Below are 230,686 nucleotides of genomic sequence, written 5' to 3'. Positions count from 1 at the left end.
CAGCTCAAGGGGGAGAGACAAACCTGAGCGACGATGCCGCCAATCATGTAGGTCGGGTTCTGCGAATGACCGCAGGCCAGTCATTACAGCTATTCGATGGCAGTAATCACGTGTTTGACGCACAGATAGTGCAGGTGGAAAAGAAAGCTGTGCGCGTGCGCTATGCCACGGGCAGAGAGGAAAACCGGGAATCACCGTTGCACCTGCATCTCGGTCAGGTGATGTCTCGCGGCGAAAAAATGGAATTCACCATCCAGAAATCCATCGAACTGGGCGTCAATATTATTACCCCACTGTTTTCCGAACGCTGCGGCGTCAAGCTGGATGCCGACCGGCTGGAGAAAAAAATTCAGCAGTGGCAAAAAATTGCCATTGCTGCCTGTGAACAGTGCGGCAGAAACCGTCTGCCGGAAATTCGTGCCGCACAAACGCTGGAAAGCTGGTGCGCGCAGGACGATGACGCATTAAAACTGAATCTGCACCCACGGGCGCAACACAGCATCAATACGCTGCCGTTACCGCTGTCACGAATCCGGTTGTTGATTGGGCCTGAAGGCGGGCTTTCAGCAGATGAAATTGCCATGACTGCCAGACACGGGTTTACCGATATTCTGCTCGGGCCGCGTGTACTGCGTACTGAAACCACTGCGCTCACCGCCATTACCGCATTACAGGTGCGGTTTGGCGATCTGGGATAAAGGAGAGAACAATGATTAAGCTTGGCATCGTGATGGACCCGATTGCATCCATCAATATCAAGAAAGACACCAGTTTTGCGATGTTGCTGGAAGCCCAGCGTCGTGGTTTTGAGCTGCACTATATGGAAATGGGCGATCTCTACCTGCACGCCGGGCAAGCGCGCGCCACTACCCGCACGCTCAGTGTTCAGCACGACTACAGCGATTGGTATACCTTCGGCGATACGCAGGACATCGCCCTGCACGAGCTCGATGTGGTGCTGATGCGTAAAGACCCGCCGTTTGATACCGAATTTATCTACGCAACCTATATTCTTGAGCGCGCCGAAGAGAAAGGCACGCTCATCGTCAACAAACCACAGAGTCTGCGTGACTGTAACGAGAAATTGTTCACCGCCTGGTTTGCCGACCTGACGCCAGACACCCTGGTGACACGCAGCGCCGAGCGCTTACGGGCGTTTCATCAGCACCATAGCGATGTGATCCTAAAACCGCTCGACGGCATGGGCGGCGCATCCATTTTCCGCCTGAAGCCGGAAGATGCCAACGTTTCAGTCATTATCGAAACACTTACCGAACACGGCAGCCGTTACTGTATGGCCCAGAACTACCTGCCCGCTATCAAAGACGGCGACAAGCGCGTGCTGGTGGTGGATGGCGAACCGGTGCCTTACTGTCTGGCTCGCATACCGAAAAGCGGCGAAACGCGTGGCAACCTGGCAGCGGGTGGACGTGGTGAAGCGCGCCCGTTGAGTGAAAGCGACTGGCAAATCGCCCGCACGGTTGCACCGGTATTGAAACAAAAAGGGCTGATTTTCGTCGGGTTGGATATCATTGGCGACCGGTTGACCGAAATTAACGTCACCAGCCCGACCTGTGTGCGCGAAATCGAAGCCGCCTACCCGGACATATCGATTACCGGCATGCTGATGGATGCGATTGAGCGACGGCTGGCACAGCGTTAAACCTATCGCACGCGCGGGTGCACTCCGGTTCCTGAGTCAAGTGACGGGAACCGGCCTTTCCACTTCGACAGCAAAGTGATAACCAAGACAATGAATTTACAGCACCATTTTCTGATTGCGATGCCCTCTTTGCAGGACTCAGTATTCCGGCGCGCCGTGATTTACCTCTGTGAGCACAATGAAGACGGCGCGATGGGACTTATCATTAATAAGCCGATGGAACAGTTCACTGTCGAAAATATTCTGGAAAAACTGAAGATATCCCCCACGCCAAGGGACAGCGCCATTCGTCTCGACAAGCCGGTTTTCTCCGGCGGCCCGTTGGCTGACGATCGGGGATTTATCCTGCACACCCCTTACGAAGGGTTTGCCTCCAGCATCAGTATTTCTGATGACACCATGATAACCACCTCCAAAGATGTGCTGGAAACATTGGGCACGGCAACTCAGCCCGCCAATACGCTGGTCGCACTGGGCTATTCGGCCTGGGAAGCGGGTCAACTGGAGAGCGAATTGCTCGACAATGCCTGGCTCACCGTCCCCGCAGATGCACACATTTTGTTCCACACGCCGATTGCCGAGCGCTGGCGGGCGGCCGCGAAAAAACTGGGGGTGGATATTCACAATATTGCTACCGAAGCGGGGCATGCCTGATGGGAAACCGTACTCTGCTCGCCTTTGATTTTGGTACCCGCAGTATCGGCGTCGCTATCGGACAGGAAGTTACCGGCACCGCCCGTCCCCTCACCTCGCTCAAAGCGCAAGACGGTATTCCCGACTGGCAGAAAATCGACAAGCTGCTTAAAGAGTGGCAACCGGCACTGGTGGTGGTCGGCCTGCCGCTGAATATGGATGGGACAGAGCAGCCGATTACCGCCAGAGCGCGCAAATTTTCACAGCGTCTGCATGGCCGTTTTGGTATCGCGGTGGCGTTACATGACGAGCGCCTTAGCACAGTAGAGGCTCGGGCTGATTTGTTCGATCGCGGTGGCTTTCGGGCGCTGGATAAAGGCAGCGTCGATGCCGCATCCGCAGTGATTATTCTGGAAAGCTGGTTTGAGCAGCAGAGCGCTGGCCCATCATCTGACAGCGACGATTAACGCGGGATTAGGGTGACTTTCGCCACACCGCTCGCCCACAGCCGTGTTCAAGGCTGACGCCACACGCTGGAATTGTCAGGGCTGCCTAACACAAGCCCTGACCAGATTTAACGCGCTTTTATGCGTCGGGATAGTCGCGCAGGAACCCTTCCAGGTCTTCGACCATTGAGGTATTGCCGACAAAGAACGGCGCACGCTGATGCAGTTTCTGCGGAGTAATATCCAAAATACGGTTCTTACCATCACTGGCTTTACCGCCCGCCTGCTCTGCCAGAAACGCCATCGGGTTACATTCGTATAGCAAACGCAGTTTCCCTTCAGGATAGCTGGCCGTGCTCGGATAGAGATAAATGCCGCCTTTGAGCAGGTTACGATGGAAATCCGCCACCAGAGAACCAATATAGCGCGTGGTATACGGGCGCTGTGTGGCTTCGTCCTGTTCCTGGCAGTATTTCAGGTACTTCTTCACACCCTGCGGGAATTTAATGTAGTTCCCCTCGTTGATGGAGTACATGCTGCCTTTTTCCGGGAAACGAACGCGCTCATGAGACAGGCAAAAGACGCCAAGCGACGGATCATAGGTAAAAGCGTGTACGCCATGCCCGGTGGTGTACACCAGCATCGTGGAAGAGCCGTAAACGATATAACCAGCGGCAACCTGTTGACTACCCGGCTGCAGAAAATCCTCTTCGCGTACCGGCGTACCCAGCGGAGTAATTCGGCGATAGATAGAAAAAATGGTTCCAACGGAGACGTTAACATCAATGTTGGAAGAACCATCCAGTGGGTCCATCAGCACCACATATTTGGCGTTTTCAGCGCGCTCGCCGTCAAAGATGACAATTTCATCTTCTTCCTCAGAGGCAATACCGGCCACATCACCACGCGCCTTCAGTGCCGCCTTGAGCTTTTCATTGGCATACAGATCAAGCTTCATCTGTACTTCGCCCTGAACGTTGGACACACCGCTGGTGCCCAGAATGTCCACCAGACCAGCTTTGTTAATGTCACGGTGGATAATCTTCGCACCCAGTTTGATGGCCGACAGCAGCGCAGTCAGCTCACCGGTCGCGTGAGAGAAATCGTGCTGTTTTTCGACGATAAATTCGCCTAACGTTTTCATAACACTATTCCAGAATCTACGAATGAAAAGCGGTTTCAGTTTTGTACCGCCAGCGTTTGCGTTTGCAGTGTAGCCCAAACAGAAAGCGAGACCTAGCAAATCCATTTCTTATGACGTATTCCAGGCGTTAGAATGGGCAGCAGACTCTCTGAATATAGATGGAAAATGTATGCGTATTCATATTTTAGGAATCTGTGGCACCTTCATGGGGGGACTGGCGCTGCTGGCTCGCTCACAGGGACACCAGGTAACAGGTTCGGATGCCAATGTCTATCCGCCGATGAGTACCTTACTGGAAGAGCAAGGGATAACCCTTATTCAGGGCTATGACCCCGCGCAACTCAACCCTGCGCCCGATCTGGTTATCATCGGTAATGCCATGACCCGTGGCAACCCTTGCGTCGAAGCGGTGCTGGAGCAAAATATTCCCTATGTGTCCGGCCCACAGTGGCTGCACGATCACGTATTGCGTGAGCGTTGGGTCATCGCGGTTGCCGGAACACATGGTAAGACCACGACTGCAGGCATGGTGACATGGATTTTGGAAGCGTGCGGCTATCAGCCCGGCTTCGTGATAGGCGGAGTACCCGGTAATTTCACGGTTTCGGCTCGCCTCGGCGATAGCCCTTTCTTCGTTGTTGAAGCAGACGAATACGACTGCGCTTTCTTCGACAAACGCTCCAAATTCGTCCACTACAGCCCACGCACGCTAATTCTGAACAATCTGGAATTCGATCACGCGGATATTTTTGACGACCTTAAAGCGATTCAGAAACAGTTCCACCATTTGGTACGTCTGGTGCCGGGCAAAGGTCGCATTATTGTCCCTTCCCACGACGCCCATCTCAAGCAGGTGATTGGCATGGGCTGCTGGAGCGAGCAGGAGCTGGTCGGCGAAGAGGGTATCTGGAAAGCGAAGAAAGTCACTGCTGATGCCAGCGTATTTCAGGTCTACCTCAATGACCAACTCGTCGGTGAGGTTAACTGGAGTGTGGTCGGCGAGCACAACATGCACAATGGCCTGATGGCGATAGCCGCCGCACGGCATGTCGGTGTTCCCCCGGCACAAGCGTGTCAGGCGCTGGGTGGTTTTATCAACGCACGTCGGCGGCTGGAATTACGCGGTACGGCGCACGGCGTCAGCGTGTACGATGATTTTGCACATCACCCAACGGCTATCCTTGCGACACTTGCTGCGTTACGTAGCAAAGTCGGCGGCACCGCGCGTATTCTGGCGGTACTGGAGCCGCGCTCCAACACCATGAAAATGGGCCATTGCAAAAACGAGTTAGCACCGGCGCTGGGGCGCGCAGATGGCGTATTCCTGTTCCAGCCTGCGCATATTCCCTGGCTGGTAGCAGAAGTGGCTGAGGCTTGTGTTCAGCCGGCCTGGTGGAGCGCTGACCTCGATACACTGGTTGAGATGATAGCCAAGACCGCACAGCCGGGCGATCATATTCTGGTGATGAGCAATGGCGGCTTTGGCGATATCCACAATAAACTGCTGGAGACGCTACAAGCCAAAGAAGCCGCACTGCATAAGCCGGTTTAAAATCATTGGCTCAATGGGGCACGGTTCAAGAAGAATTGGTTCAAAGAGGATTGGTTCAAGGAAGATTAGCTCAAGGGGCAATGAACTTTTTTCACAGCATAATCAACCATCAACCTTGCCCCTGTTAAAACCGGTAATAGCAAAAAGGACGGGGCAAGCCCGTCCTTTTTCATCTCGACATCGTCAAACTCACGCGTCAAAGGGGTCGCGCAGGATCATGGTTTCTTCACGATCAGGCCCGGTGGAAATGATGTCTACCGGCACACCGGTCACTTCCTCAATACGTTTGATGTAGTTGAGCGCAGCCTGCGGCAGCTTGCTGTACTCTTTTACACCAAAGGTGCTCTCAGACCAGCCCGGCAGGGTCTCATAAATTGGCTCGATACCTTCCCAGCCATCAGCCGCCAGCGGCGTCACGTCAACTTCGTTGCCATCAGGCATACGATAGCCAACGCAAATTTTCACTTCGTTCAGGCCATCAAGCACATCCAGCTTGGTCAGGCAGAAACCCGATAATGAGTTAATCTGTACGGCACGACGTACGGCTACCGCATCCAGCCAGCCGGTACGGCGGCGACGCCCGGTAGTTGCGCCAAACTCATTACCTTTATGTGACAGATGCTCACCAACATCATCAAACAGCTCAGTCGGGAACGGGCCCGCACCGACACGCGTTGAGTACGCTTTGACGATACCCAGCACGTAATCCACATAACGTGGGCCTAACCCTGAACCGGTCGCGACACCACCTGCGGTAGTGTTGGACGAGGTGACATACGGATAAGTACCGTGGTCGATATCCAGCAAGGTGCCCTGTGCGCCTTCAAACATGACGAAGTCGCCACGCTGATGCGCTTTGTGCAGAAGATCAGAAACATCCACCACCATTGCCGTCAGGATGTCGGCAACCGCCAGTACATCGTCCAGCGTTTTTTGGTAATCCACAGGTTCAGTTTTGTAATACTGCACCAGTTGGAAGTTATGGTATTCCATGATTTCTTTCAGTTTGACGGCGAAAGTCTCGCGATCAAACAGATCGCCCACGCGCAAACCACGGCGAGCCACTTTGTCTTCATAAGCAGGGCCGATACCACGCCCGGTGGTACCAATCGCTTTGGCACCGCGCGCTTTTTCTCGTGCGTTATCCAGTGCGACATGATACGGGAGAATCAGCGGACAAGCCTCAGAAAGCAACAGACGCTCACGCACCGGCACGCCACGCGCTTCCAGTGCAGTCATCTCTTTCATCAGCGCATCCGGTGCCAGCACCACACCGTTACCGATGATGCTCACTACATTCTCGCGAAGAATACCGGAGGGAATTAAATGAAGAACGGTTTTTTCACCGTTGATAACCAGCGTATGACCAGCGTTGTGACCACCCTGGTAGCGCACAACATATTTGGCCCGTTCAGTCAGCAGGTCTACGACCTTGCCTTTACCTTCGTCACCCCATTGGGTGCCCAGTACGACGACGTTCTTACCCATCTCAAGAATCACCAGATTGGTTAAAAAAGGATTCTACCATCTCATCTTTTCGCTTTCAGTAGTTTTAGCACACGTTTGCGCACATTTCTTGATGAAAATTTCAGCCATTCATTCGGCTACGCAACATGTAGTAGATAACACAGCCAGCAACCACAATTGCCCCACCAAAGCGGCGTAAAATATTGTCGGGGAGTTGAGCCATCGTCAGGATCATACGCCGCCAGAGGCGTGGAAACAGTAAGGGCCCTAACCCCTCAATAATGAGTACCAACCCTAACGCCAGCCAAATACTCGCACTCATACAAAGACTCCAGACAGAAAAAAGCCCGTCGATACGGGCTTTATAGTGGCAATAAACGCAGTGAATGTGCGGTTAACGCGAAGAGAGCGTTTTTTCCGGCAACTTCATGTACCGGAAGAAATCACTATCAGGGCTCAACACCAGCACATCCTGATTCATGTTATTAAAGCTGTTTTCATAAGCACGCAGGCTGCGGATAAACCCATAAAAATCGGGGTCTTGACTAAAGGCAGCCGCAAAAAGCTTGGCTGACTCCGCATCACCTTCACCGCGTAACATACGCCCCTGACGCTCCGCTTCTGCTAACGTGCGCGTCACTTCATAATCGGCTGCGGCTTTTATCTTCTCCGCCTGCTCCTGACCCTGTGAACGATGACGACGAGCAACCGCTTCACGCTCTGCGCGCATACGCTGGTAAATAGCATCGGAGACTTCTGTCGGCAGGTTAATCTGCTTGATACGCACATCAATCACTTCAATACCGAGCGCCGCCATACTGTTCGGATTCAGGCGAGCAGCGTCCGTATTGGTTTCACGTGCAACGCGGGCGGCCGCAGACGCGATGGCATTGTCCGCTTCCGTTGTTTCACCCGTACCGTTGTTCAACGCTTCGCGTACATCAGACATCAATTGCCCGCGCGAGTCGGTCACAATACCTTTCACATCCAGACGGCCAATTTCCGAGCGCAGGCGGTCACTGAATTTACGTTTCAGCAGCACTTCCGCTTGCGACACATCACCACCGCCGGTCGCCAGATAGTAACGGCTAAAATCGCTGATACGCCATTTGATGTACGAATCGACAATCAGGTCTTTCTGCTCTTTGGTGATGAAGCGATCGGCCTGATTTTCCATCGTCTGAATACGGGCATCGAGCATTTTAACGGATTCCATGAATGGAACCTTCATGTGCAGACCAGGTAAATAAACCAACGGTTTATTCTCATCGTCGCGCAACACTTTGCCAAAACGCATCACGATGCCACGCTGGCCTTCCTGCACCACAAATAACGAGGCATACACCAACAGCAGTATCGGGATAAGAATAAAGAGGACTGACTTACGCATTGATTATTCTCTCCCTACGCGGATTATCTCATCACGCTGCGCATTGGCGCGGCGCTGCTCCATAATGCCGCCATTCGCACCAGTCGTGCGCGGCGTATAGCTGGCCCCCGTATTACCGGATACGGCCGGTAAACGTAATGGAGCCTGTGGCGCAGTGGCACCGTTACTGCCAGACGGAGTGCTTGCGCTTTGGCCACGCATCAGTTGATCCAACGGTAACACCATCAGGTTATTACTCTTATCACTGACCAGCACTTTGCTGGTGTGGCTCAATACTCGCTCCATCGTCTCGATGTACAGGCGCTCACGGGTAATCTCTGGCGCAGCTTTATATTCCGGCAACAGCCGAGAGAAGCGGGAAACCTCACCCTGAGCTTCCAGAATGGTACGATCTTTATACGCACGCGACTCTTCCAGAATACGTTGGGCCTGACCATTGGCGCGCGGCTGAACTTCGTTCGCATACGCCTCGGCTTCACGAATATACTGCTGCTCGTTCTCACGCGCGGCAATTGCATCATCAAACGCGGCTTTGACTTCTTCAGGCGGACGCGCCGTCTGGAAGTTAACGTCCAACAACGTGATACCCATATCGTAAGGGCGCACCGTTTCCTCCAGCACGCGCTGGGTATCGGTACGCACAATGGTACGTCCTTCGGTCAGGATTTTATCCATGGTGTATTTACCAATCACACCACGCAGCGCGCTGTCCGTGGCCTGACGCAGGCTATCGTCTGCGTTGGTCACGCTAAACAGGTACTTATCTGGCTGGGTGACACGATACTGCACGTTCATTTCAACCCGCACCACATTTTCATCAGAGGTCAGCATGACGCCCGATGTCGCCAGCTCGCGCACCGACTCAACGTTCACCGCTCGCACCGAATCGACAAAGGTGGGCTTCCAGTTAAGCCCTGGGCCGACCAAATGACTGAACTTGCCAAACCGGGTAACGACGCCACGCTCTGCTTCTTTGATGGTATAAAAACCGCTGACACCCCACACAACCAGCGCCGCTGCGACCACCAATCCGGCAATACGGCTGGTGTTGCCGTTACTGCTTTGAGTGCCAGACCCTGACGATTTTCCACCCAGATCACCGAGCTTTTTGCTTAATTTACGGAATATATCATCAAGATCAGGCGGCCCCTGATCTCGTCCGCCTTTATTGTTTCCGCCAGAGTTGCCGCTATTGTTATTGCTGCTCCCCCACGGGTCGCGGTCCTGTCCGTTGTTACCGGGCTGATTCCACGCCATGTTTAGCTCCATTCATTATGATAGGTATTTTTCGGGGTCAATGTCCCAGAGTCATGAGACGTCTGTGTTACTCAGACAATATAATCCTGTAATTCTCGTTCCTGCTTACACAGACGCCGCCAGTCGATAATCGGCATTCTGACTATCAACCCTACGCTGCCGTCTTCTTCAATCCACTCTTTTTCTATTGCCTGAAGCTGATAAAAACGGCTTCGCAACCGCCCGGCCTGCACCGGCAGATGCAAGGAATACTGGGCTATCTCGCCAGAGAGTCGCTCCGTCAGCGCCTGAAATAACAACGGGATGCCTTCCCCGGTCTGCGCGGAAAGCCAGACTCTGACAGGCCGATTCTCTTCATCCCTGTCAATACGGGGCTCGAAATGCTCAAGTCTATCGATCTTATTCATAATGAAGAGAAACGGGATATCATCCGCTTCAATTTCACAGAGCACTTCGTTTACTGCATCGATATTTTCGTCAACACGCGCATCTGAAGCATCGACCACATGCAGTAACAGCGACGCTTCTCGCGTCTCCTGTAATGTCGCTTTGAACGCAGCGACCAAATCGTGCGGCAGTTGACGAATAAAACCAACGGTATCGGCCAAGACCACATCGCCAACGTCATCGACATCGATACGCCGTAAGGTTGGATCTAATGTGGCAAACAGCTGATCCGCTGCATACACCTGCGCCGATGTCATGTGATTAAACAGGGTAGACTTACCGGCATTGGTATACCCAACCAATGACACCGTCGGTACATCGGCTCGCGTTCGGGCGCGTCGCCCTTGCTCACGCTGCTTCTCGACCCGCTCAAGTCGAGACAAAATCTGACTAATGCGATTGCGTAACAGACGTCGGTCTGTTTCCAACTGTGTTTCACCTGGGCCACGTAAGCCGATCCCGCCTTTCTGGCGCTCAAGGTGAGTCCAGCCGCGTACCAGGCGTGTCGCCAGATGGCGCAATTGCGCCAGCTCAACCTGCAATTTCCCCTCATGGGTGCGTGCCCGTTGAGCAAAAATATCTAAAATCAGGCCGGTACGATCGATAACCCGGCATTCACACAGCCGTTCTAAGTTGCGCTCTTGAGCAGGTGTTAATGCGTGATCAAACAGAACGACGAAAGCCCCTGTCGCTTTCACGGCAGCAGCAATCTCTTCCGCCTTGCCTTCGCCGACAAAATATTTGGGGTGCGGGGCCTTGCGACTGCCGGTAATCACCTGCATCGCCTCAATTCCGGCTGAAGAAACCAGAGATTCGAACTCCAGCAAGTCTTCAGTATCTTTCTCTTGCGAAAAGTAAATATGAACTAATATGGCCTGTTCACCGGCTTCATAACGGTCAAACAACCGGACGCCCTCTTAGATAGAAGCAACCACGGCGGTGAAAAAAGCTGTAGTCAGCACATTTTCCGCCGTGGTAGACGGGTAAAGACGCGTTATTCCGCGTCATCACTTTCCTGCTGCGGCTGTTGCGACGCAGACTGGTTATTGGAGTGGTAGTTATTTGAACCAGGATTATTACTGTGATGAGACACCGGACGTGACGGCACTACCGTGGAAATGGCGTGTTTGTATACCATCTGGCTGACCGTGTTCTTCAGCAGGATCACAAACTGATCGAAAGACTCGATCTGACCTTGCAACTTGATACCGTTAACTAAATAAATCGAAACCGGAACACGTTCGCGACGCAGAGCGTTCAAGAACGGATCTTGCAAAGATTGCCCCTTAGCCATTCTATATTTTCCTTATTTGCTTGTTGTTTGTAACAAAGAGCCTCGCGGCCCTAAAATAACGTTATAAAAGTTTTGTGCCGAGAATCAGTCAATTGTAGACGCAAATGATTGTACACAATCGTCCATTCTATGCACCAACAACCTGTATCACCTTGTGTAACGCCTCTTCGGGACGATCGCTGTCAAGCCAGCAAACCTGTTCCCAACCGCGCAGCCAGGTCATTTGACGTTTCGCCAACTGCCGGGTTGCGCAAACACCACGATACACCATCTCATCGTAATCTATCTCACCAGAAAGATATGACCACATCTGGCGATATCCGACACAACGGATAGAAGGTAATGCAGGATGCAGATCAGATCGGGCGAATAATGCCCGGGCTTCGGTTTCAAAACCTGCTTCCAACATCAACTGAAAGCGTAGCGCTATGCGCTCGTGCAACAGTTCACGGCTTGAAGGTGCAATCGCAAACTGATGAGCACGGTAGGGTAACGCTTCACCGGATGTCTTTGTCAACTCAGTTAAAGTGTTACCTGAAACGAAAAAAACTTCCAGTGCTCGCGACAGTCTCTGTGGATCATTTGGATGAATCCGAGCAGCCGCAACGGGATCGATAACACTCAACTGGCGATGTAGCGCCTCCCATCCCTCAACACGCGAACGCTCTTCAATTTCCTGGCGTACCTGCGCATCCGCAGGCGGCAGTGGCGACAACCCTTCCAACAGCGCCTTAAAATACAACATGGTGCCGCCGACCAATAACGGGATGCGTCCGGCGGCGGTAATCTCTGCCATGGCCTCTAGCGCATCACGGCGGAAATCCGCTGCTGAATACGCCTGGGCCGGATCAAGAATATCGATCAATCGATGCGGGGTACGGGCCAGTTCATCCGGGCTTGGTTTCGCCGTACCAATATCCATTCCGCGATAAATCAGCGCTGAATCAACGCTGATTATCTCAACCGGCAAGTGCGCGCAGAGCGCCATTGCCAGCGCCGTTTTCCCCGACGCCGTCGGCCCCATAATAAAAATGGCCGGAGGATACGATGATGTGCCCGAATGCTGATGTGCTGTTGCAAACTCACTCATGTTTTAACGCCTTGATGGCGGCCTCAATATCCATCATCTGTAACAATTCTGATGGCGGTGACTTAACGCATTCCGGGCACAATCGCTCTACCTCTGCCAGCAGTTGTATCGCCTGTGCCTGCGTCCAGTTATCACGCTCACCGCCTAACTGCCTGGCCATCCACGCTGCCAGCGCAGCGGGCATCACATCATGAGAATCAGTGAGATAGCCTAACAGTTCAGAGATCAAGTTTTGTAAATTTTGTTGTCTCAATGGTAAAGGTACTGCCCGCAACGTAACGTGTGCGGCGGCCACCTCAACCTCAATCCCCATACGAGCCAGCAAGGGCTGATGCTGCTGTAAAACCGCGCGTTCGTCGTCAGTCAGCATCAGGCGCTGGGGAATAAGCAACGGCTGTGGCCGTAACCCTTCCTGTTCCGTCGGGGTCAGTTGCGCTTGCCATAAATAGCGCTGCGCCACTGTCAGTGATAACAGCGCCACACGTTGATGATACTCCACCAGCGCATAACTGGGTGGGCAGATCATCAAGACTCGTCCAAGCCCCAGCGTGTGGCTTTCCAGCGGTGTATCCCTATCCTGCACCTGATGCGCATGCGCCGTATCGACCTGCCGCCGTGTTGTCGGCGCGAGCGATGGCGCGGGGGGCGCTTCCTGGGCCGAACGCGGCGTTACAGGTTCAGGATGTAACAATCGCTGGTATACCTCCCCCTGCTTTTTCTGGTATCCCTCGCCATAGTGACCGGCACGCGCACGCGGCGCTGCTGAGGGAGAACGGGCGGCGGGCTCCGTCGGGGACTCATCGCCGCGCGAGGGTGCCGGTCGGGCAAAGTGATTATCACCCGCAGCCGGGCGATTCTCCTGCTGCCATGGCGTGGGTGAAGGGACGGATGCCGCCGCCATATCATGCGTTGGCGATGCTGCCTGTTGCAGAACGCTCATCACCGCCTGATAGATGAAGTCATGCACCAGACGGGCCTGATGAAAACGAACTTCATGCTTGGCCGGATGCACATTGACATCCACTTGATGAGGATCGACATCCAGATACAGTACATAGGCTGGCTGCTGTTCGCCCTGCAATTGCTCCTGATAAGCCTGTCGGATGGCATGATTAATCAGGCGATCGCGCATCATACGCTGGTTAACATAGCAATATTGCATCTCAGGCAACTGGCGAGACCCCGCCGGGTCGGCCACCCAGCCATGAATATTTAAATCGCCATGCTGCCAGGAAAGGGCTAGCGCGTGCTGTAAAAAGGCCGCACCGCAGATGCTGCCAAGGCGTTTCTCACGCGGCCCGGCTTCCGTCACCGCACGGTATTGCCGGATAATTTTCCCGTTATGATGCAAGGTGATAGCCACATCGAAACGTGCCAGCGCGATGCGCCGCACCACTTCATCGATGTGCATGAATTCGGTTTTCTCCGTGCGCAGAAATTTACGGCGCGCCGGGGTGTTATAAAACAAATCCAGCACTTCAAGCGTTGTCCCCACCGGATGAGCCGCCGGTTTGACGGTGACAGCCATATCACGGCCTTCCGCGTAAGCCTGCCAGGCTTCGCTCTGGGCCTCAGTGCGTGACGTTAAAGTCAGCCGGGAGACTGAGCTGATACTGGCCAGCGCTTCGCCCCGGAATCCCAGGCTCACGATGGCTTCCAGGTCATCCAGCGTGGCGATTTTACTGGTCGCATGGCGTGACAGCGCCAGCGCCAGCTCCTCTTTGCCAATACCACACCCGTTATCACGAATGCGAATGAGCCTGGCGCCGCCGCGCTCAATTTCAATATCGATGCGCGTTGCCCCGGCATCGAGACTGTTTTCCACGAGTTCTTTCACCACAGAAGCCGGTCTTTCCACCACTTCACCGGCGGCTATCTGGTTGGCTAACTGGGGTGGCAGCACCTGAATCGGCATGGCTCTCCTCATTTCACCCACTTGGGTTTCAGGCAGAAGGGATAATCAGCGTCTGTCCTAACTGCACAGTACCGGTAGACATATTATTCACTTGCTGGATGGCTTTCATACTCACCCGATAACGACTGGCAATGGCGCTCAGTGTATCGCCCTGCACCACTTTGTGTTTTCTCACCGTTGCCTCTTTTAAAGGAGGCGATTTTTGCGCCGCTGCCGTGGATGTTGCCTTCGAAGGGGAGATTTTGGCCGATGGCTGTTTAGCCGCCGGGGGCGTTACCGCGACGCCCCCCGGCGTTGCAGAACGGTTGGCCGTTTGTGTCACACCCGAGGGAATTTTCAAGCGCTGGCCGACCCATACAACATCTTTCTTTAGATGATTCATCTCGCGAATCACCGCCATACTGACGCCATAGCGCGCCGCAATACCAGAGAGCGTCTCGCCGCTGACAACCGTATGGCGCGTGCTCCCGGCTGCGGCAGAGGCCGCTGATGTGTGGCGGTTTGACTCAGCCGCTGTGTTTTTCACCGTCTGCGTATGAAGCGGACGGTTTTCCTGCTTTGGGACGTTTTGTAACGGATGAGTCTGGAAATAACTGCGCAATCCCTGATAAATGGCATTGGCAATTTTCTCCTGATACTCACTGCTGCCCAGCAGCCGCTCCTCGCTTGGATTAGAAATAAACCCGGTTTCCACCAGTAAAGATGGAATATCCGGTGAGCGCAGAACCCCCAGACTGGCATGCTCTGGCCTGCGTTTGTGCAAACTCCCCACGCGCTGTAATTCACGCAATACTTTTACCGCAACGTCATACCCGACGCGCTGTGAATGACCAAACTGCAGATCCAGCACCGCCTGGCTAAGATAAGGGTCAGCCGCGCTATTGGCTAACAGATCACCCGCGCCGCCCAGTAACTCAGACTGCTTTTCATGCTGCTCCAGCCAACCGGCCATTTCACTGTTCGCCCGCCGATTCGACAACACCCAAACCGACGCGCCCGTTGCACCCCGGTTTGGCGCGGCATCGGCATGAATCGAGACCAGCAGATTCGCCCCTTGCTTGCGCGCAACCTCAGAGCGCCCCATCACGGAAATAAAGTAATCGCCATCGCGGGTAAGCACCGGCTTAAATGCCGGATCGCTGCTCATCATGGCGCGCAATTTACGGGCGATAGCGATAGTCACCGTTTTTTCGTGTAGTCCGCCAGGGCCAATCGCACCAGGGTCCTGACCACCGTGACCGGCGTCGATCGCCACCGTAATTCTCTCACCGTTGATCCGCCCGGCGGCTCGGTTTGCTACCCCGGAGGCAGGAGACGCAGAAGAGGCCTGAGATAACATCGGGTTACGCCCTGCCTGAACCGCCGGTTGCGTGGGAGACGATACCGGTTTTGCCGGGGGCGGCTTGCGTTCAGCCGTGAGCGTAAAAATTGCGCGATTGCTCTCTTTTACCGCCCGAACCTGCGCTTTTTGCGTCAACTCCAGCACCAATCGCAGGCTTTTCCGATCGTTGGTCGGGCTGGTTCGAATGCGGGCAATCAGGTTCTGGCCGTTAAATGTCAGCGGTAGCCCTTTCATCGCGCCAGACTGGTTGATATCAATCGTCACCCGGCTCGGATTAGTTGCCAGCGCATACTCATATACCGGCGGCCCGCTGAAACTTAGCGTGACTACGGCATCACCTGCGGCGTTATTCACCTGAATATCCGTCAGGTTACTGGCCCACAGCGGCGAGGCCAGCAGCAACAGCCCAAGCAAGACGGTGTGAATCAGCCGCGCCATCATGACCGCATGCGCTCTGCCAGCGCCGTTACAATGGTCTCGCCCAGAGCAGTACGGGCACAAACGCTGGCCTGGCGTCCGCCGCCCTGATAGTCCAGGCGCAATTCAACATCGGCCTGTGGCAACACGCCAGCGCCTTGCTCCGGCCATTCGATAAGACAAATCGCATCCTGTGACAAATAATCACGGATGCCCATAAACTCAAGTTCTTCAGGGTCAGCCAGACGATAAAGATCAAAGTGATACACTGGCCGTGGCAATAATGCGTAAGGCTCAACCAGTGTATACGTCGGGCTTTTTACGTTGCCCTGATGGCCAAGCGCATGCAAAAAACCTCGGCTCAACGTGGTTTTACCTGCGCCCAGATCGCCGAAAAGATAAATCGTGGTGGCTTTATCACAAGCCGTGGCTAATGCCGCGCCCAGCGCGACGGTGGCTGCCTCATCGGGCAAAGGTAACAAAAGCGTTTTCATTGTGTCTTTTCTAAAGATATCTGCTCAGGATTGACATATTTCGCTAATACCGCCATCAGATCGGTCGCCAGCATGCCTCGGGTACCGCGTATGCGCGCCAGCTCATCAGCGGCGGCACCGTGGGCGACGCAGCCGGCGCATGCGGCGTCATACATCGGCAGCCCCTGCGCCAGCATCGCGCCAATCATGCCTGACAGCACATCGCCCATACCGCCGCTGGCCATACCGGGGTTGCCGACATCCGCAATCGCCATTTCGCCGTCAGCGCTGGCTAATACCGTACCGGCACCTTTTAACACCACGATACCGCCGTAGCGTTTTACCAGCCGTTGTGCCGCAAGTAAGCGGTCACTTTCTACCTCGGCAATGCGGCAATTCAGCAGACGAGCCGCCTCACCGGGATGGGGCGTTAGCACGCGATTCTGACGTTTATGCGGGCTGATTGCCAGCAAGTTGAGCGCATCCGCGTCCCATAACATTGGTTTGTTACAATTTTCTACCTCGCGCAGTGCGTTTTTCCCCCACTCTCGCAGGCCAAGCCCCGGCCCAATCACGACCACATCGGCCCATTCAAGGCCCTGATGCAATGTCTCGGCGCTTAACGCCTGCACCATCAATTCAGGGCGCGCCACCAGAAGCGCCGCCAGATAGGTGCGGTGAGTAAGCACCCGCACTAAACCCGCGCCGCTACGTAATGCGGCCTCTCCAGCCATGAAAATCGCGCCGCCGGTGCCTTCATCGCCGCCGATGAGCAGCAATCGGCCATGGTCGCCTTTATGTGCTGTCGCGCGCCGTGGTTTCAACCACATCGGCAACGAAAACGCATCAAACCGGTGTATTGGCGCAGATTGCAAAGAGAGCCACGCCGCAAGCCCCAGCGCATGATAATGACACTGCCCCACCACATTGCGCGCATTGCCTGTCAGCAAGCCCGGTTTGAGCGCAATAAACGTCAGCGTATGCGACGCCACAATCACCTCGCCGCCACACGCGCCGGTCTGTGCATTCAGCCCGGAAGGAACATCCAGCGCAATCACCGGTGCCGGATGACGATTCGCTGCGGCTATCAGCGCATCATAAGGCGCACGCGGCGCGTGGGTCAGCCCGCTGCCAAGCAGTGCATCAATAATCACATCCACCGTTTGCGGCCAGGCGGCGTCAGCTATCAGTACCTCGCCGCCCGATGCCCGCCATGCCTGATACGCCCGCTGCGCCTGAGGCGGCAATGGACGATCGCCGATACAGGAAACCAGCGTTACGGTAATGCCCGCCGCTTTAGCCAGCCGCGCCACGACATAACCGTCGCCGCCATTGTTACCGTGCCCGCATAAAATCAGCCAATGGCGCGCCGTCGGATACAACTCACGCACCAGGTTGAATGCCGCTTCCCCGGCTCGCTGCATGAGCCCGTCCAATGACGTACCGCTTTCCTGCGCGGCCCGACTCTCCTCACGGCGTATCCACTCCGAGGGAAAAACGGCTTCAGGTAAGCTGCCGGGGCGCATCGGCGCTACCGTCACGCCATCAATATGCGCAACAGGCGGGGTATTGTGAGGTAAATGCATGTTCTGAGACATAGGCGTGTTCTGACACATGGTTTCTCTGCGGTATGTACAACGATAGCATGCACGTTAGCAAGGGACAGGCATTGTCGCCACAGGCGGCACACGCCCGCATGACGGTATGGTAAAATTCCGCCCTATCTTGCTGCCAGATGATTCACCATGACTTATCCCTTCGATCTCGACGAACTCGCGCTACATATCAAACAGTGGGGGCAGGAACTGGGTTTCCAGCATGTCGGTATTTGCGATACCGACTTATCCCATGAAGAACCGCGCCTGCAAGCCTGGCTCGATAAACAGTATCACGGTGAGATGGCATGGATGGCTCGCCACGGCATGATGCGCGCCCGCCCGCATGAGCTGCTGCCCGGCACCTTGCGGGTTATCAGCGTACGCATGAATTACCTGCCAGCCAAAGCCGCCTTTGCCAGTACCTTGAAAAACCCGCACCTCGGTTATGTCAGCCGCTATGCGCTGGGACGTGATTACCACAAGTTACTGCGTCAACGGCTGAAAAAGTTAGGTGAACAGATAGCAGAACACTGCGGCGCATTGCAATTTCGCCCGTTTGTTGACTCAGCCCCCATAATGGAGCGGCCATTAGCCGCTAAAGCCGGGCTTGGTTGGGTTGGCAAGCACTCACTGATATTAAGCCGCGACGCGGGCTCCTGGTTTTTTTTGGGTGAATTGCTGATAGATTTGCCCTTGCCCGTTGATCAACCCGTTGCAGAACAGTGCGGCAAGTGTGTCGCGTGCATGACCACCTGCCCGACCGGTGCAATTGTCGAGCCTTATACCATTGATGCCCGACGCTGCATTTCCTATCTGACCATTGAGCTTGAAGGCGCCATTCCCGAAGCATTACGCCCCTTGATGGGCAATCGCATTTACGGCTGCGATGACTGCCAGCTTATTTGCCCCTGGAACCGCTTTTCATCGTTAACCGATGAGCCCGACTTCAGCCCACGCGCGGCATTACATGCCCCTGAATTATTGACATTATTCCGTTGGGATGAAGCTCACTTCCTACGCATTACCGAAGGTTCGGCCATTCGCCGTATCGGCCATCAGCGCTGGCTACGCAATATCGCCGTGGCGCTGGGCAATGCGCCGTATGACGCACAAATTGTACTGGCGCTGCAAGCCCGGCTCGGCGAAAGCGCCCTGCTTGACGAACATATTCACTGGGCGATAGCGCAACAGCAGGCACGGCGCGAACAACACGCACTTGACGTGCAGCCAGCACAAAAGAAACGCCTCGTGCGCGCCGTTGAAAAGGGTTTACCGCGTGATGCCTGAGACTTTTCCCATTCGCAGCAAGAGCGCGCGATTACCCCATTTGGCTGTGGATAATTTAAAAAAAACGTTGTCAATCAAGCATCACAAAAAGTACAAGTGATCCTGATAGCGTTTTTTATCATAAAATTATCTTCTAATTTCAATAAGTTGAAATTACGGCGAATTAACAACAGCGGGTATTGTCAAGCGAATATCCTGTTCCAGAGCTGTGGATAAGTCTGTTTAGGAAAATGTAAATCGCCATGACAAACTGGCTAAAAAGACAACAAGAGAGAAGAAGAAAACTGGAGCGGGAAACGAGACTCGAACTCGCGACCCCGACCTTGGCAAGGTCGTGCTCTACCAACTGAGCTATTCCCGCATTTAAGGCATCTTATTGCTGAGGTTTTTCTTAAACCTGCCAACAAAAGAGATAACACTGCGTTGGTTTACTTCGCTAATTTACAGATAACTACTTGATTTTCCTGTAATTTAAAACACTTCATCGCGAAGAGGGCAGCATTATGAACGAAACCGGATGCGCTGACAAGAGGGGGGAGAAATAATTTTCTCTCCCGCCATGACGTCCTCTGGCGCAATGGCGGGGGCGTTTAATAAGGCAACGAAAAATCGACCTCACCTTGCAGGGGCTGGCCCGCCAGATAGCGCGGCACGTTATCGAGCAATAATCGGGCCAAACGAGCCGGAACCAATGGGCCTGCCACATGTGCAGTCAGGGTTAAATTCGGCGTGTGCCAAAACGGATGCCCGGCCGGTAGAGGCTCCTGACGAAAGACATCCAGCACCGCTGCCGCAATCCACCCTTGCGTCAGCGCCATACATAAATCAGCATCCACGACCGCACTGCCGCGCCCCACATTGATAAACAACGCCGAACGCTTCATCGCCGCAAAAACATCGGCATGATAAATATCCGTCGTCGCTGGGGTGTCGGGCAAAATGTTAATCACGTAGTCGGCATCCGCCAGCGCTGAGGCTAAAGAAGCCAGCCCGTCCACGCGATCAAACGCGGCCATCTCGCGCGGCGTGCGTGCAATACCGTGCAGCGTCACACCAAAAGGACGCAAAAATCCGGCGACTTCACAGCCTATATCCCCCGCCCCGACAATCAGCACCTGCCGACCGGCTAACGATCCCGGCAGAATCGCTTTCCACTCGCCAGCCTGCTGGCGCTGCCAACGTTCGGACAAGTGCAATTCATGGTGCAACAGATACGCCAGTATATATTCAGCTATCGCCTGGCCGAACACGCCAACCGCCCGGCTCAGACGGTAGTCACGCGGCAATGACGGTGCCAGCAGCGGTTTATAACCCGCCCACGTCGATTGTAACCAGCGAGGTTTAATACCCTGCGCCAGTAATGCCGCCGCTTTATCCGGCTCACCAACCCAAATGTCGCATTGTGCAGCCTGGCGAATATCGCCGTTGCCAAGCACCAGCGGCAACGCCAGAGATGAATGACTTAATGCAGCCTGCAATTCCTCAGCACGAGCATCAAGCAACAGAATAGAGGTCATAACGCTTATCACCGTAAAATAACGCTGATGATAACGTAACGCGTTGTCGCACAGAACAATTTTGACACAGGAAAAAGTGATAACACTGAGGAGAAACTTGGAGCGGGAAACGAGACTCGAACTCGCGACCCCGACCTTGGCAAGGTCGTGCTCTACCAACTGAGCTATTCCCGCTTAGGAAAGGTATTCAAAGCGCCTTGAAGCATCTAATTCTTAATCATACCTAACTGGTTGATTATAAAGGCTTTAACACTTTAAGGCGTTTGGAATGGCGCTGATTATGGACGCCTTTAATGGCGATGGCAAGCCATTTTTTATGCCCTATGTACTGTTTGATGATTATGTCGCCAGCATACCGCCGCACAGCATGGCTCACCACACACAGGTTTATCTCGCCCTCCCCTATTGCGCTTATTTATCTGCGCATTTATATGCTGTAGCGACCGCAATAGGCTATTTGTTTCGCGCCGACAGGGAAATTCCGTGCAGCCCGTGAATATTTATTTTTGATATAATCTTGCTATATATATCATCATTCAAGTTATCAAAAAGAGAGTAACAGCGCGCACACTCTATGATTTTACTGATTGACGGAGGTAAATAACTTCAGCCATAAAGTACGCCGTATGTTGCGAAAAAATGAATATAGTAGTCTGACGATAAAATCTTATTGAGCACGAACCTTCATTCTGGCAGATTAAGCCGACAAGAAATAAAGTATCAATGAAAGGCAGAGCAAAGCAAAAATAAAAACTGCCTATTTCGCATAGCGTTAATATCTGACAACACCACAACCACTATTCATTCTTTATTTATGCAAGCTTTTTAGAAGCAGGTTGCTGGCTCATTCCTGGAGAGAACGCCTATGTCATATAGCAATATATTTTTATCTTACCTGCTTGAAAGGCAACTACATGATGCAGCCCTGCGTGCCGAGACTCGTGCAAACGCATTAAGCCGACGGGAATTGCACTGCAAAGCCAGAGCGCTGCTCGATCAGCTCACCGGCATCGAGCACCACACCGCCCATCAGGATGAGCGCTTAGAGCCGCAGACTGGCCTGCCTCCCGAGCAGTTAGCGCGTACCCGTCAGGCAACCGCATTTATCAACGGCACCAGCAAAAATCCATTCTGCGGGCTGGCTTATCACCAGTTGTCGCTCATTGTTTATGACGAAAGCGGTGTCTTTACCCTCAATGAAAGGCGTGCCGCCTGGAGCGAAGCCTACGCGCAAGATAGAGCGTGGCGACAGAAAATTGTCAAACACGCCTGCCAACACTATCACCAGCCACAATGGCAAATACGCTTTTTTACCGAAGTGCTCAGAAACTATCGCGCGCTGCCCGCAATTGAAAAAGCACAATATCCACGCCATTACGAGCGGGAATTACAGTGCCATATTCTGCCCCGTCGCGATGGAGAAGAAGCGGATTTCTCCAGCCTGCTCGATTACCCAAGCCTGCTGGAAATGTTACTCACTATCCGACAGAACGGCAGCAAGCGGGAGAGCGTCACTCCTGATGTGCATCAAACGCCTTAAGTCCGGCGGCCAACCCCAGAATGGATGCCCGCCGCGCAGCGGGTTCGCTAATCGGGGTATGAATGATGAATTCGTTAATACCAAAACGCTGCTGGTAAACCTGCAACTGACGGTGTACCTCCTGCACCGTGCCGTACAGAATGTTCTGCGCTTGTTGCTCGATACGAAACTGCGTGCTGCCCGACTGCTGAACCAATGTCTCGGCTTGCTCTTGCGTTAACACATTCAGCGGCGCACGGTCTTCAATGTAGACCTTGTAGTTGTAGCGCTCTCCCGCCAGCGCTTTCGCCTCCTCATGGCTGTCAGCCACAATTACCGCCAGCGATAACAGCGCCTGCGCCTGCTCTGGTTGATACTCGCGCCAGGTCAGTAGTGCTTCGGTCAGGAGATTTTCGCTGGGTTGAATAAACCCGGCGAAAACGAAATTCCACCCCAGCGACGCCGCAAGCCGGGCGCTTTGCGCACTCGCCCCCAGCAGAAAACGCGCTGGCGACTGCGGGGGTATTGGCGTAGCGCGCAACGCATCATCCGTTGCTGACGTAGCCTTCAGCAAGGTATCCAGTTGCCGCAGCTTATCGTCAAAGAGGACGCGATGCGTCGGCGCAATTTCCTGCTGTAGCGCCTGAGTTGCAAGCGGAAAACCGCCGGGCGCTTTGCCAATGCCTATATCAACGCGCCCTGACGCCAGCGAAGACAACACATGAAAATTCTCCGCGACTTTATAAGGGCTGTAATGCTGTAACATCACGCCACCGGAACCAATACGAATATGGCGGGTATGCGCCAGTAACCAGGCTATCAAGACTTCCGGCGAGGAACCGGCCAATCCATCGCTATTGTGATGCTCTGAAACCCAGAAACGGAAATATCCCGACGCCTCAGCAAGGCGAGCGAGCTCAACCGTCTGAGCCAGCGCATCGGCCGCCGTCATCCCCTCGGTAATCGGGCTTTGATCCAATAAGCTAAGGCGATAACCCATATATTTTCCTTCTGTGATCCTGATTAGATTTTCCGCATACTTTCATAGACAGTAAAAATTTATAAATAACAAAACAGGATTTCGTTAGTGAACTTTTTCACTATTCATCGTTTTTTACTATTTCATCTTCATCACGCGTCACGACTTATTAAATAAGGCTGGAAATAATCCGCATAATGAACTAACTCATCTCATTGCGTTACTTTCCTGTCGAGAACCATTCGGCAAACGGTTTTATTTCTCATTTTCAAATCCCGATTTATGAATAAATAAATCACAACTCAAACTGAAACGTTTTTTTGATTTTCCATATTCAATTTTGTTGTTTTACATCTTGTATCCTCTCATCAATAGTATTTTTCAGTTTTATTAACCATCGATTAACCATCAAAACAGCGGGCCAGTCCGGTACGTAACCCGTGCCGGAAACAGGCGGCTTTTCGCGACATATTCTGACAGGGAGCATGCGGTGAATGAGTGAAAAAACGCTTCATAAACAAAATACAAGCCCCGCTGCGCGCCAGCTCAGGCTAGGGGTAATATTGCAGGGCGCAGCCGGTAATATGTCGGCCTGGCGGCACAAGAACGTGGTGCCGGACGCCAGCATTAATTTCGGCTTTGTGCTCGATACGGTGAAAAAAGCTGAACAAGGGAAATTTGACTTCGCCTTTGTTGCCGATGGCCTGTATATCAACGAGAAATCGATCCCCCATTTTCTTAACCGCTTCGAACCGCTGACGCTGTTATCCGCACTGGCGGCCACCACCGAGCATATTGGCCTGGTCGGTACGTTATCCACCTCCTACAGCGAACCCTTTACCGCCGCAAGGCAGTTCGCCAGCCTCGACCACCTGAGCCATGGCCGTGCCGGTTGGAACGTGGTGACATCACCGCTGGAGGGCTCGGCGAAAAATTTCTCGCGTAGCCAGCACCCGGAACACGCCCTGCGCTATCGCATCGCCGACGAATTCTTACAGGTAGTGAAAGGGCTGTGGGATTCCTGGGAGGATGACGCCTTTATCCGCGACCAGGCCAGCGGCCGCTTTTTCGACCCGCAAAAACTGCACCCGCTCAATCATCACGGCGAGTTCTTCTCGGTGGCCGGGCCGCTGAATATTGGCCGCACGCCGCAAGGCCGGCCAATTATCTTTCAGGCTGGCGCATCGGATGATGGCAAGCAACTGGCCGCCAGCCATGCTGACGCTATTTTCACGCACCAGCACACGCTGGCCGAGGCGCAGGCTTTCTACCGTGATGTTAAGCAACAACTGCCGCAGCATGGGCGGCGCGAAGATCAGCTGCACATTTTTCAGGGCGTGAGCGTGCTGGTCGGCGACGATGCAGCGGACGTCGAGCGCCAGTATCAGGAAACTGCCGCGCTGGTCACGGTGGATGAGGCGCTCAATTATCTTGGCCGTTATTTCGAGCATTACGATTTTTCACAACACCCGCTGGATGAACCCTTCCCGGATATCGGCTCGCTCGGGCAAAACAGTTTTCGCAGCACCACCGATGAAATCAAACGCAACGCCCGTGAACGCGGCCTGACGCTGCGCCAGGTGGCGCTGGAAGCGGCCACGCCGCGCCCGCTGTTTAGCGGCACGCCGCAACAGGTGGCTGACGGGCTGCAACAGTGGTTCGAACAGCGCGCCGCTGACGGTTTTATTATCCAGAGCGCCACGCCGGATAACTTCACGCGCTTTGTCGATAGCGTCGTGCCGCTGCTGCAACAGCGCGGCCTATTTCGCCAGGCGTATTCCGGCCACACGCTGCGGGAAAACCTGGCGCTGGAGTATCCGCATAATCGTTACGCCGCCGCCCGCCAGACCAGCGAGGAAGCGGCACCATGAAAACGCGCCGGGTAACGCAGTGGCAGCTGGCGGCGCTGCTTTTGTCTGCCGCCGTGCAAGCAGCAAACGCTGGGCGTATCGACCTGCAAGCAAACCAATTGCCGATACATGCCCCCCCAAATGCACAGGCGATTGGCGAAATCCCCGCCGGATTTGCCTTTGCCTCACCCGGCACGCTGACGGTGGCAATCAGCCATCTCAGCTCACCGCCGCTGGCTTTGCTGGCTGATGACAACAAAACCCATATCGGCAGCGACCCGGACATCGCCCGGCTGCTTGCCGACGCTCTGGGCCTCAGGCTCAAGCTGGTGCCAACGGCCTGGGAAGACTGGCCGCTGGGGATAGCGGCAGGCCGCTTTGATGCCGCCATCATCAATATTGCCGTCACCAAAGCGCGCAAAGAGAAATTCGATTTTGCGACGTACCGTATTGATACGCTGGGTTTTTATGTCAAAACCAACAGCCGGATTCAGGCCATTCGCGGGCCCGCAGACGTGGCGGGGCTGAAGGTGATAGTCGGTTCCGGCACCAATCAGGAATACATCCTGCTGCGCTGGGACAGTCAGAACCGCGCGCAGGGCTTGCCGCCGGTGCAGCCGGTCTACGTGACCGACGATGCCGCCGCCAACCTGAGCATCCAGTCTGGCCGGGTGGATGCCTTTTTCGGCCCGCACGCCATCGGGGCATACAAGGCCGCGCTGACCGGGCAAACGCGGATGGTCGGCATCGGCCCAAGCGTTGCCTCAGTAGCTGTCACCACCCGAAAGGGCAATGGGCTGGCGCAACCTATCAGCACTGCGCTCAACGGCCTGATTGCCGGTGGGCAATACGCACAGGTGCTCGATCGCTGGGGTGAGAATGACGAAAAAGTCACGCGCTCCGAGGTCAACCCACGCGGGCTGGATGAGTAACCGCCGCGTTTCATACCGAGATATTTATTTCCAAGGAATATGCTATGCAGACGTTCACCGCTCGTTCGTTTTATCGGCTCGCCGTCGCCTTACTGACTGGCGGATTATTACTCGCCAATACCCATGCGGCTGGCATCGATCTCAAAGCCAACCAACAGCCGATTCATGCGCCCAAGAACCCGCAGGCCATTGCACAAATCCCACCGGGGTTCACGTTCGTCGAGCCCGGTAAACTCACCGTCGCGGTGGCGGTAGTCGGCTCCTCACCGCCGCTGATGTTTCTGGCTGACGACAATAAGAGTCTTATCGGCAGCGAACCGGACATTGCCAGACTGGTGGCCGACAGCCTTGGCCTGGAGCTGAAACTGGTTGCAACCTCGTGGGAAGACTGGCCGCTCGGCGTGGCATCCGGCAAATACGATGCGGCGATTACCAACGTCACCGTGACAAAAGCGCGCAAAGAGCGCTTTGACTTTGCGACCTACCGCGCCGATACGCTGGGTTTTTACGTAAAATCTACCAGTAAAATCAAAACGATTCAGAGCGCTAAAGATATCGCCGGGCTGAAAATCATCGTCGGTTCCGGCACCAATCAGGAAGCCATCCTGCTCGACTGGGATAAACAAAACCGCGCCGCCGGGCTGCCCGCGTTTGTGCCTGTCTACGTTACCGATACCGCTGCCGCCAACCTGAACCTTCAGTCTGGACGCGCCGATGCCACCTTTGGCCCTAACGTTACCGGCGCGTACAAAGCCGCACTAAACGGGCAAACCCGCCTGGTCGGAACCATTAACGGCGGCTGGCCGCAAGTGGCGCACATCGCGGTGGCGACCCGCAAAGGCAACGGCCTGGTGAATGCCATTAACAGCGCGCTGAACGGCGTGATTCAGCAGGGCGAATATGACCAGGTGTTGAACCGTTGGGGGGAGAGCGTCGAGCGTATCAGCCGCTCGGAAATTAACCCGCCGGGACTGGGCGACGTCGCGCCCTAATCGCCCGGCCTCCTAGAGGGCAACCGGTAGGACCGCATAAGGAGCAGAGCATGTCTGACGAGCGTTTCATCATCACTGACCCGCAAGAGGCGCGTATCGTGCCCATTATTGATGGGCTGTTTGACGAATACCGACAGCGCTACGGCGATTACTTCGATAACCACGAACCAGAGCCGCAAGGACTTTATCAGCAGCCTGACGGTATTTTTATCGTGCTGCTGCGCGATGAGCGCCCCATCGCCACCGGCGCATTCAAACGTTATGACGCCACAACCGCCGAGCTAAAACGCATCTGGACGGATAAAACCCTGCGACGTCAGGGGCTGGCCAGACGGGTGCTGCGCGAACTGGAACATCACGCCCGCAGGCTCGGCTACAGCGAGGTCTTCCTGACCACCGGCTTTCGCCAGCCGGAGGCGGTCGGACTTTACCTCAGCGCAGGCTATCAGCCGCAGTTTGATACCACCATCGACAGCGAATATTACAGCCTGCCTCCGCACGATGGTCGGCTGCCGTTTCGTAAACCGCTGCATAAACCGACGCCTGCGCGCGCCACGCCGCCAGAACGGGTGAAGGTATAAAACGGATAAAGGTTTAAAACGGATAAAGGTTTAAGACGGCTAAAAATATAAAAGGTATACGCTCATGACCTCATCTCTCCATGCTTCAGCGCCCGAGCGCCTGGCCGATGCCCCGGCAACGCCATTGCGCGTCGTGCCAGCGCGTTACCCGCTGCGTATCGCGGGTGCGTTCTTTTCGCTGTTTATTCTCGCCGGTATCGTTGAGTCCGTGGCACTCAATGAGCGCTGGGAGTGGCCGGTATTCGCCAGTTATTTCTTTCATCCGGTGATTCTGGAAGGGCTCGGGCGCACGCTGCTGCTGACGCTACTCGGCACCCTGTTTAGCATTATTGCGGGCACCGCGCTGGCGCTGGCCCGGCTGTCATCGTCCGCGCTGCTCAGTACGCTGGCGTGGCTGTACATCTGGCTGTTTCGATCGCTGCCGTTGATTCTGGTGCTGATTATTCTCTACAATTTTTCATACCTGTATGACGCGCTGGCGCTGGGCATCCCTTTCACATCTTTCGAGTTTTTCCGCTACCCCACCATCGATGTGCTCGGCCCGTTTGCCGTGGCGGTGCTGGGGCTGACGCTGGTGCAATCGGCCTACACCGCAGAAATTATTCGCGGCGGCATTCTCGGCGTCGATGCCGGGCAGTTTGAGGCGGCAGCCGCACTCGGCCTGCCGGGGTATCGGCGTACCTGGCGCATTATTTTGCCGCAGGCGCTGCGCTCAATACTGCCGACCGGCTTCAACGAAATCATCAGCCTCGCCAAAGGCACCTCGGTGGTATACGTGCTGGCGCTGCCCGAGCTGTTTTACACCGTACAGGTGATTTACAACCGCACCCAACAGGTCATTCCGCTGCTGATGGTAGCGGCCATCTGGTATCTGGTTCTCACCAGCGTGCTGTCGGTGTTGCAGTATTTCGTCGAGCGCTATGTGGCACGGGGTGCCGTGCGTGAAATACCGCCCCACCCGCTGTGGCGGATCGTTGAGCGGCACATAGTCCAACGACGCCTCTTTCAACGGTATATCTTTCAACGGTATATCTTTCAACGACGCATAGCGCGTCGCCCGCATTGATTTTCAGGGAGAAGCACGATGTCTGAAGCCATTGATCTCTACTCGGTTCCACGTACCGCGCCGCGCGCCATCAGCGAACAAGGCCGGATAGATATTCACGGGGTGGGCAAATGGTTCGGTACGCACCGGGCGCTGGACAATATTAACCTGACGCTGCCGCCCGGCTCGGTAACGGTGATTATCGGGCCGTCCGGCTCCGGTAAGTCCACGCTGTTGCGCACCATCAACCACCTGGAGCGGGTGGATGAAGGCACCATCCGTATTGACGGTGACTACATCGGCTACCGCCGCGCGGGGGATACGCTGTATGAACTGAAAGAGCACGACATCCTGCGCCAGCGCATCGGCGTCGGCTACGTCTTTCAGAATTTCAACCTGTTTCCCCACCTGACGGTGCTGGAAAACATTATCGAAGCGCCGCGCGCGCACCGCTTGTACAGCCGCGCCAAAGCCCAGCATGTGGCGCTGGCGTTGCTGGACAAAGTGGGGCTACGCCACAAAGCGCATGCCTACCCGCGCCACCTGTCCGGCGGTCAACAGCAGCGTATTGCCATTGCCCGGGCGCTGGCGCTCAACCCAAAAGTGATGTTGTTTGACGAACCGACCTCCGCGCTCGACCCGGAACTGGTGGGCGAGGTGCTGGACGTGATTAAAGATTTGGCGCGGTCGGGCGTCACGATGGTGATCGTCACCCATGAGATAGGTTTTGCCCGCGAAGTGGCCGATCGGGTGGTGTTCATGGTGGATGGCAAAATCGTGGAAAGCGGCGACGCGCATCAGGTGCTTAATCACCCCGCCCATCCGCGCACCGCCAGCTTTCTAAATAAGGTACTTTAGCGCATCCCGATTTTTGGTGAAAAACCGGGATGCTTTCAGGCCCTGGCACCGCGTGGCCGGGCCCGCTTGTCACCGGGTTCAGATAACCGTCAGCGTGACATCAATGTTGCCGCGCGTGGCGTTGGAGTACGGGCAAACGATGTGCGCTTTCTCGACCAGCGCTTCGGCCACAGCGCGATCCAGCCCCGGCAGCGCAATTTTCAGTTCGACTTCAATGCCAAAGCCATTTGGAATCGCACCGATACCGACGCTGCCATTAATGGTGGTGCCTGCCGGAATGGCGATTTTATCGCGCGCGCCAACAAACTTCAGCGCACCAAGGAAGCAGGCTGAATAACCGGCGGCAAACAGTTGCTCCGGGTTGGTGCCCTCACCACCGGCACCGCCCAGCTCACGCGGGGTGGTCAGTTTAACATCCAGTTGTTGATCGGAAGAGACCGCGCGGCCATCACGACCACCGTTAGCCTGGGCATGAGCGACGTACAGAACGTTTTCAATAGACATGGTGTGACTCCTGTTGAGTGAAGAAAAAATCATTTAAATTGCGAAAAATTAAATCGCACACTACTTAATTAGATCTAAAAAAGCAGATCGTGCGACCTGCGTATTCACTGGCTTAAACATGCCGTATCAGGCTGCTGCGCAGCGTCTCCAGATCTTGCTTGATGGCGCGCAACTGTTCGGCATTGCACTCTGTGGCGCAAAACACCCCTTCCGGCACCGCTTTCGCGCGTTGTTGCAGCGCACGGCCCTCGTCCGTCAGCATAATCAAGACCTGACGTTCGTCCTGCACACCGCGATGGCGGCTCAACAACCCGGCGCTTTGCAGGCGTTTTAACAACGGGGTAAGCGTTGCTGAATCAAGAAACAAGCGCTCGCCCAGTTCAGACACGGTTAACCCATCACGCTCCCACAACACCAGCATCACCAGATACTGTGGATAAGTGAGGTTCAGTTCACTCAGCAGGCGGCGATACAATTTGTTCATCGCCAGGTTTGCCGAGTAGAGTGCGAAACAGAGCTGGCCGTCCAGCCGGAAGGCGTCATCACTCAGTGTGGGCATCGTTTGGGTGTCGTTGCTGTTCATGGCGTTGAATCTACATCGCTCGAAATTAAATAGCAAGCGATTTAGATGAAAAACAGCCTCCCGCTGAAGACTGCTTTACTAAAACCTTGTTACTAATACGGTTTTAATAATACGGTTTTACCAACACACGGTAGCGACCAGCCTGCTCATTCGTTACGCAATCACCGCAATTCGCAAGCGTGATGGATTCTCATTTTAATCTACGTCAACAACCCTTTGTCATAAAAGTATTAGGCTGGCGCGCAATCAGGTTGCGTGACAATTGCTGGTGTCGCTCATCACTGATGTCACACAGTATTGCCTTACCAGCCATTTCTTGCGCGTAACGGCAGCAAGAGAGCGTCGTCAGGCAGGGAAACCCGTTGTACTAAGGAGACAAGGGATGTTAGAAAAAGTCAGAATCAGTCATGGCTTGTATGGCGTTATCGCGTTATTTGCACTGTTGTTGCTCACGGTATGCACATTCAGTTTGTACTCTTCGGTGCAAAGTAATCAATCCATCCGCAAAGTCAGCGCCATTGAAGGCGACCAACTGGTTCCACTGTATGCTGCGTATGCCGAAATGCTCAACGCGCGTCTGGCAGGCATTAATGCTGCATTGGCCATTGAGGATAAAAAAGACAATGCCGCCATCGAGTCTGCGCTCACTCGTCTGGCCGGTTATATCGATTCAGCCAATGCAGCCATGAAAGAACTGCGTGCGACCCCGGCGCTGAGTGCTCAGGGCCGCGTGCTGCGTGGTGAAATCGACAATGATTTCAATGACTACATGAATAATGCCATCGCCCCGATGCTCACCACGCTGCGCGAGCGCAACGTCGATCGTTTCTACACGACACTGGTGCCGACGGCGCTGGAGAAAGGCGTCACCTTTCGCCAAAAACTCACCCAGTTTGTCACGCTGGCCCAGAACATTGGCCACGAAGAGATAGAGAATGCAGACCATTTCTACCAGCATACGCTGAAGGTTTTAACCGTTACGCTGATTGCGGTGTTGCTCCTGAGCCTGTTTACGCTGAAGTTTGTGCGTACCGTGGTGCTAAGACCGATAAAACAGGTCCGAACCTATTTCGGCATGATGGAAAAAGGCGTACTGACGCTGGATATTCCGCCGCAGCACAACACAGAAATGGGCGAGCTGATGCACTCGCTACAGGATATGCAACAGGCGTTTCGTCACATCGTGCTGACGGTCAGGGACTCCGCCAGCTCTGTTGCCACCGGCGCCGAACAGATCTCCGCCGCCAACCGCGACTTTGCCGCCCGCACGGAAGCACAGGCTGCCTCCGTAGAGCAGACGGCCGCCAGCATGGAACAGATAACCTCGTCGGTGCAGGAAAATACCGCCAATACCGGCAAGGCCATGGAACTGACCGATTCGGTATCAACACTGGCGCAAAAGAATGCCACCAATTTCAGCCAGATGATCGAGCGGATCCAGCACATTTCCGAGAGCTCCAACAAGATCAATGACATTATCAGCATCATGGACGGCATCGCGTTTCAAACCAACATTCTGGCGCTCAATGCCGCCGTGGAAGCCGCCCGCGCCGGTGAAGCCGGTAAAGGTTTCGCCGTGGTCGCCGCCGAAGTGCGCAGCCTGGCGCAGCGCAGCGCCGGTTCAGCGCGTGAAATCAAAGAGTTGATTGAGAAAACGGCACAAGAAATTGAGTTTGGCGAAAAAGTGGCGTCTCACTCCACGCAGGATATGACGCGGCTGGTCGAGGAAATTGCGCGCGTACACGATTTTATGACGCACATTGCCATGGCCTCGGCAGAACAGGTGAAAGGCATTGAACAGGTGAATGTGGCTATTTCGCAACTGGAACAGACTTCGCAGCAAAATGCCGCGCTGGTGGAAGAGTCCGCCTCTGCCAGCACCTCACTGCACGAGCAGGCGAAAAGCCTGGATGACACGATGATGTTCTTCAATCTGGAAAGCGCGCCTGCGCTGTCAATCAGCGCACCACGCTAAAAAATATGAGGGCAACGCGTTGTTGCCCTCTTGTCATGCAACCGCTGCTTAGAATGACTGCAACGCGCTGATTTTGCCCTGCTGCCACTGCGCTTCTGACTGGCGCAATGCCTGGCTCAAATCAGCAAGGCGGGTAGACGGCAGCGTTTTCGGCAGCAAATCCAACCCGACGGTCGAGAGGATCTGCCCGTAGGTATTGCGCAGTTCCGCATACGCCAGATCCTGACGCAAATTCGCATTCAGCGCGTTCAGTTCGCCTTGAATCAGTTGCAGTTCGCCAATGCTGTTGGCTTTGTAACGGTTTCTCAGCTGTTCGGCTATCTGGCCGTCAAGGTCGCGCAATTCCGCGCTGGTTTTATACTGTCGCAGCGCTTCGTTGAAATTGGCCCGGGCAATATATAGCTGCGCCATGATAGCGAGCGACATCGCTTGCCGCTGCACTTGTGAGACGCGCTCGCCAGCCTGCGCCGTCTGATAAGCGGCAGGCCCGGAGAACAGATTAAACAGGTTCCAGGTCACTTTGACGCCAACATCCGCCCAGCTCTGATTCACCATAAAAGAGTTACTGTCATAATGGCCGCCAGCGCTGACCTCCAGCCCCGGCAACATACGCAATAGGGTTTTACGGGTTTCGGCGGCGTGGATACGTACCTGATACTCTTGCTCGCGAAGCTCAGGGCGACTCAGTAATGCCGCCTGCTCCAGCGTGTTCACATCCACATTCAGCGCAGGCACCGCCAGCTCGTGGTTGTCTGGCAAGGCTAGCGTGTAGGGCGTATCGAGCGGCAGGTTCATCAGCGTCGCCAGCTCGGTTTTTGCCAGCGACAAGGCACGGCGCTGTTCTTCCAGTTGGCGCACCGCTTCAATCAGCGCGCGGCGATACGTCAACGCCTCCACCGGGTCGCCAACCTGCTGAGAACTCATGTGCTCACTGGCTTCACGCGCCTGATTCACGCGCGCAATCAGGCTGTCGATGCGTCCAAGCAAACGCTCGGCAGCGACCGCGCGCCAGTATGCCGAACGCACGTCCTGCAAAATGGTATGCACCACTTTGCGTTTGCGCTCATCCGCAATCCAGCGCTGGTCAGCCTTTTGCTTCGCACCAACGTAGCTGACACCAAAGTCCAGTACGTTCCAGACCATCGTCAAATCGGCCACACCCCGGTTTCTGTCAAGCGAGGTGGACGGTTCGAGAGATTGCTGGCCACTGGAGATACTGCGGCTGCTCGAAGCACTGGTATTGCTGCGCCCGACATACCCGGCCGACATCGCCACCTGCGGCAACATATCATAGCGGGCCAGCTCCAGCTGTTGCTGCGACAGAGCCTGCTCCATCACCTTGAGCCGCGCTTCGAGGTTATATTTCAGTGCCCGTGCCATCGCGTCATACAGCGTAATCGGTGCTGTCACCGGCTCCTGCTGGCTGAACATGGCGACCTTATCCTGCGCGATGTGCTGTTCACGCTGCTCTTTTGATAGCGGCTGACTGGTAACGGCACAACCGGTCATGGCCATCACCATCACGCTGAGGCTAAAGAATTTCCGACAGTTTGACACGATCCCACTCCTGTTCCTGAACTGACTGTTATTGTTTTTTATGTGTTGTTCTCAATGAATTGCTATGCGTTCATCATTTCCCGGTCGCATTACCCTTGCTGTTGCGACCCCTCATCGTGATACGGTTCTGCGGCCGCTATCTCCTGTAATGCCTGCTCAATCACCGATAAGCGCTGCCACTCTTGTGCGCCAATCTGCTGTAGTTGCACATCCAACCCCACAGCGAACTGCGCGGCAACCGCTTGCGCTGAATCATCCGCGCGCAGCGAAGCCGTCGTCATGCGACTGGTCGAGTTGACATCACGCCAGCTGCCGCCAGAGAACACCGCCATCGGTGACAATGAGGGCAGATGGATACCAGAGAACAAGCCCGACAACGACGAACTGCCCCCTAACGCGCCACCGGTGTTAAAACTCGGAAATGATCCCAAGGCGCTATCAAACAGGCTCGCACCCGCGCCGTTTGTCAGTTGTGCAAATGAACTGGCCAGTTGGCTGACCACTGCCCCCCCAGCGGTTGAGGTACGTTGGGGCGATTGAAAAATCGTCGAGGTAATTGTGGTGCTAGCGCTCTCTGCGCGGTTATCGACCGCCCCTAAAGAGGAAGAGGTAATCAATGTGCCCAACGCCACCGGCGCGGCATTCCCGGCAGATCCCACCGGGGGTAATGTCGTTACGGACGTGCCGGTGACACTGGAGAGCGTATTGCTACTGTCCTGAAGAAGTTGGGTGATATTCGGGGCCTCAACCGTTGCCGCACTCACCGCCAGCGCAAAGGTGGTGCTCACCGAGGCGTTGCTGCTATCGGTTGCCGTCACCCGAATACTCAGGTTGCCGACATCGCTGCTGCCCGGCGTGCCGGAGAAGGTACGCGTGGCCGGGTTGAAACTGAGCCAGCCCGGCAGCGCCGAGCCGTCTGCCTGCGTAGCGCTTAAGGTCAGCACATCGCCGCTGTCGGCATCGGTGAAGGTGTTGGCCGGCACGGTAAAGCTGAATGCGCCGTTTTGCGCCACTGCCTGCGCCGCCAGCGTGCCGTTCACTACCGGCGCATCATTGACGTTGCTCACCGCCAGCGCAAAGGTGGTGCTCACCGAGGCGTTGCTGCCATCGGTTGCCGTCACCCGAATACTCAGGTTGCCCACATCGCTGCTGCCCGGCGTGCCGGAGAAGGTACGCGTGGCCGGGTTGAAACTGAGCCAGCCCGGCAGCGCCGAGCCGTCTGCCTGCGTAGCACTCAGGGTCAGCACATCGCCGCTGTCGGCGTCGGTGAAGGTGTTGGCCGGCACGGTAAAGCTGAATGCGCCATTTTGCACCACTGCCTGCGCCGCCAGCGTGCCGCTCACGACCGGCGCGTCATTGACGTTGCTCACCGCCAGCGCAAAGGTGGTGCTCACCGAGGCGTTGCTGCCATCGGTCGCCGTCACCCGAATACTCAGGTTGCCCACATCGCTGCTGCCCGGTGTGCCGGAGAAGGTGCGCGTGGCCGGGTTGAAGGTGAGCCAGCCCGGCAGTGCCGAGCCGTCTGCCTGCGTAGCGCTAAAGGTCAGCACATCGCCGCTGTCGGCATCGGTGAAGGTGTTGGCCGGCACGGTAAAGCTGAATGCGCCGTTTTGCGCCACCGACTGCGCCGCCAGCGTGCCGCTCACTACCGGCGCGTCATTGACGTTGCTCACCGCCAGCGCAAAGGTGGTGCTCACCGAGGCGTTGCTGCCATCGGTCGCCGTTACCCGAATACTCAGGTTGCCGACATCGCCATTGCCCGGCGTGCCGGAGAAGGTACGTGTGGCCGGGTTGAAACTGAGCCAGCCCGGCAGCGCCGAGCCGTCTGCCTGCGTAGCACTTAAAGTCAGCACATCGCCGCTGTCGGCATCGGTGAAGGTGTTGGCCGGCACGGTAAAGCTGAATGCGCCGTTTTGCGCCACCGACTGATCGGCAACAGGCGTGGACAGCACCGGCGGCTGGTTGCTGTTATTGACCGCAAGGCCGAAGGTGGTGCTCACCGAGGCGTTGCTGCCATCGGTCGCCGTCACCCGAATACTCAGGTTGCCGACATCGCTGCTGCCCGGCGTGCCGGAGAAGGTACGCGTGGCCGGGTTGAAACTGAGCCAGCCCGGCAGCGCCGAGCCGTCTGCCTGCGTAGCGCTTAAGGTCAGCACATCGCCGCTGTCAACATCAGCAAAAGTATTCGACGGCACGGTAAAGCTGAAAGGCGTCTCCTTCACCACGCTTTGAGCGCCGATAGCATTGCTTAACGTCGGCGTGTCATTCACGTCCGTCACCGCCAGTGAAGCCAGCGCGCTGTTGGTCGAGAAGGCGCTGCTGCCACCGGTCGTGGCGGTATCCGCCAGGCCACGGCTGGCCCCCGCCGTCGCCGTGCCGGATGTCTGATCCCAGGCCCGGAAATTCAGGCTCGCGGTTTCACCGTTTGCACCGTCTGGGACATAGCGAAGTTGCGCTGATGAGTTGAGTAACAGCGCCGAAGACGCCGATACCGACCCGAGGTTAAACCAGTTGGCACCACTGTCGGTAGAGTATTGCCAGCCGCCACGACCCACGCTGCTGGTAATCGCAAGGCCGATTTGTGCGCCACTGTCCACATCGCCATAACCAGCCTGACTCAACAGCAAGGTCACGGCCGTGGCCGCCGACATGGTATTTTCATTGGTGCCGGTCAGTGTCGCCGTCGCCGAATTATTCAGCGTTGGTGCATCGTTAATGGGGGTAACGTTCAGCGTCATGGTGCCGGTATTGGCGGACAATGCCGTGCCGTCACTGACTTGCCAGGTAAAGTTGCTGTAGCTTGCTCCGTTGGCATTGGCTTCCGGGCGGAAGGTTAATTTACCGATATCGGCGGCGCTGACGACCGAGCCATTGCTGATAAGGGTATCGCCCCCGCCGCGCACCCCGTCACTGTTGGCATCAATAAACAGCTCGCCTGCCGTCGGTGCGCTGACAATGGTGATGGATTGCAGCGTATTGCCGCTGTCTACGTCACTGAAACCAAAGTCGGATGCGCTGAACGTCTGGGTGCTATCCTCGTTGAAGGTTTTGCTGACCGACGTCGCGCTGATAACCGGTGCGTCGTTGACCGCCGTCACATCGAGGGTCATGGTGCCGACATCGTTAGATAACACCGTACCGTCGCTGACTTTCCAGGTAAAGCTGGCATAGCCGACGCCATTGGCATTAGCTGCCGGGCGAAAGGTCAGCTTGCTGATATCCGACGCACTGACCGTCGCACCATCACTGATAAGCGTATCGCCGACGCCACGCACCCCATCGCTGTTGGCGTCAATAAACAGCTCACCGGCGGTCGGCGCGGTGACGATGGTCACGGCTTGCAGCGTGTCACCGCTATCCACATCGCTGAAACCGAAATCCGAGGCGCTAAAGGTCTGGGCGCTATCCTCATTAAAGGTTTTGCTGACCGACATATTGCTGATGGTCGGTGTGTCGTTAACTGGCGTAATACTCACTATCGCCTGATTGGTGCCACTGCTGTTAAGCGCGCCATCATTGAACACCCAGTTAAGTGTCACGCTGGCTGGCGGATTATCAGAACTGTTGGCATAGGTCAGCGATTGCAGCACCGCATTCACTATCGCCGAGGTGGCGTTGCCATTAAACGTCAGCGCCAGTGTACCGCCCGAATGGGTGGTGACGTTACCGACCGCCGTTCCGTTGTAGGTAAAGCTTTGTCCCGCAGTCAGCGCCCCCAACAGCCCGCTATTGCCGAAGCTATCCTGGCTGTTTGCCCCGCCATTACGCGCCAGAGTGAGCGATGCACCGCTGTAGTTGCCAAGGCCGCCACTCAGGGCATCCAGCTCGGTATCGGCGACGGCGACGTTGCTATCTATCACGACCGCGCTGCCCTTTTCAGTAAAGGTTGCGCCACCGTTGAGGTTACTAAAAACAGGGGCCGAATTGGACGAGGTGGTGACATCGACCTTGGTGGCGCTGAGTATCTGATTGTTGGCGCTGTCTTTTGCCACCATGTACACATCGTAGCTGGTTGCGCCATTCAGCCCCGTCACGCTAAAGGACGTGGTATAGGGCGCGCTGCTGACGACCTGGCTGCCAGAACCGATTGCTGTCACCCCCGAGGCATTCTGCCCGGCGATAATCTGACTCACGCTCGGGGCTGAGGCCCCGTCAGCGACAATCACATAATAAAGGGTGCCCGCTTCATCGATGCTGGCGGAAAGGTCAAAACCACTGCCGCTGATATTGCTGGCCGCAGGCGCAACGTCAAATGTCGGCCTGACATCATCACTGACCGTGACGGAAAAGACTTTTTGATAGGTGTCCGTGCCATCACTCACCTGTACCCGCACCGAGTAAGCCCCAGGCGTCATGGTGGCGGCATTATTCACCTTCAGCGTGTTGCCGGTGATAGTAAACAGGTTGTTGTTTGTGCTGCCAGTGCCTGACACCAACGTATAAGTAAAGGAGCTGGAGTCAACGTCCGTCGCACTGAGCGTGCCCACCGTGCCATTACTGCCCAACGACTGGCCAATGCTGCCTGATGTGAGCGAGATATCCGTCGGCGCGTCATTGACGGCATGAACCGTCACCTGGCTGCTAAAGCCGGGCGACGCCGTATTATTCGAACTGCCGCTGTCGGTTAACTGGCTTAACGTCACCGTGCGTGATGTCACTGACGGGTTTTCGCTGCTGTTGCGATAGGTCATCCCCGACAATAACGTGCTCATATTGGCATCCGAGAGGGAGGCGCCGGTTAGCGTCACCGTCGCCGTATTGCCACTCTTGCTGACGCTGGCCGTACCGTAACCACTGCCGAGAGAGAGGCTATTGCCGTTAGTAAGGGCAACGCCCACGCCGTTAATGGTCAGATATTCAGTGGTATCCGCCACATTGCTGACGGTAAACACCGCGCCGCTAAACGTCTGCCCGCTGTCATGGGTTGAGGCGGATACGCCTGAAAACAGGCTCACGCCAGAGCCATTCTCGGTATAGGTGGGGTTGGTTGCGCTCCCGGTAACGGTAGGTGCGGTATCCGTTGATACATCGACGGAAGTGAAGGTGAAGACGAGCGTCCCGCCACTAAACCCGCCGTTCGCGTCATTAACAGTAATATGGATGGTTTTACCGGAAACGGAGGCTGTCACGTCGTTCGCGTTTGTCCCGCTACTGGATGTTTTGGTGATACCAGTGAAATGGTCGAGATTGCCTCCCTGAAACACCAGATCAAAACTCCCCCCTAGGTTTGCACCAGGGTTGTAAGTAATCGTCACTGTGTTATTGGTCGGGTTAATATCAGCCGTATTGTTATTACCGTCGAGATCAAATTCAACCCCGCTACTTACCGACGTCAAGGATATGTACTCTGTACTCGGATCGTTGGGCGCGGTCACCGTGACCGAGGTGCCACTCACCGACAACAGACTGGTGTAGCTGGTGATAGCCAAATCCTGTACGCCAATCTCTCCGGTATGAAATTCTGTGACCCAATCACCACCGAGCGCCGATGCCCCTGTTGGATTGGTTGACGCCGCGACATCCGCCGAAGTCAACTGCGCCAGCAGCGAGGCAAACTGCTGCCCGGAGGCCTGCGCCACATCACAGCCATACAGCAAGAGATCACCGTCGGCATTCAGAGCTGCACCGAGCGTCGCCAAATCATTAGCCCGGGCAAGAGCCGTGGTGCTGTTTAGCGTCAGGGTACCGAGTTGTGCGGCTCCCTCACTACCATGACTGAGGACATGAATAGCATCGTAACCGCTGTGTGTTTGCGCCCATACGGCCATCTGCGTCAAACCATCTTTGCTGCCGTCCAGCAATACCACGTCCATCCCGGCTGGAACGTTGGCGACCAGCGTCTGATACCCCGCCACCGAGGTATCGATAAACACCACTTCTTTATGTGCCGCCGTCACCGCACTCGCCGCAACATCCGTGCTATCCGAGGTATGCGCCGCATCATTCTGAGTAGCATGGCTGCTGTCAGACTGGGTTGACTCTGTGGCGACCGCTTTCGTCGCTGTGTGTGTGTCTGCCGTTTGTTCAGCGGTGTTTGTCGTCTGCTCAACGGTAGCTGCAACCGCACCATCAAATAGCATACGGGCTTCCAAAACATAACCGCAGATAAACGGTTCTGCCGCCGTTACAGAATCAGCGGTTAACTGGCGAGCCTGCCTTTTAAAGAATTTACGCCACAGCATAAAAAACTCCGATATTGACCGATGATTAACGACATAGCACCCACTGATAGCACTACTCTGACGAATGTGACCCACATAAAAAATCTGGCAAGGAAGCCACACCTCCTTGCCAGAATTCACTCAATAATCTCTTGGTGGATACAAACCATCAACGGCAATACACGGCAACAACGTCAGCGAAGGCTGCCGAACATCAACAGGGGCCTGTGTTGCTGCCGGAATATTCGCCCCCACAGCAACCGTCCCGCCAGTTGGTACTTTGAAAGTGAATGAGGGTGTTGAGGCCGTACCTGTCACGGTAGTATCAACCGGCGCTGAAGCCGTCACCGGGCTAGGTCTCGTTTGCGAGAACACCCCAGTAAAGTTGACGTTGTAACTTGATAAACCATTAATTGCCTTGCCGGTTAAAGCACCGAGAAAATTATTCGCTCCCGTCGCCGGTGTAGGCGTCGCCGTTGCACTGCCACTCACGGCCGTCACAAGTGGCAGCAACGCTGTCACACCTAAATTTCCCGTCTGTGCCGGAACAGTCACATCGGTTGTTGGCGTCGTACTGGGCGTGAAGGTTGCCGGGTGGAGATGCGGAGCTATCTGATTGGATGCCAGCATCACTCGGGTATTGCCTGCTTTTGTCCCAATACTCCTGAAATCTGCCTCCGTAATAGACCCCTGCCCTACCGCCACACGACCACGTAAATCAGGCACATTAAACGTTGTTTTGCCATCGCCACCGTAGACAGTGCTTAATAAGGAATAGAGCGCGTTATTCTGCTGAATGGTCAGTGAACGCCCATCCGCTGGCACAAAGCCGGAAGGACAAAATTGTGCTGCGGTATAACAGATGGAACCAATATATTCCTCCGGGCCACAGGCTGAGGCAATCTGCGGACACAGAGCGCCACCAATAATTGCTACCGTTATTGCTGTTTGCGTAAACATTTTTCGAGCGTGCATCATGGATCTCTCTCCTCGCCATTGAAAAACACTTAACTATATAATTTATTGAATGATTATTAATGTATCTGGGGAAAACCAGATAAATAAAAGCAATGTTCATGCTCTGAATAGATTGAAATAAATTTCAATTAACAATAAAAACATAGCCCAGACAGGAGAGATTTTCCGCTAACACAAATAAATTACTTTTCGGAGCATCACATAAAAAACAATTTAATAAAATTAACCATATTGCTCATAAAAAGCCCTTGCTTCTCTACATCAAAACCCGCTTTCCCGAATTCCCAGCGCCATGAGCCGACGCCACACGGCACCAAGCATCGACTCTTTTTCCCCGTCCAGCATGACGCTGCCGCGTAGCGGTTGGACGGGAAGTGACCGCGCCTCTAGCGTGACAAACCGCACGCCGTACTGGGCTTGAGTGGGCTGAGGCAAGCGCTCACTGTTACGCCGTACCGCAACCGGCCCGCCATGATCAGACGAGAGAATATCCTGCTGAAGATAAGGGCTACCGGTAGGCGCGATCGCCTCAAGCTTCACTGTCACCTTGGGGAACATCGGGTCATCGGCAATAAAGACCCCTTGCTGGCCGGAATGCACGCGGCTGAGAGACTGCTCGGGCACATAGCCCTGGAGTTTACCCGCGCCGATGTCAACCACCCGCAGCAAAGGCAAATCGGTGGTCAGCCAGCGATCGCGCGTCAGCGCCCAGGCAATATCCCTGACCTGACCGGCCTGCGGTGCGATGATAGTCAGGCGCTGACGCTGTGCCATCAGGCCGCGATAACGCGCCAATGACTCAGCCAGTTGCCGACTCATGACTTCCGTTTCGCTGGCGGTTTCCTGACGCACCGCGCCGCGCAATAATTTCTGCTGCAATACGGCTATTTGCTGGCGCTCAATGGATAAGCGGTATTCCAGATCGGACGAATAGAGCGTCATCAGCACGTCGCCAGCCTGTACGCGCTGGCCTTCCGTCACCTGCACGGACAGCACCTGCGCGCTAACCGGGGCATACAGCACGCTGACATTCTCCGCGCCCAGCACCGCAGGAATACGCACACTGCCGCGCCACGGGTAGCACAGCAGCAGCGCGACGATGCTGGCGATGAACAACGTTCTCAACAGGGTAAACGGGTGTGACAACTGTCGCATAGACCACCAGATATGAGCTTCTTTAAGTATTGGCAAGGCAATAAACCAGCCGATTTCCACCATCATCAGACCAATACCGATAACTTTGATAAAAAAGTGATACACCACCAGCGCAATGCCGAAAAACAGGAAAAAACGCCACACCCATGACGCATAACCCCAGAGCAGCAGTTTACGCTGCATGGCGGGCGACCAGGTTTCCGGCGCAGCCAGGCCATAGCCAAACAGCAGCTCTCGCAGCCGCCAGCGACATAATGCGTAAGCGCGTGACTGCAAATTCTCCACCTGCCAGGCGTCGCTCAACAGAAAATAGCCATCGAAGCGCATCAGCGGATTCAGGTTCACCATCAGTGTGGTTATCCACGTCACGCCGGATAGCATAAAGGCCGCTGTACGCAGTGGGCCCTCATCCAATAGCGACCACACCAGCAAGGCGAGCACCGCCAGCGACAACTCAGCCAAAATACCGCCAGCGCTAATCAACAGGCGGGCACGCCGATCGCTCACGCGCCAGGCATCAGACACATCGGTATAAAACAGCGGAAACAGCACAATGAATGCGACACCCATGGTTTGTACGCGGCACCCGGCGCGCTTTGCCATAAACGCATGGCCGAGCTCGTGGACAAATTTGGCGAAAACCAGCGCGCAGCCAAATGTCATCATGCCGGGCAAACTGAACAAATGCGGGAAACCATGGGTATAACGCACCCAGTCGCGGCTCACCAAAAACACGCCACACAGCAGAATCAAGGGCAACAACAGGCGCAAACACGGCCTGCCTATCCGCTGCAACCACGGCCAACAGCGATTAAGCCATGGATCGGGTCGCCACAGCGGAATACGAAAAAACAGGTATTGATGCAGCAGCGTTTTCCACAGGCTCACACGAGAGTGTGCCGCCTTAAACACATATCCCAGCCGTTGCTGCGGGTCGCTGGCGGCAATCAAATCGTGGGTGCGTAAAAAGCGCAGTAACTGCGCCAGCTCGTTTTCCTGTAAAGGTAAACCGGGGTCACGGTTCGCCGCTGCCAGCACCGCCTGAGGATCGCCTAAAGACCAGTGGCGCAGCAGGCGGATTGCCGAAGGCGTTAATGTGAAGTAATGGCCCGTCACCGGATCGGACAGTACCCATCGCGGCGCGCCATCCAGACCGCTGGCGGCTGTCACCAACTGTAAATCGGCGCGCAGTACAGGCAATAACTCACTCATATCCCCACCGATTGACGCACTACCGCCAGTGGCCGACGGAACAGGTACACCGCCAGCGGCACATTATCACCAGACAGTTTGGCCGTTCCTCGCAGCCCGATACGCGGCGCGCTATCACTAAAACGCGCATCAAGCCGGTACGCCAGATTCCCGGCGGGCGTCAGCTCCGACTCATATGCCGAACGCACCAGACTTGCGCGGTGTGGCGTCATCGGGTCGCTATCAAGAAATAGCGTCACATTCGCTTGCGGCGGCAGGTCAATCGCATCGCCGACATCCAGTTCAATGCGCAGCGACACGGAGGCCGGGTCAGCCAGTTCCATCAAGCGCTCGCCGGTACGCACCGGTTTGCCTATCCAGCGTTCATCATCGGCAAACACGGCGATGCCATCACGATCGGCGCGGACGTCAGCACGCCCCAGCAACGCCGTGGCATAGTCACGCTCGGCCCGCTTTTGCGCCACCTGAGCGGCCAGAAAATCCAGCCGGGTCTTGGAGTCCGCATCCTGAAACGCACGCTGTGCGCTGGCGCGGTACTCTGCTTCAGCCACATTAACCGCGCGCTCGGCCACATCCGCCTGCGCTTTTAGCGTTGTGTCATCAAAACGCACCAGCAATTCGCCTTTACGCACCCGCTGGTTTGGCCGCACGACAAATGACTGAATCACCCCATCCAGAGGAGCGGCAATCACCTGACCGTTAAACGGGATCACTTCCGCCGGAGCCAGCACTGACTGACGCACCGGAATACACAGAGCGCCAGCCACCATCAGACAAGCGAGCGCGATTTTCCAGCGCCAGCGCGCGCGTCGCCACAACGGTTGCGGCTCCAGCGCCAGCCAGGCATGGCCGAATGCCTGAGCCAGTCTATCCGCCAGTATGTGTTCAGCAGGGAGCCACGGCGTATCTTTGGCATACCAAATACCGCCAAACACGCGCCCTTGCCGGTCTTTAAACGGCGACCATAGCACCTCGGGGGCAGACAATGCCTGCCAGTCGGCGCGGCTTTGCTCATCAAGCGTCATGGCGTCAACAACGGCGCAGGTTTGTGACTGCGCCTCGCTGCGCTGCGCGCAGGCACGTTCGACAAATGCCACAAACGGCGCATGCGGCGCAGGCTGCGTCACCCCGGTCACAGCCCGCACCCGACCGTTAATCACCAGGGCCGCATGACGAAAACCAAATAACGTCTGGCTGTCATTAACAATGCAGTAGGCCAACGCCTCAACGGTACTGGCGGCACGCGCCTGATGTTCAATATCCAGAAAGCGGGCAAATACGCGCTCGCTGGAGGCCGTCGGCGCAGAGGCTGAAGACTCAGACGCGGAAGACGCAGAAGCAAGAGGAGAGGATGGGGTCACGGTTGCTCCGAAAAATGCGCTGAACCACTCATGCCAGCCATCAAGGCATTCTCTTTGCTATCAAGCACGCCAGTCAGACTTAACGTTTGGCTGCTTTCATCAATGCGCGCGCCCAGCCTGGCGACATGCGCACGAAGCGGCTTGCCGGTTTCATCCGGTGTGAAGGTAAACGCCACTCCCGGTTTCAGCGTCGCCAGCCAGCGCGAAGGCACCAGCAGGCTGATTTCCAGATTATGATTATTCACCACATCGACGACCGGGGCACCGGCGGGGACACTCTCATAAGCCTGCGCCCGCCGTTTCACGACTTGCCCGTCAAACGGGGCCGACAAGCGACAGCGACTGGTTTGAATCTGATAGACCTGACTTTCGGCTTGCGCCTGAGCAAGGCGGGCGGCAGAGAGTGCCACCGCATGTTTGCCGACCGATTTTAACTGCGCCAATTGTTGGTTCTGGTTTAATTCCGCTTCAGCCGCCCGCGCCGCCGCTTGTGAGGCAGCCAGTTGAGCCTGATAAATCGCGCAATCAAAACGCGCCAGTAAATCGCCTTTTTTAAACGACTCCCCCTCCCGGAGCGGCATCTCCACAATACGCCCGGCCAAATCGCTGGAGAGCGTCGCCTGGTCAACAGCCACTAACATACCGCGCACCTGATTATCAGCGGTGACATCTATCGGGACGGGGTGAGAGGTGGTGCTCAATAACGGGTCACTGGCCAATGCCTGCGCCTGATAACCACTGAGGCAAAACGTTAACAACGCCAAAAAACGATGCCACGCACAATGATGAATACGCTTCACATTAACCTGCCTTAACGCTGACGACGGTGTGTGTAAACCAATCAGCACAATGAAAGACAACAGACTGAATATTCAATAATTAGTCATGCTTTATATATGGAACTATATGTATGGAACTATAGTAGACCAGTCCTGGCCAAAAGGTGACGAAAGCAAAAAAACGATTAATGAATCCATGCCCGCCAGCCGCATCGCCATACAGCGAGCCGTCAACGGCATGAAGAAATCACGCGATAGCGATAGCGATAGCGATAGCGATAAAAGAAAACGTGTTGGTGACAGGAAAGAAAGAGCACATCAAGCGCCTGACAGCAGAATATCAGGCACAAAAAAACCACCTTTCGGTGGTTTTCTGTATTGATACAGAACTGGTTCTGTATCACAAATTTGGAGCGGGAAACGAGACTCGAACTCGCGACCCCGACCTTGGCAAGGTCGTGCTCTACCAACTGAGCTATTCCCGCTTGGGTGGACAATAACACGTTGCACTGCAGCGTCGTTACGTGGGGCGCATTATACGAAAAAAGAGTGATTGTGCAACCCCTGAAATGCGAAATACCGTGCATACGCCTACAAAATCGGCAATGTGCGGAAAAAACAGGCAGTACAGTGACGATACAGTACAGCTTTTGTGCTTAAAGCTGGATAAAATGCTCACGGTAGTAAGCCAATTCCGCCACCGACTCACGGATGTCATCCAGCGCCTGGTGGGTATTACGCTTTTTAAAGCCCGTTAGCATGTCGGGTTTCCAGCGGCGGGCGAGTTCTTTAAGGGTACTGACATCCAGATAACGGTAATGGAAATAGGCTTCCAGTTCCGGCATGTAGCGAAACAGGAAGCGGCGATCCTGCCCGATACTGTTGCCGCAAATCGGCGATTTGCCAGCTGGCACCCACTGTTGCAGAAAACGCAGCGTTTCCAGCTCGGCGGCACGGTCATCATAGCGGCTGGCTTTGACACGCTCGACCAGCCCGCTGGCGGTGTGGGTGCGCACATTCCAGTCATCCATCAGCGCCAACTGGCTGTCTGACTGATGTACCGCAAGCGTCGGGCCTTCGGCCAGAATGTTCAGGTTGGCATCCGTCACCAGTGTGGCGATTTCGATTATGCGATCGCGCTCGGGGTCTAGCCCCGTCATTTCCAAATCGATCCAGATAAGGTTGTTTTCGTTTACCATTGTTGCCATTCCCGTGGACGTTTCACCAGCAGGCTGACAGCGCCACCGGCGGTTAATTAAAATAAAATAGCGTGTATTATAGTCGCTTCCATCGCCACCGGCGATAAGTGCCGAAACAAGAGAGACTGCGTGAGTAAAAAGAAACTGTCAAAAGGCCAGCAACGGCGGGTCAGCGCGAACCACCAGCGTCGCCTGAAGCATGCCGACAGCAAAGTCGAATGGGACGATAGCCAGCTAGGCGAGCCGCAAGAAGGGGTGATCATCAGCCGTTTTGGTATGCACGCCGATGTGGAGGCACCTGATGGCGCGTTGCACCGCTGCAATATTCGCCGCACCCTGAGCTCGCTGGTGACAGGCGATCGGGTGGTCTGGCGCGCAGGCAGTGAAACGCAATCAGGCATCAGCGGTATTGTCGAAGCCGTTCATCCACGCCACTCGGTTCTGACCCGACCCGACTACTATGACGGCCTGAAACCGATTGCCGCCAACATCGACCAGATTGTCATCGTCTCGGCCATTTTACCGGAACTGTCGCTCAACATCGTTGACCGTTATCTGGTTGCTTGCGAAACGCTGGATGTTGAACCGTTGATCGTGTTGAACAAAACCGATTTGCTGGATGACGAAGGGCGGGAATTTGTCGAAGAGGTGATGGATATCTACCGTCATCTCGGCTATCGGGTGCTGATGGTATCAAGCCATAGCCAGCAGGGGCTTGCCGAACTCGAAGCCGCCCTTACCGACCGCATCAGTATTTTTGCCGGGCAGTCTGGCGTGGGCAAATCGAGCCTGCTCAACGCGCTGCTCTACCCGCAGGGCGCACAGATCCTGGTCAACAACGTCTCTGATAACTCCGGGCTTGGCCAACACACCACCACCGCCGCCCGGTTGTACCACTTCCCGCATGGCGGAGATGTTATCGACTCACCGGGCGTACGCGAGTTTGGCCTGTGGCATTTGGAGCCTGAGCAAGTCACGCGCGGTTTTATCGAATTCCGCGATTATCTCGGCAGCTGTAAGTTCCGCGATTGTAAGCATGACGCCGACCCCGGTTGCGCGATTCGCGCAGCGCTGGAGCGCGGCGACATCGCCCCTGAGCGTTTCGATAATTACCACCGCATTCTGGAAAGCATGGCGCAGGTAAAAACACGTAAATCCTTTTCAGCGCCCGATAACTGACATTTATTGTATCCGCCGCTATGGTATCCGCCGCTATGGTATCCACCGCGACAATGCGCCCCCTTTAATGGCGCGCCTTAACATATAACGAGGTTAACTGTGCTGGACAGCATCAAGATTGCTCTACACCATCTGCTCCCTAAAGTTTGGCTGACGCAACTGGCAGGCTGGGCCGCCGAGCGTCAGGGCGGCCTACTCACCAGGCTGGTTATTGACCTGTTCGCTCGTGTTTATAAGGTCAATATGCAAGAAGCGCAGCAGCCTGATACCGCTTCTTATCGCAGCTTTAACGAGTTTTTCGTGCGCCCGCTAAAACCCGGCATTCGCCCGGTTGATCCGCTGCCAAACCGGTTGGTGTTCCCGGCCGACGGTGCGATTTCCCAATTAGGCGCTATCGATGACGACATGATTTTACAGGCCAAAGGGCACAACTATTCGCTCGAGGCGCTGCTCGCTGGCAATTACATTATTGCCGACCTGTTTCGCGATGGCCTGTTTGTCACCACCTATCTCTCGCCACGCGACTATCACCGCGTACACATGCCGTGTGACGGCGTATTGCGTGACATGATTTACGTGCCTGGTTCGCTGTTTTCCGTCAACCCGCTCACGGCCGCCAATGTGCCCAACCTGTTTGCCCGCAATGAACGTGTTATCTGTCTGTTTGATACCCCGTTCGGGCCGATGGTGCAGATTCTGGTCGGTGCCACGATTGTCGGCAGCATTGAAACCGTGTGGGCTGGCGTCATCACCCCGCCGCGTGAAGGCATCATCAAACGTTGGGCGTATCCACTGGAAGGCGAGGATGCGGTCATCCTCGAGAAAGGTGATGAAATGGGCCGCTTCAAGCTCGGTTCAACCGTCATCAACCTGTTTGTGAAAGACAGTATCGAACTGCTGCCGGGGCTGGCAAGCCAAAGTGTCACACGTATGGGTGAATCCATGGCTCAGGCCATTGATAATACAGCCAACACTGCCACCGATGGACACGACGACACCCTCACTCCCTGACCCCACCCCTTAGCCTGAGGAGGCCTGCCGTGCGTCTTATCCTGATTTTGCTGTTGGGATGTTGGTTATCCGTCACGTCGCAGGCCGCGCAATTACCCGATGAAGCGCAACTCAGGCAGGAGCTCCAGCAGGCGGAAAACAGCAAGAATGCCGCTGCGCAGGCGGACACCATCAAGGAATGGCAGTCTGCATTGCGGCTATTGGATGAGCGCCGGGAGACGCGCCAGCGCGCCGACGCTTATCAGCAAGCGATTGACGATTATCCTCGGTTAACGCGAGAGCTGCGTCAGCAAGCCGATGCAGAAGAGGCCAAACCGAGCCAGCCGACAAAAACCGGGTCAGCCAACGAACTGGAACAGCAGATAGTCCAGTTAAGTAGCCAGTTGCTCGAACAAAGCCGCCAGCTACAGCAAGAGCAGGATCGCCTGCGCGAAATCAGCGACTCACTGGCCCAGTTACCGCAGCAACAAACTGAAGCCAACCGCGCCCTGAGCGACGCCGAACGGCGTTTGCAAGCCCTCGGCAACCCGGCCACCGCCCAAGGTCAGGCGCAGCTGGCCGCATTGCAGGCGGAGGTTGCGCTACGTAAAAGCCGGGTCGAGGAGCTGGAGCTGGCACAGCTATCGGCCAGCAACCGACAAGAGTTATCCCGCCTGCAAGCGGATGTTTATAAAAAGCGGCGCGACAGACTGGATAAGCAATTACAGCTATTACGCAGTACGCTCAATAACTTACGCCAGCGCGAAGCCGAGCAGGCGCTGGAGAGAACGGAACAACTGGCGGAACAACAGGGTAACTTGCCCTCAGCAGTCACCAGCCTGCTACAGACCAATCGGGAGCTCTCTCTGGCGCTGAATCAGCAGGCGCAGCGCATGGATAGCATTGCCGCGCTCCAGCGCCAAACGACCGCCCAGACACTGCAAGTTCGTCAAGCATTAAGCACCCTGCGTGAACAGGCGCAATGGCTTGGTTCATCGCCCGCACTGGGGGAAACGCTGCGTGCGCAGGTGGCCCGACTGCCGGACACGCCCAAGCCTCAACAGCTTGATGGCGACATGGCACAACAGCGCGCCCACCGGCTCTACTATGAAGAGATGCTCAATAAGCTCGCCGCCAGCGCAGAACCAACGCGACAGGATGATGGCTCGCCGCTCACCAGCGCCCAGCAGAAAATCGTCAACGATCAGCTACGCACCCAGCGCGATCTGCTGGGATCGCTCATCTCCGGCTGCGATACGCAAATCCTTGAGTTCACCAAACTCAAGGTAGCCAGCAGCCAACTGGAAGATGCGCTGACGGAAATCCGTGATGCCGCCCATCGTTACCTGTTCTGGGTGGCGGATGTTGACCCAATTGGTTTTGCCTATCCGCTCAACCTGCTGCGCGATCTCTCGCGCGTGTTATCGCTCGATACGCTAACGCAACTGAGCAGCGCACTACTGATGATGGGCACCACCCAGACGACGCTGCTGCCCCTGCTGGCAGCACTGCTGCTGGTTGCCCTGAGTATCAGCTCACGCCGCCATTATCATGCCTTTTTGGAGCGCGCCAGTGGCCGGGTCGGAAAGGTCACGCTCGACTATTTTATGCTGACGCTGCGCACCGTGTTCTGGTCGGTGATGGTGGCGATGCCCTTGCCGGTCTTGTGGGCGGTGCTGGGTTATGGCCTGCAAAATGCCTGGCCTTACCCGGTCGCGGTGGCCATCGGCGACAGCGTGACCGCCACCGTCCCCTTGATGTGGGTAGTGATGATCTGCGCGGCCTTTTCCCACCGTCAGGGACTGTTCATCGTACACTTTGGCTGGCCGCCGAAGCAGGTAGCTCGCGCGATGCGCTACTATCGCCTCTCGATTGGTTTTATCGTGCCGCTGGTGATGGCGCTGATCACCTTTGATAATCTCAATGAACGCGAATTCTCGGGTACGCTGGGGCGTTTGTGCTTCATTTTGCTGTGTATGGCACTGAGCCTGGTGACGACCAGTTTCAAACGTGCGGGTATTCCGCTCTATCTCGACAAAGAGGGCTCAGGCGAAAACCCGGTCAACCGCGCAATGTGGAACCTGATGATCTGTATTCCACTCATCGCCGCGCTGGCCTCTTGCCTCGGTTATCTCACCACCGCGCAGGCCCTGCTGGCGAGGCTGGAAACCTCGGTGTCTATCTGGTTTTTCCTGCTGGTCATCTACCATATCATCCGCCGCTGGATGCTGATTCAGCGTCGCCGCATCGCGTTTGACCGCGCCAGGCAGCGCCGTGCTGAAATCCTGGCGGCGCGGGCCAGAGGCGAGGAAGAGGCCAATACCGCGCACGAAAACAGCGCAGAAGCCGTGGACGAGCCCGTCGTCGATTTGGATGCCATCAGCGCACGCTCATTAAAGCTGGTACGTTCGCTGCTGACATTAATCGCGCTGGTGTCGGTGATTGCATTATGGTCAGAAATCCACTCCGCGTTTGCGTTTATGGAGAACATCCACCTGTGGGATGTCACCAGCACGGTAAAAGGCGTGGAAAGCGTCCAACCGATTACCCTCGCAGCCGTGCTGATTGCCCTGCTGGTGTTTATCATCACCGCACAACTGGTGCGTAATCTTCCCGCGCTGCTGGAGCTGGCGATACTCCAGCACATTGAACTGTCACCCGGTACGGGCTACGCCATTACAACGGTCAGTAAATACCTGATGATGCTCATCGGCGGCCTGACCGGTTTTTCGCTTATCGGCATTGAGTGGTCGAAACTGCAATGGCTGGTCGCCGCGCTCGGTGTCGGGCTAGGCTTCGGTTTGCAGGAGATTTTCGCCAACTTTATCTCCGGGTTGATCATTCTGTTTGAAAAACCGATTCGCATTGGCGATACCGTCACCATTCGCGATTTGACCGGCAGCGTGATGCGCATTAACACCCGCGCCACCACCATCACCGATTGGGATCGCAAAGAGATAATCGTGCCCAACAAAGCGTTTATTACCGAGCAGTTTATCAACTGGTCGCTGTCTGACTCGGTCACGCGCGTGGTGCTCTCCATCCCGGCACCGGCTGAGGCCAATACCCAAGAGGTGACAGCGCTGCTGCTCAATGCGGTCAAACGCTGCTCGCTGGTGCTGGATAATCCGCCGCCGGAGGTGTATTTGGTGGATTTACGTCAGGGTATCCAGATTTTCGAGCTGCGGATCTTCGCCGCCGAAATGGGCCACCGCATGCCGCTGCGCCACGAATTACACCAGTTGATTCTGGAAAGCTATCGCCAGCATCATCTGGTGATGCCATTCCCGCCGTTCCAGGTGCAAATGGACTCCGTACAGATAACCGGACGTAACGCCGCCACCTCAACCCGTACTACGGGGGGGGTGTAATGGCGCTTACGTGATCATTGCGCTGAATAAAGAAAACCACGGTAAGCAATAGCTTCCGTGGTTTCTGTCAAACGCGATGCTGAATAAGAGAAAACGGTATCAGGCGCGATCGACCGTAAAAGCAATCACCTCACCGATGGAGTCTGCTTTCAGCGCCAGCATCATCAGGCGGTCAACCCCAACCGCGACCCCTGAACAGGGCGGAATACCGCTATCCAATGCCGTCAGCAAGTTTTCATCTATCGGTTGCACCGGCAAACCACGCGCGGCACGTTTGCGATTATCTTGATCAAAACGCTGGCGCTGCTCTTTACTGTCTGTCAATTCACAAAAACCGTTCGCCAGTTCCACGCCTTTAAAGTAAACCTCGAAACGCTCGGCAACACGGTGGTCTTCGGTACTGATCTCCGCCAGCGATGCTTGCGTGGCAGGGAAGTGATAAACGAATGTCGGTTTATCGCGGCCAATATGCGGTTCGACGCCGAATGCAAACAGCAGTTGCAGCAACGTGTCGCGATCCTCTTCACGGCTCGCCACCTCGCCCACGCCAATCTTCTCGGCCACCTCACGCAGTTGCGCCTTGTCTACCGAGAGCGGATCGACCGCCAAATGGCGCTGGAACGCCTGCTGATAAGAGAGCATCTCCGCACCGTCGCACTCCAGCACCTGCTGTAGTAAATCATCGACCTCATTCATCAGCCGGTACATGTCATAGTGCGGGCGATACCACTCAAGCATCGTGAATTCAGGGTTATGGTAGCGCCCTGACTCTTCATTACGAAAACTGCGGCATAGCTGGAATATCGGCCCGCTTCCCGCCGCCAGCAAACGCTTCATATGGTATTCCGGGCTGGTCATCAGATACAGCGTCATGCCTTGAGCCGCGCCAGGGCCAACAAACTGGGTCTGGAAAGGGAACAAATGAATGTCTGTTACCGTTGCCTGACTCATGGACGGCGTTTCTACTTCCAGCAAGCCTCTATCTGAAAAAAAGCGCCGAATGTTTCTCATTATCGACGCCCGCTTCAACAGGTTGGCCACAGAGGCACTCGGCTGCCAGTTTGCCGTTTCGCTCATGATATCTACTCCACACTCTAACCGGAGGTGCAGTCTACCTGCATCACCACGGCCAGACAAATCTATCCGGCGAATGTTTTTACCCTGAATCTCAGCGCACATTGAGACGAAAAATCGTCTTGCCCGTTACGCTCAACAACAGATTGTTACGCCTGTTTTTGACAGGTCACTGACGATAAAAACACGGCAATTCACAGGTAAACAAACGCCATAACAAACCTTGCTTTACAGCGATAAAATTATTTAGGCAATAAATCATCTGGCTCACCACGTTTTCTAAAATATCGCTGAAGAGATATTAAAAAACCGCAAAATGCTGGATCACATCAAATTTCAGCCAGCCTCAAATCGCTATAATCATTTCCATACAAAAAAGAGTGATTTAATCTTCGCAGCTAACTAAGCACATATTTTTTCACTCAATTTATTGACCTTGAATTAAAACGGAAAATAAATGATTAGGCTGTACTTCATATTATTTTCTTAATTTAATTTATTTAACTTAAGTAACTGGAGGCATGCAGTGCAAACCTTTAATGCCGATTTGGCCATTATCGGGGCCGGGGGAGCAGGTTTACGGGCCGCGATTGCTGCGGCACAAGCAAATCCCCAACTCAAGATTGCGCTGATTTCCAAAGTCTACCCAATGCGTAGCCACACTGTGGCGGCAGAAGGTGGGTCGGCGGCGGTCACACAAGATCACGACAGCTTCGACTTTCACTTCCACGACACCGTCGCGGGCGGTGACTGGCTGTGTGAGCAGGACGTGGTGGATCACTTCGTGCAGCAATGCCCGCGTGAAATGACCCAGCTCGAACAATGGGGCTGCCCGTGGAGCCGTAAACCCGATGGTTCCGTCAACGTACGCCGCTTTGGTGGCATGAAGATAGAGCGCACCTGGTTTGCCGCAGACAAAACCGGCTTCCACATGCTGCACACGCTGTTCCAGACTTCATTGCAATATCCGCAGATTCAGCGTTTCGACGAACATTTCGTTCTCGATATCCTGGTCGATGACGGTCATGCCCGTGGTGTGGTCGCCATCAATATGATGGAAGGTTCGCTGATTCAAATTCGCGCGAACGCCGTCATTATGGCAACCGGCGGCGCAGGCCGCGTCTATCGCTATAACACCAACGGCGGTATTGTCACCGGCGACGGCATGGGTATGGCATTCCGCCACGGCGTTCCGCTGCGCGATATGGAATTTGTTCAGTACCACCCAACCGGCCTGCCGGGCTCCGGTATCCTGATGACTGAAGGCTGCCGTGGCGAAGGCGGCATCATGGTCAACAAAGACGGCTACCGCTACCTGCAAGACTACGGCCTCGGGCCGGAAACGCCGCTGGGCGAGCCGAAAAACAAATACATGGAGCTGGGGCCGCGCGATAAAGTCTCGCAGGCATTCTGGCATGAATGGCGCGCTGGCCGCACCGTTCCCACCCCGCTCGGCGACGTGGTCTACCTCGATTTGCGTCATCTGGGCGAGAAGAAACTCAAAGAGCGCCTGCCGTTCATTTGCGAACTGGCCAAAGCGTATGTCGGCGTTGACCCGGTCAAAGAGCCGATTCCGATTCGCCCCACCGCGCACTACACCATGGGCGGTATCGAAACCGACCAGCAGTGTGAAACCCGCATCAAAGGGCTGTTTGCCGCAGGCGAATGTTCCTCTGTCGGCCTGCATGGTGCGAACCGCCTCGGCTCTAACTCGCTCGCCGAGCTGGTGGTATTTGGCCGCATGGCGGGAGAAAAAGCCGTCGAGCGCTCACGGGAAGCGTCACCGGCCAACAGCAGCGCGCTGGACGCTCAGGCCCGTGATGTAGAACAGCGTCTGAACGCCCTGATGAAGCAGGAAGGCACAGAAAGCTGGGCTAAAATCCGTGACGAAATGGGTCTGTCGATGGAAGAGGGCTGCGGTATTTATCGCACCACCGAACTGATGCAGAAAACCGTTGATAAGCTGGCCGAACTGAAAGAACGCTTCAAACGTGTGAAAATCAGCGACCATTCCAGTGTGTTTAACACCGACTTGCTCTACACCATCGAACTGGGGCATGGACTGGATGTCGCTGAATGTATGGCCCATTCTGCCATCAACCGCAAAGAGTCACGCGGTGCGCACCAGCGTTTGGATGAAGGCTGCACCAAACGTGATGATGTCAATTTCCTGAAGCATACGCTGGCGTTTTATACCCCGGAAGGCGCGCCCCGTCTGGAGTACAGCGACGTGAAAATCACCAAGCTGCCACCTGCAGAACGCGTGTATGGTGCCGAGGCCGAAGCTCAGGAGAAAAACAAGAAGGAGCAAGCGAATGGCTGAGTTGCAAACCCTGAAAATGGACGTCATGCGCTATAACCCGGAGCAGGATAGCGCGCCGTACTTCGACAGCTATGACGTGCCGTATAGCCGTGAAACCTCGCTGTTAGACGCGCTCGGTTACATCAAAGACAATTTGGCCCCGGATCTCTCTTATCGCTGGTCATGCCGTATGGCGATTTGCGGCTCCTGCGGCATGATGGTCAACAACGTGCCGAAACTGGCCTGTAAGACCTTCCTGCGCGATTATCCGAATGGCATGAAGATTGAGGCGCTGGGCAACTTCCCTATCGAGCGCGATTTGGTGGTCGATATGACGCACTTCATCGAAAGCCTGGAAGCCATCAAGCCTTACATCATCGGCAACAACCGCACACCAGAGCAAGGCCCGAACCAGCAGACGCCGGCACAGATGGCGAAATACCATCAGTTCTCCGGCTGCATCAACTGCGGCCTGTGCTATGCCGCTTGCCCGCAGTTCGGTCTGAACCCCGAGTTCATCGGGCCGGCCGCCATCACGCTGGCACACCGCTACAATCTTGATAACCGCGATCACGGTAAAAAAGAGCGTATGCCGCAGCTCAATGGCGACAACGGCGTCTGGTCTTGTACTTTCGTGGGCTACTGCTCCGAAGTGTGTCCGAAGCACGTCGATCCGGCGGCGGCTATCCAGCAAAGCAAAGTGGAGAGCGCCAAAGACTTCATGATTGCCATGCTGAGACCACAATAAGGGAGGGAGTCTATTCATGAAAACCAAACGCAAAGCGTATGTCCGTGGTATGACGCCGACCTGGTGGCAGAAACTCGGTTTTTATCGCTTTTACATGCTGCGTGAAGGCACAGCGGTGCCCGCAGTCTGGTTCAGTATCGTGTTGCTGCACGGCGTGTTCTCGCTCAAAGGCGGGCCCGAAGGCTGGAGCCAGTTTGTCGGCTTTTTGCAAAATCCGCTGGTGCTGCTGATTAACATCATTGCGTTACTGGCCGCCGTGTTACACACCAAAACCTGGTTCGATCTGGCACCCAAAGCCAGCATTATCATCGTCAATGACGAAAAAATGGGGCCAGAGCCGATGGTGAAAGGGCTTTGGGCAACGGCAGTGGTCATTACACTGGCGGTGTTAGCCATCGCCTTGCTGTTCTGAACAGGAGAGATATTGTGATTAATCAACAACCTAAACGGTCTGATGAACCGCCATTCTGGGGTCTGTTCGGTGCCGGTGGTATGTGGAGCGCCTTTTTCGGGCCGGTGATCATTCTGCTGGTCGGTATTCTGCTGCCGCTGGGGCTGTTTTCCCATGCCCTGAGCTACGATCGTATCGCAGCATTTAGCCACAGCTTTGTTGGCCGCGCCTTTCTGCTGCTGATGATTGTGCTGCCGTTATGGTGTGGGTTACACCGTATCCACCACGCCATGCACGACCTGAAAATTCACGTTCCGGCCGGTAAATGGGTGTTTTACGGCCTGGCGGCTATTTTGTCAGTCGTCACCGTTATTGGTGTCGTCACACTGTAAAACCGCTGTCAACGCTGGTAGACGGCCTGCGAATGCGGGCCGTTTTTTATTGCATCTTCTGCATTGCATCTTCTGCCCGATTTTCCTACCGTTAACGCATGTTAACCTGGGAGCATCAGCTATGGCCCACTGGCGTTTGTGGATTGTCTCGCTAACTGCGTTGTTCACCGTTTCTTGCAGCAGCCCGAAACCGCCTGCGGGCGTAAATGTCGTGGCAAATTTCTCGCTGCCCCGTTATCTCGGCACCTGGTATGAAATTGCCCGCTTCGATAACCGCTTTGAGCGCGGTCTGGAGCGCGTCAGCGCCACCTACAGCCTGCGCGAAGGCGGCGGCATTACGGTGGTGAATCGCGGATTTGACCCAGCCAGCCAGCGCTGGCGTGAAAGTATCGGGAAAGGCGATTTCACCGGAGCCCCCACACAAGGCGCACTGAAAGTCTCGTTCTTCGGCCCCTTTTATGGCGGCTATAACATCATCGCGCTGGATAACGATTACCAATATGCGGTGGTGTGCGGGCCAAACCGTGACTATCTTTGGATACTTTCTCGCACGCCAACATTATCGCCATTGATTCGTCAGGCTCTGATTGCAGCGGCACGACGTAACGGTTTTGACACCGACAAATTAATCTGGGTGAATCAGCTCACCGTTAACGGAAAATAACGACGCTTCGCGTCGTCATCAGGCAGTAAATAAAAATAGTAAAACCGCGTTTTATTTACTGCCTGACGGCAGGCCTTATTTCCGGCACCGGCTTTTTATACGCGAATGATACGCAAAAATAATTGTGCCAATTAACCCATAATCTTATCGCGGAACATAAAAAATACCGCGCCGAGTAAACACAGACCGGCCCAAATATAATCCGTGCGGAAGGGTTCTTTGAGAATGATTATTGAAAAGGGAATAAATACCGACAGGCTTATCACCTCTTGCAGAATTTTTAGTTGTCCGGCAGAAGCCACCTGGTAGCCGATACGGTTGGCGGGCACCTGCAACAGGTACTCAAACAGCGCAATCCCCCAGCTCACCAGTGCGGCAATCATCCAGGTACGGCCACTGAAGTAGCGTAAGTGCCCGTACCAGGCAAACGTCATGAACACATTGCTGAGGGTCAGCATACAGACGGTAATAATCAATGGGGACATTGGTGCGCTCCTTCATAGCAGAGAAGGCGGCATTTTACGTGATGGGGGATAAAACACCATCGGACAAGCGCTGGCGAGTGTGAGCGAATTTGTCACATGCAGGGAAAGAGGAAATACCGGGGTGCCCCGTTATCAGGTGGTACGTAACCCGCCGTCAGGCCGTTTACGTACCACAGCAGAGGTTACTTCACGCGGGAAACGTATTCACCGGAGCGGGTATCCACTTTAATCACTTCGCCAATCTGCACAAACAACGGCACTTTCACTACCGCGCCGGTAGACAGCGTTGCCGGTTTACCGCCCGTACCCGCTGTGTCACCTTTCAGGCCAGGGTCGGTCTCAGTGATTTCTGCTTCGATAAAGTTCGGCGGCTGAACAGCGATCGGACGGCCATCCCACAGCGTAACGATACACTCTGCATTATCCTGCAACCACTTGGCGGAATCGCCAACGGTTTTAGCATCAACCTGATGCTGTTCAAACGTTTCCGGGTGCATGAAATGGTAGAACTCACCGTCGTTATACAGGTAGTTCATGTTGGTATCCATCACGTCTGCGCCTTCTGCGGAATCGGTAGACTTGAAGGTTTTCTCAACGCGGGAACCTGTCAACAGGCGGCGCATTTTAACACGAGCAAAAGCCTGGCCTTTACCCGGTTTCACAAACTCACTGGATTCGATGGCATACGGCTCGCCTTCGAACATGATTTTAAGACCGGAACGGAAATCGTTGCTAGAATAAGTCGCCATAAAGGCCCTCTACATTAATACTGGTACTTAGCCAAAAAAATGGCACACATTGTAACCCTAAATATACCTTCCAGAGAAGATTGGTTAGCACAACTGGCCGACGTTATTACCGATCCTGATGAACTGCTTCACATTCTCGAGCTGGAGAATCACCCACAGCTGCGCGCCGGGCGTGATGCGCGCACGCTATTTCCGCTGCGCGTGCCGCGCGCATTCGTTGCGCGCATGCGCCGCAGTGATGCCCATGACCCGCTGCTATTGCAGGTGCTGACGGCACAAGAGGAGTTCATCTCAACGCCCGGTTTCAGCCATGACCCGCTCGATGAACAACACAGCGTTGTGCCCGGTCTGCTGCATAAGTATCACAATCGGGCATTGCTGCTGGTGAAGGGCGGTTGCGCGGTGAATTGCCGTTATTGCTTTCGCCGCCACTTCCCCTATCAGGACAATCAGGGCAACAAGGCGAACTGGCGTCAGGCGCTAGACTATATTCGCCAGCACCCCGAGCTTGATGAAATCATTTTCTCGGGTGGCGACCCATTGATGGCGAAAGACCATGAACTTGACTGGCTATTAAGCGAGCTCGAGCAGATTTCACACATTAAGCGTCTGCGTATTCACTCGCGCTTACCGGTCGTTATCCCTGCGCGCATCACCGATACGCTCTGCCAGCGGTTAGCCAACAGCCCGTTGCAGGTCATTCTGGTGACGCACATCAACCATGCTAACGAGATAGACCAAAGCCTGCGTTATGCGATGCAGCGCCTGCGTGAAGCGAACGTGACACTGCTGAACCAAAGTGTGTTATTGCGTGGCGTGAACGACAATGCTGATGCCCTTGCCACGCTGAGTAATGCCCTGTTTGATGCGGGTATCCTGCCCTATTACCTGCATGTGCTGGATAAAGTGCAGGGGGCCGCGCATTTTCTGGTGCCGGATAACGAAGCGCGCGCGCTGGTGCGCCAGCTTATGACGAAAGTGTCCGGGTATTTAGTGCCGAGTCTGGCAAGAGAGATAGGCGGTGAAGCCAGTAAAACGCTACTTGATATCGGTATGGTACAGCAAGTCAGTCAGGCATAAGCCGAGATGCGTCACCGGTAGCGACCGGTGACGATAACAGCCGCCCTTATTATGGGCACGGAATTATGGGCACTTATAAACCTGCCCTTGCATCTTGCTATCGAGTGGCGCAAAGCTTGAAAGGAAGGTTTGGCTGGGAGTGGTCACGCCATAAATCACGTTACCACCCATTTCGGCCGCGCGGTTACGCAGGTCATTGGCCGCACCGCGCATTGCGCTGCCCTCATTGCCACTGCCCGATAGCCAGTTAGATTGTGTACCCGTGATATTTCCCAGCAACTGGCATTGCGCCGCCGGTTTCGTGTCACTGAAACGAACCGATTGACCGGCTGCCGTCAGTGGGTTCGTGGTGCTACATCCTGCCAGCAGAGTCACGCCAGCCAGTACCATCAGTATGCGAATCCGCATGCTCCCCTCCGTGATAATCAACCTATTAACCAGAGCCCACCAAACTGAGGCCTGGCACACCTATTGGATGACAAAACCGCTTGATGTTACCACCATCGGGCAGGTAATCCGCAGCACAGCCATCACTATTTGCGCCCACCGCTGTACCCACGGTGACATCATCATGACAGCGATCACATCACTGTAAACACACAGGCCCCAAATGCGGGGCCTGTGATAATCATTGCGTCATGTGCGCCGTCACCGTTATTACGCACGCCACTGTTTAAAGCAGTTAATCAGCCCATTGGTGGAGCTGTCGTGGCTGCTCACTGCGCTGTCATCCTGAAGTTCAGGCAAAATGCGGTTAGCCAACTGTTTGCCCAGCTCAACACCCCATTGGTCGAAGGTGAAGATATTCAGAATGGCACCCTGAGTGAATATCTTGTGCTCATACAGCGCGATCAATGCGCCCAGGCTATATGGCGTAATTTCACGCAGTAAGATGGAATTGGTCGGGCGGTTGCCTTCAAACACTTTGAACGGCGCGATGTGCTCAACGTCACTGGCGGACTTCCCGGCTTGTGCAAACTCGGCATCCACCGCCGCACGCGATTTACCGAACGCCAGAGCTTCCGTCTGGGCAAAAAAGTTCGACAGCAGCTTGCTGTGATGATCACTGAGCGGGTTATGGCTGACCGCTGGTGCAATAAAATCGCACGGAATCAACTTGGTGCCCTGATGGATCAGTTGATAGAACGCATGCTGGCCGTTGGTGCCCGGCTCTCCCCAAATAATGGGGCCAGTCTGGTAATCCACCGCATTGCCATTGCGATCGATGTACTTGCCGTTAGATTCCATATTGCCCTGCTGGAAGTAAGCGGCAAAACGGTGCATGTACTGGTCGTAGGGCAGAATGGCTTCGGTTTCCGCACCGAAAAAGTTGTTGTACCAGATGCCGATCAGCGCCAGCAATACCGGCAGGTTCTGCTCAAAAGGGGTACTCGCGAAGTGCTGATCCATGGCATGAGCGCCACTGAGCAGTTGTTCAAAATGGTCGAAACCGACGGACAGCGCAATCGACAAACCAATCGCAGACCACAGCGAATAGCGCCCGCCGACCCAATCCCAAAACTCGAACATATTCGCAGTATCAATACCGAACGCGGCCACCGCTGGCGCATTGGTTGAGAGCGCGGCAAAGTGTTTGGCGACATGCTTCGCATCACCCGCTGTGTCCAGGAACCAGTCGCGGGCGCTGTGCGCATTGGTCATGGTTTCCTGCGTGGTGAACGTCTTCGAGGCGACCAGGAACAGCGTGGTTTCCGGGTTAACGCGCTTGAGGGTTTCCGCGATATGCGTGCCATCCACGTTAGAGACAAAGTGCATATTCAAATGGTTTTTATACGGACGCAGCGCCTCCGTCACCATAAACGGGCCTAAGTCAGAGCCGCCGATACCGATATTCACCACATCGGTGATCGTCTTGCCGGTATAGCCTTTCCAGTCACCGTTTATCACCCGCTCGCTAAACTGTTTCATCTTCGCCAGCACCGCGTTGACTTCCGGCATCACATCTTTGCCATCCACCAGAATCGGGCTGTTACTGCGGTTGCGCAACGCGACATGCAGCACCGAACGCTCTTCGGTACGGTTGATTTTCTCGCCGCTAAACATGGCGCGAATCGCCTCGGCCAGCTCGGTTTCACGTGCCAGCGCCTGCAATTTCTCCAGCGTTTCAGCCGTGATCCGGTTTTTGGAATAATCCACCAAAATCTGGTCGGCAAACGTGGCGGAAAAGCGGGCAAAACGCGCGCTATCCTGCGCGAACAGTTCGCTGATAGTTACCGTTTTCATCGCAGCAAAATGCTGCTGCAATGCTTGCCAGGCGGCGGTCTGCGTCGGGTTGATATTTTTCATCACACTACTCTTCGGTTTGAGAACAAATCTTTCAGTTAGCAAGCGAATCACGCCTGCGTTTTGTCCCGATTGTATCCCTTAACGCGGCACGGGGAAGCCCTTTTCTTGCGAAAAGCCACGCATGATTTCAATCATGATTTCAATGTTGATTGACAGCCGCGACGTTACCCGCTATTTGTAAAAGACTACTTGCGCACAGGTTGCGCAAGCCAGAAGAGGAGCACCGCCCAGGTGAGGTATCGGAGGAGCCGTATCCGACGATGATACCCGAGGGGGAGCGGTGCCGAGGTAGCAGGTCACTGCGGTGTGGTCGCTATCGACTACAGGGGCTGAATCCCCTGGGTTGTCACCCGCATCGTTGCGCAACGCGCAATGATAAGCAAGGTGGAGCGCTTCTGGGTGTGCCGTAGTTCGATCCTACGCCTGCCCCCTGCTTACCGCTCTTCCCTTGTGCCAAGGCTTAACGATGGAATGCTGTTGTCAATGATGACAATCGCGCCCCTGACACGAGGTTTTTTAAATGTCTGCTAACACGAGTACCTCTCTGATTATTGCGAAATTCGGCGGCACCAGCGTCGCGGATTTTGACGCCATGAACCGCAGCGCCGATATCGTACTGGCTGACCCACTGGTGCGTGTGGTGGTGCTGTCCGCCTCTGCGGGCGTGACCAATTTGCTGGTCGCACTGGCCGAAGGCCTGCCGGCATCAGAGCGCCTCGCGCAGTTAGATAAATTGCGCCAGATTCAATACGCTATCATTGACCGCCTCAACCAGCCTGCCGTCATCCGCGAGGAAATTGATCGCATGCTGGATAACGTCGCGCGGTTGTCGGAAGCCGCAGCCCTTGCCACATCCAATGCGCTGACCGACGAGCTGGTCAGCCACGGCGAGCTGATGTCTACCCTGCTGTTTGTCGAAATTCTGCGTGAGCGCAGCGTCGCCGCCGAGTGGTTTGACGTGCGTAAAATCATGCGCACTAACGATCGTTTTGGCCGCGCTGAACCGGATTGCGATGCGCTGGGTGAACTGACCCGCAGCCAACTGGCACCGCGTCTGGCAAAAGGATTGGTGATAACCCAGGGCTTTATCGGCAGCGAAGCCAAAGGCCGCACCACCACGCTCGGGCGTGGCGGCAGTGACTATACCGCCGCCCTGCTGGGCGAAGCGCTCCATGTCGGGCGCATCGACATCTGGACTGACGTCCCCGGTATTTATACCACTGACCCGCGCGTGGTGCCGTCGGCTCACCGCATCGACCAAATTACCTTTGAAGAAGCCGCTGAAATGGCGACGTTCGGTGCCAAAGTGCTGCACCCGGCAACACTGTTGCCCGCCGTGCGTAGCGATATTCCGGTGTTTGTCGGCTCCAGTAAAGACCCGGCAGCCGGTGGCACGCTGGTGTGCAACCAGACAGACAACCCGCCGCTGTTCCGCGCACTGGCGCTGCGTCGCAAGCAAACGCTGTTAACGCTGCACAGCCTTAACATGCTGCACGCACGCGGTTTCCTGGCGGAAGTGTTCAGTATTCTTGCGCGCCACAATATTTCGGTAGACTTGATTACCACCTCAGAAGTCAACGTCGCCTTGACGCTGGACACCACCGGCTCCACTTCAACCGGCGACAGCCTGCTGTCGAGTGCATTGCTAACCGAGCTCTCTTCACTGTGCCGGGTTGAAGTCGAAGAAAATATGTCTCTGGTGGCATTAATTGGCAATCAACTGTCGCAAGCCTGCGGTGTCGGTAAAGAGGTATTTGGCGTGCTCGAACCGTTTAATATTCGCCTTATCTGTTACGGTGCCAGCAGCCACAACCTCTGCTTCCTGGTACCCGCGCAGGATGCAGAACAGGTGGTGCAAACCTTGCATCGTAATTTATTCGAATAACGTAATTCGAATAATGTCATTCGAATGAACCGTTATTTTAACCCATGACGCCGCCTGTCGGCGTCATGCTTTTTTCACGTAACGTATTTACCCGCACCGCCGTAAAACCCCGCCATCATTACTCACAGCCTGCCTGAGCTCACCACGCTTTCGCTCTCGTTATTTATTTTCGCTCTTATCTTACCTGAGCTAATTATCACTGCGATCCGTCAGCTGAAATAACCGTTCTCACCGATTATTTTCGGCAAATAAAAAGAATAGGCAATCATATTGCAAAGCCCTCGTTTTACCGCTTTACCGCTTTACCGCTTTACCGCTTTACCGCTTTACCGCTTTACCGCTTTACCGCTTTACACCGACTGTGGCTGAAAAAGCCGCTATGCCGTGCCAGCGCACGCTCTATTGCATACCTGCGTAGGTCATTGGGTTCAGGCATTTCGTTTGAGTATTTCGCTTGGGTGTTTCGTTCAGAAAATGCGCCGGACTTATACTCAAATGCCCCCACCACATCATCATATTGCAGTCTATTATTCAGTGTAAGGAGTCTGTAGCTGGTAATACGCTCCATTTATCAGCGAAATGGCAGAATAAACCCGCTGTTAATTTACGTACAAAATAATCTGTTTTAGAAAAAAAGAAATTCTGATTATTTTTAATAATATCGCCTCAGCAACCATGAAATAATCTTTTTTAGCTTTCTTATTTAACATTAATCGTGTGTATTAGTCAGCCCGCAGAATTCGGGGCAAGTTATCTATCTATTTCTGCGCCCGGTTTATTGATTAAGGCGTAAAACACATTTCATTTTTTCGATGAAAGGAAACAGGGAGAAATCGCATGGCAAATCCTCATGAAATTGTCGAGCTCAGTCACCACATTCGAAAAGTCGCTAATCATAAAATCGCCGATATTGACCAAATAAACCGGGAAACCACATTTTTAGCACTCAATGCACTGATTGAAGCGGCACGGGCAGGCGAGGCTGGCCGGGGATTTGCGGTTGTCGCCAATCAGGTGAAACATGTTGCTTCGCTGATTAGCGAAATCACCACATCCCTGAATCAAGAGCTGGCCGGTTCGCTTTCTAAACTGACGGAGCTTGGCGACAACATGATGTCGCAACTGCACCATCATGAAAGCGGTCGCTGCGTCGATCTGGCGCTGAACATGATAGACATCATCGACCGTAACCTGTATGAGCGCTCTTGTGATGTGCGCTGGTGGGCAACCGATGCGGCGGTGGTTGAGTGCGCCAGCGCACCGGATATGACCGCTCGCCGCCACGCGTCACAGCGCTTATCCGTGATTTTGGGCAGCTACACGGTCTATCTCGACTTGTGGGTAACGGATCTGGACGGCACTATTCTGGCCAATGGCCGGTCACAGGAGTACCCGGTTGCGGGCCAGAACATCGCCGACATGGAGGTGTTTCGCCGGGCTATCGCCACACGCAGCGGAGCCGATTATGTCGCCGCCGATATCCAAACTCTGCCGCAGTTGCGTCATGCCGCCGTCGCCACCTACGCTACCGCCATTCGTGAAGGCGGCGAGGAGCATGGCAACCCCATCGGCGCATTGCTGATTTTCTTTGATTGGGCTGCACAGGCGGACACCGTGGTGAAAAGCGTGCGTCTTAGCGAAGAAGAGTGGCAACGCACACGCTGCATGATTGTCGATTCCACGTCACGCGTCATCGCCTGTTCAGATAACAGTATCGCACTGGGCGAGCGTATGACGTTGCATACCGACGGTAAACGCTCCGGCTATTATCAGGCGCAAGACAAAACCGTCTCTTTTGCACTGACGCCGGGCTATGAAAGCTATCAGGGGCTGGGTTGGTATGGCGTGATTGAGCAGGCGCGCTGAGGCGCAACACACCCAGCGCGCCTAAGCTGGCGCGCGTGTGTGCGCCATCGTTAGCCATGCGATGGCGCCTCACATTATCGAACCTCACATTGGCGCAACAGACTCTTCACGCCCATCATCCTCTTCTTCCGTCACCATCAGCACGTTATAGGCGACCGAACAGAACAGCGAATTAAGCCGGTTCATGTCCCCCAGCAAACCGAGGTGCAGGGAGCTGGTTTCCAGACTTTGCACATTCTGTTGATGCAATCTGTCCACATGCGCGTGGGAGTAACGCCGGTTGAGAATGCGAAAGCGGTGTTTGGCTCGGCGCAGGCGCTTCGCGCTAGTGACATCAGAGGAGAGAAACACCGACATCCCCAAGCGCAGGTTATTCATCAGCAAATCATAAAGCGCATTCAGTTCATTCAGCCCTTGTGCTGAAAAGCCGCGCAATCCATTCGGCGCCTGATCGTCAAGATCGCAGACCACTCGCTCGATAATATCGCCAGCTTGCTCAAGACTCAGCGCCATTTCAATCACTTCCGCCCAACGCTGGGAATCCCGCTCATGCAAACCGGCTTTCTCAATCTGCGCCAGATAAAGCTTGATGGCGTTATAGAGCACATCCACATCGTCATCAAGTTTTCGAATCTCACGCGCTTGCTGGGTGTTACCTTGCAAGACATCCTGAAACATCTTCAGCATCTGCTCTATCACATCGCCGATACGCAATGTCTCACGCGCCGCATTCGCCAGCGCCAGCGTCGGGGTATCCAGCGCACTCACATCCAAATGGCGTGGACGCAAACGCGGGTCAAGCTCAGGTTCAGCCCGCACAAGGTTGCAGCACAGTTCAGCCATTCGGCCAGTAAAAGGCAGTAACAACACACAGCGCACCAGATTGTAAATCAGGTGAAAATAGATAACCCGCTCCTCGTCCGGCAATGGCACGGCCGCCATGCCCTGCGCCAAATAACCAATCGCAGGCAACGCGGGCAGACAACCGATTAATTTGAAGAACATGCTGCCAAGCGCCACCTGTCTTGCCGCCTGCCCCTGCGCGCTGGTGTTAGCGAGCGCCAAAATACCGCTGCCCAAATTAGCGCCGATCACCAGGCACAACGCGACATCCAGCGAGATAACGTGGCTGGCGGTAAGCGTGGCCGTCAGTAATACGGCCGCCAGGCTGGAATAACTGACGATGGCAAATATGGCGCCTACCAGCGCATCCAGCATCACGTCGCCGGTCAGTGAAGAGAACAGCACTTTTACCCCGGTGGTTTGCGTAATCGGGGTGGCGGATTGCACAATCAGCTCCAGCGCCAGCAGAATCAAGCCAAGGCCGATACCAACGCGGCCCAGTTGCCCGGCACGGGTCTGCTTACGTGTTAAAAAGAACACCACGCCAAAGAAAATCAGCAACGGCGACAGCCAGGAGAGGTCGAAAGTCAGCACCCGCACCATCAGCGCCGTGCCGACATCCGCGCCCAGAATAATCACCAACGCGGGCGAGAGCGCAATCAACCCTTGCGCGACAAAAGAGGTGGTCAGCAACGTCGTGGCGTTACTGCTTTGCACCAGCGCAGTCACGCCGATTCCAGCCAGAAAAGCCAACGGTTTACGTTTGACGCTGTCACTGAGGGTATGCCGTAACCGGGCACCATAGACGCGCATAATCCCGGTTCGCACAATATGTGTGCCCCAAACCAGCAATGCGATAGCAGACAACAAATGCAGCAGCGTTAACACAACACCCCCTATCCCTTATCAAAAGCACGTCATCATATCGCCGGTACGCCGGTATCACCGGGTGAATCACCGCAGCGGGTCAGCCTCCTGGCCATCGCCCGTCGCGGGTTAAAATAGCCCCCATTTTACCTGTTCCTGCCTGGCTCCATGGGTGGAAATGCGGGGAAATTTTTTAAAATCACGCTCTAAATCAATAACCAAACACATTTCTCCCATCATCCATTTGCCCAGCGTTATGCTTTTCTCAACGGTCGCCTCACGCGCTCCCGATGACTCTCTCTTTGATTCCATTGCAAGGAAATACAGATGAAGACCAAAACCGCGTATGGATTGAATTGGCTGGCGCTGATCATCATCGTGGCTATCGCCGCCTTTTTCTGGCAGCTCACCCCACCCGTTGGCCTGAAACCCGCAGCCTGGCACTCTGCGGTGTTATTCGTTGCGACTATCGTCAGTATTGTGGCCAATGTGTTACCCATCGGGGCGATCGGGATTATCAGCATTACGCTGTTTGCACTGACCTACGCCGCCGGTGATACAAACGCCAATGCCGCGATCCTGACCGCTCTGAGCGACCTAAACAGCTCGCTTATCTGGCTGATTGTCGTGGCATTTATGATTGCCCGGGGTTTTATCAAAACCGGGTTGGGCCGTCGTATCGCACTGCAAATGATAAGAATGCTCGGTAAACGCACGCTAGGGCTGGCTTACGGGCTGGCGTTCGCCGATTTGGTACTCTCCCCGGCCATGCCCAGTAACACCGCACGCTGTGGCGGGGTCATTTACCCGATTGCCGATTCACTGGCGCGCAGCTTCGATTCCAGACCGGAAGATGCATCGCGCAGCAAAATCGGCACCTTCTTAGTGACCTGTATCGGCAACGTTAACGACGTGACTGCGGCGCTGTTTATGACTGGTTATACCGGCAATTTGCTGGCAGTAAAACTGGCGGCCAATGCGGGCGTCACCATCACCTGGGGAAGCTGGTTTGTCGCCGCCGTCGTGCCGTGCGTGATTTCCCTGCTGCTGGTACCGCTGTGCGTCTATGTGCTGGTTAAACCGGAAGTTCGCCACACGCCGGATGCGCCGAGAATAGCGATTGACGAGCTGAACAAAATGGGCAGGATGACGCGCGGCGAGTGGCTGATGGCTGCAACGGTGCTCATCTTGTTGGTGCTGTGGATTTTCGGTGACACGCTGGGTGTTGATGCGACCACCGCCTCCTTCGTCGGCCTTTCGCTGCTGCTACTGAGCGGCGTATTAAGCTGGGAGGATATCAAAGGTGAGAAAGGCGCGTGGGATACGCTGATTTGGTTCGCCGCACTGCTGATGATGGCAAACCAGTTGAAAAAACTGGGTTTCACGACGTGGTTTGGCGATCTTATCGGCAACAACATCGGCCACATGATGCAAGGCACCAGTTGGGTGCTGGTACTGTTGCTGCTCAATGCCGCCTACTTCTACACGCACTACTTTTTTGCCAGCGGCAACGCCCAAATCGCCGCACTGTATGCCGTTTTCCTTGGCGTGGGTATTCATTTGCAAATCCCCGCCGCACCGATGGCGCTGATGCTGGCGTTCACCAGCAGCCTGTACTGCTCACTCACCCAATATACCCACGCCAGAGGGCCGATTTTGTTTGGCGCAGGCTACGTCCCCACCGCCGTGTGGTGGCGCACCGGGTTTGTGATTAGTTTAATTAATCAGGCGATTTTTATGTCTGCCGGGTTGCTGTGGTGGAAAGTGATTGGACTGTACTAAACGAATCAGTATCCGCAACGCTAAATGAAACAGGCCGGTTTATCTCGGCCTGTTTTTTTTAGTCTCTCATGACTCAATCTGCATCATAGCCCAGATTCGGTGCCAGCCAGCGTTCAACCTCCTCGACCGGCATCTGCTTGCGGGCCGCGTAGTCTTCAACCTGATCGCGCTGGATTTGCGCCACGGCGAAATACTTGCTGTCCGGGTGGCTGAAATACCAGCCCGATACCGACGCCCCCGGCCACATGGCATAAGACTCGGTGAGTTTCATGCCAACGGTGTTGTCCACATCCAGCAATTGCCAGATAGTCGCCTTTTCGGTGTGCTCCGGGCAGGCGGGGTAGCCCGGTGCCGGACGAATCCCCTGATAATTTTCACGGATAAGCTCCTCATTACCGAGGTTCTCGTTCGGCGCATAGCCCCAGTAGACCTTGCGCACCCGCTCGTGCAGGTACTCGGCGAAGGCCTCTGCCAGCCGGTCAGCCAGCGCCTTGAGCATGATTTTGTTGTAATCGTCGTGTTGGGCTTCCCACTGTGCCGCCAGCGCGTCTTCTTCAAGCCCGCCGGTCACGGCAAATGCCCCCAAATAGTCAGGTTTGCCGCTGGATAGCGGTGCAACAAAATCCGCCAGACAGTAATTCGGGAAATCGGTTTTTTCGGTTTGCTGGCGTAACTGATGGCTGACGGCCAGCACCTCGGTACGCCGCTCGTCGGTATAGATTTCAATGTCATCCCCCACCCGGTTAGCCGGGAACAGGCCCACGACCCCGCGCGGGTTTAATGCGCCGCTGGCAGCCAGGCTATCGAGCATGGCATTGGCATCGGCAAACAGGCGTTGCGCCTCTTCGCCCACCACCTCATCGGTCAGGATCTGCGGATATTTGCCCGCCAGCGACCAGGTCATGAAGAATGGAGTCCAGTCGATATAGTGGCGTAATGTCTCGATGCTGGCGAAAACCGGCTGTACGCCCAAGCGGTGCGCCACCGGCGGTGTGTAGCGTCTCCCAGTCAATCGGCATGGCGTTATTGCGCGCCACCGTAAGCGACACCGGCGGCGTGCGCGGTTTTTTACGGGCGTGCTGGATGCGCACCGTTTCATACTCTTTGCGAATGCGCGCCACAAAATCGTCGTGTTGCGTATCCGAGAGCAGCGCCGACACCACGCTGACCGAACGTGAGGCATTTTGCACATACACCGTCGGGCCACTGTAGTTCTGCTCGATTTTCACCGCCGTGTGCGCCTTGGAGGTGGTCGCCCCGCCAATCAGCAACGGCAACGTAAAGCCCTGGCGCTCCATCTCTTTGGCAACGTTGACCATTTCGTCCAGCGACGGGGTGATCAACCCCGACAGGCCGATAATATCGACGTTTTCTTCACGCGCCGTCTTAAGGATTTTGTCAGCCGGTACCATCACGCCCAAATCGATGATTTCGTAGTTGTTGCACTGCAACACCACGCCGACGATGTTCTTGCCGATGTCGTGAACATCGCCTTTCACCGTCGCCAGCAAGATTTTACCGGCGCTGCTGCCTGCCTCCTTGCTGGCCTGAATAAACGGCTCCAGATAGGCCACCGCCTGCTTCATCACACGCGCGGATTTCACCACCTGCGGCAGGAACATTTTCCCCGCGCCGAACAGGTCGCCGACCACATTCATGCCGTCCATCAGCGGGCCTTCAATCACCTCGATGGGCCGGGTTGACTGCGCGCGCGCTTCCTCGGTGTCCTGCTCGATGAATTCGGTAATCCCTTTCACCAACGCATATTCCAGCCGTTTTCTCACCGGCCAGCCGCGCCACTCGGCTTCGCCTTTATTGCTGTCGTCATCCGACTTGGTGCCACGGTATTTTTCGGCCATCGCCAGCAAGCGCTCGGTGCCGTCGTCACGCCGGTTGAGAATCACGTCTTCGACGGCGTCACGCAGTTCAGCGGGCAAGTCGTCGTAAATAGCCAACTGACCGGCGTTGACGATGCCCATGTCCATGCCGTTGCGAATGGCGTAATACAGGAACACGGCGTGAATCGCCTCACGCACCGGTTCGTTGCCGCGAAACGAGAACGACACGTTAGACACGCCGCCGGAAATCATCGCATGCGGCAGTTGGGCTTTGATGTCAGCACAGGCTTCAATGAAGTCCACCGCGTAGTTGTTGTGCTCTTCGATACCGGTCGCGACGGCAAAAATGTTCGGGTCGAAAATGATGTCTTCCGGCGGGAAACCGACCTCTTCGGTCAGGATCTGGTAGGCGCGGCGGCAAATCTCGATTTTGCGCGCGCGGGTATCGGCCTGGCCGACCTCGTCAAACGCCATCACCACCACGGCAGCACCGTAACGCCTGACCAGCCGGGCGTGATGCACAAAGGCGTCCACGCCCTCTTTCATCGAAATCGAGTTAACAATCCCTTTGCCCTGAATACATTTCAGCCCGGCCTCCACCACGTCCCACTTCGAGGAGTCAATCATAATGGGCACGCGGGCAATGTCTGGCTCACCGGCAATCAAGTTCAGAAAGCGCACCATCGCTTCCTGCGCATTGAGCATCCCTTCGTCCATGTTGATGTCGATAATCTGCGCGCCGCTTTCCACCTGCTGGCGCGCCACATCCAGCGCTTCGTTATATTTTTCTTCTTTGATAAGGCGCTTGAATTTGGCCGAACCGGTAACGTTGGTACGTTCACCGACGTTCACAAACAGCGTGTCGCTGCCAATATTGAGCGGCTCCAGCCCGGAAAGGCGGCAGGCCACTGGCAGCGCAGGCAAGGCGCGCGGAGCCACACCCTCGACCGCTTTCACCATCGCGGCGATGTGCTCAGGCGTGGTGCCGCAACAGCCACCGATAATATTCAGGAAGCCGGATTGCGCCCATTCCCCTATCTGGCGCGCCATCTCTTCGGCATCCAGATCGTACTCGCCAAAGGCGTTCGGCAAGCCAGCGTTCGGGTGCGCGGTGACATAACACTCGGCAATGCGCGACAGCTCCGCCACGTACTGGCGCAGCTCATCCGGCCCCAATGCACAGTTCAGGCCAAACGACAGCGGCCGGGCGTGGCGCAGCGAGTTATAAAAGGCTTCGGTGGTCTGGCCGGACAGGGTACGGCCAGAGGCGTCGGTAATGGTGCCGGAAATCATTACCGGCAATGTGACGCCCAACGCCTCGAATTCGGTTTCCACCGCAAACACGGCCGCTTTCGCGTTTAACGTGTCAAAGACGGTTTCAATCAAAATGATATCGACGCCACCTTCAATTAATGCGCGGGTCGATTCGCGGTAGGCGTCTACCAGTTGATCAAAGCTGACGTTACGGTACGCCGGGTCATTCACATCGGGTGAAATCGAGGCCGTGCGGTTGGTCGGCCCCAGCACGCCTGCCACATAACGCGGGCGCTCTGGCGTGCGCGCCGTCCACTCATCGGCGCAGGCGCGCGCCAGCCGGGCAGCAACGGTGTTAATTTCCGCCGAGAGCGCCTCCATCTGATAATCCGCCATCGCAATGCGGGTGGCGTTAAACGTGTTGGTTTCCAGAATGTCGGCACCAGCGGCCAGATAGTCATGATGAATGGCGGTTATCACCTCCGGTTTACTCAGCACCAGCAGGTCATTATTGCCTTTCAGGTCACTCGGCCAGTCGGCAAAGCGTTCACCCCGGTAGTCTTCTTCTTGTAAACGGTAGCTTTGGATCATCGTCCCCATGCCACCGTCCAGAATCATAATGCGCTGCGCCAGCTGCTGCTGTAATGCCTGTAACCGATTTGCCATTATCTTGTTCTCGTTATTTACCTGTCGTCTGTGCGAGCCTTTATCCTAGCATAAGAGATAGCCACGCCCGCGCCCTACGTTGTTGAGAAACGCGCGGCAATCCTCGGTGAAAAGAAGGTTGCATTCTGTACTGAAAAAACGAAAATCGATTCCATGATATGAAAAAGGACTCCTCTGCATGACTGCTTCCGAACCCGCCAAACGTGGCAAAAAACCCCGGGCCGCCAGTGCCACTGTGCCTGTTCAGCCCGCCGGACAAGTGCAATCACTGACGCGGGGCCTGACATTGCTGGAGTACATCGCCCGCGCCAACGGCAGCATCGCTTTAACGGATTTGGCACAGCAGGCGGGGCTACCCAACTCGACGACCCACCGGTTGTTGACCACCATGCAGCAACAGGGGTTTGTACGTCAGGTGGGAGACCTGGGGTTATGGACTATCGGCACGCAGGCGTTCATTGTCGGCAGCAGTTTTTTGCAAAGCCGCAACCTGCTCACGCTGGTACACCCGATGCTGCGCCAATTGATGGAAGACTCCGGCGAAACGGTCAACCTCGCGGTACTGGATGCCACCGATCATCAGGCGATTATTATCGACCAGGTGCAGTGCAGAGCATTAATGCGTATGTCCGCGCCCATCGGCGGCAAATTGCCGATGCATGCCTCCGGCGCGGGCAAAGCGTTTCTGGCGCAGTTGCCGGAAGAAAAAATCGCTCAGTTGCTGCACCGCAAAGGGCTGCACAGTTACACCACCCACACGCTGGGGGCGCAGACGCTCAAAGACAATCTGGCGGTGATTCGGCGTCAAGGCTACGCGCTGGATGACGAAGAGCACGCGCTGGGCCTGCGCTGCGTGGCCGCCTGTATTCTGGATGAGCATCACGAAGCCTTCGCCGCCATCTCTATTTCAGGCCCGGTGTCACGCATGACGGATGATCGCCTCACCGAGCTGGGCGCGCTGGTTATCAAAGCGGCAAAAAGTATTACCTATCAATACGGTGGTACGCGCTGAATGGCGGCACGCGCTCAACGGCTGTCAGCCGTGTTTCACGTTGATTAATTCAGTAACGTTGATTGAGTCAGCATAGCGCTGACAAAAGCGTTTTCTGCGCCGGTACGCATAGACATCGTCGATATGACCGGCGCGAATACGCTGCTGTAACCCCCGCCAGTAATCGGCCTGGAACAACTCGCCGTGCAGAGCCTCAAACAGCGCCTGCACCTTCGGGTCACTGCACAAAAACTGGCGAAACTCCTGTGGGAAGACATCATTGGGCCCCACGCTATACCAGGGTTCGGCGGCCATTTCATCGGCGATGTCACGCGGCGGTGGCAGATCGCGGAAGTTCACCTCGGTCATGTAACAGATTTCGTCGTAGTCATAAAACACCACCCGGCCATGGCGGGTGACGCCGAAGTTTTTAAACAGCATGTCGCCGGGAAAAATATTGGCCGCCGCCATCTGGCGAATCGCATTGCCGTACTCCTCAATCACATCGCGCAGCGCCTGCCCGCTCACCTGCTCCAGATAGAGGTTCAGCGGCGTCATCCGCCGTTCCATATACAGATGACGAATCACCAGCCTATCGCCCAGGTCATCAAGCTTGCCGGGCACCTCGCGCCACAGCTCTTCCAGCAACGCGGTGCTGATGCGCGCTTTTTCCAGCACAAAGTTTTCATATTCTTGCGTATCGGCCATACGACCGACGCGATCATGCTCTTTCACCAGTTGGTAGCAGGCCCGCACCCGCGCCTCACTGACCTCTTTTTGCGGCGCGAAGTTATCCTTAATCACTTTAAATACCCGGTCAAAACCCGGCAGGGTAAACACCAGCATCACCATCCCTTTCACACCCGGCGCGCTGACAAATTGCTCGCGGGTGCGGGCAATAAAATTCAGGTACTCACGGTAATATTCGGTTTTGCTGTGCTTCTGGCAGCCAATCGCCAGATACAGCTCGGCGGTGGTCTTACCCGGTAAAATATCGCGCAGCCAGGCCACCAGCGCGCAGGGCAGCGGCGCGTAAACCATAAAATAAGAGCGCGCGAACCCAAATACGATGCTGGCATCGGCAGGGTGAGTTAAGCAGGTATCGATAAACAGCGTGCCGTGCTCCGTGCGATGAATCGGCAGCAGAAACGGGAAAATCCCCTGCGGCAACACCAGTTTTCCCACCAGCCATGCCGCTTTATTGCGGTAAAACAGCTCATTGGCCACCTGAAGCGAAGCCGCCGCCAGCGCCGGGCTTGAAAACGTTTCAGCCAGCGAGCGCAGAATATAATCGACATCACGCGCCAGATTTTCCCACTCCAGGCGTAGCGGCAATGCCGTCAATACGCCCGTCAGCATTGCCTGCCAGCCGTGATGGGGGTGATAGGTACGCGCCAGCGGGCGCACCATTGCGCCAACGGGCTGTGGCGGCTGGGAGCTGAAAATAAACAGCTTATCCGGCGTCAGCTCGCGGTGGTGAAATAACCGGCAATACACCGAGTTGAAAAAGCTTTCGGCAATCTCAAAACGGGGGTAGTCCGGTAACAAGGCGGTATACCGCTGTTTTACGCGCGCGACGAATGCGGCGTCATAACAGCGCTGCTCGCTAATACACGCCAGTTGCGCCACCACCAGCCCGACATGGTGGTCATAAAGCTGAATGCGCTGTTTCATCGCCTGCTGCACGCCGTGCCAGTCCGCCTGCTCAAAACGCTGCTGCGCGCCTGCGGTAATTTCCAGAAACCGCCCGTATTGCGCATCAAAGCCCTGCAAAATGGTCTGCGCCACCAGTTGCTCTCGACCCCGGTTCATCGACCGCTCCTTCTGTCATCACCCATTAAACGGCTCGCGGCCAGCATCAGGCTGGCCGCGAGGGTGCAGTGTGTTGATCTTAGAACTGCTGTTCTTCCGTCGAACCGGTCAACGCCGTGACCGATGATGACCCGCCCTGAATCAGGGTGGTGACTTTGTCGAAATACCCGGTTCCCACCTCCTGCTGGTGCGAGGAGAAGGTGTAGCCGTTTTTGATGGCGGCAAACTCCGGTTGCTGCACTTTTTCAACGTAATGTTTCATGCCCTCGCCCTGTGCGTAGGCATGCGCCAGGTCGAACATGTTGAACCACATGCTGTGAATACCGGCCAGGGTGATGAACTGGTACTTGTAGCCCATCGCCGACAGTTCATCCTGAAAGCGGGCAATGGTGCTGTCATCCAGATTCTTCTGCCAGTTAAAGGATGGCGAGCAGTTATACGCCAGCAACTTACCGGGGAAACGCGCGTGAATGGCCTCGGCAAAACGTCGGGCTAACGCCAGATCGGGCGTTGAGGTTTCACACCACACCAAATCGGCATAAGGCGCATAAGCCAGGCCTCGACTGATGGCCTGATCTACCCCAGCACGGGTTCGATAGAAGCCTTCCGCCGTGCGCTCACCGGTAACAAAATCACGGTCATAGTCATCGCAATCAGACGTCAGCAGGTCGGCGGCGTCGGCATCGGTTCGCGCGACCAACAGCGTCGGCACCCCCATGACATCGGCTGCCAGCCTTGCCGCCACCAGTTTTTGCACCGCTTCTTGCGTCGGCACCAACACCTTGCCGCCCATGTGACCACACTTCTTCACCGAGGCGAGCTGGTCTTCGAAATGCACCGCCGCCGCACCAGCCTCAATCATCGATTTCATCAGCTCAAACGCATTGAGTACACCGCCAAAACCGGCTTCGGCATCCGCCACAATCGGCAAAAAATAGTCGGTATAACGCGGGTCGTCCGGCCCGATGCCATTCGACCATTGGATCTGATCCGCCCGCCGGAAGGTATTGTTAATGCGCTGCACCACCGCAGGCACCGAGTTCGACGGGTAGAGCGATTGATCCGGGTACATACTGGCCGCCAGGTTAGCATCCGCCGCTACCTGCCAGCCGGAAAGATAAACCGCCTCCAGCCCGGCTTTCGCCTGTTGTAACGCCTGCCCGCCGGTCAGCGCGCCGAGGCAGTTGACGTACCCCTTACGCGAGGCCCCGTTTAATAATGCCCACAGTTTTTCGGCCCCAAGCTGCGCCAATGTGCATGCCGGGTTGACCGAGCCGCGCAGGTTTACCACATCCTCGGCACGATACGGCCTGGTGATGCCCTCCCAGCGCGGGGCGCGCCATGTCTGTTCTAATTGTTCGATTTGTTGGGTACGAGAGATATTCATAGGGATTCCTTTTTATTAAACAGGATTAAGCCAATAAGTCGTAACCGGGTAGGGTGAGAAAGTCGATTAACGCATCCTGCGTGGTAATCTGCTCCATCAAACGGCCTGCCTCCTCGAAGCGACCGCCGTCAAAACGCGCATCGCCCAGCTCGCGGCGAATCACCTGCATCTCTTGCGCTAACATCTGGCGAAACAGCACCTTGGTGACAACACGCCCGTCACTCAGGGTTTTACCGTGGCGAATCCACTGCCAGATTGAGGTACGGGAGATTTCGGCCGTGGCGGCATCTTCCATCAGCCCGTAAATCGGCACGCAGCCGTTACCGGAAATCCAGGCTTCGATGTATTGCACCGCCACGCGAATATTGGCGCGCATTCCCGTTTCAGTGCGCTCGCCCGGGCAAGGGGCCAACAGTTCATCAGCGGTCACTGGAGCATCATCTTCACGCAACACATCCAACTGATTCGCACGCTCGCCCAGCCATTGATTGAATACCGGCATCACCGTGTCGGCCAGACCAGGATGGGCAATCCAGGTGCCGTCATGACCGTTGCGGGCTTCCAGTTCCTTGTCCTGACGCACCTTTTCCTGCACCCAGCCATTGCGCTCGGCATCTTTACTCGGAATAAACGCCGCCATCCCCCCCATTGCCAATGCGCCACGCCGGTGGCAGGTTTTAATCAGCAAACGTGAGTAGGCACTCAAAAACGGCTTATCCATGGTGACTGACTGGCGATCCGGCAATACGCGATCGGGATGATTTTTCAACGTCTTGATATAACTGAAAATGTAATCCCAACGTCCGCAGTTCAACCCAACAATGTGATCGCGCAGGTAATAGAGAATTTCGTCCATCTGAAAAACGGCAGGTAACGTTTCTATCAGCACCGTCGCTTTGATGGTGCCGCGTGGCAAATTAAAATATGCCTCGGTATAGCTAAACACCTCGCTCCACCAGGCCGCCTCTTGCCATGACTGGGTTTTCGGCAAATAGAAATAGGGGCCGCTGCCTTTTGCCAGCAATGGGCGATAGTTGTGAAAAAAATAGAGTGCAAAATCGAACAAACTGGCAGGAACCGCGCGCTCTTGCCACAGCACGTGCTTTTCCGGCAGGTGCAGCCCGCGTACCCGGCAAATCAGCACCGCCGGATTCGCATTCAGTTGATAAATTTTACCGGTATCGCTGGTATAGCTGATGGTGCCGCGCACCGCATCACGTAAATTCACTTGCCCATCAATAACTTTTGACCAAGAGGGAGCCAGTGAATCCTCAAAATCCGCCATGAACACTTTCACGTTGGCATTCAGCGCATTAATCACCATTTTGCGCTCTACCGGGCCGGTAATTTCGACACGACGATCGACCAGATCGGCGGGAATACCGCGAATTTTCCAGTCATCATTTTTAATGGAATCACTTTCCAAAATAAAACCCGGCAGCTCTCCGGTATCAATACGTGCCTGCACCAATTTACGTGCGTCCAGCAGGCGATGCTGTTGAGGGGCAAAACGCACCACCAATTCGGTAAGAAAAGCGATGGCATCCGGTGTCAAAATCTGCCGCTCTGCCTCACCAAATGGCGTAATGAACTGTAATTCTGTGCTTACTGTCTGTTGCGTCATGTTGTCATTCCTGTTCAACCCATACCGCATTCATGAGCGTATACTTTACGTACCACACTCGAACATTTTTCAGCCAACAGCACCAAGCCTAACGCAACAAAAATTAAAATCAAAAACTATTTCCATTTTTTATTTTAAATGAACTTAATGAATTGATTTTAATGAATTAAAAGTCACACGAAATAGAGGATGGCATTTCTAAAGAAGATGGAATGACGCGTGTAAAAATGGCGTACATTTAATGCATTGAAATAAAAAGAAAAGGCACCCTTGGGTGCCTTGAGGAAAAACGAGAAAGAGGTTAATCCAACGTGGGATTCATTCGACGCAAATCGAACGGTGTTATCTGATAAACGTAATAATTCAGCCAATTAGCAAACAGTAAATGCCCATGGCTACGCCAGCTGGCTCGAGGTGTTTGCTGAGGGTCATTATGGGGAAAATAATTCTCCGGCACCGCTGGCGCAAGCCCTGCATCGCTGTCTCGGAAATATTCGCCAGCCAGCGTCAAGGCATCATATTCAGGGTGCCCGGTCACAAACGCCAGGCGCTTATCCTTACTGGCGAACAGATAGGCCCCCGCCACATCAGACTCTGCCAGAATCTCTAAGTCAGTATGCTCGCGAATCACATCACAAGGAAAATCAGCATAGCGGGAGTGGGGAGCCAGAAAGGTTTCATCAAAACCACGCGTCAACAATGCATGAGGCTGCAAAGTATGATGAGAGTAAACCCCTGACAGTTTCACCTCTCGCGTCAATTTTGGAATACCGTAAAGCACATTGAGCGCCGCCTGAACCGCCCAGCAGACAAACAGGGTGGAGGTAACATGCTCTTTAGCCCAACTGACGATGCGCTCTATCTGTGGCCAATACACCACATCACAGAAATCGACCAATCCCAATGGGGCACCGGTTACGATCAGACCATCAAAATTTTCATGCTCAATATCTTCAAAATCACAATAAAAATTATTGAGATGCTCCGTTGGGGTATTCTTGGACTCGCGACTATCGATGCGCAATAGCTGAATATCTATCTGCAAAGGAGAGTTTGATAGCAGGCGCAAAAACTGATTTTCCGTCTCGATTTTCTTTGGCATCAGGTTAAGCACCAATACCTTCAACGGGCGAATTTCCTGCGTTCTGGCGCGCGAAGAGGTCATGACAAAGACATTTTCATAACGCAAGAAACTGACCGCTGGTAACTCATCAGGAACCCGGATCGGCATAACCTCACCCCTTATTACATACGTTTATACGTTTATACGTTTAGCCTTCTAGGCAGCCAAAGATAGCGATTTTCAAACACAATGTCGAGCCATAACCCACCAGGTTGAAAATCTTTCATTCAAAAATCAACTTTGAATATGCAATTTAAAGATAAGCATAGCTGGGCAAATAAGGGGGGTGCTGCCATCAAGCCCAAATAAATAGCCAATGACATAAATTTATTTATACTTCAAATGGTTATACATAAAATCGAGCTAAATGGACAAGAAGAGCAAAAGCCTGGGTAGTGATGCTGACGTATTGATAAGATTTCTGCAAGGGTGACACAAAAGCCGGTCTGAAACCCAATAGACCGGCTTTAACAAACGGTATGGCGGTTCAGGCGCAGGTCAAGGGCGGCTCTGGCAAGCTTCGCGTCTCCCAACAATCTGCTTCTGAGCAATGATGGGTTGGTGTTTCGATAGCACCGGGTGAGACAAGCGGGCGGGGTGTCAGCACAGGGCGCGTGGTTTCATGCCTGACCGTGTGTTACGGCACAGCATGCGACGTGCCGGGCCCCCATTGCCCCACCCCCGCTTAAACCGCACCCAAAACAAAAGGCCCGGTCTTTCGACCGGGCCCTTCGCCTTATTTAATGCCTGGCAGTTCCCTACTCTCGCATGGGGAGACCCCACACTACCATCGGCGCTACGGCGTTTCACTTCTGAGTTCGGCATGGGGTCAGGTGGGACCACCGCGCTATCGCCGCCAGGCAAATTCTTTTCATTCCGGCCGTTATACTCCGCTTTCGCTTCCACATAACCACCCGAACCAATCTCTGAACAAGCTGAATCTATTCTCTGCGTCTCTCACCAAAACACCTTCGGTGTTGTAAGGTTAAGCCTCTCGGGTCATTAGTACTGGTTAGCTCAACGCATCGCTGCGCTTACACACCCAGCCTATCAACGTCTTCGTCTTAAACGTCCCTTCAGGGGCCTCAAGGGCCCAGGGAAGACTCATCTCGGGGCAAGTTTCCCGCTTAGATGCTTTCAGCGGTTATCTCTTCCGCACGTAGCTACCGGGCAATGCCATTGGCATGACAACCCGAACACCAGTGGTGCGTTCACTCCGGTCCTCTCGTACTAGGAGCAACCCCCCTCAATCTTCCAACGCCCACGGCAGATAGGGACCGAACTGTCTCACGACGTTCTAAACCCAGCTCGCGTACCACTTTAAATGGCGAACAGCCATACCCTTGGGACCTACTTCAGCCCCAGGATGTGATGAGCCGACATCGAGGTGCCAAACACCGCCGTCGATATGAACTCTTGGGCGGTATCAGCCTGTTATCCCCGGAGTACCTTTTATCCGTTGAGCGATGGCCCTTCCATTCAGAACCACCGGATCACTAAGACCTGCTTTCGCACCTGCTCGAGCCGTCACTCTCGCAGTCAAGCTAGCTTATGCCTTTGCACTAACCTCCTGATGTCCGACCAGGATTAGCTAACCTTCGTGCTCCTCCGTTACTCTTTGGGAGGAGACCGCCCCAGTGACAAACTACCCACCAGACACTGTCCGCAACCCCGATTAGGGGCCCACGTTAGAACATCAAACATTAAAGGGTGGTATTTCAAGGTTGGCTCCATGCAGACTGGCGTCCACACTTCAAAGCCTCCCACCTATCCTACACATCAAGGCTCAAGGTTCAGTGTCAAGCTATAGTAAAGGTTCACGGGGTCTTTCCGTCTTGCCGCGGGTACACTGCATCTTCACAGCGAGTTCAATTTCACTGAGTCTCGGGTGGAGACAGCCTGGCCATCATTACGCCATTCGTGCAGGTCGGAACTTACCCGACAAGGAATTTCGCTACCTTAGGACCGTTATAGTTACGGCCGCCGTTTACCGGGGCTTCGATCAAGAGCTTCGCCTTGCGGCTGACCCCATCAATTAACCTTCCGGCACCGGGCAGGCGTCACACCGTATACGTCCACTTTCGTGTTTGCACAGTGCTGTGTTTTTATTAAACAGTTGCAGCCAGCTGGTATCTGCGACTCCCGTCAGCTTCGTCCGCAAGGGACTTCACCAACAGGAGCGTGCCTTCTCCCCGAAGTTACGGCACCATTTTGCCTAGTTCCTTCACCCGAGTTCTCTCAAGCGCCTGAGTATTCTCTACCTGACCACCTGTGTCGGTTTGGGGTACGATTCAATGTTACCTGATGCTTAGAGGCTTTTCCTGGAAGCAGGGCATCTGTCACTTCAGTACCGTAGTACCTCGTCATTACGCCTCAGTGTTAACAGCAGACCGGATTTGCCTGGTCCACCCACCTGCACGCTTAAACCGGGACAACCGTCGCCCGGATGACATAGCCTTCTCCGTCCCCCTTCGCAGTAACACCAAGTACAGGAATATTAACCTGTTTCCCATCGACTACGCTTTTCAGCCTCGCCTTAGGGGTCGACTCACCCTGCCCCGATTAACGTTGGACAGGAACCCTTGGTCTTCCGGCGTGCGGGTTTTTCACCCGCATTATCGTTACTTATGTCAGCATTCGCACTTCTGATACCTCCAGCAGCCCTCACAGGCCACCTTCACAGGCTTACAGAACGCTCCCCTACCCAACAACACATAAGTGTCGCTGCCGCAGCTTCGGTGCATGGTTTTAGCCCCGTTACATCTTCCGCGCAGGCCGACTCGACCAGTGAGCTATTACGCTTTCTTTAAATGATGGCTGCTTCTAAGCCAACATCCTGGCTGTCTGGGCCTTCCCACATCGTTTCCCACTTAACCATGACTTTGGGACCTTAGCTGGCGGTCTGGGTTGTTTCCCTCTTCACGACGGACGTTAGCACCCGCCGTGTGTCTCCCGTGATAACATTCTTCGGTATTCGCAGTTTGCATCGGGTTGGTAAGCCGGGATGGCCCCCTAGCCGAAACAGTGCTCTACCCCCGAAGATGAATTCACGAGGCGCTACCTAAATAGCTTTCGGGGAGAACCAGCTATCTCCCGGTTTGATTGGCCTTTCACCCCCAGCCACAAGTCATCCGCTAATTTTTCAACATTAGTCGGTTCGGTCCTCCAGTTAGTGTTACCCAACCTTCAACCTGCCCATGGCTAGATCACCGGGTTTCGGGTCTATACCCTGCAACTTAACGCCCAGTTAAGACTCGGTTTCCCTGCGGCTCCCCTATGGGTTAACCTTGCTACAGAATATAAGTCGCTGACCCATTATACAAAAGGTACGCAGTCACCCTGATAAATCAAGGCTCCCACTGCTTGTACGTACACGGTTTCAGGTTCTATTTCACTCCCCTCGCCGGGGTTCTTTTCGCCTTTCCCTCACGGTACTGGTTCACTATCGGTCAGTCAGGAGTATTTAGCCTTGGAGGATGGTCCCCCCATATTCAGACAGGATACCACGTGTCCCGCCCTACTCATCGAACTCACGACCTGTGCATCTTCGTGTACGGGACTGTCACCCTGTATCGTGCGCCTTTCCAGACGCTTCCACTGACACACAAGCCGATTCAGGTTCTGGGCTCTTCCCCGTTCGCTCGCCGCTACTGGGGAATCTCGGTTGATTTCTTTTCCTCGGGGTACTGAGATGTTTCAGTTCCCCCGGTTCGCCTCACACACCTATGAATTCAGTGTGTGATAGTGTGTCGAAACACACTGGGTTTCCCCATTCGGGTATCGTCGGGTATAACGGTTCATATCACCTTGCCGACGCTTATCGCAGATTAGCACGCCCTTCATCGCCTCTGACTGCCTAGGCATCCACCGTGTACGCTTAGTCGCTTAACCTCACAACCCGAAAGTGTTTCGGGATGCAAGTTTTTGAGAGACTCGAACAACACATGCATTCGCATACACATGCTGTCGTTTCAATTTTCAGCTTGTTCCAGATTGTTAAAGAGCAGAATACTTCGCAGCATACTGTTTCCAGTACACTCTGAAGTCATTCGTTAATGGTGGAGCTATGCGGGATAGAACCGCAGACCTCCTGCGTGCAAAGCAGGCGCTCTCCCAGCTGAGCTATAGCCCCATCGTAGTGAGTACAACCTTTTTCAGCCCCGCGCCGTGCTCTCGCACCCTCGCGAAACTGGTAGGCCTGTGTGGTATTGAACCACCGACCTCACCCTTATCAGGGGTGCGCTCTAACCACCTGAGCTACAAGCCTATAAGGTTTTACTGCTCGTTTTCTTCATCAGACAATCTGTGTGGACACCACGCAGACTCTTCACTCGGTAAGGAGGTGATCCAACCGCAGGTTCCCCTACGGTTACCTTGTTACGACTTCCACCCCAGTCATGAATCACAAAGTGGTAAGCGCCCTCCCGAAGGTTAAGCTACCTACTTCTTTTGCAACCCACTCCCATGGTGTGACGGGCGGTGTGTACAAGGCCCGGGAACGTATTCACCGTAGCATTCTGATCTACGATTACTAGCGATTCCGACTTCATGGAGTCGAGTTGCAGACTCCAATCCGGACTACGACGTACTTTATGAGGTCCGCTTGCTCTCGCGAGGTCGCTTCTCTTTGTATACGCCATTGTAGCACGTGTGTAGCCCTACTCGTAAGGGCCATGATGACTTGACGTCATCCCCACCTTCCTCCGGTTTATCACCGGCAGTCTCCTTTGAGTTCCCACCCGAAGTGCTGGCAACAGAGGATAAGGGTTGCGCTCGTTGCGGGACTTAACCCAACATTTCACAACACGAGCTGACGACAGCCATGCAGCACCTGTCTCAGAGCTCCCGAAGGCACACCCGCATCTCTGCAGGCTTCTCTGGATGTCAAGAGTAGGTAAGGTTCTTCGCGTTGCATCGAATTAAACCACATGCTCCACCGCTTGTGCGGGCCCCCGTCAATTCATTTGAGTTTTAACCTTGCGGCCGTACTCCCCAGGCGGTCGATTTAACGCGTTAGCTCCGGAAGCCACGCCTCAAGGGCACAACCTCCAAATCGACATCGTTTACAGCGTGGACTACCAGGGTATCTAATCCTGTTTGCTCCCCACGCTTTCGCACCTGAGCGTCAGTCTTCGTCCAGGGGGCCGCCTTCGCCACCGGTATTCCTCCAAATCTCTACGCATTTCACCGCTACACCTGGAATTCTACCCCCCTCTACGAGACTCTAGCCTGTCAGTTTTGAATGCAGTTCCCAGGTTAAGCCCGGGGATTTCACATCCAACTTAACAGACCGCCTGCGTGCGCTTTACGCCCAGTCATTCCGATTAACGCTTGCACCCTCCGTATTACCGCGGCTGCTGGCACGGAGTTAGCCGGTGCTTCTTCTGCGGGTAACGTCAATCGACAAGGTTATTAACCTTGTCGCCTTCCTCCCCGCTGAAAGTGCTTTACAACCCGAAGGCCTTCTTCACACACGCGGCATGGCTGCACATCAGGCTTGCGCCCATTGTGCAATATTCCCCACTGCTGCCTCCCGTAGGAGTCTGGACCGTGTCTCAGTTCCAGTGTGGCTGGTCATCCTCTCAGACCAGCTAGGGATCGTCGCCTAGGTGAGCCATTACCTCACCTACTAGCTAATCCCATCTGGGCACATCTGATGGCAAGAGGCCCGAAGGTCCCCCTCTTTGGTCCGAAGACGTTATGCGGTATTAGCTACCGTTTCCAGTAGTTATCCCCCTCCATCAGGCAGTTTCCCAGACATTACTCACCCGTCCGCCGCTCGTCACCCAAGGAGCAAGCTCCTTTGTGCTACCGCTCGACTTGCATGTGTTAGGCCTGCCGCCAGCGTTCAATCTGAGCCATGATCAAACTCTTCAATTTAAGTTTGATTGTGTTTTCCGAAGAAAACGGTGCTCAAAGAATTTACTGTTTATTCGTAATGAATTAACTGTTGTCACTCTTCAAGACTTTCACAAAAGTTTTTGCGAAGTGTCCTGCGAGTGCCCACACAGATTGTCTGATTAATTGTTAAAGAGCAGTGCGACCGGCCTGAGCCTGCTGTCGCGAGGTGGCGTATACTACGCTTTCCTCATGAAGAGTCAACGTTTATTTTCGTTTTCTCTTTGCTGACACCGCGTTGCGTTGCCGCTGTTGCCGTGTCAGTGGGGTCGCATTATAGGGATCCGAACGGGTTACACAACCCTTTTTTCGATCTTTTTTTCTGTTCGCACATTTTTCCACCCCTGCGTTGAGTTATTGTACGATCGGCGTTATTTTCTGAGCGAAATGCCGGATCTGTTAACGATCTCACTCACTTTTTATCCTTTTGGAGATGATGGAAATATGTCTCATCCATTGCGTGCGTTCAAAAATACTCACCCAGTCATTGGCGAAAACGTCATGATAGATCCCTCAAGCGTCATTATTGGCGATGTGACGCTTGCTGAAAATGTCAGTGTCTGGCCATTGGTTGTTATCAGAGGCGATGTCAACGCTATCAAAATAGGAGCTCGTACTAATATTCAGGATGGTAGCGTCCTTCACGTCACGCATCGATCCGAAACAAACTCTATCGGCAATCCGTTAATTATTGGAGAGGACGTCACCGTTGGACATAAAGTGATGCTACACGGTTGTCACATCGGCAATCGCGTGCTTGTCGGTATGGGATCGATAATCCTTGATGGTGCAGTCATTGAAGATGATGTCATTATTGGTGCTGGCAGCCTGGTATCCTCAGGAAAAACATTAGAGAAGGGCCATCTTTACCTTGGTAGCCCAGCCAGAAAGATTCGCCCACTGACTGAACAAGAAAAAAATGGGCTACTTTATTCTTCCGATAATTACGTACGTTGGAAAAATGAATATATGACTACGCCAGCGTCGAATGGCTGATGGCTCCCCCATTACCAGTCATGCATCCGTCTGATTTACCCCATCCGAAGGAAGGACAAAACGCCCGACGTCATCATATTCGTCATTACGGATGGCGCGTTCGAACTCTTCTTCCCAGTCCCAACGATGTTGACGGAACAGCGCCAGCCACTGCTCTGGTGCTTTATTGCCATAACGCGCGAGCAGTGTGCTTTGCCCAAGCACACAGTCATGCTGAAATCCGCCAACGAGAACCGGAAACACGATGGCGTACTCGTCATCAGACCATGCTTCTCGGTCAGGGTATTGAATATGCTGATTCATCCTGCCAGCTCGTGTTTCATTTTCTCAATAACCGGGCCGACATCAGGCATCAGACCATGCCATAACTGGAACGCATGCGCTGCTTGCCAAACCAACATCCCCATGCCATCCAGATAACGCTGCGCGCCATGTTGAATGCACCATGCTAAAAAAGGTGTTGGCCCAGCTAAATAAAACATATCGTAGCAGCAGGTTGCTGCTGAGATTAACGATGCTGGTAATGCAGGGACACCGCCCGCAACACCGGATGATGTCGCATTAATAATCAAATCAAAATGATGGCCATTTAATTCTTCCATCGGTAACGCTTTTATTTCACCAACTGTTGAGAAATGCTGTGCCAGCGATGCAGCCTTATCAAAGGTGCGATTCGTGATGACCAAGCGACATCCATATGTCAGCAACGGTTGGATAACGCCGCGAGCAGCTCCGCCAGCGCCAATCAGCAAAACATTACAGCCCGATGCAATAAAGTCGTGCTGTTGCAGGTCACTCAATAAGCCAATGCCATCCGTATTATCACCATATAAAGAGCCATCATCACGCTTTAATACTGTATTTACGGCACCGGCAGATGATGCTCGCTCACTCAAGCTATGCATAACACCACACGCCCGCTCTTTAAAAGGAGCAGTAATATTGGCACCTTGCGCTCCCTGCTGAAAATAGGCACGCAGACTTTCTTCAAAATTATCCAGCGGTGCCAGGATACGTTCATAGGCCAATGTACGGCCGGTTTGTGCAGCGAACAACGCATGAATGCGCGGCGATTTGCTATGTGCAATAGGATGTCCAAAAACAGCAAAAGAGGGAATTACAGACACATTCGTTCTCCAAATAGTCACTACCCTTGACGTAGCATTTCGCCAGTCAACGCATCTCGAATTTCCGACGGATTTAATCGACCACCAACATCACCGTTAAGTACAGGGAAATGGCTATCGAACTGCGCTATGACTTCCTGATAAGTGCGACAAGGCGGCTGACCGCTTAAGTTAGCGCTGGTGGAAACCAGCGGTTTTCCAAAATCAAGGCAAAGCCGCTGCACCAGTGGATGATCGCTGACACGCACAGCCAGTGAGCTAAAACGCCCCGTCAACCACTCTGGCGTTGTCGATTTAGCGGGGATAACCCAAGTAAAAGGGCCCGGCCAGGTTGCGAAAACGGCCTGACGCTGGCTCTCTGATAATGCAGATATCTCCACATAAGGTTCAAGCTGCTGATAATTTGCCGCGATCAAAATCAGCCCTTTATCTCTTGGCCTTTGTTTTAATGCCAACAATCTTTCTACTGCAATCTCGCTATCGGGATCGCAGCCAAGGCCAAATACGGCCTCTGTCGGATACGCAATCACCCGCTCTTCACGTAGTAATTGAATAAGTGGAACTAATTCTTCTGTCGTCACGTTACTTACCTATATTCACTACTGTTGCTACTGACGCATTTACACTTCGTCATTCTGGGAAAGGTCATCAGTTACAGGTTTACCACACAGCTTGCTGGCGCAAAAACGCTTAATACCTTGCGCCGTTCTCTTTTCAATCAATAAAGGATAGTGGCAGTGGATACAGGTACCTGCGACAGGTGCGTGATTCAGGGCAAACTGGCAAGCCGGATAACGCTCACACGCATAAAAGACTTTTCCGTAACGCGACTTACGTTGCAATAATCGCCCTTCGCCACACTGGGGGCACAAAGCAGAGGTTTCATCGGGGCTATCTATCGTCTGCGTATGTTCACAATCAGGATAACGGCTGCACCCGATAAACATGCCATACCGCCCCTGGCGCAGCACCAATATTGCATGACAAAGAGGACATTGTTGGCCATCAAGCACTTTCACCACATGCCCATCGGCATACGGTTTTAATGCTCGAACATAGTTACAGTCAGGATAACTGGAACAACCGAAAAATGGGCCGCGCTTACCCGAACGGATAACCAGCGCAGCCCCACAATCAGGGCAAACCTGTTGCTGTGTTTCAACAGTCAGTACCGGCTTCACCATGATTTACTCAGATTCCTGGCTACTGCAAATACCCTTCATGAGGCTCAAAGAGTAAATCTTCCATTTGCTGATATGCATTTTCACAACCCGGCACGTTGAACAACACCATCAAAATAACCCATTTGAGATCTTCAAGATCGAAGTCTTGCGTCTCAAGCGCCATCACCCTATCAATCACCATCTCGCGGGTTTCCAGGCTTAATACTTTGATTTGCTCAAGAAACAGCAAAAAGCCCCTGCAATCTGCATCAAGCCGTTGTTCCTCTTCAGCGGTGTAAATACGTACAGCCAGAGGATCGCTGGCGAGAGCCAATGGCGGTGTTTGGCCTTCTTGTAAATCAGCCAATTTCTCCAGCCAGTCGAGTGCGCTGTAAATATCATCACGATCAAATCCAGCGCGAGTGAGGTCATCAGTCAACGTATCCTGATCAACACGCATTTCAGTTTCATTGTGGATGTAAGTTTCAAACAAGTACATGAGTACGTCGAACATGGCCTGCCCTCCTTATTCGGACATAGCCGCCGGGTACAGCTGCGATCCACCCTGCTAACTCCAGATCCAGTAACTTATTCACTACCTCTGGCACAGGTTGGCCGGCACGTTCAGCGACAACGTCAACAGGTGTAACCTCATCTCCTACGGTAGCCAACACATCAGCAAATGGCAATTCCCGTTCACTGTGCGTTGAGCAAATAATTTCAGGACTGCTCTCATTGGAAATATCGGCAAACCAACGCAGGCCATTATGGAGTTGCGCAAAAATGTCTTTGGGTTGAGTCACGAGATAAGCACCTTGTTGTATCAACCAATGATTCCCTTCAGTCATGGGATTGCCCAGTGCGCCAGGCAACACGAAGACCTCCCGGTTTTGTTCCAATGCATAACGAGCTGTCACCAGCGAGCCACTACGCAGTGATGCTTCAACCACCAGCACGCCAAGGCTAAGTCCACTGATAATACGGTTACGCCGGGGAAAGTTAACGGGTAGCGGGGGAGTATCTAACAAGAACTCGGAGACCAATGTGCCACCATGCGCCACAATGTCGCCAGCAAGATCGCGGTGACGGGCCGGGTACAGATGATGTAGTCCACTTCCAAGCACGGCAATCGTTTTTCCACCGGCATCCAAAGCGGCTCGGTGTGCAATTCCATCAATACCTATAGCAAGACCACTGGTAACAACCAGCGAATGCGCGGCAAGAGACTGGCCAAAATAGTCTCCCCACTGTTCACCATACGGCGTGTGATGGCGGCTTCCGACTACCGCCACCTGTGGTAACGAAAGCGCAGACTTATCTCCCTCGACAAAAAGGCACAAAGGCGGTGACGTAATGTGCTCTAGCAAAGGAGGGTAATCAGGGTGATTAAATGTCACTAAATGATGTAAGGGATGCTCCTGCCAACGGGCCACTGCATCAACGTCCTGATGCTTTAAATGGAAAAACTGTACAATTTGACGTTCCTTTAACCCCAAGGCTCGCAGATAGCGGTCGGAAAAGTCATTAGCAGCGAGTAAGCACTCACACAACTCAGTACAGCGCCGGGCGTTTATTCCCCTGACTAACGCAAACCTAAGCCAGATTTCCATCTCTGTCATAACGCCCCCACGCGCTGTTTTGACCTAGGTCACGATGCTGTCAATCACCGGCGGAAATGTCTACAATAAACGCTGGAGCCTTTTAACCACCTGAATACAGATCTAAAAACCTATGTCAGTCTTGCAAGTATTACATTTTCCAGACGAACGGCTTCGCATTCAGGCAAAGCCAGTAAGAGAAGTTGATGCAGAGATCCAGCGCATTGTGGACGATATGTTCGAGACAATGTATGCGGAAGAAGGGATTGGCCTTGCCGCTACCCAGGTTGATGTGCATCAGCAGATTATCGTGATTGATGTATCAGAAGAGCGCGATCAGCAGCTGGTACTGATTAACCCTGAACTGCTCGAAAAATCTGGCGATACCGGTATTGAAGAGGGCTGTCTTTCCATTCCTGAGACCCGCGCATTAGTTCCGCGTGCGGAAAGTATCAAGGTGCGCGCCCTTGACCGTGAAGGTAAGCCGTTTGAGCTGCAAGCAGAGGGATTGTTGGCTATTTGTATCCAGCACGAAATGGATCATCTGGTTGGCAAGCTGTTTGTTGATTACTTATCGCCAATGAAGCGTCAACGTATTCGGCAAAAACTGGAAAAATTAGCCAGGCTAAACAGCCGGGCATAATTCATTGTCGTCAACCTATCTCTGGGCAGGAGAGCTCGTGTCATTACGTATTATTTTTGCAGGAACGCCAGATTTTGCCGCTCAACATCTTGAGGCGTTGTTATCATCAGAACACAGCGTCGTTGGCGTATTTACCCAGCCAGACCGTCCTGCCGGGCGCGGCAATAAGCTGACACCCAGCCCAGTAAAGCTGCTCGCTCAACAACATGATATTCCTGTTTTTCAACCGACGTCTTTACGTCCGACGGAGAACCAGCAAAGCGTTGCCGACCTCAATGCAGATATCATGGTGGTGGTTGCCTACGGGTTGATTTTGCCTCAGGCCGTTTTGGACATGCCACGGCTAGGATGCATTAATGTCCATGGTTCACTGTTGCCACGCTGGCGTGGCGCTGCGCCAATACAACGTGCTCTTTGGGCGGGCGATAGTCAGACCGGCGTCACTATTATGCAAATGGATGCCGGCCTTGATACCGGAGCTATGCTGCATAAAGTGACCTGCCCGATTTTACCTGATGACACCAGTGCCTCACTCTATGACACACTGGCAAAACTGGGGCCGCAGGGACTATTGGCCACGCTTTCACAGTTATCTGCCAACACTGCTGTCGCCGAGCCGCAGGACAATGAATTAGCAACTTACGCAGAAAAACTCAGCAAGGAAGAAGCGCGTCTCAACTGGCACTTATCAGCCGAACAGTTGGAGCGGTGTATACGCGCATTCAACCCCTGGCCCGTCAGCTATTTCACTGTAGAAGACCAGCCGGTCAAAGTGTGGCAAGCGCAAGCCATCGCGGCTACAAATCTACCGTCACCGGGAACCCTACTTCGAGCGGATAAAAACGGCATCCAGGTTGCTACTATTGATGGCATATTAAATATGCAAATATTGCAGCCATCGGGCAAAAAAGCGATGCCGGCACAAGATTTATTAAACTCTCGCCGCGAATGGTTCACTCCAGGCCTCGTACTGGCCTAACACTACGGTACCGACAAGACTTGTCGGTACCTCTATATTCATCTACCAGCCAAAATTTCATGAAAAGCACCTACAATCTTCGCAGTATCGCTGCTAACGCCCTTGTCCAGGTCGTTGAACAAGGTCAATCTCTTAGCCATATCCTCCCTGCTCTTCAGCGTGATATCAGTGACAAGGATAGAGCGTTACTTCAGGAGATCTGTTTTGGCGTATTACGTGTACTGTCAGAACTGGAGTGGTACATTCATCAATTGATGGCTAAACCGTTGACTGGTAAGCAAAAGAACCTCCATTACCTGCTTATGGTCGGCCTCTATCAACTCACATACACTCGCATTCCCGCTCATGCTGCACTGGCGGAAACGGTGAATGGCGCCGTTGCCCTCAAGCGTCCTCAATTAAAAGGCCTGATTAATGGTGTCCTGCGTCAATTCCAACGTCAGCAAGAGGAATTGACGTCACGAGTGCGAAATACGCCAGCCTATTATTCACATCCCGACTGGTTGCTGTTGCGTCTGAAAGCCGCTTATCCAGACCAGTGGGAACAGCTCGTTGTGGCAAACAACCAACATCCGCCAATGTGGCTCAGGGTCAACCGGCTACACCATACACGCGAGACTTATCTTGCGTTGTTGCAAGAGCAAGGCATCAATGCTCATCCGCATAACCGCTATGCTGATGCAATTAATCTTGAAACACCTTGCGCTGTTAATCAGTTACCGGGATTCGCGCAAGGATGGGTCACGGTGCAGGATGCTTCTGCACAAGGGTGTGTCCACTGGCTAGCACCGCAAAATGGCGAAGATATTCTTGATCTCTGTGCCGCACCGGGCGGGAAAACGACCCATATACTCGAAGCTGCGCCACAGGCGCGTGTTATGGCCGTTGATGTTGATGAACAACGCTTGAAGCGAGTGTATGAGAATCTGCAACGTCTGAATCAGCATGCAGACGTAAAATGCGGTGACGGCAGAACACCATCATTGTGGTGTGGTGACAAACAGTTCGACCGCATTCTGCTGGATGCACCTTGTTCGGCAACAGGGGTTATTAGAAGGCACCCGGATATTAAATGGTTACGCCGGGATAGCGACATCAATGAATTATCAGCACTGCAACAGGCCATTTTGGAAGCTATCTGGCCGCATCTGAAAAAAGGGGGAACACTTGTCTATGCAACGTGTTCGATTCTGCCGGAAGAAAATCAGCAGCAGATAACGTCATTTCTGCAACGCCATGCCGATGCCTCACTACGTGACACAGGCAATACTTCTCGTCCTGGAATTCAAAATCTGCCATCTGCTCTGGATGGTGATGGTTTCTTTTATGCGAAGCTGGTAAAAACCTCGTAATTGTCAGTCTTCTCGACAGAGATAAATACAGCAGAGATTACAATGAAGATAATCATTCTTGGTGCAGGTCAGGTTGGCGGAACGCTGGCGGAGAATCTGTCAGGCGAAAATAATGACATCACGGTTGTTGACACCAACACAACCCGATTACGTCAGCTGCAGGATAAATTCGATCTACGTGTTGTTACAGGTTATGCCTCCCACCCACGCGTATTACGCGAAGCTGGTGCGGAAGACGCCGATATGCTGATCGCTGTCACTAATGCTGATGAAACAAACATGATTGCTTGTCAGGTTGCTTATACGCTGTTTAACACTCCCAACCGTATCGCGCGTATTCGTTCAGCTGAATACATTCGTGAGTCAGGATTGTTATTTAATGCGGAAGCCGTCCCTATCGATCACCTGATTTCACCCGAACAGTTAGTCATCGATAATATTTATAAATTGATTGAATATCCCGGCGCTCTTCAGGTTGTCAATTTTGCCCAAGGAAAAGTCAGTATTGCGGCGGTAAATGCGTATTACGGTGGCCCGCTTGTGGGTAATGCCATCTCTACCATGCGTGATCACATGCCGCATATCGAAACCCGGGTTGCGGCCATCTTCCGCCACGACCGCCCCATTCGCCCACAGGGATCGACGGTCATTGAGGCCGGTGACGAAGTATTCTTTATCGCCGCTTCACAGCATATTCGCGCAGTGATGAGTGAAATGCAGCGGCTAGAAAAACCGTATAAACGCATCATGATTGTCGGCGGAGGCAACGTCGGTGCCGGGTTGGCCCGTAAGCTGGAAAAAGATTACAGTGTTAAGCTCATCGAGCGTGATGCCCAGCGTGCCGCAGAGCTGGCAGAAAGGCTACAACATACCATCGTCTTTCATGGTGATGCATCCGACCAGGAACTGCTGACTCAAGAGCACGTTGAGCAGGTCGATGTATTTATCGCCATTACCAATGATGATGAAGCTAATATCATGTCAGCCATGCTCGCTAAACGCATGGGTGCCAAGAAAGCGATGGTACTGATTCAACGTCGCGCCTATGTCGATCTTGTACAGGGAAGCGTTATTGATGTCGCCATCTCTCCACAGCAAGCGACCATTTCCGCGCTGTTAGGCCATGTGAGAAAGGCGGATATTGTCAGCGTGTCATCGCTGCGGCGCGGTGTTGCAGAAGCGATTGAGGCGATTGCTCATGGCGATGAAGGCACATCAAAAGTAGTTGGTCGCATGGTGGCGGATATTAAACTACCGCCGGGTACCATCATCGGTGCGATTGTACGCGGTGACGATGTCATTATCGCCAATAACAATCTACAGATAGAACAAGGCGACCACGTTATTATGTTTTTAACTGACAAAAAATACATTTCCGACGTCGAACGTTTATTCCAGCCAAGCCCTTTCTTTTTATAACGCCACATACCATAGGCGTGATCCACGCCTTATGGATATCTCTTATGGCAATTTTCCCCTCACTTGTTACGCTTTATAAAGTGGATAGCGGGAGAATAAGCCATGAGTGTGATAAAAGAATTTCGTGAATTTGCTATGCGAGGCAACGTTGTTGATCTTGCTGTCGGTGTCATTATTGGCGCAGCCTTCAGTAAAATCGTCTCGTCGCTGGTTTCAGATATCATTATGCCGCCATTAGGGTTGCTTATTGGCGGAGTCGATTTCAAACAGTTTCATTGGGTATTACGAGAGGCTCACGATAATATCGCCGCCGTCAGCATCAACTATGGTGCATTTCTTCAGAGTGTCTTTGATTTTATCATCGTTACATTCGCCATTTTTATGGCTATCAAAATCATGAACAAGCTACGCCGCGCACAGCAGGTAGAGCCTGATGCAACACCAAAGCTTACGCCGGAAGGAAAGTTATTAGCAGAGATTCGGGATTTACTCAAAGAGAGCGCTACAAAGCCGTCAGGTAATGGATAATTACTCAAAAACCGGACAACAAACTAAAAGGCCAGTGATAAAAATGGCATTCTTATCACTGGCCTCCCAGCCGTTACGTGCTGATGTATTTTTGTGTTTTTCTTTACGGCGATAACTGCCTTTTCCTTTCATATTCTGTTCTATACGCTGACGAAACAGTGGATCATGGAGCAAAGCTTCAAGCGCATTATCAGTTATTTTTCCTTTAGTATGACGATATTTCGACATATATCTGCCTCATTGGTTAATTTCAACATTACCTGCAATTATACAAACCTAATACTATAGTTATACCCCAGGTGTATTATCAGACTTATTATACCCATCATTCAAGGCGTACTGATAAACGTTATTCAGAAAATCCGTATTTATTCCTGACAATTGTAATCGTAATGCTAACGATCTCAATTTTCTGGATAACTCTACATGCTCTTCTGATGCCGGGCTTGTTGCATGTAATAAGTCAGCAATCATCAATGCTTCTTTACGACCTGACAGCTCTGCTGGCAGAAAACCTGCATTTTTCATCAGGTGATATATACCACGTAATTCAGCAGGCACCGCACTATTATCCTCTAATCGAAGAGGCTTACCACTTCCCGACAGATTATCTAATTCTCCACGCTGTTGTGCTTCAAGAATATAACGTTCAGCCCATTCATCAATCGGAAACATAACACAACCCCATACCGGAGATTTTGTTCACATGATAATAGCTTGAAAAGCGCTCGAACAGCGAGTGGAGGGCTAAAATAAGGACGTAAAAAAACCGGGTTTCCCCGGCTTTTTTACGCTAGTGCAGATTACTCCGCAGTAGCAACTTCTTCTGTTGCAGAAACTGCGCGATCAACGAGCTCGATGTATGCCATCGGCGCATTGTCACCAGCACGGAAGCCACACTTCAGAATACGAGTGTAACCACCGGCACGGCTCGCAAAACGCGGGCCCAGTTCATTAAACAGTTTAGCCACGATCTCGTTATCACGAGTACGGGCAAATGCCAGACGACGATTAGCAACGCTGTCGGTCTTGGCAAGAGTAATCAGCGGTTCAACAACACGACGCAGCTCTTTCGCTTTCGGCAGGGTCGTCTTGATAATCTCATGACGAACCAGAGAACCAGCCATGTTACGGAACATAGCCTGGCGATGGCTGCTGTTACGGTTCAGTTGACGACCACTCTTACGATGGCGCATGACCTTATCCTTCTCAGTAAAACCTTAACCTGTGATCTGGTTACTCATCGGCAATGCTTGCAGGTGGCCAGTTTTCCAGGCGCATGCCCAGAGACAAACCACGCGAAGCCAGCACGTCTTTAATCTCAGTAAGAGATTTTTTACCCAGGTTAGGCGTTTTAAGCAATTCAACCTCGGTACGCTGTACCAGATCACCGATGTAGTGGATAGCTTCTGCCTTAAGACAGTTAGCAGAGCGGACAGTCAATTCAAGATCGTCAACAGGGCGCAGCAGGATCGGATCGAATTCTGGTTTTTCTTCTTTCACTTCTGGCTGACGTACATCACGTAAATCAACAAAAGCTTCCAGTTGTTCGGCCAGAATAGTCGCCGCACGGCGGATCGCCTCTTCAGGATCGATCGTGCCATTGGTTTCCATTTCGATGACCAGCTTGTCCAGGTCAGTACGCTGTTCAACACGCGCTGCTTCAACATTGTAAGCGATACGCTCAACAGGGCTGTAGCATGCGTCCACTAACAGGCGACCAATCGGGCGCTCATCTTCTTCCGTATGTATACGGGCAGACGCCGGCACATAACCACGACCACGCTGAACTTTAATACGCATATTGATAGATGCGTTCTCATCGGTCAGATGGCAGATTACATGCTGTGGCTTGACGATTTCGACATCACCATCATGGGTGATGTCGGCTGCAGTCACAGGGCCAATGCCAGATTTATTCAGGGTAAGAATAACTTCATCTTTGCCTTGAACTCTCACCGCCAGCCCTTTCAGGTTGAGCAGGATTTCCAGGATATCTTCCTGTACGCCTTCTTTGGTGCTGTACTCGTGCAGTACACCATCAATCTCAACCTCGGTCACCGCGCAACCAGGCATGGATGAAAGCAGAATACGGCGCAGTGCGTTACCAAGAGTATGGCCGAAGCCCCGCTCTAACGGCTCAAGGGTCACCTTGGCGTGCGTCGAACTGACTTGCTCGATATCTACCAGGCGCGGTTTTAGAAACTCTGTCACAGAACCCTGCATTGTGTCCTCTCTTTGGTACTAAGCTTTACTTGGAGTAAAGCTCGACGATCAGGTGTTCATTAATGTCCGCAGACAGATCGGTACGTTCAGGAATACGTTTGAACACACCTTCCATCTTGGCAGCATCAACTTCCAGCCAAGTTGGCTTTTCACGCTGTTCAGCCAGCTCCAAAGCGGCCTTAACACGAGACTGCTTTTTCGCTTTCTCGCGGATGCTGACTACGTCATTCGGAGATACCTGATAAGAAGCGATGTTAACAACGCGACCGTTTACCATGACAGCTTTGTGGCTCACCAACTGACGTGCTTCTGCACGAGTCGCACCGAACCCCATACGGTAAACAACGTTGTCCAAACGGCCTTCCAGCAACTGCAACAGGTTTGCACCTGTATTGCCTTTCAGACGAGCGGCTTCTTTGTAGTAGTTACGGAACTGGCGTTCCAGAACACCGTAGATACGGCGAACTTTCTGCTTTTCACGCAACTGTACACCATAGTCGGACAGACGCGGTTTACGTGCGCCGTGCTGACCAGGAGCTTGTTCAATTTTACACTTGGAATCGATCGCACGAACACCAGACTTTAAAAACAGGTCGGTGCCTTCACGACGGCTCAGCTTGAGCTTAGGACCCAAATATCTTGCCATTTTCTTTCTCCAGCAATCCTAAAAGCGGCGTTACACGCGGCGCTTTTTCGGCGGACGACAACCGTTATGAGGGATCGGAGTCACATCAGTAATATTAGTGATGCGGAAACCAGCCGCGTTCAGAGCGCGGATAGTAGACTCACGGCCCGGACCAGGTCCTTTAACCATAACTTCCAGATTCTTGATACCGTACTCTTTCACAGCTTCAGCGCAGCGCTCTGCTGCTACCTGAGCGGCGAACGGAGTGGATTTACGAGAACCACGGAAACCGGAACCACCGGCAGTTGCCCAACCCAACGCATTACCCTGACGATCGGTAATAGTAACGATGGTGTTGTTGAAAGAAGCATGGATATGAGCCACACCGTCAGAGACTTGCTTTCTTACACGCTTACGTGCACGAATAGGTGCCTTTGCCATTATTCAATCACCCCGATTATTTCTTGATCGGTTTGCGCGGACCCTTACGGGTACGTGCGTTAGTCTTAGTACGCTGACCGCGTACCGGCAGACCACGACGGTGACGCAAACCACGATAAGTACCAAGATCCATCAGACGCTTGATGCTCAGGGTGATTTCACGACGCAGATCACCTTCAACAACGAATTTACCAACTGCATCACGCAGCTGATCAATTTGTTCTTCAGACAGCTCACTGATCTTAACATCTTCAGCGATACCCGTTTCAGCACAAATAGCCTTAGAACGAGTCTTGCCGATACCGTAGATCGAAGTTAATGCGATAACGGTATGTTTATGATCAGGAATGTTAATGCCTGCTATACGGGCCACTATGCACTCCTACAATTTTTATAAAGCAATACCATACTGAAAAGCCCGTTTTCAGGATACTCAAATGATATTGCAGTTACATACAAAAGATTGGCTGGCTAATCTAGCCAGCTCAATCCAACTTTGCAAGAAAAATATGCGAGATAATCAGCCTTGACGCTGTTTATGCTTCGGTTCGGCGCTGCAGATGACGCGAACGATGCCGTTACGCTTAACGATCTTACAGTTACGACATAATTTCTTGACGGAAGCACGAACTTTCATTTTTACTCTCCGTAACTTCTCAAGCGAAATCTAATTAGCGACTATAGCCTTTCAGATTTGCCTTCTTCAATGCAGACTCATATTGACTCGACATCAATAGCGTTTGCACTTGAGCCATAAAGTCCATGATCACAACAACAACGATCAACAGTGACGTACCACCGAAGTAGAACGGCACTTTCATTGCGTCACGCATGAACTCCGGGATGAGGCAGATAAAAGTAATATACATCGCACCAACCAAGGTCAGGCGCGTCATTACTTTATCAATATATTTTGCCGTTTGTTCTCCCGGACGAATTCCTGGCACGAATGCACCGGACTTCTTCAGGTTATCTGCTGTTTCACGCGGGTTAAATACCAACGCTGTATAGAAGAAACAGAAGAAGATGATTGCAGATGCATAGAGTAACACATAAAGCGGCTGACCTGGTTGTAAATACAACGAAATAGTCGTTAACCAGCTCCAGCCTGTACCGCCCCCAAACCACGATGCAATCGTCGCCGGGAACAATATTATGCTAGAAGCAAAAATAGCTGGGATAACCCCTGCCATGTTCACTTTTAACGGCAAATGTGTGCTCTGAGCAGCATACACGCGACGCCCTTGCTGACGTTTAGCGTAATTAACGACAATACGACGTTGACCACGTTCGATAAACACCACAAAGAAAGTCACCGCGAATACCAGCACTGCAACCAACAGCAACAGGAGGAAGTGCAGATCGCCTTGCCGCGCTTGCTCGATGGTATGGCCAATAGCCGGCGGAAGCCCCGCAACAATACCAGCAAAGATTATAATCGAGATACCGTTACCGATACCTCGTTCAGTAATCTGCTCGCCTAGCCACATCAGGAACATAGTTCCTGTGACTAAGCTGACAACAGCGGTGAAATAGAATGCAAAACCGGGATTAATCACGAGATCCTGCATTCCTGGCATATTGGGTAAACCGGTAGCAATACCGATTGACTGAAATATACCTAACACCAAAGTACCGTAACGGGTGTACTGGCTAATCTTACGTCTGCCAGCTTCCCCTTCCTTCTTTATTTCCGCTAAAGCCGGGTGAACCACCGTCAATAATTGAATGATGATGGATGCCGAAATATACGGCATGATACCCAGAGCAAAAATCGAAGCACGGCTAAGTGCACCACCAGAGAACATATTAAACATTTCAATGATGGTGCCACGCTGTTGTTCGAGCAATTTGGCAAGCACAGTGGCATCAATACCAGGAATTGGAATAAAAGAGCCAATACGGAAAACAATTAGCGCGCCGATTACAAACAGCAGTCTGCGCTTCAGCTCGCCAACTCCGCCTTTAGCACTTTGAAAATCTAATCCTGGTTGTTTAGCCATCTGCTACTTATTCCTCAATTTTGCCGCCAGCAGCTTCGATCGCAGCACGAGCACCTTTAGTGACGCGCAAACCACGGATCGTAACCGGACGTGCAACTTCGCCAGACAGAATTACTTTCGCAAATTCAATCTGAACGCCGATGACGTTAGCAGCTTTCAGCGTATTCAGATCGACAACATCACCTTCAACGCGAGCCAGATCAGACAGACGAACTTCGGCTGTAATCATTGCTTTGCGAGAAGTGAAGCCGAACTTCGGCAGACGACGGTATAAAGGCATTTGACCGCCTTCAAAACCACGGCGCACGCCACCGCCAGAACGAGAGTTCTGACCTTTGACACCACGGCCGCCCGTCTTACCGAGGCCAGAACCGATGCCGCGACCAACGCGCTTTGCAGCGTGTTTAGAGCCTTCGGCCGGAGACAGAGTATTCAAACGCATCTGTTACTCCTCCACTTTAACCATATAGGAAACCGCGTTGACCATACCACGAACTGCTGGCGTATCTTCACGCTCAACGGTATGACCAATACGACGCAGACCCAGGCCAAGCAGCGTTGCCTTGTGTTTCGGCAGACGACCGATTGCACTACGGGTTTGAGTGATTTTAATAGTCTTTGCCATGGTCAATTACCCCAGAATGTCTTCAACGGATTTACCACGCTTGGCAGCGACCATTTCCGGGGATTTCATGTTGGCCAGACCGTCGATAGTTGCACGAACCACGTTAATCGGGTTAGTGGAACCATAGGCTTTAGCCAATACGTTATGAACCCCTGCAACTTCCAGAACGGCGCGCATTGCACCACCGGCGATGATACCGGTACCTTCGGAAGCTGGCTGCATGAACACACGAGAACCTGTGTGCGCACCTTTAACCGGGTGCTGCAGAGTGCCGTTGTTCAGCGCGACATTCATCATATTGCGACGGGCTTTTTCCATCGCTTTCTGAATCGCTGCTGGAACTTCGCGTGCTTTACCGTAACCAAAACCAACGCGGCCATTACCATCACCCACTACAGTCAGTGCGGTGAAGGAGAAAATACGACCACCTTTAACGGTTTTAGATACGCGATTTACCGCGATCAGCTTTTCCTGCAGTTCGCCAGCTTGTTTTTCGATGTGAGCCATCTTACACCTCTACCTTAGAACTGAAGGCCAGCTTCACGGGCAGCATCTGCCAGTGCCTGGACTCGACCATGATATTGGAAACCGGAACGGTCAAAAGCGACTGCTTTGATGCCTTTTTCCAGAGCGCGTTCAGCAACAGCTTTACCAACAGCAGCAGCTGCGTCTTTGTTACCGGTGTACTTCAGTTGTTCAGCGATAGCTTTTTCTACAGTAGAAGCGGCTACCAGGACTTCAGAACCGTTCGGTGCGATAACCTGCGCATAAATATGACGGGGGGTACGATGTACCACCAGACGAGTCGCACCCAGTTCACGGAGCTTGCGACGTGCGCGGGTTGCACGACGGATACGAGCTGATTTCTTATCCATAGTGTTACCTTACTTCTTCTTAGCCTCTTTGGTACGCACGACTTCATCGGCGTAACGAACACCCTTGCCTTTATAAGGCTCAGGACGACGGTAGGCGCGCAGGTCAGCCGCTACCTGACCGATCAGCTGTTTATCAGCGCCTTTCAGCACGATTTCAGTCTGAGACGGACATTCGGCAGTAATACCTGCAGGCAGTTCGTGATCGATCGGGTGAGAGAAGCCCAGGGCCAAATTCACCACATTACCTTTCACGGCTGCACGATAACCTACACCTACCAGTTGCAGCTTTTTGGTGAAGCCTTCGGTAACACCGATAACCATGCTGTTCAGCAGAGCGCGGGTAGTCCCGGCCTGAGCCCAGCCATCAGCGAAACCTTCGCGCGGAGCGAAAGTCAGCACGTTATCAGCTTGTTTAACTTCTACAGCAGCGTTGACTTTGCGGGTCAGCTCGCCGTTCTTACCCTTAATCGAAATATCCTGACCGTTGAGTTTTACCTCTACGCCGGCAGGAATGACGACGGGTGCTTTTGCAACACGAGACATTCTTTCCTCCCGATTAAGCTACGTAGCAGATAATCTCGCCACCAAGACCAGCCTGGCGAGCTGCACGATCAGTCATCACACCTTTAGAGGTAGAAACAACTGCGATACCTAAACCGGCCATAACTTTTGGCAGCTCATCTTTGCGTTTATAGATGCGCAGACCAGGACGGCTTACACGCTGAATGCTTTCTACCACTGCCTTACCCTGGAAATACTTCAGACTCAGTTCCAGTACAGGCTTGGTGTCGCCTTCGATTTTGTAATCTTCAATATAACCTTCTTCCTTCAGCACTTTGGCAATTGCCACTTTCAGCTTGGAGGAAGGCATGGTGACCGCAACTTTGTTCGCGGCCTGACCGTTACGGATACGGGTCAGCATATCCGCGATCGGATCTTGCATGCTCATCTGTCTTTACTCCCGTGATTCAATTGGTGACAATTACCAGCTAGCCTTTTTCAGACCCGGAATTTCACCGCGCATGGCGGCTTCACGGACCTTGATACGGCTCAACCCGAACTTCCGCAGGAAAGCGTGCGGACGACCAGTCTGGCGGCAGCGGTTACGCTGACGGGACGGGCTGGAATCACGCGGCAGAGTCTGCAGCTTCAGAACAGCGTCCCAACGATCTTCGTCGGAAGCGTTCACGTCAGAAATAATAGCTTTCAGTTCTACGCGTTTAGCGAAGAATTTATTAGCCAGTTTCACGCGTTTGACTTCGCGTGCTTTCATGGATTGCTTAGCCATTAGTAACCCTACCTTACTTGCGGAACGGGAAGTTAAAGGCAGCCAGCAGAGCACGGCCTTCATCATCGGTTTTCGCAGTGGTGGTAATGGTAATATCCAAACCACGAACGCGATCGACTTTGTCATAGTCGATTTCCGGGAAGATGATCTGCTCACGCACGCCCATGCTGTAGTTACCACGGCCATCGAAAGATTTCGAAGACAGACCGCGGAAATCGCGGATACGCGGTACAGCAATGGTGATCAGACGTTCAAAGAACTCCCACATGCGTTCGCCACGCAGAGTTACTTTACAGCCGATCGGATAGCCCTGACGGATTTTGAAGCCTGCAACAGATTTGCGTGCTTTGGTGATCAACGGCTTTTGACCGGAGATCGCTGTCAAGTCAGCTGCTGCGTTATCCAGCAGTTTTTTGTCAGCAATCGCTTCACCAACACCCATGTTCAGGGTGATCTTCTCGACCCGAGGGACTTGCATGACAGAATGGTAGTTAAACTGAGTCATCAGTTTGCTAACTACTTCGTCTTTGTAGTAATCATGCAGTTTCGCCATCGTACTACTCCAAATTACTTGATAGTTTCGCTGTTAGACTTGAAGAAACGGACTTTTTTGCCGTCTTCGAATCTAAAGCCTACACGGTCCGCCTTGCCAGTGGCCGCATTGAAGATTGCAACGTTAGAAACCTGAACTGCAGCTTCTTTTTCAACGATGCCGCCTGGTTGATTCAGTGCCGGAACCGGCTTCTGATGTTTTTTAACCAGGTTGATACCTTCAACAATGACCTTGCCAGAAGACAGGACATTTTTTACTTTACCGCGCTTACCTTTATCTTTGCCGGTTAGCACGATAACTTCGTCATCACGACGGATTTTCGCTGCCATGGTTCGCTCCTTACAGTACTTCTGGTGCCAGAGAGATAATTTTCATGAACTTCTCAGAACGCAGCTCACGAGTTACCGGCCCAAAAATACGCGTACCGATCGGCTGCTCGCTGTTATTGTTCAGAAGAACACAAGCATTGCCATCGAAGCGAACGACAGAACCGTCAGGGCGACGAACACCCTTCCTGGTGCGCACCACTACCGCCTTCAGCACGTCGCCTTTCTTCACCTTGCCACGAGGAATTGCTTCCTTAATGGTAATTTTGATGATATCGCCGACGCCTGCGTAGCGACGGTGCGAGCCACCCAGAACCTTGATACACATTACGCGACGTGCACCGGAGTTGTCGGCCACGTTCAGCATAGTCTGTTCTTGGATCATGTTAGTGCTCCGCTAATGTCAACTACTACTTATGGGACCCAGAATCAGGTCGTTAAAAAAGCCCCATAATTGAGGGCGCAGCATTATAACACTGCTTATTCAATATGGGTAGAAAAAATAAACGGCCCAACAGTATTGAGCCGTTTATCTTATTCGAGAGCGCTTACTGTATTACAGAACCGCTTTCTCTACAACGCGAACCAGCGTCCAAGATTTAGTCTTAGACAGTGGACGGCATTCGCGGATTTCAACCACGTCACCGATTCCACATTCGTTGTTCTCGTCATGCACGTGCAGCTTGGTCGTGCGCTTGATGAATTTACCGTAGATCGGGTGTTTCACAAAACGCTCAATAGCGACAACAGCAGATTTCTGCATTTTGTCACTAACAACACGACCTTGCAGAGTACGGATTTTATCGGTCATTACGCACCCGCCTTCTCAGTCAGTAAAGTCTTAACACGTGCGACATTACGGCGCACTTGCTTCAACAGGTGAGTTTGTTGCAGCTGACCGCTGGCAGCCTGCATGCGCAGATTGAACTGTTCACGCAGCAGTCCGAGCAGTTCGGTATTCAGCTCTTCAACGCTCTTTTCACGCAGCTCTTTTGCTTTCATTACATCACCGTCTTAGTTACAAAGGTGGTTTTGATCGGCAGTTTCGCTGCTGCCAGTTCGAATGCCTCGCGGGCTAACTCTTCCGGCACCCCGTCCATTTCGTACAGGACTTTACCTGGCTGAATCAAGGCAACCCAATACTCCACGTTACCTTTACCTTTACCCATACGCACTTCAAGCGGTTTCTCGGTGATCGGTTTGTCCGGGAATACACGGATCCAGATCTTACCTTGACGCTTAACAGCACGAGTCATAGCACGACGAGCAGCTTCGATTTGACGAGCAGTCAGGCGACCGCGGCCAACAGCTTTCAGACCGAAAGTGCCGAAGCTCACATCCGTACCTGCAGCCAGACCACGGTTGCGGCCTTTGTGCACTTTACGGAATTTTGTACGCTTTGGTTGTAACATTCAGCGACTCTCCTTACTTGCGGCCTTTACGCTGCTGCTTTTTCGGTTGAGCAGCCGGTTTTTCCGGTTGTTCAACGGCAGCCATACCACCCAGGATCTCACCTTTGAAGATCCACACTTTCACACCGATGACACCGTAAGTGGTGTGCGCTTCAGAGGTGTTGTAGTCAATGTCAGCGCGCAGTGTGTGCAACGGAACGCGACCTTCGCGGTACCATTCAGTACGTAGCGATTTCAGCGCCGCCCAGACGACCGCTAACTTCAACTTTGATACCTTTAGCGCCCAGACGCATGGCGTTCTGAACAGCACGTTTCATCGCGCGACGGAACATAACACGACGTTCCAGCTGAGAAGTGATGCTGTCGGCAACCAGTTTAGCGTCCAGTTCAGGCTTACGAACTTCGGCGATATTAATCTGCGCCGGTACGCCAGCGATATCCGCTACGCCCTTACGCAGTTTTTCAACGTCTTCACCTTTTTTACCGATAACGATACCCGGGCGAGCAGTGTGAATGGTCACACGAATGCTTTTAGCCGGACGCTCGATAACGATGCGAGAAACGGAGGCTTTCTCCAGTTCCTTGTTCAGGTACTGACGAACTTTAAAATCGCTGTCCAGGTTGTCAGCGAATTCTTTGGTATTCGCATACCAGGTAGAGTTCCAAGTTTTGACAATACCCAGGCGAATACCATTAGGATGTACTTTCTGACCCATTGCTAGTCTCCAGAGTCTCAGCGATCGGACACAACCACAGTGATGTGGCTGGTACGCTTCAGGATGCGATCCGCACGACCTTTAGCACGCGGCATAATGCGTTTCATGCTCGGGCCTTCGTCTACGAAGATTTTCGCAACTTTCAGATCGTCAATGTCAGCGCCATCGTTGTGTTCTGCGTTAGCAATGGCAGACTCCAGTACTTTCTTAACCAGACCAGCAGCTTTCTTGTTGGTATAGGTCAGAATTTCCAGAGCTTGCGACACTTTCTTACCGCGAATCAGGTCAGCCACCAGGCGAACCTTCTGGGCAGAAGAACGAGCATGGCGATGTTTAGCGATAGTTTCCATCTCTTCCTCCTACCTTATTTCTTCTTGGCTTTTTTATCAGCCGCGTGGCCGCGATAAGTACGAGTCGGCGCGAATTCACCCAGCTTGTGTCCGACCATTTCATCAGAGATGAATACCGGAACGTGCTGACGACCATTATGGACAGCGATGGTCAAACCGATCATGTTTGGAAAGATCGTTGAGCGACGGGACCAGGTGCGCAGGGGCTTCTTGTCACCGCTTTCCACCGCTTTCTCTACCTTCTTCAGCAAGTGCAGGTCAATAAATGGACCTTTCTTGAGAGAACGTGGCATGGTTTATCCTCTAAAATTATTTAGTACGGCGACGTACGATGAATTTATCAGTACGCTTGTTGCTGCGGGTCTTCTTACCTTTGGTCTGAACGCCCCACGGAGTAACCGGGTGCTTACCAAAGTTACGACCTTCACCACCACCGTGCGGGTGGTCAACCGGGTTCATTGCCGTACCGCGAACGGTCGGACGAATACCACGCCAGCGTGCAGCACCTGCTTTACCCAGCACGCGCAGCATATGCTCTGCGTTGCCGACTTCGCCCAGCGTTGCGCGGCAGTCAGATTCGACTTTACGCATTTCGCCAGAACGCAGACGCAGGGTAACGTAAGCACCTTCACGAGCAACGATCTGAACGTAGGCACCAGCAGAGCGAGCCAGCTGGCCGCCTTTACCTGGTTTCATTTCTACGTTGTGAACCGTTGAACCGACCGGGATGTTACGCATCGGCAGGGTGTTACCGGTTTTGATTGCAGCATCAACACCAGACTGAATCTGGTCACCGGCTTTCAGGCCTTTCGGTGCCAGGATATAACGGCGCTCACCGTCTTTGTACAGAACCAGTGCGATGTTCGCAGAACGGTTCGGATCGTACTCAAGACGCTCAACAACTGCCGGAATACCGTCTTTGTTGCGTTTGAAGTCAACAATACGGTAAGCCTGTTTGTGGCCACCACCGATATGACGAGTGGTGATACGGCCATTGTTGTTACGACCACCGGATTTGCTGTTTTTTTCCAGCAACGGAGCAAACGGTTTGCCCTTGTGCAGCTCAGGGTTAACCACTTTAACAACGTGGCGACGACCCGGAGATGTCGGTTTACATTTAACAACTGCCATTGTATTACTCCTCCGACTTACTCTGCGCCGCCGATGAAGTCCAGATTCTGGCCTTCTTTCAGGGTGACGTAAGCTTTTTTCCAGTCGCTACGACGACCGATACGCTGTCCGTGACGTTTTACTTTCCCTTTGACAACCAGGGTGCGTACGTCATTGACTTCGACTTCAAACAGTTTCTGCACAGCAGCTTTGATTTCTGCTTTAGTCGCGTCTTTAGCAACTTTGAGTACGATGGTGTTGTTCTTTTCCATCGCAGTAGACGCTTTTTCAGAAACGTGCGGCGCGCGCAATACTTTCAGCAGACGTTCTTCACGAATCATGCCAGCATCTCCTCAACTTGCTTAACAGCATCAGCAGTCATAACCACTTTGTCGAAGGCGATCAGGCTAACCGGATCGATACCTGCTACGTCACGCACGTCAACCTTGTACAGGTTACGAGCGGCCAGGAACAGGTTTTCATCCAGCTCACCAGTGATGATCAGCACGTCATCCAGCGCCAGTTCTTTCAGTTTCTGAGCCAAAAGTTTAGTTTTCGGCGCTTCAACAGAGAACTTCTCGACAACGATCAGACGGTCTTGACGTACCAGTTCGGACAGAATGCTTTTCAGCGCGCCACGGTACATCTTTTTGTTTACTTTCTGGCTGTGATCCTGCGGTTTGGCAGCAAAAGTTACGCCACCAGAACGCCAGATCGGGCTCTTGATAGAACCAGAACGCGCACGGCCTGTGCCTTTCTGACGCCACGGTTTTTTACCGGAACCAGTTACTTCAGCACGGGTCTTCTGAGCGCGAGTACCTTGACGGGCACCTGCTGCGTAAGCAACAACAACCTGGTGAACCAGCGCTTCGTTGAAATCACGACCGAAGGTAGTTTCGGAAACAGTCAGCGCGCTTTGCGCGTCTTTCAATACTAATTCCATTGCTATCTCCTCACGCCTTCACAGCCGGTTTAACGATCAGGTCGCTACCGGTTGCACCCGGGACTGCACCTTTAACCAGCAGCAGGTTGCGCTCAGCGTCAACACGTACTACGTCCAGGCTCTGAACGGTGACACGTTCGTTACCCAGCTGGCCTGCCATTTTTTTGCCTTTAAACACTTTGCCCGGAGTCTGGTTCTGACCGATAGAACCCGGAACGCGGTGAGACAAGGAGTTACCGTGGGTAGCATCCTGAGTGCGGAAGTTCCAGCGCTTAACGGTACCGGCAAAGCCTTTACCTTTAGAAGTACCGGTAACGTCTACTTTTTTAACGTCAGCGAAAATTTCAACGCTGATGTTCTGCCCTACTGCGAATTCTTCACCGTCAGCAAGACGGAATTCGCGCAGAACGCGACCTGCTTCAACACCCGCTTTAGCGAAATGACCTGCTTCCGGTTTGGTCACACGGTTAGCTTTTTTAGCGCCGGTAGTGACCTGGACAGCACGGTATCCGTCGTTCTCCAGGTTTCTGACCTGAGTTACGCGGTTTGCTTCAATTTCGATTACGGTTACTGGGATAGATACGCCGTCTTCAGTGAAGATGCGGGTCATACCCACTTTTTTACCGACTAAACCAATCATTGTTTCAACCTCTCAATCGCTCAATGACCTGATTAACCCAGGCTGATCTGCACGTCTACACCGGCAGCCAGATCCAGACGCATCAGAGCATCAACGGTTTTCTCAGTTGGCTCAACGATGTCAACCAGACGCTTGTGAGTGCGGATTTCGTACTGATCGCGCGCGTCTTTGTTAACGTGCGGGGAGATCAGAACGGTGAAGCGCTCTTTGCGGGTCGGCAGCGGAATCGGACCGCGAACCTGCGCACCAGTGCGCTTGGCAGTCTCGACAATTTCCGCAGTTGATTGATCGATCAGACGATGATCAAACGCTTTCAGGCGGATACGGATTCTTTGGTTCTGCATGAGACCAGAGCTCCAATTATTTTATAAACGAAAATAATTACTCCTCACACCCATTACGATTGATGGGGGAGTGTAATCGTTCACAGTACATAACCCCCATATCGGGAGTATTGTTTAGCGGGCTTATTGCCTGCCTGCTGATTCTTTAAAGAATCAGGCCTACCATTTCAGGTAGGCCCGCGCATTATACGTATATTTGTTCAGGAAGCAACCGAAAGATGAAACTCACGGTTTAATCGACATACGGTCATGATGCCTCTTCTTTCAACTGCGTTTGGAGGTAATTCTGGATACCTAATCGGGCAATCAGTTCCAGTTCAGTTTCCAGCCAATCGATGTGCTCTTCCTCATCAGCCAGTACGCTAATCATGAGATCGCGGCTGACATAATCCCGAACCGAGTCTGCATAGGCGATAGCCTCACGAAGGCTTTTCGCACCTTCCAATTCTAAAGCCAAATCGGAACGCAGCATCTCCTCTACATCCTCACCAATGTTCAGCTTGCCAAGATCTTGTAGATTGGGAATGCCTTCTAAAAATAGAATTCGCTCGATATAACGGTCAGCATGCTTCATTTCATCTATCGATTCATGATATTCATGGTCGTTCAGACGCTTCAGGCCCCATGTTTTTAAACATACGGGCATGCAAAAAATACTGGTTAATCGCCACCAATTCGTTGCCCAATAGCTTATTCAAATGCGCAATGACGTTTTTATCACCTTTCATAGCTCAACTCCTCCGCTCCAGTACTAAAAAGTGTAGAAGCGCTTCGGGCAGAGTCAAAAGGTGGTCAGGTTCTGATTATGCAACTTGATTGAATTTCGCATCTTTTGCTATTTCATCATCAATAATCAGCCGAGCCTGACGCAGGCATTTACCACATTCTGTGCCAACCGGAACAAACTGCTTTAATTGTTTGAGAGATGCCGTGCGATGTTGACGAACAACCTGTCGGATGACTTTGTCAGAAATCGCATTACACAAGCAGACATACATACACGAGCCACTCATTTTTTAATCAACTGGTCGTATAGTAAATAAGAATCGTTTTTATTTCAATTAGCATAAGAACACATAAAAAAGGGCACCAAAGTGCCCTTTTCATTGCGTATATAAGTTATTGCAAATTAAGCGATAACTTTAGCAACCACGCCGGCGCCTACAGTACGGCCACCTTCACGGATTGCGAAACGCAGACCGTCGTCCATCGCGATCGGCGCGATCAGGTTTACGACCATCTTGATGTTGTCGCCAGGCATTACCATTTCCACGCCTTCCGGCAGTTCGATGGTGCCAGTCACGTCAGTCGTACGGAAGTAGAACTGCGGACGGTAGCCTTTAAAGAACGGCGTATGACGGCCACCTTCGTCTTTGCTCAGGATATACACTTCAGATTCGAACTGAGTGTGCGGCTTGATTGAGCCCGGTTTAGCCAGTACCTGACCACGCTCAACTTCATCACGTTTGGTACCACGCAGCAGAACGCCCACGTTCTCGCCCGCACGGCCTTCGTCCAGCAGTTTGCGGAACATTTCAACGCCGGTACAGGTGGTTTTCGCGGTGTCTTTGATACCCACGATTTCCACTTCTTCACCCACTTTCACGATACCGCGCTCTACACGACCGGTCACAACGGTACCACGGCCAGAGATAGAGAATACGTCTTCGATCGGCAGCAGGAACGGCTTGTCAATCGCACGCTCAGGTTCCGGGATGTAGCTGTCCAGTGCTTCGGCCAGTTCGATGATTTTCGCTTCCCACTCGGCTTCACCTTCCAGCGCTTTCAGCGCGGAACCACGGATAACCGGCGTGTCGTCGCCCGGGAAGTCGTACTGAGACAGCAGCTCGCGCACTTCCATCTCAACCAGTTCCAGCAGCTCTTCGTCATCAACCATGTCGCATTTGTTCAGGAACACGATGATGAACGGAACGCCTACCTGACGACCCAGCAGGATGTGCTCACGAGTCTGCGGCATCGGGCCGTCAGTCGCAGCAACAACCAGGATAGCGCCGTCCATCTGGGCCGCACCGGTGATCATGTTTTTCACGTAGTCGGCGTGCCCTGGGCAGTCAACGTGCGCGTAGTGACGAGTCGGGGTATCGTATTCAACGTGAGAGGTGTTGATGGTGATACCACGTGCTTTTTCTTCCGGCGCGTTATCGATCTGGTCGAATGCACGAGCCTGACCACCGTAGGTTTTTGCCAGAACGGTAGTGATGGCAGCGGTCAGCGTTGTTTTACCATGGTCAACGTGGCCGATAGTACCGACGTTAACGTGCGGTTTTGTACGTTCAAATTTTTCTTTAGACACGGCTATATTCCTTACTCAAATGCTCTCCCCTCATGGAGAGAGCACGGGATCAATGTTTTGTTAAACCTAAGTAATTTACTATAGGTTTATTACTTACGACGGGCTTCGATAACGGCCTGGGCAACGTTGTTCGGCGCATCATCGTACTTCAGGAACTCCATGGAGTAAGAAGCACGACCTTTGGTCAGAGAGCGCAGCTGAGTTGCATATCCGAACATTTCAGACAACGGAACTTCAGCGTGAATCACAACGCCAGTCACGTTGGATTCTTGACCACGCAGCATACCACGACGACGGCTCAAGTCACCGATGACGTCACCGGTGTTCTCTTCCGGCGTTTCTACTTCAACCTTCATGATCGGCTCAAGCAGAACAGGGCTTGCTTTGCTGAACGCGGCTTTAAAGGCAATAGACGCGGCCAGTTTAAACGCCAATTCAGAGGAGTCAACGTCATGGTAAGAACCGAAGTGCAGACGCACACCCAGATCAACCACCGGGAAGCCAGCCAGCGGGCCCGCTTTCAACTGCTCCTGAATGCCTTTATCAACGGCCGGGATGTATTCGCCAGGAATTACACCACCTTTGATGTCGTTGACGAACTCGTAACCTTTCGGGTTAGAGCCCGGCTCCAGCGGGTACATGTCGATAACAACATGACCGTACTGACCACGACCACCAGACTGTTTGGCGTGTTTACCTTCAACGTCGGTAACTTTAGCGCGAATCGCTTCACGATAAGCAACCTGCGGTTTACCTACGTTCGCTTCAACGTTGAATTCACGCTTCATACGGTCAACGATGATGTCGAGGTGCAGCTCACCCATACCTGCGATGATGGTCTGGTTTGACTCTTCGTCAGTCCATACGCGGAAAGACGGGTCTTCTTTCGCCAGACGGCCCAGAGCCAGACCCATTTTTTCCTGGTCAGCTTTGGTTTTCGGTTCTACAGCGATGGAGATAACCGGCTCAGGGAATTCCATACGCTCCAGAATGATCGGATGATCCGGGTTACACAGTGTGTCACCGGTGATCACGTCTTTCAGACCGATCGCAGCGGCGATGTCACCTGCGCGAACTTCTTTAATCTCTTCACGCTTGTTGGCGTGCATCTGAACGATACGGCCAAAACGCTCACGCTCAGATTTCACTGAGTTCAGTACGGTATCACCGGAGTTAACGACACCGGAGTACACGCGGAAGAACGTCAAGTTACCCACAAACGGGTCAGTTGCGATTTTGAACGCCAGTGCAGAGAAAGGCTCGTCATCGCTAGCGTGACGTTCAGCAGGCGTGTCTTTACCGTCGTCCAGCATACCTTTGATGGCCGGAACATCGGTCGGCGCAGGCAGGTAATCGATAACGGCATCCAGCATTGCCTGAACACCTTTGTTCTTGAACGCAGAACCACAAGTTACCAGGATGATTTCGTTGTTCAGAACGCGCTGACGCAGAGCAGTTTTGATTTCTGCTTCAGTCAGTTCTTCACCACCCAGGTATTTCTCCATCAGCTCTTCAGACGCTTCAGCTGCGGATTCGATCAGGTTCTGGTGCCACTCGGTTGCCAGATCCTGCATATCAGCCGGGATGTCTTCGTAAACGAAGGTCGTACCTTGGTCTGCTTCGTTCCAGTTGATGGCTTTCATTTTCACCAGGTCAACAACACCGGTGAACGCTTCTTCAGCGCCGATAGCCAGCTGCAACGGAACCGGGTTGGCACCCAGACGTGCTTTAATCTGGTCAACCACTTTCAGGAAGTTCGCGCCCATACGGTCCATTTTGTTAACGAACGCAATACGCGGAACTTTATATTTGTTTGCCTGACGCCATACGGTTTCAGACTGCGGCTGAACACCACCTACCGCACAGTAAACCATCACTGCGCCATCCAGTACACGCATGGAACGTTCTACTTCGATGGTGAAGTCAACGTGCCCCGGGGTGTCGATGATGTTGATGCGGTGCGGTTCATACTGTTTAGCCATACCGGACCAGAAAGCGGTGGTCGCAGCGGAGGTAATGGTAATACCACGCTCCTGTTCCTGCTCCATCCAGTCCATGGTCGCGGCGCCGTCGTGAACTTCACCGATTTTGTGGTTTACACCGGTGTAGAACAGAATACGTTCAGTGGTAGTGGTCTTACCGGCGTCGATGTGTGCACTGATACCGATATTACGATAGCGTGCAATGGGTGTTGTACGAGCCATTTGTTTCCTCTATTCCTAGGGCGTTCTAAGTAGTAAAACCCAGACGGGTTAGCCTGTTGGGCACCCGCCGGGTTATTAACGTCTACGCAGGGATTACCAGCGGTAGTGAGCGAACGCCTTGTTGGCTTCAGCCATACGGTGAACGTCTTCACGTTTCTTCACAGCAGTACCTTTGTTGTCTGCTGCATCAGAAAGTTCGTTCGCCAGGCGTAAAGCCATGGATTTATCACCGCGTTTACGAGCAGCTTCAACGATCCAACGCATAGCCAGAGCATTGCGACGAACCGGACGAACTTCAACCGGAACCTGATAAGTAGAACCACCAACGCGACGAGACTTAACTTCGACAGTCGGACGCACGTTGTCCAGTGCTGCTTCAAAGGCTTCCAGGTGGTCTTTACCTGAGCGCTGAGCCAGGGTCTCCAGCGCAGTATAGACGATTGCTTCTGCAGTAGATTTTTTACCATCTACCATCAGGATATTGACAAATTTAGCCAGCAGTTCTGATCCGAATTTCGGATCTGGCAGAATTTTACGCTGACCAATGACGCGACGACGTGGCATGGAAATACTCCGTTGTTAATTCAGGATTGTCCAAAACTCTACGAGTTTAGTTTGACATTAAAGTTAAAACGTTTGGCCTTACTTAACGGAGAACCATTAAGCCTTCGGCTTCTTCACGCCGTATTTGGAACGGGATTGCTTACGGTCTTTAACACCAGAGCAGTCCAGCGCGCCACGAACGGTGTGGTAACGCACACCTGGCAGGTCTTTAACACGACCGCCACGGATCAGGATCACGGAGTGCTCCTGCAGGTTATGACCTTCACCGCCGATATAGGAGGTAACTTCAAAACCGTTGGTTAAACGAACACGACATACTTTACGCAGTGCGGAGTTCGGTTTTTTCGGAGTGGTAGTATATACACGGGTACATACGCCACGTTTCTGCGGGCATGCTTCCAGCGCCGGAACGTTGCTTTTAGCAGCCTTCAGGGAGCGTGGTTTGCGTACCAGCTGGTTAATTGTTGCCATTAAAAAAGCTCCTGGGTTTTGCTTCGTAAACACGTAATAAATCACCCCATACCGAGACAGAGGCAAAGTATGAGGACGCAGAATTTTAGGACTGGCCGGGTAAGGAGTCAAGAAATATACAAAAGGGTCAAATCACCAAGCCAGTTGCCGGGTATGCAGGGCAGTCAGTCTCACAAATCCAGTATAGTCAACTAACGTGACTGCGCTGGAAATTTGCGCAGTCAAACCGCGCGCCTCGACATCCTCTATCAGTGCATAAACCGAGGCAGGAGAGGAGGAACGCAAACGCTCACAGACTGACGATCCGTCAAGCGCGGCAATAACGCCATCCTGTATTAATAAGATAGCATCGTCAGCGCAGGTCATACGAATCAGCGCCTCTAAATCGATGTGATAAGGCGAACGCGCAACGGTATGTAACATGAGAGTCAGCTCAATCAGCTCAAAAAGTCAGCACGCGGTCATACGTATTCAGTATGGTTCGCAATGCTTCAGGGGCCAGAACATCGACATCCAACACCCAGTTTGTCTGGGCTGATAACCCCCGCTGGCGCATTGACGCTTCGCACAGGTAGCAGTGTTGTATGTCATAGAGCGGCAACACGCCGAACGTAGCGATATAATTACGCATCAAAATTTTGTCGGGCTGCTGTGATGGAAGCAGTTGCAAGACGCCATCGGCAAGAAAAAAAACGCCAATCTCTTCGGTAAGCGCCGACATCGCCAGCAGCGCATCAAGACCTTCCCGACCAGCGGCACTACCATGAGGGGGCTGAGTAAAAACAAAAGCAACGCGACCAGCCATCGTGACGTATCTCCACCGCGAAAACGCTATGATTATTAAAACTGTACTACTCGGTCACAGGTGAGAACCGACTCGGATAACTCGCCAAGCCCGCTTAACAAGAAGCCGGGCTGAAGGTTAGCCGAGGCCAGCTTCAATTGCCCGGCTTGCTGCGTATCGGTCACACCTCGCCGCAACGCCGCCGCCACACAGACATTGAGCGTGACCTGATGGGCTTGCGCCAACTGCTGCCAGGCGCGCACCAGGTCAAACTCGTCGCTGGCAGGGGCGGTGAGTTGGTTCGCATTCAGCACCCCTTCGCGGTAGAAAAACACGCTCTGTAACTGATGACCTTGCGTAAGCAGAGCCTGAGCGAACTGATAGGCGCTGCTCGCTTGTTGAGTGCCATAGGCCGGGCCAGTTACCAGCAGGCAGTAACGCAACATCACCGATCGTGCCCGCTGAAGTCGCCACTTTTGAACTGGCGGATGTACAAATACACCGTGTGCTTGGAGATATTTAACCGATCGGCCACCTGATTAATGGCGTCTTTGATGTCAAAAATCCCTTTTTCATACAGATTCAGCACGATCTGACGATTTTTGGCATTGTTGGATACGCTGCGGTCGGCATTGACCTCTTCAATAGTAAATTCCAGCGTCTGGGCCACCAGTTCATCAACGGAAGAGGCAAAATTCACCGAGGAGGCCACTTCCTTGATTTCTGGCGGCAGGAAGGTTTGCATAATCTGAGAGAACGGCACATCAAGGTTCATATTGATGCACAATAAACCTATCACGCGCTGCTCACGGTTACGGATAGCAATGGTCACAGACTTCATCAACACGCCGCTTTTCGCGCGGGTGAAATAGGCTTTCGATACACTGCTATCTTCACCGGCCATATCATGCAGCATGCGCAGGGCCAAATCGGTAATGGGGGAGCCGATTTTACGTCCGGTGTGTTCGCCATTCGCAATACGCACAGCAGAACACTTCAGGTCTTCCAACGAATGCAGTACTATCTCGCAATGATCGCCAATTAACATCGCCAGGCCGTCAACCACCGCTTCGTACGATTTCAGTATCTCGTAATCTGTTGGTATAAACGGGCGCTGGTCTAGTAAATCAAGATCATGGGATTCGCCGTTCACAAGCGAAGTAGACATGACAGGCACCACCCTCAACGTCATTATCATTGTATTTGACAGGCCGATAAGTCTATCAAATAACCCTGACGTCGTCCTTTGTATTTCACGTTGCGCCTTAGCTGTGGCATCTTAAGGTTGCGTTAATTTACGCTCTTTAGAGTGCGTCGCATCACATTTAATCCCTCATGGATGGCCTATCCGAATGTTTAAATTACCTCGACTATCCCGCCCTGTTTTGAACAGTTTTATCTATAACCTGATTTTCGCCGGTTTTATTACCCTGGTACAAAATATCGCCTATTACCGTCAGGTTTCTCATTTAATCGAGGTAACGACTCTGCGCGATGGCCTGTTTTTGGCCTCTATGCCAGTAGTGATTTTTTCTGTTTTAAATATTTTATTGATTCTGCTGTGCTTTTCCTGGTTGCGCCAGATAGTGGTTGCCCTGTTACTGCTGGGCGGCGCGGCCGTGCAATATTTTATGATGAATTACGGCATCATCATCGATCGCATCATGATGCAAAACGTGTTTGAAACCACCTTTGCCGAATCAATGGCGTTGGTCACACCGCAATATCTCATCTGGCTGACGTTACTGGGCATCGTGCCTGCGGTGGCGGCGTTATGGATAAAAATCAAGCCTGCCCCTTTCAGCTACCTGACCATCGGCGCTCGCAGCCTTAATGTGCTGGTCTCGGTTGTGGTTATTTTACTGGTCGCCGCGTTCTTCTATAAAGATTACGCCTCGCTGATGCGTAACAACAAAGAACTGGTTAAATCGCTAACGCCCAGCAATCTGATTTTCGCCAACATTTCTTATTACCGGCACCATGCGCAAAGTAATCAGCCATTAGTGCAAATTGGTCTGGATGCGCATAAAAAGCCGATGCCATCCGATAATGGCAAGAAAAACCTGGTTATTCTGGTCGTAGGCGAAACCTCCCGCGCAGAAAACTTCTCGCTGGGCGGGTACAGCAAACCCACCAACCCGCGCCTGACCAATCAGAATGTTATCTATTTCAGCCAGACTTCATCGTGCGGTACGTCTACCGGCGTCTCGGTTCCGTGCATGTTCTCAAACATGCCAAGGGAGCACTATGACGAGCAATTGGCCGCTCATCAGGAAGGGTTACTCGATGTCCTGCAACACGCGGGGATTAACGTTCGCTGGCATGAAAATGATGGCGGCTGCAAAGGTGCCTGTGCCCGAGTGCCGACGCAAGACATTATTAACCTGAACCTGCCGGAGCTGTGTTCAGAAGGCGAATGCCTTGATGAAGCGCTGTTTAGCGGCATGGAAGAACACATTAATCAATTGAATAACGACGGAATTATCGTACTGCATACCATGGGTAGCCACGGCCCTGCCTACTACCAGCGCTACCCCAATACCTTTAAGGCATTTACCCCCAGCTGCGATACCAACCAAATCCAAACGTGCTCACGCGAATCATTAATCAATACTTACGACAATACGATTCTCTACATAGACTATATTGTTGATAAGGCAATTAATGTCTTGAAAGGGCATCAGGATAAGTTTAACACCGCGTTGGTCTATCTCTCTGACCACGGTGAGTCACTGGGTGAAGATGGCGTGTATCTGCACAGCATGCCGTATGCCATCGCCCCCACACAACAAACGCATATCCCGATGCTAATGTGGTTTTCCAGCGGCTATCAGCAGCAATTTGCCATCAATGATAGTTGTATGCGTAAACAGGCCAATGAGCAGCGTTTCTCCCAGGACAACCTTTTCCACACCGTTCTGGGCATGTTTAACATTGCGACCCAGGAATATCAGGCGCCGCTTGATATCCTGCAATCGTGTCGGGGCACTTCATGAAACTGTTGATTGTTGAAGATGATACGTTGTTACAGGAAGGGTTGTTACAGGCGATGCGCCACGAGGGTTATGTGTGTGATTGCGCCGCCACCGCCCGCGAAGCAGACGCGCTGATTGTTAGCGCTCACTATAGCCTGGTGGTGCTGGATTTAGGGCTACCGGATGAAGATGGCCTCACGCTGCTGGGGCGCTGGCGGCGGAATAACTACAAACAGCCGGTGTTGATCCTGACGGCCCGCGACACCGTTGATGACCGCGTAATCGGCCTCGATGTCGGGGCTGACGATTACATGATCAAACCCTTTGCATTAAGCGAATTTCAGGCCCGCGTCCGGGCGCTGATACGCCGACATCAGGGCTCTAGCGATAGCTGGATTCGGGTGGATAACATTACGCTTGATCTCAACAGTCAACAGGTCATGCTGGATGATAAACCGGTGGTGTTAACGCCAAAGGAGTTTGCCATTCTCTCGCGGCTTATTTTGAAAGCAGGCTCGCAGGTACACCGCGAGGTACTTCATCAGGATCTCTACAGTTGGGATGATGACCCCTCCTCCAATTCACTGGAAGTTCACATCCATAACCTGCGACAAAAAATTGGTAAAAACCGCATCAAGACGCTGCGCGGATTTGGTTATCTGTTAACCAAGGAAGATCCGTCATGAGGCTTTTTCCACGCCCTTCCCCAATGGAGAGAACCGCCAGCATCCGTACCCGATTGATTCTGACATTAGGGTGCATTTTGCTGGTCAGTCAGTTACTGAGCGTGGTGTGGTTATGGCATGAAAGCGAAGAGCAAATTCAGTTACTGGTTGAACAGACGCTAACGGCAAAGAACCTCACTCAGGATATCCAGCTCGAAGTGCATGAAGCGATTGCGTCACTGAGTATTCCAAGCCTGGTGATGGTCATTGCCTCGCTGATAATGTGCGCGCATGCGGTGAACTGGATAACCCGGCCATTGCTAACGCTTCAGGACGAATTGCACAACCGCACGGCGGAAAATCTGGAACCGTTGCAACAGCGCAGCGACGTCACCGAGATTGCAGCGGTGATTACCAGCATGAATCAGTTATTTGTGCGGTTTAGCGAGTCACTGCGTCGAGACCGGCAATTCGCCTCGAATGTCGCCCACGAACTGCGTACGCCGCTGGCAGGCATCCGGCTGAGTCTGGAACTGCACGAACAACTGCACCACATTGACTGCCAGCCATTAATAAAACGCGTCGATCAACTGACAAAAACCATTGAACAGCTGTTATTGCTGGCGCGCGCCAGTAACGAGCTGGCGGCCGGTCATTATGAAATGATTTCACTGCTTGAGGATGTCATCGCCCCGAAGAAAGACGAACTGGAACAGATGGTCGCCATTCGCCAGCAACGGCTTGACTGGCGATCGCCTGAACACATCAGGCGCGTGCCGGGCAACATGACCCTGATACAACTGCTGTTACGTAATCTGGTAGAAAACGCACACCGTTATAGCCCGGAAAACAGCACCATCACCATCACCATCCTTGAACATGACGATGACAGCACCGAGTTTATCGTCGCCGATGAAGGGCCGGGGATTAATGAATCTCAGGTCGGCGAATTAACCAAAGCCTTTGTACGCATGGATACGCGCTATGGCGGTATCGGGCTCGGGCTGAGTATTGTCACCCGCATCGTACAATTACATTACGGCGAGTTTTTTCTGGAAAACCGCAGCGACAGAACCGGAACCCAGGCGCGGGTAGTGTTCAAATACCACGATGACAGCCTGATAGGTTACGCGCCGCAAGACGCAGCCTGACACAACCAATCAGCCTGCAATTTTAGAGATAAAAAAACCGCCGATGTGATACACCGGCGGTACTGATAGCATCGTGGCCGTGTTGCCAGAGCGCAACACCCAGCCGCTGTCAATGCACTTACTGTGCGCAATGCGCTTACTGTGCGGCTTTCTTCGCTTTTTCGTCAGCCGGTTTTTCCGCTTTTGCTGCATCAGCTTTCGGTGCATCAGCTGCTTTAGCCTCTGCATCCGCTTTGATATCCAGCAGTTCAACTTCGAACACCAGCGTAGAGTTAGCCGGAATACCCGGTACGCCTGCTTCACCATAAGCCAGAGCCGGTGGGATAACCAGCTTGATCTTACCGCCTTTCTTCACATGCTTGAGGCCTTCTGTCCAGCCGGGGATAACACCATCCAGACGGAAAGAGAGCGGCTCGCCGCGTTTGTAGGAGTTATCAAACTCCGCGCCATCAACCAACGAACCTTTGTAATTCACAACAACGGTATCGCTGTCTTTCGGCGCATTGCCGGTTCCTTCCTTGTCTACCTGATAGAGCAAGCCGGATTCGGTTTTCTTCACGCCTTTCTCTTTCGCAAACGCGTCGCGATACTTGGTGCCTTTATCGGCATTATCTTTGGCATCCTGCTTCATTTTCGCCTGAGCAGCTTCTTTCACTCGGCCCTCAAATGATTGCAGGGTTTTCTCTATCTCTTCGTCAGACAGTTTGCTCTTGTCAGCGAACGCATCCTGCACGCCCTGGATTAATTGCTGTTTATCCAGTTTGATGCCTAATTTTTCCTGTTCTTTCAGGGAATTATCCATGTAACGGCCTAATGATGCACCCAGTGCATACGCGGCAGCTTCTTCGTCGCTCTTGAATTTAGACGGTGCAGCTTTCGCCGCATCAGCCGCAGCCGGTGCAGCGGCTGCCGTATCCGCAGTTTTGACCGCATCTTCAGCCATAACGCCCGTGCTCAAGGCCAGTCCCATAGCCGCCGTCAACAGTGTGACTTTAAACAGTGATTTCATCCATCTCTCCAACATTCGGAGCACCATGCCCCGGCAACATTAACATTTCGCCAGCTACTATAACGTCGTGCATAAAGACAATACAACGACGTGCCGCACCGGATAGCGAAAAATTCCGCTCCACAGGAAAGCAGCGCGATGACATGCGGTTTTACTACCAGAAACTTACACTTTCTGACACACTCTGCGCACAACGCAGCGGAGGGAACAGAATGTCACCATCATCACTGGAGCAACGGCTCGAATTGCTGGAAAGTCGCCTGGCTTTTCAGGATATGACCATTGAGGTGTTGAATCAGACCGTGGTTCAGCACGAACTGGAAATGGCGCGGTTACGCGAACAGCTGCGGTTAATGACAGAAAAACTGCGCGCCGCCTCTCCCTCGATGATCGCGTCGCAATCAGAAGAGACGCCGCCGCCACATTACTGACTATCCGCCAGAATCACCGCCGTCTCACCGGCTGGCTGGCGAAAAACCACGTCGATAACGTCAGGCTTTGCGCCACTGCCGGGGGCTGATGCCAAACCAGCGGCGAAACGCGCGGGAAAATGCGCTCACCTCGGAGTAGCCAAGCAAAAACGCCATCTCGGAAATCGACAGCTGGCGCTGTTGCAGATAATGCGTGGCCATTTCACAACGCACCTTCTCCACCAGTTGGGTAAAGGTGATGCCCTCTTCTTTCAGGCGGCGCTGTAAAGACCAACTCGAGAGTCCTAACTGTTCGGCCACCTCTTCCAGTGCCGGTTCACCCTGCGGCAGCGCCTGACGCAACCGCGCCCGCGCCATTTCAACCACGCTTTGCTGCGGCGCCTCGCTATTGAGCTGGCGCAGCGCATCCTGCACCACCAGCAACAGCAGCGGGTCATGCTCGGGCATCGCGCGCATGACGTCGCGTTTAGGGATGAGTAAGGAGTTGAACGGTTGGTCAAAATAGACTGGCGCATCAAACACTTTACAGTGCTCATGCCACTGCTCAGGACGAGGATGCTCGAAATGCACTTCGCGGGGGGCCCAGTTTTTACCCGCAGCATGACGAATCAGATTTAAGATCATCCCCAGTGTCAGTTCCGCATCCTGACGGCAGTGTAAGATTGCACCGTGGCGCACCTGATAGTCAAAACGCCAGCAGTCGCCTTTATCCACCAGACGGATCAGGGTGTCATGCTGATGAAACGGAAAAGCCGTGACGACGTTATGCAATGCCTGCTCCAGCGTAGCGCTGCATAACCCAACATAGCCTATCAGCCCGAGCGACTGCGGTTTGAATTGCCGACCATAGTGCAAACCGAAGTTGTCACAGGCGGAATAGCGGGCCGCCTCCTCCAATACCCGGCAATAGTTAACCAACCCGACACTCAGCGTCGGGCAACCGAGCCGCTCCGGGTCAATCCCGCTGATCCCTAAAATACGATCGGCATCGCCGCCCTTCTCGCCAATAAACGCCGTCAGGCCAGATGCCGCCGCCGCCAGCACCCCATGGTGCCCGATGGGTAATGCGGCAAGCGGCGGGAGCCGAAAAGAGGGAGTTTCCATGATGCTGCCTCACACAACCGACACAATATCATCAACCTGCAATTTCCATACCAGACATAATGCATTGATAAATATCGAGTCATATTGATAGCCAGCACCTCAAGGCACCAGAAAATAGCGGTGATTGCGCATGTATGGTGCATCCCACGGATACCGTGCTCACACAAAAACAGAGCATTATGGCGGCGGCGCGTCAGGCCCCCACCGGCAACGCGCAGTTTTCCAGGTAGCGGCGACACAGCCGCACGCTGTGCGCACTCCAGTCTGCCCCCAGACTTATCGCCTGCTCAGTCTGGCGATGAGAACCCGCCCAGGCCATCAGTTGAATACGCCGCTGAATCAGCAACGCCGGGATAACCGCTTTATCTTCCGCGCTCAACGGACAAATCCGCTGATAACCGGCCAGCCAACCGGCTACCCAGTCTGGCGCACTGGGGTGATGCTCAACAAAGCTGATGGCCGCTGCCAAATCGTGCAAATACCAGCCAAAACCACAGTCATCAAAATCAATCACCTGTGTTTCCCCCGCTTGCAGCAGCAAATTGGTCAGACGAAGATCGGCGTGAATCAGACCATAACGCTGACTCCCCTTACCGTAAGCCGCCAGCGCCTCACGCACGTGCGCGATGGCATCCTCAACAACCGGGTAATCGGCAACACGCAGGTTCGGCGCTTCCTGCCAGTGTCCCCAGTGTCCCTTCGGCCCAACCATCGTGTCGTGATCCCAGACAATACGGCGAAAACCGGAGGGCGTCACCCAGCGACGGCTGTGCTGATGCAGACGGGCGGTGATAATCCCCAGTTGCTCGAACGCGGCGGCATTGACGGCGGTCGTCGGCATCACGCCGTCAATCCAGTGAAACAGCACCACGTTGCGAGTGGTGCCGTCATTCATCACGACGGTTTGCACCTTCTCGCCATCCATCCCACCTATCGCCTGCGGTACGGTAATCCCCTCTGCGCGCAGCGCATCAAGCCACAGTAATTCACAGGCTATCTCTTCACGTTGATGATAGCCGGGGCGGTGGATACGCATGGCATAACGCTTGCCCTGCGCTTGCACGCAATAGGTGGCGTTTTCAGAGCGGCACAGCAGCGACAAGGAACCTTGCAACGCCAATGGGTAGCGCGTTATCGCCTGCGCGGCTAACTGGTCAAGAGTGGTGTTATCAAGCGTATCGTACTGTTCAGCCATCTTCGTTGCCCCACGAGTGATCTCATTCAACGGGGTGCCCGTGACAGGGCACTGCCAGGCTTTCAGGATGGAACGTCTTAGGTTGTGATGCTTGACACAAAAACATCATTACTTGACTGCACGCGACATTGCCCCCGGTCACGGCAGGCCGTTTGACCGCAGCGCGCAAAAATCTCCGGGTTGGGGTCAAGTCTCGGCTACCGCGCTGGCGCATTATCGGCAACAAGCGGGCTTCCCGGCACATCCGGCAGGCTAATGGCATGACAAAGATACCCAACGCACGCACAAAAACTATGCCGCGCTTTAATCAGCAATCAGCGAATCGCCGATAGGTTTTGACCACGCAGCCATCCAACGGACGGTTGACCATCCATGTTTTAGCTATCAGTGGTGATAAAAACCGACGGTTTTTATGCCACGTCTTGTAGGGGAGAGCGTCATGACAATGCAGTTAAAACCCACTTTGGGTACGCTTCATCTGTGGGGGATCGCCGTCGGTCTGGTGATTTCCGGTGAGTATTTTGGCTGGAGTTATGGCTGGGGAGTGGCGGGGACACTGGGTTTTCTCGTCACTACATTGATTATTGCCGCCATGTACACCTGTTTTATTTTTAGTTTTACCGAGCTGACCACGGCAATCCCACACGCAGGCGGCCCGTTTGCCTACAGCCGCCGTGCCTTCGGCGAAACCGGTGGATTGATTGCCGGTATGGCAACCTTGATAGAATTTGTGTTCGCTCCCCCCTCTATCGCCATGGCGATTGGTGCCTACCTGAATGTGCAGTACCCCTCTCTTGACCCGCGTTATGCCGCAACCGGCGCGTATCTCATCTTCATGGCGCTCAACATTCTGGGCGTAAAACTGGCGGCCATGTTTGAACTGTGCGTGACGGTGCTGGCGGTTATCGAGCTGCTGGTGTTCATGGGCGTGGTGGCACCGGGCTTTAGCGTCAGCCATTTTGTCGCCAACGGCTGGGCGGGCAGCGACCAATTCGGCAGCACGGCCATTGCCGGTATTTTTGCCGCGATTCCGTTTGCTATCTGGTTCTTTCTGGCTATTGAGGGCGCGGCAATGGCGGCAGAAGAAGCCAAAGACCCACAGCGCACCATCCCTAAAGCCTACATCGGCGGTATTATCACGCTGGTGGTGCTGGCGCTTGGCGTGATGGTGATGGCCGGTGGCGTGGGTGACTGGCGCGCGCTGTCTAACATTAACGACCCACTGCCACAGGCCATGAAGACGGTAGTAGGCGCAAACTCCGGCTGGATGCACATGCTGGTGTGGATTGGCTTGTTCGGGCTTATCGCCAGCTTCCACGGCATTATTCTTGGCTACTCACGCCAGTTCTTCGCACTGGCACGCGCCGGGTATCTCCCTGCCGGGCTGGCGAAACTGTCGCGCTTTCAAACGCCGCACCGCGCCATTCTGACCGGTGGCGTCATCGGTATTGCCACCATTTTTAGCGATAACTGGATTCACCTGCAGGACATGAACCTGACCGCCGCCATGATTACCATGGCCGTGTTCGGTGCCAATGTTATGTACATGATGAGTATGTTGAGCCTGTTTCGCCTGCGCCGTACCGAACCGATGCTAACGCGCACCTTTTTGGCACCCGGCTACCCGGTATTGCCCGCAATCGCGCTGGTGCTCTCGGTTATCTGCCTGATAGCGATGCTGTGGTTCAACCCGGTCATTGGCGGGCTGTTTATCGTGTTGATGCTGGCAGGATACAGCTATTTTCTGATGACGCGCGCCCAGCGCGACAACGCCCCGCAGGACGCGATGCTGGTCGGCAAAGAGTAACCGGTTTTGCTGACGCCCGACGTTTAACCCCGCGCCTGACCTGACGGAGAAGGCGCATAAAAAAAGGCCGCGCAAGCGGCCTTTTTACAACAAGGTCAATCAGTGGTGGCAACCGCAACCGCCGTTACCGCCGCAACCGCCTTTACCATGCTCGTGGTCATGGTCGTGGCCGTGACCGCCGCAGCAGCCTTCATGGTCGTGGTCATGATCGTGCGCGCCATGCACATGGCCGTGCTCAAGCTCTTCCGCCGTTGCTTCACGAATAGCCACCACTTCCACGTTGAATTTCAGATTCTGGCCAGCCAGCATGTGGTTGCCATCAACCACAACATGGTCGTCCTGTACTTCGGTGATTTCCACCGGTACCGGCCCCTGGTCGGTATCAGCCAGAAAACGCATGCCAACCTGTAACTCATCGACACCCACGAACACGTCTTTTGGCACGCGCTGCACCAGATTGTCATCGTATTCGCCGTACGCGTCGTTAGCGCCAACGCTGACGTCAAAGCGCTCGCCCACATCACGGCCTTCCAGCGCTTTTTCCAGACCGGAAATCAGCGAACCGTGACCGTGCAGATAGTCCAGCGGTGCGCTCACCGGAGACTCATCAACCAATACTCCATCTTCTGTACGTACCTGATAGGCGAGGCTGACCACCAGGTCTTTTGCTACTTTCATGATATCTCCTAGCGTTGGAAATCAATTTTGCGCAAATTGTAGCGGAAAATTGGCCCCCTGTACTGCATGAGGGAAAAAAACTCTGCCCGGACTGCCGCAGGCCAAGCCACCGCAGACACCCGTAACGGTTTCATGCACCTGAACGCAGGCGCGCACCGCCGTTACTGCGGGCGAAACAGGCCGATGATTTCTCCCACAGGCGCAGCCGTGGCCTTAAGCGGCGCTTCGGCCTGACTCTGCTGATAACCACATTGCACACAGACCACGACGTCATCGTCCCCTTCACGCCCAACCGCCAGCGTATCCTGCGTCTGGCATTTCGGGCAGACGGCACCGGCAATAAAACGTTTTCGAGTGGTAACTTTTTGCATGATGCTCCCCATTGATGATCCGTGATGATCGCTCTGGCGGCGATGCCAGCACATCACGCGCGGTTAAAACTCATCCCAGTCATCTGGCCTGCGCCGCTCGCGCTGCATTTCGCGCTCAAAAATGTCTTCCAGCTCGCGCCGCGCCTCTTTAACACGAGAAATCTGCGCCACATCGCCCTGCGTTTGTGGCATCAGTTCACGCAACATACGCATGTCGAGCCGCCGAAAATGCTGCTGTGCCCGATAAGCCTGATGCGGATGCATACCAAGCGTAATCAGCGTCTTACGCCCGAGCTCCAGTGCGCTGGAAAACGTTTCACGCGAAAATTGCGTCACGCCCGACTTCAGCAACTCATGCGCTTCAACGCGCCCGCGCGCCCGCGCCAGAATTTCCAGATTGGGAAAATGCTGCTGGCACAAATGCACCAGGGTCATGGTGTCTTCCGGCTCATTACAGGTAATCACGATAGATTGAGCCTGTTCAGCCCCGGCCGCACGCAGCAACTCAAGCTCCGTGGCATCACCGTAATAGACTTTATAACCGTAACTGCGCATCAGGCTAACAGCGCTGATATCACGCTCCAGCACAGTAATGCGCATTTTGTTGGCCATCAGCAAACGGGCAATCACCTGACCGAAACGACCAAAGCCGACCACGATCACCTGCGGCTCGTCATTTTCTACGTAAGGCGCTTCATCCGGTTCATCGCTCGCATTAAAACGACGCGCCAGCACACGATCGATGACCTGCATTAATAACGGCGTCACCATCATGGATAATGTGACCGTCACCAGTAACAGCGGCAATTGCGCACCTTTTAGCACTTTATGGGCCGCCGCCGAGGAAAACAGCACAAACGCAAATTCACCGCCCTGGCTCAATACCCCGGCGAATTGCAAACGCTCGGAAGAACGCAAACCATAAACACGGGCCAGCAGGTACAAAATCAGCCCCTTGGCCACCACCAGAATCGCCACCGCTGACAGCACCATCAAAATATTGGCGTACAGCACACCCAGATTCAGCGCCATGCCCACCGAGATGAAAAACAGCCCCAGCAGCAGCCCTTTGAACGGCTCAATGGCTATCTCCAGCTCGTGGCGGTACTCGCTTTCTGCCAGCAACACCCCCGCGATAAAGGTGCCAAGCGCCATCGACAGCCCCAACGCATCCATAAACAGCGCAGAGCCTAATACCAACAGCAGGGCGGCGGCAGTAAACACCTCTCGCACCCCGGATGCGGCAATAAAGCGGAACAACGGCCGCACCAGATAGCGGCCACCGATGAGCATGCCGCCAAAGGCCATCACTTTCAGCCCAACCTGATTCCAGTCATCCAGTTCGCCTTGCACCCCCGCCAGCACGGGAATCAAGGCCAATGCCGGGATCACCGCCAAATCCTGAAACAGCAGCACCGAGAAGCCGAGTTGACCGGCTTCATTGCGATTCATGCCCTTCTCGCGCATCAATTGCAGCGCAATGGCAGTAGACGACATCGCCAGCCCAATGCCGCCAATCAACGCCGATTGCCAGGAAAAGCGGTTCAGATACAACACGCCGCCCAGCGCGGCGGCGCAAATCAGCACCTGTGCGGCACCAATGCCAAAAATAGAACGCCGTAAGCGCCACAGTTTATCCGGCTCCAGTTCCAGGCCGATGATAAACATCAGAAACACAACACCCAGCTCGGAAAAATGCAAAATGGCATCGACATCACGAATAAACCCCAGCCCCCACGGGCCAATGGCAATCCCGGCCAGCAAATAGCCCAGCACCGCGCCAATCCCCAGCCGTGCGGCAATCGGCACCATCAACACGGCGACAAATAAAAACAACACACCCGCATTTAGCAATGAAGAGGACGTTTCCATGCTCTAGAGATCCCCCGGCAACAAGGGTGACGCCAGCCAGTCGCCATAGGCTCTGGCATGGTCTTGCAACACCCCGGGCGGTAAGCGCCGGGCCCAGTAAATCACCAGTGGCGAGAGCCAATTCATGTGGCACATGGCCGCCGTCATCTCAAACGGCCTTAAAACATCATCCATGGTGTAGCGATTAACACCAGAAGCATGATAGGCATCCTCCTGCTCTCCGGTGGTGACAACCGAACGCCAATACTTGCCCGTCAGCGCCGTACCGCCGACGCCATTGGCAAAGCCACGCGTCAGCACCCTGTCCATCCACTCTTTGAGCAGCGCCGGGCAACTGTAGGTGTAAAGCGGGTGCTGAAAGACGATCAGTTGATGTTCACGCAGCAACTGCTGCTCATGGTGAATATCGATAAAAAAATCGGGGTAATGTGCATAAAGATCGTGCACAGTGACATGCCCGCACTGGCGGGCGTAATGCAATAACAGCTTATTCGCAACCGAACTCTGTGATTCAGGATGGGCAAACAGCAGCAAAATCTTCGGTGGCTGCAACATCATTCCCCTCCAAGGCGTCGTCATTGTCGGTATTTTCGGCTACCATGCGGTGCAGTAATACGAGCAACAATTAATTAAGGCAGGACGTCAGCGTCCTGTTAGTTACTCAGTAATTTAACATATTTGAACATTTGGCGCGTTATGATTGTTTTCTCTTCACTGCAAATTCGACGCGGTACACGGGTACTGCTGGACAATGCCTCCGCCACGATTAACCCCGGCCAGAAAGTGGGCCTGGTGGGAAAAAATGGTTGTGGCAAATCAACCCTGTTGTCACTGCTGAAAGGGGAAATCAGCGCCGATGGCGGCAACATGACGTTTCCACAAAACTGGGCGCTGGCCTGGGTAAATCAGGAGACCCCCGCGCTGGCGCGCTCCGCGATTGACTATGTGATTGACGGCGATCGTGAGTTCCGGCAGTTGGAAGCCGGGCTTGAGGCGGCCAATGCGCACAATGATGGTCATGCCATCGCCACCTTGCACGGCAAGCTGGATGCGATACAAGCCTGGACAATCCAGTCTCGCGCCGCCAGCCTTCTCAACGGGCTCGGTTTTCAGCAAGAACAATTGCAACGTTCCGTCAGCGATTTCTCCGGCGGCTGGCGTATGCGCCTGAATCTGGCGCAGGCGCTGATTTGCCGCTCTGACTTGCTGCTGCTCGACGAACCGACCAACCACCTGGATTTGGATGCGGTTATCTGGCTGGAGAAATGGCTGAAAAACTACCCCGGCACACTGGTGCTTATCTCCCATGACCGCGACTTTCTTGACCCGATTGCCAATAAAATCCTGCATATTGAGCAGGAAACGCTGTTTGAGTACACCGGCAATTACACCTCGTTTGAGCAGCAACGTGCGACGCGGCTGGCCCAGCAGCAGGCGCTCTACGAGCACCAGCAAGAGCGCGTCACTCACCTGCAACACTACATCGACCGCTTTCGCGCCAAGGCCAGCAAAGCCAAGCAGGCGCAAAGCCGCATCAAGATGCTGGAGCGCATGGAGCTGATTGCGCCTGCGCATGTCGATAACCCGTTCCGCTTCAGTTTCCGGGTGCCAGAAGCATTGCCCAACCCGCTGTTGCGTATGGAAAAAGTCAGCGCTGGCTATGGCGACCGCCTGATCCTCGACTCCATCAAACTTAATCTGGTGCCGGGCTCGCGTATCGGTTTACTGGGTCACAACGGGGCCGGGAAATCGACGCTTATCAAACTGCTCGCCGGTGAAATCCAGCCCTTTAGCGGTGATATTGGCTTGGCCAAAGGCGTGCGCCTTGGTTATTTCGCCCAGCATCAACTGGAGTTTCTGCGCGCAGACGAATCACCGCTCCAGCACCTGACCCGCCTGGCCGACCGGGAAACCGAGCAGCAACTGCGTGATTATCTGGGCGGTTTCGGTTTTCGCGGCGATAAAGTCACCGAGCACACCGAGCGCTTTTCCGGTGGTGAAAAAGCGCGGCTGGTGCTGGCGCTCATCGTCTGGCAGCGCCCGAACCTGTTGCTGCTCGATGAACCGACCAACCACCTTGACCTCGATATGCGTCAGGCGCTAACCGAAGCATTGATTGATTTTGAAGGCGCGCTGGTGGTGGTGTCGCACGACAGGCACCTTATCCGTTCGACCACCGATGATCTCTATCTGGTACACGGCGGCAAAGTCGAGCCGTTTGACGGCGATCTGGAGGACTATCAGCAATGGCTGCTGGATGCGCAAAAGCAGGACAGCAGCGCCGAGAGCACGCCGAAAGAGAATGCCGCTAACAGCGCGCAATCGCGCAAAGAGCAAAAGCGCCGGGAGGCGGAGCTGCGCACGCTCACGCAACCATTGCGTAAGCAAATCAGCCAGCTTGAACAGCAAATGGAGAAACTGCAGGCCACGCTCAGTACGCTGGAAGAGCGCCTTTCGGATAGCGCCCTTTACGATGCCAGCCGTAAAAGCGAGCTAACCGACTGCCTGCAACAGCAAAGCAGCACCAAAACCGCACTGGAAGACGCGGAAATGGCGTGGCTGGACGCGCAAGAGCAGCTTGAGCAGTTCCTGCGTGAAGCGGAAAACCCGGCGTAAGGCATACACCGGCGTTAATCACGGCGCGGCCTGAAAGCCCGCCGTGCGTCACTCAAGGCTAGTGCCAGACCATCAACACGCAGGTGGCCGTCAGCACGCCCATCGCCAGATTGAATATTTTCCAGGCGCGCGGGCTTTGCAGCAGGCGGCCTATCAGCGCGCCAAACCCTAACCAGATAAACCCGGCCACCAGATTAACGCTGAACATCGCAATACTGATGGCAACCACCGAGCCGACATACCCTTCACCGGCGAGGCTAAAACCGGCGACGGCGCCCAGAGCCATTAACCAGGCCTTCGGGTTCAAAAACTGCAACAGCCCGCCCTGATAGAACGGCATTGGCCGTGAAGGTGCGCTGTCGGTATCAAGCCGTTCATAAGCGGCGGTGGCGATTTTCCATGACAGCCAGAGCAGGTAGAGGCTCCCTAGCACCTTTAAGGCCAGATGCAGCGTCGGGTAGAGCAGAGTCAGGCTGCCTAATCCCAGCGCCACCAGCAGCAACATGCTTTGCATACCCAGCATGATGCCTATCATCAGCGGCATCGATCGCCACAGACCAAAATTGGCCGCCGAGGCGGTAAGTAGCATATTATTAGGGCCCGGTGTAATTGCAGCGACCCACAAAAAACCGAGCATTGAGAGAAACAGGCTAACGTGCTCCATGAAACGGCAATCCCTTAACAGGTATGAATTTGGTATGAAACCATCAAGCTAGCAGCGCACCCTGGCACAGACAAGCTTTTCGCCCGGTCTCCCCCATGCAGGGGCACCGCTTCATCACGACACATAACGCATCATTCACCGTTTATGAACCGTATTTCACACCGTAATTCGCTGTTTCAGCCCCTGGCTGGGGTGAGCAACCCCCACTTGCAGACTATGCTGCCGCGCTTGCTGCGCCGCCGCCCGGTACTTCAGCCCCTCTGGCAGACGCTGACGCTGCCAGACGGCGATTTCGTTGAGCTGGCCTGGAGTGAAGACCCGCAAGCGGCGCGACACAAACCCCGCGTGGTGCTGTTTCATGGTCTTGAGGGCAGTTTTCACAGCCCTTACGCCCACGGCATGATGGCCGCCTGTCAGCAACGCGGCTGGCTGGCGGTGGTGATGCATTTTCGCGGCTGTGGCCGCCAGCCCAACCGTATGGCACGGGGCTATCACGCCGGGGAAACCGATGATGCCAGCTACTTCCTTGGCTGGCTCTCACACACCTTCGGCAGCGTGCCTACTGCGGCCATCGGCGTCTCTCTTGGCGGCAACATGCTGGCTTGCCTGTTGAGCCGACAGGATAGCGCTCACCGGCCTGACGTCGCGGCGATTATCTCCGCGCCGTTACAGCTCGAGCCGTGCAGCCGTCGGCTAGAGCGCGGATTCTCGCGCGTTTATCAGGGCTATTTGCTCAATTTGTTGCGCCGCAATGCCTTGCGTAAGCTTGCCGCCTACCCGAACTGCCTGCCGGTTTCCGCCGAGCGGCTGCGCAAAATACGTCATCTCAAAGAGTTCGACCAGCTCGTCACGGCACAGTTACACGGGTTTGCCGATGCCGATGATTACTACCGGCGCAGCAGCGCGCTGCCGCGACTGGCGCAGATTCGCCAGCCCTTGTTGGTGGTTCATGCCAAAGATGACCCATTCATGACCGCCGATGTCATTCCCGAACTGTCGCAATTGCCGGACAACATCCATTATTACCTGACCGAACACGGTGGCCATGTCGGTTTTGTCAGCGGCACCTGGCGTCAGCCACAATTATGGCTGGAGCAGTGCGTCCCCGACTGGCTGACGACCTATCTGGAACCCAACCGGAGCTAACACCATGATAATCCCCTGGCAGGAACTGGCGGCCCCCACGCTACAAAACCTGATTGAAGCCTTTGTGCTGCGCGAAGGCACCGATTACGGCGAGCATGAACGCTCGCTTGAGGAGAAAGTTGCCGCCGTCGAGCAGCAACTCCGTCAGGGCGAGGTAGTGCTGGTGTGGTCTGAACTGCATGAAACCGTCAATATCATGCCGCGCAACCAGCTTGGCCGCACTGAGCGCAACGCATGATGAGATGAATTGCGCCAAACGCAAATTGGCGTGGCGGCAAGCGGCAAATAGGCTAACAATGGCCGCAGACGCCTGACGGCCAGCAGGAATTCGGTTATAACGATCGGTTTATCACGATCTGGTTATCACGGCAGATAGGCGGGCCGAAGGAAACCCGTCTGGCGACAGCGGCTTTCCGATAGCGCCCGGCATCAGAACGTCCTCAATAATAACAACGCTTAATCACAACAACGGTTATCGCACCAGGATGGCCCGGTTTCGCAGCATCAATCAGCGGAGGTTTGCATGTCACATCAGCACCCGATTATCGCAGTCACCGGTTCCAGCGGCGCCGGAACCACCACCACCAGCCTGGCATTTCGCAAAATTTTCCAGCAACTTAACCTGCGCGCCGCGCTGGTAGACGGCGACAGTTATCACCGCTATACCCGACCGGAAATGGATATGGCTATCCGTAAAGCGCGCGATGTGGGTCGTCATATCAGTTATTTTGGGCCGGAAGCCAATGACTTTAGCCAACTGGAGCAGGCATTTATCGATTACGGTCGCACCGGCACCGGCCAGACCCGCAAATACCTGCACACCTATGATGAGGCCATTCCCTACCATCAGGTGCCGGGAACATTTACGCCCTGGGAGCCGATGCCGCAGCCGACCGACCTGCTGTTTTATGAGGGGCTGCATGGCGGCGTTGTTACCGCCCAGCATAACGTCGCACAGCACGTTGACCTGCTGGTGGGGGTGGTGCCTATCGTCAATCTGGAGTGGATACAAAAACTGGTGCGTGACATCAACGAGCGCGGCCATTCGCGCGAAGCGGTGATGGACTCGGTGGTGCGCTCAATGGAGGATTACATCACCTATATCACCCCGCAGTTTTCCCGCACCCATATCAACTTTCAGCGTGTCCCGACGGTTGACACCTCGAATCCGTTTGCCGCCAAAGCCATTCCCTCAATGGATGAAAGCTTTGTGGTGATTCATTTTCAGGGGCTGGACAACATGGATTACCCCTATCTGCTGGCGATGCTACAGGGGTCGTTTATTTCACACATCAATACGCTGGTGGTGCCGGGCGGCAAAATGGGGCTGGCGATGGAGCTGATTATGACACCGCTGGTGCGGCGACTGATTACGGGTAATGGCCTTGCCTGACACGGTGCGACGGCGATGAAGCCGCCGCGAGCCGGTGCGTTAACCCTGCGCTACCACTTCATGGCTGTGCGTTATCTGCACCGCTTTTTCCAGCATCAGCGCCACCGAGCAGTATTTTTCCGCTGACAGCGACACCGCGCGCTCAACGGCTTTTTCCGATAGCGCGTTGCCCGTGACGATAAAGTGCAGATTGATAGCGGTGAACAGGCGCGGCGCCTCTTCACGCCGCTCGGCGCTCAAACGCACTTCGCAATCCGTTACGTCATGGCGACCTTTTTGCAGTATGGAGACCACATCAATGGCGCTACAGCTGCCCGCTGCCATCAGCACCATTTCCATCGGGCTGGGCGCTTTATCGCCTGAATTGCCATCCATCAGCACCTGATGACCGGATGCGGACTCACCTAAAAACGTCAATCCCTCAACCCACTTCACCCGAGCCTGCATAATTTTGCCCTCAATCAACTATTTTTGAAATTTTGCACCGCTCATGTACAAAAAAGCCTGATAATCAGAGCTTAATCATGCTGAAGCGAGACAACACGAGACACTACACTCAACCTGTGTTACAAACGGAGGACGTAAACCCGTGTGTGTCGGGCTGCTGCCTGACTGCCATCGGTTTACCGGCGTCATTGATAGACCGTCTCCGTATCATCCCTGACGTCATTCCGCCAGGACGGAATTTGAATTATAACTATGTTATCACGCCGTACAGGGAACTCTGAGCCCTGTGATTTGCGCAGTGAATTACAACAGAGGATAACAGCGAATGGTTCTCGGCAAACCGCAAACAGACCCGACTCTCGAATGGTTCCTTTCTCATTGTCACATTCACAAGTACCCATCGAAGAGCACTCTGATCCATCAGGGTGAAAAAGCAGAGACGCTTTACTACATCGTAAAAGGCTCGGTTGCCGTGCTGATTAAGGATGAAGAAGGCAAGGAAATGATTCTGTCTTATCTGAATCAGGGCGATTTTATCGGCGAGCTTGGCTTGTTTGAAGATGGGCAGGAGCGCAGTGCATGGGTTCGGGCAAAAACTGCCTGTGAAGTCGCTGAAATTTCCTACAAAAAATTCCGCCAGCTTATCCAGGTTAACCCGGATATTCTGATGCGCCTCTCCTCGCAGATGGCCCGTCGCCTGCAAGTCACCTCGCAGAAAGTCGGCAATCTGGCATTTTTGGATGTCACAGGGCGTATCGCACAGACCTTACTGAATCTGGCCAAACAACCGGATGCCATGACCCACCCGGATGGTATGCAGATCAAGATTACCCGTCAGGAGATAGGCCAGATAGTCGGCTGTTCCCGTGAAACTGTCGGTCGTATCCTGAAAATGCTGGAAGACCAGAATCTTATCTCCGCTCACGGTAAAACCATCGTGGTTTACGGCACGCGCTGATCGGGCGTCAGCCCGTTTTCCATCTGAACGGGTTTTTTAATATCAGCAAGGGCGGCCAATGGCCGCCCTGCTTATTTTGCGTATCGGTGAGTGTCGCGGGCGACGCGTTACGACCAGTATTTATTGATCTCGGTGCGCAGAGCCTCAGCCGTCGCTTTACCGCTCTCAGACGCCAGCGCACGGCCAGCAATAAAGGTCTTGGCGCTAATCCCCTCAAACAGATGAATATCCTGCGGCACAATACCGCCGGTAATTGACAGCTCCAGCCCCAACTCAGACAGCGCGCGCATCCGGCCAAGATCGTCATGCGTCCAGTTGACCCCGGCGAGCTCGGCATCGCGCGAGCGGTGATAAATCGCCTGCGTAATGCCCATATCGACCCACTGACGGGCATCATCAAGGTTCCAGTTGCCATACAGTTCAATCTGGATTTCCCCGCCAAACTCATCGGCCACTTTTTTGCAGGCCGCAATAGTGGCAACGTGCGCCGCCGCTGAAACGGTTATCCAGTTCGCCCCGGCAGAGAATGCCATGCGTGCCAAAATAGCGCCGCCATCGGTGGTTTTCATATCACACACAATAATGTGTTTGGGGTGGCGCTCACGCAGCGTGCGCACCGCCGTCATGCCTTCAGCAAAGGCCAGAATGGTGCCTACCTCAATGACTTCAACAAACCCGCTGACGCGGTCAGCAATCTCAATCGCTGTTGCCAGGTCAGTCGAGTCCAGGGCGATTTGCAGCATAGGTTTAGTCATAACTGATTCCTCTCCAAGAGTGAAAATAGTGAAATCACCGGATTGCGAGCGAGCGCGGCCCGTGGCCTGATGCCACTATTTATTTCAATGGTTCTCAATACACTATTTCAGGTCGCTGGCGCAGACCGTCGATGAATAAAAGCAATAAGGTTTAAACGTAATAAAGCTTAAAAATAATAAAGCCTGGAAATAAATATTGTTTAAAAATAACTACTGTTTAAAAATAACCACCGGTTAAAAATAAATAAGCTTTAACGCTGGCCGTAATAAGCATTCGCGCCATGTTTTCTGAAATAGTGTTTATCAGAAAGCGCCTGATCGATATGAATCGTCGGATTAAGCAAGCGGGTAGACAGCGCCATCGCCGCCACCTCTTCGAGCACCAGCGCATTGTGTACTGCATCCATCGCGTTTTTCCCCCAGCAGAAGGGCGCATGCCCGGTTATCACCGCACCCGGTACGGCCAGCGGGTCGAGATCCCGGCGCTGAAACTCTTCGACAATCACCGCGCCGGTGTTTTTCTCATACTCACAGGCAATTTCCTGCTCGCTCAACGCGCGGGTGCAGGGAATATCGCCATAGAAATAGTCGGCATGGGTGGTGCCCAGCGCCGGGATGTCCAGCCCCGCCTGTGCCCAGATAGTGCCGTGGCGTGAATGGGTATGCACAATACCGCCGATACCGCTAAACGCCTGGTACAACGCCAGATGGGTGGCCGTATCGCTGGAAGGGTTAAGGTGCCCTTCCACCACACGCCCGTCCATGTCTACCACCACGATATCGTCCAGCGTCATCTGCTCATACGAGACGCCCGACGGTTTGATGGCGATAACCCCAAGCGAGCGATCAATCTGCGAAACATTGCCCCAGGTCAACGTCACCAGGCCGTGCCGGGGAAGCAACAGGTTGGCTTGCAGTACGATAGCCTTCAATTGCTGGTACATCATGATTCTCTCCTGCGCCCCTGACACGGAGCGCCTTATTACGGCTCAGGCAGGCTGTGCCAGCGCCTTATCAATTACGCTAAAGACCTCTTCGCGGCTGGTGCATACCCGCAATTTATCAAGGTTTATCCCGGTGTCGCTGTTCTCGTCTTCCAACACCTGGGTCACTTCCATCAACCCTTCCATGTGTTCATCCGAGGTGCTGCCCGCCAGCGTCACCAGCACATCCACCGGTTCATCTTCACCGTCAAATTTCACCGGCGTGGTCAATGTCACCAGCGCAAAGGCGGTGCGATTCACGCCGTTTTCCGGCCGGGCGTGCGGCATGGCGAATTGCGGCGCAATCACGATATACGGGCCCATTTTCTCGATACTGCTGATAATCGCCTCGTGATAACGCGGCTCAACAGCGCCGGACGCAATCAACATATCCGTACCCAGTTTGATGGCATCACGCCAGTCAGCGGCGCTGGCATTAAGCAATACGGAGTTATTGTCGATTAACGATTGTTTGAATTTCATGTCCTTCTCCTTAGGCCTTCCTGACGCAGCAAGGAAGGCACGCGTGATTAACCGGCAAAGTTTTTCTTGATAAGGCCTAGCAACTCATCACCGAAAGAATTTGGGTTGAGCATGTTCTGCACGCCCAGTACAAACTTGCCGTCACCGGGGCTCATTTCACCCGCCAGATGCTTCGAGGAAACGATAATGTCGGTGGTTGGCAGTTTGGTCTTGTAATCTGCCACAGCGCAGGAATCCATGATGTGCGGCACTCCCCGTTGTTCAAGGAACTTGCCTATCTTCATTTTCATCATCATCGAAGAACCCTGGCCGTTACCGCATACTGCCAGAATACGCACCACCCGAGCGTTCGCATTCGCAGCGCTCACCGGCTGGGTATCCGCATCGCGGCTGGGCATATTATCGTGGCCCGCTGTAGCTTCGCTGGCCACCGGCTGCGCCGAATCTTCCTCTGCGCGCAGCGTGCGTGATGCGAAGTACATGTAGACCAGCGCACCGGCCAGCAGTAACACAAAGAACAGCGAAGAGAACGACAGCCCCTGCATGATGGCCGGGAACACCAGCGCCCAGTCCGCCATCCCCATCCAGCCATTAAAACTGGCGCCGTTCTGGGCAAACAGGTGAATCGCCCAGGCGGAGCCCAGCACCTCAATAATCCCCATCACAAAGCAGATTTTCATCACCGCGCGCCAGCCGCCAAAGTGGTTGGCGAACACGCCGATGGTGGCATTGGAGAAGAACATCGGAATAAAACCGGGGATTATCATGATGGAGGAGTGGCACAGTAACAGGCCAAGTACGGCAAGGAACTGGCCCAGCGTCCCCCAGATAAAACCGAACACCATTGCATTCGGCGAATAGGCGTAGATAGCCGCGCAGTCAATCGCCAGCACCGCATTGGGGATCACGCGTTCGGAAATGCCTTTAAACGCTTCGGAAAGTTCGGCCACAAACATACGCACGCCCGCAACAATCACCTGAATGGCGACGGCAAAACGCAGGCCCGTTTCCACAATGTAGATAGTCCAGTGCGTCGAACCGGCCATTTTCTGTAGGTTATCCAGGCCAAAAGAGAGCAGGATGATGCCGAAAAACAGCGTCATCACGATGGCGGTCGCCGTGATGCTGTCATGAAAAATGTGTAACCACTTGGGCAGGTCGAGCTTATCGACACTCTCTTCTTTATCGCCCAGTTTGGGAGCCAGTTTGGTTGCAATCCAGGAAGCGACCTGTTGCTGGTGGCCAATTGAGAACCCCGCCCCACCCGTTACCGCCTCTGTCGGCTTAAACATAATGTTGGACGAAATCCCCCAGTACAGCGCCATGATAACCGCAGAATAGAGGATGGTTTCCCACATCGACGCGCCCATCACCACATAAAACACCGCCACCAGCCCGACCTGCTGAAACATGATGTGGCCGGTCAACATGATGGTACGAATACCGGTCAGACGCCGGAAAACCACCAGCAGGATGTTCAGGCCCAGCGCCAGCAAAACCGCGTAACCGACCCAGGAGTAGCGACTGCCCATGGTTTCCATGGTCGCCATCATGGTGGTGTAAGGGTCGATGACCGAGCCAGTAAAGATGATGATATTCTGAAATTTTATCGATAACGGGTTTAAAACCCGCGACCAGCGTGGTTGAGCCCACCTGTACCAGCATAAAACCCACAATCGTCTTGACCGTGCCTTTAATGACGGTGGTGCCATCACGCCTGAGTAGCAGATAACCAATACATGTCACCAACCCCAATAGCAGCGGGGCTTTGGTCATCACCTGGTTGTAGAAAATATAAAAAATGCTGTAGAGGGTTTCCATAACGTTGCTCCGTCCAACATAAGGACAATTACACTGCTATTGGATTGCTATTGGAGTGGCGGAGTGCATCACCACCCGTATAAATATGGGTTTTCTTGCATTCATTCTTGCTTGCATTCATGTGGTTGGCGTTGGACAGCATTGGCCATTACCTTAATAAACTCACGACATAATCATATTTCATCAAAAAATGATTTTTTGTGATGAATGTCGTGAGGCATAAAATCTCTTAAAAACCCCAAAATGATCGACAATCGTTCTCGATTGAGAATGATTTTCTCTGGCATTTAATGCAAACGATCCAGCCACGAAGACACAAAAAATCATTAAAATTAATAAAAACATAAAGATAAAAAATCACTCCCGATAGAGCCAACAGCAAATCATCGCCTGCATCACAAAACAATCATTGCAATCATTGATAATCAAAAATGACGCTGATATAGTCATTAAAAATCAAAAGCAATCATAGGCGTGCCGCAATGTGCGCCCTGTCATGTCCGATGATCCGCTGCCGGGTTCCCAGATATGTCTACCGGGTTTCCCCATCGCAGTGCGCCATCCAAACCAGAAAGGTATGTCCGATGAGCAAGATTGATGAAATCACCCGTGAGTCCTGGATCCTGAGCACGTTCCCGGAATGGGGCACCTGGTTAAACGAAGAGATTGAACAGGAAGAGGTCAAGGCAGAGACCTTCGCCATGTGGTGGCTGGGTTGCACCGGCATTTGGCTGAAGTCGGCAGGCAATACCAATATCTCCATCGATTTCTGGTGTGGCACCGGCAAAAAAACCCACGCCAACCCGTACATGAATAAACAACACCAGATGATGCGTATGGGCGGGGTGCGCAAGCTACAACCCAACCTGAGAACCTCGCCGTTTGTGCTCGACCCGTTCGGTATCAAACAGATAGACGCCGTGCTGGCGACCCACGACCATGCCGATCACATTGATGTGAACGTGGCGGCTGCCGTGCTGAAGAACTGCGGCTCACACGTAAAATTTATCGGCCCGAAAGCCTGTGTCGAGCTCTGGCAACGCTGGGGAGTGCCCGCCGAGCGCTGCGTTATCGCCCGTGTCGGCGATGAGATCCCGGTTGGCGATATCGTCATTCAGGTACTGGATGCGTTCGATCGCACCGCGCTGGTCACGCTGCCTGCTGGCGTCTCCTCCACCGACAAAAGTATCCTCGATGGCATGGACGACCGTGCGGTCAACTATCTGGTGAAAACCTCCGGCGGCAATCTCTACCACTCCGGTGATTCGCACTATTCCAACTACTACGCCAAACACGGCAACGACTACCAGATTGATGTCGCGCTGCTCTCTTATGGCGAGAACCCACGCGGTGTCACTGACAAAATGACCGCGTCTGACATTTTGCGCGCCGGTGAGTCACTCAATACTCAGGTGGTTATCCCGTTCCATCATGATATTTGGGCTAACTTCCAGAGCGACCCGCGTGAAATCGAAGTGCTGTGGAACATGAAAAAGGATCGCCTCGGCTACCAGTTCCGCCCGTTCTTCTGGCAGGTCGGCGGTAAATACACCTTCCCGACCGATAAAAACACACTGCACTACCAGCACCCGCGTGGCTTCGACGATATCTTCATCGATGAGCCCGAACTGCCCTACAAATCGTTCCTGTAAAGCCACGGTTATTCGACGTTACGGCTGCCCGGCACGGGCAGCCAGCCGCCGCACCAGGCGAACGACATCGGTTACAGCAATATCGGTTACAGCAACATCGGTAACAACAACGTCGGCCACAGCAAAATCGGTCACAAAAAGAGGCTCATCATGCGTTATCAGGCACTGGCGCTGGATCTCGATGGCACTACCCTCACCAGCCAGCACACCATTAACCCGAGCGTTAAAGCAGCCATTGAGCGCATTAAAGAGCAGGCCTGTGTGATCCTCGTCACCGGCAGGCACCACACCGCTGCCCACCCCTATCATCATGAGCTTGGCCTGACTACGCCGATAATCTGTTGTAACGGCACCTATGTATACGACTACCGCGCGCAACGCATTCTGGCGGAAAACGCCATCCCCCATGATGATGCAAAACGCTTCATGGCGCTGGCGCGTGAGCACCGGCTCAATCTGGTGATGTACCTGACTGACCGGATGGTGTACGCCGCCCACTCGCCAATCCGGTATATGGAGGCGCTCTGCGACTGGGCCGCGCGTTTTCCCGACGCCATCCGCCCGCACATCATGAAAGTCGAGAGTCTGGATGCGGCGTTGGCCGAAAGCCGCCATGTCTGGAAATTTGTAGTGGAAGGCGAGGTGGCCGAAGTCCGCGCCTTTGCTGAATTGCCGTGGGTGAAGGCGCAGTTTAGCGGCGAACAATCCTGGTCGAACCGCATTGATTTTGCCCGCCACGGCAACAACAAGGGCGCGCGCCTGAACGACTATCTCCAACAGCAGCACATCGACCCGGCACAACTCATCGCCATCGGCGATAACCATAATGACCTGTCCATGCTGCGCCTTGCCGGTCTCGGCGTCGCCATGGCTAACGCGGAAGAGGTCATCCGCCGTCAGGCCGATTGCGTGACAGAGCACAGCAACGATGGGCGCGGCATTCTCGATATTCTGCAACATCACTTTCCCGTCTGACTCAGGAGGCACCATGCACAACTTTGACAAACCCTTTCGCCTTGGGCTGTATGAGAAGGCGCTGCCCGCCACGCTGACGTGGGAAGAAAAAATTCTGGCCGCCAAAGAGCTAGGCTTTGATTTTATTGAAATGTCAGTAGGATGAGTCCGATGAAAAATTGCAGCGTCTGGCCTGGAGCGATGCGGAAATCTATCAACTGCGCCATTTGTGCGAACAACACAACTTCCCGTTGCAATCCCTGTGCCTGAGCGCCCACCGCCGCTTTCCGTTTGGCTCACACGACCCGGCGATACGCCAGCAGGCGCACGACATCATGGCACAGGCTATCAATCTGGCTTACAAACTGGGTATCCGCTGCATTCAGCTCGCCGGTTATGATGTCTATTACGAAACGCCCTCCAGCGAAACGCATCTGCATTTTATCGACGGCATGAAAGCCGCTACCCGCATGGCAGAGCGCGCAGGCATCATGCTGGGCGTCGAAATCATGGATACGCCCTACCTCAACTCACTGAGTAAATTTGAGGTACTGAAAAAAGCCATTCCCTCGCCTTACTTTATGGCCTACCCGGACGTGGGCAATATCACCGGCTGGAACTACGACACCTGCACCGAGCTCAAACTCAGTTGCGATCATATTGTGCAGATTCACCTAAAAGACACGCGCAAAGTCTCGGCCAGCAGTCAGGGCCAATTCCGCGATCTGGTGATTGGCGAAGGCGAAGTCGATTTCCGCGCCATCTTCCAGACGCTGGCAGATATCGGCTACAACGGCCCGCTGGTGCTGGAGATGTGGGCCAATGATGCGCAGTGGGCGCAAAACCTGACGCTGGCCCGCTCGCGCCTGGCCGATATAGGCCGTCAGGTCGGGCTGGCGCTGGCCTGATGCCGCGTTATCAAAAGATATATCATCAAAAAATATGCCATTAAAAGAATCGCTGTCATTCATACGCATGCGGGATATAATCATAAAAAAATCAGATTCAATCACCATCAGGCACGATATGACAGAAGCTCAACGCCACAGCGCCATTCTGGAACTGCTCAATCAACGACGTCACCTGTCGGTGACGGGCATCATGCAGGCCTTTGATATTTCGCCTGCCACCGCCCGCCGGGATATCAATAAACTCAATGATTCCGGTAAGTTGCGTAAAGTCCGCAACGGGGCGGAGGCGCTGGCGCAAGCCAAAAGCCAATGGTCGCCGCTCAACAGCCATGAGAGCGTGACTCACGGTGAGTTTGCCAATCACGGGGAAAAAATGCGCATCGCCCAGGCGGCGGCGGCGCTGATTAAACCCGGCGAAAGCGCTGTCATCAACTGCGGCTCCACCGCATTTGTGTTAGGGCAGGAGATTTGCGGGCAAGATGTGCAGGTCATCACCAACTATTTCCCGCTGGCGAACTACCTGATTGAGCATGATCATGACGGCGTGGTGATTATCGGCGGGCAGTACAACAAGTCGCAGTCCATCACGCTGGCACCGCAGGATGAAATCTCCTCGCTGTACGCCGGGCACTGGATGTTCACCAGCGGTAAAGGCATTACCGCCGATGGCCTCTACAAAATGGACATGCTCACGGCGATGGCCGAGCAAAAGATGCTCAATCACATTGGGCGGCTGGTGGTGCTGGCGGACAGTACCAAAGTGGGGCAACGCGCCGGAATGCTGTTTTGCGCATCCGACAGGATAGATATTCTCATCACCGGTAACGATGCCGATGCACACGTGGTGGCCCAGTTGCGCGACAAAGGCGTTAACGTGATTCTGGTGTAACAATACCGGTGTAACAATACGGGTGTAATAATACCGGTTTAACAATATTGGTGAACCACACGGCTGTAACGGCGTCCGAGTCAGGCAGGCTAGCCGGGCCTGACTCAGATACCTTTCAGGGTTATGCGCCCTGAACCACCTGCGCGACTGCTTTTTCAAACAGCGCCATGCCCTGGTCTATCTCTTGCGGTGTAATCACCAGCGACGGCACAAACCGGATAACATCCGGCCCCGCCACCAGAATCATCAGCCCCAGCTCGGCCGAGGCCGCCAGAAAATCGCGGGCACGGCCATGCCAGGCCGGTTTTAACTGCGCACCGAGCAACAGCCCCATACCGCGAACTTCATCGAAAATGCCATACTGAGCGTTGATACGCTCCAGCGCACTGACAAAGCGGGCATGGTTTTCAGCCACGCCAGAGAGCACTTCCGGCGTATTGATAACATCCAGCGCCGCTTCTGCCACCGCACAGGCCAGCGGGTTGCCGCCATAGGTGGTGCCGTGTGTGCCAACCGCCATCACCGACGCAATCTCTTCGGTCGTCAGCATGGCGCTGACAGGGAAACCGCCACCCAGCGCTTTGGCGGTGGTCAAAATGTCTGGCGTAATGCCGTAATGCATGTACGAGAACAGTTTGCCGCTGCGCCCCATGCCGCACTGCACTTCATCAAACACCAGCAGCGCCTGATGCTGGTCACACAGCTCACGCACACCGTTGAGAAATTCAGGGGTCGCCGGTGTCACGCCGCCTTCGCCCTGAATCGGCTCCAGCACCACTGCACAGGTGTGGTCATCCATCACCGCTTTCACCGCATCCAGATCGTTAAACGGCACATGCACGATATCCGCCGGTTTCGGGCCGAAACCGTCAGCGTATTTCGGCTGCCCGCCGACCGATACGGTAAACAGCGTGCGGCCATGGAACGACTGATAAAACGAAATTATCTTGGTTTTGTACGGGCTGTGGCGGGTGATCGCGTAATGGCGCGCCAGCTTGAACGCCGCTTCATTGGCTTCTGCGCCAGAGTTAGCAAAAAACACACGGTCAGCAAAGGTGGCGGCAATCAGCTTGCTGGCCAGGCGCAGCGCCGGTTCATTGGTGAACACGTTACTGGTGTGCCAAAGCGTTTCACCCTGCTCTTTCAACGCCGCCACCAGCGCCGGGTGGCAATGGCCCAGCGCCGTTACCGCGATGCCACCGGAAAAGTCGATGTACTCTTTGCCTTGTTGATCCCACACCCGGCTTCCCTTGCCTTTTACCGGCACAAACTGCGCAGGTGCATAAACCGGAAGAATAACTTTGTCGAATGTATCCCGTGTTACTGCTGTTTTTTCTGTCGCCATCTGCGGCCCCGTCGTAGTTATTCCGTGACTACCAGTGAAAATATAGTCAATAAATATGCATAAAAAATCAAAAATAGGCAATCCCTAATCTGCCTGAGTGCGCGTGGCGCGGGTTATCCGGCTATAAATCAAGGAAATTTCTCAATAGCTGGTGCCCTTGCTGGCTGAGAATACTTTCCGGGTGAAACTGCACCCCTTCGAGCGGCAAAGTACGGTGGCGCACGCCCATAATCTCATCCACCGCGCCATCGCGCTCCGTCCAGGCGGTCACGTCAAAGCAATCGGGCAACGAGGCGTGTTCCAGAATCAGCGAGTGATAGCGCGTCACCGTCAGCGGATTCGCCAGCCCGCGAAACACCCCCTGCGCGGTATGACGCACCGGTGAGGTTTTGCCATGCATCACCTCGCGCGCCCGCACCACGCGTGCGCCAAAAACCTGACCCAGCGCCTGATGACCCAGGCACACGCCAAGAATCGGTAATTTACCGGCAAAGTGGTGGATAGCGGCCAGCGAGATACCGGCGTCATCCGGCGTACAGGGGCCCGGCGAAATCACCAGTTGCTGTGGGGCTAACTGTTCGATGTCGGCCAGCGTCAGCGTGTCGTTACGCCTGACCTGCACCTGAGCGCCCAGCTCGCAGAAATACTGATAGAGGTTGTAGGTAAAGGAGTCGTAGTTGTCGATAAGTAGCAGCATGTTTCATCTATTGCCCTGATTGGCTGACACGCCATGATAGTAGGCCAACGGCGTTAATAACATAAAACGTCGCAGAAAAAACCGCATCCGCAGGGCAAAAGGGGCGAGAATGGCAGGCGTGAGAGAGGTAAAACGCAGGGTCGTGCCGCGTGGCTGGGTGTGAACGCCAGCGCACAGCGGCTCAAAACCGGGCTATCACCCGGTTTCATCACGCAGTACCGCAGGGTTAAATTGCTTGCGAAACTCAATCGGCGTCAGCCCGGTATAACGCTTAAACATCTTCTCGAAGTGGCTCAGGTCGCCATAACCGCAATCGAGATAAAGATTGGTGATGCGGCTCATCGGGTGGCATTCGAGTCGCTGACAGGCATAAAAAATGCGTACCTGATTCAAGATCTGTTTAAACGACAATCTCAGGCTGTTTTTCAGCAAATAAGAGAGGTGTGAAGGGCTGATGTGGGCATTGTCCGCCAGTTCAATCAGTGTCACTTCGCGCTGGAAATGCTCCCCCAGGTACATCAACGCCTTAATAACCGACGGGTGAAACTGGTGTAAAACCTGATGATTCCGCTGCAAAATCGCATCGCACAGCGGGCGATTAATCAGCCGCTTTGCGCCCTCACCCGTCGCGGCCGTCATAATATGCGGCAAAATGCGGCCAGCCTGACGCATATCAATTTCCGCCTCATCACTGAGCATTAATAGCCGCGCAAGACTTTGCCATAACTGGCGCACATTACCCGGCCAGTCATAGTGCTGTAATTGCGCTAACACATCCGGGTGTAATGTCTGGCGGGCCGACTGCCGGTAAGCCAGGCAAGCACTATGAATCAGTTCATTAATATCCTGCGTGCGCCCTTTCAGCGCGGGGATGGATAAACGTTGCGCCCCTAGCGCCGACGTCAAATACGCCATCGATTCCGCCGTCGTCTGGCTGTCTGGTGCGACATCATGCAGACAAAACAGCAGGCGTATACCTTGATAGTCACGGCACACCTGTTGCAAAGACGTCACCGTTTCCTGCTGGCATAACGCATCAAGCGCATCAACACCGCCAAAACAGAGCGTCAGCGGTTTGTGCGACGCCAGTTCCTCACCGATAGCGCCTAATTGCGCACGCAGATCCTTATCGAATGAGAGCTCAACATATCGGTTATCAGACGCCTGAAGCCTGGCGCGAATATATGCCATCACCTCAGATAAATCCGCTCCCGGCTCACATGATAAAAACAATGGCATACCGTTAGTGAGCATCGTCTCTAATTGCGCACGCAGTGCCGAGGGCAGGAAAATAAATTCCGGGATGGGATAAGCACAGGAATAATCATGGTGCTCATATCGACCAGAGGAAATATTTCCATCAGCAATGCTGTGCTGTATATCAGATAGCTTGTTTTCTGTTTTCACGGAAAAATCCTTTATTCACGCCAGACCATGATGACTTACAGAGAAATAGCTTGTGTTATTAACAACCGATTATTACCAGGAATGCTTTTCGTTTAAAAAATGATATCAACATGCAATAAAAACCATAAGCCATTTAAAAAACAGCCACCTAAAGCCATATAAATAAAAACACAACATAAAAACACAACATAAAAATTAAAAGTAAGTCCCTTTACTCTCGCATCACCCTTTACCTGGGTGATTCAATCCGTTCCCTGAAAAACCAGCACATCAGTATTATCACCCCACTTCAGCATTAATCTCTATTCTGAATGGCGGCGCTGATGTACTCATTGAATAAAAATATAAACCGTTTAAACCCGATGCCATTTGGTTATGTGATGTGTGCCATACTGTCATAAAATCTCCATTTTTATTATTAAGATATTTCATTTATTCCTCAAAAAACAAAAACTGCCGTTATGATATTTTTAATTTTTATTTGCATCATGTGAAATCAGTGTTTTATAGGAACCAGAAAAGATAAAATTAACATAATCATTGTAACTAAAGTTATCACAACCGCGTTCTCGCACTGGCATGATGAGGTTATCTGCGGCAACGTCGAAAAATTTAGCCAACTTATGAAGTGTCTTTCTTGATACAGGCTTCCCCAATTCAGCCCTTTTTATTGTGGCTATTGAAATATAGCACCTTGATTCAAGGCTCCGCTCAGAGAGCTCCTCCTGACTCAATTTTTTTTAGCCTAAGATCTTTAATCATAACTGTGTTCACTAAAACTCCGTTATTAGACATAGGTTCCTCTTTGCAATGAGAATTAATACACTACTTTTATGGTGGTACTCTTCCTCGCCATCAGAAGTCAGAAAAGCGCATGGAGTAAAGCGATAACCCATAAAAGGCGTATATCAATTTTTTATGATGTTATTCAGCTAAACGTGGTATCCCCTGATGTTAATAACGTGATACAAATTTAATTTCGTTGGCCATTTATTCAGGCCATATCGGTATTATTTATTGGTATTACTTATTGGCGTACAAACAAAAAAGTGCATGACCCGAAGGTCATGCACTTAGGCGGATTAGCCGTTCAGAACACCGGCCAGCGCGCCCTGGCCCGCTTTTTTCAGTACATTCAGTACATCACCCCAGAATGCAGGGTTAACACCCGTAGCTTTAGCTTCAGCGATACGGTTAGCGCGGTTTACGTTATGAGCCTGAGTTGGAAGTTTCATGTGTATTTCTCCTTGAGTTTATTTACAGTTTATTTGGGGTCATCCCCAGGTTAATGCCACCAGATAGCGGCAAATTTAATACAATTAAATTCTAACACCGAAATAACCAGTGATGATTTTTGCAATATGTCTATTTATAAATTGCACCGATACTCAGAGACAAAATTAAACAGAACATAATGGCGTCATAGCGAATATGAATAATCAGTCACATTAATAAGCGTGCCAGTTACGCAAGGTGCCAATGGTAATTGGCATGACGTCGCTGACATCAATGGTATAGCGATATAATTTACGGGCAGCGGTCAGGCGCTCTTTCGGATTAAAGAACTCTAACACCACATCCCAGCAGTCTGATTCCGGGCGGCTAACCGGGCTACGCTCTGCGCTGATTTTGTTGAGGAATAATCCTTCTGCAAACGCATCATCAAAGATTTCTTTCATTTGATAGGCATTGGTTGCAGCGTAGTTAATCGCACGCTCATTCGATTCATAACCCCGGTTACGCAGCTCGTAGTAAATACGATTAATAAAGTTAACCAGCTCTTTCGATTTCGGCGTACCGACGGCGCTTTCACCCATGAGCATTTTAGAGATATCCTGCGATTCCCAGTTAAACATGCCGCGTAATACCGGGCTAATCGTTGGAATAACCTGGCCATTAAACAGTCGGGTTTCTCCACTGATCGTCCCTGCAATAGAAACACGCTCCACGCCTTTGGTTTCCTGTTCATACAGGAATTCCACTAATCGCGCATATTCCAGCACAGCAAATTGCGCATCCGGCTTAATGGCATAAACGGGAATGCCATCTATTTTTAATGTCCAGATCAACGCATTGGATTGTTCAGCGTTATCACCGGTATTTAAATGTTCAGCCATATGAACCGGGTCAAAGGGATAGCCGCTTTTATTTCCCATCACCTGGGTAAAATAGTCCAGACGGGCCTCGGTACCAAAATCATAACCAATCTGGCCGATGGCAAAGATTTTTTCCTGATCGCGAACCGTGCGTGCATCCAAGGCGGAAGACTGCGGCATAATCCGGCGAGCGGGCGCATGGACATAATGATTCGCCGCCGGATCGCTGATTTTCGGCAGAGATAATCCGCTGTCACGTACCGATACGGCAACGGCATTGCCCGCATCCACGCTGGTACTCACCGGTGTTGCAGAGGTTTCCCCCGCCGGAATAACATCCTGATGGGTATCGATAATTGAGGGAACCAGCAGCGCTGTCGCCACAGGCTCAATAGTGTTTTCTTCAGTTGACATGGTCACGATCCTTTTTGATGGTTGGTGATAGAATTCCTGTGCTATACGCCGGAATAATTTCTGAATATTTAATCGGTATATCACTGACTCCCGATTCGCTGCCGCTGACAGCACTAACGGGGTGGCAGTGTTAAACAGCACGTCCCGTATCATTTCTGGTGCACGACGATCGTTTGCTACCTTCATTGCCCCCATCAGCAGCGCCGCTATGGCTGACACCACAGGAGCAGAAAAACTGCTACCGGATACAACAGACAGATCATAATTCGGCGTGGCGACAGGGATTGAGACACCTGATGCCAGCAACATTTTCCTTCTTAGTTTCACCCCGTAGTTATTAAATGAAGCGGGCAATCCCTCTTTATCACAGGCGCCGACAGCCAAAACAAAATCCATAGATGCCGGTAACGATTCACTGTTGAGACCCTCATTACCGACGGCGGCAACAATTAAAATCCCGTGTTGCTCACAATCCTCAACGGCTTTACGTAATTCATCCGTCCCATGACCCGTTGATGACAATGACGCACCGCTGATATTAATAATATGGCAACCACTGAGTCGGGCATCACGAATTGCCTTCGCCAATGCGCGTTCAGAGCACCCCTGTATATTTCCTTGCTTATCTTCATGAAATACAGGAATACTGATAATATTTACGCCAGGTGCAATACCGACACCCTGTCCACCAATAATGCTGCACACAGCCGTACCGTGCGAGGTACTGTTATTCTCACTATCAGAAGCACACTCTATTTTTAAGTGATTCAAAATCGGATGATGACCATCAATAGCGCCATCAATAATAGCGACCTTTATTCCTTCTCCATTTATCCCTAATTGCTGTAATCCAGTCAGTGGATTATCAACTAACTCAGCATGATGGTTTGATGGGTTCATCATCATTCTCTTTCCTGAATATGGAATTAAAAAATCCCCGGCGTTTCAATTAGCATTATCTGCCTGAGCTCGTGATTTCCGACGTTCGTCATGAATCACCGTTCATTCCTGAAACAATATTTCTTTCACTATTGAAAGAAAATTATCCACATAAAAATTGACACTAAAAATAAAAAAATTCTCTGCTGTAATTTCTGATGATTTGAATAAGTAGCACTATCAAATATCATCGTTTGTGACACACACTGGTACAGATTATTTATATTTAGCGGATGAACTTATCCTAACTCTACTTTAAAAAAATTTTGGTATCACTTTAGTATCATTTATATCAAATCGTTTAGATTCAATGTGTTAATTTAAAAATGCACATAAAATACTGTATATTTACTGAATATATGCTGCACGCTGTGACTTTCTTGCTAATGGCGTAACCGGGCCAGGTGACTTTCTGCACCACCGGTTACGCCGCGCCCACATAAACGTTAACCCAATGCGCGCTTTGCTTTTGCCAGATAGTTTTTGCGATCCACCAGCCCGTTTAACCCACCGTTGATCCGCCGGGTGATGGTATTAATGTCATCCTGGTCTGCATACTCACTCAATCCATTTTTATTCCAAAACCACAGCGCCGCAGCGACGGATACATCTGGATTTTGGCTAATCCGATCCGGGTTGGAGACCAAATCCTGACCAATGGCGTTGCCGCACGCCTGATAGTTATCGCGCCCGGTTAACTGAATCAGCCCCCGGCCACGGTATTTCCAGCCATCACCCGTTTCGGTTGCGCCATTTCCCATGCGGTTGGCGTAGACAATATTGGCGATAGCTTCCGGCTTGCGCTCATACTGGGCGGCCATCTCATCGGTGGTGAAATAGCGCCCGAATATTGAGCGCAGCCCCTTGGCGCTGTAATTTAAATTTTCAACGCGTGCGCGTAGTTCATTACTTTCATGGGCTATCTGGGCGATAAAGTGCGCAAAACGTAACGCCGTGTCGATACCGGCGGTCGGGCACTCTTTTTGTAACGCCGGTTGAAATAAGGCCAGATCGTCGGCACTGGCGGCGGTCATGATTTTCTTTAATATTTCCTGACTGATTTCAAGGCTCATTGGTTTTCTCCTTAATGGTGTCGAATGGTGCCGAATAGCCTCAGTGTGCAAAGGAAAGGGGCACGCGCTCTTGGGGAAATATCGGCAAAAGACCGGCAGACGTGCAGCTAACCCGGGCAAATTACCGATGTGCCGTGTGCGACCGCACGCTGCTGCTGCCACACCAGCTTTATCGGTCGCGGTCATTACTGAAATGGCGTCTGGTGTTCCACCAACTCCCAGACCAGATAGCAGAGAAACGCACAGCCCACCAGCACCAATACCAGCGTCATCCCTTCCGGCCCCATGCTATCCATCATGAAACCGATGCTAATGAGCCCGGCAATGCCGCCCAGTGAATCCATCAGGGTGTAGCTCATGCTGGCGGACATCTGCTGATGCGGGTGAAACCGATCGCCCAGCAGCGACAACCCGATACTGTAAATCCCGCCCATGCAGCCTCCCCAGACATACAGCAGGCACAGCGTTGCGCCATAATCGGAGTACACCGCCAATGCCAGAAATACCGCACAGACCACCGAACAGAAAATACAGCACACCACTATCCACTGTCGGTTCACCCAGTCGGATAGCAGGCTGACGAGCATACCCAGCGTGACGCTACCGAGCATAAACATGGTCATTAACAACGAGGCGCGCTCCTCCCCCAAACCGTCACTGAGACCATAAAGCATCAAAAAGTTAGGCAGGCCATAGAAACTGACGCCGCCCACCAGAGCTGAAACCAGAATGGCGCGGGCATGGCGACAGACAAAACGAAAACGAACCTGAGAAACGGCACCAGCAGGCGGGCAGCGGCGGGCCACCCACACCAGCGACAGGGCGCTAAGGCTCAGGCACGCCGTCAGGAAAAAACGTTGCGATATCGACAAAGGCAGCATCTGTAGTATGACCGGCCCCAGCGCCACGCCAAGCGATAGCGCCGCAGAAAACAGCCCCATCACCAACCCGCGACGCCGTAACGGGAGTTGATTTAGCCAGGTTTGCAGCAAGATAAGCTGCATACCGGTACACACGCCATAGCCCAGAATCGTCGCCAGCCATCCGGCATAATGCTGCTGCCAGGCCATACTGACGCATAATGCCGCCCGTAACACCACCAACAGGAGCGCAGCCCAGACGAAGCCGATGCGTTTAAGCAACCGGTTAAGGCGCTGGTGAAACAGCAACACGCCGATAATCTCACACGACATGGCCAACCCGACCCACACATTGCTGTTACCCTGCTGGCTCATCAGCACCGGAATAGTGACGTAGTTAATGCCGGAAACCAGTTGAATAAAAAAGGTTTGTAGAATAAACAACACGGCGAATTGACGTCGCATCATGCCACCTCGGGAAACTTGGCCAGCCGCCAATGCAGACACAAATGTCCCTGCGTTGACGAAACCAGCGACACCTGCGCAGATTCCGCCTGCGCCTGCCAGCGTAAAAAAGCAGACCACCAGCCGAGCGCTGCCTCATCCTCTGCCGGGTGCTCCGGCGTCTCGCTATTGAGCGTGATGTGAACCGATATCACCCAATACAGCCGCGCTTCTTCATGTAAATGGAGATCGATCCTCAGCGGCTGTCGCGCCAGTTGCCGCCACAGCCGCAAGCTGTGCTGCCAGAAAGACAGGTAATACTCAGGCGCAAATCGCGCTTCTATCGGGTCAGGCAGGTGCAGGGTGAGGGTCGAGTGCGGGCAAGGAATCAACAACGGCGTCGTCGCCTGCCACCACGCGCACAGGCTATGCTGTTGCCACTGCGAGGGTGGCGGCGGTTCATCGCAGCAAACAGGGAGAGGCGGCCACGCCGCCGCCGAGGGCTGCCCGCCCCGCAAGAAACACAGCGGTAGTGGCCAGTCGCGCATGCGCGCTAATTGCAGTGGCGTTGTGGCATGCAACAACGCCGCATACGCCTGCTCGCGGCTGGCAAGCTGTTCCCGCACCTGCTGGCTGTTACGCCGCATCCACCATACTGCCAGCCCCACCACTAATCCGAGAAAAGCGATAGTAATAATGGCTTTGCGAAATACCTGATTCAGCGCCTCCAGCCGCTGGTAGAAGCTTGATAACTCAAGATCCATCGCCAGTACACCGCAGAATCTGCCCTGATTGTCGTAAAATGGCGCATATGCGCTGATGAATGTGCCCCATTCGTCGCGATAGGGCTGGTCAGAGACGCCGGTCTGATGGCGCTGTAATGCGCTCATCAGCTCTGCTGGCGCATGGTCGTAAACCTGCATCAGCGCAGGAGGTAAGTCCGGCAGGCCATCGCCATCGTTGTCATTTTGCGGGCTGGGGTTGACCACAAAACGCACCTGTTCATGGTCTTGTATCGTGGTGTAGATATAGCGCACATCTTGTGATGCCTGACGAATCCGTTCCAATTGTGTCGCCAGTTGCTGATAGTGTGCATCATCACGCGATGTGTCGGCGGTAATGCCCTGATACTGTTCGCCAGCCAGTGTTGATGCGGCGGCCCGCACCGTAGACAACAGGCCGATTTTGATCTCTTGTTCTAGCGCATTAATCGACTTGTGATAAACCATGTAAGTGGAAAACCCCAGTAACATGATAAAAATCAGGCTGGCGAACACGGCCTCAGCCAGCGCCGCCCGCGTTGATGAGCGCGTCATAAATTCACCCCTCGGGCAACCAACATGCCGCCGATGATTAAAATACTCAGAGGAAAAATCAGCCGACAACGCCGCATCAGCCATTCGGTATCCGTCCCGCGCATCTGGCGATGATGTGCAAAGATAATCAGTAAAATAGCGGCGAAAATGCTGCCGTATCCGGCAATGATCATCTGATCGATGATGGTGGTATAAGGCAGGCGCGGCAGGATATTGCTGGTGTAAAAGGCATAGGCCACCACGGTGAGCATCAGCGTGAATGATGTTTGCAATCGCTCGGCAAACGACTCCAGCCAGAACACGCTCCACGACGCGGCAATAATCAACCCAAGCGGTAGAATAAAACTCCACAGGTAATACGAAGGGTTACGTACCGCATCAAGCTGCACCGTAATACGGGAGAAAATATTCTGATTCGGTTGCACCGTGCTGAGGTGATCGTAACGCACGTCGCTGATACGCGTATGTGCCTTGCCCCTCACCCACCATTCATCGATCTCTTCATTGTTGATGTTCTCGTTGTAAACCCAAATGGAGTTAAAATGCAGTTGCTGGTTATTAAAAGAAAATGGCTCCAGTTCCAGCACAAATTGCTGATGATCGAAAGGAAATAAGCGAAAATCCATATCGTTGCTGAACGTGCCGAGAAAGCGGGCGTTATAAATCACCCGCCCATCAGGAAACAGCATCAGCCGTTTATTGCCGATGTCCGGGCTTCCGACCACATTGATAAACTCCAGCGTCGGCACCCACACGCCCTGGGTTATCCAGCGTTCAATTTGCGCATTTTCAACCACCAGCGGTTTTCCGTCCGGCGTTTTGCGGGGTTTGCCACTCCACTGCGCCACGATATAACCATCCACCTTATAGCTCTGCTCCAGCGTATTCACCCCGTAGATTTTGTTGATAAACAGGCTGACGTTCACCTCGACCGGTTGAGCGTCCGATGGCAGTTCCTGGGGTTTGGCTGGGCTGGATGGCGACGAGAGGCGGTTTGAGGTTAATGGATGATGCACCACCGTCAGGCTGTTTGGCGCAAGGGCGGCGGCTGAATCAGCCATAGGGTCAGCATACGCCGTCATCGACAGCAGTAGGCCACCGAAAAGCGCCAGGCATAAATATCGCATCTTACGCCTCCCCGCTCGGCAGGAATGCGCCGGGTCGTCCCAGCGCCCACACCAGGCTATCGAGCCGGGCACGCTGGCAATGCGGTAAGATAACCAGGTGGCATAACCGCAGCGGTTTTCCTTTCACCTCGACGTGCTCGCAAGACAGGGAGAAGCGCTCGATAATCGTCGGATTTGGCGCGCTGAACTGCACCATCAGTGACCCCGGCAGCAAGGGCAACAGGCATAAATGCGCCTGCGTCGGGTCGAGCCTTGCAAATAACAAACGTAGCTGTTGATGGACGTAACGCTGCATTTCATAGCATTGCTGGATCAACGTGCGCTGTCCGGCCTCACCAAGACGACTGAGTTGATTCCATAGCACAACGGCTGACAAACCGGGACGCGAGCCTGACAGCGTGGCATCGCGGCTGCCGATATAATGAGGGCTCTCCGTCGCGGTGGTGCGATAGCGGGCATTCAGCATCACCACACCACACGGCCAGGGCATGCTGATCCACTTATACGGGCTGGCGCATAACGACTGTAGCGATGCCACCTGAGCATCAATCGCCAGTTTTCTTCCTGCCGGTTCCGGCCAAAAAGACAGGTAGTTCGCGCCAAGCGCGCCATCCACATGCAGCCAATAACTACGCTGCCCGGCGCTGTTGGGCGGCAAATTTTGCTCAAGCCAGGCACCTATCTGCTGCCAGTCGTCGCTGGCACCGCTAAAAGTGGTGCCAAGCGTCAGGCAAATAATCACTGGCCGCCGGTAACGGTGGAAAAACGCCACCAACTGCAATAAGGCGGCGACATCAATACGGCCTTGCTCATCACATGCCAGCGCCTGCGGCCAGATACCGTTATTCAACGGGCTACGCCCAAGCATCGGCCCAATCTCTGCGGGGGTTGCCAGTCGCAATAACCGGCAGGCCTTGGCAATCGAGTAATGGCTGCTGGCGCTATAGAGCACCACTGGCGCATAACGCGCGTGCGTGTGCGCAGGCCATTCGATGGTTGGCGCACCACACAGAAAATCACGCGCATTCCACAGCGCAAACAGATTGCCCTCGGTGGAGCCCATGGCGGTCAGGTATCCCCAATAGGGCGAGGGCATCTTCCAGAGACGGGCGTAGTAGGCCACCACCGCGCGCTCAAACGGTTTACTGTTGACCTGATAGGCCCCGTCTTCATCGCTGTCGCCCAAATTCAACAGGTTCATCTCCAGCAATGGGCGCAACAGCGCATCAAACTCCCCCTGCTGGTTGGTTTGAAACCCCGCAAAATAGCGCTGCCGTTCAGCCATGTTAGCGCCATAGTCGCGCAGCGTGCGCCTTCGTGTTATATCGTGCAGCCCTTCTGGGGCAATGCTCAGTTCATCGGTCTGTTGCATCTCGTTTACCTGCTGTGCGTAAGGTGATATCGGGTGTTTTTCAGCAGCAGGTTAAGCAGTCATGCCTCAGGCTGGCGCGGCGCTTTGGCGTGGAAATACGGGGTGAGCATTGAATAGAGAATTCTCAAATGTGACGAAAACCACAATTAATCCCAAAGCAAAATTATAAAGGTTTCCTAATTAGTTTCCTTGTTATGTCCTCCTCTGGCTAATCGTGAGCCCGCTCAAAACTATTAAAAAATCTTTTCGATCCAGATAGTGAAATGACATTTCACTGGTTGAATTGTGTGATTTTCGCACTAAAACTGACGCTGAGTGACGGGAATACATGGCTTGAATTTATTCATTACTCCACGTCACCCGGTTATGGGGGCACAGGGAATTACTCCGCCCACTCCACGTTGATGGTTTAAAAACACAGGAACACGTTCAATGAAAGCACTTATTACCCCGATTACCGCTGGATTGTTACTGGCCTTAAGTCAAAGCGCGCTGGCAGCGACCGATACCGGAGGCTTTGCCGTTACAGCAGGTGGTAATGTGGCTGGCGCAGTCAGCAAAACCGCCAACTCAATGCAGGATATCGTCGATATCATCGCCGCTGCCCGTCTTGATGCTAATGGTAAGAAAATCAAAGGCGGCGCTTATCCGTTGGTGATTACCTATACCGGTAATGAAGATAGCCTGATCAACGCCGCCGCTGCCGACATCTGCTCGCAGTGGAGTAAAGACCCAAGAGGGGTTGAAATCAAAGAGTTCACCAAAGGTGTCACCATCATCGGCGCGAAGGGTTCCTCTGCCAACTTTGGTATCTGGATTAAAAAGTCCTCTGACGTGGTCGTGCAAAACATGCGTATTGGTTATTTGCCGGGCGGCGCGAAAGATGGCGATATGATCCGGGTGGATGATTCTCCGAGCGTGTGGATTGACCACAACGAACTGTTCGCCGCTAACCATGAATGCCCCGGCACGCCGGATAACGACACGACGTTTGAATCGGCGGTGGATATCAAAGGCGCATCGGATACCGTGACCGTCTCGTATAACTACATCCACGGGGTGAAAAAGGTCGGTCTGGATGGCTCAAGCTCCAGCGATACCGGGCGTAACATCACCTATCACCACAACCTGTACAACGACGTTAACGCACGCCTGCCGCTGCAACGCGGCGGCCTGGTACACGCTTACAACAACCTGTATGGCAACGTCACCAGTTCAGGGTTAAATGTGCGTCAAAACGGCCAGGCGCTGATCGAAAACAACTGGTTTGAGAATGCAGTGAACCCGGTAACATCACGCTATGATGGGAAAAATTTTGGCACCTGGGTGCTCAAAAATAACAACATCACCAAACCGGCTGATTTTGCCACCTACAACATCACCTGGAATGGCGACACCAAACCGTATGTCAATGCAGATAGCTGGACATCCAACGGCACATTCCCGGCTGTCACCTACAGCTACGCCCCGGTCAGCGCCCAGTGCGTGAAGAACAAGCTGGCTAACTACGCCGGGGTGGATAAAAACCTGGCGACACTCACCAGCGCGGCCTGTCAATAACGCTCCTGACTGGGTATCAACACGGTTCAATGTAAGCGGGCTTCGGCCCGCTTTGTGATGGCCGCCTCAATCCTGCATCATCCCCGAATATTGCATTTTCGTGTGCAGCTATCTCCCTCACGGTGGCCATTGCTATCAAAGCTAATAATTCAGCATTTTTTAATTATCAATAGTTATAACCGGGAGGTCTGAACTCTGACCGACAAAAGTGACGCCTGTCAAAATTCAAACAAACATTATCGATTCTGATAATGAACTGGCGTTTCATCTATTGAAATGTTTCTCTTTTGCGCTAAAACTGAGCACAGGTTGATTCGTGCGATTCGGTTTTACTTATCTATCCCGATGGCCTGACGTTGCAGGAAAGCGACAGATGGGGCTCCCCTACCGCACCAACCAGAACATAAGGGCATATGGATCGATAAATGCCCCATCACACTACTTTCGAAAACAGGAACTCGACACATGAAAGCATTGATTGCCCCGATTGCAGCAGGCGTACTGCTGGCGATGAGCCACGCAAGTCTGGCAGCGGATACTGGCGGTTATACCAAAACTGACGGTGGTGATGTCGCGGGTGCCGTCAAGAAAACGGCCACCTCGATGCAGGATATTCTGAATTTTGTTGAAGCGGCCAAACTTGATGCCAACGGCAAGAAAGTGAAAGGCGGTGCCTACCCGCTGATCATTACTTATACCGGCAATGAAGACAGCCTGATCAACGCGGCGGCGGCCGATATCTGTAGTCAATCCGCCAAAGACGCCCGTGGCGTGGAAATCAAAGATTTCACCAAAGGCATCACCATTATCGGTGCTAACGGCTCTTCAGCTAACTTTGGTATCTGGATTGTGAACTCTGAGAACGTGGTCGTCCGTAACATGCGTATCGGCTACCTGCCGGGCGGCGCTCAGGACGGCGACATGTTCCGTATCGACAACTCGCCGAACGTCTGGTTGGATCATAACGAATTGTTTGCTGCCAACCACGAGTGTGATGGCACCAAAGATGGCGATACCACTTTTGAGTCTGCGTTTGATATCAAAAAAGGCGCGACTTACGTCACCATCTCCTATAACTACATCCACGGCGTGAAGAAAGTCGGTCTGGCAGGCTTCAGTGCCACCGATAGCGCTGAACGCAACATCACTTATCATCACAACATCTATAGCGACGTGAATGCCCGTCTGCCATTACAACGCGGCGGTAACGTTCATACCTATAACAACCTGTACACCAAAATCACCAGTTCCGGCATCAACGTCCGCCAGAACGGTAAAGCGCTGGTGGAAAACAACTGGTTTGAAAATGCGGTTGACCCGGTTACATCCCGGTACGACGGCAGCAACTTCGGCACCTGGGTACTGAAAGGCAACAACATCACCAAACCGGCTGATTTTGCTACCTATAACATCACCTGGGATGCAGACACCAAAGCGTACAAAAACGCGGATGCCTGGGTCTCTACCGGTACTTACCCCACCGTACCTTATAGCTACAGCCCGGTCAGCGCACAGTGTGTGAAAGACAAGCTGGCCAGCTATGCCGGTGTTGGCAAAAACCTGGCGACCCTGACCGCTGCGGCTTGCGGTAAATAAGCGCCCCCTCTGCGCCTTACGGATACGTGAGGCGCTCTGCGCCACCTGATAGCATCGGTTGATAATATCGGTTTGATAACATCAGGTGGCGTTGTTTTCACCGTTTTCGGACAAGCGATACCCTCATCGACTGATCCGGTTATCTTCTGCCGCAGTTGCTCGTAAAACCGGCCTGCGTTTGGCATAAGGATTAAGCCATTATGAAACTGACTCTGTTATCTGCATTGCTGTTTAGCGCAACAGTCTTAAGCGCTCAGGCTGCCAGCACCGCTGCACCAGACTTAAAAGGATTTGGCACTGAAACCGTCGCCGGTAGCGGCGGTAAAATTATTCGCGTCACCACGCTCAAAGACAGTGGGCCAGGCTCGCTGCGTGAAGCACTGGCCACCAAAGGGCCGCGTATCATCGTATTTGAAGTCGGTGGCATCATCGATTTGGGTGAAAAAGACATCCGACTGGCCGAACCCTTCGTCACCATCGCCGGCCAGACCGCACCATCACCGGGTATTACCTTAGTCAAAGGCGGCGTCTCTATCACCGCCCATGACGTGCTTATCCAGCATATTCGTTTTCGTATCGGCGATAACGGCCATGCCAAGAAGAGCGGCTTTGAGAAAGATGTCTCGGTCAATGGAAAAGACGCGTACAACGTCGTGGTCGATCACTGTAGCTTCGCCTGGGGTACGGATGAAAACCTCTCCGTTTCCGGCCCGCGCTACGATGGCCCATCCGGTACCGCACATAACATCACCTTCTCTAATAACATTATTGCCGAAGGCCTGTATGACTCCAGCCACTCAAAAGGCATCCACTCGATGGGAACACTGGTACACGATAACGTGACCAATGCGGCCATCATCGGCAACCTGTACGCCCACAATAACGAGCGCAACCCATGGTTTAAGGGCGCGGCAACCGGCGTGGTGGTGAACAACCTGATTTACAACCCAGGTATTTGGGGCATTCGCGTTGGGGTCATTCAGAGCGAATGGGAAGGGCGTGAGCTGCCGGTCAATCCCAAGGTGGCAATTGCCGGTAACGTAATGTACCACGGCGTGAATACCCAGGCGGGTCTGCCGCTGGTTGGCAGCAACACGACCGGCGGTGATGTCTGGATGAGCGATAATCTGGCATTCGACAAAGCAGGGAAAGCCGTTGCCCTCACCTCTGGTGCGTCTACCGGTATTAAACTGCTGCAATCCGCCCCCGTGTGGCCGACGGGCCTGACGGCCCTCAGCGCATCGTCAGTCGCAAATCAGGTCACTCAGCATGCGGGTGCCCGGCCAAAAGACCGGGATGCGGTAGACAAACGCATCGTCAGTGATTTCCAAAAACGTAGCGGAGCCTTTGTTAACAGCCAAAGTGAAGTAGGAGGCTACCCTACCGCGACCGCCACCGCGCGCACACTGACGGTTCCCAGCACCGGCGTGGATAGCTGGCTGCAACAAATGGCGAAAGACCTCGAATAATCCATTAGGTAATGTGAGTATCAACTCTCAAACCGGTGATGTGAAACACACATCACCGGTTTTATCTTTGTGTCATTGCCAGTCAAAAAGAGTGCTCACGCCCTGACATCTCACCGGATAGACCGATATACCTACCCGCACCGCTGCCAGGTTGGGTACACCTAATCCTTCCGCTCTATCAATCAGCACACGGCTTTTCGCTCGAAAAATGACGGTTATATTGACAAAAACTCCTATGAAAACGTATACCAGTATCACTGTTTTAATGAAAACAGCGACTCTCCAGCCACAGCATAAAAAACCGAACCGAAACGGCCGCGATCATCCATGATGGTGTTGATAATACCCGCCATACAGGTATATTTTCGCAGCCGCAGCGGATACACATAGCAACACAGAATAGCCTCCCCCAGGGAGAACGGGCGCAAGCCAATTAAGGTGACAACAAACAGGACAACGCTACACACCATGAGGTTTACAGCGGCCGTCGGGTAACGCGTGCGGCGCTTATTTTATTGGTGTCAGCACCGGGTGAGTTTGACATTCGAGTTCACGACTCGCGGTATCGGTTTCAATATTCATTAACCTGTCGCCGTGTCACCATGGAAGAAAAAAATAAAGCCCCGCCGATTTTCCGTTGAGTCGCAAATAATCTTTGCGCCAGCAGCGGTAACTTTTTATTTTGAGGTGAACTATGCGAGTCGATGTCCCTACTATGTTTCTCATGATCATCGTCTCAAGCTTTGCTCTGGCAGTGTGTACCCGCTGGTCGGCACACAGCCAGCGCGACAAAGGGCTGATTATTTGCACCTGGGCGCTGGTGTTCCACGGTATTGCCTACATACTGTATGCCCTGCGAGGGCACATCCCCAACGCGATATCGATTATTCCCTCAAACACGTTGGTTGCATTAGCCTACTCACTGCTGCTGCTATCTGTCACCACCTTCCAGCAACGCCCGGTACCACGCCTCCTGCTATGGGGGCCTGTCGCCTTCGCCGCTGCATTCTTTAGTATTATGTTGGATAACCAGAATGCACGTACCGTCGTCAGTGGCCTGTTATCCATGATTCAGGCCTGTGTGGTCATCGGCTACCTGTTAACGCGACGTCGCTTACAAGATGATAGCCAACCGGTACGCGGGCGAAACCTGATGGTGCTCGGGCTGAGTATTAATATTGTGAGTATTCTGCATCGCCTATTGATGCTGTTAGTCAGTGGAGAATACCCGGAAAGCTTACTCACCAGCTCGTCTTTGCAAACGGTGATTAATGTCGCCAACTTTTCTACGCTGCTTTTCGTCGCTAACGGCCTGATGATGATGGCGAAAGATCGCTCCGACCATCTCAACAATCTGATGCTGCGGCAAGACAATCTCACCGGTTGCTGGAACCGAATCCGGGTACAAGAGATAGCCCGTCAGGAGATGGCCCGCTTAGAACGCTACGGCTACCCGGTGTCATTACTGATGCTCGACCTGGATCACTTTAAAAATGTGAATGACGATTATGGTCACGCCACTGGTGATGACGTGCTAAAAGCCTTTGCCCATACCGCACGCTCCATTTTACGCACAACCGATGTACTCGGGCGCTGGGGCGGTGAGGAGTTCGTGGTTATCCTGCCCGCGACCGGAATAAGCGGCGCGATACAAACCGCAGAGCGCCTTCGCAAAGCGCTGGAGTCACAACGTTTTGCGCATAACTTACAGATAACAACCAGCATCGGCGTAGCGGTTTGCCAGTCAACCGACCATTGGGAAAGCTGGCTAGGCCGGGCCGATTTGGCGCTCTATCGCGCCAAAGCCGCAGGTCGTAACCGGATAGAAACCGAGACGCTATTGGTAGACCCGACTTTAGCGGCAATGTCGTTGCCAGAGACCCATCTTATCCACCTCACCTGGCATCCCAACTACGAAGTCGGCCACGCGGAGGTCGATAAAGAGCATCAGTACCTGTTTAGCCAGGCAAATGCGCTGTTGCAGATAATTTTAAATAACGGTTCGCGTGAGGCGTTTTTGCATCAGATAAGCCAGATTATCGATATTCTCAACGATCACATGCAGCATGAAGAACAGTGGTTATGGGAGATACGTCACCCGGATGCCGCACACCATGCCCAATTACACAGCCATTTATTATGGCGGGCAGGCGAACTTCAGCAACGGTTTGAACAACAACAGATAGGCATGATGGAGCTGTTTCACTACGTGGTATACGAAGTGATTACCCAACACATGCTGATTGAAGATAAAAAGCTGACGTTATCAGTGCATTAACGACGAGCTCATCGCCCCATACCCGCAATGACACGGGAATGGGGACATCGCTCAAAAGCCGTCAACGGACAAACATTATTGACTTCTTAATTTACTTCTTAATGATTTTCGCTGACTGAATCACAATCGGTTTGGAGGGGACATTCTGGTACGGCCCGACATTCTCCGTCTGCACCTGAGAAATTTTATCCGCCACTTCCATGCCTTTTACCACCTTACCAAATACTGCGTAACCGAAATCACGCTGGCCGTGATCGAGGAAGGCGTTATCGGCAACGTTAATAAAGAACTGGCTGGTCGCACTGTCTTTCTCACTGGTACGCGCCATCGCAATGGTGCCGCGCAAGTTGCGTAAACCGTTATCGGCTTCGTTCTTAACCGGCGAATTGGTGGACTTTTGTTTCATATCGCTGCTAAAACCGCCGCCCTGCACCATAAACCCAGGGATCACACGATGGAACAGCGTGCCGTTGTAAAAACCGCTGTTGACGTAATCAACAAAGTTTTTTACGGAAACCGGCGCTTTTTGGTCATCCAATGCCAGCTCGATATTACCTGCGGTAGTGGTCAACAACACATGGGTCGAAGCCGGTGCGGCAAAAGCCGGAGTAAATGCGGTCAGAGAGAGCACGGTGGCTACCGCAGCCAATAGACGTTTTGACATGAAGAATTCCTTTTGAGGATCAACGACAGAGAGCGTACCGATTTTAAATAGCCACACACCGCTACGCTACCCATTTACTTTTTTTTACGCGATCCTGCCCATTCATTGCTGATAAAAACAGCACTATTTGTGCGTTCCGCCTCCCTATCTTACTCTCAATCGCCCCAAGACCACAGATACCGCCGCCGCAAGTCAGAAAAATACGGCTTGCGGCGGGCGGCACACAGCGCAATGCGATTACGCTTTGCTGACGGTGTGAGCGTCAATCCAGTCGAAGTTAATGTCTTCACCCAGTCCCGGGAGCTGTGACAAATGCACGAAACCTTCGTCATCCATCGGGTCAACCAGTGAATTTAAGTACGCCGCCGGTTCATCATAGTTCATGAAGGGGTGCAACAGGCCGCGTTCATACCAGCGGCAGTTTTTCACCGCGCCGACGACCGACAGGTTGGCTGCGCCATTGCCGTGGATTTCGCAATCCATGCCGAATGCTTCCGCCAGATGCGCCACTTTCAGACAAGGTGAAATCCCGCCCACGCCCTGAACACCGGCGCGCAAAATGTCACAAGCGCCCTCTTTCACCCAGTCTGCACGGCTGAAGTATTTGCCGCCAAGACTTTCCGGGCCTATCACGTCAATGTCCAGATTGCTACTCAACCAACGGTAAGACGCCATGCTCTGTTCTTCCATCGGCTCTTCAAACCAGGTGAAATTCAGCTTCTGCAATTCACGGCCAATGTAAAGCGCTTCGCTACGGCTATACCAATGGTAGCCATCCAGCATCAAACTGATATCCGGCCCGACCGCTTCGCGCACCGCCGCACAAGCTTTGACATCCATCTGCGGGCTGGGGGCAAAAGAGACCGGCGGCATCCAGGTATGCAATTTAATCGCTTTATAGCCACGCTGTACCAATTTCTCAGCAAACTGACCATACTCATCTGGCGTAGACAAGCCGCCTTGCAGTTCATCGCCACACATGGTGCTGCCATACGCAGGCACCTTATCGCGATAGCCACCCAGCAGTTTATAGACAGGCATATTCAATACGCGTCCTGCCAAATCCCACAACGCCTGCTCCACAATCGCCAGCGCCCGATCCGTCAGTTGATGTGCGCTGCCTCGTTGCCAGTGCACCAAATCCTGCCAAAGCCGCTCGCGATCAAACGGGTTCTGGCCTATCAGCACTTTGCGGAAAAAGCTGTTAACCACATAAGGGCGCACCACTTCCGGTGGCGCAAAAGCATAGCCTTTATGCCCATCATCAGTGCTGATGGTCAAAAGCGCCATACTGGCCTGATGTTCTTCCCCTGGATGTGAATGGCCTGCGCTATCGGAAACGCGACGCGTGGGATAAGTGAAGACGGTGACATCAATAGATTCAATTTTCACGGTGATTACCTGCCTGAAGGTGATGCGCCTACCAGCATGCATATTTATTGCCCATTACATCAGGAATAAAAATACTGCGCTGATTTAATAAAACCCTGTTTTATTTTTAATAATTATTGAGCAACACTACTGTGACGTCATTAGGCAATTTACGACATCTGTGAAAATTATTCGCCCGATGATTATGCATTTGCCCTATTTACAAGCGTTCCATGCCGAGAAAAACAATCACCACCTCCCAAGGAGGTGGTTTAACGCTGACAATAAAAAACGCCGCCCCTGACGGGCACGGCGTTATCGTGGCGGAATAATGGGGAACCAAACGTTATGTCCGTGCGACAAACCCCACGACATCATAGACTTTGCTCAATGTTTCCTGAGCACGAGCGCTGGCTTTTTGTGCGCCGTCACGCATCACCTGCTGTAAAAACGCCTCGTCGTTACGAAAACGATGATAACGCTCTTGCAACTCACTGAGCATGCCAGATACCGCCTCTGCCACCGCGCCTTTCAGATGCCCATACATCTGCCCGGCGAATTCCTGCTCTAATTCCGCAATCGCTTTACCGGTTACACCACTGAGAATATCCAACAGGTTCGAAACACCGGCTTTATTTTGTACGTCGTAGCGCACCACCGGCGGCTCGTCAGAATCGGTGACGGCGCGTTTAATCTTCTTCACCACCGCTTTCGGGTCTTCCAGCAGGCCGATGACGTTATTGCGGTTGTCATCTGACTTGGACATCTTCTTGGTCGGCTCCAGCAACGACATCACCCGCGCGCCGGATTTGGGAATAAACGGTTCAGGAATACGGAACACCTCACCGTAAATCGCGTTAAAGCGCTGGGCGATATCGCGGCTTAACTCCAGATGCTGCTTTTGATCTTCGCCTACCGGCACCTGATTGGTCTGGTAGAGCAGAATATCGGCAGCCATCAATACCGGATAATCAAACAACCCGGCGTTAATGTTCTCGGCATAACGCGCTGATTTATCTTTAAACTGCGTCATGCGGCTCAGTTCGCCGAAATAGGTATAGCAGTTGAGCAACCAGCCCAGTTGCGCATGTTCCGGCACGTGGGATTGCACAAAGATAGTGCTCTTCTGCGGATCGATGCCGCAAGCCAGATACAACGCCAGCGTATCCAACGTTGCTTTACGCAGCTGCTGCGGGTCTTGGCGTACCGTTATCGCGTGTTGATCGACAATGCAATAAATGCAGTCAAAATCATCCTGCATGTTAACCCACTGACGTAACGCACCCATGTAGTTACCAATGGTTAATTCGCCTGACGGCTGTGCGCCGCTAAATACAATGGGCTTACTCATGTCATGCTTCCTGATCGTGTAAAAGGGAGGCCCCGACAACGGGCAGTAAATCCGTAAAGCGCTCCAGCACCACATCCGGGTGGCTAAGGGCTATCGCTTCACCGTAGTTATATCCATACGTCATGCCGACGCACGGGCAACCTGCCGCGCGGGCAGCCTGGATGTCGTTGCGCGAGTCACCGACAAACAGTAATTCATGCGCGTGCAGCCCGAGCTTGCCTAACACCATATAGAGCGGCGCGGGATGGGGTTTTTTCTCGGCGACATCATCGCCGCCCAGGATTAACGAAAAATACTCGCTGATACCCAACGCATCAAGCAAAGGCGCAACAAAAGGGGTGGGCTTGTTGGTTACGACGGCCAGGCGAAAACCACGCTGCGCCAGTTGTGCCAACGTTTCCCGCACGTCGGGGTAGAGCAGGCTGCCGCTTTCCACCGAACGCGCATAATATTTATCGAATAGCGTTCGGGTGTCGTGAATCTGCTGCGCCGTTGGCTCCATACCCGCCCAACGCAACGCACGTTCTACCAACACATCGGCTCCGTTACCGATCCAGGTCGCCACCTGCGCTTCCCCGGCATGGGGTAACGACAGTGCCCCCAAGGCCATATCGACCGCATGAGCCAGACCCGGAGCGCTGTTGACTAACGTCCCATCAAGATCAAACGCAATACCACGAACCACGCTGAAATCAGGCATGAGTTACCGTCTCCAATTCCTGACGCATACGGGCAATCACCGCCTGATAATCCGGCTGGCCGAAAATGGCTGACCCGGCAACAAACATGTCGGCACCAGCGGCGGCAATTTGCGCGATGTTTTCCACTTTCACGCCGCCGTCAACTTCCAGACGAATATCGTAACCGCTCTCGTCAATACGCTGACGTACCTGACGTAACTTATCGAGCGTTGCCGGAATAAACGACTGCCCGCCAAACCCAGGGTTTACCGACATCAGTAAAATGATGTCGAGTTTATCCATCACATAGTCAAGATAACTGAGCGACGTCGCCGGGTTAAACACCAAACCCGCTTTACAACCGTGGTCTTTAATCAGTTGCAACGTCCGATCAACATGCTCCGACGCTTCCGGGTGGAAGGTAATAAAACTGGCGCCGGCTTCGGCGAAATCCGGGATCAGCCTGTCAACCGGCTTCACCATCAGATGTACGTCTATCGGTGCGGTAATACCATAATGGCGTAATGACTTCAGTACCAGCGGGCCAATGGTCAAATTCGGGACGTAATGATTGTCCATCACATCAAAATGAACGACATCCGCCCCGGCGGCCAGCGCATTTGCCGTATCCTCACCAAGACGGGCAAAGTCGGCGGACAAAATAGACGGGGCGATTAAAAACGGTTTCATGCGTTTCTCCAAACCATCAAGTTTGTATCTCGCTGCCGGCACGATACTGTGAAGACACACCTGTGCAGCCGCTCAGTCAGGAAACCGCTACGCGGTTCCTGTTGTTTCTTTTTTCATCCACCAACACCGCCAGACGCGCGCAGGCCTAACAATATAACGCCAGCAACTCATTGACTTTGCTGCGGCCAGAAATATTGCGGCTAATGGTTCGACGCGCCTTTACCACATACAATGCAGAGGCTCCGCGATACCACTCGCGGGTCAGCACCGTATCATGATTGGAAATCAAGACCGGAATATGGCCCTGAGATGATAATCGCTGCGCCAATTGCGCCAGGTTTTGCTGGTCTTGCGTGTTGAAATTGTTGGTGTGGTAGGCGGTAAAGTTCGCCGTTGCCGATAAAGGCGCATACGGTGGATCGCAATACACCACCGAACCGGATAACGCATTGGTTAATGTTTGCTCATAATGTTCACAAACAAAGACCGCGTTCTGCGCCTTTTGCGCGAACCAGTACAGCTCTTCTTCAGGAAAATAGGGTTTCTTATAACGGCCAAAAGGCACATTAAACGCTCCGCGCATGTTGTAACGGCATAACCCGTTATAACAATGGCGGTTTAGATACAAGAACAACAGCGCCCGACGATAGTCATGGGTACAAAGGTTAAATTCATCCCTTAAGCGGTAAAACGCCTCAGATGTATTCATTTCATCAATAAACAATTTGCGGGCATCACCAATAAACTCATCGGTTTTGTTTTTGACGATGTTATACAGATTGATCAGATCACTGTTGATATCCGCCAGAATGTAGCTGTCGTAGTCGGTATTAAGAAACACAGACCCAGCACCGACGAAAGGCTCGATTAATCGCTCTCCGGCTGGCAGATATCGACGAATCTCTTCTACCAGCGGATATTTACCACCAGCCCATTTTAAGAACGCGCGGTTTTTCTTCATGCCGTCGTTAATTACTCACACAGTTCAGAGCCACGGATTGTACTCTGTTAAGACAGCACATCAGGGCCAATTTGGTGTTACTTGGTTACGTCCTGCTTCACCTGACGGATCGGCCTGACCCAGGGTTTTTTCGCCTGAACATCAGCAGGCAGCGACGAAATCGCACGTTTAGCATCTTCCGACGAGGCATATACGCCATTCACCAAAACATACCAAGGGCGACCATCACGCTTTGTTTCATACACCCAATAATTCGTCAGACGCAGTTCTCTGGCATACGTCTTCAACGAATCTTCGCGAGAAGCACTACTGAGCTGCAACGTAAAATGGCTCGCAGGCGCACCTTGAATCGACGCCCCCGTTGCAGTCGGTGTTGCAACCGGTGTGGCGGCACTATGGGGCACAACCGCAGTTGCAGGTTTAGGCGCAACGGACGGTTTGCTCGATGGCGCAGGCACCAACGCTGTCGTTGGCGTTTTATGCGTATTCACAACCGGATGCGCGGCCTCTTTCGGCTCGGGTTTCGGCTCTGGCGACTTATGCGATGACGGCTTTTCAACCTTCTCCGGCTGAGTGCGCGTTGGCGCAGGTGCTGGTGCCTTTTCTACCGATGCCGATGGCGATGGCGCACGGCCACCTTTAGTCGGCGGGGAATACACCGTCGCAGGTTCGGTAGGAAGACCGGCAGAGAATGCATTTACGCGCTCCTGCTGCTGCGGCTGAGATAACGCATCCGTAATGTTGCCAGGTAGCTCGATACGCTGCTGGTTACTGTTCTGCGGCACCAGCGGCGCTTGCGTCGGCGTGCCAGCAATCGGCTGCCCGCTCAATGGCTGCGGCGCACCAGAATTCGCCGCCGCTGGCGCGGAAGGCGCTGGCGTAACAGTTGCGCTCTGGTTATCAGACATCGATGAGGCTAAATCAATGTTTTTCCCACCCCCGGAAGAGGCTGGCGCCGCCGAATTTTGACCCGGCGACTGAAGCGCTGAACCGATACCAATAATCAACAGCACCAAAACAACGATGCCGATACCAATCATAGTATGTTGTTTGGATAACGAAACACTGGGGGCAGAAAGGCTTTTACCACGTTTCTGCTGACGCGCGGGCCGTCGATCGCTGGTATCCGGCTTCAACGCATCTTCTGGATTAAACTCATCCATTTATACCCTCCAACTGAAAGGCTAGCTTCCCCAGACTGATGAACCTGCGAAAGCCGAATCATAAGGTATTGTATTTTAAACGTAAACCATCGGAAAAATGCCGAATGGTTATCAGATAACTGAAACAATGTTTCAGGGGAGGCAATCAGCAATGGACGCCAGAACCAGCTCATGTGCAATGCCACCACGAACTTCGGACTGACCAATCGCCGTAGGCAGCACCAGACGCAACTCACCCGCCAGCACTTTCTTATCACGCATCATGTGAGGCAAATAGGCCTCAGGAGCCATCTCTTTCGGGCCCGTAACCGGCAACCCGGCCCTCAACAGCAACAGTTTAATACGCTCAACATCCCAGGCACTCAATTGCCCGAGGCGACGAGCCGCCTGTGCCGCCATCACCATACCTGCGGATACGGCTTCGCCATGAAGCCAGTTGCCATACCCCATTTCTGCTTCGATCGCGTGTCCGTAGGTATGACCTAAATTCAGCAGGGCGCGTAAACCGGATTCGCGCTCATCAGCCGCCACGACTTCCGCCTTTAGCTCGCAGCAACGGCGGATGCAATACGCCAATGCGTCATCCTGCAAGTTCCTGAGCGCTTCAATGTGAACCTCAAGCCACTCAAAGAATACTCTATCCAAAATGATGCCGTACTTGATGACCTCCGCAAGCCCAGAGGACAACTCACGTGCTGGCAGCGTTTTCAGACAATTCAGATCAACCACCACCGATGCGGGTTGATAAAACGCACCAATCATGTTTTTCCCCAACGGGTGATTGACGGCAGTTTTACCCCCGACAGAGGAGTCAACCTGTGAAAGGAGTGTGGTAGGCACCTGAATGAACCGCACACCGCGTTGATAACTGGCGGCGGCAAATCCGGTTAAATCACCAATGACACCGCCACCCAGCGCCACCAGCGTGGTATCACGACCGTGCGGTTTTGCCAGCAGGGCGGAAAAAACCTGCTCCAGAACCGTCAGCGATTTATACTGCTCGCCATCAGGCAAAATCACCTGATCCACCCGCACACCAACGGTTTCTAACACATCACGCACAGTGTCAAGATAAAGCGGTGCCAGTGTTTCATTTGTCACCAGCATCACCTGATCGCCCGCTTTGAGCGGCATAAAAGAGGCGGCTTCATTAAAAAGGCCAGCGGCTATCGTAATAGGGTAACTGCGTTCCCCAAGGGTGACGGTAACTCTTTCCATGCGCGTTCCATTGATCTGTCAGAAACCTGCGGTAGGCAGGAAGTTACACCAAATCAGTTGTTTTCCAGCATACTGATAATCTGGTTAGCAACGACTTTGGCGCTTTGTTCATCAGTACGAATGGTGACATCAGCGATTTCTTCATACAGCGGGTTGCGCTCTTTCGCCAACGCCTCCAACACTTCACGTGGTGGGGTTTCAACCTGTAACAGTGGGCGCTTCTTATCGCGTTGAGTACGGGCCAGTTGCTTCTCGATAGTCGTTTCCAGATAGACCACCACGCCGCGTGCAGACAGACGATTGCGAGTTTCGCGGGATTTCACCGACCCACCGCCTGTCGCCAGCACAATGCCCTGTTTTTCTGTCAATTCATTAATGACTTTCTCTTCGCGCTCGCGGAAGCCTTCTTCTCCTTCCACATCGAATACCCAGCCCACATCAGCCCCGGTACGTCGCTCAATTTCTTGATCGGAGTCGAAAAATTCCATATTGAGCTGCTGCGCTAACTGACGGCCAATAGTGCTTTTGCCGGCACCCATAGGCCCAACCAGAAAGATATTGCGTTTCTCTGCCATTTTTTTGGTATTACTAAGAAATTCGTTAATGATAACCCGCCCCGCCATGTAACCTGCGGCGGAACCTAAACTGAAACCTCATGAGCGATAGTGCGAGAATCAGACAAAAAATTATCTCAATACTCAGGGTAGTTTGGCAACCGAATAAAATGCCACATGAATCAGGCGGAGGTAAATGTACATTTTATCTACACCTCGCTGACTCATTCAGACGATGGAACGCCACTGCCGTGCTCAAGCCGCTATCCTTGTATGCTAAAACGGCGGTATCGTCAAACGATGAACGACACTATTTGACGAATGATACCGCCAGACACACAAAAGATTACCAAAAACCTCAACGCGTTATGCCAGTAAATAACGCCAATTCAGCAGAATAATCAGCCTGCGGTGGCTGCGCCCTTCGCCGACGCAATGAGCGTCGGAGTAATGAAAATCACCAATTCGCGTCGGGTATGTTGCTGACTGGTGCTGCGAAACCAGTAGCCAATTCCCGGCAGGGTTGCCAATCCTGGAACCTGGCGCGCGCCTTGATTTTTTTGCTGCTGAAAAATCCCGCCCAGTACAATGGTTTCGCCATCCTGCACCGTTACCTGTGTCTGGATTTCCTGTTTATCAATCGCCAGCGCTTCACCGTCCTCGCCCTGCTTGATAGCGCGCCCCGGCATGTTCTGGCTAATCAACAAGTTGAGCGTTATCTGGCCGTTATGCAAAATCTTCGGTGTCACCTCCATCCCCAGCACCGCCTCTTTAAATTCAATCGACGTCGAGCCGCTGGCACCGCTGGATACCTGATAAGGAATTTCAGTCCCCTGCTTGATGCTGGCAGTCTGCTGATGCGCGGTAAATAAACGCGGACTGGCGATAATCTCTACTTCATTTTCCTGTTCCAGCGCGGTCAGTTCTAAATCCAGCAAACGCCCGCTAAGGCGAGCCAAATGAAAACCCGCATTGATAGAGGGTGACTCAACAGGCAGGTTGACATTAAAACGGTGCATTTGCAGCGCCTGTTGCGCCGAACTGGCCGCCTCGGACATGCCCCAGTTGACCCCAAGCGCGTTCAGGTGTTCGCTACTTATCGTCACAATGTGCGCAGCCAATTGAACTTGCGCGACGGGCTTATCCAATGTGGTAATCCAGGCGTCAACCTGCACCAGCGCATCGCCGGTGTCACGCACTAGCAGGGTGTTGGTGCGTTTATCCACCGATGCGCTGCCGCGCGCCGTAAGCAGCGTCCCTTTTTGACTTTGCAAATTCGATAGCACCTCGCTTGCCTCTGCATATTGCAATGCGAAGGCACGATTCTGTAACGGCAATTGCTGGCGCTGCTTTTCTGCGTATTCCTCCTGCTGTTGCTGGCGTACTTTTATATGGCTGTCGGGATACACCATCATCACGGTGCCGTGCTGCTCAAGCGAGAGCTGCCCCATCTGGAGAATAATCTCAAGCGCCTGCTGCCAGGGTATTTGGTGTAAATTAAGGCTAAGATTGCCACTTACCCCTGGCGCAACCACCAGATTGAGTTGCTGATGGTCAGCTAATGCCTGTAAGACTTTTTGTACCGGCGCATCCTCAAAGACCAGTGAAATCGGCTGTCCATCACGGGCGTTCACACTCAACGCCGCCAGCAGCAGCACACCGCAAAGACAACGCGCTATACATCCTGTACTCATCCTTCATTCCTTAAATAACTTACATGCTAAGGGCAGGCTACTGACGCGATAGCACTGTGGATAACGGCACTGTGGATAATGGCACTGTGGGTAATGTCGGTGTGGGTAATAGCGGTGCGGGTAAACGCAGGGGATCGTTGCGACATCGTATTGCTCCCGACGGTGGCAGCAGCGTTACGCCATGGGTATCGACCCGGCTAACTGTCCAGCCATCAGGGGAAATGACGTCACCTTCAGTAATACGTAACCAACGATTTTCCTGTACCAACCACCCCATCCAGCCCGATGCTGACCCCATCACGCCTCTTAATTGCCAGTTATTAGCGCCAGATACCGCGTGACAAGGCGGTGCTGGCGGCGCAAAAGGATCGCGAACCGGTGCCAGTTGCGCTGCCGCGATAATTTGCCCACTGAATAACCATATCCCAAACAGCCCCCATCTTATCGGCGTCATGGCACTGGCTCCGACGCCAGCGGCAACGACAATTGCAACTCGGCAACCAGCCTGCCTTCACGCTGTCGTAACGACACCCGTTCAATACCCAGCACGACCTCAAGTGTGTTCAGGCAGACAAGAAAATTGAGCAGCGCGCCATAGCTGGTATGCAAGGTCAGTTGCCATACCGTCGGAGGTGCAGCGGTAGTCGGTGCAACTGTAGTAGGTACAGTTGTAGGCGATGCCGCTGTAGGAGGTGCGGCTATCGACTGCGACCCTGATATCGGCTGCCAGTCAGCCAACACGACGCCAGACTGACGAATCGGCTTTTCTAACAGCGATGCCACCTCAATATGGGTGTTATCCATCACGGCCAGCGCAGGCGGGCCACGTCGCAACACATGGACAGGAATACGGGCGATATTGCCTCGCATCTGTTCGATGGCTTGCTGATGTTGTTGATATTGCTGCTCAAGTGTATTCAGCGACTGGTGTGTATTACGAGACCAGAGACCGTATGCCATCAACACCAGTGAAAGTATCGCCAGCGCAGGCAGCAGCAATAGCTGCCATAGCGGTACAGCAAGCAAGCGTAGTGTCAGCGTGCGAAGAAGAGCGGCGAAATATTCCTGCTTCATTATTCCCCCTGAGACGCGCCGAATTTCCGCCAGTTCAGGCGTAACGAAAAGCGCAGCAACGAGCCCGATGTCGCCTCAAGGCGCACATGCTCAAGCCGCACTCGCTCAACCACAGGCCATTCCGACAGGCGGTTGACCAGGCGCATGATGTCATCATAGCTATGGCCCATCCCGGATACGTGCAATTGCTTATCTACGCCTTCCATCTCGGTGAACCAAACGGCATCAGGCACTCGTACCGGCAATTGTTCCAGTAATTGCTGATAACGCTGATTCTGCAATCGCCCCTGTCGCCGGGCTAACTGTAACGCTTGCTGTTTTTCATACGCCAGCCAGTCATTGTGCATCTGACGATAAAGGCGCTCATAGCGAACCCGTTGTTCCTGGGCGCTGATAACGTGCCGCTCTAGCCGAAGGCGCTGTTGCTGCCTGTCACTACAGGCGCTTATCGCTAGCGTTAACGCCAGCAGCAACGCGCCCACACTCACGACCAGAGCGAATCGGGCACGCCGATAGGCCAACCGTTGACGCCAGGGCAAGAGATTAATCATCAACATAGGCTATCCTCCGCTCTAACCGCTAACCCAGCGGCGATAGCAAATGCCGCCGGGTTGGCGGGCAAAGGAGGATGAATGTGAAAAGCGCCCAAGACAGACCAATCAAGCAAACCGGATGTGCCTTGCTGCATCGGCGGCTCTCGGGTCGCGCTCAGATACGCATCGCGCCACTCACTTTGCTGGTAGCGCGCATTCACTGCGGTGAGCAACGTAGACTCATCGGCAATCTCATCTGAATGCAGCGTACCAAATGCCAACGGTTCATTGAGTGGCGACACCCACAACCAATGATCGCTAACGCGGTGTATCAGCAAGCGATCTTGCGCCAAACCGGCAAATGCCGCCATACAGCGCAGCGCACACGGCGTGATATCAACACTATCCGCCCGTAATCCTGCTTGCGTCAGGCAGTGCAACCAGGCATTAAGCTCCGTTTGCCGTGCTGCAATCACCAGTAATGACTCTGGCGCCTGGGGATCGGGGCGATAATCCAGTGCGATATCCTCAACGCCAACAGGCAGTAATTGCGCCATCCGGCTGCGGATATATCCGCCACGATAGGGCTCACGCAAACGCGGGTCGGGTATCGCCAGCCGCTGTAGCAATACCCGTGAAGCGGGGAATCCCACACGCAGTGAGATGTAACGCGGTAATCCCTTACGCCATTGACGAAGAACCGTACAAAGCGCCTCAGGATGATGTAGACTAGCGCCGCGTAACGTTTCGTCCGGCAAAGGCAGTTGCCACCAATCACGCAATTGCCAACCATGTCGGCGGCGCTGAACGGCCAAAGCACGCACCATATCATGCTGGATGTCCAGCCCAACCTGCCAGATGGGATAAACCATGGGTGTTCGATCTCCTTATCGTTATAAAAAAGAACATATCCACCTTGCTGGCTTCCCTTTATACTAGCGCCCGTCTGTTTATAAACTATTCAATCGCTACTGAATGGAAAATCTCCAGTGAAGTTCGTAAAGTACTTATTCATCTTTGCAGTCAGTTGCATCCTGTTGGGAGCCGCTTCGCTCTTTGGCCTTTATCGCTATATCGAGCCTCAGTTACCTGATGTCGCCACACTCAAGGATGTACGCCTGCAAACACCTATGCAGGTTTACAGCGCAGAGGGTGAGTTAATTGCCCAGTTTGGCGAAAAGCGTCGTATTCCGTTAAAACTGGATCAAGTGCCGCCAACGTTGGTGAACGCCTTTATCGCCACCGAAGACAGCCGCTTTTTCGAGCACCATGGGATTGACCCTCAGGGGATTATCCGCGCTACGGTGATCGCGCTGACATCCGGCCATGCCACTCAAGGCGCCAGTACGATAACCCAGCAGTTGGCGCGTAATTTCTTTCTGAGCCCTGAACGCACCTTATTGAGGAAAATCAAAGAGGTGTTTCTGGCTATTCGTATTGAGCAAACGCTGACGAAAGAAGAAATTCTCGAGCTGTATCTGAACAAAATTTATTTGGGCTACCGCGCATACGGCGTCGGCGCGGCAGCGCAGGTTTATTTTGGTAAGTCGGTTGATCAGCTTTCACTGGCGCAAATGGCGATGATTGCCGGTTTACCCAAAGCCCCATCAACATTTAACCCGCTCTACTCCTACGACAGGGCGGTGTCACGCCGCAATGTGGTGCTCTCGCGTATGCTTGATGAGAACTACATTAATCAAACGCAGTATGAGCAGGCGCGCAGCGAAAAGCTGGTGGCGGACTATCACGCGCCAGAAATCGGTTTTTCCGCACCATACATCGCAGAGATGGTGCGTCAGGAAATGTTCAAGCGGTATGGCGAAGATGCGTATAACGATGGTTACAAAGTCTACACAACCATCACGCGCAAGCTGCAATTAGCCGCAGAAGAAGCCGTACACAACAATGTGCTCGCATACGACATCCGTCATGGCTACCGTGGCGCCGATCAGGTGCTGTGGAAAGTCGGTACGCCTGCCTGGACGCAAGATAAGATTGTCGATGCGCTGAAAAAACTGCCGGTTTACGGCCCGTTATTCCCGGCGGTGGTGACAGATGCCAGCGCCGATAAAGCCCATGCCATGATGGCAAGCGGCGAGAAAGTCGACTTGCCGTTGGCAGGTGTGCGTTGGGCGCGGCCATACCGCTCTGATGACCAGCAAGGCCCAACGCCGAAGCGGGTGACAGACGTACTGGAAGCCGGCCAGCAAATCTGGATACGCAAAGTTGATAACGACTGGTGGCTGGCGCAAGTGCCGGATGTCAATTCCGCGCTGGTGTCGCTCAACCCCAAAGACGGTTCAATTCTGGCGCTGGTGGGCGGTTTTGATTTCAACCAGAGCAAATTTAACCGCGCTACTCAGGCATTACGGCAGGTAGGCTCTAACATCAAGCCCTTCCTGTATACCGCCGCAATGGACAAAGGCCTGACGCTGGCGACGATTCTCAATGACGCCCCCATTACCCGCTGGGACCCAGGTGCCGGTTCTGACTGGAGCCCGAAAAACTCGCCCGCCGTCTACGATGGCCCCATTCGCCTGCGCCAAGGGCTGGGGCAGTCGAAGAACGTTGTTATGGTGCGTGCCATGCGGGCCATGGGCGTCGATTATGCCGCCAGCTATCTGGAACGCTTCGGTTTCCCTGAGCAAAATATTGTGCATACCGAATCGCTGGCGCTAGGCGCAGCCTCCTTCACGCCGCTGCAAGTGGTGCGCGGTTATGCGGTGATGGCGAACGGCGGCTATCTGGTTGACCCGTATTTCATTACCAAAATTGATAATGCGGCAGGCAATACGCTGTTTAGCGCCGTCCCGAAAGTGGTATGCGATACCTGTAATCTCCCGGTGATTTACGGTGATACCCAGCGCTCTGCGGTGCTATCGGACGACAGCATGGAAAACGTGGCTATTTCTGCCGCACGCACGGCGGCGGCGGAACCTCAGCCCGATGCGATTACCCCGGCGGAAGTCGCGCGTCAGGCCGCCACGCAACCCTATGCTCCCCATGTCATTAGTACGCCATTGGCGTTTTTGATTAAAGACGCGCTTAACAGCAACGTGTTTGGCGAACCTGGCTGGATGGGTACTGGCTGGCGCGCAGGGAAAGTGCTGCAACGCCACGACATCGGTGGCAAAACCGGTACAACCAATAACTCAAAAGATGCCTGGTTTTCCGGCTATGGCCCCAATATCGTGGCCTCGGTGTGGATAGGTTTTGATGATCACCGGCGGGATCTTGGCAAAGCCTCCGCATCGGGCGTCATTCGCGATCAGGCATCCGGTTATGAGGGCGGCGCGAAAACCGCTGAACCCGCCTGGGATGATTTCATGAAAGTCGCCCTTGCTGGCGTACCAGAACAAAAAACGCCGCCACCGCAGGGCGTTGTCACCGTGACGATAGATCGCAGCAGCGGCAAATTGTCCGATGGCGGTGGGAATAGTCGTCAGGAATATTTCATTGACGGCACCCAGCCGACCGAGCGGGCGGTACATGATGCGGGAACCACGCTGTTCAATAGCAGCAGCGGACAGGCTGAAGAGCTCTTTTAATCTCTGCAAAGGCGCGTTTATCGCGCCTTTTTTACGCGTTCAGCCAGCGTTGCAGCAAAAACAGGGCGCTCACATTACGCGCCTCGCGAAAATCAGGTTCGTTTAATAACGACATCATCTCTGCCAGCGGCCAGCGTACCAGTTGCAGCGGTTCAGGCTCATCACCTTGCAGGCGCTGTGGATAGAGGCCGTTTGCCGCCACGATATGCATACTGCTGGAGAAATAGGAAGGTGCCATCGTCAAGGTTGATAGCAGCTCAAAGCGTTGTGCGCCAAAGCCCGCCTCCTCCATCAGCTCGCGGTTTGCCGCATCAAATACGCCCTCACCGGGATCAATCAGCCCTTTAGGAAAGCCCAATTCGTATTGCTCAATCCCCACCGCATATTCACGAACCAGTAGCAACTCATCTCCCTGCACGGGAACAATCATCACCGCATCCCGGCCTGATGGACGCATCCGCTCATAGAGACGGCGCTCACCGTTGCTGAACTCCAAATCCACAGACTCCACATTAAACAAGCGTGAGCGGGCAACGGTCTCAACATTTAGGATTTTGGGTTTTTTCAAGTTATTGTTCATCGTGGCCTCGATGAGGAAACATCAATGGGCGTTTCCCATATAGGTTCATACACGCTGCAAAAAGCCTGGTAGAACGGTCGTTTCCTAAAGACTATTCAGTGAGTCACATTGTGCGTTAACATTAACAGCTGCTGCAACTTTATCATGTCAAGCTCACATCCTGGCAACACAATAAACACATAAACTTTTCTTATGGAAAGAGTTATGGTGACGCCCAACATCGTCCTCAAAGCATTGATGAAAAAAATTCAGACTTTCCTCATTTTTGCTTTCAGGTTTGCTTGCTACGATACACAGTTAAACAAGTAATAGCCGGTTAATTCAGCCAGTAACAGTCAGTCATGGATTAACAAGGTTCGCGTAGTTTTGTTACTATCCAGCAATCACAAAGGGAACCCTAGGCTGTTGGCCGGAGATAATATGAGCACAATACTCATCATATTGGCTGTATTGTTTGCCTGCCTGATGGTGTCAGGGGGGGTTATTGGCTATCTCATGTATCGTCGTCTTTTGTTCGCCAAGCGTCTGCCTATTACGCCGTCAGGGCATCGTCAACTGACGGCATCAGAGCGTATTGCTATTGAACGTTATCTGGCCATGGTGCAAGACGGAACCGCTACGCCATTATTAGCCGCCCCAACATCGCGCCTGCCCCGCCTGTTGCCGGGTAATCGGGTATATCCGATGACCCACAGCATCACGCGTTACGGACTCAGCACCGATGCGCCCAATAAATGGCGCTATTATATTGATACTCAGGAAGTTCATCTGCCGGCACGTTGGGAGCCGTTCATTACGCAGAATAACGAAATTGAGCTCATCAAAACGCGCTCGCTCCCTTTAGTTATCTCGCTGAACGGGCATTCTCTTACTGAGTTTATCCATGAACTAGACAGCGCCACCGGTACGGAACCCCACGTCGAACAGGCGTCCATCAGGCCGGACGCGCATGAACACACCGAATTGGTCGCCATCCGTAAGGAAACGCCTGAAGAGCATGCGGTACACCGCTCACGCGGCCTGCGTGAGGCTGGCCTGTTAAGCGCGGCATTTTTGTTGCTTGTTTTCAGTTTAACCAGCCCGCTCGCCGTGTTGCCCTGGCTGGCGGCCGCTGCCTGCCTGATGGTGGCATGGGGATGCTGGCACCTATTACGCCCGCCCTCGCAAAAAGAGCTGCGCGAAGTCCACTGTCTCCACGGTACACCTCAATGCATGGGGTTATTCAGCGATACCAACCAGAACCCCATCAATAATGTCTCATTGGGTAATATCGATCTGATTTATCCCCCTCATTGGCAGCCCTATATCGGCTACGATCTCGGCGTCAAAACCGATGTCGATATTTACCTCAATCGTCACGTTGTGCGCCAAGGTAAATACCTGTCGTTGCATAACGAAGTGAAATTTTTCCCGCTCCAGCACTGGGGTAAGAATGTCGTGCTGGCTATTGGCGCGCTGGCCAGTCTGGTGTTGCTACTCGCCTCGGTGCCGCTCGACCTGCCGCTAAAACTCAGCCTGGCCTGGGTACAGGGCGCGGAGAACATCAAAGTCACTCAGGTTGAAGAACTGGAGCGTCTGGCGCTGCATGTCGGAGACAAACTCCAGGTACGCAGTTCCGGCATGTGTTATGTCCCTGCGCAAAAGCACGCGGCGTCAGCGCATGCGCCTGCTTTCGCGCCTTTTGATTGTGCGGGCATTTACTGGAACAAGGCCGCGCCACTGCCGCTCCCCGAATCCGAAGTGATTGATAAAACAGCCGCCCTGCAAAAAACCGTTCAGGAGCAATTACATCCGGCAGTAAGCGAGAATCAGGTCAGCGCGCAATTGGCGGATGCGATTCAAAAATCAGGCATGATCCTGCTGAACAATTTCTCGGATATCGTGCTGAAAACTGACGCATTGTGCGAAAGAGAAGAGGATTGCACGCGCCTTAAAAATGCGCTGGCAAATTTGGGGAATGTCAAAAACTGGGATTCGCTGGTGAAACGGGCGCGATCTGGCGCACTCAAAGGCATGAGCGTAGTACTACGCCCGGTCAGCGCCGAATCACTCGAATCGTTAGTGAAAAACGCCACCGACGAATTCTACAACCGAGAAACGCTCACCGCCGCCAGCGCGCTCAATAGCCCGCCGCCCGGAGGCTTTCTGCTGCGCAGCGACGAAGGGCGTCAGTTTGTCAACCACCCCAACCCGCCTACCTCGCTGCGGGATTTTCCGCCACAAGAGCAATGGCAGGAATTACAGCGGCTATCTGCGATGCTCTTGCATACCCCCTTTGAAGCCAGCGGCATCATTACCCAGTTGAGTATCGATGCTAACGGCACTCGCCATATCTCGCTGCACAGCGAACCGGATGCCGTAACCATGTGGCGTTCTCTGGGTGCCTGCCTGTTGTTGTTGGCATTCAGCGTACTTCTGATCCTGAATCTGGTGTTCGTGCTGGTTAAACGCCGCCGCAATCAGCAGCGTATCGCGAATATCCAGCAATACTACGCGCGCCATCTGGTGCCCGAGGCACCCGCGACGGGAAACGCGATGTACGGTAACGTGATCCCTTCCTGATGCAACAGCGGCGCAAGGCAAGTACGCCATCTGCCGCTTTTAGCGACGATATGACGCTGGTAACATTTACGCCAGCACCTCTCTGCCGCGTTGAGAATCTCTAGCGCCTGATACCCGGTTTTCCATGTCAGGACATTTACCCGGAGTACACATGAATCCCGAACTGAACTGGAATGCGATTGATACCGTCTTACTGGATATGGATGGCACGCTGCTCGACCTGGCATTTGACAGCTATTTCTGGCTACAACTGGTGCCAGAAACCCTTAGCCACCAGCGCAACCTCAGCATGGAGCAGGCGCACGCGTTGATTCACCAGGAATACCATGCCGTTCGTCACACCCTGGACTGGTACTGTTTTGACTACTGGAGTGAGCGACTGGGGCTGGATATTTATCAGATGACCAGCGATATCGGGCATCGGGCGCGCCTGCGGGACGATACTCCACCCTTTTTGCAGGCGCTGCGCGAAAGCGGCCGCCGAACAATTTTGCTCACCAATGCACATCCGCATAGTCTGGCGGTAAAAATAGCGCACACCGGCCTTGATAAGCACCTTGATTTACTGCTTTCCACCCATACTTATGGGTATCCCAAAGAAGACCAGCGGTTGTGGCAGGCGGTACAGGCGCAAATCGGCTTTGACCCGGCGCGAACCCTGTTTGTGGATGACAACGAGCCGATTCTGGACGCGGCGAAAACCTTCGGCATCCGTTATTGCCTTGGCGTACGCAATCCTGATTCGACCCGTAGTGAACCAAACGCCTTCGACCAGCATCCGTCAATGAGCGATTATCGGGCACTGCTGCCGGGCATCACTCAGTCAACGTTTATGACCCATCAGGAGTGCTCATGAGTAAAAACAACGCGCATGAACCTGACGATGACACTAGCGTCCGGCTGGATAAATGGCTGTGGGCCGCGCGGTTTTACAAAACCCGCGCACTGGCCCGGGAGATGATTGATGGCGGCAAAGTGCATTACAACGGTCAACGCAGCAAGCCCGGAAAACTGGTAGAAACGGGGGCAGAGATTACCCTGCGTCAGGGCAGTGATGAGCGCACCGTTAAGGTACTTCTCATCAGCGACCAGCGTCGCCCGGCAGCGCAGGCGCAAATGCTGTACGAAGAGACGGCACAGAGCATCGAAAAACGTGAAAAACTGGCGATAGCCAGAAAAATGAACGCATTATCTATGCCGCACCCGGACAGGCGGCCTGACAAAAAAGAGCGCCGGGATTTAATCAAATTCAAATACAGTGACGTGGAATAAGCCACCGTCACCACGAGAGAGCATTATGGCCAATCACGACCAATTACACCGTTACCTGTTTGAAAACCATGCCGTGCGCGGCGAACTGGTAACAGTGAGCGAAACATTCCAGCAGATGCTGGCGAACCATGACTACCCACAGCCGGTGAAACAGTTGCTCGGTGAAATGCTGGTTGCCACCAGTTTGCTCACCGCCACGTTGAAATTTAGCGGTGATATTACCGTGCAGCTACAAGGCGACGGCCCGTTGAAACTGGCGGTGATTAACGGCAACCACCAGCAGCAGATGCGCGGAGTGGCGCGCTTGCAAGGCGATATTGCCGCCGACAGTTCGCTACACGACATGATGGGTAACGGTTATCTGGTTATCACCATTACGCCAACCGAAGGCGAGCGTTACCAGGGCGTCGTGGGTCTGGAAGGTGACGATGTGGCAAGCTGCCTGGAAAACTATTTTCAGCAATCCGAGCAGTTACCCACGCGCCTGTTTATCCGCACCGGCGAGCACGAAGGCCGCGCCTGTGCCGCAGGTATGCTGTTGCAAGTGCTACCGGCACAGCAGGGCAGCCGCGATGAGTTTGATCACCTCACGCAGTTGACTGCAACGGTGAAAGGTGAAGAGCTGTTTGGCCTTAGCGCTAACGATGTGCTCTACCGCTTATATCATCAGGAAAACGTCACGTTATATGAACCGCAGCCGGTGGCGTTTCACTGCCATTGCTCCAAAGCGCGCTGCGCCGATGCGCTGATGGCACTCCAGCCGCAAGAGGTGGACGATATGCTGGTACAAGATGGAGAGATAGACATGCACTGCGACTATTGCGGCAGCCACTATGCGTTTGACGCCCAGGACATCGCCGAGATTCGTCAGTCAGCCTCTGGCACCACGCTGCACTAATTCCCCGCCCCGAGATACCCGACCGCCAGATAGCGGCTCATTGTTGGGCCGTTGTCTGTTCCGCACTCCCCTGCGTTCAGCCGTCTACCGCACTTACCGAAACGCCATCAGAATTCGCCCAAAAAATCACCGTTTGGTTACTTTTTATTCACATGTATAAGCAAAGTTATTAATGAATTTATTTAATTTTTTGATTGTTATCGCGGCTAAAATAAGCTCACCTCCTACACTTGTAACAGTACGACAATAACAACCAAGGAGTAGCAACATGCAGATGAAAGGCATTCAGCCACAAGCACTGACGGCTTATGGCATCAATGATGTCCGCGAAATTGTCTACAACCCGAGCTACGATTTACTTTTTACTGAAGAAACCTCCCCTACCCTACAAGGCTATGAACGCGGCATCGAAACCCAACTGGGTGCAGTTGCCGTTGATACCGGCATTTTTACTGGCCGTTCCCCGAAAGATAAATACATTGTGCGCGATGAGGTAACGCGTGACACCGTGTGGTGGTCTGATCAGGGTAAAGGTAAAAATGACAACCACCCGCTCAGTCAGGAAACCTGGCAGCATCTCAAACAACAGGTCACGCAACAGTTGTCTGGCAAGCGTCTGTTTGTGGTGGACGCCTTCTGTGGCGCCAATGCAGACACCCGCCTGAAGGTGCGTTTCATCACCGAGGTGGCCTGGCAGGCGCATTTCGTGAAAAACATGTTTATCCGCCCGACGCAAGAAGAGCTGCAAGGCTTTGAGCCGGACTTCATCGTGATGAACGGCGCTAAATGCACCAACCCACAGTGGCAGGAGCAGGGGCTAAACTCGGAAAATTTCGTGGCGTTCAACCTGACCGAGCGCATTCAGCTAATCGGCGGCACCTGGTATGGCGGCGAGATGAAAAAAGGGTTGTTCTCCATCATGAACTACCTGCTGCCGCTTAAAGGCATCGCCTCGATGCACTGCTCGGCAAACGTCGGCGAAAAAGGCGATGTTGCCGTATTCTTCGGTTTGTCCGGCACCGGTAAAACCACCCTGTCGACTGACCCGAAACGCCAGCTGATTGGCGATGATGAGCACGGCTGGGACGATGATGGCGTGTTTAACTTCGAAGGCGGTTGCTATGCCAAGACCATCAACCTGTCTGCCGAAGCCGAACCCGATATTTATCATGCGATTCGCCGCGATGCGCTGCTGGAGAACGTGACGGTACGCGCTGATGGCAGCGTTGATTTTAACGACGGCTCGAAAACGGAAAACACCCGTGTTTCCTACCCGATTTATCACATCGAGAATATCGTTAAACCGGTTTCCAAAGCCGGGCATGCCACCAAAGTCATCTTCCTCACGGCTGATGCATTCGGGGTGCTGCCGCCGGTGTCTCGCCTGACCGCTGACCAGACGCAATACCACTTCCTGTCTGGCTTTACCGCCAAACTGGCGGGAACCGAGCGCGGTGTTACCGAACCGACGCCGACGTTCTCTGCCTGCTTTGGCGCGGCGTTTCTGACGCTGCACCCGACGCAGTATGCCGAAGTGCTGGTGAAGCGGATGCAGGCGGCAGGGGCCAAAGCATATCTGGTCAATACCGGCTGGAACGGCACCGGCAAGCGCATCTCCATCAAGGACACGCGCGGTATTATTGACGCAATCCTGAATGGCAGCATTGATGATGCCGAAACCCAGACGTTGCCTATCTTTGATCTGACGATCCCGACCGCGCTGCCTGGCGTGAACCCGGCGATTCTGGATCCACGCGATACCTACGCCGATCCGGCGCAATGGGAAGAGAAAGCGCACGATCTGGCGCAACGCTTTATCACTAACTTCGATAAATACACCGATACGCCCGCAGGCGCTGCGCTGGTCAGCGCCGGGCCGAAACGCTAACGTCGTCGCCCCTCTCCCTGTGAGAGGGGCGTCTCAGTCATACTTGCCGCGCCTTACGCTCCACCTGCCCTTTTCCGCAGGCAGCGGGCTATCACCGGCTATTGCCGTGTTTCATGCCGCTTTTTACGACCACGTGGGCTAACCGTCACGGCTGACGCGCGCGATGACTCGCGCACCACGCCCGTCCCCGCCGGATAGATAAACAACAAAGGCAGATAGGCACGCACACGCAGGCCACCACGTTCACTGACACCAACATCCAGCGAGCCGTTATGCGCATCGATAATGCGTTGCACGATCGCCAGCCCTAACCCGGTGCCGCTGGTGCTACGGGCGCTATCACCGCGTACAAACGGTTGAAACAAGTGCTTGAGCTGCGATGGGTCAATACCTGGGCCGTCATCTTCCACCTGAAACCAGGCGCGTTGTAACTCGCGGCCACTGCTGACACGAATCCAGCCATTGCCGTAGCGGGTGGCATTCACCACCAGATTAAGCGCCGCGCGTTTAATTGACAGCGGGCTGGCTTTTATCTGTAGCTCGCCGTTAGCGAATTCGCTGTCAATCTCCCGCTCGTAGCCGCTCTCAGCCGCCACCACTTCACCCAGAATACTGTTGAGATCGGCCACCTCCATCTGCATTTCCTGCCCGGTGCGCAGGTAATCGATGAACTGTTCAATGATGGCGTTGCACTCTTCAATGTCTTTATTGATCGATTCCGCCAGATATTCGTCTTCCTGCCCCATCATCTCGGTGGCCAGACGAATGCGCGTCAGCGGGGTGCGCAAATCGTGGCTGACCCCGGCCATCAGCAAGGTGCGATCATCAGCCAGCAGCTTTACCCCGGCCGCCATCTGGTTAAACGCTCGCGTCACCGAACGCACCTCCGAGGCACCATATTCACGCAGCGGTTGGGGAATAATGCCCTTACCAACCTGAATGGCCGCATGTTCCAGTTCGACCAATGGCCGGTTTTGCACCCGAATAAACAGCCAGGCACCGCCAATCACCAGCAGCATGATCGCCAGCGTATAGCGAAACAGCGGCGAAAAATCGCCCTGATGAATTTCTGTTAACAGCACCCGCACCCAGATATCCGGCGATAACCATGTTTTCAGCCACACAACCGGGGTATTTTTGCTGACTTCAACCCGCACTTCGGTCGGCCCGCCCAATTGCTGGGCCATTTGCTGGCTGAGGAACTTATAGTGCTGCGCCCAGCGCAAGCCGCTCTCTTCAGCGGCCGCATTGGTATACAACGAGATGCCAAGCTCACGGTAGATTTCCCGGCGAAATGCCGGTGGCACATCCAGGGTTGAGCCATCTTCAAGCTGCAATTTGTCCGTCATCAGCATTCTGACCTCATAGGCCAGCACCTTGTTGAACTGTTGCAGGCTGGGCAGAATCGCGAAATTAAGCACCACCAGATAGGTGGTGACAAGACTGACAAACAGCAGCGTGACGATCAGCAACAGCGTACGGGCGAAGGCGCTGCGCGGGGAGAAGCGCCATCGAATCATGCTTTACTGCCTTCCGGTACAAAGACGTAACCCAACCCCCAGACCGTCTGAATATAACGCGGATGCGCCGGGTCTTCTTCCACCATGCGGCGCAGGCGGGAAATCTGCACGTCGATAGAACGCTCCATAGCGCTGTACTCACGGCCACGTGCCAGATTCATCAACTTATCGCGCGATAACGGCTCACGCGGGTGGCTGACCAACGCCTTAAGCACGGCAAACTCTCCGCTGGTCAACGGCATCGGCTCGTCATCACGGAACATTTCCCGTGTACCCAGGTTCAGTTTGAATTTACCAAACGCGATAATCGCCTCTTCCTGCGAGGGCGCGCCCGGCAGTTCATTGGCCTGACGGCGCAGCACCGCACGAATACGCGCCAGCAGTTCGCGCGGGTTAAACGGTTTAGGGATATAGTCGTCAGCGCCAATCTCCAGCCCGACAATCCTATCCACCTCTTCACCTTTCGCCGTCACCATGATGATGGGCATCGGGTTGCTCTGGCTACGCAGACGTCGGCAAATCGACAACCCATCTTCACCCGGCAGCATTAAATCCAGCACCATCAGATGAAAAGATTCGCGAGTCAGCAGGCGATCCATCTGTTCGGCGTTGGCAACGCTACGCACCTGGAAGCCCTGTTCAGTCAGGTAACGCTCCAGTAACGCACGCAGGCGCATATCGTCATCCACCACCAGAATTTTATAATTCTCTTGCATCGTATTCTCCAAAAGACGTGATAGCCGCCGATACTGATATTGTTAAGAAACCCGCAACAGACTGACAGCCGTTTCTGGTATATATTCTAGGCGAAATTGTTACAAAGAATATAAAAACGCGTTGTAATCAAGCCGTTCGCGTTATATCACCCCACTAAAGCCCATCACTTCAGTAGTTTGAAGTACGGCGGGTATAGGCTATGTTATCTCACACTCAACGATTATGACGATTCTACTCTCTTCACATTTCAGTCAACGCGTATGAAAACCGATTTGATAACCCGCGAGGGCTACGAGGCTCTGCATCAGGAACTGAACTACCTGTGGAAAGAACGCCGCCCGGAAATTACTGAAAAAGTCGCCTGGGCCGCCAGCCTTGGCGATCGCAGTGAGAATGCCGACTATCTCTACAATAAGCGCCTGTTACGCGAAATTGACCGCCGCGTGCGCTATCTGCGTAAGCGCCTGCAAGTGGTCAGGGTGGTTGATTACTCGCCGCAGCAAGATGGCAAAGTCTTCTTCGGTGCCTGGGTCGAGGTGGAAAATGAGGACGGAGACATTAAACGTTTTCGCATTGTCGGCCCGGATGAAATTTATGGCCGCAAAGATTACATCTCGATTGATGCGCCAATGGCGCGGGCGCTGCTGAAAAAAGCGGTGGACGAAGAAGCGGTGGTGCCGACCCCCGCAGGCCCCAGAACCTGGTACATCAACCACATCGATTATCAGCAACCTGCGGGCTGGTGATGCTGAACTGACACAAAACGGCAGCACAGGCTGCCGTTTACATTTTTTTACCTTAGCAATTCACCTGCGCGTCACATCACTGAGATTTCAGTGTCATCAAACTATACTATTGCGCCACGCATAATTTGGTCAGCATAAGAATAGGTATGTATCAACAACACGCCCGCTCGTTTCTGAAGACCGGCTGTGGTTACAGGTGATGCTCTTAGCGTTATTTCTGTCGGCCACCCGTCTGGTGATGTTTCAGGTTTTTACCGACAAGCAGCAATTATCCGGTTATGAACACGACGTCAGCCTGCTGTGGCTGACCGGGTTGCGTTACGATTTACGCGCGGTGTCGATTATTCTGGCTCCGCTGCTGGTTATCGGGCTGCTGATTGCCGTGCATCGCAGCGGCTGGCGCTGGCTACAGCGGATTACCCCCTGGTATCTGGCGGGGGCGGCGTTGCTGATTAGCGGCATCGCTGTCGGCAACTATTTTTATTATCAGACCTACCACACCTACATCGATATCTTCGCTTTCGGGCTGATAGATGAAGACTCTACCGCCGTGTTAGCTAACATCTGGCAGGATTATCCGGTGGTGCCGTCACTGTTGCTGATACTGCTTTTTTCGCTCGCGCTGGCCGCGCTTGGCAAACGCACGATAGCACCGCCGCCCCAGCGCCGTTTCTGGCATAGCGCGGTCTTTGTCGTTTACCTGCTTGTCAGTCTGCTGCTGTTTTTCGCCATGATTCGCGGCAGCATGAGCACCTTTCCGCTGCGCCGCAACGATGCGCAAATCTCCTCTGTCGTGATTCTCAATAAACTGGTTCCCAACGGCTTAATGGCGTCAGCCTGGGCGATTGGCGACCGGGGAGAAGACGTGCGCCTTGAGCAGGTAGCGCGCAGCAGCGGCGAACGGCTGCGCCAGCAAAGCGGCCTGCCTGCGCTGGAAGGCCGTACGCCAGCCAACCCCTGGCTTGCCGCGCACCGCCCGAATGTGGTGATGGCGCTGATGGAAAGCATGGGCAGCAATATGCTGGTTTATGACCACTTGCCGGAAACTGACCTGCTGGGCGCGCTGCGCCCGCATTTTGCGTCTGATTTCGTGTTCCGGCGTTTTGTCTCGGAAGGTAACGGCACCGCGCCTTCGTTTGCCGCCATGTTTTTCCTAAGCCCGGTGCAGAACCTGAGCCACTCATCGGCACAGCATACGGTGCTGAATGACACGCCCTACGCCGTTTACAAAAAGGCCGGTTACAAGGTAATTTTCATCACCTCAGGCAGCCGCATGTGGCGCAATCTGGGCAACTACCTGCCACGACTCGGCGTGGATGAAGTCTATGACCAAAGCTCGCTGATGGAGCGTTACCCCGAGTCCCGCGCCATGCTCACCGACTGGGGCATACCGGATGAATTTGCCTTCCGTCTGGCGCAAACGCTGCTCTCGCAGTCGAGCCAGCCGGTTTTCATCAGCATTCTGACGGTGACGAACCACCCGCCTTATCAGGTGCCCGCCAGCTATCAGCCCGCCCCGGCGTATGCCGCCGCCGACATGATGGCCCATGCCGAAGTGCCCCAGGCAGAGCAAGAGTCGATTGCGAAAACTTACCAGTACGCCACCAATGCGCTGGGCAACTTTATTACAGCGGTGAAAGCCTCTCCTCTGGGCGATAACACCCTGATTGCCGCCACCGGCGACCACCAAATGCGGCGCTTAAAAGCCAAATACCCGCAAGAGCAGTTCCTCGATCGCGCCGTGCCGTTTTACCTGTATGTGCCGAAAACCATTCTGGCCAATACCGTCTGGCATTTTGACGCCGAGCGCCCCGGCTCGCACAAAGATGTCTACCCGACGCTCTATGCCTATAGCCTGTCGGATACGCCCTACTACACGATAGGCGGGCGCAATATTCTGGCGGAACAGGACGATGCAACGCGTGCGTTTGGCTATAACGAAGAGCTGTGGATTGATGCGAAGGGTGTGGTGCCGATGGGCGGCGGCGGTTATTACCGCTGGCATGCTGAGAAACCGATGTTAACCCAACCGGACGCACAAACGCTCGACCCGGCGCTGCGCCAGAAAATCGAGTCCTACCCGGCGCTGCTGCGCTGGCAAATCAATGCCCGCGAAAAAGGCGTTATCGACAAATAATCGGCAATGCGCGCACAACATCATGCGCGCATTAACACCATTATGTTGAGGCTGGCATCGCTACTGACATAAAGGTGTCACTTCCCTGCCGTACCGTGGCCTTCGGTGATTCTGGAGGCCCTTTTATGTTTAGCCTGGACAACATACTACACGATCTCGCCCCGCATCGACCCACACCCCGCTGGCAGCGCTCGCTACTGCGCAGCCTGCTGTTTGAACATGAATTTCAGCAATTCGCCCAGCGCTACCCGCACCTGAAAGGGTTAGACCTGGTCGAGCAGATCCTCGATTACTTCAACCTAAACTGTGAACGGGTGGAAGGCGCGCTAGAGAACATCCCCTCGCAAGGGCCGGTGGTGTTGGTCGCCAATCATCCTATCGGCTCGCTGGACGGGCTGGCGCTACTGCGTACCGTTGCCAGCGTGCGCCCGGATGTGCGTATTGTCGCCAGCCAGTTATTGAGCTACATCGAGCCGCTCAAAAACCTGTTCTTTGCGGTAGACAACTTCAATAACCGCACCAAACGCCAGCAACTGTGCGCCATTCAAAACCATCTGGCCAGTGAGGGCGCGGTGATTGTCTTCCCGGCTGGCGAAGTGTCACGCCTTAGCCTGCAAGGTATTCGCGATGGCCATTGGCACAGCGGCTTTCTGCGTCTGGCCGCCAAAGCGCGTGCGCCGATTGTGCCTATCCACATCAGCGGGCGGAACAGCAATTTATTTTATCTGTCCTCCCTGCTGTATCGGCCACTCTCAACGCTGTTGCTGGTGCGCGAAATGTTCCGTCAGCAAGGCAATCGGCTGCGCTTTCGCATCGGCGCACAAATCCCCTACGCCAGCTGGAGCCAGGGCGAATGGCATGCCAATGACCTGGCCGCCCGTTTTCGTCGCCACGTCTACCGTCTCGGCCAGGGCAAACCGGGCTGTTTTGCCGGGGAAAAGCCTATCGCGCTGCCGGAAGAGCGCACGGCGCTCAAGCATGCGCTGGAAGCCTGCGAACTGTTGGGCACCACGCCGGATGGCAAAAAAATCTATCTTTATCAGCGCGGCAGCGAAGACTATGTGCCGATTCTGCGTGAACTGGGCCGCCTGCGTGAAATCGCCTTTCGCGCCGTCGGCGAAGGTTCCGGTAAGCGCCGCGATCTGGACAGCTTTGATGATAACTACCTGCACCTGATTTTGTGGGACGAGCGCGAGCTCGATATCGTGGGAGCCTATCGCTTCGCACCGACGGCGCAATTGCTGCAACACAAGGGCGTCGATGGCCTCTACAGCCACAGCCTGTTCCAGTACGGCGAGGAGATGTCGCCGATTCTGGCACATGGCATCGAGCTCGGGCGCAGTTTTATCCAGCCGCGCTATTGGGGCAAACGCGGGCTGGATTATCTGTGGCTCGGCATTGGCGCGTATCTGGCGCGTTACCCGCAATATCGCTACCTGTTTGGCCCGGTGTCACTGTCAGGCAGCATGCCGTCGTCGGCGCGCGATTTACTGATAGCGTTCTACCGGCTGCATTTCGCCCCCAGTCAGTCACTGGCGCGTTCGCGTCGTCCTTACCCCGCCTCACTGCCGGAGGTGTTGCGACAATTCGAAGGCGAGGACTATCAACAGGATTTGACCCGGCTGAAAAGCATGCTCAGTAACATGGGCTGCTCCATCCCGACGCTGTATAAACAGTATTCGGAACTGTGCGAGCCAGGCGGCGTGCAGTTCATCGATTTCGGCGTTGACCCTGATTTCAACCACTGCGTTGACGGGTTAGTGCTGGTGGATTTGCAGCAGCTCAAACCGGCGCGTTATCAGCGCTATATCGCCCCTTTTGCCGTGGATGACGCGCCCGCCACCCCACAGCAATAACCTATCGGCATTGTCGCCCCGGCGCGGCAATGCCGTAAAAACCCGCCGTTGTCTGACTGGCATTTTTCGCCATCAATCCGTATAACTGTCGCCAATCTTTATCCTTTCAACGTTCCTAACCTCGCGAATAACACTATGACGAATGCATTAAGTCAGATTATCGCCAGCGAATTGCAGGCTCGCACCGAACAGGTCAGCGCGGCTATTCAACTGCTTGACGAAGGTAACACCGTGCCGTTTATCGCCCGTTACCGTAAAGAAGTGACCGGCGGGCTCGATGATACCCAACTGCGCCAGCTGGAAAGCCGTCTGGGCTACCTGCGCGAGCTGGAAGACCGCCGCCAGACCATCCTCAAATCGATTGATGAGCAGGGCAAACTCACCGATGCGCTGGCCAGCGCCATTAGCAGCACGCTGAGTAAAACCGAACTGGAAGACCTCTACCTGCCCTACAAACCGAAACGCCGCACCCGTGGGCAAATCGCCATTGAAGCCGGGCTCGAACCGCTGGCAGACAGCCTGTGGAACGACCCGTCGCAAACGCCGGAACTGGCGGCAGCGGCGTATGTGAACGCCGAAAATGGCATCGCCGATAGCAAAGCCGCGCTGGACGGCGCGCGCTATATTCTGATGGAGCGTTTTGCCGAAGAGGCCGCACTGCTGGCGAAGGTGCGTGATTATCTGTGGAAAAATGCCCATCTGGTGTCTCGCGTGGTCGAAGGCAAGGAAGACGAGGGCGCGAAATTCCGCGACTACTTTGACCACCATGAACCGCTGGCTCAGGTGCCGTCTCACCGCGCGCTGGCGATGTTTCGTGGCCGTAATGAAGGCATTCTCCAGCTCTCGCTCAATGCCGACCCGCAATACGATGAGCCGCCCAAAGAGAGCCACGGCGAGCAGATAATCATCAGCCATCTTGGGCTGCGTCTGAATAACGCCCCGGCGGATAGCTGGCGGCGTGCGGTGGTGAACTGGACGTGGCGCATCAAGGTGCTGTTGCATCTGGAAACCGAGCTGATGGGCAGCGTGCGCGAAAAAGCCGAAGAAGAAGCCATCAACGTATTCGCCCGCAACCTGCGTGACCTGCTGATGGCCGCGCCCGCCGGGATGCGCGCCACCATGGGGCTTGACCCCGGCCTGCGTACCGGGGTGAAAGTCGCGGTGGTGGATGCCACCGGCAAACTGGTGGCGACCGATACCGTCTACCCGCATACCGGTCAGGCCGCCAAAGCCGCCAGCGTGGTCGCGGCATTATGCATCAAGCATCAGGTAGAACTGGTGGCTATCGGCAACGGTACTGCCTCGCGCGAAACCGAGCGCTTTTTCCTTGATACCCAAAAACAGTTCCCTGACATCAATGCCCAGAAGGTCATCGTCAGCGAAGCGGGTGCCTCGGTCTATTCCGCTTCAGAGCTGGCGGCACAAGAGTTCCCGAACCTCGACGTTTCGCTGCGCGGGGCGGTGTCTATCGCCCGCCGCCTGCAAGACCCGCTGGCCGAGCTGGTGAAAATTGACCCAAAATCCATCGGCGTCGGCCAATACCAGCACGATGTCAGCCAAACGCTGCTGGCGAAAAAACTCGATGCGGTAGTGGAAGATTGCGTTAACGCCGTTGGCGTTGATTTGAATACCGCTTCGGTCGCACTGCTGACTCGCGTTGCCGGGTTAACGCGCATGATGGCGCAAAACATCGTCAGCTGGCGTGATGACAATGGCCGCTTTAGCAACCGCGCCCAGCTCTTAAAAGTCAGTCGCCTTGGCCCGAAAGCCTTTGAGCAATGCGCCGGATTTTTGCGTATCAACCACGGCGATAACCCGCTGGATGCCTCCACCGTTCACCCGGAGGCCTATCCGGTGGTCGAGCGCATTCTCGCTGTCACCGAACAGAAACTGCACGAGTTGATGGGTAACGCCAGCGCCCTGCGGACGTTGCAACCGGCCAGTTTCACCGATGCGCGTTTCGGGGTGCCCACCGTCACCGACATCCTCAAAGAGCTGGAAAAACCGGGCCGCGATCCGCGACCGGAATTCAAAACCGCCAGCTTTGCCGACGGCGTGGAAACCCTCAATGACTTACTGCCCGGCATGATCCTCGAAGGCGCAGTGACCAACGTCACTAACTTTGGCGCCTTTGTCGATATCGGCGTGCATCAGGACGGGTTAGTGCATATCTCCTCGCTGGCCGACCGTTTTGTCGAAGACCCGCATCAGGTGGTCAAAGCCGGGGATATCGTGAAGGTAAAAGTGCTGGAAGTGGACTTGCCGCGCAAACGCATCGCGCTGACCATGCGGCTGGATGAACAGCCCGGCGAAGGCAACAGCCGTCGCAGCGGCAGTGCGCGCGACACCCCGGCACAACGCTCCGCTCCGGCGGGCAAAGCCAAAGCGCGCCCGGCTAACACCCCCTCGGCAGGCAACAGCGCCATGAGCGACGCGCTGGCGGCGGCGTTTAAAAAACGCTAATGCGATAACCCGTCCCCGCATCGCTACAGGCGCGGGGCCGGGTTTTCGCGTTCACCCGCGCCTGGGCGGGCGCGGTGATTGATTCACGCACCCTTGATTCAAACGCCCTTGATTCACGCACCCTGGCAGCAGAGCCGATTTCCCGGCGTCATACGTTCGCTTGCTGGCAAAAATCCACCACCTGCGCCACGAACGCATCCGGGTGAGAGATGAACGGAGCATGTGACGCTTTCGCAATAACGGCACTGACGGACTGGGGATACTGCTCATCAAGCAGCGCCGCCACCTTGCGCGGCACCAGTCCATCCAATGCGCCATAAAGACGTAACAAGGGGAGCGCAAGCGAGCCCAGCGGCGCGCGCAAATCGGTGTCACGCAAGATCTCAAGCCCGGCCAGCAGCACCTCGGTGGACGGCGAGGGCTGGCCGGATAACGCCGCTTTTAACGCGCGAGCGTCTTTTCTGGCATGTTCCGTACCCAGTGTTTGTAACGCCAGAAAATGCTCGATAGTGCCGTAGAAATCATCGCTCAGTAGACGCTGAAAACTGGACAACACCTGCGGGCGAATACCCGGCCACCCGTCCCGCTCGCCAAAACAGGGCGATGATGCCACTGTGATTAACGCAGTGACCCGATCTGGCGCGACCAGAGCGGCCTGGCTTGCAACCAACCCGCCAAGCGACCAGCCAAGCCACACCGCCCGTTCAGGTGCCTGCGCCAGCACCTGTTGTGCCATCTCCGTCAGCGACATCGCGCCAAAGCCCTGACTCTGACCATAACCCGGCAAGTCCACGCGGTGTACCCGGAAATGCGGGCTCAGTCGCGCGATGATGCTGTTCCATACCTGTGAATTCATGCCCCAGCCATGCAGCATCACAAGTTCGCATCGTCCTTCCCCTTCCGTTTGCCAGTGCAGTGATCTCATCGGTTATCGTGTCCTTTGTCAGCAATAAAATAAACATGATTCAGGCCATGCCGTCAGCAAAGCCTGATGAACTCAGGGAGGAGACGATGTTGACGATCACAGCACAGTGCTGGCTTTGCCAGCAGCCGCTTTATCATAGTCATCATGGCGTGTGCCGTCACTGCCGCCGCCATCTCCCAGCGCCGCCGATAAGTTGCCCGCGCTGCGGATTACCGTCAACCGAAGCCAGCGCCGCGTGCGGGCGCTGCCTGCAACAACCACCGCCCTGGCACGCCTTACTGTTCGTCAGCGATTATCAACCGCCGCTCAGTTCGCTTATCAAGCAACTGAAATATCAGCGCCGTACCGAGCTTGCCAGCATCCTGGCGCGCTTACTGTTATTACGCTGGCGCGAGCGCCGCCGGGAAACGGTGCTGACGCTACCGCAGGCGTACCCACGCCCGGATGCGATTGTCGCCGTCCCCCTGCATCGCTGGCGTCAGTGGCGACGCGGCTTCAATCAAACCGACCTGCTGGCGCGCTATTTAGCGCATGCGCTCGATTGTGCCTATTATCCAGCGGCCTTACGCCGTCTGCGCGCCACTGCCGCACAGCACACACTCAATGCCCGCGCGCGACGGCATAACCTGCACGGTGCCTTCCAGTGCCAGATGGATGTGCGCGGCAAACATATCGTGCTGTTGGATGATGTTGTCACCACCGGCAGCACCGTTGCGCACCTTAGCCGGTTGCTCCTTGCGGCCGGTGCGCATCAGGTTCAGGTATGGTGTCTCTGTCGCACCTTGTCGTAACCGTCAGGATGGGCGTATTATAACCAACTGGCGTAGTCAACTATTGAGTTAACATTATGATTCGTATTACCGATGCGGCTCAGGAACATTTTGCCAAACTGCTGGCAAAGCAAGAAGAAGGTACACAGATTCGCGTTTTCGTTATCAACCCCGGCACCCCAAATGCCGAATGCGGCGTGTCGTATTGCCCGCCGGATGCCGTTGAAGCGAACGATACCGAGCTGAAATTCGAAAAACTGTCTGCTTATGTGGATGAATTGAGCGCGCCTTATCTGGACGAGGCCGAGATTGATTTCGTCACCGATCAATTAGGCTCGCAGCTGACGCTCAAAGCGCCAAACGCCAAAATGCGCAAAGTGGGCGACGATGCCTCGCTGATGGAACGGGTGGAATACACGCTGCAATCGCAGATTAACCCGCAATTGGCCGGGCACGGTGGCCGTGTATCGCTGATGGAAATCACCGAGGAAGGTTACGCCATTTTGCAGTTTGGCGGCGGTTGCAACGGCTGTTCAATGGTGGATTACACGCTCAAAGAGGGCATTGAAAAAGAGTTGCTGCAAAAATTCCCCGAGCTGAAAGGCGTGCGTGATTTAACCGAACACCAGCGCGGCGAGCACTCTTATTATTAATGATGACTCTTCATGCTTACTTACTGCTCATGGTGAGACGTTAATCATGGTGAGACGTTATCATAGTGACAGCTTAACCGTGATGCCGCTCTAACGTAGGTGAGACGCAACGCCACAGACAGCAATAGCAATCAGCGCTGTCTGTGGCGTTTTTTATGCTCTGCGCGCTAGCGGCACCGCACTAGCTGCACCACCGCACGGTTATCATCAGCCCGGCCACACTTTGCATAAGCGCCACCGGACAATGACAACACCACTGGGCAATGACAATACCTTCGGACAATGACAACACCCTGGCTATTTATTGCGGCTTCAGTGCGGCGTTTTCCTCCTCGGCCATCACCTCTTTTTGCACGTCAGGCACCGCAGGCGCGACTTTTTTAGCCCGCACGCGTGAAGGCACCGGCCCACCGCGACGCAGGTCGATATCACGAATCAATCGCTCCAGATAGCGATCGGTGAAAATCGAATCCAGCGGACGGCTCAATTTACGGCGCCAGTTCGGATATTGCTGGTCAGTGCCCGGCACATTCACCGGTGCCGCCATATCCAGCCAATCCTCCAGTTGCAGGCCCAGCAACGCGCTGGCGCTGTCAGCCATATAGCGCTGTACGCCTCGGTTAAGCTGGGCGCTCATGGTCGTCAGCGCCGCATTATGCCCGACGCGCTGTGGCAATAGCCCCTGTTCATGTAACGCATCCAGCAGCCCTTGTTTGGCACACTCACGCGCGTCAAGCTGCTGCTGGAGCTGCTCCGGGTCGGGATAGAGGCCAAGATCTTTACCCAGCGTCAGATCAACGCCTTGCCAGTAGCCACGCAGCGTCGCCAGATCGTGCGTGGTAATGGTCGCCATCGAACGGGGCGGATAGTCTTGCGGCGCGCGGAAACGACCGTGCTGATCTTGTTCGAAAAACAGCACCTTGTACGAGTAAATGCTGTTATCGCGCAGCTTATGCACAATCTCTTCCGGCACGGTGCCCAGATCTTCACCGATCACCAGACAGCGGTGGCGGTGACTTTCCAGCGCCAGAATGCCCAACAGATCGTCTAAGGGGTAATGCACATAAGCGCCGCAGTCAGCGCCATGGCCGTCGAGTATCCACCACAAGCGCATCAACCCCATCACATGATCGATGCGCAACGCGCCGCTATGCGCCATGTTATGGCGCAGCAGATCGATAAAGGGCTGGTAATCACGCTGGCGCAGCCGTAGCGGGTGCATCGGCGTCAGGTTCCAGTTCTGCCCTGTCGGCCCGAGCGGGTCGGGTGGCGCGCCAAGTGTAACGCTCAGGCAGTGCAGTTGCGGTTCAGCCCAGGTATCTACGCCGCCCTGCGCCACGCCAACCGCCAGATCGCGGTACAAACCGATTGGCATGCCCAGCTGTTTACTGCGTGTAAAGCAGGCGGCAAGTTGGTCATGCGCCAGCCACTGTAACCAGCAATAAAAGCGAATTTCATCAGCATGCTGCTGGCGAAAACGCAACGCTTCCTCGCCTCGCGCATCATGAAATGCGTCCGGCCAATGCTGCCAACCGGCAACCGGCAAGCCTTGCTGCTTAAACCACGCCTGTAGCGCATCATACGTTGCCTGCTGTTGCAGGCTTTCGCCATGGGTTTGCAGGAATTGCCGGAACGCACTTTGACGAGGGTCAAGGGCGCTGCGATGGTTAAAATGGGCAAACGCCAGACGCAACGCCGCCATTTTCAGCGCCATCACCGCACTGTAATCCACCCAGCGGCTGGCGCGAGCGCGGGTTAGCTGGTGCTGGATGTCTTCCTGTTGTAACCAGTCGCGGGCCGCCTCACTGTGGTGAAAATCATCCACCTGATTGACATCAATATAAATAATATTGAGCCAATGGCGTGACGACGGGCTATAGGGGCTGGCGGCCTCCGGTTGCGTTGGGTAGAGTGCGTGTAACGGGTTCAGGCCGACAAACGCCCCGCCGCGACGAGCCACCTGTTCCACCAGCGCTTTTAAGTCACCAAAGTCGCCAATCCCCCAGTTGTGCGCCGAGCGCAGGGTATACAACTGCACCGTAACGCCCCACCAGCGTTTACCCTGAGTTAATGGCTCTGGCTCATAACAGCGCTCAGGGGCGACAATCACCCGGCTACGCCACTGCTGCTCGCCCTGGGTTAGCGTCAGCTGGTGATAGCCGAGCGGCAGGTTATCCGGCAGCGTCAACACCGCCTGGGCGTTAACCCGCCCTTCTATCATGCCGCCTTTTTCATACAGCAGCGTCCAGCCGTAATCGGCAGCGCCACGTAGCGGCAAAGAGTGAGGCTGGTTTTCACGCAACACACTCACCGCAGGCAGCGGCGCAGGAGCGGCGGGAGCGGCCTCATCAAGCAAACGTTGCAGTTGCTCACGGATAGTCGGATCTATCGTCTGTTCATGACCGTAAGCGTCTTTATAGGTATCAGCGATATAGGTATCAGCGATGCCCACTTGGGGGGGCACGGATTTTTTTGCTTTCAACACCATGGTATTGATTCCTTAATCACGCACCGTCCAGATGCGTTTTTGATAATCATGAATTGCCCGATCGGCACTGAATATCCCCATATGGGCGGTATTCAAAATGCAGCGGCGCGTCCATTCATCAGGTTCACGATAAAGCGTATCCACACGCTGTTGAGCCTGGCAATAGGGCGAAAAGTCCGCCATTACCAGATAGGGATCGCCCTGTTTTAATAAACTGTCCAATAGCGGGGCGAACGCGGTTTTATCTCCATTGCTGTATGTCCCGTCAGCCAGCTCGTCAATCACCGCTGCCAGTAACGGTTCTTTATCAAGGATCTGCTGCGGTTGATAGCCGCCAGCTTGTAACGCTTTTACTTGCTCAATGGTATGCCCGAAAATAAACAGGTTTTCTGCTCCGGCGGCTTGCGCCATCTCCACATTCGCCCCATCAAGCGTACCGACCGTCAACGCGCCGTTAAGCGCCAGTTTCATGTTCCCGGTGCCGGAGGCCTCCTTACCGGCCGTGGAGATCTGTTCTGATACGTCCGCCGCCGGAATAATGCGCTCGGCCAGAGAGACACGATAATCCGGCAGGAAAATAACCTTCAGGCGATCGTTCACGCGCGTATCCCGGTTGATGTGTTCCGCCACGCAATTAATGGCGTAAATAATGTTTTTCGCCAGCACGTAGCCCGGTGCCGCCTTGGCGCCAAAGAGAAAAATGCGCGGCACAATATCCAATCCGGGGTTAGCGCACAATCGTTTATATAACGACAAAATATGGAGTAAATTGAGGTGCTGACGTTTGTATTCATGCAAACGTTTAATCTGCACATCGAACAGCGCCGTCGGGTCAAGACGAAGACCATATTCTCGTTGCAAGAACTGCGTCAGTTGTACTTTGTTGTCCTGCTTTATCTGGCGATAACGGGCGCGAAACGCACTGTCTTGCGCATAGGGAGCCAGAGCTGCAAGCTGTGGCAGGTCACGCTCCCATTCGCAATTGAGCGTCTCGCTAATCAAGGCGGAGAGCGCGGGGTTACACAGTTTTAGCCAGCGGCGCGGGGTGATGCCGTTAGTGACATTGTGAAATTTGGTCGGCCACAGTTGGTGGTACTCAGGAAACAAATCACGCACAATCAAATCCGAGTGCATCTGCGCCACGCCGTTAACGGCAAAGCACACCACCACGCACAGATTGGCCATTCTGACCTGACGGCGAAACACAATCGCTAGCCGCGCCCACACCTTTTTATCACCCGGCCAGCGCGCTTCAACCTGCTGGCGCAACTGCGCATTAAGGGTTTTGATAATCGACAGATGACGCGGCAGCAAACGGCCAAACAGCCGTTCGTCCCAGCATTCCAGCGCTTCGGGCATCAGAGTATGGTTGGTGTAGGCAAACAACCGCGACGTCAATGCCAGAGCCTGATCCCACGGCATTTCGTATTCATCCAACAGCAGGCGCAATGTTTCCGGGATGGCGAGCGTCGGGTGCGTATCATTTAACTGCACCACTTCATAATCCGCCAGCGAAGCCAGTTCCCGGCCCGCGCGTTCATGGCGACGGAAAATATCCGCCATTGAGCAAGCGCACTGGAAATACTGCTGCATCAGGCGTAATTTTTTGCCCGCAGCGTGATTATCATTCGGGTACAGCACTTTCGTCAGGCTGGCGGCCTCGATGCCCTGCTGTTCCGCTTTCAGGTAATGTCCGTCATTAAATGCCGCCAGTGAAAAAGGTTCACTGTGCGTCGCCTGCCACAGCCGCAGAGGTTGCACCACGCCATTGCGATAGCCCATCACCGGGATATCCGTGGCCTCGCCGACCACAACGTGCGCCGGTATCCAGCGTTCGCTGCCATCCGCCTGCACCACCACTTCACCACCGAAGCCAACTTCTACCGCCCGTTCAGGGCGCGGGCGCGACCAGGGATAACTCTCCCGCTGCCAGTCGTCTGCCGCCTCACACTGTAGATTGGCATCAAAATACTGGCGAAACAGGCCATATTGATAGTGCAAGCCATACCCCGTCGCGGGCTGATCGGCGGTCGCCATCGCATCGAGATAGCATGACGCCAGCCGCCCTAAGCCACCATTGCCTAAAGCCGGGTCGGTTTCCTGCTCCAGCACATCACTCAGCGCCAGCCCATGCTGTGCCAGCACGTCCGCCACCGCCTCATACCAGCCGAGGTTAAGCAAATTATTCCCCGTCAGCCGCCCCGGTAAAAACTCCATTGAGAGGTAATTGACGTGGCGCACGCCAGCCACAGGCGATAGCGGAGAGCGACGGGAGGCGGTCAGTACATCAAGCTGCTCTGCCAGCGCAACACTCACAAACTGCCAGCACTGGCGCAGCGACAGCGCCTGTAGCGACGGCATGGCACTGGCCAGTAACTGGCGCTGCAATGCAGCGGCAAAGCGGGAAGAATCGAAGGGTGATGACATCGTGCCTCTCTCCTGTATCGGTGATGGAAAAAGGCACGGTCGGGATCAGCACAACTCCAACTGTACCTTATGTTGTTCGATAATCTTCAGCACACTGGGTGGCGGTAACTGATCGGTAAAAAGATAGTCGATCAAGTCCATATTCCCCAAATTAACCATCGCGTTACGGCCAAATTTGGAGTGGTCTGTCACCAGCATCACACAGCGTGAGTTTTCGATAATGGCTCGCTTGGTTCGCACTTCGTGATAGTCAAACTCCAGCAATGAACCATCCATATCAATACCGCTGATACCCAAAATGCCAAAATCCAGCCGAAACTGAGAAATAAAGTCCAGCGTGGCTTCGCCAATAATACCGCCGTCACGGCTGCGTACCTCGCCGCCGGCCAGAATCAGGCGGAAATCCTCTTTGGCCGTCAATAACGTTGCAACATTCAGGTTATTGGTGACAACTCGTAATTCCTTATGGTTCATCAGCGCGTGGGCGACGGCTTCCGGCGTTGTACCAATATCAATAAACAGCGTAGCACCATCGGGGATTTGGCTGGCGACTTGTCTCGCAATCCGGGCTTTTTCATCCGACCACATCATCTTCCTGTCATGATAGGCGGTATTGACGGAGCTGGAGGGCAAAGCCGCGCCCCCGTGATGGCGGTGAATCTTGTTTTGTTCTGCCAGATCGTTTAAGTCACGGCGAATGGTCTGCGGGCTGACCGCAAAATGTTCAACCAACTCTTCGGTACTGACATACCCTTGCCGACGCACCAGTTCAATAATGGCGTCGTGCCGCTGCGTTTGCTTCACATTATTCCCCTCAAATACCGGCATGCGTTATGTCGGTCAATCACAAACCCTATTCCTGCCATATGTGCGCAGGCGCGCATCAGCGCCGTGCGGTTAACTGCGGGTATTGCGCCAGGCCATCAATAATCCTATCACCAGCCCGGCAACGTGCGCGGCGTTAGCAATAGACATCCCCAATACATCGAAATACCCGGCTATCAGCCACACCAGCGCAAAGACCATCACGCCACGCGGTAAATGCAGCGGCCCCTGCGGGTTGCGTTCGCCATAGAGCCAGACATACCCCATCAAGGCATACACCACGCCCGACAAACCGCCAAAATAGATACCGCTAAACCAGGCCTGCACCGCCCCGCTAATGGCCGCTGCCAGCAATAATATGACGCACAGTCGCCGGGTACCCAAAAACCGCTCAACCGGGCCGCCAAGATACCACCACCACATGAGGTTAAAGAGTAAATGCAACAGCGAAAAATGCAGTAACGCGTGGCTAAACCAGCGCCACAGCTGTAGCGTTTGCCCGTGGTCAGGGAACGCCAGCCGCCCCATCACGCGCTCAACGCCATAGAGCTGCATCAACAGATACACCACAACCGTCACCGCCATCACCCCGAGCGTCAGCGGCCCTGCTCGCTGGCGCAAGGTGTGCAAATACGAAAAAGAGTGATAGCGCAGCCCGCTTTCCGTGGTGCCGGTTTGCCAGCTGGCGGCTTGATAACGCGCATGCCCGGGCTCTTGTAAAAAACGCGCCAGTTCTTGCTGTACCCGGTCAAAAGCGCTGTCGTCCGGCAGCCAGATATCGACCTCATCTTCATTGAGGCGAATCACCAGTCGCACTCGATGCGTGTGCATATAGTCAACAAATGCCTGCGCCAAACGCGGATTTGAGAGCGTAACGATTCGGATCATGGCACCTGCCTTAGACTGTGCGCACCTAACAATCAAGGTGGCTTACATGTATGTGACCGATTCTAAAACATTTATCGCCGCATGCGCAGCGCCACACCCGAGATTCCCCACGCTCTTGCTGCATTCATGTGAGGGGTTTCACACCCCTGACACGTCGCGACAGCCTTTTGCTGATGCGGTGGCGTAAACGCTACGCCTGTGCGACATCCTGCGGAAAACGCTTCTGCCAGGCGTCGAACCCGCCATCAACGCTATAAACGGCCTCAAATCCAAGGCTAATCAAATAATTGGCGGCGTTACGGCTACTAATTCCGTGATAGCACATCACCATGACCGGCTGCTCAAAATCTGCCCCGCGTACAAAATCGGCCAGCGTTTCATTGGTAAGATGCGTAGAACCCGGCACATGCGCACCGGCGAAACTCTGCGGATCGCGGATATCGACCAGCACACTGCCCTGTTGCCAGCGTTGATAGGCTTGCTCGACATCGATTGCTTCAAACTGCTCCATGAACGGCCTCATGATGTGTTGATACCTAGCCACTGACGCCACCCGGCGCAAATTAGCGCTAACGAAGATGACGGCATGATGACCACGGCGTTGATTGTTATTGAATTGTAAGCGCGGAGCCCGCCGTATGGCTACTTTTCTGCATCAACTTTTCCGCGTCCCCTGCCGGGCGTGTCATGACAGATCAATGACAGAGCATTGACGCTACGGGCATTACCCCTAAAAAAAGAGCGGGATTAAACCTGTCATTTATTGGTCAAATCGGTCAGGAAAACTGTTATCCGTATCACGCAAAAAACACGCACGAATGTTTTTAATTGGTTAACGCTTGGCTAACATGTTTGTTTTCGATTACTATAATGAGCGAAAACGAACATTATCGCGTTTAATGACTATTACAGCTTTTGATGTGGCGGAGGAAACAACGTGGAAACCAAAGATCTTATCGTGATCGGCGGAGGCATTAACGGCGCAGGTATCGCAGCAGATGCCGCCGGACGTGGCTTGTCGGTGCTATTGCTCGAAGCGCAGGACTTAGCCAGCGCCACCTCTTCCGCCAGTTCTAAACTGATCCACGGTGGCCTGCGCTACCTGGAACACTATGAGTTTCGTCTGGTCGGCGAAGCGCTCTCCGAGCGTGAAGTGCTGCTGAAAATGGCTCCGCACATTATTTTCCCGATGCGCTTTCGTCTGCCGCACCAACCGCACCTGCGTCCGGCCTGGATGATCCGCGCGGGCCTGTTTATGTATGACCACCTCGGTAAGCGCGTCAGCCTGCCGTCCAGCCACGGCTTGAAATTTGGCCGCGAATCGGTGCTGAAACCAGAATTGACGCGCGGTTTCGAATATTCCGACTGTTGGGTGGACGATGCCCGTCTGGTGGTGCTCAACGCCCAGGAAGTGGTGCGTCGTGGCGGCGAGGTGAAAACACGCATGAACGTAACGCGCGCCCACCGGGAAAATGGCCTGTGGGTGGTCGAAGCGCAAGACACGCTCAGTGGCGAAACCCACCGCTGGCAGGCCAAGGGGCTGGTCAACGCCACCGGCCCGTGGGTACGCCAGTTCTTTGATGACGGGCTGCAACTGCCGTCGCCTTATGGCATCCGCCTGATTAAAGGCAGCCACATCGTGGTGCCGCGCGTGCATCATGAAGAACAGGCTTATATCCTGCAAAACAAAGACCATCGCATTGTGTTCGTCATTCCGTGGCAGGACGACTTCTCCATCATCGGCACGACCGATGTGGAATACAAAGGCGACCCGCGCGAGGTGAAAATTGATGATAACGAGATGCGCTATCTGCTTGATGTGTATAACGATCACTTCAAGAAACAGCTGACGCGCGACGATATCGTCTGGAGCTATGCCGGTGTACGTCCGCTGTGTGATGACGAGTCTGACTCGCCGCAGGCTATCACCCGCGATTACACCCTGTCAGTGGCGGACGATAATGGCAAAACGCCGCTGCTGTCGGTATTTGGCGGCAAACTCACCACCTATCGTAAGCTGGCGGAACATGCGCTGGAGAAATTACTGAAATACTATCCGCAGGCCGGACAAGCCTGGACACGCAACGCCGTGTTACCGGGTGGTGATATCAGCGGCACGCGCGATGATTACGCCGCCACCTTACGCCGCCGCCATAACCTGCCGGAAGCGCTGGCGCGCCGCTACAGCCGGACTTACGGCAGCCAAAGTGAGAAAATTCTCGCAAACGTACAGGGCGCGGGCGATCTGGGTGAACATTTCGGCCATTCGCTGTATGAAGCGGAGCTGCGTTATCTGGTCGAAAACGAATGGGCCGTCGAACTCGACGACGTTATCTGGCGTCGTACCAAGCTGGGTATGCTGCTCGATAACGAACAGCGCCAGCGCGTTGCCGCCTGGCTTGCGGACTATCGCCATAAGCTCGCCGCAGCAGGTTAACGTATAACCTAACGAAAGTGAAAATCCCCCCGGCAGGCCATCAGCCTGCGGGGGGATTTTTTTAGCACTCCGAACCTACCCGGCTACAACCGTATCGGCTTGATGTGCCAAATCTCGTCGGCGTACTCCTGAATGGTGCGGTCAGAAGAGAAATAGCCCATATTGGCGATATTGTGCAGCGTGCGGCGCGTCCATTCGTCCTCATCGCGGTAAACATCGTCCACTTTGTCATGGGTATCCACATAACTGCGATAATCCGCCAGCAACTGGTAGTGGTCGCCGAAATTAACCAGCGAGTCAAACAGGTCGGCGTAGCGCCCCGGCTCATCCGGGCTGAACGCGCCGGTGGCGATTTGCGTCAATACCCGGTGCAGTTCCTCATCCTGATTGTAGAATTCGCGCGGGTTATAACCACTGCGTCGTAGCGCCTCTACCTGCTCGGTGGTATTACCGAAGATAAAGATGTTGTCATCCCCTACCCGTTCGCGCATCTCCACGTTCGCGCCGTCAAGCGTACCGATAGTCAGCGCGCCATTGATGGCGAACTTCATATTACTGGTGCCGGAAGCTTCGGTGCCCGCCAGTGAAATCTGCTCGGAGAGATCGGCGGCAGGAATAATTATCTGCGCCAGGCTCACACCATAGTTGGGAATAAACACAATCTTCAGCTTATCTTTCACCGCCGGATCGTTGTTCACCACTTTGGCGACATCGTTAATCAGGTGAATGATGTGTTTGGCCATGTAATAGGCCGAAGCCGCTTTACCAGCAAAAATAGCGACACGCGGCACACGATCGAGATCCGGGTCATCTTTGATGCGGTTATACAGCGTTATCAGGTGCAACACGTTGAGCAACTGCCGTTTGTACTCGTGGATACGCTTGATTTGCACATCAAACAGCGCATTCGGGTCAACCACGATATCAAGATGCTGGGCGATATAGAGCGCCAGCCGCCGTTTGTTTTCCCGTTTGGCACTGCGGACTTTTTGCAAAAACGAGGGGAAATCAACGTGCTGCTTCAGTTCTTCCAGTTGACCTAAATCCGTGCGCCAGGTTTTGCCAATCGTATCATCCAGCACTTTTGACAGCGACGGATTCGCCAGCGCCAGCCAGCGTCGCGGCGTGACCCCGTTGGTTTTATTACAGAAACGCTCAGGATAAATACGCGCGAAGTCGGCAAACAGCGATTGCACCATCAAATCGGTATGCAGTTGCGACACCCCATTGACCTTGTGGCTACAAATCACCGCCAGCCACGCCATGCGCACCTTGCGCCCATGCTCTTCGTCAACCACCGACACCCGTTTTAGCAGGTCAGGCTCATTCGGGAAACGCTCTTGCACATCCTCCAGAAAACGCTCGTTAATCTCAAAAATCAGCTGTAAATGGCGCGGCAGAATTTTACCCATCATATCAACCGGCCAGGTTTCCAGCGCTTCGCCCATCAAGGTGTGGTTAGTGTAAGAGAACACTCGCGTCACCACATCCCAGGCGACGTCCCATTTGAATTTATGCTCGTCAATCAACAGGCGCATCAATTCCGGGATGGCCAGCACCGGGTGGGTGTCATTCAGGTGGATGGCGAATTTTTCCGCCAGATTGCTGTAGGTTTTGTGCATCATCCAGTGGCGGCTCAGGATATCCTGCACCGTGGCCGACACCAGAAAATACTCCTGACGCAAACGCAGTTCACGGCCCGAATAGGTTGAGTCATCCGGGTAGAGCACGCGCGACACGTTCTCTGAGTGGTTTTTGTCTTCTACCGCCGCGAAGTAATCGCCCTGGTTAAACTTACCGAGGTTAATTTCGTTACTGGCCTGCGCCGCCCACAGCCGCAGCGTGTTGGTGGCATCGGTATCAAAACCGGGGATAATTTGATCATACGCGCAGGCGATGATCTCTTCGGTTTCCACCCAGCGGGTTTTACTGCCCTCTTGCTGAATACGACCGCCAAAACGCACTTTGTAGCGGGTGCTATGGCGCGGGAACTCCCACGGGTTGCCATACTCCAGCCAGTAATCCGGCGACTCGGCCTGACGGCCATCGATGATGTTCTGGCGAAACATGCCGTATTCATAGCGAATGCCGTAACCGCGCCCCGGCAGCGCCATGGTAGCGAGCGAGTCGAGGAAGCAGGCCGCCAGTCGGCCCAGACCGCCGTTACCCAGCGCCGGATCATCCTCTTCTTCAAGCAATTCGTTGAGATCAAGCCCCATGGCGTCAAGCGCCACTTTCAGGTCATCGTACATGCCCATCGCCAGCAGCGCATTCGACAGGGTGCGGCCAATCAAAAACTCCATCGACAGGTAGTAGACCTGTCGCACATCCTGCGACAATTGGGCGCGGTTTGAACGCAACCAGCGCTCGACCATGCGGTCGCGCACCGCCAATACCGCCGCATTCAGCCAGTCATGTTTACTGGCGATGCTGGGGTCTTTACCGACGGTAAACATCAGTTTATAGGCGATGGAGTGTTTCAGCGCATCAACGCTGAGGGTGGGTGAATTGTAAGTAAACGGAGAATTCATAATTTCATTCCCTATGGATGCGAATTACCACAGACGTTGATACAGCGCACGATAAGCCTTGGCTGCAACCTGCCAACTGAAATCCATTGCCATCGCCTGGCGCTGCACATAACGCCATAGCGATGGACGAGACCACAACACAAACACCCGACGAATCGCCCGTGACAGCGACGCCACATTGCAATCGCTAAACACAAACCCGCTTGCCAGCCCATCGGCCAGGTTTTCCAGCGAGCTGTCTGCCACGGTATCGGCCAGCCCGCCGATACGCCTGACCAGCGGCAACGTGCCATATTTCAGGCCGTAGAGCTGGGTTAACCCACATGGTTCGAACCGGCTGGGCACCATGATAACGTCCGCCCCGCCGATAATGCGGTGCGAAAACGCTTCGTGATAACCAATCTGCACGCCGACACGACCATGATATTCCGCCGCCGCCGCCAAAAACCCTTCTTGTAGCGTGGCGTCGCCTGCCCCTAATACCACCAGTTGCCCGCCTTGTTCGAGCAGCGTCGGCACCGCCTGCAACGCAATATCCAGCCCTTTCTGACTGGTGAGGCGGCTGACTATCGCAAACACCGGCACGCGGTCGTCCACTTTAAGCCCCATCGCGGTTTGCAGATGACGCTTGTTCTCTGCTTTACGCGCCAGCTCATCGCGGCTGTAGGTCGCCGTGAGCAGCACGTCCTGCGCCGGGTTCCAGACCGCATCATCCACGCCGTTGAGAATACCGGACAGGCGGCCCGCCTCTTCCCGCACCTTCAATAGCCCCTCCAGCCCGTAGCCAAATTCCGGCTGCGTTATCTCGTGGGCGTAGGTCGGGCTGACGGTGGTGATATGGTCAGCGTAATACAGCCCGGCTTTGAGGTAGGAAATCTGGCCATGGAACTCCAGGCCATACATGTTGAAATATTCCGGCGGCAGCCGCAGGTCGCTCATGTGATGGGCGTCAAACAGCCCCTGATAAGCCAGATTATGTACGGTAAATACCGATTTAGCCGGTCGTCCTTTCGCCGCCAGATACGCGCAGGCAAGCCCGGCATGCCAGTCGTGCGCATGCACAATATCCGGCCGCCAAAACGGATCGACGCCGCTTGCCATTTCCGCGCCCATCCACCCCAGCAAGCCAAAGCGCAGAAAGTTATCGGCATAGGCAAACATTGACGTGTCGTGATACGGGCTGCCCGCTCGCTCATACAAGTGCGGCACATCGATAAGATAGATACCGACGCCGTTATAATGGCCGTAACGCAGCGTCACCCGCCCGCCAAACGTCTCCAGTTCGCGCACAATCTGCGTATCGGGAATGCCTTTTTTCAGGTCGGGAAATGCTGGCAACAACACCCGTACGTCCATCCCCGCTTCGATTTGTGCCGCAGGCAACGCCCCGACCACATCCGCCAGTCCCCCGGTTTTCAGCAAAGGGAACAGCTCTGAACACACATGTAATACCCGCATCTTTTCTCCCGTAAGGCCACTCACCCCACGCGATGAATGGCCATCATTCACCCCGGCCAACCGTCACCGGGTCAGTCACTGCTCAGGCTTTCAGTTTGGCTAGCATGGCGCGCGTCACCAGCACCACACCCTCCTCGGAACGATAAAAACGGCGGCTATCCTCTTCGGCATTCTCGCCAATCACCATGCCTTCGGGAATTTCACAGGCGCGGTCAACGATGCAGCGGTGCAGGCGGCATGATCGCCCCACTTTGACATCCGGTAGCAGGACGCTTGAGTCAATGCTGCAAAACGAGTTGATGCGCACCCGGGAGAACAGCACCGAGTGTGTCACCACCGAACCGGACACAATACAGCCGCCGGAAACCAGTGAATTCATGGTTAAACCGTGGCTGCCGGAGCGGTCTTGCACGAACTTGGCCGGAGGCAACGCTTCCATCGCCGAGCGGATAGGCCAGGTATGGTCATACATATCCAGCTCCGGCGTCACGGAGGCCAAATCGAGATTGGCGCGCCAGTAGGCTTCCAGCGTACCGACATCACGCCAGTACGGCGGCGCGTCGTCGGTCGAGGTGACGCAGGAGAGCGTGAACGGATGCGCCCAGGCCAGCCCCTCGGCCACGATTTTCGGGATCAGGTCTTTGCCGAAATCATGGCTGGAGTCAGAGGTACACACATCCTCTTCCAGGCGACGATAGAGATAATCGGCGTTGAACACATAAATGCCCATGCTGGCTAATGCCATGTCCGGGTTGCCGGGCATCGGCGCCGGATTAGCCGGTTTTTCATCAAACCGGGTGATGCGATGGTCTTCATCCACGCTCATCACACCAAAGGCGCTCGCTTCACTGATAGGCACCGGAATACAGGCCACCGAGCACTCAGCGCCTTTTTCCACGTGATCCAGCAACATGCGGGAATAGTCCATTTTGTAGATATGATCGCCAGCCAGAATCACCACATACTCGGCACGATAGCGCCGAATAATGTCGAGGTTATGGCAGATGGCATCAGCCGTACCGCGATACCAGTGATCGTTTTCATCATGACGCTGCTGGGCGGGCAGCAGGTCAACAAACTCATTCATTTCGGTATTCAGGAATGACCAGCCACGTTGAATATGCTGCACCAGCGTATGCGACTGGTACTGGGTTATCACCCCAATACGGCGGATACCTGAATTCAGGCAGTTAGACAGGGCAAAATCGATAATCCGATATTTACCGCCAAAATGAACGGCGGGCTTGGCGCGATGCGCGGTTAAATCTTTCAGTCGTGTTCCCCGCCCGCCGGCCAAAATCAGGGCGACTGATTTCAGGGGTAATTGTCTGGCCAGCATCAGAGGGTCATGCTTGTCGGTACTCACCATGTCGGGCTCCTTGTTATCGTTTTGCTTGTCGCTTTTTTTGTTGTTCTGACGGCTTTTCTTGTGCGTTAGAAGAAAGCGTGGATGTTGAAAACAGTGTCTGTGGTTCTACCGTGTGAGCCTGCGGTTCCGGGGTCAGTGGCCTGGACGCCCTGACCCAGACGCACACGGCGTGCGCCGGGGCCTGCCAGGTTTCTCCGTCCGGTGCTTGTCCGGCCACGCTAAAAGGCGGTGCCACCTGCCAGCGCCCGGCAGGTAAAGAACCGGCAGGTAAAGAAAAGGTGCAAGGATGCGGCGTGGCGTTGATAACCAGTAACCAATCCTCAGAGAGCTGGATCTGCAAACGGCGCTCCCCCTGCTCCCACTGCGCGGGCGTCAAGGCGTCGCCTTGTTGGTTAAGCCAAACCACATCGTCTTCGCCCTCGCGCCACCAGTGCGCCCGGCGCAACGCAGGGATAGCACGGCGTAGCGCGAGCAGCCCGGCGGTGAAGGCAATCAGGGCGCTGTCGGCACGTTCCCAGTGCAGCCAGGCCAGCGCGTTGTCCTGACAATAGGCGTTGTTATTACCGGACTGACTGTTGCCGAACTCATCGCCCGCCAGCAGCATCGGCGTACCCTGAGACAGCAGCAACGTGGTCAGCAGCGCCTGCTGACTGGCAAGGCGACGCGCCTGTGTTTCGTCGTCAGCTTCCAGCCCTTCGGTGCCATGGTTAAAACTGAAATTACTGTTCGTGCCATCACGGTTTTGCTCGGCGTTGGCTTCGTTGTGCTTGTGGTTGAAACACACCAGATCGCGCAGCGTAAAGCCATCGTGTGAGGTCAACATGTTGACCGATGCCCACGGCAGGCGGCCATCGCGCTCAAACACTTCGCTGGAGGCGGCGAAACGACGGGCAAACACGCCAAGCGGCACGTCGCCATGCAGCCAGAAACGGCGGATATCGTCACGAAAACGGTCATTCCACTCGACGAACGGAGCCGGAAAGCGCCCAAGCTGATACCCGTCCGGGCCAATATCCCAGGGTTCAGCAATCAGTTTGCAGTTACGCAGCGTGCGGTGATTACGCAACGCGGTGAAAAAGGGCGCACTGGCGGAAAACGCCGGGGTGCGCCCCAGCACCGTCGCCAAATCGAAGCGGAAACCGTCCACATGGCAGACGTCGTGCCAGAAAGCCAGGCAATCAATCACCCAGTGCAACACCGCCGGGTGCGACACGCGCAGCACGTTGCCGCACCCCGTCCAGTTGTGATACTGCCCGTCATCGGTCAGCCAGTAGTAACTACGGTTATCGATGCCGCGCAGCGTCAGCGTGGGCCCGGCCATATCCAGCTCGGCGCTATGATTGAACACCACATCGAGAATCACCTCGATACCGGCACCGTGCAGCGCCCGCACCATATCGCGGAACTCGTTGAGCGGGTCATCACTGGCCGCCAGCGAGCTGTCCACCGCAAAGGGCAATAAGGTGTTATAACCCCAATAATTGCGCAGCCCCATCTCCTGCAAACGCGGCTCATCGGCATGTTGCTGCACCGGCATCAGCTCGATGGCGGTAATACCAAGTGAGGTCAGATAGTCGAGCATGACCGGATGCGCCAGACCCGCATAGGTGCCGCGCAGCGGCTGTGGGATAGCAGGATGGCGCTTGGTCAGGCCACGTACATGCGCCTCATACAGCACCGTTTCACTCCACGGCGTGCGCGGCAGGCGGTCGCCCTGCCAGTCATAAGCCTCATCGACCACCACGCTGCGCGGCATCACTTCTGCGCTGTCGTGCGGATCGGGCTGGTCATAACCGCCGTGCAGACGTTCATCATCCACCACCCAGCCATCCATCTGCCGGGCGCAAGGGTCAAGCAGCAACTTATTAGGATTAAAACGCAGCCCGTGCGCCGGGTTAAATTCACCGTAAACCCGATAGCCATAGCACAGGCCTGGCTGCGCATCCGGCAAGTAGCCGTGCCAAATATCTCCGCTACGAACGGGCAGCGGCAAACGCAGCTCACACAGGCCGTCGAAAATGCACAGCTCCACGGCGGTGGCGTGCGATGAGAACAACGCAAAATTCACACCGTTACCGTCGTAACTGGAGCCTAATGGTCGCGGACGCCCTGCCTGCAATTCCACCATTACCCCTCCCTGACCAGATAAAGCGTCGCCAGGGGCGGCACGGTTAACACCAGCGAATGCGGTCGGGAGTGGCTGCCAATGTTGTCACTGGCGACCAGGCCCTGATTGCCAAGATTGCTGCCGTGATAGTGGCAGGAATCGGTATTGAGAATTTCACGCCACTGGCCCGCCTGATTCACGCCCACCCGATAGCCCTCGCGCGGCACCGGGGTAAAGTTGCTGATAATCAGCACCTCATTGCCGCTGTCATCACGGCGGATAAAGGCAAATACCGAGTTTTCCCGGTCATCCACCACCACCCATTCAAACCCTTCGTGCAGATAATCGCACTGATAGAGCGGCGGATGCTGGCGATAGCAGTGGTTAAGGTCACGCACCAGCGCTTGCACCCCGGCATGCCAGCCTTGCGGCTCATCGAGCAGATACCAGTCCAGACTGGCGTCATGGTTCCATTCGCGCCCTTGGGCGAATTCACTGCCCATGAACAGCAGTTTTTTGCCGGGATAAGCCCACATAAAGCCGTAATAGGCGCGTAAATTGGCAAACTTCTGCCAGACATCGCCGGGCATTCTGTCCAGCAGCGAGCGCTTGCCATGCACCACTTCGTCATGCGAGAGCGGCAGGACAAAATTTTCGCTGTAGGCATAGAGCATGCCGAAGGTCAGCAAGTCGTGATGGTGTTTCCGATGCACCGGGTCGAGCTGCATATAAGCCAGCGAGTCATGCATCCAGCCCATGTTCCACTTGTAGTGAAAGCCCAGCCCGCCGTGCTCCGGCGGCAGCGTAACCCCGGCATAATCCGTGGACTCTTCCGCCACGGTAATCGCCCCGGCATGATGCTGGCCTAGCACCTGATTGGTGTAGCGCAGGAAAGAGATCGCCTCCAGATTCTCCTTGCCGCCGTAGTAATTCGGCACCCATTCGCCATCGCGACGGCTGTAATCGCGATAAATCATTGACGCCACCGCATCCACCCGCAGGCCGTCGATGCCGTAACGTTCTGACCAATACAAGGCATTGCCCGCCAGATAGTTACGCACTTCATGGCGGTCGAAGTTATAAATCAGCGTGTTCCAGTCCTGATGGAAGCCCTCTTTCGGGTCGCCATACTCATAGAGCGCGGTGCCATCAAAACGCGCCAGCCCGTAGCTGTCGGACGGAAAATGGCCGGGCACCCAATCCAATAGCACGTTAATGCCCGCCTCATGGAAGGCCGCTATCAGATAGCGAAAATCTTCAGGGGTGCCAAAACGCCGGGTCGGTGCGTATAACCCGAGCGGCTGATAGCCCCAACTGCCGTCAAACGGGTGCTCTTGCACCGGCATCAGTTCGACATGGGTAAAGCCCATCTCTTTGACATAAGGCACCAATTGCTCCGCCAGCTCGCGATAACTGAGCCAATGGTGGTTATCCGGGTGACGACGCCACGACCCCAGATGCACTTCGTAAATAGAAACCGGCGCTTGCAGGTCATTGGCGCGGCGGCGCGTTTCATCCACCGGGACGCACTCTGGCAGTGCGCGCACTAACGAGGCGTTATCCGGGCGCATTTGTGATTCAAACGCATACGGGTCGGATTTCAGCAACACGTTGCCGTAACAATCGATGATTTCATACTTATACAACTGGCCGGGCCCGACATCCGGCACAAACAGTTCCCACACCCCGTTTTCACGCCGCAAACGCATGGGGTGGCGGCGACCGTCCCAGAAATTAAAATTGCCCACCACTGAGACGCGCTGGGCATTCGGAGCCCACACAGCAAAACTGGTACCGGCTACCCCATCGAACGTTTTCGGGTGAGCACCCAGTACCTCGTAGGGGCGCAAGTGACGCCCTTCGGCCAACAGCCAGATGTCCAACTCCTGTAGCAGCGTACCGAAACGGTAAGGGTCTTCGAGAACCTGATAACTTTGCGGCCAGTTGACAGCCAGTTGGTAATGAAAGGGGTTTTTACGTCGGGGGATCACCGCTGAGAAAAACCCTCGCGGGTCAAGGCGATGCAACCCGCTCACTTTGCGCCCGGTGCGGGCATCCAGGACATTCACCTCGGTGGCATCGGGGAGCAATGCGCGCACCTCCAACCCCGCATCGGTGCTATGCATACCTAAAACGGCGAAAGGATCGGCGTAATGACCGGAAAAAAGGAGATTAATGATGTTCTGATCGGAAAATCCTGACATGGCATCCGTCCTCTGAATTAACCATCTGAATAAAGTAAAGATGTTAACGAAACAGGTCGTTTTTTCGGCATTTTCGTTGATCTACACACGGCCTGCGTCAATAACATAAAAGGAACCCACCTGACCCCATAAAAAAAGAGGGCTAACCTGAATAAAGAACACCGAGCAGTAATACCTAAGCCTGCGAAGCATTCTTCAGGTAAGCCTAAGATTCAGCTTAGTCAAGAAAAGAGAAAATATTTGAGACATTGGATAATTTTTTGCATTCAACACCCATAAGAAAAAATAATTAATCATAGCGTTAGCGAATATTGATCCTGCTCGGGGCGAGCAAACGCGTAATTCCTAAAATCGATTGATCTCACAAGGAGGTGTAACATTTATGATCGGCCAACTCGATTTGACCTTGTCACTGCTGCAACAAACCTGCGTTTATCTGGTCATCGCGTACTTGTTGAGCAAAACCCCATTATTCACGCCGTTGACGCAAGTGACCGTGCGTTTGCCGCACCAGTTGCTCTGCTACCTGACGTTTTCGCTGTTCTGTATTCTTGGCACCTGGTTTGGCCTGCACATCAATGATTCGATAGCCAACACCCGGGCGATAGGCGCGCTATTAGGCGGCGTGCTGGGTGGCCCGTCGGTAGGATTTTTGGTGGGATTAACCGGCGGGTGGCATCGTTATTCACTCGGCGGCATGACCGCCACCGCCTGTATGCTGTCCACCATCGTCGAGGGGTTAGTCGGCGGCGTACTGCACCACTATCTGACGCGCCGCCGCCGTCTTGACCTGCTATTTCAGCCGCTGGTGATCGCCGCTGCCGGTATCGTCGCTGAAGCCTTGCAGATGTTGATAATCCTGCTGCTTGCCCGGCCTTTTGACGCCGCGCTGACGCTGGTCGGCAACATTGCGTTGCCGATGATGATTACCAACAGTCTGGGCGCGGCGATGTTTATGCGCATCTTGCTTGACCGACGCGCAATGTTTGAAAAATACACCTCTGCGTTTTCCGCCCGAGCGCTACTGATAGCCGCCCGCGCAGAAGGCATCCTGCGAGAGGGATTCACCCCTGACACCAGTATGCGGGTGGCGCGAATTCTCTACGAGGAGCTTGGCGTGGGCGCGGTGGCCATTACTGACAGGGAAAAATTACTGGCATTTATCGGCATCGGCAGCGATCACCATCTGGTCGGTTCGCTGATAACATCACCACACACCCATCAGGCCATTGACCAAAACCAGGTTGTCTATGCCGATGGCAACGCCACGCCCTACTGCTGCACGCTCTCCGAGCAGTGCAAATTGGGCTCAACGCTGGTGATCCCCCTGCGCGGCGAAGAGCAGCGGGTGGTCGGCACCATTAAGTTATATGAGCCAAAGAACAAGCTGTTTTCGAGTATCAACCGCACGCTGGGCGAAGGCATCGGCCATTTATTATCGGCGCACATCTTTGCCGGGCGCTTTGAGCAACAAAAGCAGCTACTGGTACAGTCGGAACTCAAGCTGTTGCATGCTCAGGTGAATCCCCATTTTCTGTTTAACGCGCTCAATACTCTGTCAGCGATTATTCGCCGCAACCCGGATCAAGCGCGCCAACTGGTACTATCGCTCTCGACCTTCTTTCGCAAAAACCTCAAACGTAACAGCGATGACGTGCCACTCAGCGATGAACTCGAACACGTGAACGCCTATCTCGACATTGAAAAAGCGCGCTTCTCTAATGTGTTAACGGTTGAGATAGCGGTTCCGCCCGCCCTGCGACACGCCAGACTCCCCGCGTTCTCGCTACAACCGCTGGTAGAGAACGCCATCAGGCACGGCATTTCCCAAATGCTGGGAAATGGCCATTTGCGTATTAGCGCGCGGACACACGCAACCATGCTGGAGCTGACGGTGGAGGACAATGCGGGCAACTATTCGCCACGTAATGGCAGCGATGGACTGGGCATGAACCTGGTCGATAGGCGTATTAAAGCGCGCTATGGCCATCACTACGGGATAACCGTCACCAGCCAGCCTGCACAATTCACCCGGGTACAAATCAGGGTGCCGCTGCACATGACATCACCATAATCGCAGGCAAAAGAGCAGACATGCCATACCGCGCGACGGCGTCATGCCCACAAAGGGTTGATGCTCGAGGTCACTCGCGCTCGGGGTCACAATGGTTGATATCACTATGGTTAATATCACGATGGCGGCGATAGCTATGACTGGTATAGCTATACCAGTCATAGCTATGGATAGTCATCCAGGCGGGATAACTCGCCGGATAGCCGTAACTGGTTATCATGCACCAGTTCGGTAAGAAAATTGGCGACTCTGCGCACTCTTGGCGTATGCGACAGGTCTGAATGAATGACGAGCCACAGCGGATACTTAACGTTAAGCGTCTCACTTAAGCGAACAAGCCCGTGACGGTGCGCGATAAAATGCGGTAATAACGCGACCCCTGCGCCAGCGCTCACAGCGGCAACCTGTGTGGCCAGCGATGTGGTTTCTAACACCAGCGCTCTGCCCTTGAGCTTCTCTGCTGTCCACTTTGCCATTGGCAAATGCGAGAGCGCCTCAGCCCATCCAACAAACCGGCCATGCGCATAGAGAGCGTCTGGCGAGTGATCCGTCAGGTTATCGCTATACTGCTGGCTGCTGTACAGGCTAAAACCCAGTTCCCCTAACCGCCGAATCACCACATTCCCCGATTCAGGCTTCACCAAACGTAACGCCAGATCGGCATCAAACTGGTGAATATTCACAATTTTACTGTCGGTGATAATTTCAAGGCTCAGTTGGGGGAGCTCTCGTTGCAACACCGGCAAAGCAGGCAAAATAAGCTCACTGGCCAACATGTCGGTTGTCGCAAGCCGGACACTCCCGACAACCTCTCCCGGCGTTCTACAACGGGATAACAGCGTCATTGCCGCCGTCTCCATCGCCTCTGCACTCGGCAAAATATGCGCCCCTTCCGCCGTCAATTTATAACCAGAATGATGATGGGCGAACAAACTCACACCCAGAGCGGCCTCAAGACGTTCAATTCGGCGCGACAAGGTTGATATACCTAATCCCAGATGTTTTGCCGCATATCCCAGCGTGCCATGGCGAGCGACGGCTAAAAAAATAAGGACATCATCCCAAATAATTTTCTGGTTTTTTTTATCATTTTTCATAAATGAAAAATTGCTTTCCATTTTTGGTGGCTTCCCTAAAAAAAACGCTGTGTTATGTTTTACCGCCATTATGTCCGGCAGAGCAACAAAAGAACAGGTTAGCGCCTGAGATTGTTTTCAGCATTAGCCATTTTACGTTGAATAACGCATCAACAGCCGGTATCTCGCTAATGCGCTTAGATGTATCTCTTGGGTATTAAAAATTAAAGGTAACGCATAATGCAAATTTCATCGAAGTCAGCGGTTATATTAACGTTGCTTGCCACACTATTCTGGGGCTCTAATTTTCAGGCAACGAAAATTGCGCTGGAAAGTTTATCGTCATGGACGGCATCATCAGAGCGATTCATTATTGCTTCTCTTTTGATCGTTGCATTTGCCACATTAAGAGGGCAACTTTCCTTTAGTACGCTTAAGAAAAATATATTTCCATTCATTTTTCTTGGTGCCATTGGTGTTGCTGGTTTTAATGGCGCATTATTTCTGGGTTTGCAAACATCACACCCAGTCACCGCTGCACTCATTATGGCGACGACACCCATCTCTGCCAATATCCTTGAAGCCATCATGCGCCGCCAGATGCCACAACGAATAAGAATCATCGGTATGGCAATCAGCCTGCTCGGTGTGTCGATTGTTATTACTCATGGAAAGATATTTGCGGGTGGTAGCATCGCCTTCGCCCCTGGTGACATCATTATCTTTGTTGGTAGCTTAGGGTGGTCAATCTATACGGTAGGAACTCGGGCAATGGTTGTGGAGTCAACCCCCATCGAGACCACAACCTGGACGATGATTTTCGGCACCTTCATTCTGAGTGCGATCGCGTTTATACAAGAGTCACCGATAAAAACGCTTGGCTCGGCGTCACTCAGTAGCCATCTGGCTGACGTATATATGGGAATTGCAGGCTCTGTATTAGCGTATCTGTTTTGGATAATTGGTATCTCAACAAGGGGCCCAGGGAAAACAGCAATATTTTTCAATTTTGTTCCCTTATTCGCCATTGTCATACAGGCTGTTTTAGGAAGTATGCCCAGTTATGCCCAACTACTTGGTGCTGCATTGACGATAGCAGGTGTTCTGCTCGGCCAGAAAAAAATTAACACCTCCATTAATATCAACATGGAATCTAAAAAATCAGCGCCTGATAGAATGAAAATAACACTATCGAATGCCATGCAGTAAAAAGAACTAAAAAGATCCGAAAACAAAACCAAAAAGATAAACAAGAATAAAATGTGCTGACTTTACCTGTCTTTTTACTAAAAATTTACAATCCTGAAAAATAAAACCCAGCATTTAAAAAAGAGTTTTTCTATATACTAAAAGTGACGCCGCGACATTACCTCAGTGAAATCAACATCACTGATGAAATTCATTGATATTCAGGCCATTTGGTAGTGCATACCATTTTCATATTTTCTTTTAATGAGAAGGCAGAATATCTACGGTATCAAAAATCGTTTTCTACTCATGTTATTTCTGCTCTAAAGAATGAAAAAGGACATTTCTATGAGTCAACCGTTCATACGTATACGTTACCTGTCTACACTGGCAGGTAGCCTGACGCTACTGTTTAGCACCCTTCACACACTGCCTGCACAGGCCGATGCGGTACATGTACAGAAATCGGCACTGCCGTCGCTCAACGTCATCAAAGCCACCCGCGCATGCAGCGACCTGACGCAAATCGACCTGACACGTATCGCCGGGGCTGGCAGCAAGATAACCCAGGCCACAGAAACCAGCCAAAACGGACTGACCTACTGCACCGTAGACGGCGTGCTGGCCCCGGAGATTGGCTTTCGGGTGCAATTACCCAAAGAGAGCTGGACACAGCGTTATCTGCAAGTCGGGTGCGGTGGGCTATGCGGCAGCATTTCCACCACGCCGGGCGCAGCCGAAGGGTGTGCACCGCTCAATGCCGGTGGATTCGTCATCGCTGGCTCGGATATGGGGCACGGCCAGGCCAGCGCCAACAGCGGTGAATTCGGCGCAGACCCGCAAAAACGGGCCGACTTCGCTTATCGCGGCGTTCACCTCACCGCTGTTGCCGCCAAAACGTTGATCGACGCTTACTATGGTCATAAGGCGGCCTATTCCTATTTCACGGGCTGTTCCGACGGCGGGCGAGAAGCACTGGTTGAAGCCCAGCGTTTCCCTGAAGATTTTAACGGCATTATTGCCGGGGCTCCGGCCATGAATTTCCTGGCACAGAACGCAATTTTCCACGCCTGGCAGTACGTCGCCAACCATGATGCGCATGGCAATGCGATTTTACTCTCCTCTCGCCTGCCGCTGATTCACAACGCCGTGCTGGCCGCTTGCGACACTCTGGACGGACAAACGGACGGCCTGATTGCCGACCCACGCGTATGCCATTTCAACCCGGATGTACTGCTGTGCAAAGGAGATAACGCCGATACCACGCAATGCCTGACACAACAAGAAGTGGATGTGGTGCAGCGTTTCTATAACGGCCCGATTGACCCGCAGACCGGCGAGCACCTTACGGCAGGTGGCCCGATGCCTGGCTCTGAGCTCGGCTGGACGGTCTATGTGCCCGCAACCGCCACCGGGAAAGTGATGAGCGATAGCGTGTCATTGGCCGTGCTGCGCTATTTGGCGTTTACCACCACATCACCGACATTTACGCTTGCCGAAATGACTTTCGACCGAGCGACCTTTGATCGCTTGCGCCCACAGCATGCACTCTATGATGCCACCAATACCGATTTGTCGCGTTTCTATAACGCGGGTAACAAGTTGATTTTGTGGCACGGTTTGTCTGACCCGCACATCTCGCCGGTTAACACAATTTCTTACCATGAAACACTGGAGCAGGTGATGGGCACGTCTCGCACACAGGCTTTCGAGCGGTTGTACCTGTTACCGGGTGTGCAACACTGCTCCGGCGGCGAGGGCCCGAGCAAAATCGACCTGCTTACACCTATTATGAACTGGGTAGAAAACGGTGTTGCCCCACAAGCGATCGTCACTACCCAGACCAGCGGTGACGACCATAGCGGCTTTGGTCTGCCTGGCGCAAACGCCCCTGTGGCCGACACCAGCACACAGGCTGAAACCATCGTGCGTACTCGTCCGGTTTACCCGTTCCCGTATATTGCGGTTTATAAGGGGCAAGGGGATGTCAATAGCGCCGCCAGCTACACTCGCAGTGGCCCGCTGACGCGTGAGAAATCACGTCAGTGGATGGGCTCGGACTTCTACCGCCCGTACCGTGGTGTGACACACTAACCCCGCTTTGACATGTTATCCCATCGCCACAATCGGTGTGATAAGCCCATGTCGCGATCAACGCAGGTCATCTGGCCTGCGTTTTTCAATTTCGCCAAGAATAACGCGCTATTCTTTTATCGCGCTATCCGGTCTGGCAGCGAAGTATTCACCATTAACGCCTGTTGCGATGGGCCCGAAGGATGAAGAATGGATCTAAAACGAATGCAATATTTTTGCACGGTATTCGAACAAGGAAATATCAGTAAAGCAGCTCGCCTGTTAAATATGGCAGCACCGCCATTAGGAAAACGGCTGCAAGAATTAGAGCAGGAACTCGGCGTACCGCTATTTTTACGCCGAGGGAAAACCTTGCAGCCAACAGAAGCAGGCACATTTTTATATCATCACGCCCGCGATATCCTCGGTAAAGTCAATGAGGTCAAAAATAAAACGGCACGCTTTAGCACCAGCGACAAAAAAATAATAAAAATCGGGCTCTCTTATTTATTTTTATCCCGTTTTAGTGTGGCATTAAATCAATTACAACACGCCTTACCACACCATCTATTACATATTACCGTGTCTGATTCCAGCCACCTGGAATCGCTGCTACGGGATAAAAACCTGGATGTCGCACTCATGCAGACGCCCAAACCAGCACCTGATTTTCAGGTAGATGCCTTAACACCGGTTCCAGCCATGGCTTTGGTCGCCAAAAACCTACTTACGCCGACACAATCAGGGCATACGATTGATCTGATTGCGTTAAGTCACCTGCCATTATTATTACTACAGCGTCTTGAGGGTCAGGGAACATTGGAAACGCTACTTCAGCTTTTCCATGATGCCAATCAGTCACTGAATGTGCTGATGAAAGCCTCAGACCCACAGCTCATCGTTTCATTGCTACGGCAAGGTAGCGAGGCTTGCGCCATTCTGCCTGCCAGCGAAATACCGTCCCAGTTGCCGCCGCACTGTCAGGCATTAACGATTCATCCGCCGCTGTCACTGTTCCGGCCCGCCGTCGTCACGCTCAAGGGTGCTCAAATCGCAGATGAATGGCTCCGCCTGCTGACCCAATAACTGCAAACACGCGCCGTTTAGCCGTGAGCGGCACCATGCGGCGTGACGGTATGGCCCTCTCTGGGCACCAAATTCAGTTTGCCATGGCGCACGCCGGTTTCCGCCATCACCGCCGCCGCGAACTGTTGCACTTCGGCGGTCGCACCACGCAGGATGACGGTTTCGACACACTCATCATGGCTCAGATGGGTGTGCATGGTTGATACCGTAAGATCGTGGTGCGCATGTTGCATTCCCGCCAGACGGCTGGATAACTGGCGTTCATGGTGGTCATACACATAGCTTAATACCGCCACGCAGGGAGCCATATTGTCTTGCTCAACCGTCATTTCACCGAGCTCACGGCGCAGCATGTCGCGAAATGCTTCAGAGCGGTTGGCATAGCCCTTGCGCACCATCAGCGCATCCAGCGCGTCCGCCAGTTCGTCGTCCAGAGAAATAGTCAGTCGTTGCATGTCGGCCTCAGTGAAAAACCGCGCTATCAACAGAAAAAACGGCCCGTTGTCTCAGCGCCAGTCATTAAACAGGAACACATTAAACAGGAACAATAGCCTGAAGGATAACAACAAAATGGAAAACTCACATCGCAGAGAAGCAACCACGCGGGGGAAATGGGCGTGTGCCGGTTTGACACACGCCTGAAAGGTTAGAGCAAAATACGCAGCATACGGCGCAGCGGCTCGGCCGCACCCCACAGCAACTGGTCGCCAACGGTGAAGGCTGACAGGTACTGCGGGCCCATGTTGAGCTTACGCAGACGGCCTACCGGAGTAGACAGCGTGCCGGTCACAGCCGCCGGGGTCAGTTCACGCATGGTGATGTCACGATCGTTCGGCACCACTTTCACCCAGTCATTGTGGCTTGCCAGCATCTGCTCAATTTCCGGCAGTGAGACATCTTTTTTCAGCTTCAGGGTAAATGCCTGGCTGTGGCAACGCAGCGCGCCGATACGCACGCACAAGCCATCCACCGGAATGGTGCTGGCGGTGGCAAGAATCTTGTTGGTTTCGGCCTGGCCTTTCCACTCTTCGCGGCTCTGGCCGTTTTCCAGCTGTTTGTCTATCCACGGGATCAGGCTGCCCGCCAGCGGCACGCCGAAGTTTTCCACATCCAGACCGCCGCGTGACAAGGCCGTCACTTTACGCTCGATATCCAGAATGGCAGAAGCCGGGTCGCTCAGTTCAGCAGCCACTTCAGCGTTTAACTGGCCCATCTGAATCAGCAACTCACGCATGTTGCGCGCGCCCGCGCCAGAGGCCGCCTGATAGGTGGCAACCGATGCCCACTCCACCAGGTCGTTGGCAAACAGACCGCCCAGCGACATCAGCATCAGGCTCACGGTACAGTTACCGCCGACAAAGGTTTTGATGCCTTTATCGAGACCCGCCTGAATGACGCCGTGGTTGACCGGGTCCAGAATAATAATCGCGTCATCCTTCATACGCAGAGAAGAAGCTGCGTCAATCCAGTACCCTTGCCAGCCACTTTCACGCAGCTTTGGATAGATTTCATTGGTATAATCGCCACCCTGACAAGTGATGATGATATCCAGCGCACGCAACGCATCGAGATCAAACGCATCCTGCAACACACCCGTCTGACCGCCCAGCGCCGGAGCAGGCTGGCCTAGTTGCGAGGTGGAAAAAAATACCGGGCGGATTAAATCAAAGTCGCGTTCTTCTACCATGCGCTGCATGAGTACCGAACCGACCATACCGCGCCAGCCAATAAAACCAACATTTTTCATGAGAACCGTCCTGCCTGGGTGACAAAAAGCAATCCGACTGCCGTTTCAGGCAGGGTGCATAGTGTAAAGTGATGACTGTCAACCTTACAAAATGTACCAGAAGTCGCAAGTGAATTTATTCGATGACTCAGGCGTTTTCAGCAACACGCCTAATGTTTCCGGGCCAGGGACGTGGATGAGAGGAGCCAACCACCATTATGACTGAAATGATCTCAGCAACCGTGTTGTTGCTGTTAATTATGGACCCGCTCGGCAACCTGCCGGTGTTTATGTCGGTGCTCAAGCACCTTGACCCGAAACGGCGGCGGGTGGTGCTGATCCGCGAGATGATTATTGCGCTTGGCGTGATGCTGCTGTTCTTGTTCGCCGGTGAGAAAATTCTCGCCATTTTGAACCTGCGCACCGAAACCGTTTCTATTTCAGGCGGGATTGTGCTGTTTTTGATAGCGATCCGTATGATTTTCCCGACACAAGAAGGTTTTACCAGCGGCTTGCCTGCCGGTGACGAACCCTTTTTAGTGCCGCTGGCGATCCCGATGGTGGCCGGGCCGTCGATACTGGCGGCGCTGATGCTGCTGTCACACCAATATCCCAACCAGTTACCGCACCTGACGCTGGCGCTATTCATCGCCTGGGGCATCACGGTTGTCGTGCTACTCCTGTCGAACCTGTTCTTACGCCTGCTCGGTGATAAAGGCGTGAATGCGCTGGAGCGCCTGATGGGGCTGGTACTGGTGATGCTCTCCACCCAGATGTTTCTCGATGGCATCCGCGCCTACCTGAAGCTGTAGACGCGGTTTGGCGCGCAGGCCGGCACCTTGGCTGGCCTGCAACGCGATAACACCGGTGGTGTAATACCAGCCGTTACACCACGTAACTCAACAGCAGCGTACCAACCAACCCACACACCGCAATGATGGTTTCCAGCGCAGACCAGGATTTCAGCGTTTCAGGAATGCTCAGGTTGAAATACTCCTTGAACAGCCAGAAGCCGGGGTCATTAACGTGAGAGAAAATCACGCTGCCGGAGCCAACGGCTATCACCATCAATTCCGGGCTGACGCCGGAGGTCGCTATCAATGGCGCGACGATACCGCCCGCCGTAATAGCCGCCACCGTCGCCGAACCGAGCGCGATGCGCAGCGTCGCGGCAATCAGCCAGGCGAGTAAAATCGGCGAAAAACCGCTGCCATGCATCATACCGGCAATGTATTTATCCACGCCGCTGTCTACCAGCACCTGCTTAAATGCGCCGCCACCGCCGAGGATTAACAGCATCATGGCGATGATTTTTATCGAATCGGTGATAGTCCCCATCACCTCTTCCATGCTGCGCCCCCGGTTCAAACCGAAGGTGAAAATGGCTATCAGCACCGCAATCAGCGTCGCCATCACCGGGTCGCCGAAGAACTCGGCATACGCCAGCAATGGGTTGTCTTTCGCCAGCACCATTTCCGCGACCGCGCGCAGGGCCATTAATATCACCGGCACCAGCGCCGTCATCACGCTGACCAAAAAGCCCGGCATCTCCTGTTCGGTGAACTGTTTCGGGTTATACAGCCCTTCCGGGATCGGTTTATCGATTTTTTTCAGGAAACGGGCGTAAACCGGCCCCGCCAGAATGACCGTAGGAATACCGAGTAAGGTGCCAAATAGCAGGGTTTTACCCATATCTGCGTGAAACAGCGCGGCTATCGCCGTTGGCCCCGGATGCGGCGGCAGAAAGCCGTGCGTAACAGACAGTGCGGCGGCCATCGGCACACCGGCATACAGCAGCGGAATGCGGGCAGACGCCACAATACTGAACACCAGCGGCAGCAACAGCACAAACCCGACTTCATAGAACAGCGCAAAGCCAACGGTAAAGCCGGTCAGCACTATCGCCCACTGGATATGTTTGCGGCCAAAGCGGTGAATCAACGTGGTGGCGATACGCTGCGCGCCCCCGCAATCCGCCA

The 230,686-nt window shown here is 53.9% G+C and carries 202 protein-coding genes, 5 tRNA genes, 3 rRNA genes, 6 pseudogenes and 1 riboswitch (2 of these 217 cut by a window edge); of the genes and pseudogenes, 73 read left to right on the top strand and 143 right to left on the bottom strand.

Annotation, left to right across the window (positions count from 1 at the left end; genetic code table 11):
• The 4 genes from rsmE to ruvX all read left to right on the top strand — a co-directional run.
• Positions 1 to 698, top strand: partial view of a 16S rRNA (uracil(1498)-N(3))-methyltransferase gene (rsmE, locus tag O1Q98_RS14160; RefSeq protein ID WP_125260742.1) — the 3' portion only. The gene continues 37 nt to the left of window position 1, outside the view; 698 of the gene's 735 nt are visible here — the last part of the coding sequence; its start codon lies beyond the left edge, outside the window; its stop codon occupies positions 696 to 698.
• An 11-nt stretch (positions 699 to 709) separates the two neighbouring features.
• A complete protein-coding gene (gene gshB, locus O1Q98_RS14155; protein ID WP_125260743.1) occupies positions 710 to 1,663 on the top strand; it encodes a glutathione synthase in 954 nt (317 codons plus the stop codon).
• 90 nt (positions 1,664 to 1,753) lie between these two features.
• Entirely contained in the window at positions 1,754 to 2,317 is a 564-nt protein-coding gene (locus tag O1Q98_RS14150; RefSeq protein ID WP_125260744.1) for a YqgE/AlgH family protein, read from the top strand.
• The gene (gene ruvX / locus O1Q98_RS14145) at positions 2,317 to 2,763 is read left to right on the top strand and encodes a Holliday junction resolvase RuvX (RefSeq protein ID WP_125260745.1); all 447 of its coding nucleotides are present in this window, start codon (positions 2,317 to 2,319) and stop codon (positions 2,761 to 2,763) included. Before O1Q98_RS14150 ends, ruvX begins: the two co-directional genes overlap by 1 nt.
• A gap of 118 nt (positions 2,764 to 2,881) precedes the next feature.
• Here ruvX and fbp read toward each other — a convergent pair whose 3' ends face one another.
• Entirely contained in the window at positions 2,882 to 3,886 is a 1,005-nt protein-coding gene (gene fbp, locus O1Q98_RS14140) for a class 1 fructose-bisphosphatase (protein WP_125260746.1), read from the bottom strand.
• A gap of 169 nt (positions 3,887 to 4,055) precedes the next feature.
• Between fbp and mpl the strand changes: the two genes are divergently transcribed.
• Positions 4,056 to 5,438, top strand: a complete 1,383-nt coding sequence (gene mpl, locus O1Q98_RS14135; protein WP_125260747.1) for a UDP-N-acetylmuramate:L-alanyl-gamma-D-glutamyl-meso-diaminopimelate ligase — start codon at positions 4,056 to 4,058, stop codon at positions 5,436 to 5,438.
• A 189-nt stretch (positions 5,439 to 5,627) separates the two neighbouring features.
• On the opposite strand, the gene O1Q98_RS14130 is transcribed toward mpl, so the two are convergent.
• The 11 genes from O1Q98_RS14130 to nnr form a co-directional block, all read right to left on the bottom strand.
• Positions 5,628 to 6,926: an adenylosuccinate synthase gene (locus tag O1Q98_RS14130; protein WP_125260748.1), complete on the bottom strand. Its 1,299-nt coding sequence runs from the start codon at positions 6,924 to 6,926 to the stop codon at positions 5,628 to 5,630.
• 100 nt (positions 6,927 to 7,026) lie between these two features.
• A complete protein-coding gene (locus O1Q98_RS14125) occupies positions 7,027 to 7,227 on the bottom strand; it encodes a DUF2065 domain-containing protein (RefSeq protein WP_125260749.1) in 201 nt (66 codons plus the stop codon).
• A 72-nt stretch (positions 7,228 to 7,299) separates the two neighbouring features.
• Positions 7,300 to 8,295 carry a protease modulator HflC gene (gene hflC, locus O1Q98_RS14120; protein ID WP_125260750.1) on the bottom strand — a complete coding sequence of 332 codons (996 nt, stop codon included), beginning with the start codon at positions 8,293 to 8,295 and terminating at the stop codon, positions 7,300 to 7,302.
• A gap of 3 nt (positions 8,296 to 8,298) precedes the next feature.
• Complete coding sequence (gene hflK, locus O1Q98_RS14115; RefSeq protein ID WP_125260751.1) at positions 8,299 to 9,552, bottom strand: FtsH protease activity modulator HflK; 1,254 nt, start codon at positions 9,550 to 9,552, stop codon at positions 8,299 to 8,301.
• Between the two features lie 71 nt (positions 9,553 to 9,623).
• Positions 9,624 to 10,904 (bottom strand): ribosome rescue GTPase HflX, encoded by a 1,281-nt coding sequence (gene hflX, locus O1Q98_RS14110; RefSeq protein WP_125260752.1) that lies wholly within the window; start codon positions 10,902 to 10,904, stop codon positions 9,624 to 9,626.
• 89 nt (positions 10,905 to 10,993) lie between these two features.
• Positions 10,994 to 11,293: an RNA chaperone Hfq gene (hfq, locus tag O1Q98_RS14105; RefSeq protein WP_125260753.1), complete on the bottom strand. Its 300-nt coding sequence runs from the start codon at positions 11,291 to 11,293 to the stop codon at positions 10,994 to 10,996.
• Between the two features lie 127 nt (positions 11,294 to 11,420).
• Complete coding sequence (gene miaA, locus O1Q98_RS14100; RefSeq protein WP_125260754.1) at positions 11,421 to 12,383, bottom strand: tRNA (adenosine(37)-N6)-dimethylallyltransferase MiaA; 963 nt, start codon at positions 12,381 to 12,383, stop codon at positions 11,421 to 11,423.
• On the bottom strand, positions 12,376 to 14,298 hold the full coding sequence (mutL, locus tag O1Q98_RS14095; RefSeq protein ID WP_125260755.1) for a DNA mismatch repair endonuclease MutL: 1,923 nt from the start codon (positions 14,296 to 14,298) through the stop codon (positions 12,376 to 12,378). The genes miaA and mutL overlap by 8 nt, the downstream gene beginning before the upstream one ends.
• Positions 14,299 to 14,326: 28 nt before the next feature.
• On the bottom strand, positions 14,327 to 16,081 hold the full coding sequence (gene amiB / locus O1Q98_RS14090; RefSeq protein WP_125260756.1) for an N-acetylmuramoyl-L-alanine amidase AmiB: 1,755 nt from the start codon (positions 16,079 to 16,081) through the stop codon (positions 14,327 to 14,329).
• Positions 16,078 to 16,551 carry a tRNA (adenosine(37)-N6)-threonylcarbamoyltransferase complex ATPase subunit type 1 TsaE gene (tsaE, locus tag O1Q98_RS14085; RefSeq protein ID WP_125260757.1) on the bottom strand — a complete coding sequence of 158 codons (474 nt, stop codon included), beginning with the start codon at positions 16,549 to 16,551 and terminating at the stop codon, positions 16,078 to 16,080. Before tsaE ends, amiB begins: the two co-directional genes overlap by 4 nt.
• Complete coding sequence (nnr, locus tag O1Q98_RS14080) at positions 16,548 to 18,056, bottom strand: bifunctional ADP-dependent NAD(P)H-hydrate dehydratase/NAD(P)H-hydrate epimerase (protein WP_125260824.1); 1,509 nt, start codon at positions 18,054 to 18,056, stop codon at positions 16,548 to 16,550. The genes tsaE and nnr overlap by 4 nt, the downstream gene beginning before the upstream one ends.
• A gap of 219 nt (positions 18,057 to 18,275) precedes the next feature.
• Between nnr and queG the strand changes: the two genes are divergently transcribed.
• Positions 18,276 to 19,415 carry a tRNA epoxyqueuosine(34) reductase QueG gene (queG, locus tag O1Q98_RS14075; RefSeq protein WP_125260758.1) on the top strand — a complete coding sequence of 380 codons (1,140 nt, stop codon included), beginning with the start codon at positions 18,276 to 18,278 and terminating at the stop codon, positions 19,413 to 19,415.
• A 285-nt stretch (positions 19,416 to 19,700) separates the two neighbouring features.
• On the opposite strand, the gene O1Q98_RS14070 is transcribed toward queG, so the two are convergent.
• The 3 genes from O1Q98_RS14070 to O1Q98_RS14060 form a co-directional block, all read right to left on the bottom strand.
• A tRNA-Gly gene (locus O1Q98_RS14070) sits at positions 19,701 to 19,776 on the bottom strand.
• Positions 19,777 to 20,005: 229 nt separating this feature from the next.
• Positions 20,006 to 20,932 carry a D-2-hydroxyacid dehydrogenase gene (locus tag O1Q98_RS14065; protein WP_125260759.1) on the bottom strand — a complete coding sequence of 309 codons (927 nt, stop codon included), beginning with the start codon at positions 20,930 to 20,932 and terminating at the stop codon, positions 20,006 to 20,008.
• 98 nt (positions 20,933 to 21,030) lie between these two features.
• Positions 21,031 to 21,106, bottom strand: a tRNA-Gly gene (locus O1Q98_RS14060).
• A gap of 94 nt (positions 21,107 to 21,200) precedes the next feature.
• On the opposite strand from O1Q98_RS14060, the gene O1Q98_RS14055 reads away from it, so the two are divergent.
• Both O1Q98_RS14055 and O1Q98_RS14050 read left to right on the top strand, forming a co-directional pair.
• Complete coding sequence (locus tag O1Q98_RS14055) at positions 21,201 to 21,428, top strand: hypothetical protein (protein WP_125260760.1); 228 nt, start codon at positions 21,201 to 21,203, stop codon at positions 21,426 to 21,428.
• 369 nt (positions 21,429 to 21,797) lie between these two features.
• Positions 21,798 to 22,472 carry a hypothetical protein gene (locus tag O1Q98_RS14050; protein ID WP_125260761.1) on the top strand — a complete coding sequence of 225 codons (675 nt, stop codon included), beginning with the start codon at positions 21,798 to 21,800 and terminating at the stop codon, positions 22,470 to 22,472.
• Here O1Q98_RS14050 and O1Q98_RS14045 read toward each other — a convergent pair.
• Positions 22,444 to 23,451 carry an LLM class flavin-dependent oxidoreductase gene (locus tag O1Q98_RS14045; protein WP_125260762.1) on the bottom strand — a complete coding sequence of 336 codons (1,008 nt, stop codon included), beginning with the start codon at positions 23,449 to 23,451 and terminating at the stop codon, positions 22,444 to 22,446. The genes O1Q98_RS14050 and O1Q98_RS14045 overlap by 29 nt on opposite strands.
• 473 nt (positions 23,452 to 23,924) lie before the next feature.
• Here O1Q98_RS14045 and O1Q98_RS14040 point away from each other — a divergent pair, with 473 nt between their 5' ends.
• From O1Q98_RS14040 to O1Q98_RS14015, 6 genes are all read left to right on the top strand, one after another.
• Positions 23,925 to 25,301, top strand: coding sequence for an LLM class flavin-dependent oxidoreductase (locus O1Q98_RS14040; RefSeq protein WP_125260763.1), 1,377 nt, complete (start codon positions 23,925 to 23,927; stop codon positions 25,299 to 25,301).
• The gene (locus O1Q98_RS14035; RefSeq protein ID WP_125260764.1) at positions 25,298 to 26,212 is read left to right on the top strand and encodes an ABC transporter substrate-binding protein; all 915 of its coding nucleotides are present in this window, start codon (positions 25,298 to 25,300) and stop codon (positions 26,210 to 26,212) included. The genes O1Q98_RS14040 and O1Q98_RS14035 overlap by 4 nt, the downstream gene beginning before the upstream one ends.
• Positions 26,213 to 26,256: 44 nt before the next feature.
• Positions 26,257 to 27,204 (top strand): ABC transporter substrate-binding protein, encoded by a 948-nt coding sequence (locus O1Q98_RS14030; protein WP_125260765.1) that lies wholly within the window; start codon positions 26,257 to 26,259, stop codon positions 27,202 to 27,204.
• A 50-nt stretch (positions 27,205 to 27,254) separates the two neighbouring features.
• Positions 27,255 to 27,785: a GNAT family N-acetyltransferase gene (locus O1Q98_RS14025; RefSeq protein ID WP_125260766.1), complete on the top strand. Its 531-nt coding sequence runs from the start codon at positions 27,255 to 27,257 to the stop codon at positions 27,783 to 27,785.
• Positions 27,786 to 27,849: 64 nt separating this feature from the next.
• A complete protein-coding gene (locus O1Q98_RS14020) occupies positions 27,850 to 28,851 on the top strand; it encodes an amino acid ABC transporter permease (protein WP_240632827.1) in 1,002 nt (333 codons plus the stop codon).
• An 18-nt stretch (positions 28,852 to 28,869) separates the two neighbouring features.
• The gene (locus O1Q98_RS14015; protein WP_125260767.1) at positions 28,870 to 29,688 is read left to right on the top strand and encodes an amino acid ABC transporter ATP-binding protein; all 819 of its coding nucleotides are present in this window, start codon (positions 28,870 to 28,872) and stop codon (positions 29,686 to 29,688) included.
• A gap of 78 nt (positions 29,689 to 29,766) precedes the next feature.
• Here the strand turns inward: O1Q98_RS14015 and O1Q98_RS14010 are convergent, their stop codons facing one another.
• Positions 29,767 to 30,192: an organic hydroperoxide resistance protein gene (locus O1Q98_RS14010; RefSeq protein WP_035344424.1), complete on the bottom strand. Its 426-nt coding sequence runs from the start codon at positions 30,190 to 30,192 to the stop codon at positions 29,767 to 29,769.
• A 112-nt stretch (positions 30,193 to 30,304) separates the two neighbouring features.
• Positions 30,305 to 30,775 (bottom strand): MarR family winged helix-turn-helix transcriptional regulator, encoded by a 471-nt coding sequence (locus tag O1Q98_RS14005; protein WP_125260768.1) that lies wholly within the window; start codon positions 30,773 to 30,775, stop codon positions 30,305 to 30,307.
• A gap of 382 nt (positions 30,776 to 31,157) precedes the next feature.
• Here O1Q98_RS14005 and O1Q98_RS14000 point away from each other — a divergent pair, with 382 nt between their 5' ends.
• Entirely contained in the window at positions 31,158 to 32,750 is a 1,593-nt protein-coding gene (locus tag O1Q98_RS14000) for a methyl-accepting chemotaxis protein (protein WP_125260769.1), read from the top strand.
• Positions 32,751 to 32,798: 48 nt separating this feature from the next.
• On the opposite strand, the gene O1Q98_RS13995 is transcribed toward O1Q98_RS14000, so the two are convergent.
• The 6 genes from O1Q98_RS13995 to O1Q98_RS13970 all read right to left on the bottom strand — a co-directional run bounded on the left by O1Q98_RS13995 (position 32,799) and on the right by O1Q98_RS13970 (position 45,965).
• The gene (locus O1Q98_RS13995) at positions 32,799 to 34,271 is read right to left on the bottom strand and encodes a TolC family protein (RefSeq protein ID WP_416232431.1); all 1,473 of its coding nucleotides are present in this window, start codon (positions 34,269 to 34,271) and stop codon (positions 32,799 to 32,801) included.
• A gap of 125 nt (positions 34,272 to 34,396) precedes the next feature.
• On the bottom strand, positions 34,397 to 40,489 hold the full coding sequence (locus O1Q98_RS13990; RefSeq protein ID WP_125260771.1) for a putative Ig domain-containing protein: 6,093 nt from the start codon (positions 40,487 to 40,489) through the stop codon (positions 34,397 to 34,399).
• A gap of 120 nt (positions 40,490 to 40,609) precedes the next feature.
• Positions 40,610 to 41,446, bottom strand: coding sequence for a phage tail protein (locus O1Q98_RS13985; RefSeq protein ID WP_125260772.1), 837 nt, complete (start codon positions 41,444 to 41,446; stop codon positions 40,610 to 40,612).
• A gap of 261 nt (positions 41,447 to 41,707) precedes the next feature.
• Positions 41,708 to 43,813: a site-2 protease family protein gene (locus O1Q98_RS13980; RefSeq protein WP_125260773.1), complete on the bottom strand. Its 2,106-nt coding sequence runs from the start codon at positions 43,811 to 43,813 to the stop codon at positions 41,708 to 41,710.
• The gene (locus O1Q98_RS13975; RefSeq protein ID WP_240632831.1) at positions 43,810 to 45,078 is read right to left on the bottom strand and encodes an efflux RND transporter periplasmic adaptor subunit; all 1,269 of its coding nucleotides are present in this window, start codon (positions 45,076 to 45,078) and stop codon (positions 43,810 to 43,812) included. The genes O1Q98_RS13980 and O1Q98_RS13975 overlap by 4 nt, the downstream gene beginning before the upstream one ends.
• A gap of 92 nt (positions 45,079 to 45,170) precedes the next feature.
• Positions 45,171 to 45,965: an efflux RND transporter periplasmic adaptor subunit gene (locus tag O1Q98_RS13970; protein WP_416232432.1), complete on the bottom strand. Its 795-nt coding sequence runs from the start codon at positions 45,963 to 45,965 to the stop codon at positions 45,171 to 45,173.
• Between the two features lie 94 nt (positions 45,966 to 46,059).
• Here O1Q98_RS13970 and O1Q98_RS13965 point away from each other — a divergent pair, with 94 nt between their 5' ends.
• A complete protein-coding gene (locus O1Q98_RS13965) occupies positions 46,060 to 46,335 on the top strand; it encodes a hypothetical protein (protein WP_125260776.1) in 276 nt (91 codons plus the stop codon).
• Positions 46,336 to 46,362: 27 nt separating this feature from the next.
• Here O1Q98_RS13965 and O1Q98_RS13960 read toward each other — a convergent pair.
• Both O1Q98_RS13960 and orn read right to left on the bottom strand, forming a co-directional pair.
• Positions 46,363 to 46,438, bottom strand: a tRNA-Gly gene (locus O1Q98_RS13960).
• A 171-nt stretch (positions 46,439 to 46,609) separates the two neighbouring features.
• Positions 46,610 to 47,152 carry an oligoribonuclease gene (gene orn / locus O1Q98_RS13955; RefSeq protein WP_125260777.1) on the bottom strand — a complete coding sequence of 181 codons (543 nt, stop codon included), beginning with the start codon at positions 47,150 to 47,152 and terminating at the stop codon, positions 46,610 to 46,612.
• A 129-nt stretch (positions 47,153 to 47,281) separates the two neighbouring features.
• Here orn and rsgA point away from each other — a divergent pair, with 129 nt between their 5' ends.
• The 3 genes from rsgA to mscM all read left to right on the top strand — a co-directional run bounded on the left by rsgA (position 47,282) and on the right by mscM (position 52,692).
• A complete protein-coding gene (rsgA, locus tag O1Q98_RS13950; protein WP_125260778.1) occupies positions 47,282 to 48,331 on the top strand; it encodes a small ribosomal subunit biogenesis GTPase RsgA in 1,050 nt (349 codons plus the stop codon).
• Between the two features lie 99 nt (positions 48,332 to 48,430).
• Positions 48,431 to 49,342, top strand: a complete 912-nt coding sequence (gene asd, locus O1Q98_RS13945; protein WP_125260779.1) for an archaetidylserine decarboxylase — start codon at positions 48,431 to 48,433, stop codon at positions 49,340 to 49,342.
• Between the two features lie 29 nt (positions 49,343 to 49,371).
• Entirely contained in the window at positions 49,372 to 52,692 is a 3,321-nt protein-coding gene (gene mscM / locus O1Q98_RS13940) for a miniconductance mechanosensitive channel MscM (RefSeq protein ID WP_125260780.1), read from the top strand.
• 99 nt (positions 52,693 to 52,791) lie between these two features.
• On the opposite strand, the gene epmA is transcribed toward mscM, so the two are convergent.
• The gene (gene epmA, locus O1Q98_RS13935; RefSeq protein ID WP_125260781.1) at positions 52,792 to 53,769 is read right to left on the bottom strand and encodes an elongation factor P--(R)-beta-lysine ligase; all 978 of its coding nucleotides are present in this window, start codon (positions 53,767 to 53,769) and stop codon (positions 52,792 to 52,794) included.
• Between the two features lie 523 nt (positions 53,770 to 54,292).
• Here epmA and frdA point away from each other — a divergent pair.
• From frdA to blc, 5 genes are all read left to right on the top strand, one after another.
• Positions 54,293 to 56,089, top strand: coding sequence for a fumarate reductase (quinol) flavoprotein subunit (gene frdA / locus O1Q98_RS13930; protein ID WP_125260782.1), 1,797 nt, complete (start codon positions 54,293 to 54,295; stop codon positions 56,087 to 56,089).
• The gene (locus O1Q98_RS13925) at positions 56,082 to 56,816 is read left to right on the top strand and encodes a succinate dehydrogenase/fumarate reductase iron-sulfur subunit (protein WP_125260783.1); all 735 of its coding nucleotides are present in this window, start codon (positions 56,082 to 56,084) and stop codon (positions 56,814 to 56,816) included. Before frdA ends, O1Q98_RS13925 begins: the two co-directional genes overlap by 8 nt.
• A 16-nt stretch (positions 56,817 to 56,832) precedes the next feature.
• Positions 56,833 to 57,228, top strand: coding sequence for a fumarate reductase subunit FrdC (gene frdC, locus O1Q98_RS13920; protein ID WP_125260784.1), 396 nt, complete (start codon positions 56,833 to 56,835; stop codon positions 57,226 to 57,228).
• 14 nt (positions 57,229 to 57,242) lie between these two features.
• Positions 57,243 to 57,599, top strand: a complete 357-nt coding sequence (gene frdD, locus O1Q98_RS13915) for a fumarate reductase subunit FrdD (protein ID WP_125260785.1) — start codon at positions 57,243 to 57,245, stop codon at positions 57,597 to 57,599.
• A gap of 121 nt (positions 57,600 to 57,720) precedes the next feature.
• Positions 57,721 to 58,263, top strand: a complete 543-nt coding sequence (blc, locus tag O1Q98_RS13910) for an outer membrane lipoprotein Blc (RefSeq protein ID WP_125260786.1) — start codon at positions 57,721 to 57,723, stop codon at positions 58,261 to 58,263.
• A gap of 131 nt (positions 58,264 to 58,394) precedes the next feature.
• Here the strand turns inward: blc and O1Q98_RS13905 are convergent, their stop codons facing one another.
• Entirely contained in the window at positions 58,395 to 58,748 is a 354-nt protein-coding gene (locus O1Q98_RS13905) for a DMT family protein (protein ID WP_125260787.1), read from the bottom strand.
• A 182-nt stretch (positions 58,749 to 58,930) separates the two neighbouring features.
• Positions 58,931 to 59,497 carry an elongation factor P gene (gene efp / locus O1Q98_RS13900; RefSeq protein WP_125260788.1) on the bottom strand — a complete coding sequence of 189 codons (567 nt, stop codon included), beginning with the start codon at positions 59,495 to 59,497 and terminating at the stop codon, positions 58,931 to 58,933.
• A gap of 39 nt (positions 59,498 to 59,536) precedes the next feature.
• Between efp and epmB the strand changes: the two genes are divergently transcribed.
• A complete protein-coding gene (gene epmB / locus O1Q98_RS13895; RefSeq protein ID WP_125260789.1) occupies positions 59,537 to 60,577 on the top strand; it encodes an EF-P beta-lysylation protein EpmB in 1,041 nt (346 codons plus the stop codon).
• Positions 60,578 to 60,640: 63 nt separating this feature from the next.
• Here the strand turns inward: epmB and O1Q98_RS13890 are convergent, their stop codons facing one another.
• Positions 60,641 to 60,985 carry a DUF4156 domain-containing protein gene (locus O1Q98_RS13890; protein ID WP_125260790.1) on the bottom strand — a complete coding sequence of 115 codons (345 nt, stop codon included), beginning with the start codon at positions 60,983 to 60,985 and terminating at the stop codon, positions 60,641 to 60,643.
• 249 nt (positions 60,986 to 61,234) lie between these two features.
• Positions 61,235 to 62,884 (bottom strand): glucose-6-phosphate isomerase, encoded by a 1,650-nt coding sequence (gene pgi / locus O1Q98_RS13885; RefSeq protein WP_125260791.1) that lies wholly within the window; start codon positions 62,882 to 62,884, stop codon positions 61,235 to 61,237.
• A 205-nt stretch (positions 62,885 to 63,089) separates the two neighbouring features.
• A riboswitch (Lysine riboswitch) is annotated at positions 63,090 to 63,287 on the top strand.
• A 117-nt stretch (positions 63,288 to 63,404) separates the two neighbouring features.
• On the opposite strand from pgi, the gene lysC reads away from it, so the two are divergent.
• Entirely contained in the window at positions 63,405 to 64,769 is a 1,365-nt protein-coding gene (lysC, locus tag O1Q98_RS13880) for a lysine-sensitive aspartokinase 3 (protein WP_125260792.1), read from the top strand.
• 837 nt (positions 64,770 to 65,606) lie between these two features.
• A complete protein-coding gene (locus tag O1Q98_RS13875; protein WP_125260793.1) occupies positions 65,607 to 66,635 on the top strand; it encodes a methyl-accepting chemotaxis protein in 1,029 nt (342 codons plus the stop codon).
• A gap of 84 nt (positions 66,636 to 66,719) precedes the next feature.
• Here O1Q98_RS13875 and O1Q98_RS13870 read toward each other — a convergent pair whose 3' ends face one another.
• On the bottom strand, positions 66,720 to 68,366 hold the full coding sequence (locus O1Q98_RS13870) for a Na/Pi cotransporter family protein (protein WP_125260794.1): 1,647 nt from the start codon (positions 68,364 to 68,366) through the stop codon (positions 66,720 to 66,722).
• 306 nt (positions 68,367 to 68,672) lie between these two features.
• Between O1Q98_RS13870 and O1Q98_RS13865 the strand changes: the two genes are divergently transcribed.
• Positions 68,673 to 70,127 (top strand): DASS family sodium-coupled anion symporter, encoded by a 1,455-nt coding sequence (locus O1Q98_RS13865; protein WP_125260795.1) that lies wholly within the window; start codon positions 68,673 to 68,675, stop codon positions 70,125 to 70,127.
• A gap of 73 nt (positions 70,128 to 70,200) precedes the next feature.
• On the opposite strand, the pseudogene metH reads toward O1Q98_RS13865, so the two are convergent.
• A pseudogene (gene metH / locus O1Q98_RS13860) lies at positions 70,201 to 73,885 on the bottom strand (methionine synthase).
• 178 nt (positions 73,886 to 74,063) lie between these two features.
• Between metH and iclR the strand changes: the two are divergent.
• Positions 74,064 to 74,897, top strand: coding sequence for a glyoxylate bypass operon transcriptional repressor IclR (gene iclR, locus O1Q98_RS13855; RefSeq protein WP_125260797.1), 834 nt, complete (start codon positions 74,064 to 74,066; stop codon positions 74,895 to 74,897).
• 24 nt (positions 74,898 to 74,921) lie between these two features.
• Here iclR and aceK read toward each other — a convergent pair whose 3' ends face one another.
• From aceK to O1Q98_RS13810, 9 genes are all read right to left on the bottom strand, one after another.
• Entirely contained in the window at positions 74,922 to 76,688 is a 1,767-nt protein-coding gene (gene aceK / locus O1Q98_RS13850; RefSeq protein ID WP_125260798.1) for a bifunctional isocitrate dehydrogenase kinase/phosphatase, read from the bottom strand.
• Positions 76,689 to 76,767: 79 nt separating this feature from the next.
• The gene (aceA, locus tag O1Q98_RS13845; protein ID WP_125260799.1) at positions 76,768 to 78,075 is read right to left on the bottom strand and encodes an isocitrate lyase; all 1,308 of its coding nucleotides are present in this window, start codon (positions 78,073 to 78,075) and stop codon (positions 76,768 to 76,770) included.
• Positions 78,076 to 78,100: 25 nt separating this feature from the next.
• Positions 78,101 to 79,699 (bottom strand): malate synthase A, encoded by a 1,599-nt coding sequence (gene aceB / locus O1Q98_RS13840; RefSeq protein ID WP_125260800.1) that lies wholly within the window; start codon positions 79,697 to 79,699, stop codon positions 78,101 to 78,103.
• A gap of 301 nt (positions 79,700 to 80,000) precedes the next feature.
• A complete protein-coding gene (gene metA, locus O1Q98_RS13835; protein WP_125260801.1) occupies positions 80,001 to 80,930 on the bottom strand; it encodes a homoserine O-acetyltransferase MetA in 930 nt (309 codons plus the stop codon).
• Positions 80,931 to 81,567: 637 nt separating this feature from the next.
• Positions 81,568 to 81,683 (bottom strand): 5S ribosomal RNA (rrf, locus tag O1Q98_RS13830).
• Between the two features lie 120 nt (positions 81,684 to 81,803).
• A 23S ribosomal RNA gene (locus O1Q98_RS13825) occupies positions 81,804 to 84,713 on the bottom strand.
• 165 nt (positions 84,714 to 84,878) lie between these two features.
• A tRNA-Ala gene (locus tag O1Q98_RS13820) sits at positions 84,879 to 84,954 on the bottom strand.
• Between the two features lie 58 nt (positions 84,955 to 85,012).
• Positions 85,013 to 85,089, bottom strand: a tRNA-Ile gene (locus O1Q98_RS13815).
• Positions 85,090 to 85,157: 68 nt separating this feature from the next.
• Positions 85,158 to 86,702 (bottom strand): 16S ribosomal RNA (locus O1Q98_RS13810).
• Together the 16S, 23S and 5S rRNA genes with 2 tRNA genes alongside form the textbook arrangement of a ribosomal RNA operon.
• A 462-nt stretch (positions 86,703 to 87,164) precedes the next feature.
• On the opposite strand from O1Q98_RS13810, the gene O1Q98_RS13805 reads away from it, so the two are divergent.
• A complete protein-coding gene (locus O1Q98_RS13805) occupies positions 87,165 to 87,716 on the top strand; it encodes a gamma carbonic anhydrase family protein (protein WP_125260825.1) in 552 nt (183 codons plus the stop codon).
• An 18-nt stretch (positions 87,717 to 87,734) separates the two neighbouring features.
• On the opposite strand, the gene O1Q98_RS13800 is transcribed toward O1Q98_RS13805, so the two are convergent.
• The 6 genes from O1Q98_RS13800 to dprA are packed head-to-tail and all read right to left on the bottom strand — an operon-like array spanning position 87,735 to position 91,625.
• Complete coding sequence (locus tag O1Q98_RS13800) at positions 87,735 to 88,019, bottom strand: DUF1488 family protein (RefSeq protein ID WP_125260826.1); 285 nt, start codon at positions 88,017 to 88,019, stop codon at positions 87,735 to 87,737.
• The gene (gene aroE, locus O1Q98_RS13795; protein ID WP_125260827.1) at positions 88,016 to 88,843 is read right to left on the bottom strand and encodes a shikimate dehydrogenase; all 828 of its coding nucleotides are present in this window, start codon (positions 88,841 to 88,843) and stop codon (positions 88,016 to 88,018) included. Before aroE ends, O1Q98_RS13800 begins: the two co-directional genes overlap by 4 nt.
• A gap of 20 nt (positions 88,844 to 88,863) precedes the next feature.
• On the bottom strand, positions 88,864 to 89,424 hold the full coding sequence (gene tsaC, locus O1Q98_RS13790) for an L-threonylcarbamoyladenylate synthase type 1 TsaC (RefSeq protein ID WP_125260828.1): 561 nt from the start codon (positions 89,422 to 89,424) through the stop codon (positions 88,864 to 88,866).
• A 39-nt stretch (positions 89,425 to 89,463) separates the two neighbouring features.
• On the bottom strand, positions 89,464 to 90,027 hold the full coding sequence (locus O1Q98_RS13785; protein WP_125260829.1) for a DNA topoisomerase family protein: 564 nt from the start codon (positions 90,025 to 90,027) through the stop codon (positions 89,464 to 89,466).
• Between the two features lie 19 nt (positions 90,028 to 90,046).
• Complete coding sequence (locus O1Q98_RS13780) at positions 90,047 to 90,520, bottom strand: DUF494 family protein (protein WP_125260830.1); 474 nt, start codon at positions 90,518 to 90,520, stop codon at positions 90,047 to 90,049.
• Complete coding sequence (dprA, locus tag O1Q98_RS13775; RefSeq protein ID WP_125260831.1) at positions 90,492 to 91,625, bottom strand: DNA-protecting protein DprA; 1,134 nt, start codon at positions 91,623 to 91,625, stop codon at positions 90,492 to 90,494. Before dprA ends, O1Q98_RS13780 begins: the two co-directional genes overlap by 29 nt.
• A 112-nt stretch (positions 91,626 to 91,737) precedes the next feature.
• Here dprA and def point away from each other — a divergent pair, with 112 nt between their 5' ends.
• The 5 genes from def (at position 91,738) to mscL (ending at position 96,525) form a co-directional block, all read left to right on the top strand.
• Positions 91,738 to 92,247 (top strand): peptide deformylase, encoded by a 510-nt coding sequence (gene def / locus O1Q98_RS13770; RefSeq protein WP_125260832.1) that lies wholly within the window; start codon positions 91,738 to 91,740, stop codon positions 92,245 to 92,247.
• Between the two features lie 37 nt (positions 92,248 to 92,284).
• Positions 92,285 to 93,226 carry a methionyl-tRNA formyltransferase gene (fmt, locus tag O1Q98_RS13765; protein WP_125260833.1) on the top strand — a complete coding sequence of 314 codons (942 nt, stop codon included), beginning with the start codon at positions 92,285 to 92,287 and terminating at the stop codon, positions 93,224 to 93,226.
• 59 nt (positions 93,227 to 93,285) lie between these two features.
• Positions 93,286 to 94,578 (top strand): 16S rRNA (cytosine(967)-C(5))-methyltransferase RsmB, encoded by a 1,293-nt coding sequence (rsmB, locus tag O1Q98_RS13760; RefSeq protein WP_125260834.1) that lies wholly within the window; start codon positions 93,286 to 93,288, stop codon positions 94,576 to 94,578.
• 42 nt (positions 94,579 to 94,620) lie between these two features.
• Positions 94,621 to 95,997 carry a Trk system potassium transporter TrkA gene (trkA, locus tag O1Q98_RS13755; RefSeq protein ID WP_125260835.1) on the top strand — a complete coding sequence of 459 codons (1,377 nt, stop codon included), beginning with the start codon at positions 94,621 to 94,623 and terminating at the stop codon, positions 95,995 to 95,997.
• 102 nt (positions 95,998 to 96,099) lie between these two features.
• Entirely contained in the window at positions 96,100 to 96,525 is a 426-nt protein-coding gene (mscL, locus tag O1Q98_RS13750; protein ID WP_125260836.1) for a large-conductance mechanosensitive channel protein MscL, read from the top strand.
• Here the strand turns inward: mscL and O1Q98_RS13745 are convergent, their stop codons facing one another.
• The 40 genes and pseudogenes from O1Q98_RS13745 to O1Q98_RS13550 form a co-directional block, all read right to left on the bottom strand.
• On the bottom strand, positions 96,526 to 96,753 hold the full coding sequence (locus tag O1Q98_RS13745) for an alternative ribosome-rescue factor A (protein WP_125260837.1): 228 nt from the start codon (positions 96,751 to 96,753) through the stop codon (positions 96,526 to 96,528).
• Between the two features lie 60 nt (positions 96,754 to 96,813).
• Entirely contained in the window at positions 96,814 to 97,200 is a 387-nt protein-coding gene (locus O1Q98_RS13740) for a DnaJ family domain-containing protein (protein ID WP_125260838.1), read from the bottom strand.
• Positions 97,201 to 97,328: 128 nt separating this feature from the next.
• Positions 97,329 to 97,721 (bottom strand): 50S ribosomal protein L17, encoded by a 393-nt coding sequence (rplQ, locus tag O1Q98_RS13735; protein WP_125260839.1) that lies wholly within the window; start codon positions 97,719 to 97,721, stop codon positions 97,329 to 97,331.
• 40 nt (positions 97,722 to 97,761) lie between these two features.
• Positions 97,762 to 98,751, bottom strand: coding sequence for a DNA-directed RNA polymerase subunit alpha (locus O1Q98_RS13730; RefSeq protein WP_012768121.1), 990 nt, complete (start codon positions 98,749 to 98,751; stop codon positions 97,762 to 97,764).
• A 25-nt stretch (positions 98,752 to 98,776) separates the two neighbouring features.
• On the bottom strand, positions 98,777 to 99,397 hold the full coding sequence (rpsD, locus tag O1Q98_RS13725; RefSeq protein ID WP_012768120.1) for a 30S ribosomal protein S4: 621 nt from the start codon (positions 99,395 to 99,397) through the stop codon (positions 98,777 to 98,779).
• A gap of 30 nt (positions 99,398 to 99,427) precedes the next feature.
• Entirely contained in the window at positions 99,428 to 99,817 is a 390-nt protein-coding gene (gene rpsK, locus O1Q98_RS13720) for a 30S ribosomal protein S11 (protein ID WP_002919257.1), read from the bottom strand.
• 16 nt (positions 99,818 to 99,833) lie between these two features.
• On the bottom strand, positions 99,834 to 100,190 hold the full coding sequence (gene rpsM / locus O1Q98_RS13715; protein ID WP_035344519.1) for a 30S ribosomal protein S13: 357 nt from the start codon (positions 100,188 to 100,190) through the stop codon (positions 99,834 to 99,836).
• 147 nt (positions 100,191 to 100,337) lie between these two features.
• A complete protein-coding gene (gene rpmJ / locus O1Q98_RS13710) occupies positions 100,338 to 100,454 on the bottom strand; it encodes a 50S ribosomal protein L36 (protein WP_012768118.1) in 117 nt (38 codons plus the stop codon).
• Between the two features lie 34 nt (positions 100,455 to 100,488).
• Positions 100,489 to 101,820 carry a preprotein translocase subunit SecY gene (gene secY, locus O1Q98_RS13705; RefSeq protein WP_125260840.1) on the bottom strand — a complete coding sequence of 444 codons (1,332 nt, stop codon included), beginning with the start codon at positions 101,818 to 101,820 and terminating at the stop codon, positions 100,489 to 100,491.
• Between the two features lie 7 nt (positions 101,821 to 101,827).
• Positions 101,828 to 102,262, bottom strand: coding sequence for a 50S ribosomal protein L15 (gene rplO, locus O1Q98_RS13700; RefSeq protein WP_125260841.1), 435 nt, complete (start codon positions 102,260 to 102,262; stop codon positions 101,828 to 101,830).
• A 3-nt stretch (positions 102,263 to 102,265) separates the two neighbouring features.
• Entirely contained in the window at positions 102,266 to 102,445 is a 180-nt protein-coding gene (gene rpmD / locus O1Q98_RS13695) for a 50S ribosomal protein L30 (RefSeq protein ID WP_004846568.1), read from the bottom strand.
• Between the two features lie 6 nt (positions 102,446 to 102,451).
• The gene (gene rpsE / locus O1Q98_RS13690; RefSeq protein ID WP_012768115.1) at positions 102,452 to 102,952 is read right to left on the bottom strand and encodes a 30S ribosomal protein S5; all 501 of its coding nucleotides are present in this window, start codon (positions 102,950 to 102,952) and stop codon (positions 102,452 to 102,454) included.
• Positions 102,953 to 102,966: 14 nt separating this feature from the next.
• Positions 102,967 to 103,320, bottom strand: coding sequence for a 50S ribosomal protein L18 (gene rplR / locus O1Q98_RS13685; RefSeq protein WP_035344524.1), 354 nt, complete (start codon positions 103,318 to 103,320; stop codon positions 102,967 to 102,969).
• Between the two features lie 9 nt (positions 103,321 to 103,329).
• Entirely contained in the window at positions 103,330 to 103,863 is a 534-nt protein-coding gene (rplF, locus tag O1Q98_RS13680; RefSeq protein WP_125260842.1) for a 50S ribosomal protein L6, read from the bottom strand.
• Positions 103,864 to 103,876: 13 nt separating this feature from the next.
• The gene (gene rpsH / locus O1Q98_RS13675) at positions 103,877 to 104,269 is read right to left on the bottom strand and encodes a 30S ribosomal protein S8 (RefSeq protein WP_035344530.1); all 393 of its coding nucleotides are present in this window, start codon (positions 104,267 to 104,269) and stop codon (positions 103,877 to 103,879) included.
• A 33-nt stretch (positions 104,270 to 104,302) separates the two neighbouring features.
• Entirely contained in the window at positions 104,303 to 104,608 is a 306-nt protein-coding gene (gene rpsN / locus O1Q98_RS13670) for a 30S ribosomal protein S14 (RefSeq protein ID WP_125260843.1), read from the bottom strand.
• A gap of 13 nt (positions 104,609 to 104,621) precedes the next feature.
• Complete coding sequence (gene rplE, locus O1Q98_RS13665) at positions 104,622 to 105,161, bottom strand: 50S ribosomal protein L5 (RefSeq protein ID WP_125260844.1); 540 nt, start codon at positions 105,159 to 105,161, stop codon at positions 104,622 to 104,624.
• Between the two features lie 14 nt (positions 105,162 to 105,175).
• On the bottom strand, positions 105,176 to 105,490 hold the full coding sequence (rplX, locus tag O1Q98_RS13660; protein ID WP_090127199.1) for a 50S ribosomal protein L24: 315 nt from the start codon (positions 105,488 to 105,490) through the stop codon (positions 105,176 to 105,178).
• A gap of 10 nt (positions 105,491 to 105,500) precedes the next feature.
• Positions 105,501 to 105,872: a 50S ribosomal protein L14 gene (gene rplN, locus O1Q98_RS13655; RefSeq protein ID WP_035344535.1), complete on the bottom strand. Its 372-nt coding sequence runs from the start codon at positions 105,870 to 105,872 to the stop codon at positions 105,501 to 105,503.
• Positions 105,873 to 106,043: 171 nt separating this feature from the next.
• Entirely contained in the window at positions 106,044 to 106,298 is a 255-nt protein-coding gene (gene rpsQ, locus O1Q98_RS13650) for a 30S ribosomal protein S17 (RefSeq protein ID WP_035344537.1), read from the bottom strand.
• On the bottom strand, positions 106,298 to 106,489 hold the full coding sequence (gene rpmC, locus O1Q98_RS13645; protein WP_012764048.1) for a 50S ribosomal protein L29: 192 nt from the start codon (positions 106,487 to 106,489) through the stop codon (positions 106,298 to 106,300). Before rpmC ends, rpsQ begins: the two co-directional genes overlap by 1 nt.
• Complete coding sequence (gene rplP, locus O1Q98_RS13640; RefSeq protein WP_012768106.1) at positions 106,489 to 106,899, bottom strand: 50S ribosomal protein L16; 411 nt, start codon at positions 106,897 to 106,899, stop codon at positions 106,489 to 106,491. The genes rpmC and rplP overlap by 1 nt, the downstream gene beginning before the upstream one ends.
• Positions 106,900 to 106,912: 13 nt before the next feature.
• Positions 106,913 to 107,615: pseudogene (gene rpsC, locus O1Q98_RS13635) on the bottom strand (30S ribosomal protein S3).
• 17 nt (positions 107,616 to 107,632) lie between these two features.
• Positions 107,633 to 107,965, bottom strand: coding sequence for a 50S ribosomal protein L22 (gene rplV, locus O1Q98_RS13630; RefSeq protein WP_026741343.1), 333 nt, complete (start codon positions 107,963 to 107,965; stop codon positions 107,633 to 107,635).
• 14 nt (positions 107,966 to 107,979) lie between these two features.
• Positions 107,980 to 108,258 (bottom strand): 30S ribosomal protein S19, encoded by a 279-nt coding sequence (rpsS, locus tag O1Q98_RS13625; RefSeq protein WP_012764044.1) that lies wholly within the window; start codon positions 108,256 to 108,258, stop codon positions 107,980 to 107,982.
• 16 nt (positions 108,259 to 108,274) lie between these two features.
• Positions 108,275 to 109,096 carry a 50S ribosomal protein L2 gene (rplB, locus tag O1Q98_RS13620; RefSeq protein ID WP_125260845.1) on the bottom strand — a complete coding sequence of 274 codons (822 nt, stop codon included), beginning with the start codon at positions 109,094 to 109,096 and terminating at the stop codon, positions 108,275 to 108,277.
• A 17-nt stretch (positions 109,097 to 109,113) separates the two neighbouring features.
• Positions 109,114 to 109,416: a 50S ribosomal protein L23 gene (gene rplW, locus O1Q98_RS13615; protein WP_009111205.1), complete on the bottom strand. Its 303-nt coding sequence runs from the start codon at positions 109,414 to 109,416 to the stop codon at positions 109,114 to 109,116.
• The gene (gene rplD / locus O1Q98_RS13610; protein ID WP_012764041.1) at positions 109,413 to 110,018 is read right to left on the bottom strand and encodes a 50S ribosomal protein L4; all 606 of its coding nucleotides are present in this window, start codon (positions 110,016 to 110,018) and stop codon (positions 109,413 to 109,415) included. Before rplD ends, rplW begins: the two co-directional genes overlap by 4 nt.
• A 10-nt stretch (positions 110,019 to 110,028) precedes the next feature.
• A complete protein-coding gene (gene rplC, locus O1Q98_RS13605) occupies positions 110,029 to 110,658 on the bottom strand; it encodes a 50S ribosomal protein L3 (RefSeq protein ID WP_125260846.1) in 630 nt (209 codons plus the stop codon).
• A gap of 32 nt (positions 110,659 to 110,690) precedes the next feature.
• Positions 110,691 to 111,002, bottom strand: a complete 312-nt coding sequence (gene rpsJ, locus O1Q98_RS13600) for a 30S ribosomal protein S10 (RefSeq protein WP_001181005.1) — start codon at positions 111,000 to 111,002, stop codon at positions 110,691 to 110,693.
• Between the two features lie 247 nt (positions 111,003 to 111,249).
• Positions 111,250 to 111,730 (bottom strand): annotated as a pseudogene (gene bfr / locus O1Q98_RS13595) (bacterioferritin).
• Positions 111,731 to 111,805: 75 nt separating this feature from the next.
• Positions 111,806 to 112,000 carry a bacterioferritin-associated ferredoxin gene (gene bfd / locus O1Q98_RS13590; protein ID WP_125260848.1) on the bottom strand — a complete coding sequence of 65 codons (195 nt, stop codon included), beginning with the start codon at positions 111,998 to 112,000 and terminating at the stop codon, positions 111,806 to 111,808.
• 131 nt (positions 112,001 to 112,131) lie between these two features.
• Positions 112,132 to 113,316 (bottom strand): elongation factor Tu, encoded by a 1,185-nt coding sequence (gene tuf / locus O1Q98_RS13585; RefSeq protein ID WP_012768098.1) that lies wholly within the window; start codon positions 113,314 to 113,316, stop codon positions 112,132 to 112,134.
• Positions 113,317 to 113,405: 89 nt separating this feature from the next.
• On the bottom strand, positions 113,406 to 115,520 hold the full coding sequence (gene fusA / locus O1Q98_RS13580) for an elongation factor G (RefSeq protein WP_125260849.1): 2,115 nt from the start codon (positions 115,518 to 115,520) through the stop codon (positions 113,406 to 113,408).
• Positions 115,521 to 115,613: 93 nt separating this feature from the next.
• A complete protein-coding gene (gene rpsG, locus O1Q98_RS13575; protein ID WP_013319707.1) occupies positions 115,614 to 116,084 on the bottom strand; it encodes a 30S ribosomal protein S7 in 471 nt (156 codons plus the stop codon).
• Between the two features lie 96 nt (positions 116,085 to 116,180).
• A complete protein-coding gene (gene rpsL / locus O1Q98_RS13570) occupies positions 116,181 to 116,555 on the bottom strand; it encodes a 30S ribosomal protein S12 (protein WP_005969567.1) in 375 nt (124 codons plus the stop codon).
• A 132-nt stretch (positions 116,556 to 116,687) separates the two neighbouring features.
• Positions 116,688 to 116,978, bottom strand: a complete 291-nt coding sequence (tusB, locus tag O1Q98_RS13565; RefSeq protein WP_125260850.1) for a sulfurtransferase complex subunit TusB — start codon at positions 116,976 to 116,978, stop codon at positions 116,688 to 116,690.
• A gap of 19 nt (positions 116,979 to 116,997) precedes the next feature.
• Complete coding sequence (tusC, locus tag O1Q98_RS13560; RefSeq protein ID WP_125260851.1) at positions 116,998 to 117,360, bottom strand: sulfurtransferase complex subunit TusC; 363 nt, start codon at positions 117,358 to 117,360, stop codon at positions 116,998 to 117,000.
• Positions 117,361 to 117,395: 35 nt separating this feature from the next.
• Complete coding sequence (gene tusD / locus O1Q98_RS13555; RefSeq protein ID WP_125260999.1) at positions 117,396 to 117,785, bottom strand: sulfurtransferase complex subunit TusD; 390 nt, start codon at positions 117,783 to 117,785, stop codon at positions 117,396 to 117,398.
• On the bottom strand, positions 117,785 to 118,507 hold the full coding sequence (locus tag O1Q98_RS13550; RefSeq protein ID WP_125260852.1) for a helix-turn-helix transcriptional regulator: 723 nt from the start codon (positions 118,505 to 118,507) through the stop codon (positions 117,785 to 117,787). Before O1Q98_RS13550 ends, tusD begins: the two co-directional genes overlap by 1 nt.
• 184 nt (positions 118,508 to 118,691) lie before the next feature.
• Between O1Q98_RS13550 and eptA the strand changes: the two genes are divergently transcribed.
• The 3 genes from eptA to pmrB are packed head-to-tail and all read left to right on the top strand — an operon-like array spanning position 118,692 to position 122,130.
• Positions 118,692 to 120,335 carry a phosphoethanolamine transferase EptA gene (eptA, locus tag O1Q98_RS13545; RefSeq protein ID WP_125260853.1) on the top strand — a complete coding sequence of 548 codons (1,644 nt, stop codon included), beginning with the start codon at positions 118,692 to 118,694 and terminating at the stop codon, positions 120,333 to 120,335.
• Positions 120,332 to 121,000 carry a two-component system response regulator PmrA gene (gene pmrA / locus O1Q98_RS13540; RefSeq protein WP_125260854.1) on the top strand — a complete coding sequence of 223 codons (669 nt, stop codon included), beginning with the start codon at positions 120,332 to 120,334 and terminating at the stop codon, positions 120,998 to 121,000. The genes eptA and pmrA overlap by 4 nt, the downstream gene beginning before the upstream one ends.
• Entirely contained in the window at positions 120,997 to 122,130 is a 1,134-nt protein-coding gene (pmrB, locus tag O1Q98_RS13535; protein WP_125260855.1) for a two-component system sensor histidine kinase PmrB, read from the top strand. The genes pmrA and pmrB overlap by 4 nt, the downstream gene beginning before the upstream one ends.
• Positions 122,131 to 122,266: 136 nt before the next feature.
• Here the strand turns inward: pmrB and fkpA are convergent, their stop codons facing one another.
• Entirely contained in the window at positions 122,267 to 123,139 is an 873-nt protein-coding gene (gene fkpA / locus O1Q98_RS13530; RefSeq protein ID WP_125260856.1) for an FKBP-type peptidyl-prolyl cis-trans isomerase, read from the bottom strand.
• Positions 123,140 to 123,351: 212 nt separating this feature from the next.
• On the opposite strand from fkpA, the gene O1Q98_RS13525 reads away from it, so the two are divergent.
• Positions 123,352 to 123,570, top strand: a complete 219-nt coding sequence (locus O1Q98_RS13525) for a protein SlyX (protein WP_125260857.1) — start codon at positions 123,352 to 123,354, stop codon at positions 123,568 to 123,570.
• Between the two features lie 60 nt (positions 123,571 to 123,630).
• Here the strand turns inward: O1Q98_RS13525 and qhpR are convergent, their stop codons facing one another.
• Positions 123,631 to 124,674 carry an AraC-like transcriptional regulator QhpR gene (gene qhpR, locus O1Q98_RS13520; protein ID WP_125260858.1) on the bottom strand — a complete coding sequence of 348 codons (1,044 nt, stop codon included), beginning with the start codon at positions 124,672 to 124,674 and terminating at the stop codon, positions 123,631 to 123,633.
• Positions 124,675 to 124,867: 193 nt separating this feature from the next.
• Positions 124,868 to 125,869 carry a phosphotransferase enzyme family protein gene (locus tag O1Q98_RS13515; RefSeq protein ID WP_125260859.1) on the bottom strand — a complete coding sequence of 334 codons (1,002 nt, stop codon included), beginning with the start codon at positions 125,867 to 125,869 and terminating at the stop codon, positions 124,868 to 124,870.
• A gap of 91 nt (positions 125,870 to 125,960) precedes the next feature.
• Between O1Q98_RS13515 and O1Q98_RS13510 the strand changes: the two genes are divergently transcribed.
• Together O1Q98_RS13510 and eat are read left to right on the top strand one after the other, a co-directional pair.
• Positions 125,961 to 126,125 (top strand): hypothetical protein, encoded by a 165-nt coding sequence (locus O1Q98_RS13510; protein WP_269975714.1) that lies wholly within the window; start codon positions 125,961 to 125,963, stop codon positions 126,123 to 126,125.
• Positions 126,126 to 126,308: 183 nt separating this feature from the next.
• On the top strand, positions 126,309 to 127,676 hold the full coding sequence (eat, locus tag O1Q98_RS13505) for an ethanolamine permease (protein WP_125260860.1): 1,368 nt from the start codon (positions 126,309 to 126,311) through the stop codon (positions 127,674 to 127,676).
• A gap of 99 nt (positions 127,677 to 127,775) precedes the next feature.
• Here eat and slyD read toward each other — a convergent pair whose 3' ends face one another.
• The 4 genes from slyD to kefG form a co-directional block, all read right to left on the bottom strand.
• The gene (gene slyD, locus O1Q98_RS13500; RefSeq protein ID WP_125260861.1) at positions 127,776 to 128,354 is read right to left on the bottom strand and encodes a peptidylprolyl isomerase; all 579 of its coding nucleotides are present in this window, start codon (positions 128,352 to 128,354) and stop codon (positions 127,776 to 127,778) included.
• Positions 128,355 to 128,515: 161 nt separating this feature from the next.
• Positions 128,516 to 128,725 (bottom strand): YheV family putative zinc ribbon protein, encoded by a 210-nt coding sequence (locus O1Q98_RS13495; RefSeq protein WP_240632835.1) that lies wholly within the window; start codon positions 128,723 to 128,725, stop codon positions 128,516 to 128,518.
• Positions 128,726 to 128,788: 63 nt separating this feature from the next.
• Entirely contained in the window at positions 128,789 to 130,597 is a 1,809-nt protein-coding gene (gene kefB, locus O1Q98_RS13490; RefSeq protein ID WP_125260863.1) for a glutathione-regulated potassium-efflux system protein KefB, read from the bottom strand.
• 3 nt (positions 130,598 to 130,600) lie between these two features.
• The gene (gene kefG, locus O1Q98_RS13485) at positions 130,601 to 131,152 is read right to left on the bottom strand and encodes a glutathione-regulated potassium-efflux system ancillary protein KefG (protein ID WP_164513045.1); all 552 of its coding nucleotides are present in this window, start codon (positions 131,150 to 131,152) and stop codon (positions 130,601 to 130,603) included.
• 141 nt (positions 131,153 to 131,293) lie between these two features.
• Here kefG and O1Q98_RS13480 point away from each other — a divergent pair, with 141 nt between their 5' ends.
• A complete protein-coding gene (locus O1Q98_RS13480) occupies positions 131,294 to 133,213 on the top strand; it encodes an ABC transporter ATP-binding protein (RefSeq protein WP_125260865.1) in 1,920 nt (639 codons plus the stop codon).
• A gap of 58 nt (positions 133,214 to 133,271) precedes the next feature.
• Here O1Q98_RS13480 and O1Q98_RS13475 read toward each other — a convergent pair whose 3' ends face one another.
• Positions 133,272 to 133,877 (bottom strand): LysE family translocator, encoded by a 606-nt coding sequence (locus tag O1Q98_RS13475; protein ID WP_125260866.1) that lies wholly within the window; start codon positions 133,875 to 133,877, stop codon positions 133,272 to 133,274.
• Positions 133,878 to 134,021: 144 nt separating this feature from the next.
• Between O1Q98_RS13475 and O1Q98_RS13470 the strand changes: the two genes are divergently transcribed.
• The 3 genes from O1Q98_RS13470 (at position 134,022) to O1Q98_RS13460 (ending at position 136,416) form a co-directional block, all read left to right on the top strand.
• Positions 134,022 to 135,023, top strand: coding sequence for a hydrolase (locus O1Q98_RS13470; protein WP_125260867.1), 1,002 nt, complete (start codon positions 134,022 to 134,024; stop codon positions 135,021 to 135,023).
• Between the two features lie 4 nt (positions 135,024 to 135,027).
• Positions 135,028 to 135,261 (top strand): YheU family protein, encoded by a 234-nt coding sequence (locus O1Q98_RS13465; protein ID WP_125260868.1) that lies wholly within the window; start codon positions 135,028 to 135,030, stop codon positions 135,259 to 135,261.
• Positions 135,262 to 135,546: 285 nt separating this feature from the next.
• Positions 135,547 to 136,416 (top strand): phosphoribulokinase, encoded by an 870-nt coding sequence (locus O1Q98_RS13460; protein WP_125260869.1) that lies wholly within the window; start codon positions 135,547 to 135,549, stop codon positions 136,414 to 136,416.
• Between the two features lie 39 nt (positions 136,417 to 136,455).
• Here O1Q98_RS13460 and O1Q98_RS13455 read toward each other — a convergent pair whose 3' ends face one another.
• Positions 136,456 to 136,863, bottom strand: coding sequence for an OsmC family protein (locus O1Q98_RS13455; RefSeq protein ID WP_125260870.1), 408 nt, complete (start codon positions 136,861 to 136,863; stop codon positions 136,456 to 136,458).
• A gap of 325 nt (positions 136,864 to 137,188) precedes the next feature.
• Between O1Q98_RS13455 and crp the strand changes: the two genes are divergently transcribed.
• Complete coding sequence (crp, locus tag O1Q98_RS13450; protein WP_012768072.1) at positions 137,189 to 137,821, top strand: cAMP-activated global transcriptional regulator CRP; 633 nt, start codon at positions 137,189 to 137,191, stop codon at positions 137,819 to 137,821.
• Between the two features lie 107 nt (positions 137,822 to 137,928).
• Here the strand turns inward: crp and O1Q98_RS13445 are convergent, their stop codons facing one another.
• The 4 genes and pseudogenes from O1Q98_RS13445 to O1Q98_RS13430 form a co-directional block, all read right to left on the bottom strand.
• On the bottom strand, positions 137,929 to 138,576 hold the full coding sequence (locus tag O1Q98_RS13445) for a 3-keto-L-gulonate-6-phosphate decarboxylase UlaD (RefSeq protein WP_125260871.1): 648 nt from the start codon (positions 138,574 to 138,576) through the stop codon (positions 137,929 to 137,931).
• Between the two features lie 251 nt (positions 138,577 to 138,827).
• Positions 138,828 to 139,520: an L-ribulose-5-phosphate 4-epimerase gene (locus O1Q98_RS13440; RefSeq protein WP_125261000.1), complete on the bottom strand. Its 693-nt coding sequence runs from the start codon at positions 139,518 to 139,520 to the stop codon at positions 138,828 to 138,830.
• Positions 139,521 to 139,565: 45 nt separating this feature from the next.
• Positions 139,566 to 140,042, bottom strand: coding sequence for a PTS sugar transporter subunit IIA (locus tag O1Q98_RS13435; protein WP_125260872.1), 477 nt, complete (start codon positions 140,040 to 140,042; stop codon positions 139,566 to 139,568).
• Positions 140,043 to 140,089: 47 nt separating this feature from the next.
• A pseudogene (locus O1Q98_RS13430) lies at positions 140,090 to 141,863 on the bottom strand (PTS ascorbate-specific subunit IIBC).
• Between the two features lie 584 nt (positions 141,864 to 142,447).
• On the opposite strand from O1Q98_RS13430, the gene ulaG reads away from it, so the two are divergent.
• From ulaG to ulaR, 5 genes are all read left to right on the top strand, one after another.
• Entirely contained in the window at positions 142,448 to 143,515 is a 1,068-nt protein-coding gene (ulaG, locus tag O1Q98_RS13425; RefSeq protein WP_125260874.1) for an L-ascorbate 6-phosphate lactonase, read from the top strand.
• Between the two features lie 150 nt (positions 143,516 to 143,665).
• The gene (locus tag O1Q98_RS13420; protein ID WP_125260875.1) at positions 143,666 to 144,490 is read left to right on the top strand and encodes a Cof-type HAD-IIB family hydrolase; all 825 of its coding nucleotides are present in this window, start codon (positions 143,666 to 143,668) and stop codon (positions 144,488 to 144,490) included.
• A 13-nt stretch (positions 144,491 to 144,503) separates the two neighbouring features.
• Entirely contained in the window at positions 144,504 to 144,635 is a 132-nt protein-coding gene (locus O1Q98_RS13415) for a hypothetical protein (protein ID WP_278141911.1), read from the top strand.
• 13 nt (positions 144,636 to 144,648) lie between these two features.
• Positions 144,649 to 145,377, top strand: a complete 729-nt coding sequence (locus tag O1Q98_RS13410; RefSeq protein ID WP_278141909.1) for an L-ribulose-5-phosphate 3-epimerase — start codon at positions 144,649 to 144,651, stop codon at positions 145,375 to 145,377.
• Between the two features lie 118 nt (positions 145,378 to 145,495).
• The gene (ulaR, locus tag O1Q98_RS13405) at positions 145,496 to 146,269 is read left to right on the top strand and encodes an HTH-type transcriptional regulator UlaR (protein WP_125260877.1); all 774 of its coding nucleotides are present in this window, start codon (positions 145,496 to 145,498) and stop codon (positions 146,267 to 146,269) included.
• Positions 146,270 to 146,390: 121 nt separating this feature from the next.
• Here the strand turns inward: ulaR and argD are convergent, their stop codons facing one another.
• The 10 genes from argD to O1Q98_RS13355 all read right to left on the bottom strand — a co-directional run bounded on the left by argD (position 146,391) and on the right by O1Q98_RS13355 (position 159,359).
• Positions 146,391 to 147,614, bottom strand: coding sequence for a bifunctional acetylornithine/succinyldiaminopimelate transaminase (gene argD, locus O1Q98_RS13400; RefSeq protein ID WP_125260878.1), 1,224 nt, complete (start codon positions 147,612 to 147,614; stop codon positions 146,391 to 146,393).
• Positions 147,615 to 147,735: 121 nt separating this feature from the next.
• Complete coding sequence (locus O1Q98_RS13395) at positions 147,736 to 148,311, bottom strand: aminodeoxychorismate synthase component II (RefSeq protein ID WP_125260879.1); 576 nt, start codon at positions 148,309 to 148,311, stop codon at positions 147,736 to 147,738.
• A gap of 195 nt (positions 148,312 to 148,506) precedes the next feature.
• Positions 148,507 to 149,718 (bottom strand): AraC family transcriptional regulator, encoded by a 1,212-nt coding sequence (locus O1Q98_RS13390; protein ID WP_240632836.1) that lies wholly within the window; start codon positions 149,716 to 149,718, stop codon positions 148,507 to 148,509.
• A gap of 1,082 nt (positions 149,719 to 150,800) precedes the next feature.
• Entirely contained in the window at positions 150,801 to 150,953 is a 153-nt protein-coding gene (locus tag O1Q98_RS13385) for a hypothetical protein (protein ID WP_164513043.1), read from the bottom strand.
• 213 nt (positions 150,954 to 151,166) lie between these two features.
• The gene (locus tag O1Q98_RS13380) at positions 151,167 to 153,131 is read right to left on the bottom strand and encodes a PatA/PatG family cyanobactin maturation protease (protein WP_416232433.1); all 1,965 of its coding nucleotides are present in this window, start codon (positions 153,129 to 153,131) and stop codon (positions 151,167 to 151,169) included.
• 482 nt (positions 153,132 to 153,613) lie between these two features.
• Positions 153,614 to 154,240 carry a glycoside hydrolase family 19 protein gene (locus tag O1Q98_RS13375; protein ID WP_125260881.1) on the bottom strand — a complete coding sequence of 209 codons (627 nt, stop codon included), beginning with the start codon at positions 154,238 to 154,240 and terminating at the stop codon, positions 153,614 to 153,616.
• Positions 154,241 to 154,425: 185 nt separating this feature from the next.
• Positions 154,426 to 155,568: an MFS transporter gene (locus O1Q98_RS13370; RefSeq protein ID WP_125260882.1), complete on the bottom strand. Its 1,143-nt coding sequence runs from the start codon at positions 155,566 to 155,568 to the stop codon at positions 154,426 to 154,428.
• Positions 155,565 to 156,860, bottom strand: a complete 1,296-nt coding sequence (locus tag O1Q98_RS13365; RefSeq protein ID WP_125260883.1) for a PDC sensor domain-containing protein — start codon at positions 156,858 to 156,860, stop codon at positions 155,565 to 155,567. Before O1Q98_RS13365 ends, O1Q98_RS13370 begins: the two co-directional genes overlap by 4 nt.
• Positions 156,857 to 157,987, bottom strand: a complete 1,131-nt coding sequence (locus O1Q98_RS13360; RefSeq protein ID WP_240632838.1) for a ligand-gated ion channel — start codon at positions 157,985 to 157,987, stop codon at positions 156,857 to 156,859. The genes O1Q98_RS13365 and O1Q98_RS13360 overlap by 4 nt, the downstream gene beginning before the upstream one ends.
• 1 nt (position 157,988) lies before the next feature.
• Positions 157,989 to 159,359, bottom strand: a complete 1,371-nt coding sequence (locus O1Q98_RS13355) for a pyridoxal-dependent decarboxylase (RefSeq protein ID WP_125260884.1) — start codon at positions 159,357 to 159,359, stop codon at positions 157,989 to 157,991.
• Positions 159,360 to 159,791: 432 nt separating this feature from the next.
• Here O1Q98_RS13355 and O1Q98_RS13350 point away from each other — a divergent pair, with 432 nt between their 5' ends.
• The 4 genes from O1Q98_RS13350 (at position 159,792) to O1Q98_RS13335 (ending at position 166,262) form a co-directional block, all read left to right on the top strand.
• Positions 159,792 to 160,919 (top strand): polysaccharide lyase, encoded by a 1,128-nt coding sequence (locus tag O1Q98_RS13350; RefSeq protein ID WP_125260885.1) that lies wholly within the window; start codon positions 159,792 to 159,794, stop codon positions 160,917 to 160,919.
• 465 nt (positions 160,920 to 161,384) lie between these two features.
• Positions 161,385 to 162,515: a polysaccharide lyase gene (locus O1Q98_RS13345; protein WP_125260886.1), complete on the top strand. Its 1,131-nt coding sequence runs from the start codon at positions 161,385 to 161,387 to the stop codon at positions 162,513 to 162,515.
• 200 nt (positions 162,516 to 162,715) lie between these two features.
• Entirely contained in the window at positions 162,716 to 163,984 is a 1,269-nt protein-coding gene (pelZ, locus tag O1Q98_RS13340) for a pectate lyase PelZ (protein ID WP_125260887.1), read from the top strand.
• A 694-nt stretch (positions 163,985 to 164,678) separates the two neighbouring features.
• Positions 164,679 to 166,262 carry a diguanylate cyclase gene (locus tag O1Q98_RS13335; RefSeq protein WP_269975716.1) on the top strand — a complete coding sequence of 528 codons (1,584 nt, stop codon included), beginning with the start codon at positions 164,679 to 164,681 and terminating at the stop codon, positions 166,260 to 166,262.
• A gap of 91 nt (positions 166,263 to 166,353) precedes the next feature.
• On the opposite strand, the gene ppiA is transcribed toward O1Q98_RS13335, so the two are convergent.
• From ppiA to pilM, 14 genes are all read right to left on the bottom strand, one after another.
• The gene (gene ppiA, locus O1Q98_RS13330; protein WP_125260889.1) at positions 166,354 to 166,926 is read right to left on the bottom strand and encodes a peptidylprolyl isomerase A; all 573 of its coding nucleotides are present in this window, start codon (positions 166,924 to 166,926) and stop codon (positions 166,354 to 166,356) included.
• Positions 166,927 to 167,163: 237 nt separating this feature from the next.
• Complete coding sequence (locus tag O1Q98_RS13325; protein WP_125260890.1) at positions 167,164 to 168,318, bottom strand: mandelate racemase family protein; 1,155 nt, start codon at positions 168,316 to 168,318, stop codon at positions 167,164 to 167,166.
• A 325-nt stretch (positions 168,319 to 168,643) separates the two neighbouring features.
• On the bottom strand, positions 168,644 to 169,648 hold the full coding sequence (trpS, locus tag O1Q98_RS13320) for a tryptophan--tRNA ligase (RefSeq protein WP_125260891.1): 1,005 nt from the start codon (positions 169,646 to 169,648) through the stop codon (positions 168,644 to 168,646).
• Position 169,649: 1 nt separating this feature from the next.
• Positions 169,650 to 170,348, bottom strand: coding sequence for a phosphoglycolate phosphatase (locus tag O1Q98_RS13315; protein WP_125260892.1), 699 nt, complete (start codon positions 170,346 to 170,348; stop codon positions 169,650 to 169,652).
• Positions 170,341 to 171,018, bottom strand: a complete 678-nt coding sequence (gene rpe, locus O1Q98_RS13310; protein WP_125260893.1) for a ribulose-phosphate 3-epimerase — start codon at positions 171,016 to 171,018, stop codon at positions 170,341 to 170,343. The genes O1Q98_RS13315 and rpe overlap by 8 nt, the downstream gene beginning before the upstream one ends.
• A gap of 145 nt (positions 171,019 to 171,163) precedes the next feature.
• Positions 171,164 to 171,979, bottom strand: coding sequence for an adenine-specific DNA-methyltransferase (dam, locus tag O1Q98_RS13305; RefSeq protein ID WP_125260894.1), 816 nt, complete (start codon positions 171,977 to 171,979; stop codon positions 171,164 to 171,166).
• A 77-nt stretch (positions 171,980 to 172,056) separates the two neighbouring features.
• Positions 172,057 to 173,142, bottom strand: coding sequence for a cell division protein DamX (damX, locus tag O1Q98_RS13300; protein WP_125260895.1), 1,086 nt, complete (start codon positions 173,140 to 173,142; stop codon positions 172,057 to 172,059).
• Between the two features lie 132 nt (positions 173,143 to 173,274).
• Positions 173,275 to 174,360 carry a 3-dehydroquinate synthase gene (aroB, locus tag O1Q98_RS13295; RefSeq protein WP_125260896.1) on the bottom strand — a complete coding sequence of 362 codons (1,086 nt, stop codon included), beginning with the start codon at positions 174,358 to 174,360 and terminating at the stop codon, positions 173,275 to 173,277.
• Between the two features lie 53 nt (positions 174,361 to 174,413).
• Positions 174,414 to 174,935, bottom strand: a complete 522-nt coding sequence (gene aroK, locus O1Q98_RS13290) for a shikimate kinase AroK (RefSeq protein WP_027710718.1) — start codon at positions 174,933 to 174,935, stop codon at positions 174,414 to 174,416.
• Between the two features lie 380 nt (positions 174,936 to 175,315).
• Positions 175,316 to 176,608: a DNA uptake porin HofQ gene (gene hofQ / locus O1Q98_RS13285; RefSeq protein ID WP_125260897.1), complete on the bottom strand. Its 1,293-nt coding sequence runs from the start codon at positions 176,606 to 176,608 to the stop codon at positions 175,316 to 175,318.
• A gap of 37 nt (positions 176,609 to 176,645) precedes the next feature.
• On the bottom strand, positions 176,646 to 177,062 hold the full coding sequence (locus O1Q98_RS13280; RefSeq protein WP_125260898.1) for a HofP DNA utilization family protein: 417 nt from the start codon (positions 177,060 to 177,062) through the stop codon (positions 176,646 to 176,648).
• Positions 177,059 to 177,682, bottom strand: a complete 624-nt coding sequence (locus O1Q98_RS13275) for a hypothetical protein (protein WP_125260899.1) — start codon at positions 177,680 to 177,682, stop codon at positions 177,059 to 177,061. Before O1Q98_RS13275 ends, O1Q98_RS13280 begins: the two co-directional genes overlap by 4 nt.
• Positions 177,682 to 178,239 carry a PilN domain-containing protein gene (locus O1Q98_RS13270; protein WP_125260900.1) on the bottom strand — a complete coding sequence of 186 codons (558 nt, stop codon included), beginning with the start codon at positions 178,237 to 178,239 and terminating at the stop codon, positions 177,682 to 177,684. Before O1Q98_RS13270 ends, O1Q98_RS13275 begins: the two co-directional genes overlap by 1 nt.
• Entirely contained in the window at positions 178,233 to 179,087 is an 855-nt protein-coding gene (gene pilM / locus O1Q98_RS13265; protein WP_125260901.1) for a type IV pilus biogenesis protein PilM, read from the bottom strand. Before pilM ends, O1Q98_RS13270 begins: the two co-directional genes overlap by 7 nt.
• Before the next feature lie 117 nt (positions 179,088 to 179,204).
• On the opposite strand from pilM, the gene mrcA reads away from it, so the two are divergent.
• Positions 179,205 to 181,763 carry a peptidoglycan glycosyltransferase/peptidoglycan DD-transpeptidase MrcA gene (gene mrcA / locus O1Q98_RS13260; RefSeq protein WP_125260902.1) on the top strand — a complete coding sequence of 853 codons (2,559 nt, stop codon included), beginning with the start codon at positions 179,205 to 179,207 and terminating at the stop codon, positions 181,761 to 181,763.
• A gap of 31 nt (positions 181,764 to 181,794) precedes the next feature.
• Here mrcA and nudE read toward each other — a convergent pair whose 3' ends face one another.
• Complete coding sequence (gene nudE, locus O1Q98_RS13255) at positions 181,795 to 182,343, bottom strand: ADP compounds hydrolase NudE (RefSeq protein ID WP_125260903.1); 549 nt, start codon at positions 182,341 to 182,343, stop codon at positions 181,795 to 181,797.
• 420 nt (positions 182,344 to 182,763) lie between these two features.
• Here nudE and O1Q98_RS13250 point away from each other — a divergent pair, with 420 nt between their 5' ends.
• From O1Q98_RS13250 to pckA, 5 genes are all read left to right on the top strand, one after another.
• Complete coding sequence (locus O1Q98_RS13250; protein ID WP_125260904.1) at positions 182,764 to 184,905, top strand: intracellular growth attenuator family protein; 2,142 nt, start codon at positions 182,764 to 182,766, stop codon at positions 184,903 to 184,905.
• 151 nt (positions 184,906 to 185,056) lie between these two features.
• Positions 185,057 to 185,761, top strand: coding sequence for a GMP/IMP nucleotidase (gene yrfG, locus O1Q98_RS13245; RefSeq protein WP_125260905.1), 705 nt, complete (start codon positions 185,057 to 185,059; stop codon positions 185,759 to 185,761).
• Positions 185,758 to 186,177, top strand: coding sequence for a ribosome-associated heat shock protein Hsp15 (hslR, locus tag O1Q98_RS13240; protein ID WP_125260906.1), 420 nt, complete (start codon positions 185,758 to 185,760; stop codon positions 186,175 to 186,177). Before yrfG ends, hslR begins: the two co-directional genes overlap by 4 nt.
• Before the next feature lie 25 nt (positions 186,178 to 186,202).
• The gene (hslO, locus tag O1Q98_RS13235) at positions 186,203 to 187,075 is read left to right on the top strand and encodes an Hsp33 family molecular chaperone HslO (RefSeq protein WP_125260907.1); all 873 of its coding nucleotides are present in this window, start codon (positions 186,203 to 186,205) and stop codon (positions 187,073 to 187,075) included.
• Positions 187,076 to 187,343: 268 nt separating this feature from the next.
• Positions 187,344 to 188,963 carry a phosphoenolpyruvate carboxykinase (ATP) gene (gene pckA / locus O1Q98_RS13230; protein ID WP_125260908.1) on the top strand — a complete coding sequence of 540 codons (1,620 nt, stop codon included), beginning with the start codon at positions 187,344 to 187,346 and terminating at the stop codon, positions 188,961 to 188,963.
• A gap of 98 nt (positions 188,964 to 189,061) precedes the next feature.
• Here the strand turns inward: pckA and envZ are convergent, their stop codons facing one another.
• A complete protein-coding gene (gene envZ / locus O1Q98_RS13225) occupies positions 189,062 to 190,483 on the bottom strand; it encodes a two-component system sensor histidine kinase EnvZ (protein ID WP_278141883.1) in 1,422 nt (473 codons plus the stop codon).
• Positions 190,480 to 191,199 carry an osmolarity response regulator transcription factor OmpR gene (gene ompR / locus O1Q98_RS13220; RefSeq protein ID WP_125260910.1) on the bottom strand — a complete coding sequence of 240 codons (720 nt, stop codon included), beginning with the start codon at positions 191,197 to 191,199 and terminating at the stop codon, positions 190,480 to 190,482. Before ompR ends, envZ begins: the two co-directional genes overlap by 4 nt.
• A 261-nt stretch (positions 191,200 to 191,460) precedes the next feature.
• Here ompR and greB point away from each other — a divergent pair, with 261 nt between their 5' ends.
• The 4 genes and pseudogenes from greB to O1Q98_RS13200 all read left to right on the top strand — a co-directional run bounded on the left by greB (position 191,461) and on the right by O1Q98_RS13200 (position 198,402).
• A complete protein-coding gene (gene greB, locus O1Q98_RS13215) occupies positions 191,461 to 191,946 on the top strand; it encodes a transcription elongation factor GreB (protein ID WP_035344694.1) in 486 nt (161 codons plus the stop codon).
• Positions 191,947 to 192,086: 140 nt separating this feature from the next.
• Positions 192,087 to 194,083: pseudogene (locus O1Q98_RS13210) on the top strand (LTA synthase family protein).
• 125 nt (positions 194,084 to 194,208) lie between these two features.
• Positions 194,209 to 195,939 (top strand): bifunctional ornithine lipid synthase OlsF, encoded by a 1,731-nt coding sequence (olsF, locus tag O1Q98_RS13205; protein WP_125260911.1) that lies wholly within the window; start codon positions 194,209 to 194,211, stop codon positions 195,937 to 195,939.
• A gap of 135 nt (positions 195,940 to 196,074) precedes the next feature.
• A complete protein-coding gene (locus tag O1Q98_RS13200) occupies positions 196,075 to 198,402 on the top strand; it encodes a Tex family protein (protein WP_125260912.1) in 2,328 nt (775 codons plus the stop codon).
• Positions 198,403 to 198,550: 148 nt separating this feature from the next.
• On the opposite strand, the gene bioH is transcribed toward O1Q98_RS13200, so the two are convergent.
• Positions 198,551 to 199,327 (bottom strand): pimeloyl-ACP methyl ester esterase BioH, encoded by a 777-nt coding sequence (bioH, locus tag O1Q98_RS13195; protein WP_125260913.1) that lies wholly within the window; start codon positions 199,325 to 199,327, stop codon positions 198,551 to 198,553.
• Between the two features lie 86 nt (positions 199,328 to 199,413).
• Here bioH and gntX point away from each other — a divergent pair, with 86 nt between their 5' ends.
• Both gntX and nfuA read left to right on the top strand, forming a co-directional pair.
• Complete coding sequence (gene gntX / locus O1Q98_RS13190) at positions 199,414 to 200,118, top strand: DNA utilization protein GntX (RefSeq protein ID WP_125260914.1); 705 nt, start codon at positions 199,414 to 199,416, stop codon at positions 200,116 to 200,118.
• A 56-nt stretch (positions 200,119 to 200,174) separates the two neighbouring features.
• Positions 200,175 to 200,750 (top strand): Fe-S biogenesis protein NfuA, encoded by a 576-nt coding sequence (nfuA, locus tag O1Q98_RS13185; RefSeq protein WP_125260915.1) that lies wholly within the window; start codon positions 200,175 to 200,177, stop codon positions 200,748 to 200,750.
• Between the two features lie 301 nt (positions 200,751 to 201,051).
• Here the strand turns inward: nfuA and malQ are convergent, their stop codons facing one another.
• The 5 genes from malQ to glpE form a co-directional block, all read right to left on the bottom strand.
• On the bottom strand, positions 201,052 to 203,238 hold the full coding sequence (gene malQ, locus O1Q98_RS13180; protein WP_125260916.1) for a 4-alpha-glucanotransferase: 2,187 nt from the start codon (positions 203,236 to 203,238) through the stop codon (positions 201,052 to 201,054).
• Positions 203,239 to 203,250: 12 nt separating this feature from the next.
• The gene (malP, locus tag O1Q98_RS13175) at positions 203,251 to 205,665 is read right to left on the bottom strand and encodes a maltodextrin phosphorylase (RefSeq protein WP_125260917.1); all 2,415 of its coding nucleotides are present in this window, start codon (positions 205,663 to 205,665) and stop codon (positions 203,251 to 203,253) included.
• 45 nt (positions 205,666 to 205,710) lie between these two features.
• Positions 205,711 to 206,469, bottom strand: coding sequence for a DeoR/GlpR family transcriptional regulator (locus tag O1Q98_RS13170; protein ID WP_125260918.1), 759 nt, complete (start codon positions 206,467 to 206,469; stop codon positions 205,711 to 205,713).
• A 93-nt stretch (positions 206,470 to 206,562) separates the two neighbouring features.
• Positions 206,563 to 207,378 (bottom strand): rhomboid family intramembrane serine protease GlpG, encoded by an 816-nt coding sequence (gene glpG / locus O1Q98_RS13165; protein ID WP_125260919.1) that lies wholly within the window; start codon positions 207,376 to 207,378, stop codon positions 206,563 to 206,565.
• Between the two features lie 190 nt (positions 207,379 to 207,568).
• The gene (gene glpE, locus O1Q98_RS13160; protein WP_125260920.1) at positions 207,569 to 207,889 is read right to left on the bottom strand and encodes a thiosulfate sulfurtransferase GlpE; all 321 of its coding nucleotides are present in this window, start codon (positions 207,887 to 207,889) and stop codon (positions 207,569 to 207,571) included.
• 426 nt (positions 207,890 to 208,315) lie between these two features.
• On the opposite strand from glpE, the gene glpD reads away from it, so the two are divergent.
• The gene (glpD, locus tag O1Q98_RS13155; RefSeq protein WP_125260921.1) at positions 208,316 to 209,815 is read left to right on the top strand and encodes a glycerol-3-phosphate dehydrogenase; all 1,500 of its coding nucleotides are present in this window, start codon (positions 208,316 to 208,318) and stop codon (positions 209,813 to 209,815) included.
• 83 nt (positions 209,816 to 209,898) lie between these two features.
• On the opposite strand, the gene glgP is transcribed toward glpD, so the two are convergent.
• The 5 genes and pseudogenes from glgP to glgB all read right to left on the bottom strand — a co-directional run bounded on the left by glgP (position 209,899) and on the right by glgB (position 219,484).
• Complete coding sequence (gene glgP, locus O1Q98_RS13150) at positions 209,899 to 212,346, bottom strand: glycogen phosphorylase (RefSeq protein ID WP_125260922.1); 2,448 nt, start codon at positions 212,344 to 212,346, stop codon at positions 209,899 to 209,901.
• A 24-nt stretch (positions 212,347 to 212,370) separates the two neighbouring features.
• Positions 212,371 to 213,804: a glycogen synthase GlgA gene (gene glgA, locus O1Q98_RS13145; protein ID WP_125260923.1), complete on the bottom strand. Its 1,434-nt coding sequence runs from the start codon at positions 213,802 to 213,804 to the stop codon at positions 212,371 to 212,373.
• Positions 213,805 to 213,886: 82 nt separating this feature from the next.
• Positions 213,887 to 215,173 (bottom strand): glucose-1-phosphate adenylyltransferase, encoded by a 1,287-nt coding sequence (gene glgC / locus O1Q98_RS13140; protein ID WP_125260924.1) that lies wholly within the window; start codon positions 215,171 to 215,173, stop codon positions 213,887 to 213,889.
• Between the two features lie 139 nt (positions 215,174 to 215,312).
• A pseudogene (glgX, locus tag O1Q98_RS13135) lies at positions 215,313 to 217,301 on the bottom strand (glycogen debranching protein GlgX); the annotation flags it as partial.
• Positions 217,301 to 219,484 (bottom strand): 1,4-alpha-glucan branching enzyme, encoded by a 2,184-nt coding sequence (gene glgB, locus O1Q98_RS13130; protein WP_125260926.1) that lies wholly within the window; start codon positions 219,482 to 219,484, stop codon positions 217,301 to 217,303. The gene glgB and the pseudogene glgX, both read right to left, overlap by 1 nt.
• Positions 219,485 to 219,866: 382 nt before the next feature.
• Between glgB and O1Q98_RS13125 the strand changes: the two genes are divergently transcribed.
• A complete protein-coding gene (locus tag O1Q98_RS13125) occupies positions 219,867 to 221,558 on the top strand; it encodes a sensor histidine kinase (RefSeq protein WP_125260927.1) in 1,692 nt (563 codons plus the stop codon).
• Positions 221,559 to 221,722: 164 nt separating this feature from the next.
• On the opposite strand, the gene O1Q98_RS13120 is transcribed toward O1Q98_RS13125, so the two are convergent.
• Complete coding sequence (locus tag O1Q98_RS13120; RefSeq protein ID WP_125260928.1) at positions 221,723 to 222,655, bottom strand: LysR family transcriptional regulator; 933 nt, start codon at positions 222,653 to 222,655, stop codon at positions 221,723 to 221,725.
• 219 nt (positions 222,656 to 222,874) lie between these two features.
• On the opposite strand from O1Q98_RS13120, the gene O1Q98_RS13115 reads away from it, so the two are divergent.
• The 3 genes from O1Q98_RS13115 to O1Q98_RS13105 all read left to right on the top strand — a co-directional run bounded on the left by O1Q98_RS13115 (position 222,875) and on the right by O1Q98_RS13105 (position 226,981).
• Positions 222,875 to 223,843, top strand: coding sequence for a DMT family transporter (locus O1Q98_RS13115; protein ID WP_125260929.1), 969 nt, complete (start codon positions 222,875 to 222,877; stop codon positions 223,841 to 223,843).
• Between the two features lie 327 nt (positions 223,844 to 224,170).
• Positions 224,171 to 225,916, top strand: coding sequence for a tannase/feruloyl esterase family alpha/beta hydrolase (locus tag O1Q98_RS13110; RefSeq protein ID WP_125260930.1), 1,746 nt, complete (start codon positions 224,171 to 224,173; stop codon positions 225,914 to 225,916).
• A gap of 189 nt (positions 225,917 to 226,105) precedes the next feature.
• On the top strand, positions 226,106 to 226,981 hold the full coding sequence (locus tag O1Q98_RS13105) for a LysR family transcriptional regulator (RefSeq protein WP_125260931.1): 876 nt from the start codon (positions 226,106 to 226,108) through the stop codon (positions 226,979 to 226,981).
• Between the two features lie 17 nt (positions 226,982 to 226,998).
• Here O1Q98_RS13105 and nikR read toward each other — a convergent pair whose 3' ends face one another.
• Positions 226,999 to 227,436, bottom strand: coding sequence for a nickel-responsive transcriptional regulator NikR (nikR, locus tag O1Q98_RS13100; protein ID WP_125260932.1), 438 nt, complete (start codon positions 227,434 to 227,436; stop codon positions 226,999 to 227,001).
• A 191-nt stretch (positions 227,437 to 227,627) separates the two neighbouring features.
• A complete protein-coding gene (gene asd, locus O1Q98_RS13095) occupies positions 227,628 to 228,728 on the bottom strand; it encodes an aspartate-semialdehyde dehydrogenase (RefSeq protein ID WP_035344756.1) in 1,101 nt (366 codons plus the stop codon).
• A 197-nt stretch (positions 228,729 to 228,925) separates the two neighbouring features.
• On the opposite strand from asd (O1Q98_RS13095), the gene O1Q98_RS13090 reads away from it, so the two are divergent.
• Positions 228,926 to 229,519, top strand: a complete 594-nt coding sequence (locus O1Q98_RS13090; protein WP_067487347.1) for a YhgN family NAAT transporter — start codon at positions 228,926 to 228,928, stop codon at positions 229,517 to 229,519.
• 73 nt (positions 229,520 to 229,592) lie between these two features.
• On the opposite strand, the gene gntT is transcribed toward O1Q98_RS13090, so the two are convergent.
• A protein-coding gene (gntT, locus tag O1Q98_RS13085; protein ID WP_125260933.1) for a gluconate transporter crosses the window boundary here: on the bottom strand, positions 229,593 to 230,686 show its 3' portion. It continues 223 nt past the right edge of the window; the window shows 1,094 of its 1,317 coding nt (coding positions 224-1,317); its start codon lies beyond the right edge, outside the window; the stop codon is at positions 229,593 to 229,595.

It is taken from the genome of Dickeya lacustris, from assembly GCF_029635795.1.
GTDB classification, from domain to species: domain Bacteria; phylum Pseudomonadota; class Gammaproteobacteria; order Enterobacterales; family Enterobacteriaceae; genus Dickeya; species Dickeya lacustris.
This window is presented reverse-complemented; position numbering and strand designations above follow the sequence as displayed.

Excerpts from the sequence above, each read along its gene's own strand:
- gshB (WP_125260743.1), top strand. The coding sequence starts at position 710 with ATGATTAAGCTTGGCATCGTGATGGACCCGATTGCATCCATCAATATC.
- O1Q98_RS14150 (WP_125260744.1), top strand. The coding sequence starts at position 1,754 with ATGAATTTACAGCACCATTTTCTGATTGCGATGCCCTCTTTGCAGGAC.
- ruvX (WP_125260745.1), top strand. The coding sequence starts at position 2,317 with ATGGGAAACCGTACTCTGCTCGCCTTTGATTTTGGTACCCGCAGTATC.
- fbp (WP_125260746.1), bottom strand. The coding sequence starts at position 3,886 with ATGAAAACGTTAGGCGAATTTATCGTCGAAAAACAGCACGATTTCTCT.
- mpl (WP_125260747.1), top strand. The coding sequence starts at position 4,056 with ATGCGTATTCATATTTTAGGAATCTGTGGCACCTTCATGGGGGGACTG.
- O1Q98_RS14130 (WP_125260748.1), bottom strand. The coding sequence starts at position 6,926 with ATGGGTAAGAACGTCGTCGTACTGGGCACCCAATGGGGTGACGAAGGT.
- O1Q98_RS14125 (WP_125260749.1), bottom strand. The coding sequence starts at position 7,227 with ATGAGTGCGAGTATTTGGCTGGCGTTAGGGTTGGTACTCATTATTGAG.
- hflC (WP_125260750.1), bottom strand. The coding sequence starts at position 8,295 with ATGCGTAAGTCAGTCCTCTTTATTCTTATCCCGATACTGCTGTTGGTG.
- hflK (WP_125260751.1), bottom strand. The coding sequence starts at position 9,552 with ATGGCGTGGAATCAGCCCGGTAACAACGGACAGGACCGCGACCCGTGG.
- hfq (WP_125260753.1), bottom strand. The coding sequence starts at position 11,293 with ATGGCTAAGGGGCAATCTTTGCAAGATCCGTTCTTGAACGCTCTGCGT.
- miaA (WP_125260754.1), bottom strand. The coding sequence starts at position 12,383 with ATGAGTGAGTTTGCAACAGCACATCAGCATTCGGGCACATCATCGTAT.
- mutL (WP_125260755.1), bottom strand. The coding sequence starts at position 14,298 with ATGCCGATTCAGGTGCTGCCACCCCAGTTAGCCAACCAGATAGCCGCC.
- amiB (WP_125260756.1), bottom strand. The coding sequence starts at position 16,081 with ATGATGGCGCGGCTGATTCACACCGTCTTGCTTGGGCTGTTGCTGCTG.
- tsaE (WP_125260757.1), bottom strand. The coding sequence starts at position 16,551 with ATGAAAACGCTTTTGTTACCTTTGCCCGATGAGGCAGCCACCGTCGCG.
- nnr (WP_125260824.1), bottom strand. The coding sequence starts at position 18,056 with ATGCGCCCCGGCAGCTTACCTGAAGCCGTTTTTCCCTCGGAGTGGATA.
- queG (WP_125260758.1), top strand. The coding sequence starts at position 18,276 with ATGACTTATCCCTTCGATCTCGACGAACTCGCGCTACATATCAAACAG.
- O1Q98_RS14065 (WP_125260759.1), bottom strand. The coding sequence starts at position 20,932 with ATGACCTCTATTCTGTTGCTTGATGCTCGTGCTGAGGAATTGCAGGCT.
- O1Q98_RS14055 (WP_125260760.1), top strand. The coding sequence starts at position 21,201 with ATGGCGCTGATTATGGACGCCTTTAATGGCGATGGCAAGCCATTTTTT.
- O1Q98_RS14050 (WP_125260761.1), top strand. The coding sequence starts at position 21,798 with ATGTCATATAGCAATATATTTTTATCTTACCTGCTTGAAAGGCAACTA.
- O1Q98_RS14045 (WP_125260762.1), bottom strand. The coding sequence starts at position 23,451 with ATGGGTTATCGCCTTAGCTTATTGGATCAAAGCCCGATTACCGAGGGG.
- O1Q98_RS14040 (WP_125260763.1), top strand. The coding sequence starts at position 23,925 with ATGAGTGAAAAAACGCTTCATAAACAAAATACAAGCCCCGCTGCGCGC.
- O1Q98_RS14035 (WP_125260764.1), top strand. The coding sequence starts at position 25,298 with ATGAAAACGCGCCGGGTAACGCAGTGGCAGCTGGCGGCGCTGCTTTTG.
- O1Q98_RS14030 (WP_125260765.1), top strand. The coding sequence starts at position 26,257 with ATGCAGACGTTCACCGCTCGTTCGTTTTATCGGCTCGCCGTCGCCTTA.
- O1Q98_RS14025 (WP_125260766.1), top strand. The coding sequence starts at position 27,255 with ATGTCTGACGAGCGTTTCATCATCACTGACCCGCAAGAGGCGCGTATC.
- O1Q98_RS14020 (WP_240632827.1), top strand. The coding sequence starts at position 27,850 with ATGACCTCATCTCTCCATGCTTCAGCGCCCGAGCGCCTGGCCGATGCC.
- O1Q98_RS14015 (WP_125260767.1), top strand. The coding sequence starts at position 28,870 with ATGTCTGAAGCCATTGATCTCTACTCGGTTCCACGTACCGCGCCGCGC.
- O1Q98_RS14010 (WP_035344424.1), bottom strand. The coding sequence starts at position 30,192 with ATGTCTATTGAAAACGTTCTGTACGTCGCTCATGCCCAGGCTAACGGT.
- O1Q98_RS14005 (WP_125260768.1), bottom strand. The coding sequence starts at position 30,775 with ATGAACAGCAACGACACCCAAACGATGCCCACACTGAGTGATGACGCC.
- O1Q98_RS14000 (WP_125260769.1), top strand. The coding sequence starts at position 31,158 with ATGTTAGAAAAAGTCAGAATCAGTCATGGCTTGTATGGCGTTATCGCG.
- O1Q98_RS13995 (WP_416232431.1), bottom strand. The coding sequence starts at position 34,271 with ATGGTGATGGCCATGACCGGTTGTGCCGTTACCAGTCAGCCGCTATCA.
- O1Q98_RS13990 (WP_125260771.1), bottom strand. The coding sequence starts at position 40,489 with ATGCTGTGGCGTAAATTCTTTAAAAGGCAGGCTCGCCAGTTAACCGCT.
- O1Q98_RS13985 (WP_125260772.1), bottom strand. The coding sequence starts at position 41,446 with ATGATGCACGCTCGAAAAATGTTTACGCAAACAGCAATAACGGTAGCA.
- O1Q98_RS13980 (WP_125260773.1), bottom strand. The coding sequence starts at position 43,813 with ATGAGTGAGTTATTGCCTGTACTGCGCGCCGATTTACAGTTGGTGACA.
- O1Q98_RS13965 (WP_125260776.1), top strand. The coding sequence starts at position 46,060 with ATGCTTTATATATGGAACTATATGTATGGAACTATAGTAGACCAGTCC.
- orn (WP_125260777.1), bottom strand. The coding sequence starts at position 47,152 with ATGGTAAACGAAAACAACCTTATCTGGATCGATTTGGAAATGACGGGG.
- epmA (WP_125260781.1), bottom strand. The coding sequence starts at position 53,769 with ATGAGCGAAACGGCAAACTGGCAGCCGAGTGCCTCTGTGGCCAACCTG.
- O1Q98_RS13925 (WP_125260783.1), top strand. The coding sequence starts at position 56,082 with ATGGCTGAGTTGCAAACCCTGAAAATGGACGTCATGCGCTATAACCCG.
- frdC (WP_125260784.1), top strand. The coding sequence starts at position 56,833 with ATGAAAACCAAACGCAAAGCGTATGTCCGTGGTATGACGCCGACCTGG.
- blc (WP_125260786.1), top strand. The coding sequence starts at position 57,721 with ATGGCCCACTGGCGTTTGTGGATTGTCTCGCTAACTGCGTTGTTCACC.
- O1Q98_RS13905 (WP_125260787.1), bottom strand. The coding sequence starts at position 58,748 with ATGTCCCCATTGATTATTACCGTCTGTATGCTGACCCTCAGCAATGTG.
- efp (WP_125260788.1), bottom strand. The coding sequence starts at position 59,497 with ATGGCGACTTATTCTAGCAACGATTTCCGTTCCGGTCTTAAAATCATG.
- epmB (WP_125260789.1), top strand. The coding sequence starts at position 59,537 with ATGGCACACATTGTAACCCTAAATATACCTTCCAGAGAAGATTGGTTA.
- O1Q98_RS13890 (WP_125260790.1), bottom strand. The coding sequence starts at position 60,985 with ATGCGGATTCGCATACTGATGGTACTGGCTGGCGTGACTCTGCTGGCA.
- pgi (WP_125260791.1), bottom strand. The coding sequence starts at position 62,884 with ATGAAAAATATCAACCCGACGCAGACCGCCGCCTGGCAAGCATTGCAG.
- lysC (WP_125260792.1), top strand. The coding sequence starts at position 63,405 with ATGTCTGCTAACACGAGTACCTCTCTGATTATTGCGAAATTCGGCGGC.
- O1Q98_RS13875 (WP_125260793.1), top strand. The coding sequence starts at position 65,607 with ATGGCAAATCCTCATGAAATTGTCGAGCTCAGTCACCACATTCGAAAA.
- O1Q98_RS13865 (WP_125260795.1), top strand. The coding sequence starts at position 68,673 with ATGAAGACCAAAACCGCGTATGGATTGAATTGGCTGGCGCTGATCATC.
- iclR (WP_125260797.1), top strand. The coding sequence starts at position 74,064 with ATGACTGCTTCCGAACCCGCCAAACGTGGCAAAAAACCCCGGGCCGCC.
- aceK (WP_125260798.1), bottom strand. The coding sequence starts at position 76,688 with ATGAACCGGGGTCGAGAGCAACTGGTGGCGCAGACCATTTTGCAGGGC.
- aceA (WP_125260799.1), bottom strand. The coding sequence starts at position 78,075 with ATGAATATCTCTCGTACCCAACAAATCGAACAATTAGAACAGACATGG.
- aceB (WP_125260800.1), bottom strand. The coding sequence starts at position 79,699 with ATGACGCAACAGACAGTAAGCACAGAATTACAGTTCATTACGCCATTT.
- metA (WP_125260801.1), bottom strand. The coding sequence starts at position 80,930 with ATGCCGATCCGGGTTCCTGATGAGTTACCAGCGGTCAGTTTCTTGCGT.
- O1Q98_RS13805 (WP_125260825.1), top strand. The coding sequence starts at position 87,165 with ATGTCTCATCCATTGCGTGCGTTCAAAAATACTCACCCAGTCATTGGC.
- O1Q98_RS13800 (WP_125260826.1), bottom strand. The coding sequence starts at position 88,019 with ATGAATCAGCATATTCAATACCCTGACCGAGAAGCATGGTCTGATGAC.
- O1Q98_RS13785 (WP_125260829.1), bottom strand. The coding sequence starts at position 90,027 with ATGGTGAAGCCGGTACTGACTGTTGAAACACAGCAACAGGTTTGCCCT.
- O1Q98_RS13780 (WP_125260830.1), bottom strand. The coding sequence starts at position 90,520 with ATGTTCGACGTACTCATGTACTTGTTTGAAACTTACATCCACAATGAA.
- dprA (WP_125260831.1), bottom strand. The coding sequence starts at position 91,625 with ATGACAGAGATGGAAATCTGGCTTAGGTTTGCGTTAGTCAGGGGAATA.
- def (WP_125260832.1), top strand. The coding sequence starts at position 91,738 with ATGTCAGTCTTGCAAGTATTACATTTTCCAGACGAACGGCTTCGCATT.
- rsmB (WP_125260834.1), top strand. The coding sequence starts at position 93,286 with ATGAAAAGCACCTACAATCTTCGCAGTATCGCTGCTAACGCCCTTGTC.
- trkA (WP_125260835.1), top strand. The coding sequence starts at position 94,621 with ATGAAGATAATCATTCTTGGTGCAGGTCAGGTTGGCGGAACGCTGGCG.
- mscL (WP_125260836.1), top strand. The coding sequence starts at position 96,100 with ATGAGTGTGATAAAAGAATTTCGTGAATTTGCTATGCGAGGCAACGTT.
- O1Q98_RS13745 (WP_125260837.1), bottom strand. The coding sequence starts at position 96,753 with ATGTCGAAATATCGTCATACTAAAGGAAAAATAACTGATAATGCGCTT.
- O1Q98_RS13740 (WP_125260838.1), bottom strand. The coding sequence starts at position 97,200 with ATGTTTCCGATTGATGAATGGGCTGAACGTTATATTCTTGAAGCACAA.
- rplQ (WP_125260839.1), bottom strand. The coding sequence starts at position 97,721 with ATGCGCCATCGTAAGAGTGGTCGTCAACTGAACCGTAACAGCAGCCAT.
- O1Q98_RS13730 (WP_012768121.1), bottom strand. The coding sequence starts at position 98,751 with ATGCAGGGTTCTGTGACAGAGTTTCTAAAACCGCGCCTGGTAGATATC.
- rpsD (WP_012768120.1), bottom strand. The coding sequence starts at position 99,397 with ATGGCAAGATATTTGGGTCCTAAGCTCAAGCTGAGCCGTCGTGAAGGC.
- rpsK (WP_002919257.1), bottom strand. The coding sequence starts at position 99,817 with ATGGCAAAGGCACCTATTCGTGCACGTAAGCGTGTAAGAAAGCAAGTC.
- rpmJ (WP_012768118.1), bottom strand. The coding sequence starts at position 100,454 with ATGAAAGTTCGTGCTTCCGTCAAGAAATTATGTCGTAACTGTAAGATC.
- secY (WP_125260840.1), bottom strand. The coding sequence starts at position 101,820 with ATGGCTAAACAACCAGGATTAGATTTTCAAAGTGCTAAAGGCGGAGTT.
- rplO (WP_125260841.1), bottom strand. The coding sequence starts at position 102,262 with ATGCGTTTGAATACTCTGTCTCCGGCCGAAGGCTCTAAACACGCTGCA.
- rpmD (WP_004846568.1), bottom strand. The coding sequence starts at position 102,445 with ATGGCAAAGACTATTAAAATCACTCAAACCCGTAGTGCAATCGGTCGT.
- rpsE (WP_012768115.1), bottom strand. The coding sequence starts at position 102,952 with ATGGCTCACATCGAAAAACAAGCTGGCGAACTGCAGGAAAAGCTGATC.
- rplR (WP_035344524.1), bottom strand. The coding sequence starts at position 103,320 with ATGGATAAGAAATCAGCTCGTATCCGTCGTGCAACCCGCGCACGTCGC.
- rplF (WP_125260842.1), bottom strand. The coding sequence starts at position 103,863 with ATGTCTCGTGTTGCAAAAGCACCCGTCGTCATTCCTGCCGGCGTAGAG.
- rpsH (WP_035344530.1), bottom strand. The coding sequence starts at position 104,269 with ATGAGCATGCAAGATCCGATCGCGGATATGCTGACCCGTATCCGTAAC.
- rpsN (WP_125260843.1), bottom strand. The coding sequence starts at position 104,608 with ATGGCTAAGCAATCCATGAAAGCACGCGAAGTCAAACGCGTGAAACTG.
- rplE (WP_125260844.1), bottom strand. The coding sequence starts at position 105,161 with ATGGCGAAACTGCATGATTACTACAAAGACGAAGTAGTTAGCAAACTG.
- rplX (WP_090127199.1), bottom strand. The coding sequence starts at position 105,490 with ATGGCAGCGAAAATCCGTCGTGATGACGAAGTTATCGTGCTAACCGGC.
- rplN (WP_035344535.1), bottom strand. The coding sequence starts at position 105,872 with ATGATCCAAGAACAGACTATGCTGAACGTGGCCGACAACTCCGGTGCA.
- rpsQ (WP_035344537.1), bottom strand. The coding sequence starts at position 106,298 with ATGACCGATAAAATCCGTACTCTGCAAGGTCGTGTTGTTAGTGACAAA.
- rpmC (WP_012764048.1), bottom strand. The coding sequence starts at position 106,489 with ATGAAAGCAAAAGAGCTGCGTGAAAAGAGCGTTGAAGAGCTGAATACC.
- rplP (WP_012768106.1), bottom strand. The coding sequence starts at position 106,899 with ATGTTACAACCAAAGCGTACAAAATTCCGTAAAGTGCACAAAGGCCGC.
- rplV (WP_026741343.1), bottom strand. The coding sequence starts at position 107,965 with ATGGAAACTATCGCTAAACATCGCCATGCTCGTTCTTCTGCCCAGAAG.
- rpsS (WP_012764044.1), bottom strand. The coding sequence starts at position 108,258 with ATGCCACGTTCTCTCAAGAAAGGTCCATTTATTGACCTGCACTTGCTG.
- rplB (WP_125260845.1), bottom strand. The coding sequence starts at position 109,096 with ATGGCAGTTGTTAAATGTAAACCGACATCTCCGGGTCGTCGCCACGTT.
- rplW (WP_009111205.1), bottom strand. The coding sequence starts at position 109,416 with ATGATTCGTGAAGAACGTCTGCTGAAAGTATTGCGCGCGCCGCACGTT.
- rplD (WP_012764041.1), bottom strand. The coding sequence starts at position 110,018 with ATGGAATTAGTATTGAAAGACGCGCAAAGCGCGCTGACTGTTTCCGAA.
- rplC (WP_125260846.1), bottom strand. The coding sequence starts at position 110,658 with ATGATTGGTTTAGTCGGTAAAAAAGTGGGTATGACCCGCATCTTCACT.
- rpsJ (WP_001181005.1), bottom strand. The coding sequence starts at position 111,002 with ATGCAGAACCAAAGAATCCGTATCCGCCTGAAAGCGTTTGATCATCGT.
- bfd (WP_125260848.1), bottom strand. The coding sequence starts at position 112,000 with ATGTATGTCTGCTTGTGTAATGCGATTTCTGACAAAGTCATCCGACAG.
- fusA (WP_125260849.1), bottom strand. The coding sequence starts at position 115,520 with ATGGCTCGTACAACACCCATTGCACGCTATCGTAATATCGGTATCAGT.
- rpsG (WP_013319707.1), bottom strand. The coding sequence starts at position 116,084 with ATGCCACGTCGTCGCGTCATTGGTCAGCGTAAAATTCTGCCAGATCCG.
- rpsL (WP_005969567.1), bottom strand. The coding sequence starts at position 116,555 with ATGGCAACAATTAACCAGCTGGTACGCAAACCACGCTCCCTGAAGGCT.
- tusB (WP_125260850.1), bottom strand. The coding sequence starts at position 116,978 with ATGTTACATACCGTTGCGCGTTCGCCTTATCACATCGATTTAGAGGCG.
- tusC (WP_125260851.1), bottom strand. The coding sequence starts at position 117,360 with ATGGCTGGTCGCGTTGCTTTTGTTTTTACTCAGCCCCCTCATGGTAGT.
- tusD (WP_125260999.1), bottom strand. The coding sequence starts at position 117,785 with ATGTTGCGTTACTGCCTGCTGGTAACTGGCCCGGCCTATGGCACTCAA.
- O1Q98_RS13550 (WP_125260852.1), bottom strand. The coding sequence starts at position 118,507 with ATGTCTACTTCGCTTGTGAACGGCGAATCCCATGATCTTGATTTACTA.
- eptA (WP_125260853.1), top strand. The coding sequence starts at position 118,692 with ATGTTTAAATTACCTCGACTATCCCGCCCTGTTTTGAACAGTTTTATC.
- pmrA (WP_125260854.1), top strand. The coding sequence starts at position 120,332 with ATGAAACTGTTGATTGTTGAAGATGATACGTTGTTACAGGAAGGGTTG.
- pmrB (WP_125260855.1), top strand. The coding sequence starts at position 120,997 with ATGAGGCTTTTTCCACGCCCTTCCCCAATGGAGAGAACCGCCAGCATC.
- fkpA (WP_125260856.1), bottom strand. The coding sequence starts at position 123,139 with ATGAAATCACTGTTTAAAGTCACACTGTTGACGGCGGCTATGGGACTG.
- O1Q98_RS13525 (WP_125260857.1), top strand. The coding sequence starts at position 123,352 with ATGTCACCATCATCACTGGAGCAACGGCTCGAATTGCTGGAAAGTCGC.
- qhpR (WP_125260858.1), bottom strand. The coding sequence starts at position 124,674 with ATGGAAACTCCCTCTTTTCGGCTCCCGCCGCTTGCCGCATTACCCATC.
- O1Q98_RS13515 (WP_125260859.1), bottom strand. The coding sequence starts at position 125,869 with ATGGCTGAACAGTACGATACGCTTGATAACACCACTCTTGACCAGTTA.
- eat (WP_125260860.1), top strand. The coding sequence starts at position 126,309 with ATGACAATGCAGTTAAAACCCACTTTGGGTACGCTTCATCTGTGGGGG.
- slyD (WP_125260861.1), bottom strand. The coding sequence starts at position 128,354 with ATGAAAGTAGCAAAAGACCTGGTGGTCAGCCTCGCCTATCAGGTACGT.
- O1Q98_RS13495 (WP_240632835.1), bottom strand. The coding sequence starts at position 128,725 with ATGCAAAAAGTTACCACTCGAAAACGTTTTATTGCCGGTGCCGTCTGC.
- kefB (WP_125260863.1), bottom strand. The coding sequence starts at position 130,597 with ATGGAAACGTCCTCTTCATTGCTAAATGCGGGTGTGTTGTTTTTATTT.
- kefG (WP_164513045.1), bottom strand. The coding sequence starts at position 131,152 with ATGTTGCAGCCACCGAAGATTTTGCTGCTGTTTGCCCATCCTGAATCA.
- O1Q98_RS13480 (WP_125260865.1), top strand. The coding sequence starts at position 131,294 with ATGATTGTTTTCTCTTCACTGCAAATTCGACGCGGTACACGGGTACTG.
- O1Q98_RS13475 (WP_125260866.1), bottom strand. The coding sequence starts at position 133,877 with ATGGAGCACGTTAGCCTGTTTCTCTCAATGCTCGGTTTTTTGTGGGTC.
- O1Q98_RS13470 (WP_125260867.1), top strand. The coding sequence starts at position 134,022 with ATGAACCGTATTTCACACCGTAATTCGCTGTTTCAGCCCCTGGCTGGG.
- O1Q98_RS13465 (WP_125260868.1), top strand. The coding sequence starts at position 135,028 with ATGATAATCCCCTGGCAGGAACTGGCGGCCCCCACGCTACAAAACCTG.
- O1Q98_RS13460 (WP_125260869.1), top strand. The coding sequence starts at position 135,547 with ATGTCACATCAGCACCCGATTATCGCAGTCACCGGTTCCAGCGGCGCC.
- O1Q98_RS13455 (WP_125260870.1), bottom strand. The coding sequence starts at position 136,863 with ATGCAGGCTCGGGTGAAGTGGGTTGAGGGATTGACGTTTTTAGGTGAG.
- crp (WP_012768072.1), top strand. The coding sequence starts at position 137,189 with ATGGTTCTCGGCAAACCGCAAACAGACCCGACTCTCGAATGGTTCCTT.
- O1Q98_RS13445 (WP_125260871.1), bottom strand. The coding sequence starts at position 138,576 with ATGACTAAACCTATGCTGCAAATCGCCCTGGACTCGACTGACCTGGCA.
- O1Q98_RS13440 (WP_125261000.1), bottom strand. The coding sequence starts at position 139,520 with ATGTACCAGCAATTGAAGGCTATCGTACTGCAAGCCAACCTGTTGCTT.
- O1Q98_RS13435 (WP_125260872.1), bottom strand. The coding sequence starts at position 140,042 with ATGAAATTCAAACAATCGTTAATCGACAATAACTCCGTATTGCTTAAT.
- ulaG (WP_125260874.1), top strand. The coding sequence starts at position 142,448 with ATGAGCAAGATTGATGAAATCACCCGTGAGTCCTGGATCCTGAGCACG.
- O1Q98_RS13420 (WP_125260875.1), top strand. The coding sequence starts at position 143,666 with ATGCGTTATCAGGCACTGGCGCTGGATCTCGATGGCACTACCCTCACC.
- O1Q98_RS13415 (WP_278141911.1), top strand. The coding sequence starts at position 144,504 with ATGCACAACTTTGACAAACCCTTTCGCCTTGGGCTGTATGAGAAGGCG.
- ulaR (WP_125260877.1), top strand. The coding sequence starts at position 145,496 with ATGACAGAAGCTCAACGCCACAGCGCCATTCTGGAACTGCTCAATCAA.
- argD (WP_125260878.1), bottom strand. The coding sequence starts at position 147,614 with ATGGCGACAGAAAAAACAGCAGTAACACGGGATACATTCGACAAAGTT.
- O1Q98_RS13395 (WP_125260879.1), bottom strand. The coding sequence starts at position 148,311 with ATGCTGCTACTTATCGACAACTACGACTCCTTTACCTACAACCTCTAT.
- O1Q98_RS13385 (WP_164513043.1), bottom strand. The coding sequence starts at position 150,953 with ATGAAACTTCCAACTCAGGCTCATAACGTAAACCGCGCTAACCGTATC.
- O1Q98_RS13380 (WP_416232433.1), bottom strand. The coding sequence starts at position 153,131 with ATGATGAACCCATCAAACCATCATGCTGAGTTAGTTGATAATCCACTG.
- O1Q98_RS13375 (WP_125260881.1), bottom strand. The coding sequence starts at position 154,240 with ATGAGCCTTGAAATCAGTCAGGAAATATTAAAGAAAATCATGACCGCC.
- O1Q98_RS13370 (WP_125260882.1), bottom strand. The coding sequence starts at position 155,568 with ATGATGCGACGTCAATTCGCCGTGTTGTTTATTCTACAAACCTTTTTT.
- O1Q98_RS13365 (WP_125260883.1), bottom strand. The coding sequence starts at position 156,860 with ATGACGCGCTCATCAACGCGGGCGGCGCTGGCTGAGGCCGTGTTCGCC.
- O1Q98_RS13360 (WP_240632838.1), bottom strand. The coding sequence starts at position 157,987 with ATGCGATATTTATGCCTGGCGCTTTTCGGTGGCCTACTGCTGTCGATG.
- O1Q98_RS13355 (WP_125260884.1), bottom strand. The coding sequence starts at position 159,359 with ATGCAACAGACCGATGAACTGAGCATTGCCCCAGAAGGGCTGCACGAT.
- O1Q98_RS13350 (WP_125260885.1), top strand. The coding sequence starts at position 159,792 with ATGAAAGCACTTATTACCCCGATTACCGCTGGATTGTTACTGGCCTTA.
- O1Q98_RS13345 (WP_125260886.1), top strand. The coding sequence starts at position 161,385 with ATGAAAGCATTGATTGCCCCGATTGCAGCAGGCGTACTGCTGGCGATG.
- pelZ (WP_125260887.1), top strand. The coding sequence starts at position 162,716 with ATGAAACTGACTCTGTTATCTGCATTGCTGTTTAGCGCAACAGTCTTA.
- O1Q98_RS13335 (WP_269975716.1), top strand. The coding sequence starts at position 164,679 with ATGCGAGTCGATGTCCCTACTATGTTTCTCATGATCATCGTCTCAAGC.
- ppiA (WP_125260889.1), bottom strand. The coding sequence starts at position 166,926 with ATGTCAAAACGTCTATTGGCTGCGGTAGCCACCGTGCTCTCTCTGACC.
- trpS (WP_125260891.1), bottom strand. The coding sequence starts at position 169,648 with ATGAGTAAGCCCATTGTATTTAGCGGCGCACAGCCGTCAGGCGAATTA.
- O1Q98_RS13315 (WP_125260892.1), bottom strand. The coding sequence starts at position 170,348 with ATGCCTGATTTCAGCGTGGTTCGTGGTATTGCGTTTGATCTTGATGGG.
- rpe (WP_125260893.1), bottom strand. The coding sequence starts at position 171,018 with ATGAAACCGTTTTTAATCGCCCCGTCTATTTTGTCCGCCGACTTTGCC.
- dam (WP_125260894.1), bottom strand. The coding sequence starts at position 171,979 with ATGAAGAAAAACCGCGCGTTCTTAAAATGGGCTGGTGGTAAATATCCG.
- damX (WP_125260895.1), bottom strand. The coding sequence starts at position 173,142 with ATGGATGAGTTTAATCCAGAAGATGCGTTGAAGCCGGATACCAGCGAT.
- aroB (WP_125260896.1), bottom strand. The coding sequence starts at position 174,360 with ATGGAAAGAGTTACCGTCACCCTTGGGGAACGCAGTTACCCTATTACG.
- aroK (WP_027710718.1), bottom strand. The coding sequence starts at position 174,935 with ATGGCAGAGAAACGCAATATCTTTCTGGTTGGGCCTATGGGTGCCGGC.
- hofQ (WP_125260897.1), bottom strand. The coding sequence starts at position 176,608 with ATGAGTACAGGATGTATAGCGCGTTGTCTTTGCGGTGTGCTGCTGCTG.
- O1Q98_RS13280 (WP_125260898.1), bottom strand. The coding sequence starts at position 177,062 with ATGACGCCGATAAGATGGGGGCTGTTTGGGATATGGTTATTCAGTGGG.
- O1Q98_RS13275 (WP_125260899.1), bottom strand. The coding sequence starts at position 177,682 with ATGAAGCAGGAATATTTCGCCGCTCTTCTTCGCACGCTGACACTACGC.
- O1Q98_RS13270 (WP_125260900.1), bottom strand. The coding sequence starts at position 178,239 with ATGTTGATGATTAATCTCTTGCCCTGGCGTCAACGGTTGGCCTATCGG.
- pilM (WP_125260901.1), bottom strand. The coding sequence starts at position 179,087 with ATGGTTTATCCCATCTGGCAGGTTGGGCTGGACATCCAGCATGATATG.
- nudE (WP_125260903.1), bottom strand. The coding sequence starts at position 182,343 with ATGAACAATAACTTGAAAAAACCCAAAATCCTAAATGTTGAGACCGTT.
- O1Q98_RS13250 (WP_125260904.1), top strand. The coding sequence starts at position 182,764 with ATGAGCACAATACTCATCATATTGGCTGTATTGTTTGCCTGCCTGATG.
- yrfG (WP_125260905.1), top strand. The coding sequence starts at position 185,057 with ATGAATCCCGAACTGAACTGGAATGCGATTGATACCGTCTTACTGGAT.
- hslR (WP_125260906.1), top strand. The coding sequence starts at position 185,758 with ATGAGTAAAAACAACGCGCATGAACCTGACGATGACACTAGCGTCCGG.
- hslO (WP_125260907.1), top strand. The coding sequence starts at position 186,203 with ATGGCCAATCACGACCAATTACACCGTTACCTGTTTGAAAACCATGCC.
- pckA (WP_125260908.1), top strand. The coding sequence starts at position 187,344 with ATGCAGATGAAAGGCATTCAGCCACAAGCACTGACGGCTTATGGCATC.
- envZ (WP_278141883.1), bottom strand. The coding sequence starts at position 190,483 with ATGATTCGATGGCGCTTCTCCCCGCGCAGCGCCTTCGCCCGTACGCTG.
- ompR (WP_125260910.1), bottom strand. The coding sequence starts at position 191,199 with ATGCAAGAGAATTATAAAATTCTGGTGGTGGATGACGATATGCGCCTG.
- greB (WP_035344694.1), top strand. The coding sequence starts at position 191,461 with ATGAAAACCGATTTGATAACCCGCGAGGGCTACGAGGCTCTGCATCAG.
- olsF (WP_125260911.1), top strand. The coding sequence starts at position 194,209 with ATGTTTAGCCTGGACAACATACTACACGATCTCGCCCCGCATCGACCC.
- O1Q98_RS13200 (WP_125260912.1), top strand. The coding sequence starts at position 196,075 with ATGACGAATGCATTAAGTCAGATTATCGCCAGCGAATTGCAGGCTCGC.
- bioH (WP_125260913.1), bottom strand. The coding sequence starts at position 199,327 with ATGAGATCACTGCACTGGCAAACGGAAGGGGAAGGACGATGCGAACTT.
- gntX (WP_125260914.1), top strand. The coding sequence starts at position 199,414 with ATGTTGACGATCACAGCACAGTGCTGGCTTTGCCAGCAGCCGCTTTAT.
- nfuA (WP_125260915.1), top strand. The coding sequence starts at position 200,175 with ATGATTCGTATTACCGATGCGGCTCAGGAACATTTTGCCAAACTGCTG.
- malQ (WP_125260916.1), bottom strand. The coding sequence starts at position 203,238 with ATGGTGTTGAAAGCAAAAAAATCCGTGCCCCCCCAAGTGGGCATCGCT.
- malP (WP_125260917.1), bottom strand. The coding sequence starts at position 205,665 with ATGTCATCACCCTTCGATTCTTCCCGCTTTGCCGCTGCATTGCAGCGC.
- glpG (WP_125260919.1), bottom strand. The coding sequence starts at position 207,378 with ATGATCCGAATCGTTACGCTCTCAAATCCGCGTTTGGCGCAGGCATTT.
- glpE (WP_125260920.1), bottom strand. The coding sequence starts at position 207,889 with ATGGAGCAGTTTGAAGCAATCGATGTCGAGCAAGCCTATCAACGCTGG.
- glgP (WP_125260922.1), bottom strand. The coding sequence starts at position 212,346 with ATGAATTCTCCGTTTACTTACAATTCACCCACCCTCAGCGTTGATGCG.
- glgA (WP_125260923.1), bottom strand. The coding sequence starts at position 213,804 with ATGCGGGTATTACATGTGTGTTCAGAGCTGTTCCCTTTGCTGAAAACC.
- glgC (WP_125260924.1), bottom strand. The coding sequence starts at position 215,173 with ATGGTGAGTACCGACAAGCATGACCCTCTGATGCTGGCCAGACAATTA.
- glgB (WP_125260926.1), bottom strand. The coding sequence starts at position 219,484 with ATGTCAGGATTTTCCGATCAGAACATCATTAATCTCCTTTTTTCCGGT.
- O1Q98_RS13125 (WP_125260927.1), top strand. The coding sequence starts at position 219,867 with ATGATCGGCCAACTCGATTTGACCTTGTCACTGCTGCAACAAACCTGC.
- O1Q98_RS13120 (WP_125260928.1), bottom strand. The coding sequence starts at position 222,655 with ATGAAAAATGATAAAAAAAACCAGAAAATTATTTGGGATGATGTCCTT.
- O1Q98_RS13115 (WP_125260929.1), top strand. The coding sequence starts at position 222,875 with ATGCAAATTTCATCGAAGTCAGCGGTTATATTAACGTTGCTTGCCACA.
- O1Q98_RS13110 (WP_125260930.1), top strand. The coding sequence starts at position 224,171 with ATGAGTCAACCGTTCATACGTATACGTTACCTGTCTACACTGGCAGGT.
- O1Q98_RS13105 (WP_125260931.1), top strand. The coding sequence starts at position 226,106 with ATGGATCTAAAACGAATGCAATATTTTTGCACGGTATTCGAACAAGGA.
- nikR (WP_125260932.1), bottom strand. The coding sequence starts at position 227,436 with ATGCAACGACTGACTATTTCTCTGGACGACGAACTGGCGGACGCGCTG.
- asd (WP_035344756.1), bottom strand. The coding sequence starts at position 228,728 with ATGAAAAATGTTGGTTTTATTGGCTGGCGCGGTATGGTCGGTTCGGTA.
- O1Q98_RS13090 (WP_067487347.1), top strand. The coding sequence starts at position 228,926 with ATGACTGAAATGATCTCAGCAACCGTGTTGTTGCTGTTAATTATGGAC.